This window comes from Arthrobacter sp. NPDC058127, from assembly GCF_042884555.1.
GTDB lineage: Bacteria > Actinomycetota > Actinomycetes > Actinomycetales > Micrococcaceae > Arthrobacter.
Genome location: NZ_JBHVTT010000010.1, coordinates 1 through 170192 on the forward strand (window position 1 = coordinate 1; position 170192 = coordinate 170192).

160 protein-coding genes, 3 tRNA genes and 1 pseudogene are annotated in these 170192 nt (G+C 63.9%); 67 read left to right on the forward strand and 97 right to left on the reverse strand.

Annotated features, from left to right (window positions below):
- The 4 genes from ACFVTG_RS14060 to ACFVTG_RS14075 all read right to left on the reverse strand — a co-directional run.
- A partial coding sequence (locus ACFVTG_RS14060) for a polysaccharide deacetylase family protein (protein ID WP_390281347.1) occupies positions 1 to 1584 on the reverse strand: 1584 nt, incomplete at its 3' end.
- Between the two features lie 208 nt (positions 1585 to 1792).
- Complete coding sequence (locus ACFVTG_RS14065) at positions 1793 to 3166, reverse strand: NAD(P)(+) transhydrogenase (Re/Si-specific) subunit beta (RefSeq protein WP_390281349.1); 1374 nt, start codon at positions 3164 to 3166, stop codon at positions 1793 to 1795.
- Positions 3163 to 3519, reverse strand: a complete 357-nt coding sequence (locus ACFVTG_RS14070) for an NAD(P) transhydrogenase subunit alpha (protein ID WP_284751092.1) — start codon at positions 3517 to 3519, stop codon at positions 3163 to 3165. The genes ACFVTG_RS14065 and ACFVTG_RS14070 overlap by 4 nt, the downstream gene beginning before the upstream one ends.
- Positions 3519 to 4709 (reverse strand): Re/Si-specific NAD(P)(+) transhydrogenase subunit alpha, encoded by a 1191-nt coding sequence (locus ACFVTG_RS14075; RefSeq protein WP_284751091.1) that lies wholly within the window; start codon positions 4707 to 4709, stop codon positions 3519 to 3521. The genes ACFVTG_RS14070 and ACFVTG_RS14075 overlap by 1 nt, the downstream gene beginning before the upstream one ends.
- Positions 4710 to 4918: 209 nt before the next feature.
- Between ACFVTG_RS14075 and ACFVTG_RS14080 the strand changes: the two genes are divergently transcribed.
- On the forward strand, positions 4919 to 5530 hold the full coding sequence (locus tag ACFVTG_RS14080) for an NADPH-dependent FMN reductase (protein WP_390281351.1): 612 nt from the start codon (positions 4919 to 4921) through the stop codon (positions 5528 to 5530).
- 6 nt (positions 5531 to 5536) lie between these two features.
- Here the strand turns inward: ACFVTG_RS14080 and ACFVTG_RS14085 are convergent, their stop codons facing one another.
- The 13 genes from ACFVTG_RS14085 to ACFVTG_RS14145 all read right to left on the reverse strand — a co-directional run bounded on the left by ACFVTG_RS14085 (position 5537) and on the right by ACFVTG_RS14145 (position 17645).
- Positions 5537 to 6076 (reverse strand): DinB family protein, encoded by a 540-nt coding sequence (locus ACFVTG_RS14085; protein WP_390281353.1) that lies wholly within the window; start codon positions 6074 to 6076, stop codon positions 5537 to 5539.
- A gap of 55 nt (positions 6077 to 6131) precedes the next feature.
- A complete protein-coding gene (locus tag ACFVTG_RS14090; protein ID WP_390281356.1) occupies positions 6132 to 6956 on the reverse strand; it encodes an IclR family transcriptional regulator C-terminal domain-containing protein in 825 nt (274 codons plus the stop codon).
- Between the two features lie 86 nt (positions 6957 to 7042).
- Entirely contained in the window at positions 7043 to 7714 is a 672-nt protein-coding gene (locus tag ACFVTG_RS14095; RefSeq protein WP_390281358.1) for a 3-oxoacid CoA-transferase subunit B, read from the reverse strand.
- Position 7715: 1 nt separating this feature from the next.
- Entirely contained in the window at positions 7716 to 8375 is a 660-nt protein-coding gene (locus ACFVTG_RS14100; RefSeq protein WP_234752852.1) for a 3-oxoacid CoA-transferase subunit A, read from the reverse strand.
- A 4-nt stretch (positions 8376 to 8379) separates the two neighbouring features.
- Positions 8380 to 9603: a thiolase family protein gene (locus tag ACFVTG_RS14105; protein WP_390281361.1), complete on the reverse strand. Its 1224-nt coding sequence runs from the start codon at positions 9601 to 9603 to the stop codon at positions 8380 to 8382.
- An 82-nt stretch (positions 9604 to 9685) separates the two neighbouring features.
- On the reverse strand, positions 9686 to 10132 hold the full coding sequence (gene pcaC / locus ACFVTG_RS14110) for a 4-carboxymuconolactone decarboxylase (protein ID WP_390281363.1): 447 nt from the start codon (positions 10130 to 10132) through the stop codon (positions 9686 to 9688).
- Positions 10129 to 10944: an alpha/beta fold hydrolase gene (locus ACFVTG_RS14115; RefSeq protein ID WP_284751083.1), complete on the reverse strand. Its 816-nt coding sequence runs from the start codon at positions 10942 to 10944 to the stop codon at positions 10129 to 10131. Before ACFVTG_RS14115 ends, pcaC begins: the two co-directional genes overlap by 4 nt.
- A complete protein-coding gene (locus tag ACFVTG_RS14120; protein ID WP_390281366.1) occupies positions 10937 to 12361 on the reverse strand; it encodes a lyase family protein in 1425 nt (474 codons plus the stop codon). Before ACFVTG_RS14120 ends, ACFVTG_RS14115 begins: the two co-directional genes overlap by 8 nt.
- The gene (pcaG, locus tag ACFVTG_RS14125) at positions 12358 to 12924 is read right to left on the reverse strand and encodes a protocatechuate 3,4-dioxygenase subunit alpha (RefSeq protein ID WP_390281368.1); all 567 of its coding nucleotides are present in this window, start codon (positions 12922 to 12924) and stop codon (positions 12358 to 12360) included. The genes ACFVTG_RS14120 and pcaG overlap by 4 nt, the downstream gene beginning before the upstream one ends.
- 3 nt (positions 12925 to 12927) lie before the next feature.
- Complete coding sequence (gene pcaH, locus ACFVTG_RS14130) at positions 12928 to 13800, reverse strand: protocatechuate 3,4-dioxygenase subunit beta (protein WP_390281565.1); 873 nt, start codon at positions 13798 to 13800, stop codon at positions 12928 to 12930.
- A 54-nt stretch (positions 13801 to 13854) separates the two neighbouring features.
- Entirely contained in the window at positions 13855 to 15792 is a 1938-nt protein-coding gene (locus ACFVTG_RS14135; protein WP_390281370.1) for a bifunctional sugar phosphate isomerase/epimerase/4-hydroxyphenylpyruvate dioxygenase family protein, read from the reverse strand.
- Positions 15792 to 16715: a shikimate dehydrogenase gene (locus tag ACFVTG_RS14140; RefSeq protein ID WP_390281372.1), complete on the reverse strand. Its 924-nt coding sequence runs from the start codon at positions 16713 to 16715 to the stop codon at positions 15792 to 15794. Before ACFVTG_RS14140 ends, ACFVTG_RS14135 begins: the two co-directional genes overlap by 1 nt.
- Positions 16716 to 16874: 159 nt before the next feature.
- Complete coding sequence (locus ACFVTG_RS14145; RefSeq protein WP_059388805.1) at positions 16875 to 17645, reverse strand: IclR family transcriptional regulator; 771 nt, start codon at positions 17643 to 17645, stop codon at positions 16875 to 16877.
- A 207-nt stretch (positions 17646 to 17852) separates the two neighbouring features.
- On the opposite strand from ACFVTG_RS14145, the gene ACFVTG_RS14150 reads away from it, so the two are divergent.
- Together ACFVTG_RS14150 and ACFVTG_RS14155 are read left to right on the forward strand one after the other, a co-directional pair.
- Complete coding sequence (locus ACFVTG_RS14150; RefSeq protein ID WP_284751078.1) at positions 17853 to 19169, forward strand: MFS transporter; 1317 nt, start codon at positions 17853 to 17855, stop codon at positions 19167 to 19169.
- 183 nt (positions 19170 to 19352) lie between these two features.
- The gene (locus tag ACFVTG_RS14155) at positions 19353 to 19589 is read left to right on the forward strand and encodes a hypothetical protein (RefSeq protein ID WP_059388807.1); all 237 of its coding nucleotides are present in this window, start codon (positions 19353 to 19355) and stop codon (positions 19587 to 19589) included.
- A 16-nt stretch (positions 19590 to 19605) separates the two neighbouring features.
- On the opposite strand, the gene ACFVTG_RS14160 is transcribed toward ACFVTG_RS14155, so the two are convergent.
- The 7 genes from ACFVTG_RS14160 to ACFVTG_RS14190 form a co-directional block, all read right to left on the reverse strand.
- Positions 19606 to 19893 (reverse strand): MoaD/ThiS family protein, encoded by a 288-nt coding sequence (locus ACFVTG_RS14160; RefSeq protein WP_284751077.1) that lies wholly within the window; start codon positions 19891 to 19893, stop codon positions 19606 to 19608.
- A gap of 8 nt (positions 19894 to 19901) precedes the next feature.
- Positions 19902 to 21056, reverse strand: a complete 1155-nt coding sequence (locus ACFVTG_RS14165) for a WD40/YVTN/BNR-like repeat-containing protein (RefSeq protein WP_390281376.1) — start codon at positions 21054 to 21056, stop codon at positions 19902 to 19904.
- A 58-nt stretch (positions 21057 to 21114) separates the two neighbouring features.
- A complete protein-coding gene (locus ACFVTG_RS14170) occupies positions 21115 to 21315 on the reverse strand; it encodes a hypothetical protein (RefSeq protein ID WP_059388808.1) in 201 nt (66 codons plus the stop codon).
- Positions 21316 to 21648: 333 nt separating this feature from the next.
- A complete protein-coding gene (locus ACFVTG_RS14175) occupies positions 21649 to 23040 on the reverse strand; it encodes a GntP family permease (protein ID WP_284751074.1) in 1392 nt (463 codons plus the stop codon).
- Positions 23041 to 23062: 22 nt separating this feature from the next.
- Entirely contained in the window at positions 23063 to 23698 is a 636-nt protein-coding gene (locus ACFVTG_RS14180) for a bifunctional 4-hydroxy-2-oxoglutarate aldolase/2-dehydro-3-deoxy-phosphogluconate aldolase (protein WP_390281379.1), read from the reverse strand.
- Positions 23695 to 25347, reverse strand: coding sequence for an amidohydrolase family protein (locus tag ACFVTG_RS14185; RefSeq protein ID WP_390281381.1), 1653 nt, complete (start codon positions 25345 to 25347; stop codon positions 23695 to 23697). Before ACFVTG_RS14185 ends, ACFVTG_RS14180 begins: the two co-directional genes overlap by 4 nt.
- Before the next feature lie 10 nt (positions 25348 to 25357).
- Positions 25358 to 26692, reverse strand: a complete 1335-nt coding sequence (locus ACFVTG_RS14190; RefSeq protein WP_390281384.1) for an amino acid deaminase — start codon at positions 26690 to 26692, stop codon at positions 25358 to 25360.
- Positions 26693 to 26926: 234 nt separating this feature from the next.
- On the opposite strand from ACFVTG_RS14190, the gene ACFVTG_RS14195 reads away from it, so the two are divergent.
- Genes ACFVTG_RS14195 through ACFVTG_RS14210 form a run of 4 tightly spaced genes read left to right on the forward strand, consistent with a single transcriptional unit; the run spans position 26927 to position 30540 of the window.
- Positions 26927 to 27958 carry a sugar kinase gene (locus ACFVTG_RS14195; RefSeq protein WP_390281386.1) on the forward strand — a complete coding sequence of 344 codons (1032 nt, stop codon included), beginning with the start codon at positions 26927 to 26929 and terminating at the stop codon, positions 27956 to 27958.
- Complete coding sequence (locus ACFVTG_RS14200) at positions 27955 to 28716, forward strand: IclR family transcriptional regulator (RefSeq protein WP_284751069.1); 762 nt, start codon at positions 27955 to 27957, stop codon at positions 28714 to 28716. The genes ACFVTG_RS14195 and ACFVTG_RS14200 overlap by 4 nt, the downstream gene beginning before the upstream one ends.
- A complete protein-coding gene (locus ACFVTG_RS14205) occupies positions 28713 to 29117 on the forward strand; it encodes a RidA family protein (protein ID WP_059388814.1) in 405 nt (134 codons plus the stop codon). Before ACFVTG_RS14200 ends, ACFVTG_RS14205 begins: the two co-directional genes overlap by 4 nt.
- A gap of 34 nt (positions 29118 to 29151) precedes the next feature.
- Entirely contained in the window at positions 29152 to 30540 is a 1389-nt protein-coding gene (locus tag ACFVTG_RS14210) for an EAL domain-containing protein (RefSeq protein WP_390281389.1), read from the forward strand.
- Positions 30541 to 30549: 9 nt separating this feature from the next.
- On the opposite strand, the gene ACFVTG_RS14215 is transcribed toward ACFVTG_RS14210, so the two are convergent.
- Genes ACFVTG_RS14215 through ACFVTG_RS14240 form a run of 6 tightly spaced genes read right to left on the reverse strand, consistent with a single transcriptional unit; the run spans position 30550 to position 36686 of the window.
- Positions 30550 to 30999: a rhodanese-like domain-containing protein gene (locus tag ACFVTG_RS14215; protein ID WP_390281391.1), complete on the reverse strand. Its 450-nt coding sequence runs from the start codon at positions 30997 to 30999 to the stop codon at positions 30550 to 30552.
- Positions 31000 to 31007: 8 nt separating this feature from the next.
- Positions 31008 to 31823: an IclR family transcriptional regulator gene (locus tag ACFVTG_RS14220; RefSeq protein ID WP_390281393.1), complete on the reverse strand. Its 816-nt coding sequence runs from the start codon at positions 31821 to 31823 to the stop codon at positions 31008 to 31010.
- Between the two features lie 7 nt (positions 31824 to 31830).
- Positions 31831 to 33444: a beta-N-acetylhexosaminidase gene (locus tag ACFVTG_RS14225; RefSeq protein WP_390281395.1), complete on the reverse strand. Its 1614-nt coding sequence runs from the start codon at positions 33442 to 33444 to the stop codon at positions 31831 to 31833.
- On the reverse strand, positions 33441 to 34349 hold the full coding sequence (locus ACFVTG_RS14230; RefSeq protein WP_390281398.1) for a carbohydrate ABC transporter permease: 909 nt from the start codon (positions 34347 to 34349) through the stop codon (positions 33441 to 33443). Before ACFVTG_RS14230 ends, ACFVTG_RS14225 begins: the two co-directional genes overlap by 4 nt.
- Entirely contained in the window at positions 34346 to 35350 is a 1005-nt protein-coding gene (locus ACFVTG_RS14235; protein WP_390281400.1) for a carbohydrate ABC transporter permease, read from the reverse strand. The genes ACFVTG_RS14230 and ACFVTG_RS14235 overlap by 4 nt, the downstream gene beginning before the upstream one ends.
- A 43-nt stretch (positions 35351 to 35393) precedes the next feature.
- Entirely contained in the window at positions 35394 to 36686 is a 1293-nt protein-coding gene (locus tag ACFVTG_RS14240; RefSeq protein ID WP_390281402.1) for an extracellular solute-binding protein, read from the reverse strand.
- 215 nt (positions 36687 to 36901) lie between these two features.
- Between ACFVTG_RS14240 and ACFVTG_RS14245 the strand changes: the two genes are divergently transcribed.
- From ACFVTG_RS14245 to ACFVTG_RS14255, 3 genes are read left to right on the forward strand one after another with little or no spacing between them, the layout of a single operon-like run.
- The gene (locus ACFVTG_RS14245) at positions 36902 to 37288 is read left to right on the forward strand and encodes a metal-sensitive transcriptional regulator (protein WP_284751061.1); all 387 of its coding nucleotides are present in this window, start codon (positions 36902 to 36904) and stop codon (positions 37286 to 37288) included.
- Between the two features lie 49 nt (positions 37289 to 37337).
- A complete protein-coding gene (locus ACFVTG_RS14250) occupies positions 37338 to 37577 on the forward strand; it encodes a heavy-metal-associated domain-containing protein (protein WP_390281405.1) in 240 nt (79 codons plus the stop codon).
- A gap of 8 nt (positions 37578 to 37585) precedes the next feature.
- Positions 37586 to 40195: a heavy metal translocating P-type ATPase gene (locus tag ACFVTG_RS14255; protein ID WP_390281407.1), complete on the forward strand. Its 2610-nt coding sequence runs from the start codon at positions 37586 to 37588 to the stop codon at positions 40193 to 40195.
- A 171-nt stretch (positions 40196 to 40366) separates the two neighbouring features.
- Here the strand turns inward: ACFVTG_RS14255 and ACFVTG_RS14260 are convergent, their stop codons facing one another.
- Both ACFVTG_RS14260 and ACFVTG_RS14265 read right to left on the reverse strand, forming a co-directional pair.
- A complete protein-coding gene (locus ACFVTG_RS14260; protein ID WP_234752874.1) occupies positions 40367 to 40639 on the reverse strand; it encodes a DUF2277 domain-containing protein in 273 nt (90 codons plus the stop codon).
- A gap of 105 nt (positions 40640 to 40744) precedes the next feature.
- Positions 40745 to 41776: a DMT family transporter gene (locus ACFVTG_RS14265; RefSeq protein WP_284751058.1), complete on the reverse strand. Its 1032-nt coding sequence runs from the start codon at positions 41774 to 41776 to the stop codon at positions 40745 to 40747.
- A 70-nt stretch (positions 41777 to 41846) separates the two neighbouring features.
- Here ACFVTG_RS14265 and ACFVTG_RS14270 point away from each other — a divergent pair, with 70 nt between their 5' ends.
- Positions 41847 to 42395 carry a CGNR zinc finger domain-containing protein gene (locus tag ACFVTG_RS14270; RefSeq protein ID WP_390281409.1) on the forward strand — a complete coding sequence of 183 codons (549 nt, stop codon included), beginning with the start codon at positions 41847 to 41849 and terminating at the stop codon, positions 42393 to 42395.
- A gap of 131 nt (positions 42396 to 42526) precedes the next feature.
- Here ACFVTG_RS14270 and ACFVTG_RS14275 read toward each other — a convergent pair whose 3' ends face one another.
- The 3 genes from ACFVTG_RS14275 to ACFVTG_RS14285 all read right to left on the reverse strand — a co-directional run bounded on the left by ACFVTG_RS14275 (position 42527) and on the right by ACFVTG_RS14285 (position 44852).
- Positions 42527 to 42877 carry a hypothetical protein gene (locus tag ACFVTG_RS14275; protein WP_284751056.1) on the reverse strand — a complete coding sequence of 117 codons (351 nt, stop codon included), beginning with the start codon at positions 42875 to 42877 and terminating at the stop codon, positions 42527 to 42529.
- A 67-nt stretch (positions 42878 to 42944) separates the two neighbouring features.
- The gene (locus ACFVTG_RS14280) at positions 42945 to 43499 is read right to left on the reverse strand and encodes a hypothetical protein (protein ID WP_390281412.1); all 555 of its coding nucleotides are present in this window, start codon (positions 43497 to 43499) and stop codon (positions 42945 to 42947) included.
- Positions 43500 to 43508: 9 nt separating this feature from the next.
- The gene (locus ACFVTG_RS14285) at positions 43509 to 44852 is read right to left on the reverse strand and encodes an MATE family efflux transporter (RefSeq protein ID WP_390281414.1); all 1344 of its coding nucleotides are present in this window, start codon (positions 44850 to 44852) and stop codon (positions 43509 to 43511) included.
- 40 nt (positions 44853 to 44892) lie between these two features.
- Between ACFVTG_RS14285 and ACFVTG_RS14290 the strand changes: the two genes are divergently transcribed.
- From ACFVTG_RS14290 to ACFVTG_RS14300, 3 genes are all read left to right on the forward strand, one after another.
- Entirely contained in the window at positions 44893 to 45462 is a 570-nt protein-coding gene (locus ACFVTG_RS14290; RefSeq protein WP_284751053.1) for an antibiotic biosynthesis monooxygenase, read from the forward strand.
- Between the two features lie 153 nt (positions 45463 to 45615).
- Entirely contained in the window at positions 45616 to 46050 is a 435-nt protein-coding gene (locus ACFVTG_RS14295) for a DoxX family protein (protein ID WP_284751052.1), read from the forward strand.
- A gap of 191 nt (positions 46051 to 46241) precedes the next feature.
- Positions 46242 to 47210 carry an acyl-CoA thioesterase gene (locus tag ACFVTG_RS14300; protein ID WP_284751051.1) on the forward strand — a complete coding sequence of 323 codons (969 nt, stop codon included), beginning with the start codon at positions 46242 to 46244 and terminating at the stop codon, positions 47208 to 47210.
- A gap of 90 nt (positions 47211 to 47300) precedes the next feature.
- Here ACFVTG_RS14300 and ilvD read toward each other — a convergent pair whose 3' ends face one another.
- Entirely contained in the window at positions 47301 to 49169 is a 1869-nt protein-coding gene (ilvD, locus tag ACFVTG_RS14305; RefSeq protein ID WP_390281418.1) for a dihydroxy-acid dehydratase, read from the reverse strand.
- Between the two features lie 77 nt (positions 49170 to 49246).
- On the opposite strand from ilvD, the gene ACFVTG_RS14310 reads away from it, so the two are divergent.
- Positions 49247 to 50074 (forward strand): helix-turn-helix transcriptional regulator, encoded by an 828-nt coding sequence (locus ACFVTG_RS14310; RefSeq protein WP_284751049.1) that lies wholly within the window; start codon positions 49247 to 49249, stop codon positions 50072 to 50074.
- Positions 50075 to 50130: 56 nt separating this feature from the next.
- Here the strand turns inward: ACFVTG_RS14310 and dnaB are convergent, their stop codons facing one another.
- The gene (gene dnaB / locus ACFVTG_RS14315) at positions 50131 to 51513 is read right to left on the reverse strand and encodes a replicative DNA helicase (RefSeq protein WP_059388830.1); all 1383 of its coding nucleotides are present in this window, start codon (positions 51511 to 51513) and stop codon (positions 50131 to 50133) included.
- A 628-nt stretch (positions 51514 to 52141) separates the two neighbouring features.
- Between dnaB and ACFVTG_RS14320 the strand changes: the two genes are divergently transcribed.
- The gene (locus ACFVTG_RS14320; RefSeq protein WP_390281421.1) at positions 52142 to 52621 is read left to right on the forward strand and encodes a hypothetical protein; all 480 of its coding nucleotides are present in this window, start codon (positions 52142 to 52144) and stop codon (positions 52619 to 52621) included.
- A 3-nt stretch (positions 52622 to 52624) separates the two neighbouring features.
- Positions 52625 to 53200, forward strand: a complete 576-nt coding sequence (locus tag ACFVTG_RS14325; protein WP_390281423.1) for a hypothetical protein — start codon at positions 52625 to 52627, stop codon at positions 53198 to 53200.
- 29 nt (positions 53201 to 53229) lie between these two features.
- On the opposite strand, the gene ACFVTG_RS14330 is transcribed toward ACFVTG_RS14325, so the two are convergent.
- The 6 genes from ACFVTG_RS14330 to rpsF form a co-directional block, all read right to left on the reverse strand.
- Positions 53230 to 53856, reverse strand: a complete 627-nt coding sequence (locus ACFVTG_RS14330) for an FMN reductase (RefSeq protein WP_390281425.1) — start codon at positions 53854 to 53856, stop codon at positions 53230 to 53232.
- A 98-nt stretch (positions 53857 to 53954) separates the two neighbouring features.
- Positions 53955 to 54806 (reverse strand): PhzF family phenazine biosynthesis protein, encoded by an 852-nt coding sequence (locus ACFVTG_RS14335; RefSeq protein ID WP_390281427.1) that lies wholly within the window; start codon positions 54804 to 54806, stop codon positions 53955 to 53957.
- Between the two features lie 169 nt (positions 54807 to 54975).
- A complete protein-coding gene (gene rplI, locus ACFVTG_RS14340; RefSeq protein ID WP_234752901.1) occupies positions 54976 to 55428 on the reverse strand; it encodes a 50S ribosomal protein L9 in 453 nt (150 codons plus the stop codon).
- A gap of 17 nt (positions 55429 to 55445) precedes the next feature.
- Complete coding sequence (rpsR, locus tag ACFVTG_RS14345) at positions 55446 to 55685, reverse strand: 30S ribosomal protein S18 (RefSeq protein WP_003800144.1); 240 nt, start codon at positions 55683 to 55685, stop codon at positions 55446 to 55448.
- Positions 55686 to 55808: 123 nt separating this feature from the next.
- Positions 55809 to 56384, reverse strand: a complete 576-nt coding sequence (locus ACFVTG_RS14350; RefSeq protein WP_078107100.1) for a single-stranded DNA-binding protein — start codon at positions 56382 to 56384, stop codon at positions 55809 to 55811.
- A gap of 55 nt (positions 56385 to 56439) precedes the next feature.
- A complete protein-coding gene (gene rpsF / locus ACFVTG_RS14355; RefSeq protein ID WP_028267876.1) occupies positions 56440 to 56745 on the reverse strand; it encodes a 30S ribosomal protein S6 in 306 nt (101 codons plus the stop codon).
- A 249-nt stretch (positions 56746 to 56994) separates the two neighbouring features.
- Between rpsF and ACFVTG_RS14360 the strand changes: the two genes are divergently transcribed.
- Both ACFVTG_RS14360 and ACFVTG_RS14365 read left to right on the forward strand, forming a co-directional pair.
- Positions 56995 to 57333 carry a YnfA family protein gene (locus ACFVTG_RS14360; RefSeq protein WP_390281430.1) on the forward strand — a complete coding sequence of 113 codons (339 nt, stop codon included), beginning with the start codon at positions 56995 to 56997 and terminating at the stop codon, positions 57331 to 57333.
- Positions 57334 to 57556: 223 nt separating this feature from the next.
- A complete protein-coding gene (locus ACFVTG_RS14365) occupies positions 57557 to 58171 on the forward strand; it encodes a DUF1345 domain-containing protein (RefSeq protein WP_284751043.1) in 615 nt (204 codons plus the stop codon).
- Position 58172: 1 nt separating this feature from the next.
- Here ACFVTG_RS14365 and ACFVTG_RS14370 read toward each other — a convergent pair whose 3' ends face one another.
- The 6 genes from ACFVTG_RS14370 to ACFVTG_RS14395 form a co-directional block, all read right to left on the reverse strand.
- Positions 58173 to 59474, reverse strand: a complete 1302-nt coding sequence (locus ACFVTG_RS14370) for a M18 family aminopeptidase (protein WP_390281432.1) — start codon at positions 59472 to 59474, stop codon at positions 58173 to 58175.
- Between the two features lie 27 nt (positions 59475 to 59501).
- Positions 59502 to 60197, reverse strand: coding sequence for a response regulator transcription factor (locus ACFVTG_RS14375; protein WP_284751041.1), 696 nt, complete (start codon positions 60195 to 60197; stop codon positions 59502 to 59504).
- The gene (locus tag ACFVTG_RS14380) at positions 60194 to 61480 is read right to left on the reverse strand and encodes a sensor histidine kinase (RefSeq protein WP_390281434.1); all 1287 of its coding nucleotides are present in this window, start codon (positions 61478 to 61480) and stop codon (positions 60194 to 60196) included. Before ACFVTG_RS14380 ends, ACFVTG_RS14375 begins: the two co-directional genes overlap by 4 nt.
- 64 nt (positions 61481 to 61544) lie before the next feature.
- Entirely contained in the window at positions 61545 to 62435 is an 891-nt protein-coding gene (locus ACFVTG_RS14385) for an ABC transporter permease (RefSeq protein ID WP_390281436.1), read from the reverse strand.
- The gene (locus ACFVTG_RS14390; protein WP_390281439.1) at positions 62432 to 63430 is read right to left on the reverse strand and encodes an ATP-binding cassette domain-containing protein; all 999 of its coding nucleotides are present in this window, start codon (positions 63428 to 63430) and stop codon (positions 62432 to 62434) included. Before ACFVTG_RS14390 ends, ACFVTG_RS14385 begins: the two co-directional genes overlap by 4 nt.
- A gap of 177 nt (positions 63431 to 63607) precedes the next feature.
- Entirely contained in the window at positions 63608 to 65113 is a 1506-nt protein-coding gene (locus ACFVTG_RS14395; protein ID WP_284751037.1) for a bifunctional phosphatase PAP2/diacylglycerol kinase family protein, read from the reverse strand.
- A 37-nt stretch (positions 65114 to 65150) separates the two neighbouring features.
- Here ACFVTG_RS14395 and ACFVTG_RS14400 point away from each other — a divergent pair, with 37 nt between their 5' ends.
- The 5 genes from ACFVTG_RS14400 to ACFVTG_RS14420 are packed head-to-tail and all read left to right on the forward strand — an operon-like array spanning position 65151 to position 69871.
- Positions 65151 to 65858 (forward strand): phosphatase PAP2 family protein, encoded by a 708-nt coding sequence (locus tag ACFVTG_RS14400; RefSeq protein WP_390281441.1) that lies wholly within the window; start codon positions 65151 to 65153, stop codon positions 65856 to 65858.
- Positions 65859 to 65915: 57 nt separating this feature from the next.
- Positions 65916 to 67445, forward strand: a complete 1530-nt coding sequence (locus ACFVTG_RS14405; protein WP_390281444.1) for an efflux RND transporter periplasmic adaptor subunit — start codon at positions 65916 to 65918, stop codon at positions 67443 to 67445.
- A 6-nt stretch (positions 67446 to 67451) separates the two neighbouring features.
- A complete protein-coding gene (locus ACFVTG_RS14410) occupies positions 67452 to 68180 on the forward strand; it encodes an ABC transporter ATP-binding protein (protein WP_284751034.1) in 729 nt (242 codons plus the stop codon).
- Complete coding sequence (locus ACFVTG_RS14415) at positions 68177 to 69421, forward strand: ABC transporter permease (RefSeq protein ID WP_390281447.1); 1245 nt, start codon at positions 68177 to 68179, stop codon at positions 69419 to 69421. Before ACFVTG_RS14410 ends, ACFVTG_RS14415 begins: the two co-directional genes overlap by 4 nt.
- A gap of 57 nt (positions 69422 to 69478) precedes the next feature.
- Complete coding sequence (locus ACFVTG_RS14420; protein WP_390281449.1) at positions 69479 to 69871, forward strand: hypothetical protein; 393 nt, start codon at positions 69479 to 69481, stop codon at positions 69869 to 69871.
- A gap of 189 nt (positions 69872 to 70060) precedes the next feature.
- Here the strand turns inward: ACFVTG_RS14420 and ACFVTG_RS14425 are convergent, their stop codons facing one another.
- The 5 genes from ACFVTG_RS14425 to ACFVTG_RS14445 all read right to left on the reverse strand — a co-directional run bounded on the left by ACFVTG_RS14425 (position 70061) and on the right by ACFVTG_RS14445 (position 77021).
- On the reverse strand, positions 70061 to 71254 hold the full coding sequence (locus ACFVTG_RS14425; RefSeq protein WP_284751031.1) for an MFS transporter: 1194 nt from the start codon (positions 71252 to 71254) through the stop codon (positions 70061 to 70063).
- 337 nt (positions 71255 to 71591) lie between these two features.
- Positions 71592 to 73274 (reverse strand): ABC-F family ATP-binding cassette domain-containing protein, encoded by a 1683-nt coding sequence (locus tag ACFVTG_RS14430; RefSeq protein WP_284751030.1) that lies wholly within the window; start codon positions 73272 to 73274, stop codon positions 71592 to 71594.
- 34 nt (positions 73275 to 73308) lie between these two features.
- The gene (locus ACFVTG_RS14435; RefSeq protein ID WP_390281452.1) at positions 73309 to 73887 is read right to left on the reverse strand and encodes a TetR family transcriptional regulator; all 579 of its coding nucleotides are present in this window, start codon (positions 73885 to 73887) and stop codon (positions 73309 to 73311) included.
- A gap of 23 nt (positions 73888 to 73910) precedes the next feature.
- Complete coding sequence (locus ACFVTG_RS14440) at positions 73911 to 75191, reverse strand: FAD-dependent oxidoreductase (RefSeq protein ID WP_390281454.1); 1281 nt, start codon at positions 75189 to 75191, stop codon at positions 73911 to 73913.
- Positions 75192 to 75374: 183 nt separating this feature from the next.
- Positions 75375 to 77021 carry a PucR family transcriptional regulator gene (locus ACFVTG_RS14445; protein ID WP_390281456.1) on the reverse strand — a complete coding sequence of 549 codons (1647 nt, stop codon included), beginning with the start codon at positions 77019 to 77021 and terminating at the stop codon, positions 75375 to 75377.
- 127 nt (positions 77022 to 77148) lie between these two features.
- Between ACFVTG_RS14445 and ACFVTG_RS14450 the strand changes: the two genes are divergently transcribed.
- Positions 77149 to 78636: a CoA-acylating methylmalonate-semialdehyde dehydrogenase gene (locus ACFVTG_RS14450; protein ID WP_390281458.1), complete on the forward strand. Its 1488-nt coding sequence runs from the start codon at positions 77149 to 77151 to the stop codon at positions 78634 to 78636.
- A gap of 32 nt (positions 78637 to 78668) precedes the next feature.
- On the forward strand, positions 78669 to 80033 hold the full coding sequence (locus ACFVTG_RS14455; RefSeq protein WP_390281460.1) for an aspartate aminotransferase family protein: 1365 nt from the start codon (positions 78669 to 78671) through the stop codon (positions 80031 to 80033).
- An 18-nt stretch (positions 80034 to 80051) separates the two neighbouring features.
- Here ACFVTG_RS14455 and ACFVTG_RS14460 read toward each other — a convergent pair whose 3' ends face one another.
- From ACFVTG_RS14460 to ACFVTG_RS14470, 3 genes are all read right to left on the reverse strand, one after another.
- Positions 80052 to 82019 carry a penicillin-binding transpeptidase domain-containing protein gene (locus tag ACFVTG_RS14460; RefSeq protein ID WP_390281462.1) on the reverse strand — a complete coding sequence of 656 codons (1968 nt, stop codon included), beginning with the start codon at positions 82017 to 82019 and terminating at the stop codon, positions 80052 to 80054.
- Positions 82020 to 82108: 89 nt separating this feature from the next.
- Positions 82109 to 82765, reverse strand: coding sequence for a response regulator transcription factor (locus ACFVTG_RS14465; RefSeq protein WP_284751023.1), 657 nt, complete (start codon positions 82763 to 82765; stop codon positions 82109 to 82111).
- Positions 82762 to 84159 carry a sensor histidine kinase gene (locus ACFVTG_RS14470; RefSeq protein ID WP_390281464.1) on the reverse strand — a complete coding sequence of 466 codons (1398 nt, stop codon included), beginning with the start codon at positions 84157 to 84159 and terminating at the stop codon, positions 82762 to 82764. The genes ACFVTG_RS14465 and ACFVTG_RS14470 overlap by 4 nt, the downstream gene beginning before the upstream one ends.
- 194 nt (positions 84160 to 84353) lie before the next feature.
- Here ACFVTG_RS14470 and ACFVTG_RS14475 point away from each other — a divergent pair, with 194 nt between their 5' ends.
- The gene (locus ACFVTG_RS14475; protein ID WP_390281467.1) at positions 84354 to 85445 is read left to right on the forward strand and encodes an ABC transporter permease; all 1092 of its coding nucleotides are present in this window, start codon (positions 84354 to 84356) and stop codon (positions 85443 to 85445) included.
- A 37-nt stretch (positions 85446 to 85482) separates the two neighbouring features.
- Complete coding sequence (locus ACFVTG_RS14480; RefSeq protein ID WP_390281469.1) at positions 85483 to 86181, forward strand: ABC transporter ATP-binding protein; 699 nt, start codon at positions 85483 to 85485, stop codon at positions 86179 to 86181.
- Positions 86182 to 86252: 71 nt separating this feature from the next.
- Here ACFVTG_RS14480 and ACFVTG_RS14485 read toward each other — a convergent pair whose 3' ends face one another.
- Positions 86253 to 86645, reverse strand: a complete 393-nt coding sequence (locus ACFVTG_RS14485) for a helix-turn-helix domain-containing protein (RefSeq protein WP_284988547.1) — start codon at positions 86643 to 86645, stop codon at positions 86253 to 86255.
- Positions 86646 to 86728: 83 nt separating this feature from the next.
- Between ACFVTG_RS14485 and ACFVTG_RS14490 the strand changes: the two genes are divergently transcribed.
- Positions 86729 to 87334, forward strand: a complete 606-nt coding sequence (locus ACFVTG_RS14490; RefSeq protein WP_390281473.1) for an NAD(P)-dependent oxidoreductase — start codon at positions 86729 to 86731, stop codon at positions 87332 to 87334.
- Positions 87335 to 87503: 169 nt separating this feature from the next.
- Here ACFVTG_RS14490 and ACFVTG_RS14495 read toward each other — a convergent pair whose 3' ends face one another.
- The 5 genes from ACFVTG_RS14495 to ACFVTG_RS14515 form a co-directional block, all read right to left on the reverse strand.
- Complete coding sequence (locus ACFVTG_RS14495) at positions 87504 to 88949, reverse strand: phytoene desaturase family protein (RefSeq protein ID WP_390281475.1); 1446 nt, start codon at positions 88947 to 88949, stop codon at positions 87504 to 87506.
- The gene (locus ACFVTG_RS14500) at positions 88942 to 90495 is read right to left on the reverse strand and encodes a glycosyltransferase family 87 protein (protein WP_390281477.1); all 1554 of its coding nucleotides are present in this window, start codon (positions 90493 to 90495) and stop codon (positions 88942 to 88944) included. The genes ACFVTG_RS14495 and ACFVTG_RS14500 overlap by 8 nt, the downstream gene beginning before the upstream one ends.
- A gap of 188 nt (positions 90496 to 90683) precedes the next feature.
- The gene (locus tag ACFVTG_RS14505; RefSeq protein ID WP_172465581.1) at positions 90684 to 90824 is read right to left on the reverse strand and encodes a hypothetical protein; all 141 of its coding nucleotides are present in this window, start codon (positions 90822 to 90824) and stop codon (positions 90684 to 90686) included.
- Between the two features lie 584 nt (positions 90825 to 91408).
- Positions 91409 to 91993: a histidine phosphatase family protein gene (locus ACFVTG_RS14510; RefSeq protein ID WP_284751015.1), complete on the reverse strand. Its 585-nt coding sequence runs from the start codon at positions 91991 to 91993 to the stop codon at positions 91409 to 91411.
- Complete coding sequence (locus tag ACFVTG_RS14515; RefSeq protein ID WP_390281480.1) at positions 91994 to 93490, reverse strand: CCA tRNA nucleotidyltransferase; 1497 nt, start codon at positions 93488 to 93490, stop codon at positions 91994 to 91996.
- A 216-nt stretch (positions 93491 to 93706) separates the two neighbouring features.
- Between ACFVTG_RS14515 and ACFVTG_RS14520 the strand changes: the two genes are divergently transcribed.
- The 5 genes from ACFVTG_RS14520 to trxA all read left to right on the forward strand — a co-directional run bounded on the left by ACFVTG_RS14520 (position 93707) and on the right by trxA (position 99755).
- Positions 93707 to 94207, forward strand: a complete 501-nt coding sequence (locus tag ACFVTG_RS14520; protein WP_284751099.1) for an NUDIX hydrolase — start codon at positions 93707 to 93709, stop codon at positions 94205 to 94207.
- A gap of 60 nt (positions 94208 to 94267) precedes the next feature.
- Positions 94268 to 96331, forward strand: coding sequence for a murein biosynthesis integral membrane protein MurJ (murJ, locus tag ACFVTG_RS14525; RefSeq protein ID WP_284751013.1), 2064 nt, complete (start codon positions 94268 to 94270; stop codon positions 96329 to 96331).
- A 143-nt stretch (positions 96332 to 96474) separates the two neighbouring features.
- A complete protein-coding gene (locus ACFVTG_RS14530) occupies positions 96475 to 98154 on the forward strand; it encodes an ABC transporter substrate-binding protein (protein WP_390281482.1) in 1680 nt (559 codons plus the stop codon).
- 281 nt (positions 98155 to 98435) lie between these two features.
- Positions 98436 to 99392 (forward strand): thioredoxin-disulfide reductase, encoded by a 957-nt coding sequence (trxB, locus tag ACFVTG_RS14535; RefSeq protein ID WP_390281484.1) that lies wholly within the window; start codon positions 98436 to 98438, stop codon positions 99390 to 99392.
- A 36-nt stretch (positions 99393 to 99428) separates the two neighbouring features.
- A complete protein-coding gene (gene trxA, locus ACFVTG_RS14540; protein ID WP_078107075.1) occupies positions 99429 to 99755 on the forward strand; it encodes a thioredoxin in 327 nt (108 codons plus the stop codon).
- Between the two features lie 6089 nt (positions 99756 to 105844).
- Here the strand turns inward: trxA and ACFVTG_RS14545 are convergent.
- The 8 genes from ACFVTG_RS14545 to rpmH form a co-directional block, all read right to left on the reverse strand.
- On the reverse strand, positions 105845 to 107032 hold the full coding sequence (locus ACFVTG_RS14545; protein WP_284751010.1) for a ParB/RepB/Spo0J family partition protein: 1188 nt from the start codon (positions 107030 to 107032) through the stop codon (positions 105845 to 105847).
- 67 nt (positions 107033 to 107099) lie between these two features.
- On the reverse strand, positions 107100 to 108155 hold the full coding sequence (locus ACFVTG_RS14550) for a ParA family protein (protein ID WP_284751009.1): 1056 nt from the start codon (positions 108153 to 108155) through the stop codon (positions 107100 to 107102).
- Between the two features lie 86 nt (positions 108156 to 108241).
- Positions 108242 to 108892: a 16S rRNA (guanine(527)-N(7))-methyltransferase RsmG gene (rsmG, locus tag ACFVTG_RS14555; RefSeq protein ID WP_059388861.1), complete on the reverse strand. Its 651-nt coding sequence runs from the start codon at positions 108890 to 108892 to the stop codon at positions 108242 to 108244.
- A gap of 6 nt (positions 108893 to 108898) precedes the next feature.
- Entirely contained in the window at positions 108899 to 109477 is a 579-nt protein-coding gene (locus tag ACFVTG_RS14560) for a protein jag (protein WP_390281488.1), read from the reverse strand.
- On the reverse strand, positions 109477 to 110454 hold the full coding sequence (yidC, locus tag ACFVTG_RS14565) for a membrane protein insertase YidC (protein ID WP_284751007.1): 978 nt from the start codon (positions 110452 to 110454) through the stop codon (positions 109477 to 109479). The genes ACFVTG_RS14560 and yidC overlap by 1 nt, the downstream gene beginning before the upstream one ends.
- Before the next feature lie 17 nt (positions 110455 to 110471).
- On the reverse strand, positions 110472 to 110870 hold the full coding sequence (gene yidD / locus ACFVTG_RS14570) for a membrane protein insertion efficiency factor YidD (protein WP_390281490.1): 399 nt from the start codon (positions 110868 to 110870) through the stop codon (positions 110472 to 110474).
- Positions 110863 to 111270 carry a ribonuclease P protein component gene (gene rnpA, locus ACFVTG_RS14575; RefSeq protein WP_078107069.1) on the reverse strand — a complete coding sequence of 136 codons (408 nt, stop codon included), beginning with the start codon at positions 111268 to 111270 and terminating at the stop codon, positions 110863 to 110865. Before rnpA ends, yidD begins: the two co-directional genes overlap by 8 nt.
- Before the next feature lie 40 nt (positions 111271 to 111310).
- A complete protein-coding gene (gene rpmH / locus ACFVTG_RS14580; protein ID WP_011776797.1) occupies positions 111311 to 111448 on the reverse strand; it encodes a 50S ribosomal protein L34 in 138 nt (45 codons plus the stop codon).
- Between the two features lie 457 nt (positions 111449 to 111905).
- Between rpmH and dnaA the strand changes: the two genes are divergently transcribed.
- From dnaA to ACFVTG_RS14640, 12 genes are all read left to right on the forward strand, one after another.
- Positions 111906 to 113327: a chromosomal replication initiator protein DnaA gene (dnaA, locus tag ACFVTG_RS14585; protein ID WP_284751006.1), complete on the forward strand. Its 1422-nt coding sequence runs from the start codon at positions 111906 to 111908 to the stop codon at positions 113325 to 113327.
- A gap of 535 nt (positions 113328 to 113862) precedes the next feature.
- Entirely contained in the window at positions 113863 to 114987 is a 1125-nt protein-coding gene (gene dnaN, locus ACFVTG_RS14590) for a DNA polymerase III subunit beta (protein ID WP_390281493.1), read from the forward strand.
- A 135-nt stretch (positions 114988 to 115122) separates the two neighbouring features.
- On the forward strand, positions 115123 to 116007 hold the full coding sequence (gene gnd, locus ACFVTG_RS14595) for a phosphogluconate dehydrogenase (NAD(+)-dependent, decarboxylating) (protein ID WP_284751004.1): 885 nt from the start codon (positions 115123 to 115125) through the stop codon (positions 116005 to 116007).
- Between the two features lie 23 nt (positions 116008 to 116030).
- On the forward strand, positions 116031 to 117224 hold the full coding sequence (gene recF / locus ACFVTG_RS14600) for a DNA replication/repair protein RecF (protein WP_390281495.1): 1194 nt from the start codon (positions 116031 to 116033) through the stop codon (positions 117222 to 117224).
- A complete protein-coding gene (locus tag ACFVTG_RS14605; RefSeq protein ID WP_284751002.1) occupies positions 117211 to 117765 on the forward strand; it encodes a DUF721 domain-containing protein in 555 nt (184 codons plus the stop codon). Before recF ends, ACFVTG_RS14605 begins: the two co-directional genes overlap by 14 nt.
- A 397-nt stretch (positions 117766 to 118162) precedes the next feature.
- Positions 118163 to 120238, forward strand: coding sequence for a DNA topoisomerase (ATP-hydrolyzing) subunit B (gene gyrB, locus ACFVTG_RS14610; RefSeq protein ID WP_284751001.1), 2076 nt, complete (start codon positions 118163 to 118165; stop codon positions 120236 to 120238).
- Between the two features lie 63 nt (positions 120239 to 120301).
- Positions 120302 to 123043, forward strand: a complete 2742-nt coding sequence (gyrA, locus tag ACFVTG_RS14615; protein WP_390281499.1) for a DNA gyrase subunit A — start codon at positions 120302 to 120304, stop codon at positions 123041 to 123043.
- Positions 123040 to 123735 (forward strand): DUF3566 domain-containing protein, encoded by a 696-nt coding sequence (locus tag ACFVTG_RS14620; protein ID WP_390281501.1) that lies wholly within the window; start codon positions 123040 to 123042, stop codon positions 123733 to 123735. The genes gyrA and ACFVTG_RS14620 overlap by 4 nt, the downstream gene beginning before the upstream one ends.
- Before the next feature lie 113 nt (positions 123736 to 123848).
- Positions 123849 to 123922 (forward strand) — tRNA-Ile (locus tag ACFVTG_RS14625).
- 57 nt (positions 123923 to 123979) lie between these two features.
- Positions 123980 to 124096, forward strand: coding sequence for a DLW-39 family protein (locus ACFVTG_RS14630; RefSeq protein WP_390281503.1), 117 nt, complete (start codon positions 123980 to 123982; stop codon positions 124094 to 124096).
- Between the two features lie 72 nt (positions 124097 to 124168).
- Positions 124169 to 124244 (forward strand) — tRNA-Ala (locus tag ACFVTG_RS14635).
- Between the two features lie 67 nt (positions 124245 to 124311).
- Positions 124312 to 125220 carry a DMT family transporter gene (locus tag ACFVTG_RS14640; RefSeq protein WP_390281506.1) on the forward strand — a complete coding sequence of 303 codons (909 nt, stop codon included), beginning with the start codon at positions 124312 to 124314 and terminating at the stop codon, positions 125218 to 125220.
- A gap of 4 nt (positions 125221 to 125224) precedes the next feature.
- Here the strand turns inward: ACFVTG_RS14640 and ACFVTG_RS14645 are convergent, their stop codons facing one another.
- Both ACFVTG_RS14645 and ACFVTG_RS14650 read right to left on the reverse strand, forming a co-directional pair.
- Positions 125225 to 126109 (reverse strand): glycosyltransferase, encoded by an 885-nt coding sequence (locus tag ACFVTG_RS14645; RefSeq protein ID WP_390281509.1) that lies wholly within the window; start codon positions 126107 to 126109, stop codon positions 125225 to 125227.
- A 122-nt stretch (positions 126110 to 126231) separates the two neighbouring features.
- Positions 126232 to 127212, reverse strand: a complete 981-nt coding sequence (locus ACFVTG_RS14650) for a hypothetical protein (RefSeq protein ID WP_390281511.1) — start codon at positions 127210 to 127212, stop codon at positions 126232 to 126234.
- Positions 127213 to 127365: 153 nt separating this feature from the next.
- Here ACFVTG_RS14650 and ACFVTG_RS14655 point away from each other — a divergent pair, with 153 nt between their 5' ends.
- The gene (locus ACFVTG_RS14655) at positions 127366 to 127908 is read left to right on the forward strand and encodes a peptidylprolyl isomerase (RefSeq protein ID WP_059388874.1); all 543 of its coding nucleotides are present in this window, start codon (positions 127366 to 127368) and stop codon (positions 127906 to 127908) included.
- Positions 127909 to 127929: 21 nt separating this feature from the next.
- Positions 127930 to 128799, forward strand: coding sequence for a rhomboid family intramembrane serine protease (locus tag ACFVTG_RS14660; protein ID WP_284750994.1), 870 nt, complete (start codon positions 127930 to 127932; stop codon positions 128797 to 128799).
- Between the two features lie 7 nt (positions 128800 to 128806).
- On the opposite strand, the gene ACFVTG_RS14665 is transcribed toward ACFVTG_RS14660, so the two are convergent.
- The 11 genes from ACFVTG_RS14665 to ACFVTG_RS14715 all read right to left on the reverse strand — a co-directional run bounded on the left by ACFVTG_RS14665 (position 128807) and on the right by ACFVTG_RS14715 (position 137241).
- Positions 128807 to 129277 (reverse strand): SRPBCC family protein, encoded by a 471-nt coding sequence (locus ACFVTG_RS14665; protein WP_284750993.1) that lies wholly within the window; start codon positions 129275 to 129277, stop codon positions 128807 to 128809.
- Complete coding sequence (locus ACFVTG_RS14670; RefSeq protein ID WP_284750992.1) at positions 129252 to 129704, reverse strand: helix-turn-helix transcriptional regulator; 453 nt, start codon at positions 129702 to 129704, stop codon at positions 129252 to 129254. Before ACFVTG_RS14670 ends, ACFVTG_RS14665 begins: the two co-directional genes overlap by 26 nt.
- A 1069-nt stretch (positions 129705 to 130773) precedes the next feature.
- A complete protein-coding gene (locus ACFVTG_RS14675) occupies positions 130774 to 132129 on the reverse strand; it encodes an FtsW/RodA/SpoVE family cell cycle protein (protein ID WP_284750990.1) in 1356 nt (451 codons plus the stop codon).
- Between the two features lie 141 nt (positions 132130 to 132270).
- Positions 132271 to 133296 (reverse strand): cation diffusion facilitator family transporter, encoded by a 1026-nt coding sequence (locus tag ACFVTG_RS14680; protein ID WP_390281514.1) that lies wholly within the window; start codon positions 133294 to 133296, stop codon positions 132271 to 132273.
- Complete coding sequence (locus ACFVTG_RS14685) at positions 133293 to 133655, reverse strand: metalloregulator ArsR/SmtB family transcription factor (protein ID WP_284750988.1); 363 nt, start codon at positions 133653 to 133655, stop codon at positions 133293 to 133295. The genes ACFVTG_RS14680 and ACFVTG_RS14685 overlap by 4 nt, the downstream gene beginning before the upstream one ends.
- Positions 133656 to 133963: 308 nt before the next feature.
- The gene (locus tag ACFVTG_RS14690) at positions 133964 to 134566 is read right to left on the reverse strand and encodes a DNA-3-methyladenine glycosylase I (protein WP_390281516.1); all 603 of its coding nucleotides are present in this window, start codon (positions 134564 to 134566) and stop codon (positions 133964 to 133966) included.
- 56 nt (positions 134567 to 134622) lie between these two features.
- A complete protein-coding gene (locus tag ACFVTG_RS14695) occupies positions 134623 to 135318 on the reverse strand; it encodes an alpha-ketoglutarate-dependent dioxygenase AlkB family protein (RefSeq protein ID WP_390281518.1) in 696 nt (231 codons plus the stop codon).
- Positions 135315 to 135935, reverse strand: a complete 621-nt coding sequence (locus ACFVTG_RS14700) for a methylated-DNA--[protein]-cysteine S-methyltransferase (protein WP_390281520.1) — start codon at positions 135933 to 135935, stop codon at positions 135315 to 135317. Before ACFVTG_RS14700 ends, ACFVTG_RS14695 begins: the two co-directional genes overlap by 4 nt.
- Positions 135932 to 136438 (reverse strand): RNA polymerase sigma factor, encoded by a 507-nt coding sequence (locus ACFVTG_RS14705; RefSeq protein ID WP_390281522.1) that lies wholly within the window; start codon positions 136436 to 136438, stop codon positions 135932 to 135934. The genes ACFVTG_RS14700 and ACFVTG_RS14705 overlap by 4 nt, the downstream gene beginning before the upstream one ends.
- Positions 136438 to 136947: a methylated-DNA--[protein]-cysteine S-methyltransferase gene (locus tag ACFVTG_RS14710; RefSeq protein WP_390281524.1), complete on the reverse strand. Its 510-nt coding sequence runs from the start codon at positions 136945 to 136947 to the stop codon at positions 136438 to 136440. Before ACFVTG_RS14710 ends, ACFVTG_RS14705 begins: the two co-directional genes overlap by 1 nt.
- A 42-nt stretch (positions 136948 to 136989) precedes the next feature.
- Positions 136990 to 137241: a cell division protein CrgA gene (locus ACFVTG_RS14715; RefSeq protein WP_284750982.1), complete on the reverse strand. Its 252-nt coding sequence runs from the start codon at positions 137239 to 137241 to the stop codon at positions 136990 to 136992.
- A gap of 179 nt (positions 137242 to 137420) precedes the next feature.
- Between ACFVTG_RS14715 and ACFVTG_RS14720 the strand changes: the two genes are divergently transcribed.
- From ACFVTG_RS14720 to ACFVTG_RS14730, 3 genes are read left to right on the forward strand one after another with little or no spacing between them, the layout of a single operon-like run.
- Positions 137421 to 138281 carry a class E sortase gene (locus ACFVTG_RS14720; protein ID WP_390281527.1) on the forward strand — a complete coding sequence of 287 codons (861 nt, stop codon included), beginning with the start codon at positions 137421 to 137423 and terminating at the stop codon, positions 138279 to 138281.
- A gap of 3 nt (positions 138282 to 138284) precedes the next feature.
- The gene (locus ACFVTG_RS14725) at positions 138285 to 138455 is read left to right on the forward strand and encodes a hypothetical protein (protein WP_284750981.1); all 171 of its coding nucleotides are present in this window, start codon (positions 138285 to 138287) and stop codon (positions 138453 to 138455) included.
- The gene (locus tag ACFVTG_RS14730; RefSeq protein ID WP_284750980.1) at positions 138452 to 139093 is read left to right on the forward strand and encodes an aminodeoxychorismate/anthranilate synthase component II; all 642 of its coding nucleotides are present in this window, start codon (positions 138452 to 138454) and stop codon (positions 139091 to 139093) included. The genes ACFVTG_RS14725 and ACFVTG_RS14730 overlap by 4 nt, the downstream gene beginning before the upstream one ends.
- Here the strand turns inward: ACFVTG_RS14730 and pknB are convergent.
- From pknB to ACFVTG_RS14765, 7 genes are read right to left on the reverse strand one after another with little or no spacing between them, the layout of a single operon-like run.
- Entirely contained in the window at positions 139090 to 141012 is a 1923-nt protein-coding gene (gene pknB / locus ACFVTG_RS14735) for a Stk1 family PASTA domain-containing Ser/Thr kinase (protein ID WP_390281530.1), read from the reverse strand. The genes ACFVTG_RS14730 and pknB overlap by 4 nt on opposite strands.
- A gap of 54 nt (positions 141013 to 141066) precedes the next feature.
- A complete protein-coding gene (locus ACFVTG_RS14740) occupies positions 141067 to 142869 on the reverse strand; it encodes a protein kinase (protein ID WP_390281533.1) in 1803 nt (600 codons plus the stop codon).
- On the reverse strand, positions 142866 to 144323 hold the full coding sequence (locus tag ACFVTG_RS14745) for a penicillin-binding transpeptidase domain-containing protein (RefSeq protein WP_390281535.1): 1458 nt from the start codon (positions 144321 to 144323) through the stop codon (positions 142866 to 142868). The genes ACFVTG_RS14740 and ACFVTG_RS14745 overlap by 4 nt, the downstream gene beginning before the upstream one ends.
- Positions 144320 to 145687 carry an FtsW/RodA/SpoVE family cell cycle protein gene (locus ACFVTG_RS14750; protein ID WP_284750976.1) on the reverse strand — a complete coding sequence of 456 codons (1368 nt, stop codon included), beginning with the start codon at positions 145685 to 145687 and terminating at the stop codon, positions 144320 to 144322. Before ACFVTG_RS14750 ends, ACFVTG_RS14745 begins: the two co-directional genes overlap by 4 nt.
- Entirely contained in the window at positions 145684 to 147411 is a 1728-nt protein-coding gene (locus ACFVTG_RS14755) for a PP2C family protein-serine/threonine phosphatase (protein ID WP_390281538.1), read from the reverse strand. Before ACFVTG_RS14755 ends, ACFVTG_RS14750 begins: the two co-directional genes overlap by 4 nt.
- A gap of 3 nt (positions 147412 to 147414) precedes the next feature.
- Positions 147415 to 147897 (reverse strand): FHA domain-containing protein, encoded by a 483-nt coding sequence (locus ACFVTG_RS14760; RefSeq protein WP_284751097.1) that lies wholly within the window; start codon positions 147895 to 147897, stop codon positions 147415 to 147417.
- Positions 147898 to 147902: 5 nt separating this feature from the next.
- A complete protein-coding gene (locus ACFVTG_RS14765; RefSeq protein WP_390281540.1) occupies positions 147903 to 148646 on the reverse strand; it encodes an FhaA domain-containing protein in 744 nt (247 codons plus the stop codon).
- A gap of 361 nt (positions 148647 to 149007) precedes the next feature.
- Between ACFVTG_RS14765 and ACFVTG_RS14770 the strand changes: the two genes are divergently transcribed.
- A tRNA-Leu gene (locus ACFVTG_RS14770) sits at positions 149008 to 149090 on the forward strand.
- 125 nt (positions 149091 to 149215) lie between these two features.
- Here ACFVTG_RS14770 and ACFVTG_RS14775 read toward each other — a convergent pair.
- Positions 149216 to 149890 carry a TetR/AcrR family transcriptional regulator gene (locus tag ACFVTG_RS14775; protein WP_284750973.1) on the reverse strand — a complete coding sequence of 225 codons (675 nt, stop codon included), beginning with the start codon at positions 149888 to 149890 and terminating at the stop codon, positions 149216 to 149218.
- A gap of 139 nt (positions 149891 to 150029) precedes the next feature.
- On the opposite strand from ACFVTG_RS14775, the gene ACFVTG_RS14780 reads away from it, so the two are divergent.
- The 5 genes and pseudogenes from ACFVTG_RS14780 to ACFVTG_RS14800 all read left to right on the forward strand — a co-directional run bounded on the left by ACFVTG_RS14780 (position 150030) and on the right by ACFVTG_RS14800 (position 156413).
- Complete coding sequence (locus ACFVTG_RS14780) at positions 150030 to 151421, forward strand: flavin monoamine oxidase family protein (RefSeq protein WP_390281542.1); 1392 nt, start codon at positions 150030 to 150032, stop codon at positions 151419 to 151421.
- A 160-nt stretch (positions 151422 to 151581) separates the two neighbouring features.
- Positions 151582 to 152341 (forward strand): annotated as a pseudogene (locus tag ACFVTG_RS14785) (LamB/YcsF family protein).
- The gene (locus ACFVTG_RS14790; RefSeq protein ID WP_284750970.1) at positions 152338 to 153954 is read left to right on the forward strand and encodes a 5-oxoprolinase/urea amidolyase family protein; all 1617 of its coding nucleotides are present in this window, start codon (positions 152338 to 152340) and stop codon (positions 153952 to 153954) included. Before ACFVTG_RS14785 ends, ACFVTG_RS14790 begins: the two are co-directional and overlap by 4 nt.
- On the forward strand, positions 153951 to 155684 hold the full coding sequence (locus tag ACFVTG_RS14795) for an acetyl/propionyl/methylcrotonyl-CoA carboxylase subunit alpha (RefSeq protein ID WP_390281545.1): 1734 nt from the start codon (positions 153951 to 153953) through the stop codon (positions 155682 to 155684). The genes ACFVTG_RS14790 and ACFVTG_RS14795 overlap by 4 nt, the downstream gene beginning before the upstream one ends.
- A 42-nt stretch (positions 155685 to 155726) precedes the next feature.
- Positions 155727 to 156413: a GntR family transcriptional regulator gene (locus ACFVTG_RS14800; RefSeq protein WP_284750968.1), complete on the forward strand. Its 687-nt coding sequence runs from the start codon at positions 155727 to 155729 to the stop codon at positions 156411 to 156413.
- A gap of 26 nt (positions 156414 to 156439) precedes the next feature.
- Here the strand turns inward: ACFVTG_RS14800 and ACFVTG_RS14805 are convergent, their stop codons facing one another.
- The gene (locus tag ACFVTG_RS14805) at positions 156440 to 157057 is read right to left on the reverse strand and encodes a hypothetical protein (protein ID WP_390281548.1); all 618 of its coding nucleotides are present in this window, start codon (positions 157055 to 157057) and stop codon (positions 156440 to 156442) included.
- A 146-nt stretch (positions 157058 to 157203) separates the two neighbouring features.
- Complete coding sequence (locus ACFVTG_RS14810; protein ID WP_284750966.1) at positions 157204 to 157653, reverse strand: DUF5997 family protein; 450 nt, start codon at positions 157651 to 157653, stop codon at positions 157204 to 157206.
- Positions 157654 to 157786: 133 nt separating this feature from the next.
- Here ACFVTG_RS14810 and ACFVTG_RS14815 point away from each other — a divergent pair, with 133 nt between their 5' ends.
- From ACFVTG_RS14815 to ACFVTG_RS14830, 4 genes are read left to right on the forward strand one after another with little or no spacing between them, the layout of a single operon-like run.
- Positions 157787 to 158590 carry an ABC transporter permease gene (locus tag ACFVTG_RS14815; protein WP_390281550.1) on the forward strand — a complete coding sequence of 268 codons (804 nt, stop codon included), beginning with the start codon at positions 157787 to 157789 and terminating at the stop codon, positions 158588 to 158590.
- Positions 158587 to 159651, forward strand: a complete 1065-nt coding sequence (locus ACFVTG_RS14820; RefSeq protein ID WP_390281552.1) for a sulfate/molybdate ABC transporter ATP-binding protein — start codon at positions 158587 to 158589, stop codon at positions 159649 to 159651. The genes ACFVTG_RS14815 and ACFVTG_RS14820 overlap by 4 nt, the downstream gene beginning before the upstream one ends.
- Before the next feature lie 48 nt (positions 159652 to 159699).
- Entirely contained in the window at positions 159700 to 160455 is a 756-nt protein-coding gene (locus ACFVTG_RS14825; RefSeq protein WP_390281554.1) for a LysR family transcriptional regulator substrate-binding protein, read from the forward strand.
- A gap of 3 nt (positions 160456 to 160458) precedes the next feature.
- Complete coding sequence (locus ACFVTG_RS14830; protein WP_284750963.1) at positions 160459 to 161079, forward strand: LacI family DNA-binding transcriptional regulator; 621 nt, start codon at positions 160459 to 160461, stop codon at positions 161077 to 161079.
- A gap of 90 nt (positions 161080 to 161169) precedes the next feature.
- Here the strand turns inward: ACFVTG_RS14830 and ACFVTG_RS14835 are convergent, their stop codons facing one another.
- Positions 161170 to 162669, reverse strand: coding sequence for a SulP family inorganic anion transporter (locus tag ACFVTG_RS14835; protein WP_284750962.1), 1500 nt, complete (start codon positions 162667 to 162669; stop codon positions 161170 to 161172).
- A gap of 6 nt (positions 162670 to 162675) precedes the next feature.
- Positions 162676 to 163779, reverse strand: a complete 1104-nt coding sequence (locus ACFVTG_RS14840) for a GTP pyrophosphokinase family protein (protein ID WP_059388901.1) — start codon at positions 163777 to 163779, stop codon at positions 162676 to 162678.
- A 188-nt stretch (positions 163780 to 163967) separates the two neighbouring features.
- Between ACFVTG_RS14840 and ACFVTG_RS14845 the strand changes: the two genes are divergently transcribed.
- From ACFVTG_RS14845 to ACFVTG_RS14860, 4 genes are all read left to right on the forward strand, one after another.
- Positions 163968 to 164780: an alpha/beta hydrolase gene (locus tag ACFVTG_RS14845; protein WP_284750961.1), complete on the forward strand. Its 813-nt coding sequence runs from the start codon at positions 163968 to 163970 to the stop codon at positions 164778 to 164780.
- 69 nt (positions 164781 to 164849) lie between these two features.
- The gene (locus tag ACFVTG_RS14850) at positions 164850 to 165818 is read left to right on the forward strand and encodes a carbohydrate kinase (protein ID WP_284750960.1); all 969 of its coding nucleotides are present in this window, start codon (positions 164850 to 164852) and stop codon (positions 165816 to 165818) included.
- Positions 165815 to 166339, forward strand: a complete 525-nt coding sequence (locus tag ACFVTG_RS14855) for a YbhB/YbcL family Raf kinase inhibitor-like protein (RefSeq protein WP_390281557.1) — start codon at positions 165815 to 165817, stop codon at positions 166337 to 166339. Before ACFVTG_RS14850 ends, ACFVTG_RS14855 begins: the two co-directional genes overlap by 4 nt.
- 47 nt (positions 166340 to 166386) lie before the next feature.
- Positions 166387 to 167196: an HAD family hydrolase gene (locus tag ACFVTG_RS14860; protein WP_284750958.1), complete on the forward strand. Its 810-nt coding sequence runs from the start codon at positions 166387 to 166389 to the stop codon at positions 167194 to 167196.
- Between the two features lie 29 nt (positions 167197 to 167225).
- Here ACFVTG_RS14860 and ACFVTG_RS14865 read toward each other — a convergent pair whose 3' ends face one another.
- Entirely contained in the window at positions 167226 to 168500 is a 1275-nt protein-coding gene (locus ACFVTG_RS14865; protein ID WP_284750957.1) for a response regulator transcription factor family protein, read from the reverse strand.
- A 139-nt stretch (positions 168501 to 168639) separates the two neighbouring features.
- Here ACFVTG_RS14865 and hxlB point away from each other — a divergent pair, with 139 nt between their 5' ends.
- Together hxlB and hxlA are read left to right on the forward strand one after the other, a co-directional pair.
- On the forward strand, positions 168640 to 169293 hold the full coding sequence (hxlB, locus tag ACFVTG_RS14870; protein WP_390281562.1) for a 6-phospho-3-hexuloisomerase: 654 nt from the start codon (positions 168640 to 168642) through the stop codon (positions 169291 to 169293).
- Between the two features lie 54 nt (positions 169294 to 169347).
- The gene (gene hxlA, locus ACFVTG_RS14875) at positions 169348 to 169971 is read left to right on the forward strand and encodes a 3-hexulose-6-phosphate synthase (protein WP_284750955.1); all 624 of its coding nucleotides are present in this window, start codon (positions 169348 to 169350) and stop codon (positions 169969 to 169971) included.
- The last annotated feature ends 221 nt before the right edge of the window (positions 169972 to 170192 follow it).

Here is a 170192-nt window from a genome sequence, read left to right on the forward strand (position 1 = left end):
CGTGACCGTGAAGGTGTAGGCCGTGCCGTTAGTCAATCCGGTGACGGTCGCCGTCGTCGAGGGCGGATTTCCGGTAACCGTCACCGGAGCCAGGGCCGTGGCCCCCGCATGCGGGGTCACGGCGTACGACGTGATCGCCGAGCCGCCGTTGGCCGGAGCCGTCCACGACACCACCGCGGAGGCGTTGCCCGCCGTCGCGGCCACACCGGCCGGAGCCGCAGGCGCCGTCGCGGTAGCCGGGCTGACGTCGATCATCGAGTAGTCGTCCGTGGTGATCGATCCGTTGGATTGGATGTTCAGTCCGTAGCTGATACCGGAGGCGCCTGCCGGGAGGGCCGGCGTGGTCCAAGTGATCTGGGTCCAGTTGCTACTTGCGTTGAACAGCGGGCTCGCGGTCCAGTACGTCCAGTACCCCGTTCCCGTTCGGTAGTAGACCTCGAATTGGGTGATGACATTGGATTTGTACCAAGCGCTGAGCTGATAGATATGGCCTGGCGTGCCCGTGGGTGAGCAGCCGCCAAGGTCCAGGGCCGGCAGGAGCTTCGCGTCACCGCTGACGTAGCCGCTCATGGTCAACCGTTCTGCGTTGTTGCCCGTGTGGCCAGGCGAGACCACTGAATAGCTGGGCGTGTTGGTCCCGTATCCACCCGCGGCCCAGCACAGCGGAATTCCGCTGGTAAGCGTTTCCAGGCTCGGGTTCTGGATCATGTTGGTCCCCTGCGCGGGCGGCGGTGGCACCGGCGGGCCGGAGACGAGGGGCTGGACCGCGCCACCAATTACTTGGTCAACGGTCTTGACGGCAACGCTGCCCGCCGTCTGTTGTTGCGCTAGCCAGGACGCGAATTGGTTGAACAAGGTGGGGCTGATGGTGAGCGTCGGATCGGTCCCGACTGCGATGTGGTGGAAGGTCAATTGAACCCAGCCACCCCCAGCTGCCTGGGCCCTGGTCACAGAATTTTCCAGGTTCTGCAGTGTCCAGGTGCTGTCCACTTCTTCGGGTGCCGCGGTGTCGTAGGGATTGGCTGGCGGGATGGTCTCCGCGGCCGGGAGCCCGGGATCGTCCTTGCTGTAGAGGTCCCCGAGCCCGCGTGCGCTGTTGAAACCGCAATTCTTGACGATGGTCTGCACGGCAGGGTCCAAAGAAGCGAAGGGATAGGCGAAACTTGTGACCTTGAAACCCATATTGGCCAGGGCCACCCTGCCGTTGCACACCTGGCGCGTTACTTCATCCGACGTCAAGGTGACCAAATCGGGGTGGGTGACCGTGTGCCCGGCAATCTCGTTGCCGTCCGCGTAGAGTTGCTGCAAGTTCGCCGACGTGAAATAGCTCGGCTGATCTATCCATCCGGAGGGGACGAAATACGTGCCGTGAAGCCCGAGGTTCTTCAGCGTGGCTGCGGCGGTCATTTGGTCGGCGTTGCCGTCATCGAAGGTCAGCGTGATGATGGTGTTTGCAGCCGCATGCGCCGGCAAAGCAAAACCGCTCAGGATTGCCAGGACCATGGCGGCACACGCACCAATGGCACCCCACCGGACCCCGAAGCGCCGCGGCACCTTCTGCTCCCGCGTCGAGAGTCTAGCCACTCCACTCACCGTCCATTCGAAGCCATGGCAACCGTCAAGGATGGGAGCATTCCTCCCTAGGCCTTCGGCCGATGATAGGGCGTTGAATCCGGCTGCGTCTTGAGTGAGCTCACTCGGCTGGACAGCAGCAGCGGCTCCCGATCCTGAGTGTGCTCACCCGATTGGGCAGCATGGAAGCAGACGGGCACCCTAGGGCTGGTTAACGAAATCAGAGCGCTTTGACTGCGCTCAACACCTTGGCCAGGGACTCCTTGGCGTCGCCGAACAGCAGCGTGGTCTGCGGTTCGTACATGAGTTCGTTCTCGATTCCCGCGAATCCAGGCCGCATGGAGCGCTTTAGGAAGACTACTTGGCGCGCGTCGGCCACTTCGAGGATGGGCATGCCGTAGATCGGCGAGCCAGCGGTGGTTTTCGCAGCTGGATTGACGACGTCGTTCGCGCCGACCACCAGCGCGACGTCGGCCGTCCGGAATTCCGAGTTGATCTCGCCCATTTCCTTGAGGGACTCATAGGGCACATTGGCTTCGGCGAGCAGGACATTCATGTGCCCCGGCATGCGCCCCGCCACCGGGTGGATCGCGAAATCCACGTCGATGCCCCTCGCCTCCAAGGCAAGGGCCAGTTCCGCCGCCGTGTGCTGCCCCTGGGCCACAGCGAGCCCATAACCAGGAACGATGATGACCCGCTGCGCGTAGCCAAGGAGCACGGCCACGTCCTCCGGGCTGGAGGAGCGGACGGGGCGGTCGCTCACCGCCGTCGACCCCGCCGTCGAGCCTCCCTTGAAGGCGCCGAAGAGGATACCCGCAACGCTGCGGCCCATGGCCGCAGCCATGGCGCGCGTGAGGATGGTGCCCGAGGCGCCCACCAACGTACCGGCCACCACCAAGAGCACATTGCCAAGCACCAGGCCGGAGGCGGCGACGGCCAGGCCCGTGAAGGCGTTCAGGAGTGAGATGACGATCGGCACGTCCGCGCCGCCTACCGGCAGCACCAGCAGAACGCCCGCCGCCAGTCCGAGCACCAGGAGCAGCAGCGCGAGCGCGAGGGAACCGCTGAAGACGACGGCGACGGCGGCACCCACCGCCGCGATCAGCACCGCTCCCATGAGGGTCGGCAGGCCGGGAAACACCACCGGACGGGTGGTCATGAGCTCCTGCAGTTTGGAGAACGTGATGGCGGAACCTGCGAACGAGACAGCCCCCACCAACAGGGTGAAGACAATGGCCACGCGCACCCAGTGGTCCTCCGAGTGCGCGAGTTCCAGGAGTGCCACAAGCGCCGCGGCACCACCGCCAACGCCATTGAACAGCGCCACGAGCTGCGGCATCTGGGTCATCTTGACCTGGCGTGCGACCGGTGCGGCCACGCCCGAACCGACCACCATTGCGCCCAGGATCCAGGGAACGTTGTCCATCTTGACCGAGAAGAAGACCGTGGCGACGGCGAGCGCCGCACCGAAGGCGCCCACCAGGTTGCCTCGCCGGGCGGTGCGGGGAGAGTTCAGTCCCTTGAGCGCGAGGATTAAGCACACGGCGGCAGCGAGGTAGAGGAGCGAGGTCCACACCGGATCGATGAGGGTCATCGCATGCCCTCCTTGGACCCTGATGCTCTGGACTCGGCCTTTATGGCGTCGGGCTTCCCGGCTGGCGGCGCTACGCGTTTACGGCCGCGGAACATCTCCAGCATGCGGTCGGTCACCACGAAGCCGCCCACCAGGTTGGCGGTGGCGAGGACGACGGCGAGCAACGCCACTGCGAGCACCCACGGGTCCGAGGCCTGCCCGGCAACGATGATGGCGCCCACCAGGATGATTCCGTGGATGGCGTTGGCCCCGGACATCAAGGGCGTGTGCAGCGTGCTTGAGACCTTGGAGACCACTTCGAAGCCCACGAAGACCGCCAAGACGGTGATGGTGAGCAGGGCGATGCCGTCCATCAGGAGACTCCTTCGTTGGCGGAGCTTATGGATTCCGCCGCCTCGGCCGAGAGTGCCGCAAGCGCCTCAGCCGTCGGGCCGTGCCGCACCTCGCCGTCGTGCGTCAGGCACGCGCCCGCCACCACTTCATCGCCGAAGTCCGGGACAACGGCTCCATCACAAGTCATGAGGGCAAGCAGGTTGGCGACGTTCTTCGCGTAGAGGCGTGAGGCGTCAGCCGGCATCGCAGAGGCGACATCCTTCATCCCCACCAAGGTGACCGTACCTTGGCCGTCAGCCGTCGGGATCTGGAGATCCATGCCGGGTACGGAGCCTTCCACGTTGCCGCCGGATTCGGCGGCGAGGTCGATGACCACCGAGCCTGGGCGCATGTGCTGAACCATTTCGCGGCTCACCAGGAGCGGGGCCCGCCGTCCGGGGACCGCCGCCGTCGTGATGAGCACGTCGGCCTGGGCCACGTGCGGCGCGAGCAGTTCGCGCTGCAAGGCACCGCGATCGGCGCTGAGCTCGCGGGCATAGCCGCCGGATGCCTCCGCCGTCTCCACGTCGAGCTTGATGAACGTGCCGCCCATCGAGGCGACCTCGTCCGCCGACGCCGGCCGGATGTCGTTGGCGGAGACGCGCGCGCCCAACCTCTTCGCGGTGCCGATGGCCTGCAGGCCCGCCACCCCGGCGCCCAGCACCAGCACGCGGGCCGGCGGAATGGTTCCGGCGGCGGTCATGTAGAGCGGGAAGAAGCGGGGCAGGCGCATCGCGGCCTCAAGCACGCAGCGATACCCGGCCACGAGGGCCTGGGAGGTGAGCGCATCCATGGATTGTGCGCGGGAAATGCGCGGCACCAGCTCAAGCGCAAAGGAGGTCACACCCGCTTCCGCGAGCGCGCGGACGGTGGGAAGTTCCGACGACGGCGAGGCCAGGCCCACGGTGACCGCGCCCCGGCGCAGCGCGGCCGCCGTCGTGGGTTCGAGGGGGCGAACGTGCGCGTACACGTCCAATCGGGCGAGATCCAAGGCGAGGACGATGAGGGCCCCTGCCTGGCGATAGTCGTCGTCGCTGTGGCCCGCAGCGGTTCCAGCACCGCTTTCGACGACGACTTCAAGACCGAGTCCGGCCAATTGCGTGACGGTCTCGGGCGTCGCGGCCACGCGCCTTTCACCGTCCAGGCGTTCCCGCGCTATGCCAAGCTTCACCTGCGCTCCCTTCCCGAAACCCCATTGCCCCGAGCCGTTGTTGGCTTGAGTCTAGGACGCGGAAGGCCCGGGCGGGAGTAGGCGCCCAACGCCGACCGGCCATTCCCATCTTCGAGCCGCTCTACTAAGCTCGCTGTGGGCTGGGAGCCTCCAGTTACCGCACCGTCGATGAGCCGGTTCCGGCCGCGCCGTCGGGAAGGAACATTGCCATGGCCACGTACAAGATCGGATACTTCGTCGGCAGCCTTTCAAGCCACTCCATCAACCGGGTCCTGTCCAAGGCGCTCATTAGCGTAGCGCCGGAGGAACTCGAATTCACCGAGATCCCCATCAAGGACCTGCCCCTCTACAGCTCCGACTACGACGCCGATTTCCCGCCCGCAGGCCGGGCGTTGAAAGACGCGATTGCGGCGTCGGACGGCATCCTTTTCGTCTCCCCCGAGTACAACCGCTCCATCCCCGGCGCCTTGAAGAACGCCATCGACTGGGGATCGCGGCCTTGGGGAACCAACTCCTTCGCGCGCAAGCCCACTGGCATCATCGGCACATCTCCGGGCAGCATCGGCACGGCGGTGATGCAGTCCTCCATGCGCAGCGTCCTGAGCTTCCTCGACGCACCGCAACTGAACGCCCCGGAGGCCTACATCAAGTTCGATCCGGCGTCCTACAACGAGGACGGATCCGTCCGGGACGAAGGAACCGCGGCCCTCTTGCGCCACTACATGGAGGAATTCAGCGCGTTCGTTCAACGCGTCCTGGCCGCCAACGCTCCCGGGCACATCGGCGACGAACACCCGGACGGCGCCAAGCTGACGCGGTAGCGGGGGCTACTCCCCGACAACCCCATCCACCGATTCCCGGAGGAGGTCGGCGTGGCCGTTGTGTCGCGCGTACTCCTCGATCATGTGGAGCACGATCCACCGCAGGCTGGGTGCCCGGCCATCGGACCAGGTGCGTGCGGCAAGCCGATCCAGGCCGCCGTCGTCCATTGCTTCAGCGACTAACAAGCGGGAGCGGGTCACCGTGTCCTGCCATAGCGCCCGGAGCTGCTCAGGTGAGTCCTCGGCGGCCGAGTGCCATTCCCAGTCCGGGTCGGCTTTCCAGTCCACGGCGTCCCAAGGAGGCTGGCGGTCCCAGCCGTGCAGGCATTGGGAAAACCAGTGCTCCTCAACATAGGCCATGTGCTTGAGCAGGCCGCCGAGGGTCATCGACGTCGGAGCCACGCTCGCTCCCAAGCCGGATGCGTCGAGCCCCGCGCACTTCCATGCCAAGGTGGCTCGTTGGTAATCCAGGAAGCCCAGCAGGGTTGCGGCCTCGTCGGCCGCGAGGGGAGGTTCCGGTCGTCCTTGCTCGTCCACGTCGGTCATGGGCCGTGAGCCTACGCGCTGCAACGCGCGGTGGCAACGCGCCGTCGCAACGAGGCTAGTGCTTCGCCGAAACGTCCTGCGATATCGCCCGGGCGGTTTCAACAATCTGCTCCTTGACCGATTCGAGGTAGGCCTCCGGGTCCGGTTGGGCAGCGACGTTTTGGGCTTGAAGCGAGACGTTGACCGCGGCAGCCACATGGCCAGCATTGTGGTTCCATACCGGCGCAGCGATGGACATGAGCCCGAGTTCCAGCTCCTGGTCCAGCAGGCACCAGCCCTGCCTGCGCACTCGGTTCAGCTCAGCCAGCAGTTCCTCGCGGGACGTGATGGTCCGCGGTGTCAGGGCCTCGAACTCCACCGAGGAAAGGTACTCGTCCAGCTTCTGCTGCGGCAGGCCGGCCAGAAGCACCCTACCCATGGACGTGGCGTAGGCGGGGAAGCGGGTGCCCACCGAGATGCCGACCGTCATGATCCGGCGAGTGGTCACGCGGGCCACATAGAAGATGTCCGCGCCATCCAGCACCGCGGCCGACGTCGACTCCCCCAGTTTCAGCGACAGCTCCTCAAGGTGCGGCTGCGCGAGCTGGGGCAAGGACAACGCCGACAAATACGAGTAGCCAAGCTGCAGCACCATGGCCGTGAGCGCGAAGGTCTTGCCGTCCGTGCGGACATAGCCCAGCTCCACCAGTGTGTGCAGGAACCGACGGGCCGTGGCACGCGTCAGGTTGGTGCGCGCCGCCACCTCGCTGAGCGTCATGACGGGGTTGGCCGCGTCGAAAGCACGGATCACGGACAAGCCGCGTGCCAGCGATTGCACGTACTGGTCACTCGCCTGGGGAGCACCGGCCTGAGGCGCTCCGGCTACTGCTGCATCGGTCATGGTTACCAATCTTATTGGCGCGAGCTGGCACCAGATTCCCTCAAAAGTCGATCCAAGGGGCATCTGCTGCCAGCTCGCGCTGCCCTTTAGACGCCAACGACGGCGCCCGCCGCCTTCAGAGGGACGGGCACCAGCGCTTGGAGTTCTTCGAAGGTGCAGCCAAACGTCTCACGCACGGTCACGCCGTCGGGCCCTATCAGGAAAACCGCTTTGTCCGTGTACACGCGCGTCACGCAGCCCACGCCGGTGAGCGGGTAGCTGCAGGTGTCCACAAGCTTGGACACGCCCTCACGGGTCAGGAGAGTCATCATGACGAACACGTCCTTCGCGCCGGTGGCCAGGTCCATCGCCCCGCCGACGGCCGGGATGGCGTCCGGGGCTCCGGTGTGCCAGTTAGCGAGGTCACCCGTGGCCGACACCTGGAAAGCGCCAAGGACGCAGATATCGAGATGGCCGCCGCGCATGATCGCGAAGGAATCGGCATGGTGGAAGTACGAAGCACCGGGGAGTTCGGTGACGGGGATCTTGCCGGCGTTGATGAGGTCGCCGTCGATCTCCTCGCCCTTGGCCTCCGGGCCCATACCGAGCATCCCGTTCTCCGTGTGGAGCGTGATGTTCTGCTCTTCCGTGAGGTAGTTGGAGACGAGCGTGGGCTGGCCGATGCCGAGGTTCACGAACGAGCCCGGGGCGATATCCCGCGCCACGAGGCGCGCGAGGTCGTCGCGGCCGAGGGGTGTTGTTGAGGTTTGGATGCTCATGTCAGGCCACCTTCACGATGCTGTTGACGTAGATTCCGGGGGTCACCACGTTCTCCGGGTCCAGGGCGCCGGTCGGGACGATCTCGGACACCTGGACGATGGTGTGCTTGGCTGCGGCGGCCATGATGGGGCCGAAATTCCGGGCGGTCTTGCGGTAGACGAGGTTGCCCTTGCCGTCGGCCTTGAGCGCCTTGATGAGCGCGACGTCGGCGTGGATGGGCGTCTCGAACACTTGCCATTTGCCGTCGAGGAAGCGCGTGTGCTTGCCTTCCGCGAGCATGGTGCCGTAGCCGGTGGGTGTGAAGAACCCGCCGATCCCCGCGCCAGCCGCCCGGATGCGCTCGGCCAGGTTTCCTTGCGGGACGAGTTCCAGTTCGATTTCCCCGGCCTTGTACTTAGCGTCGAAGTGCCAGGAATCGGACTGGCGCGGGAAGGAGCAGATCATCTTCCGGACCCGCCCTTCCTTGATGAGCAGTGCGAGGCCCTGGTCGCCCTGGCCCGCGTTGTTGTTCACCACGGTAAGGTCGGTGGCGCCGGAATCGAGCAACGCGTCGATGAGTTCGAACGGCTGGCCAGCGTTTCCGAAGCCGCCGATCATGACGGTGGAACCGTCTTTGATGCCGGCGACAGCCTCGCCAACAGTGTCAATGAATTTCAGCATGGCCCTAGGCTCCTTTTCCGGCTACGCCGGAGGTGACGTTCTCCAGCACCACGGCCAGGCCCTGCCCAACGCCGATGCAAATCGCCGCGACGCCCCAGCGCTCACCGGAAGCCTGCAGGCTGCGGGCCAAGGTCCCCAGGATGCGCGTGCCCGACGCGCCCAGCGGGTGGCCCATCGCGATCGCGCCGCCGTGCCGGTTCACGATGGACGGGTCGATTCCCCATGCGTCGATGCAGGCCAGGGACTGCGCGGCAAAAGCTTCGTTAAGTTCGACGGCGCCCACCTGCTCCCAGCCGATGCCCGCCTTCGCGAGTGCCTTGTTGGCGGCCTCCACCGGCGCGTAGCCGAAGAACTGGGGATCGTTTCCGTGCGCCCCGCGTCCGGCGATGCGGGCGAGCGGCTCGAGCCCCAGCAGCCCGGCGGCGCTTTCGCTGCCGATCCAAGCCGCGGACGCGCCGTCGGACAGCGGCGAAGCGTTGCCCGCGGTGACCGTTCCCCCTTCCGGGGCGCTGGCTTCGGGACGGAAAACGGTCTTGAGTCCGGCGAGCTTCTCCGCCGTCGAGCCCGCCCGGATGCCTTCGTCACGGACCAACTCGGTGCCCGGTACCGGGGTCACCAACTGGTCATAGAAGCCCTCGTCCCAGGCGGCTGCCGCGAGGTTGTGCGAGGCCGCGGCAAACTCGTCCTGCCGCTCCCGGGTGATCCCGTACTTCTCACGCAGCCGCTCGGTGGCCTCGCCCAGGGAGATGGTCCAGTCTTTCGGCATGGCCGGGTTGACCAGCCGCCAGCCCAGCGTGGTCGAAGCCAGGGTCATGTCCCCGGCAGGGTACGGCTTGGAGGTCTTGGGCAACACCCACGGAGCGCGGGACATCGACTCGGCCCCGCCCACGAGCATCAGCTCGGCGTCGCCGGCATTGATCTGGCGGGAGGCGATGATGGCGGCGTCCAGGGAGGAACCGCACAGGCGGTTGACCGTGGTGCCCGGAATCGACGTCGGGAGCCCGGCCAGGAGGGTGGCCATGCGGGCGACGTTCCGGTTCTCCTCGCCGGCGCCGTTGGCGTTGCCGAACACCACTTCGTCGATGCGCTCAACATCCAGGGCAGGGGCGCGCTTGACGGCTTCGCGCACCACGTGGGCAGCGAGGTCGTCCGGCCGGACCCCGGCAAGGCCCGAGCCGAATTTTCCAAAAGGTGTGCGCACGGCGTCGTACACATACGCCTGGTTCATGGGGTCTCCTCTAAGTTTCTGTAGTCCCAACTACCTCGCAGTTAATGTCGTTATGAGGGCTCAAAACGACATCTAATGCGAGTCAGTTGGGTGGGGTGGGGGATTCGGGGGTCTCGTCGAGTTCCGCGAAAACGCCTTGCGCGGTCTTGAATGCGGTGTTGGCGGAGGGGACTCCGCAGTAGATGGCGGTCTGCAGCAGGATTTCCTTGATTTCGTCCCTGCTCAGCCCGTTCGTGACGGCCGCGCGGATGTGCATGGCCAGTTCTTCCCAGTGCCCATGCGCCACCATCGCGGTGATGGTGACGGCGGAGCGCATCTGGCGGGTCAGGCCGGGACGGGTCCAGATGCCCCCCCAGGCGATGCGGGTGATCATGTCCTGGAAGTCTTCGGTGAATTCGTCCTTCTTGGCGTTGGCGCGGTCCACGTGCGCATCGCCGAGCACTTCGCGGCGGACCACCATCCCGGCGTCGTAGATTTCCTGCGAGCTAGCGTCGCGCTGAACGGCGCCTTGCGAAGGATCAGTGCTCATTTTCCGGCCTCCGTCATGAACGTCCGCATGAGGTCCGCGACGACGGCAGGCGCCTCCGCGGGCGCTAGGTGCCCGACGCCGTCGAGCGCTACGGCAACAGCGCTGCCGCCACCTGTGTTGAATCTGGAGTTGATGCCCGCGGCAATTTCTTCAGCGAACGACGGCGGTGCAACAGTGTCCTCGACACCCGCCAATGCTTGCGTGGGGACGGTGATGCTGCCGAGCTCGGAGCGGACATCGAAGCCGGCGAGGGCCTCGCAGCAGAAGGCGTAGCTGAAGCGGTCGGCGTCCCGCAGGGCATGCAGAAGGCGACTGCTGACCACGGGCTGGCGATCCATGAAACCGGGAGCGAACCATCGCTGCGCCGAACCCTGGATCATCACCGCGGTACCTTGTCCGCGAACGGTTTCAGCCCGTTCCAGCCACCCCTCGGGCGTACCGAGCTTCGCTCCGGAGCATTGCACGGACAGGGACTTGAGGCGTTCTCCGTGCTTGATGGCCAATTGCAGACCGGTGGCGCCGCCCAGGGAGTCCCCGGCGTAGTGGAACACGGCGCCGGGCGCGATCGAGTCCACCAAGTCAACCACCGCGTCGGCCAGTTCGGCGACGCTGAACGTTTCGGAGGCTGCGGGCGAGACGCCGTGACCGGGCAGGTCCCAGCCGATCACGTCGAACTCACCGCCGAGCAGCGCTGCCGTCTCGGTCCAGAGCACCGTGGACGTTCCGAGCGAGGGCCCCACCACCAGGAGCGGCTTCTCCCCCAGGGTGCGCTGCGGGGACAGCAACACCGCCTTGACGATGGGTTTAGCCACGATCGGCTCCCTTCGGATTGGTGTGTGCGAATTCGGGGTAAGCGGCGAGGATGCGGCGGCTGATCTCGGCTGCCTCGCCGACATAGTTCGCAGGATCCAGAAGTGCCTTCAGTTCCTCGTCGGACAGCTTGCCGGCCGGGACGGCCTCGCGGAGGAGCTTGGTGTAGATCCGGGCTTGCTCCGCTGCGGGTGCCTGCAGGGTCTCGTCGACGACGGCCTGCAGCTTGGCCTTCGCATCGCCCCTGTCCGCGCCGAGGAGCGGAGCAACGGAGGATGCGACGGCTTCGCTGAGGAGCAACGGCCCGGAGATTTCCAGGTTGCGGCGCATCGCCTCTGGGAAGACGCGGAGGCCTTCGGCGAGCTCGCGCAGCTGGGTGGCTGCGCCGAGTGTGAGCCGAAGCAAGCCCCGCAGGGCAGGCCACTCGCTGTGCCAGGCACCGTCCGGGCGTTCGTCGTTGAAGTTCGTGGCTGCGACGTGCAGCTGCGCGGCCAAGCCAGGAGCCTGGAGCGCCGCGCTGCGGATCAGCACGGACAGCACCGGATTCTGCTTTTGCGGCATGGCCGATGAGACGCCGCGGCCCGCGGCAAGGGGTTCACCCAGCTCGGCAACTTCGGGGCGGCTGAGGAACAGCAGATCCGAGGCGATCTTGCCAAAGGAGTCCGTGAGGGAAGCCAAGGCGTCGCCGAGTCCCGTGACGGCCAGCCGGTTCGTGTGCCATGGAGCCGGAACGGGAGCGAGGCCCAGTTTCCCGGCCAAGGCATCGGCCAGAATAAAGGGGCTCGACGACGAGCCCTCCGCGAGCACGGTACCGGCAGCCAGGGTCCCACTGGCGCCGCCGAACTGGACAGGGAACTCCAGGGCTTCGAGGCGACGGGCCGCGGCGGCCACTCCGTGAAACCATTGCGCCGCCTTGAGACCGAAGGTGAACGGAAGCGCATGCTGCGTCAGGCTCCTACCCACGCACAGCGTGTCCGCATGCTGTTCCGCAAGGCCGGCGAGCGCCGTCGTCGTGCCCTTTACCTCGGCGAGAAGGGCGGAAACCACGCGGTGCGCGAGCAGCATCAGGGCCGAATCCAGGACGTCCTGGCTGGTCAACGAGGTGTGCACGGCGGCAAGCGCGCTAGCGTCCAGCCCTTTGACCCTGCCCCGGAGATCGGCCAGCAGCGGAATGACCGGGTTGGCGCCACCTTGTGCGCGTTCGGCGATGGATGCGGCGTCGTAGGCCCAGGATTCCGCGGCCTCGGTGACGACGGCGGCAGAACCGGGGGGCGCGAAGCCGGCCTCTTCGAGCACGGATGCCCAGGCGGCCTCGACGTCGAGGATGGCCGCGATCACTGCACGGTCACCCGTCAGCGCCACCACGGCGGGCGACGCCGAAACCGGGCTGAGCAGCCCGAAATCGCCGTCGCCACTCACTGGGAGGCACCTTCGAAGTCGAGAAAAACGGTCTCGTTCTCGCCCTGGAGGCGCAGATCCCACGTGAGGCCACCATCCGCGTCGCGGCGCGCGATCAGGGTGCTGCGGCGCTCGGGATCGAGGGAGCTGAGCAGCGGATCGGCGGCGAGCGCTTCCTCGTTTTCCGGCAAGTAGATGCGGGTGAACAGGCGGTTCATGAGGCCACGCGCAAAAACGGCGACGGAAATGAACGGAGCCGCTCCCGGTTCAGTGGGGCCGGGGTTGACCGTGGTGAAGGTGTACACACCGGAGTTTCCTACCGCGGCGCGGCCCCAGCCGGTGAAGGTGTAGCCATCGCGGACAAGTGAGCCCGTGCGCTGGACCACGTTGCCTTCGGAGTCCGGCTGCCAGATCTCCAGGATGGCGTCCGGGATGGCTTCTCCGGCGCCGTCGTACACAGTGCCTTGCAGACGGATGCTTCCGGCGCTGCCCGGGGCGAGGAGCTCGTTGTCCTTATTAAAAGGGAGGGCGTAACCGTAGAACGGGCCAACGGTCTGGCCTGGTGTAGGTGTCAGCTTGCTCATGTTCTACTCCTCATCCCCGGCGTCGCCAAAGGCTTCGTTTTCGGTCCAGGTCCGCTTCGAGCCACTGAGGACGATGTCCCAGTTGTAGCCGAGGGCCCATTCGGGGCTCGTCAGCTCGTGGTCGTATTTGGCAACGAGGCGGTCGCGGGCGTCCTGGTCCACGATCGATTGGTAGATCGGGTCCAAGGGGAACAACTGGTCGCCCGGGAAGTACATCTGGGTGACGATGCGCTGCGTGAAATCCGTGCCGAACAGCGAGAAGTGGATGTGCGCAGGCCGCCAAGCGTTGAGGTGGTTCTTCCACGGGTAGGCGCCGGGCTTGATGGTGGTGAAGCGGTAGGAGCCGTCCGGTCCGGTGATGCAGCGTCCGACGCCGGTGAAGTCGGGGTCGAGCGGGGCGGGGTGCTGGTCGCGCTTGTGGATGTAGCGGCCGGCAGCGTTGGCCTGCCAGATCTCCACGAGCTGGCCGGCAACCGGGCGGCCGTCGCCGTCGAGCACTTTGCCTTGCACGATGATCCGCTCGCCCTGGGGTTCGCCGTTGTGCTGGATGGTGAGGTCCGATTCCAAGGCGTGCACGTCCTGGTGCCCGAACGCCGGCGAGTACAGCTCGATGGTCTCCGGGTCCGCGTGGTGCAGGCTCTTGGTGGGGTGGCGCAGGATGCTGCTGCGGTACGGCGCGAAGTCCAGTCGGGGCTGGGTCTCCGGCGCGGCGCCGTCCTTGAGCGCCCGGGCGTACGCTTCGCCGATGGCCTTGATCTCGGCGCTGAGATCCGCTTGGGTTTCGGCTGCGGCGTCCAACGGCGCGTGCCCGGCATGCGGTTCGGCCGCCGGTACGAGCTCGTCGTCTTGGTAGTGCCCGGCATTTGCGTCTAGCAGCACGGCCGGCTCCTTTCGGGTGGTTGCTTTCCTGGTTTCTGCTGGTGTTTCTGCTTAGCGATGCACGTGATGGGCGTGAAGCGAGTCGTATTGGACGGCGTGCCGCACGGGGGCGTTGGGGGCGCCGTAGCCGTCGTAGTTGCCGCGGCGTTCCACCATTTCGAAGAACACGCTGCCCACCGTGGCGGTATAGAAGTGGAGGAATTCACCGTTGGCGTCCCTGTCGTAGAGAAGGTTCAGTTCCTTGAGGGTGGCAAGGAAGGCAGGATCCAAGGCGAAGCGGGCATCCAGGTCCTCGTAGTAATTGGCCGGTATTTGGAGGAAGTCGAGTCCACGGGCATGAGCCGCCCGCGCCGTGGCCACGAGATCTTCCACCGCGAACGCGATGTGTTCCTGGTAGCTCTTGCGGGCGCCGTTGCCATGCTGGCCTGGTCCCTGCTGCCCGGGTTCCTGCTGAAGCACCGGAGCAAGGTTCAGCACCAGACGCACGGCGCGGTCAGACGTTTGCATGACCTGCGAGCGCACCAGGCCGCTGGGGCTCGGCACTTCGGCGAACGGCTGAGGTTCCAGCGCGAGGGCACTCGTGTAGAAGAGGACGGCTTCGTCGAAGTGCTGCCAGGGCTGGGCCAGGTTCACGTGGTCGATGACGGCTCGCGCTCCAGCGGCAGGATGCTCGAGGCCCTCGCCGAATTCGCGGGTCCAGGCGGCGGTGCCGTCGGGGCTGCCCTGACAGAGGAAGATCTCCGTCGAGTCCGGAGCGGCGATGCCTTGGAACACTTCCTCGTCCGCCTGCACCTTGCGCGGCACCACGGGGGCCTTGAGTTGCTGGGCGCGGGCCGAGGCAATCACGGGAGAGTCGACGTCGAACCCCAACGCCGCGATGGCGGGTTCACTGTGCGACGGCGCTTGTTCGTTGATGATGACGCGCGCGTGGCCCATCGACCATAACTGCACGTCCTTGGTGCGGTGCCGGCCGTCGAATTCGAAGCCGAGGTGGCCCAGAAGCGTCTCGAGCTGTGCAGGGTCATCGGTTTTGACTTCGGCGAAGTTGAATCCGCCCGGTTCAGCCACCTTGGGCAGCGTGGCCAGTTCCATGGGATAACGACGGCGGCCGGCAGCCTTGGCGAGCGAGTCACCGCTGGCATCTCCCGGCGTCGGGGACGTCGCGTTCGCGTCGAGCCACTTGGCGCTCTGTTCCTCAAGCCAGATCAGCGAGCGCATCGCGTCGACGGCAGTGCGGTCCACATCGGATTGGCGGAAGACGTCGTTGAAGACCTCCAGCGAGACCGGGCCGGAGTATCCCGCACGGGCCACGTGGCCCATGAACTTGGCCAGCTCGAACTGTCCTTCCCCCGGGAACACGCGATAGTGGCGGCTCCAGGACAAGACATCCATGGAGAGCTTCGGAGCGTCGGCCACCTGGACGAAGAAGATCTTTTCGGGCTTGATTGCCTCGATGGGTGCGGTGTCCCAGTCGCGGGAAAGGATGTGGAAGGAGTCCAGGCACGTGCCCAGGTTGGGGTGGTCCACGGTATCCACCAAACGGTGCGCGTGCTCGTAGTCGCTGACGTACTTGCCCCAGGCCAGGGCCTCGTACGCTACTTTGACGCCGTGGTCCCCGGCCAATTCCGCGAGGCGGGAGAGCTGCTCGGCCCGGAGATCGTCGTCGTCAATCGTGGCGGTTCCCACGTTGGTGCACACCAGGATGGTGTCCATGCCGAGGCGGGACATGAGCTTGAACTTGGCGTCCGCCCGGCGCAGGTTTTCCAGCAGGGTGTCTTCGGAGACGCTGTCGAAGTCGCGGAACGGTTGGTAGAGGTCCAGTCCGAGTCCAAGGTCCGCCGCCATTTTCCGCACGTCCTCAGGACTAAGCGGGGAGGTGACGAGGTCCTGCTCGAAGATCTCGATGCCGTCGAAGCCCGCGATCGCGCAGGCCTGCATCTTTTCCTTGAGCGTGCCGGAAAGGCAGACCGTGGCGATTCCCGTGCGCATCAGTGCCCCGCTCCGGCGAGTGCCTTGTCGGCCTTCGACTCTTCAGCCTTGGATTCTTCGGCGCTCACCAGCTCCAGGAAATGTGCCCGCATCCGTTCCGGATCGGCCTCTCGGCCGGTGAAGATGCGGAAAGCGTCGGCGGCCTGTCCCACGGCCATGCGACCGCCGTCGAGCACGCGGCAACCCTTGGCGCGGGCCTCAAGCACCAGCTGCGTTTCGATCGGCCGGTAGACGATGTCAGCCACCCAGTGGCGGGAGTCAACGAGGGACATGTCGAGTGGTAGGCCTGGATGTGCGGCCATGCCCACCGGCGTGCAGTGCACCAAACCGTCGGCCAGCGGCATGAGTTGCGGCAGCTCCGCCGTCGTGCGCGCCGTGACGGTGCTGCCCGGGAACAGCGCGGCGAGTTCCGCCGCCCGTTCGGCGCAGCGCGCCGGATCGACGTCCACAAGGTCCAGTGACTTGACCCCCGCGGAAAGGAGGGCGTATGCGACGGCGGAGCCGGCACCACCGGCGCCGAGCTGAACGACGCGCTGCAGTCCGGCGTCGGGGAGGCCGCTGGCCAGAGCTGAGCCGAAGCCGGAGAAGTCTGTGTTGTGGCCGATGAAGCGGCCGTCCTCGATCAGCACGGTGTTCACCGCACCGAGCCGCCGGGCGTCCTCGGAAACCTCGTCCAGGAACGGCAGCACCAGTTGCTTGCATGGATGCGTGATGTTGAGGCCGTTGTAGCCAAGCCTGGAAGCTGCGGTCAGCAGATCGCCGACGGCGGAGCCGGGCAGGGAGAGCTCCAGCAGGTCGATGGGCCGGTACAGGTAGCGCAGCCCCTGGACGTCGGCCTCCCTCTCATGCATGGGCGGCGTCAGCGAAGGCGATACGCCTTCGCCGATAAGGCCCACCAGGAAGGATTCGGCTCGGTTGCTCATGCTCATTGCTCCTTTGACAACTGCACCCGCGGATCGGCCCTCTCTGGATTCCCTCGGGACGTCCAGAGCCTGCCGCTCCGCCGGGCGGTATGAATCAGACTACACAAAATGTTCATATATTGCACCAGTGTTCTTATCGCGAACAAAAGTGAGTGCCGCTTAGCGCTGCGGCAGGCGGTCGGCAAGCTCGGATGCAGCGCTTTTCAGCAAGGGGACCACCGCCACCAGTTGCTCCACGCTCATCCGGAAAACGGGGACCGCAGTGGCAAGCGAGGCGAACGCAACGCCCTGGGAATTGAGGACCGGGACGGCGACGGCGCGCATGCCCACCTCGTTTTCCTCGTCCATGATCGCGTAGCCCTGGCGCCGGACCTTCTCGATTTCCAGGCGGAAAGCGTCGCGGTCGGTAATGGAGAACTCCGTCAGCGGCTCCAGTTCGAGCTCTTCCACCAACTGCTTGCGCTCGTCGTCGTCCGCGAAGGCAACAAGCGCCTTGCCCACGGCCGTGGTGTGCAGCATTCCAAGATGCCCCGGATCACTCGTGACCCGGAACATTTGGGGGCCGTCCACCTTGTTGACCGTGAGATGGTGGTGGCCATCCCGGACCGAAAGGATGGTGGCTTCGCCGGTCCCTTCCGTCACGCGCTGCAGGATGGGCCGTGCGGTACCCGCAAAGCCGTGGTGGTTTGATACCCGCTGACCGAGCTGGAAGACACGAAGTCCCAGATGGTAGCGGCGACCGTCGGCCTCGTAGTCGACGAATCCGTCGCGGGTCAGGGATCCGAGCAGCCGGTAGGTGGTACTGAATGGCAGCTCCGCCTGGCGGGCGAGCTCCGAGGCGCTGGCCCCCTTCGGCTCATTGCCCAGCAATACGAGGAGGCCCAGGGCCTTGCCGATCATGTCGGTTTTTGTGTCTTCCTTCACATCCATAACTAAAGATTGCCACATCGTGAGAGCTATATCTAGATGGTGAGTAAATATCTTGACAAGTGACGGTGCTCACAGTCATCATTGCTATATCGCACAAGTAGCTCTCACAATGTGGCTACAGTGTGAGGCCGCTGCCGGACCCACAACGACGTTCCAGGCAAGCAAATTTCAGCCAGATGCGACATCGCCGTCACACAAAGGAACACCATGAGTCACACGATCCCGTCTACGACGCCGGGCACTGCCACGGCGGGAACGCCGAAGAAGGCAGCCCTCGCCAGCTTCCTCGGCAGCGCCGTCGAGTACTACGACTTCTTCATCTTCGGTTCGGCCGCGGCCTTGATTTTCCCGCATGTCTTCTTCCCCAGCGCCGACGCCAACGCTGCCATCATGTCGTTCGCGACATTCGGCTTCGCCTATGTAGCAAGGCCCGTTGGAGCCATCATCCTGGGGCACTTCGGCGACCGCATCGGCCGCCAGCGCGTGCTGATGTTTACCTTGGTACTCATGGGCGGTGCGACCTTCATCATCGGCTGCCTCCCCGATTTCAAGTCCATCGGCTGGTGGGCTCCGGCGCTGCTGGTCTTCGCACGCCTCTGCCAGGGCCTCTCGGCCGCCGGTGAACAAGCCGGGGCTTCGTCCATGACCCTGGAACACGCTCCGGACAACCGTCGCTCGTTCTTTACCTCCTGGACCCTCACGGGAACCCAGGGTGGCCAGATCCTCGCAGCATTGGTCTTCATCCCCGTCGTCGCCCTTCCCGACGAGATCAAGTACGGTATCGGCTGGCGCATCCCGTTCTGGCTCAGCGCCGTGGTGGTCCTCGTAGCGTTCTTCATCCGTCGCACACTGCATGAACCGCCGGCGTTCGCCGAGGCCAAGAAGAACAACCAGATCGCCAAGCTTCCCGTGGCCGACCTCCTCCGGCTGCACTGGGCCGACGTCCTGCGTGTTATCTGCTGCGCCTTTATCTCCGCAGTGAGCACTGTCTTCGGCACCTTGGCCATTGCCTATGCCAAGGACGTGGCCCACGTGAACAGCACCATCACCCTGTGGCTCGTCGTGGCGGCAAACGTCGTCGCGCTCGGCACGCAGCCGGTGTTCGGCAGGATGGCCGACCGGATCGGCCGCAAGCCCGTCTTCATCTACGGCGCCGTAGCCAGCGCCATCATGACGCCGGTGTTCCTCTTGACGCTCGAATCCGGAAACGTGCCGCTCATGTTCCTGGTCTCCGTGGTGTACTTCTCCCTCGGATACGCCGCTGCAAACGCCGTGTGGCCCTCCTTCTACGGCGAAATGTTCAGCACCAAGGTCCGTTTCTCCGGCTTGGCCATCGGTACCCAGATCGGCTTCCTCATGGCTGGGTTCGCCCCGACGATCGTCACCGCAATGGGCGGCACCAAGGCCGGTGGCTGGGTCCAGATCAGCATCTTCACCGGCGTCATCTGCGTCATCGCAGCGGTCTCCGCGATGACCGCCCGCGAATCCTTCAAGACCCCGACGGCGGAGCTCGGCCTGAAGTAGGACGCTGCCTCAAACAAATCCGTGGTTCCACACCGGCCGCCCTCTGGGCCCGTGTGGAACCACGGATTTTCTTTGTCCCTGAAGTCTTACCCACGGCTAACCCATACGAAACCACACCGCAACATTGGGCCGCCACACTGGAATAGCCGGCAAACGCTGGCAGCTCCAGCCAGGGAGGCCACCATGTTGAAGGAAGTATCGACCCACCCCACAAGAATCCGCGCACTTGACCAGTTGCACCGCGGCGACCAGATCGAAGCCCGCCTCTCCGTCGGACCCTCCTACGATGACGTCGTCATCCGCAGGGGCAGCGTCCAGGAAACGGCCCCGGGCATCGGCGTCGTCTGGATCATGGATCAGCTGACGGGCCTGCGCAAGGCCATCAATACCGACGAATGCACAGTCTGGCGAGTGGCCTGACCTGGCCCCGAACCGCTCAGCCGCCAGCCACGGACTGGATGATCAAGACCTCCTGGCCGGCAGCAACCTCAGTATCCAGACCCTTCAGACGCCGGACCTCCTCGCCGTTCACGTAAATATTCACGTAGCGGCGGAGCGAACCGGTTTCATCCCGGATCCTCCGGGCCAGCACCGGGTAGTCCCCGGTCACAGCATCAAGCAAACTTTCCACGGTCACAGCTCCGTCGGCGGGCGTAGTCAGGTAGGACTGCCCGCCGGCGAGTGGCTGGAGAACGCTGGGCAAAAGCACCGTGATGTCAGGCAAGGTCCGTCCTAGGCCGGCAGGCCGGATGTTGCGACGGCAGCAGCCAATTCGGCGGCCACATCAGTAAAGACAACGGCAGCCCGCACACACAAAACATCAGGCAGGTGCGAGGCGACTTCGATGAAGGACTCGCCCTCGTCGGCGCTGGCGTAGACCGAACCGCCGCGTGTTCCGAAGTACACCCCGGCAGGTTCAGCAGAATCCACCGCGGCTGCGTCACGGAGCACGGCGTTGTATTCATGGTCCGGGAGGCCCACATCCAAGCGCTTCCAGGACTGACCGGCGTCATCCGTGCGGTGCACCGCGAGATGGCCGTCCGGCGGAATCCGCTCACTATCGGCCTTGATCGGGACCACCCAGGCCGTCCCTTCGCGGCGGGGGTGGGTGAGCATCACGAAGCCGAAATCAGCGGGAAGGCCGTCGGCGATTGAAACCCAGTTTTCGCCGTTGTCGTCCGTGCGGTACACGCCGTGGTGGTTCTGCGCATACAACCTGCCTTCGACGGCGGCATCCGCGGCGATCTTGTGCACGCACTGCCCGAACTCTGGATTGGGATCGGGCATGAAGTACGCCGAGATCCCCTTATTGCGGGCCTCCCAGGAGGCTCCGCCGTCGAGCGAGCGGTAGACGCCGCCCGTGCTCATGGCGACGTGGACGTTCTCCCCGGAAGGGTTGACCACGATCGAGTGGGCGGCAGCGCCGCCGTAACCGGCTCCCCATTCGCTGCGATGCGGGTGGTCCCATAGGCCGCGGTTCAACTCGAAGTGCTCGCCGCCGTCGGTCGATTTCCAGACGGAGATCGGTTCGCAACCTGCCCAGACCACCCCGGGCCGGGAGGCCGAGTCAGGATAGATCTGCCAGATCCGTTCCAGAGCGGCATCGGTGCCTTCCGGGAATTTGATGGCGCCTTGTTCGGGCTCGGTCCATGTGGCGCCCAGGTCATCGGAGTGGGCCACGGTGGGACCCCAGTGTTCGGAGCGCACGCCCACCATGATCCGGGGATTGTCCCCGCGCGTATCGATCCCGATGCTTGGGATTTCACTCATGAGGAAGTGCGGACCGGAGAGGGACCATTCCTTGCGGTCTGTGCTGCGTGCCAGCCACAATCCTTTTTTGGTCCCGATCGCCAAGACATAACTCTCTGCGGTAGCCATGAACCCCATGCAACCATCCCATCGCGGGGGCCGCAACGGTTTTATGAACCGCTTCTAGGAAACCGCCTCAGTCCACGAACTCGGATTGCGTCTCAATGAAGTCCCAGTCGGCGTCGCTTAGCCCGCCGGCCAGTTCCTCAAGGCGCGGGCCGCCAACGTCGGCAATGCGTTGCAGGACTTCCAGCGGAAGCTCTGTGGCGCGGAGGTTCTCCCGCAGCCATTCCTTGCTCTTGAGGTCTATGTCCAGCCACCACATGAAGATCTCCACGTGGACCACCCCTTCCTGTGCAAGTTAACGCTAGGCCTGCGCCGGGTGCACTACAAGGGGACGAGGACCTTGATCAAATGCCGGGTCCGGCCCTAAATTCGGGGCTGGAAAAAGTAAAGTGAAAGTAGTTATTCAGATTGGTAGCGGAGCGCTGTCGTGGCACGTAAGCTAATTGTCAGCAGGAACCCAAAGAACCTGCTCCAAAGTCCGCTCCGGAGTGCGTATCCCCCAATAACGCACTCCGGAGCTCTTTGTTTAAGCCTCGCGACACGCAAAATCCCTGGCGCCCACGGAATTCCGGAGGCGCCAGGGATTTTCCGTGTCGCTCAGCTCCTAGACGAACTGGTACAGCAGGGCCGCCATACCGAAGCCCACTACCGAGAGCACTGTCTCCAGCACCGTCCACGTCTTCAGGGTGTCCTTGACTGACATGTTGAAGTACTTGGAGATGATCCAGAATCCGCCGTCGTTCACGTGGCTGGCGATGATGGAGCCGGAAGAGATGGCCATGACGATCAGGGCCAATTGCGGCTGCGAATAGTGTCCGGCCGTGAGCGCCGGGGCCAGGATGCCGCCGGTGGTCACGATCGCGACCGTGGCCGAGCCCTGGGCGAGGCGCATACCGCAGGCGATCACGTAAGCGGACACAATGACAGGAAGCCCGGCCTTGGCCAAGGTGTCCGCCACGGCGTTGCCCACCCCGGTTGCCGAGAGCACCGCGCCGAAGAATGCACCGGCTCCAACAACAAGCAGGATCATGCCGACCGGCTTCAGCGAGGCCGAGCTCAGTTCGGAGAGGTCCTTGGCGCTCATGCCTCGACGCGTGCCCAGGAGCCACATCGACAGTGCGACGGCGACCGTGAGCGCAATGGCCGGGTTGCCGAAGAACACGAGCGCATCCCGGAATCCGCCCGCGGGGAGGAAGACGTTGCCGAAAGTGGCGCCAAGGATCAGGAGCATCGGCAGGCCGATGGCAAGGGCAACGACGCTCATGGGCGGCTCGTGGCCCACGGCTTCCTCCGCCTCCGGGATCACGCGGTCCTCCGGAACGGCAACTTGCACGCGCTTGCCGATCCACTGGCCCCAGAGAATGCCGGAAGCGAACCAGGCAGGGATGCCGCAGGCCAGACCCATGATGATGATCCACCCCAGTTCAACGTGGAACAGTCCGGCCGCGGCTACGGGACCTGGGTGCGGCGGCAGGAAGGCGTGGGTCACGGAGAGGCCGGCGAGAAGCGGCAAGGCGTACAAAATGAGGGATTTCCCGCCGCGCACCGCCGCCACGTAGACGAGGGGTGCGAGCACGAAAATGCCGATGTCGAAGAAGACCGGAATGCCGAGGACAAACCCGGTGACGCCCATGGCCAGCGGCGTTCCCTTTTCGCCGAAGATCTTCACGAGCCTGCCCAGCAGGACCTCCGCGCCGCCGGATCGTTCCAGGATGGCGCCCAGGACGGTGCCCAGGCCGATGATCAGGGTGATGTGTCCGAGGATCCCGGCGAAGCCCTTCTCGATAAGGGCGTCCCCGCTCTTGATGGGCGAGCCTACAAGGGCATCGATGCTCACGCCGCCCGCCAGCGCGACGAGCACGCTGGTACCCACCAAGGCAATGAACGGTTCTACCTTGACTTTGATGATCAGAAACAACAGGAGGGCAATGCCGGCACCTGCCAGGAGAAGCAGGCCGGCCGTATCGTGCCGTAGCCAGTTCAGGAATTCATTCATGGAGGTTACTTTCTTGGGATTCCTACGCGAGGGTGGCGGTGAAGGCGGCGGCCCTGGCCGAAATGTCAGCCCAGTCGCCTGCGGCCACGGCGGACGGAGGGACCACGCTGGTTCCACAGCAGACCGCTGCGGCCCCGGCGTCGAGGTAGCTCTTGGCGTTCGAGGCGTCGATCCCGCCGGAGGGCAGAAGCCGGATGCCAGGGTAGGGACCCTGAAGATCCTTGAGGTAGGCCGGGCCGAGCTGCCTGGCCGGGAAGATCTTGACTGCGGCGGAACCGAGGTCAAGGGCCTGCGCCACCTCGGTGGGTGTCATGGCGCCCAAACTGAAGGGAACGCCGGCTGCGACGGCCACCGCCGCAACCTCGGGGCGAAGGCCGGGCGTCACCAGGAACTGGGCACCGGCGTCGATTGCTGCCCTTGCCTGCTCGGCCGTCATCACGGTACCGATTCCGACGGCGGCGCCGTGCTGCGCGGCGGTGTCCGCCGCCCGACGCACATACTTCAGCACGTCCGGGGTGGTGAACGTCAATTCGACGCTGCGGATGCCGCCGTCGGCCAGTGCGCGGCACAGCTCGGCGGCGTCGGGGATAAACGGCGCACGGACGACGGCGAGGGTGCGGTCGGCTTCAAGCTGTTCGACGAATTCTTCAGGAGTCATGCGATTTCCGTACTTCCTGCTCGGGTGCGTCCGTCGGGGCTGCGGCGCAGGGCGCGGCCGGCACGGGCCCCGGTGGGCTTCCCGCCGTCGATCGCTGCCGTCCCGTTGACGAACACGTAATGGATGCCAGTGGCTGGCTTGCGGGGGTTTTCAAAGGTGGCTTCGTCACGGACGGTGCGCGGTTCGAAGAGGACGACGTCGGCCGCGTAGCCTTCGCGGACCAGCCCGCGGCGATCGAGCTTGAGCCGCTCGGCGGGGCGGCCGCTCAAGTGGTGGACCATATCTTCCAGCGTCAGCAAGCCCAAGTCGCGGCTGTAGTGGCCCAAATAGCGGGGGAATGTTCCCCAGGCACGCGGGTGCGGCTTGGCTCCGACCAAGAGGCCGTCGCTGCCGCCGGTGTGCGTACGGTGGACCATGATGGCCTGCACGTTTTCCTCGTGGCCAACGTGCTGCAGGATCCCGGTGCCCAGGCGGTCCGCCTGGAGGATCTGTGCGAACACGTCGAACGGCTCTGCGTTGGTTTCGGCGGCGATTGCGGCGATGGTCTTGCCCACATGGCCGGCGAGCGCCGGGTTCTGGACGCCGCTGACCTCCAGGGTGTCCCACTCGGCGACGACGCCGTGGCACCCGTCGGAGCCGTAAATCTCCACGCTTTCGCGGATTCTCGCCAGCGTGGCCGGGTCGGCCAAGCGCGCGAGTGTGGCCTCGGTGCCGCCGGAGGATGACCAGCTAGGCAAAATGGCCGCGAGCGTGGTGGCGCCGGGGAGGTAAGGGTAGGTGTCGAGCGTGATGTCGGCGCCGTCGTCGAGCGCTGCATCGATGAGCTCAAGCAACTCGCCCGCCCGGCCCTTGTTTTCGGCGAAGTTCATGGTGGCGTGGGAAAGGTGCAGCGCGCAGCCGGTGTCCCGGCTCAGTCCGATCATCTCAGCGTAGGCGCCGAGCGAGCCCTTTCCGTAGGAGCGGTGGTGCGGGGCGTAGAAACCACCCAGCTCCCCCACCGTGCGGCAAAGTCCCGCCAGTTCCTCGGTGCCGGCGTACATGCCGGGGGTGTAGGTCAGCCCGGAGGACATCCCCACGGCGCCTTCCTCCATGGCGGTGCGGACCAGGTCCTGCATCCGCTCCTGCTGCTCCGGCGTCGGGTCCCCTTTGGCGAAGCCCATCACGAGGGCCCGTACGGTTCCCTGTGGCACGAGGTAGGCGGCGTTGGTGGCGATCCGGCCCCCGTCTTCTTCCGCGTCGAGGCGCTCCAGGTACTCACCTACCGTCCGCCAATTCCAGTCGAAATCCTGCGGGTTGTCGTTCCAACCGGCGATCTTCTCGCGGACCCCGGTCAGGGTGGCGTCGTCCACCGGAGCGTAGGACAGCCCGTCCTGGCCCAGAAGTTCGGTGGTGACGCCCTGGCTGAGCTTGGCGTAGTGGTCCTTGTTGACCAGCAACTGCAGGTCCGAATGAGCGTGCATGTCGATGAATCCGGGGCTCAGGACGAGTCCCGTGGCATCGATGGTCCGCTCGGCGCCGGTTCCGCTTGCGGTGAGGGATCCGGCGTCGGCGACGACGGCGATCACTCCGCCGTCCAGCAGGACGTCCGCGGGACGGCGGTCCGCCCCGGTTCCGTCCACCAGGATGGCGTTGCTGATGAGAGTCTTCATGGCGTGTGTCCTAGAAGAAGGTATGGATGAGGTCGACGACGGTTTGGTCGCCGTCGGTATCCGCCAGCACTGGGATGAGCGTCCACTTGTCGAAGGCCGTGCACGGATGCGAAAGCCCCAGTCGCACGACGTCTCCGGGCCGCACAGTGGTGGTGCCGGCGTCGAACGTCATGAAGCAGTGCTGGTCGTTGACGGCAGTGATCTCGGCACCGGCGAGGGGCAGCATGGGACTGCCGAGGTCAGGCCCGATCAGCTGCGGACGTGGCAGGCCTTCGTCAACGGGCAAGTCCCGCTTGCCGGCGTCGAGGATGGCGAGGCCGGGCTCGGGCTGGGACACGACGCGCGCCCAGCCGTGCATAGCTGCCCTGAACGGCTGGCCGCCGTCGCGGGAAAACGGCGAGATGCCGCGGTAGAAGCCATCGTCGTGGATGATGTAGGCCCCGCTGCGGATCATGAGTTCCACCCGGGTGCCCGCCTCGGAGCCAGCGGTGACGTGCGGCGAAAGGACGTCGACGACGTCGTCGAAGTAGGCGCTGCCGCCTGCCGTGAGGATGACGGCGTCGGCCCCGTAGAGACCTTCCTCGAGGAGCCGCTGATGCAGCTCACCCATCTGGCCCAAGAACCCGCGGACGGCGGCGAGACTGTCGGCGTCTGCCGTGTGGGCCAGCGATCCTTCGTAGCCGCTCACCCCCACCAGCCGCAGGTGCGGGGAGGCAGAGATGGCGCGCGCGACGTCGAGTGCAGCCGCCACGCCTCGTGCGCCGGTGCGGCCGCCGGTCCCGCCAAGCTCAACAAGGACATCCAGGACGGCATTGCTTCCAGCAGCTTCCAAGGTGCGGCCAATGACCTCCACGGTGACGGCGGAGTCCACCCAGGACAGGATCGGCCGGTCCGGATTTGCGGTCTTGGCGACCCATTCGATCGCGTGCGGATCGCTCAGGCTGTTGGCCAGTTGTAGGCGCCGCACGCCGAATTCGCGGGCCACGCGGAGCTGGGCGAAGTTCGCTACGGTGATCCCCCAGGCGCCGCGGCTCAGCTGTTCGGCCCAGAGCTTTGGCGCCATGGTGGTCTTTCCATGCGGAGCCAGCAAGACGCCATGCTCCGCGCACCACGAAGCCAGCCGATCGGCATTGCCGCGCATCGCCCCGGCATCAAGCGTCAACAACGGTGTCTGGAGGTCCTTGAGTTTCGGGGTTGTGGAGAGGAACTCGCGGTGGCTGGTGCCGTTGGCTGTGGCGGGCACGGCTTTGTGCCGCCAGTCGAGCCGGACATCTGCCAGGCGGGCCACGGCGTCGGTCGCAATTGCCCCGGCCTCTGCTCCGGCCCCGGACGTGGAAGTGTTCACCAGTTCGATCCCTTCACGGTGCGCGATTCACTGTGCGCATTCTGCTCGCAATTTCCTTGCGTTGCGTATTTTGCAACGCAGGTTGCAAAGCTGTTGGTGATATGTCTAACATGGTGCAGGATTGGGAGTCAAGGCCGCGGCATGGCCCGGCACCCCCTGATCAGGCCACGGAAATCCCTTCTTCATTGGGGTGTCGAGTGCCGCTGGACGCGGCAGAGGGAGCGCGGGAGTTTCATGCTTTCAGCTGTATGTGTGGGCGAGACGATGGCCATGCTCACTCCGGTGAAGCCCGTCCCGCTGCACCAAGCCACGGAGCTGCACTGCGGCATCGGCGGCGCGGAATCGAACGTTGCCATGGGCCTGGCCGCCATGGGCCTGGACTCCCACTGGGTAGGCCGGGTGGGCCGGGATGGATTCGGCACCCGGATCCTGGAGGAGCTCAGCGGCCACGGAGTAGGCATTTCCGGCGTCGAGGTTGATCCCGTACGGCCCACCGGGCTTTACGTCAAGGTCCCAGCCCAGGAATCAGATCCCGACGGCGGCAGTTCAGTTTTGTATTATCGGCAGGGTTCCGCCGCGTCGGCCATGGGCCTGGGCACCTTGGCGAATCCCGCCGTCGAGCGTTTGCTTAACGAAGCATCGCTCATCCACCTGAGCGGCATCACAGCGGCGCTCTCAGCGGAATGCCTCGAGCTGACCGAGGCCATCCTCGCCGCACCGAGGCAGGGCCGCATCATCAGCTTCGACGTCAATTGGCGGGCGGCACTCTGGGCCGGACAGGACCGTTCCGTGCTGCGCCGTCTTGCCAACCTTGCCGACATCGTGCTGGTGGGCAAGGACGAGGCCGAGCACGCCTTCGGCACCACGGACGAGACTGAACTACGGCGTCTCATGCCGGATCCCGCCGTCGTCGTCATCAAGAACGAGGCCATCAGCGCCATCGCGCTGGAACGGGACGGGACGCGGTCCGAGGTGTCGGCATTGTCCGTGGACGTGCTTGAGCCGGTGGGCGCGGGTGATTCCTTCGCTGCCGGCTACCTGAGCGGCGTGCTGTTCGGCCTCGAGCAGAAGGCGAGCCTCCGCCGCGGTCACGTCGCCGCAGCCTGCACCCTCACCGTGCATGGCGATCGCGGCCCCCTTCCCGGCTCAGCGCTGCTTTCGGCCATCCTCGATTCCACAGACGCCGAGTGGGCCGGGATCCACGTTGCCGGGGGACACTTCAGCAGCCAGAATCGGAGCCCCCAAGATCGGAGAACAGCACTATGAGTCAAAGCCTGATGCGGGCCATCGACCTGCTCGCCGAGCTTGCTTCCAAACCGGCCACCCTGGATGAGCTTGCCTCCAAGGCTTCGGTGCACAAGACCACCGTGATGCGCCTCCTGCACGCGATGGAGGAAAAGCGATTCGTTGTCCGCGATGAGGACCAGCGGTTCATGCTTGGCTCCAAGCTGTTCGAGCTGTCCTCGCTCGCCCTGGAACAGCGCGACATCCGCAAAGTGGCGCACCCGTACTTGGCCGAACTGAACGGAAAGACCGGGCACACCGTGCACCTTGCCGCGTTCGAGGGAAACGACGTGGTGTACATCGACAAATTCGAGTCGCACCATCCCGTGCGGATGTACTCCCGGATCGGCCTGACCGCGTCCCTGCATTCGGCTGCCGTCGCAAAAGTCCTGCTTGCCGACATGCCACGCAGCCGGCAGGAAAAGATCGCGGCGGGACTCGACTACACAAGAATTACCGACACCACCCTGACCTCGCCGCAGGCCCTTTTGGCCGAACTGGAGCAGGTCAGGATCCAGGGCTGGGCCCACGACAACGCCGAGCACGAATCCTTCGTGCACTGCATCGCGACCCCAATTCGCGACGCGAGTGGCGCCGTCGTGGCCGCAGCCTCTTGTTCGGTACCGGTGGTGATGCTCAGCTATGAAGGACTGCTTGAGCTGCTGCCCGACCTCAAAGCCAGCACCGAGGCCATCTCCCGCGACCTCGGCTGGATCAGCCACGAAAGGAACTCGGCATGAGTGAAAAGACTGTAGTACTGACCGAAAATGCTCCGGCCCCGGCGCACGTATTCTCCCAAGGCATCCAGAAGGGCGGCCTGTTCCAGGTATCCGGCCAGGGCCCCATGGATCCCGCCACCAACCAGTACATCGGCGAGGGCGACGTCCGCGTCCAGACCCGCCGCACACTGGAGAACGTGAAGGCGATCCTCGAAGCCGGCGGTTCTTCGGTAGAAGATGTCATCATGTTCCGCGTCTACCTCACTACCCGCGACGACTTCGCCGCCATGAACGAGGTCTACGGCGAATTCATCACCGAGAACGTCCCCAGTGGCCAACTGCCCAGCCGCACCACGGTGTTCGTCGACCTCCCGCACGAAGTCATGCTCGTGGAAATCGACGCGCTGGCGGTTACGGCGTAATCCCCCGAGCCCGGCTTGGTGGCACTATTGGGTGATGCCCTTTATGCGCGTTCCCAGGCTTAAGAGGGCGTCTTCCCGGGACGGACGCCCAGCAAACCGGCTGGCGTCGGTTTCTACCGGATGGTTGCTGCTGGTTGTCGTATTCATCGAGGCTGCAGTCGCCTTGTCTATCCGCCTGCCATTGGCTTTCGGGTTTCCGCTGTGGGGCGGCATCGATGAAATGACCGGGTTCCCGGCTCTTCTGGCATTGCTGATCGTGCCCCTGATGGTGCTGGCGGCGTGGCGTCTCATGCGGCAGCAGCAGCGGGAACGAAGCCAGGCGTTCCGGACGTCGCGCTTGATGGACACCGTGCTGCATACAAGCCTGGACTGGCTGTGGGCCACGGGGCCCGATGGGCGATTTACGTTCTGCAGCCCGGCTTGCAAGGACATCACGGGGTACGAACCTTCCGAGCTGCTGGGGAGGCACATCACCCGCGTCATCGACCCCGGGGACCTGGCAGACGCACGGGTGGACTGGAAAGCCAGGGAAAGCGGTGACTCCTCGTGGTCACGGGTGGTCACCGTGTGCCGCCACCGGGACGGCAGCCGCGTCTTGATTGATGTTGCCGGAAGGCCGATCCGCGACAGGGAGGGCAGGGACTGCGGTTTCGAGGGCACCTGCCGCGTCTTGAATCCAGAGACAGCACGTTCGCGTGCGGAAGTCACCGTCCGCATCCAGGCATTGCTCAATGACGGCTCACTCATCACAGCATTCCAGCCGATCCGGTGCCTGGAAACCGGCAACGTAGTTGGAGTGGAATCGTTGACACGGTTCAGCGGCTCCCAGGAGTTGTCCCCGGAGGTGCGTTTCATGGAGGCCGCCTCGGTCGGCCTGGATATCGAGCTCGAGATCCTTGCTCTCCGGACCGCGCTGACCACCGCTGCGGGGCTCCCGCCGGAACTGTACATCGCGGCAAACCTCTCACCGCGCGCGTGCCTTGACCCTCGGCTGGCAGCCGCGATTGTCGAGTCGACCATCCCTCCACGACGCGTCGTGCTCGAGGTCACCGAACGCCATGAGGTCGCCAACTATGAACCGCTCGCCGAAGCGCTGGCGCCGTTGCGGCGCGCCGGCCTGAGAATAGCCGTCGACGACGCCGGCGCCGGCTTTGCTTCCATGCGCCACATCCTGCAACTCAAGCCGGACCTCATCAAACTCGATCGCGAGATCATCGCCGGCATCGACACAGATCCGGGACAGCGGGCCCTGGGAGCTGCGATGGTCGGTTTTTCCTCCGAAATCGGAGCCGCCCTGGTAGCCGAAGGGATCGAGACCGAGGCCGAGCTGGCTGCGGTCACCAAGCTCGGGATGACCGCGGCCCAAGGTTACCTTCTCGGCCGGCCCTCGCTCAGACCGGAGGACTGGGCGGGATGGGGGTAGCGGTGGCTGCTATCCCCCGGGCTGGTGCGCCGTCACCAGGCCATCGAAGTCCCGAACGACAACACCCGTAGCTGTCTCCACAGGAAGCCCGTTCCGCGCCCAATACTCGATGCCACCGATCATCTCCCGCACCGGGTACCCGAGCTCGGCGAAGGCCAGGGCCGCGAAGGTGCTTCCATTGCAACCAGGTCCCCAGGAATAGACCACCACTGCGGTCCCGGCCGGGATCAGTGCGGCTGCCCGGGCGGGTATCCCGGCGGTCGGAAGGTGCACGGCACCGGGGATGTGACCGTGGTCCCACGAAGACTGCCTGCGTGTATCCACGAGCACGAAACTGCCGGGAGCCGCATCGGCAACGTCCATGACGTCGATCTCGAACTGCAGCTTCGCACGGAAGTAAGCGCCTGCGGCACCGTCCGCCCCAACCGCAGCACCGGCGTCGTTCTTTGGCTTTTCCATCTGCCCTCCTAAGCCAGCTTCGCGAGTTTGGCGTTGGCACGTCGCGATCCCAGCTTGGCCGAGATGCGCAAACTGGTTTCGGCGGCCATGGGACCTACTTCACGGACGCGTTTGGCGGTCATCCGGGACGACAACGATGAGACGCTGAGGGCGGCAACCACGTGATCGTCGTGGCCGAAGATCGGGGCAGCGACGCACCGGACCTCGGGTTCGTTTTCACGGTCGTCGATCGCATAGCCTCGGCGACGGATCGCGGCGAATTCAGCCCGCAACTGCTCGGGATCCGTGATGGTCCTGTCGGTGATGGGCACCAAATCGCCGGCCAGGATAGGCGCCACCACTTCCTCCGGGCTGAAGGCCAACATGGCTTTGCCAACCGCGGTGCAGTACGCCGGCATGGTCGCCCCAACGCGCGATGCCATACGGACTGTTGCCTCGTCTTCAACTTTGTCGAGGTAGACCACATCATGGCCGGACAGGACCACCAAGTGGCAGGTGCTTTCCGTAGCCCTCATCAGCACTCTGAGCTCGGCATTCGCGACGCTGCGCAAATCGAGCCGGTCCAGGTATGACTGTCCCAAACGCAGGCAACCATGGCCCAGCCGGAAGCGGCCGCTCTCGGCGTCGCGTTCCAGCAGGTTTTCGTCCAACAAGGGCGCGGCCAACCTCAGAACCGTGCTCTTGTTGAGCCCGGAGAGCTTGGTCAGCTCCACCAAGGCGAGTCCGTCCGCGCTCACCGGATGCTCCGCCACCACCGCCAGCAAAGCCAGCGCCTTCCGCAGCGAAGCCGAGGAGTTCCGGGCCTCCGTGCCTTCAGTACCCACGTGTGTCCTATCCAGCGGCGATGCGCTGCTCGGCGTCGTAATCGCGTTTCCAGCCAACCACTCCAGGCCTCAACTGCCAGGGATGCGGTCCGGACAGCGGCCGGTATTCCACTCCCATGGCCTCCAGGCGTTCCAGATGCGCGCCTTCGAGCCTGGCCAGGAAACCATCGTAGTCCCGGTTCTCCGGCTGGGACCAGAGCACCTCCGCCACGGCGCTCAACCGCGGAAACGCGGCGAAGTGGACCCGTCGCGGGGAATCCAGGTGTTCCGTCCAGATGTTGGCCTGCGCGCCGAGGAGCCTGCCCGGGAAGGCCTCATCCGCACCCGCGGGCAGCGGTTCGAAGCCGTAGACATCCTGCAGGCTGGTGACAAAACCCACGGGCACGGGTTCGCCGTCGCCGTCGGCCTGCCGGTGGTCAAGGTACAGCTTGTGCTCAGGGCACATGACCACGTCATAACCGCTTTTGAGCGCGCTCATACCGCCTTCGTAGCCTCGCCAGGAGGCCACCAATGCACCATCCGGCAGCTCGCCGTCGCCGATTTCGTCCCACACGGAGGTAGCACGCCCATGCCCGTCAAGGTGCTTCGCCAACTGCCCGACAAACCAGCTGTGCAGTCCCGAAACGTCGGGCAATCCGAGTTCGGCGGCTTTGGCTTGTGCCTGGGCGCTGGATTGCCACTGGGTCAAAGGGACCTCGTCTCCGCCCAAGCTGATCCAACGGGACGGGAAGATCTGCACCACTTCATCGAGCACGTTGCGGTAGAACTCCAATGAGGTTTCCGAGACTTCCAGGACCGTCTCATTGATTCCCCAACGGGGCCACACCTCGCTGGCCACGCCCGTTCCCAGTTCGGGGTAGGCGGCGATGGCGGCCTGGCTGTGTCCTGGAACATCGATCTCCGGAATGACGGTGATGTGGCGCTCGGCAGCGAACGCGACCACTTCGCGTAAATCGTCCTGGCTGTAGAACCCGCCGTGCGGAAGCCCATCGAAAACCCCTGCCCGCCAAGAACCAAGCGAGGACTCGCGACGCCATGCCCCGGTCTCGGTAAGTTTCGGGTAGCGGTTGACCTGGATCCGCCAGCCTTGGTCGTCCGTGAGGTGCAGGTGCAGGACGTTGAGCTTGTGCATGGCCATCACCTCGATGAACCGCAGCAGGTTGTCCTTGGGCATGAAGTGCCGGGCCACGTCCAGCATGGCCCCGCGGTACCCGAAACGCGGGCCGTCCTGGATGGATACCTTGGGAACCGACCACGCGCCATCCGTTTCCGAAACTGGCGCTTGCCGCAGTGCGGCGGGTCCCATCAGTTGCAGGAGCGTCTGCGCGGCGTAGAAGGCTCCGGCCGGGCCGCCTGCATGAATCACGACGGCGGTGCCTACCTCCAGGCGGTACGCCTCGGCGTCGAGCTCCGGGTCTAGCAGGAGGCTGATACCCGCATCGGCTTCGGTGGCCGGGAACAGGTCCCAGCCAGTGGCCGCTCCGAGGTTTTGGGCGAGCCAGCGGCGCGCGCTGTTGAGCTCCGGATCGGCGGCCAAAGAGGTGGCTGCGTCCAGTTCCAGGAAACCGACACGCGACTCCACCGAGTACGGCACGGGAACCAGCAGATCCGCGGCGCTCATCCCTTCACCGCCCCCGCCAGCCCGGACACGAGTTTTCGCTGCACTGCGATGAAGAAGATCAGCACGGGAATGGTCATAATCACGGAACCGGCCATGATGGCACCCCAATCGTTCTGGTCGGGCTTGAAGAAGGTCAACAATGCCATGGGCAGGGTCTGGTTCTCCTGGGCGGAAATGATGAATGTCTTGGCGAAGAGGAAGTCGTTCCACGTGGAGATGAAGGAAAACACCGAGCATGCCACCACTCCGGGCGCCACGAGCGGGAAGAGGATCGAGCGGACAAAACGGAAACCGCTCGCCCCGTCTATGCGCGCTGCCTCTTCGATCTCGACCGGCACGGCTGCCACGAAGCCACGAAGCATCCAGATCGCGAACGGAATGCTGAATCCCACATGGACCAGCACCACGGAGCCGAGCTGGTTCAAGCCCACCAACGGTACGGCCTCCCCGGCATTGCGCAGCAGGAAGAACAACGGAATGGTGAGCGCCTCAACGGGCACCATCTGGGAAACCAGCACCACGATCAGCAACTTGGTGCGCATCTTGAATTGGTAGCGGGTCAGTGCCACGGAGGCCAAAAACGCCAGCACAGTGGAGACGATGACGACCACGAGCGCCACGATCACGCTGTTGAGGAAGTACCTGCCGAAGTTGTTGACCGACAAGACCCGCATGAAGGAATCGAAGGACGGTTCCAGCGTGAACGGTGCCGCATCGCCGGCGTCGAGCGCCGTCTTCGGCTTGAGGGCCGAAAGCACCATCCAGAACAGCGGGAACGCGACGAGAAGCGCGATGGCGAGTGCCGCCGCATCGGCGCCGAACCGGCGTCGTCCGCGCTTGCGGAACTGTTGCGGCGCGTCCGGTGCGGGCCGATTCTTGCGGAGTGGAACGTCGACGGCGGTCACAGGACTTCTCCCGTTCTCTTGAGGATGCGGAGGTAGATCAGGGTAATGATCATCAGCAGCGCGGTCATGATGACGCCGAGGGCCGAGCCGAGGCCATAAAGGCTGGCCGCGAAGGCCTGCTGGTAGCCGTAGACGTTCAGCACGAGGTTCTGCCCGGCAATACCGCCGCCATTGGTCATGATGTAAATCTGGGAGAAGATCTTGAAATTCCAGATGATGGACTGGATGGTCACCACTATCACGATGGGCCGCAGCATCGGAAGCATGATGCTGCGCGCGATCCGGGGCATGGAAGCACCGTCGAGCCGCGCCGCCTCAATCACTTCGGTGGAGATCGCCTGGATGCCGGCGTAGACCGTCACAAGCACGAACGGGAACGAACACCACACCACTTCGCTGGCCACCAGCCCGAAGGCGGACCATTTGTCGTAGGTCCAGGAGTAGCCGTTGAACTGGGTCAAGCCCACGGACACGAGTGCCTTGTTGACGAGTCCCAAGGTGGGGTCGAAGAGGAACAACCACACGGCGCTGCCGGTGACGGCCGGTGTGGCCCAAGCGCCGAGCGAGACTACGAACAGCGCGGTCCGGACCCAGGGCCGGAGCCGTGTGGCCAGCACTGCCAACGACGTTCCCACCAGCAGCGTCAGGACAACGCAGGCGCCCGCGAACAACACTGTGTTGCCCAGGACGGACCAGAACTCCGGATCGGCGAACAGTTTCTGGTAGTTCTCCAGGCCCGTGAACTGCAGTGGTGCCTTGCCACTGACTTGGGCCTGGCGGTAGTCATACAAGGAAACGTTGATGAGCTGGAAGATCGGGTATCCCAGCAGCGCGATCAGGACAATGAAAGCCGGGGCCAGGTAGAACCACGGTTCCAAGCTGCGCTTGCCCTGCGAACGACGGCGGGGCATGCGCGCCGTCGTCGGCTTGCGGTTCTGTTTGCGGTCCTGTTTGCGGTTCGCTCCGTTTGTGCCCGCCTTCGCGGATGCAAGCGCCGTCACGCCGCGCCACCTGGCGTGGATCGGACGTGCCTCACGAACCCCGTCATTTGGATCCGAAGACCTTGTTCATGGCTGCAGCCGCGTCCGCAGTAGCCGTATTGACGTCAGCTTTACCCGTGACGATCTTCTGGTACATCCCGGTGAAGATGCCCTGGGCGTCGATGGTGGACCAGGTTTCCGTCACGGGGACGAAATTGGTGCCGGCGGCGAGGGTCTTGATGAAGGGGTCAAGCTGTGGATTGGACGCCGCAACAGACGTCTGGACGTCGCTGAATGTCGGCAGGTTGCCCATGGCGTCGAACATCTTCTGCTGGAACTTCTTGCCAGCCAACAGCTCAACGAACTCAGCTGCCAGGGTGTGGTGCTTGCTGCTGTTGAAGACGCCCAGGTTGTTTCCGCCGGCAAATGCAGGGGCGATCGAACCTGCCGTATTGCCCGGAACCGGAACCACCGCGAACTTGTCCTTGACGGCGCTGGCCGCCACGGCCTTGTAGTTGAAGTCGCCACCGATGGTCATGGCCGACTTGCCGGCGATGAACTGCTGGACGCTCGCGTTTCCGCCGAATTCGGCGCACGTCTGGGGCGGGCAGATGTCGTTCTTGAGCAGCCGGGCATAAGCCGAGATGCCGTCCCGGGATTCGGCCGAATCCAGACCAGAGACGAAAGTGTCACCCTTCTTCGTGGCAATGTTGCCACCGTTGGCCCAGAGGTAGGGCATAGCGGAGAACTGCGCAGCTCCACCAACCGAAATCCCGAGCATGTCCGGGTTGGCTGCGCGGACGGCGCGGGCCACGGTTTCGACGTCGGCAAGAGTCTTGGGCGCCCCCAGCCCGAGCTTCTGCAGCAGATCGGCGCGGTAGTAGAGGGCTCGGACGCCGACGTACCACGGCACACCGTAGTTCTTGCCACCGACGTCCGTGGTGGCCAGGATCTTGCTGTCCAGGTCCTTGGACTCATCCCAGGCCTTGATGTCTGCAGTCATGTCGGACAATCCGCCGGATGCAACGTAGCTGGCGAGGTCTGTGTTGCCGAACTCGGCGACGTCGGGAGCGCTCGAGGGGTCGTTGAACGCGGCCTTGAACCGTTCTGCCCGGCTGTCGACGGGAATGTACTGGACGTCGACCTTGACGCCGCTGTGACTGGCTTCGAAATCGGAAACCGCGGCCTTGACTACCGCGGATTTGGGGTCCTGGTTGACTTCCGAGAAGAGCCAGACGCGGATGGTGCCGGACTTCTCATCGGAAGATGACGCGGCGTTGTTCGACGTGGGCGGGGCGCAGGCCGTCAGTGCGAGGGCGGCGAGGGCAAAGGCAGCCGCAGAGCGTGCGATTTTCAATGGATCCTCCATAGAGAAAAGGGTTGAGTGCCCGGCGGTCCCCCGCTTCGGGTATGGAAGGAAACTTTACAAACATACTTTTGTGAGCGGAAGCACAAGCGGCAAAAGGTTTGCATTGCAAAACGAGAATTTGTAAATAGGCGATCTTTCGCACGATGGCTGATACCCCCTGGGGGTACTTGATTTTATACCCCTAGGGGGTATACCTTTGGGGCATGAGCACGATCGATGTGGACCCCGCAGATTTGAACCCGGTTGATTTGAACATTGGCCAGCCGGGCATCGACGTTGAGGATGGAGCGCATTCCCAACACGGCTACTCTTCCAACAAGGACGCCTACTTGAGGCGCCTTAAGCGGATCGAGGGCCAGGTACGCGGCATTGCGCGCATGGTGGAAGAGGACAAATATTGCATCGACATCCTCACCCAAGTCTCGGCTGTCACTAAAGCCCTGCATGCCGTGAGCCTCGGGCTCGTGGAGGAACACATCGGGCACTGCGTCGTCGGAGCTGCCTCCGAGTCCGATCCCGTCGTGCGCGCAGAGCAAATCGACATCAAGGTCAAGGAGGCAGCCGATGCCATCGGGCGCCTGTTGCGGTAACCCCGCAAGCACTCACCACACCATTCAACTCACTACCAAGGAGCACGCCATGGGCCACACCGCCACCATCCAGACGAACGTCAGCGTTTCCGGAATGACCTGCGGGCACTGCGTTTCCGCAGTGAGCGAAGAAATTGAGTCCTTGACGGGAGTGGAGAATGTCGAGATCGATCTGAATGCCGGCGGAATCTCCACCGTCACCATCACCTCAACCCAGGAATTGTCGCCGTCCGAAATCGGCGAAGCCGTCGCCGAAGCCGGCTACCTGGTAGTCGCCAACGAGGCGTAGGGGCCAATGTGAGCAATCACGACATCCTCCACCAAACGGGCACGCGCATCATCGAACTCGACATCGAGGGAATGACGTGCGCATCGTGCGTGGCCCGCGTAGAGCGGAAACTGGGCAAGCTCGACGGCGTGGAGGCTTCCGTCAACCTCCCCCTCGAATCAGCCCAGGTAAAAGTCCCGGACAACGTCACCGACCAACAGATCGTGGACACCGTAAACGCAACGGGCTACAAAGCCTGGATCCGCGAATCCCGGCCCAGCCCGTCCATCGCCCACGCCCACGATCGCGAAACCGACATGCTCGGCGCGCTCGCTCCTTCGTCGCTTAGACGCGCGCTGCCGCATACCGGCCCCGCGATCGAGTCCAGCACCGAAGGCAGCACCGGTGGCTGCGGCGCTGTAGAACATGACCGCAGCAATAGCGCGCCGGAACATGACCACAGCGACGGTGCCGGTGTTATGCGGCAGCGTGCGTCTAAGCTGGGCCCACGCCGGCAGGGTTCCCTGGCCGAGCTTGCGAGGTTAGGGGGCCGGTGGGGCGGAACGACCGAGCACGCCGAGCATGCGGCCCGTGGCGCCGCGGCAGGCGGCCACGGTGACCACGGCGACCACATGCACCACGGCCCCGCGTCCCGGCAGCTAAAGCCGAGACTGATCGCCGCTGCCATACTGACGGTCCCGGTCTTCGCGATCTCGATGATTCCAGCCCTGCAGTTCCCGCAATGGGGTTGGGTCGCCGCTGCACTGGCTCTTCCCGTGGTGACGTGGGCTGCCTGGCCCTTCCATCGTGCGGCCGCCATCAACGCGCGCCATTTCGCCTCGACCATGGACACGCTCGTCTCGATTGGTGTCCTGGCCGCGTACCTCTACTCTGCGTGGCAGCTCGTTGCCAACCCCATGATGACTGAACACCCCGGCATGGAGTCCATGGGAGGCGTGAGCGGCGGGCTGTACTTCGAAGTTGCGGCTGTGGTCACCACGTTCCTGCTGCTGGGCCGTTATCTCGAGGCCAACGCCAAAGCGAAGGCCGGCGATGCCCTCAAGGCCCTGCTGAACCTTGGAGCCAAGGACGCAACGGTGCTGCGCGACGGCGTCGAGCACAAGATCCCGGCCGAGCAACTCGTGGCGGGGGACATCTTCGTGGTCCGCCCGGGCGAGAAGATCGCTACTGACGGCGTAGTGACGGGCGGTGAATCCGCCGTCGACGCGTCGCTGATCACCGGCGAATCCATGCCGGTGGAGGTCGGACCGGGAAGCCAGGTCACGGGCGCCACGATCAATACTTCGGGCCGTTTGTTGGTCCGCGCGACCCGCGTCGGTTCCGACACGACGCTGGCGCAAATGGGGCGGCTGGTCAGCCAAGCGCAGACGGGCAAAGCCCCGATTGCACGGCTCGCCGATCGCATCAGCGCCGTGTTCGTTCCGGTCGTGCTGGTTATCGCCGTCGTTACCTTCGTATTCCGGCTCGCCCTGAGCGGGGACCTCAACGCCTCGTTCACTGCTGCTGTGGCGGTCCTCGTGATTGCCTGCCCGTGTGCGCTTGGGCTCGCGACACCCGTTGGCCTCTTGACCGGGACCGGTCGGGGCGCGCAGCTCGGCATCCTCATCAAGGGTCCACAGGTGCTTGAAGATACGCGCACGGTGGACGCCATCCTGTTGGACAAGACCGGAACCGTCACGAGCGGAAAGCTGGCCGTCGGACATACCCTGGCCTTGAACGGCCACTCCCCCGCCGACGTCCTGGCTCTCGCCGGCGCAGTCGAGGCAGCGTCGGAGCACCCCATCGCCCACGCCATTGCCGCCGCAGCCAAGTCCGCAATGCCCGACGCCGGCCCCCTCCCCGCCGTGAAGGACTTCAGTTCCGCCCCGGGCGGCGGAGTCCGGGGAACGGTTGCGCTGAACGGAGCAGGGAATGGCGCTCGTCGGACGGTCGTGGCCGGCAGGACCGGCTGGCTGGAAGACAACGGAATCTTCCCCGACGATGCACAGCGCCGGGCCCTGGCCACTGAGGAAGCTGGTGGGGCTACCGCCATCTGGGTTGCTGTGGACGGGGAGCCCGCCGGGATCGTGTCGCTAAGGGACACTGTCAAACCCGGTTCGGCGGCAGCCATCGCAAAGCTCAAGGAACTCGGGATTCGCCCTCTGCTGCTGACCGGAGACAACGCCGCCGTCGCCGCCCAAGTGGCCACCGCCGTCGGGATCTCCCCGGAAGACGTATTCGCGGGAGTCCTGCCGGAAGGCAAGGTGGACGCGGTGCGGAAACTCCAGGCCCAGGGTTCCACTGTGGCCATGGCAGGGGACGGAGTCAACGACGCCGCTGCGCTGGCGCAAGCCGACCTTGGCATAGCCATGGGATCGGGTACCGACGTTGCCATCGAGGCCTCGGATCTGACCGTGATGGGCAGTGACCTCGGCCAGCTGGTGCAAGCCATCGAGCTGTCCCGGAAGACCCTCACCACCATCAAGACAAACCTGTTCTGGGCCTTCTTCTACAACGCCATCGGTATCCCGGTGGCAGCCCTTGGTTTGCTCAACCCGATGATCGCCGGTGCGGCCATGGCTGCGAGCTCGGTCCTGGTGGTCGCGAATTCACTACGGTTGCGCTCCTTCGCAAAGTAGCCCCCACCGCCACCGTGGGCCCCACCCAACTGATCCCCACCGCCACCCTCGCCTCGCAAGCTCGGCCAGGGAACCCTGGCGGCGTGGGCCCACGCAGTTGTTGTCGTTATCCGGCGTGAAAACGGCAACAACTGCCAGTTAGTTTGGGGGAAGCTAGCAGTTTGGGGGAAGCTAGGCCGTTCCGAAACGAACGGCTGCCCGGGCCCTGGCTTTTGCCGCCTCCTCGTCGCGGTTGCGCGCTGGCGCATGGGTCACGAGGGAATCGAGCAGGTGCTGGGTGATGTGCGCGATCTCATGGACAGCCTCGGCGAACGCTTCCTCGTTGACCTTCGAGGGCTTCGTCGTGCCACTGATCTTGCGCACGTATTGCAGGGCTGCGGCTTCCACCTCCGCAGAGGTGGCTCGTGGCTCAAAATTGTGGAGGGTGTGAATGTTCCGGCACATATCAACATGCTAGGCCCCGCTCTCCCGTGCCGGGACCCCTTGAAGCGATATCTGAGCCCTGACAAAGGTCCTGAAGTCGTAGCTGCGGGACCACCGGAGATTGTTTCAGAGCACCCTCTCCGAGGGAACCGGCTCGACGTCGTTCGCGTGGTCAAGCTCAAGGGCCGTGTGGTCTTCGCCGAATCCGGCGGCATCGCGCTTGTCAGCCCGTAGCTCGTCGATTCGCACCAGAACCACCCCGCACACGATGAGTGCCCCGCCCACGAGCTGGATGGCTCCGGGCAATTCGGCCAGGAGAAGCCAGGCCCACACGACGGCAAACAACACCTCCGTGAGCGAGACAAAGGAAGCCACCTTGGAACCAAGGCTTCGGGCAGCCATGATCCCCGTGACGTAAGACAGCACGGTGGACAGGATGACGAGGCCGGCGATCGAGACCCACCACGGCGTTGTCCACGGCCCGAGTTGCGTATCCGCGGTGGCGAAAGTCATGGTCAGCAGACCGGTCCCGCCGGCAATCCAGATAAGGATTGAACCTGCCATGAGACCGCCTGCGGCCAGCACGATGGGCGGCAATGTGTCGTTCTGCTTGGCGGTGATGAAGAAGTAGATGACCAGGCAGACGGCTGCGGCCATGCCCCACAGGACGCCAATGAAGTCCACCTTCACAGAGCCGGTGAGATCAAGCACCAGGACGAGCCCGCCGAGGGAAAGCAGCGTTCCAATAGCGGTGAGGGCCCGGGGGCGGCGTCGGCTCGCGACCCAGAGCCACAAGACGATCATGGTTGGCGCGAGATATTCGAGCAGGAGGGCGACACCCACGGACAGCTTGGATACCGCGTTGAAGTAGAAAAGCTGACACCCGGCGACGCCAATCACGCCGAACAACAGGATGGTGAGCCAATTGTCCTTGAGCTGGTGCCAACGGCCCCGGAGAGCGACGACGGCCGGGATCACCAAGATGAGTGAGGCACCGCTCAAGCGGATGGCAACTGCCGCGCCGGGGGTCCACCCGGTTTCCAGGAGCGACTTGGCGAACGAGCCGGACAAGCCGAAAACAGCTGAGGAAAAGAGCGCGAGCCCCAGGCCCGACGCCATGAAGCCCGCAGCACCAGCCCGGTTTGTTGCAGCTGACACAGCAGCCTCCTGTCAGGAGTAAAATGGGTTACGCTGCTGACAATACCCCCGAGAGATGTAAGGAGTCAAAGTGCTTTTTGCACCTGACACTGAAGTGGCGCTTCGAACCGTGGTCAATTTGATCAATACGGCCGCCAACGGGACCGAATCCCTCACGGGTGCCGCCGAGCTCCACGCCTTCCTCGACGCGGAAGAATTCACGGGGACCAGGGAGGGAACCGAGGCGGAATTGGCCAGCGTGAAGCGCCTGCGGAGCCAGTTGGCTTCCCTGTGGACAGCGGACGAGGACGCGGCCGCAAAGACCGTCAACCAACTCCTCACCGACGCGCGTGCACTTCCCCAGCTGGTCAAGCACGACCATTGGGATTGGCACTTGCACGCCACCACTCCTGAAGCGCCCCTCGCGGAACGCATGGGGACGGAGGCTGCCATGGCACTCGTCGACGTCATCCGCAGCAAGGAAATGGACCGCCTGCGGGTGTGCGCGGCAGACGATTGCGACGCGGTTGTGCTGGACTTGAGCCGCAACCGTTCCAAGCTCTATTGCGATACCGGCAACTGCGCCAACCGAACCCACGTGGCCGCCTACCGGGCCCGGAAGGCCTCAGGTACGGAGTGAGCCGGCGCGAGCGTCACGCGGAGCAACTTTTCGGGGCGCACGACGGCGGCCTGCCGCGGGTTTCCGGGGTCGCCGGGGTCGCCAGCCGGCAAAAAGTTGCGTGGCGTGACGGGATACGAGGCTAGGACGGCCTAGTCGGCGTCGGGGGTTTCCGTCTCGCTGCCCGCATGGGGGGCCGCAGAACCGTGACCCTGGCCCGGCTTCCTGGAACTCAGGTTGACGCCCGAGCCCTTGCCGAGGTGCTCGGCGTTTTCCTTGTGGCTCATGGAAAGCATTGCGGCGAGGACAAGGCTCACAATGAAGGCGATGCCGGCGCCGGTAAAGGCGAGGTCAAAGCGCGGAGTCCGGGCGCTCCCGCCGGAGGCGAAAATCAGCACGGCGAAAAAGATCACGACGCCCCAAAACGCGGAGAACATCAGCGGTCCCTTAACCGAGGTCCGCATCTTGCGCGGCTCTCCTGGTTTTTGGTCAGCCAAGGTCATTCCTCCAATGTGGGTGTTGGCGCCGTTCGCGCCTTGAAAGTTCTACGAAGGGTAGAACGTACGACTACTAGTTTACGGCCTCAGCGGAGGGGCTTCGCCCATCGTGCCGCAGGCTCAGCCCGGACAGCACCCACAAGACTCCCGAGATGATGGCGCCACCGCCGGCAACACCGAGAAGCGCGTGCGCTCCAAGGCTGATGAAGAACGGCAACGCAACGGCGGTGCCGATGCCCACCACACCGGAAATGATCCAGTCGCGGGCAAGCACATGGTGTCTGCGCTGCCGGAATCCCTGGACCAGCTCAAACACCCCGAGCACCAGCAACCCTACGAGCGCGGAAACGCCAACCCCCGTGTCGGACTGCGTAATCAAGGCACCCACCCCTGCCAGGCCAACGACGACAGCCGCGGCCGCCGGAACACTCGCAGCCAGGAACGCGCCGCCCGCGGTTGCGAGCAGGTAGAGCCCTGTAGCCCAGGCCAGAACATGAACGGATGGTGAGCCCCAGAAGACGGTCACGGCTCCAAACACCAGCGCAGCACCGGCGCGGAGAAGTACGGGCTTCCAGAGTCCGGTTGCTGAAGGCGTGGATGAAGTCGCTGAAGAGGTGGGGAGAGTCACCAGTCCAGTTTAGTGCGAACCGAGGACCATCCATTTGTCAGAGCGGGCGCGCAGCCCCAGCGTGACCCCGCGGGCCATCATGTAGCCCAGCGCGAACGTGACCCAGAGCCAGACGAGCCCCGCCGCGCCGTCGGGCTTTGTCACGTGGACTGCCACCAAGAGCGGCAGATAGACCGCGAGGTTCACGACGCCGGCAATCGCCAGGTAGCGGGCATCGCCCGCACCGATCAGGACGCCATCCAGGACGAAGACGTAGCCGCCGAGAGGCTGCCCGACGGCGAGCACCCACAGTGCCGCGGTGAGCGCGGACTGGACGCTGGCGTCGGAGGTGAAGAGGAAGCCCGCCCACGGAGCGGCGACCGCGAGGAGTACACCGGTCACGACGCCGAAGCCCACACCCCAGCGGATCATCGTGCGGGTGAGATCGCGCGCCCGAGCCGGACGGGCGGCGCCGAGTTCCTTGCCGATGAGGGCCTGCGCAGCAATCGCCAAGGCGTCCAGGGCGAAGGCAAGGAAGGAGAAAATGGTCATCGCGAGCTGGTGCGCGGCGAGGTTCACGGATCCTTGGGAAGTGACCACCAGGACGGTGGCCAGGATAGCCAGGCGCAGGCTGAGGGTGCGGAGCATGAGCCATGAACCCACGGAGGTCATCGTGCGGATTCCGCGCCAGTCCGGTCGCAATGAAACGCCGTGGCGCCGGGCATTCCGTCCCACCATCACCAAATAGACGGCAGCCATGGCCCATTGCGCAATGCTGGTACCGATAGCTGACCCCGCCACGGATAAATGCAGCCCGTAGACGAGGGTCCAGTTCAGGGCGATGTTGATGGCGAAGCCCGCTGTTGCGACCACCAAGGGGGTGCGGGTGTCCTGTAGTCCGCGCAAGACGCCGGTGCCAGCGAAGATCAGGAGCATGGCTACGAGTCCTGGCATCGACCAGCGCAAGTACTCGACGGCATATGCCTGCACCTCGCCACCGGCTCCAAGCAGCCCGACGAGCGGCTCGGCCGCGAGGAAACCAGCCACGGCCAGGACGGTGCCTAGCAACAAGGCCAGCCAGACGCCGTCGCGACCTGCGGCCAGCGCTTTGGCGAGCTTTCCGTCCCCGATCGCCCGGGCCACGGCAGGAGTTGTCGAATATGCCAGAAAGACCATGAGTCCGACGGCGGTGTACAGCAGGGTGGAGGCCAGCCCGACGCCGGCAAGTTGAGGGACGCCAAGGTGGCCCACAATGGCCGAGTCGGCCAAGAGGAAGAGGGGTTCGGCGATGAGCGCCCCAAAGGCGGGGACAGCCAGGCGCAGGATCTCGCGGGAAGTGGAGGGCGTGGTGGGACGGGTCACTGTTTGGGGCACTTTCCCAGCCTAGCGGGGCACCGGCGAGTAGATTGTTGAGGTGTCGCTCCAGCATCCCATCACCGTTTCCGTCGCCCGCACCATTACTCCCGGTTACACGCGCCAAGCCAACGCATGGGCCCACGCAGGCCAGGAACTTGCCCGGGAATGGCCCGGCTACCTGGGTTCAGGATGGGTGCGAACGGCGGCCGATTCCGATGAATGGCACATGCTCTACCGCTTCGCCGATGCTGAAACCCTGCAGGCTTGGGAGGAATCCGAGGAGCGCCGATGGTGGATCGAAAGCGCCACTGAGCTCATGGAGGTCACGCGGGTGGAGCGCCGTTCCGGAATCGAAGGATGGTTCTCGCAACCCGGCGACGTGAACCTCGCCGTCCCGGAGACGGTGGTGCCGCCGCGATGGAAGCAGGCCGTCAGCATCTTCCTGCCGTTCTTTCCCTTGAGCCTGCTGGCCAATTTCCTGCTGCACCCCTTGGTCCTGGGCTGGCCGCTGGTTCTCCAGGTTCTGTTGAACATCTGCATCCTGACGCCGCTCATGGTCTACATTTTCCTGCCGGTCACCACCCGCCTCCTGAAGCCCTGGTTGGAAGCGAAGCGCAAGGGCCGGTAGGACCTGCCGGGACTGCGGAGGCGGTCTCACTGCGTCACGCTTGTTTGACACTTCAAGCAAAGTCGGAAAGGCTTGAGTTGAAGCTTCAACAAATTGACTCCGGTCTTGGGAGCTTCGCGACAGCCAACCGCTACCCGAAAACGGTGCAAAAACATGAACCAGTCCACCCTGACCAACACAGCCCTTACCGTCCTGCGCGTCATCGTCGGCTTCATCTTCGCCGCGCATGGCTGGCAGAAATTCAATGAGTTCACCATCGCCGGCACACAGGCCGCCTTCGGCAAGATGGGCGTTCCTGCCGCCGACGTCGTGGCCCCGATCGTGGCAAGCATCGAACTTGTCGGAGGCATTGCCCTCATCGCGGGCGTGCTGACGCGCATCTTCGCCGCTCTCCTTGCACTGGATATGCTCGGTGCCCTGTTCCTGGTCCACGCCCCGGCCGGCCTGTTTGCCGACAAGGGCGGATACGAACTCGTCCTGGCCCTCGCGGCCGCAGTGGCGGCCGTGGCCCTGACCGGCGCCGGACGGATCTCCGTCGACGCCGCCGTCTTCGGCCGGAGGGGTTCCAAGCTGCGCATTCTCGCCTAGGATCGCGTGCGCTGCTTCGCCGGCGACACCCAATTGCGCCGGCGATGCCACAAAGGGCTGGCGACTCCCGAATTCGGGCGTCGCCAGCCCTTTTGCATGTCACGGACCCATTTGCGCGTCGCGGAGCCGTGTGGGCGTCGCCGGCCCGTCATACAGCGCGCCGGCATCCACCCCGTCGATACACTCACGTCATGAGCGAGCTCCCCTCCCACTCCGTCACGTTGCGGTTCCTTGCTTCCCCCACCGACGTCGGACACAGCGGGTCCGTCGACGCCGGCACAGTCCTTGAGTGGGTGGACAAGGCCGCGTACGCGGCAGCTGTTGGCTGGGCGAAGTCCTATTGCGTCACGGCATACGTGGGCAACATCCATTTCGCCGACCCCGTGAACAGCGGGGACATGGTCGAGGTGGAAGCGACCATCGTCTACACGGGCCGCTCTTCCATGCACATCCGGACCATCGTGTCCTCCGGCGACCCCAAGGGCGGCCCGGCCACGATGCGCAGCCAGTGCCTGGTGATCTTCGTTGCGGTCGGTCCCGACGGCCGCCCGGTTCCAGTCCCCCAGTTCGAGCCAGCGACGCCGGAGGAAATCGAGCAGCGCAACAGCGCCCTCGCGCGAATCGCCGTGCGGGAAAAGATCGTCGAAGCCATGAACGCGCAGGAATATACCGACGCCGGCACGGCCGAGCGCGTTGTTCTCCGCTTCATGGCAGCCCCCACCGATGTGAACTGGGGCGGGAAAGTCCATGGCGGCATCGTCATGAAGTGGATCGATGAGGCCGCCTACGTCTGCGCTTCCCGCTATTGCGGCAAGGACACCGTGGCCGTGTTCTCCGGCGGCGTGCGCTTCTACCGACCACTGTTGATCGGCGACGTGGTGGAAGTCGAAGCCCGCCTCGTCTACACAGGCCATAAAGGCATGCATATTGCGGTCCATGTGCGCTCCGGAAACCCCAAGACCCGCGAGATGAACCTGACCACCTATTGCCTCACGGTCATGGTGGCCAGGGACAAAACCGGCACGTCCGTTCCGATCCCACCCTGGGTTCCGGAAACCGACGAGGATCGTCGCCTTCACGCCCACGCCCGCGAACTGCTGGAGATCCGCGGAAGGGCTCCCGGAAACCGGATGCCCGACCATTTGCTCAACGGCAGGTAGGCGACGCCCAACACCGTTCCATGGCGAAGTGCCCTAAGGTGCAGTGGCCACCCCCAGCGGTGGCCATTGCACCTTACGGACTGCCGGTTACTAGCGGCTGATAGCCGCAGGTACTGATTCCAAGGGCACGTGCCGCACGGCTCCCTTGTCCGCCGAAAGCGCGAACGCCGCGTATGCGCGCAGCGCTGGCGAGACAGCGCGTTCGCGGTTGCGCGGCCGGTAGCCTGTGGTCGCCTCAAGCAGTGCGCGACGGCGGTCAAGCTCGTCGTCGGGCACCTCAACAGTGATCGAGCGGGCGGGAATGTCGATGGAAATCGTGTCGCCGTCCTCGATGAGGGCGATCGCTCCCCCTGCGGCGGCTTCGGGAGAGATGTGGCCGATCGATAGCCCGGAGGTCCCCCCGGAGAATCGTCCGTCGGTGATGAGGGCGCACTTCGCCCCGAGCCCGAGACCCTTCAGGAATGACGTCGGGTAGAGCATTTCCTGCATGCCAGGGCCGCCGCGCGGGCCCTCGTATCGAATGACGACGACGTCGCCCTCGACGATTCGTTTGCTCAAGATTGCCTCCACGGCGTCATCCTGCGATTCGAAAACCACGGCGGGGCCGGAGAAGCGGAAGATCGACTCATCCACGCCGGCGGTCTTCACGACGCATCCATCGAGCGAGATGTTGCCTCGGAGCACGGCCAGGCCGCCTTCCACGGTGTGGGCGTTGGCGATCGAGCGGACGCAGCCGTTCTCGGCGTCGGTGTCCAAGCTCTCCCAGCGCTCCGACTGGGAGAAGGCCGTAGCGGAGCGGACACAGCCGGGAGCCGCGTGGAAGAGTTCGGTGGCCTCGTCGCTCGCCTGGCCGCCGCGGATGTCCCAGGCGTCCAGCCAGGAGCGCAGGTCTGAGCTGTGCACGGAGCGTACGTTGTGATTGAGCATCCCGCCGCGGTCCAGTTCGCCCATGATGGCTGGGATGCCGCCGGCACGGTGGACGTCTTCGATCAGATAGGTGCCGTTGGGCGCCACCTTGGACAAGCACGGGGTGCGGCGCGAGATGGCGTCGATGTCCTCGAGGGTGAAGTCCAGTTCGGCTTCCTGGGCAGCGGCGAGCAAATGCAGGATGGTGTTGGATGAGCCGCCCATTGCGATGTCCATGGTCATCGCGTTCTCGAACGCCTCGCGGTCCGCGATGGACCGGGGCAGAACGGAATCGTCGCCGTCGAAGTAGTGCGCGTTGGTGATGTCGACGATGGCTTTGCCCGCGTCCTCGTAGAGGTCGCGGCGGGCGGTGTGGGTGGCGAGCGTCGTGCCGTTACCCGGCAGCGAGAGCCCGAGCGCCTCGGTGAGGCAGTTCATCGAGTTGGCAGTGAACATCCCCGAGCAGGAACCACAGGTGGGACACGCGTTTTCTTCCAAGGTGAGCAGATCGGCGTCAGAGACGCTTTCGTCCACGGAGTCGGCGATCGCGGAGATCAGGTTCAGGCGCTTGCGCACGGTGCCATCGACCAGGACGGCGGTGCCACCCTCCATCGGCCCCCCGCTGACAAAGACCGTGGGAATGTTCAAGCGAAGCGCGGCCATCAGCATGCCGGGGGTGATCTTGTCGCAATTCGAGATGCAGATGAGCGCGTCGGCACAGTGGGCGTTGACCATGTACTCGACCGAATCGGCGATCAGTTCGCGGGACGGCAGCGAGTAGAGCATGCCGCCGTGTCCCATGGCGATGCCGTCATCCACGGCGATGGTGTTGAACTCGCGCGGGATGCCACCCGCCTCGATGATGGCGTCGGAGACGATGCGTCCGACTGGCTGAAGGTGCGTGTGTCCGGGGACGAATTCGGTGAAGCTGTTCGCGACGGCGATGATCGGCTTTCCGAAGTCGGACCCTTTCACACCGGCGGCACGGAGCAAGGCTCGTGCGCCGACCATGTTGCGGCCGTGGGTGACTGTTCGTGAACGGAGTTGAGGCATCTCACCAGTCAATCAGCCGAATAGCGGGGGTTGAAGACGCTCTTGGTACTAGTAGTGGCAGTGCTAGATTTAGTGGAATGAGTGAGGAGCGCAGGCGGGAGTTGGGCCAATTCCTGCGCGACAGGCGAGGAAACCTGGTGCGGGCGGAGTTGGGGTTGCCGCCGATTGGACGGAGCCGCACCCTCGGGCTTCGCCGCGAAGAGGTCGCTTCGTTCGCCGCGGTCAGCGTCACTTGGTACACCTGGCTCGAACAGGGCCGCGAAATCAATGCCTCCCGGCAGGTGCTCGAGGCGATTGCGCGAGTGCTTGGCCTCACCGGTGCCGAGAAGTCCTACCTGCTGGCATTGGGCGGCTACGCCCCCGTGCCCGATGCCGAGGTGGCAGTGATCGAGGAACCTCCGGCGCACGTGAAGCGGCTGCTCGACTCTGTTGACTTCCCCGCCTTTGCAGTGGCCCCGGACTGGGGGATAGCCGGCTGGAACCGCGCCTATGCCGGCCTGTATTCGCGAATCGCCGCCGTCGACCTGGCCGACAGAAACCTCTTGTGGCTGATCTTCACAGACCCGCACCTGCGCGAGATGCTGCCCGATTGGGAAGAGACGTCACGCCATTTTGTAGCCGAGTTCCGGGCGGAGGCAGGTGCCCGGCTCGGCTCCGCCGCCCACACCACGCTGATCAACCGGCTGATCGAGGCCAGTCCGGAGTTCGCGAAACTCTGGGCGGACCGCGGCGTGGAGCGCTTCGCGTCCAGGCAGCGCGTGTTCCTGCATCCCGCGGTCGGCGAACTGGTCTTTGAGCAGCACCGTCTGGCGCCCTCGGATGCGCCGGAGCTGCACCTTGTGATGTACGCACCGGTACCGGGCACGCCTACGAGTGATCGGATGCGTGCGCTGGTGGAGGGCTAGCGTCCGTCGTTCCGGGTTCGCCGGACACCCTTTACCTAGTCGGCGGCCGCTACCCCCTAGAACCCGCCGCCGCCGGTCTCGCCCGCCATATTGGCGAAGCGGGAGTAATGGCCCTGGAACGCAACCACGATGTCCTTGGTGGGACCGTTACGGTGCTTGGCGATGAGGATGTCGGCTTCGCCGGCGCGAGGGGATTCTTTGTCGTAGACGTCCTCGCGGTGAAGCAGGATGACCATGTCGGCGTCCTGTTCGATGGAGCCTGATTCACGGAGGTCCGAGACCATGGGCCGCTTGTCCTGGCGCTGCTCGGATCCACGGTTGAGCTGCGAGAGCGCGATGACCGGAACTTGGAGCTCCTTGGCCAACAGCTTGAGGGCACGCGAGAATTCCGAGACTTCCTGCTGGCGGGATTCCACCTTCTTGCCGGAGCTCATGAGCTGCAGGTAGTCGAGGATCACCAGTTTGAGGTCGTGCTGCTGCTTCAGGCGGCGGCACTTGGCCCTGATTTCCATGAGGGACATATTGGGGCTGTCATCAATGAACAACGGGGCGTCGTTCATGCGACCCATGGTGGTGGCGATCTTGGACCACTGCTCGTCCTTGATGGTGCCCTTGCGAAGGTCCTGGAGGCCAATGGTGGCCTCCGCGGACAGCAGGCGCATCGCGATTTCATTGCGTCCCATTTCCAAGGAGAACATCACGGTGGCGAGGTTGTTCTTGATGGCAGCGGAACGGGCGAAGTCAAGCGCGAACGTGGATTTACCGACGGCGGGGCGCGCGGCGATGACAATCATCTGGCCCGGGTGCAGACCATGGGTGAGCTCATCGAGTTCGTAGAACCCGGTGGGGACGCCCGTCATGCCCTCTCCGCGGTGGCCGGATGCCTCGATCTCGTCAACGGTGGATTCCATGACGTCCTTGAGCGCCACGTAGTCTTCCGCGGTGCGGCGTTCGGCCACGGCGTAGATCTCGGCCTGGGCCTGGTTGACGAGGTCTTCCACCTCTCCGTCCTGGCCGTAGCCCATCTGGACGATCTTGGTGCCGGCGTTGACGAGCCGGCGCAGGACGGCGCGTTCGGCAACGATCTCAGCGTAGTAGCCTGCGTTGGCCGCCGTGGGCACGGTCTGGATGAGCTCGTGCAGGTAGGCGGGGCCGCCGATCCTGTTGATCTCGCCGCGCTTGGTGAGCTCATCGGACACCGTGACGGCGTCAGCGGGTTCGCCGCGGCCGTAGAGATCGATGATGGACTCATAGATGGTTTCGTGGGCCGGACGGTAAAAGTCATGGCCGCGGACAATCTCCACGACGTCCGCAATGGCGTCCTTGGAGAGCATCATGCCGCCGAGAACCGATTGCTCAGCAGGGATGTCCTGCGGCGGTTTGCGGCTGGCGTCCGATGTCCGGCCGCCCTCGATCGAATCCAAGTGCGTAACTGACAAGCCGTCCTCCATTGTGTACCGCGGCAGATAACTGTTCCCGGCGGTGCGGTTGGCCACTGCCCCGGTGTGGGTTGCTCCGACCGCGCCGATTATGCCGGCTGGTCCAAACTGTTCCGTAGGGCACCGACAATTTTGGGTTCCCCGGGATTTCCACAACTTATCCACAGACAGGTCCGCGGGCGCGCTGCTTTTCGACGGCACCAGGGTGCCGTCCACAAGAAACAGGGGTTTTCCAAGTACCTAAAGCAGGTACTCAGCCACGTTAGCCCTGCTTTTCCGAGGCACCAAGCCGGGCCTGTGGATAAAGTGTGGAATACATACCCCTACTTGTGCACAGTCTGTGCATGACCCTGTGGAAAGAGAAATTCTTTTTATGGCAAATAGCCTCTGAACTGGGAAAACGTTCTTCACGCCATGTGGATCAAAAGTATTTTCTTCCACGGATCATCCACAGGCCGATACACGCAATCCACAGTCCACCCCTCGTCCAATGGCCCAAAGCGGGATAAATATGCCAAAAATGTGATACTCCCCACAATCGATCCCAAAATTTGACAGACGGCTCTCAGAAGCTATGCCAAAGCAGGAATGTGCTGTGGATAACCGCGTTCTGGCATAAGCTCTAGGTATGGGTTTCACCATTGGGGATGTACTGCTGGTCGCAATGCCCGTTGTCATCCTTGTGGCTGTGATTTGGGCCCTGACGGCGGCATTCAAGCCACGCAACCCAGGGTTGTCCGACGCCGAGCGCTATCAGCGGGAACTGGCCGCCCGCTCGGCAGCCCACCAGGCGGCCCAAGTGCAGGCGGCGACGGCTGCAAGGGCCCGCATCGATGCATCCACAAGGCCCAGCCAGAATGCGCAGCAACAGTCCCAGCAGGACAGCCAGTCGCGGGCAGCGCTGAGGGCGCAAGTCGGGGCCAGCCCGGGAGTCGGCCAGGCCGGCTACAACGGTCCCATCCTGCCCAACGGGCAATTGAATCCACAGTTCGCCCTGCAATTGCAGGGCATGGTCCGCAGCGGGCAGAAGATTCAGGCCATCAAGCTCCTGCGCCAGCAAACCCACTCGGACTTGTTGACCGCCAAGAACTACATAGATCGGCTTTAGCGCATGTCATCCCTACTCGTTCCGGTCTTGATCCTGGCGGCCGTCGTCGTCGGCGTGCTGCTGATCAGCCGTGTGCTCTCCCGCCGCTCCACGGAACTCCGCGGCAATGCTGCCACGGGCAAGGCAGCCGTGGACCCTGTGGAGCTGGCCCGCGAAGCCGCCGCGAAGCTCAGCGAGGATCAACACCGCCAGCTGTATTCCCTGATCGCCCAAGGTCAGGCCATGGCGGCCATCAAGCTGTACCTCAGCGCCACCGGAGAGGGCCTGCGCGCCTCACGGGACGCCGTCGGCGCCCTTGCGGCGCACCCGCAGCCCTTCCGCAAGCCCGAACCCGCCCCGCAGGACCTCATGCCCGACGACGACGAGCCGGAGCGCTTCCCCTACCGTTACCGGGCAATCGTCAGCAAGGGCGACGTCACGCGCGAAGTGAGCAGCAACATGCTCAACGACGAGATCTACGGACGGATCCGCACCCTGGCCAAGAGCGGTGACGTCGAAGCCGCGGCGTTGGCCCTGACCAAGCATTCCGACATCAGCATGAAGCAGGCCCGGGAGTTCATCGAGCTGCTGGATGACTAGCGCAAGGAGCGGGACAGCCGAGGCTCGACCTAGCGTCCCGCGGTGATCCCTGCGAGGAGCTGCTCAAAAGGCAGTGATTCCATCGCGTCCGCCTTGCGATGCGGCTGTTCGCCGCCCAGGAGCTGGGCAAGCTCGCCCGCCGCCCGGTCCACGCGGACCGATAGCGGCGACGCGCCGTCGTCGGTGTTTCCCCAGTCCTGGGGTCCTGCGAAAACGGACGTCTGGGTAATCCGGGTGCGAAGGTAGGTGAAGAGCGGACGCATGGCGTAGTCGAGCACCATTTGGTGCCGGTCGGTGCCGCCCGTGGCGCCGAGAAGAACCGCCTTGCCGTCCAGGGACTTCGGGTCCAGAACGTCGATGAAAGACTTGAACAGCCCGCTGTAGGAGGCGCTGAAGACGGGAGTCACGGCGATGATGCCATCGGAATCCTCGACGCCGGCGATCGCCTCTGCGAGGCGCGGTGCGGCATAGCCGGTGACGAAGTTGTTGGCGATATCCACGGCCAGGTCCCGGAGTTCGATAACGTCCACCCGCACCTCGTACCCGGCATCGCCAAGCTGACGCCTGGCCGACGCGGCGAGCTGGTCTGCAAGAAGCCGGCTCGACGACGGTACGCCGAGTCCGGCGGAAAGGACGGTTATGCGGCGGGTCTCCATGGCGGTCTCCTGTTGCTAGGTGGTTCGATGGCTTCAAACCAGAGTACATGCGTTTGCATCTATACTCCCAAACTGTGGCCCCGCCCCTTTTATTCCCCCTACAGCCGCACGGTCCCCTGGATGCACATCACCGAAGTCCCGCCCACCCAGATCTCGCCGTCTTCCGCTTTGACGTGGATGCGTCCCGCCCGGCCCAGCACGGTACCCTGCGCGGCGACGTACTGCTCCGGAGCCCGGCCGCTGCCGATCAGCCACTGAGCGACCCCCGCGTTGAAGCTTCCCGTGACTGGGTCCTCCACCATTGCGTCTCCCGGAATGAATGTCCGGACTTCGAAATCGACGCCGGCACCCGGTTCGTGGGGGCCGATCACCCCAACCTTCAGATCCCCCAATGCCACGAGGTCCGGCTCAAGGCCAAGGACCTGCTCGGCCGATTCGAGCAGCACGCCGATCCATTGCGGGCCGTTGACCAGCCACGAGGCATCCAAGAGCGCGGATTGGGGCAACCGGAGTCCGGCGGCCAACTGTTCCATGATTACCTCGCCCACGGGCCCGAAACGGGTCAGCGGCGGCGCAGCGAAGGCGAGGCGGCCGCCGTCGACCTTTACCTTGACCAATCCTGCGCCGCATTCCTGGACCAGCACCCCTTCCCGCTTCGGCACGCCGCCGGCCGCCAGCCACGCGTGCGCCGAGCCGAGCGTCGGATGCCCCGCGAAAGGAAATTCCTCGCTGCCCGTGAAGATCCGGACGCGGTAATCGGCCGCAGGATCGCTCGGCGTCAGCAGAAAGGTGGTCTCAGACAAGTTGGTCCAGTTGGCAAAGTGCTGCATCTGGTCTGCGCTGAGCCCTTCAGCATCGACGACGACGGCGAGCGGATTGCCGAGGTACGGCACGTCAGTGAAGACATCCACTTGCGAGAAGGGCCTGGTGCGCATGGTTTCAAGGGTCACCGCTGCAGGCTATCAAGTTCCCCCGTCTTCCTTAGCGCGAACTGGCAGCTAATGCCCCTTACGAGGCCGCCAGAGGGCATCTACTGCCAGTTCGCGTGCCCGGAAACCGCGCAAAACAAAGGACCCCCGCCTCCGGAAACCGGGGACGGGGGTTCTTCGTGAAGCTACGCTACTTGCTGGCAACGACCTCAAGGTCGATGACAGCGGAAACGTCCTCGTGCAGGCGGACGTTGGCCTGGTACGAACCAAGGGACTTGATGTGGTTCGGCAGTTCAACGTTGCGCTTGTCGATGGAGCCGAGGCCAGCGGCCTCAACTGCGGCAGCGACATCAGCCGGCTTGACGGTGCCGAAGAGACGACCGGACTCGCCGGCCTTCACTACGAGCTTGACCTTCTTGGAAGAAAGCGCAGAAGCCTGGGCCTGTGCAGCTTCAACCGAAGCGTGGGCACGAGCAGCGCGGGCAGCCTTGATGGACTCAACCTGCTTCTCGCCACCCTTGGTCCAGGTCAGAGCGAAGCCGCGGGGCAGCAGGAAGTTACGTGCGTAACCGTCCTTGACCTCGACAACATCGCCAGCAGCACCGAGACCGGTTACTTCGTGGGTCAGAATGAGCTTTGCCATGTTAGTTAATCCCTTCCTTAGCCGCGGCCAGCGCCGGAGTAAGGCAGCAGAGCAACTTCGCGGGCGTTCTTGATTGCCTGGGCGATTTTGCGCTGTTCCTGCACCGTGACGCCAGTGACGCGACGGGCGCGGATCTTTCCGCGGTCGGAGATGAACTTGCGCAGCAATGCTACGTCCTTGTAGTCGATGACGGTGATGTCAGCGGCCTTCAAGGGGTTGGACTTTGGTTTGGGCTTACGGAGTTCAGCCTTAGCCATCGTGGAGCTCCTTTTCTATGGAGCCCGTGGAATGGATCCACGGGATGGTGGTGCTCGACGGCGGTTGCCACCCGGGTGCCTCGCGGCACATCCGGCGGGTTCCGGCGTCGAACTTGTGAATGTTTAGAAGGGAGGTTCGGAATCCGGGCCGTTGCCCCATCCGCCCGCATTGCTGACGCCCGGGGTAGCCCAGGGGTCTTCCTGCGGTGCGGACTGGCCGCCGCCCCATGTTCCGCCGGAGTTGCCGCCCTGGTTTGCACCAGCGCCGCCACCTCCGAAGCCGCCGCTGTTGTTGCCGCCGCCGAAGCCGCCTTGACCACCCTGACCGCCGGAGCGCTGGGTGCGGTTGACCTTGGCGTTGGCGTAACGCAGGCTCGGGCCGATTTCATCGACTTCGAGCTCGATAACGGTGCGCTTCTCGCCTTCCTTGGTTTCGTAGGAACGGCTCTTCAGGCGGCCGGAAACGATCACGCGCATGCCCTTGGTGAGGGATTCGGCGACGTTTTCGGCTGCTTCGCGCCATACCGATGCGCGGAGGAACAGGGTTTCCCCGTCCTTCCACTCATTGGACTGGCGGTCGAAGGTCCGGGGAGTAGAAGCGATGGTGAAGTTCGCTACCGCCGAGCCTGACGGTGTGAACCGCAGTTCGGGGTCATTGGTGAGATTACCGATGACCGTAATAGTGGTTTCGCCTGCCATCTACTGCCTCCTTGTTCGTTCCTGCGGGGTAAAGAATGAAAGCCGGGAGCTGAAATTACTCAGCAACGACCTTCTGCTCTTCGGGGCGGGTGATCTTGGTGCGCATGATGGTCTCGTTGAGACTCAGCTGGCGGTCAAGTTCCTTGGCGGTTTCCGGCTTGGCGGTGAAGTTCACCACAGCGTAGATACCTTCGGACTTCTTCTTGATGTCGTAAGCGAGGCGACGGCGGCCCCAGATGTCAACCTTTTCGATGGTTCCACCATCGGTGGTGATGACATTGAGGAACTTCTGAAGCGACGGCTCTACGGTACGCTCTTCGACCTCGGGGTCGATGATTACCATCAATTCGTAAGGACGCATATGTGAACCCACCTCCTTTGGGCTAAGCGGTTACGGCATTTCCGTAACAGGAGGTTCATTTGCGATGAACAGTGCTGGCGACCGCTTCCAGAAGCGGAGGCAGGGCGCAGCACAGACTTCAATATCTTAGTCCATTTCCCGTGTCTAAGCCTATTCGGCGTGTCGGCGAGGTGGAATGAGCGACGTCGCGTATGTGGATAACCTAGGTAGCCGCCATCCGCACCCGCCAAGCTCAGGCAGACTGGATCCATGACCATCCTCAAATCCGTCGCACTCTTTATCCTGGCGGCCGTCGCCGAGATAGGCGGGGCCTGGCTCGTGTGGCAATCAGTCAGGGAGGCCAAACCGTGGTGGTGGGCAGGCCTCGGTATCGCAGCCTTGGGTATCTACGGTTTCGTGGCAGCTTTCCAACCTGACGCGCACTTCGGCCGCGTGCTTGCCGCTTACGGCGGGGTGTTCATCGCCGGATCGTTGGCTTGGGGAATGCTCATGGACGGATTCCGCCCGGACCGTTGGGACGTCATCGGCGCGATGATCTGCATCTTCGGCGTGGCCGTCATCATGTTCGCGCCTCGGCCGGGCAGCTAAGCCGGCAACGCAGCTGAACCGTCGAAGCGGCCGTCACGGTGTGCAACTTTCTGGACCGTCCGACGTCGGGATCCCCCGGTTTTCCGCGGCGCTGCTCCACTCCGCACGCTAAAAGTCTGCGTGGCGTGACGCCGGGGCCTGGAGCCAGCCGTGCCATGATCTGACTATGAACGCCGCAGCGAAGAACCAGGGTCCGAAGTCCGCCCGTGCCAAACGTTCTCGATTGCGATTTTTGCTAATGGTCGTCACCGGCATCGCCGCCGCGGTAGCCACCGGAATCTGGGGTCAATGGATCTACGCGCCCGCGGCGGGCTGGGCAGTGGCCGCCGCGGTCTACAACGTTTTCGTGTGGACGGTCATCACCCCGATGAAGGCCGATCAGACGAGGAGCCATGCCAGGGAAGAAGATCCACGGCGCTCCACCGCCGACCTCCTCATCCTGTGTGCAGCCGTGGGCTCCCTCGCAGCCTTCGTCCTGGTGATGTTTGGAGCCAAGGATGCACACGGCGTCGACAAATTCATGCTCGCCCTGTTGGCCCTCGGCGGCGCCGTGGCGTCGTGGCTCCTGGTGCACACCCTCTTCACCTTGCGCTATGCCGAGGTGTACTACACGTCCGATCCGCCCGGCGGCATCGAATTCAACCAAAAAGAACCCCCGCAATACACGGATTTCGCCTACATGGCGTTCAGCCTCGGGATGACGTACCAGGTCTCGGACACGTCGATCACCACCAGGGCAATGCGGTCTGCCGCCTTGCGGCACAGCCTGCTGGCCTACGTTTTCGGCGTCGGGATCCTGGCCACCACCATCAACCTCGTGGTGAGCCTCGCATCCTGAGCTAGATCGCCGTCCGGAAGAACAGCTCTGCCGCCGTGGCCAGGTGGCGCGGGTCTTCAATGCCGCAGAGCTCGCGGGCCGAGTGCATCGACAGAAGCGGCACTCCGACGTCGACCGTCCGGATCCCCAAGCGGGTCGCCGTCAGCGGACCGATGGTGGAGCCGCACGGGACGTCGTTGTTGGAGACGAACTCCTGGTAGGGGACGCCGGCCTCGCCGCAGAGCCGGGCCCAGAAGGCCGCGCCGGTGGCGTCCGTGGCGTAGCGCTGGTTGGCGTTGATTTTGAGGAGCGGTCCGCCGTTGAGGATGGGCCGGTTGGCGGGATCGTGCCGCTCGGGGTAGTTGGGGTGGACGGCGTGGCCGGCATCCGCGGAAACACAGAACGACGCCGACAACGCCTGGAGCCGTTCACTCACCGTGGCGCCCAATCCGTCGGAGATCCTGGTGAGGATGTCTTCGAGGATGGGTCCGCAGGCGCCGGAACGGGAGGCAGAGCCGATTTCTTCGTGGTCGAAGGCGGCCAAGACCGCGATGGGCCCCCGGGCCGGCGCGCCCGCGGCTGCGTGCGCAATGAGTGCCGCAAGCCCGGCGTGGGTTGAAGAGAGGTTGTCGAGCCGTCCTGACGCGAAGAGTTCGCCCTTGGCACCGAACTGCTCAGGTGCCTGGGTGTCCGCGACGACGATGTCGTAGCCGCCGATCTGCGCGGGATCCACGGAGGCCCCGGCCACGGCGTCCGCCAGGATTGCCAGGACGTCCGCGGAATCGGGATCGCCGAGGCCGAACACCGGGTTCATGTGCTGTTGCTTGTCGAGCGTGAGTCCGTCATTGACGGCCCGGTCCAGATGGATGGCCAATTGCGGGAAGCGCAGGAGCGGTCCGGTTGCCGTGAGGTGCTGGGTGCCGTCCAGCATCACGAGCCGGCCCGCAAGCCGAAGCTCACGGTCGAGCCAGGAGTTCAGCAAAGGGCCGCCGTAGACCTCGACGCCGGCCTGCAGCCAGCCGAACTTGCCCGTTGTCGGCTTGGGCTTGAGCTTGAAAGACGGAGAATCCGTGTGGGCGCCAAGGATATTGAACGCCGTGGTCGGAGTGGCGCCTTCCGGGGTCACCCACGCGATGAGGGCGCCATCCCGGATCACGTAGAAGCTGCCCGCCCCGCCTTCCCATGGCTGAAGTTCATCAAGGGCCATGAACCCGGCAGCATCGAGCCGGCGCGCGGCCTCGTGGACGGCGTGGAAGCTCGACGGCGATGCGCTCACATATGCGCCAAGGTCCTGGATGTGTTCTGCAGCGGAGTTCGAAGGCATGGCTCCGAGTCTAGCCCCGGCCGTGGATCAGTAATCCGGGTTGCTCGGGATCACGAGGCCTGTTTCGTAGGCGTAAACCACCACCTGGACCCTGTCCCGCAAGTGCAGCTTGGTGAGTATCCGCCGGACGTGGGTCTTGACCGTGGCCTCGGACAGGAAGAACTTATGGGCGATTTCCGCGTTGGACAACCCTCCGGCGATAGCCTCGAGCATCTCGGTTTCGCGGGGCGTCAGTTCTTCGAGCAGTGGATCGCGGGGCTGGGCTGTGGCCTGGCCGGGCACGCGGCCTCCGCGGACGTAGGTCTCCAGGAGCCGCTGGGTGACCCTCGGAGCCACCACGGCGTCGCCGCTGGCCACGAGCCGGACGCCCTGGACCAACTCGGCAGGCGCAACATCCTTGAGCAGGAAGGCGGAGGCCCCTGCCTGCAGGCCGGAGAAGGCATATTCATCGAGGTCGAAAGTTGTCAGGATGATGATCCGGGCGTTGGATGCCGAGGCCGTGATCCGCCGTGTGGCTTCGATTCCATCCATGGCGGGCATCCGGACGTCCATGAGCACCACGTCCGGTTCCAGTTCCTCGACCTTCCGCACGGCTTCGGCGCCGTCCGAGGCTTCACCCACCACCTCGAGATCCCCTTCGCCTTCAAGGATGAGCCGAAACCCCATGCGCAGGAGTGGCTGGTCGTCCACCAGCAGGACCTTGATGGGAGCGTTGTCAGTCATGATTTCCCCTTGTCGCCATTCCAATTCAGCTCCGCATGGACACGCCACCCGCCGTGGAGACCAGGACCGGCATCCACGGTTCCAGCATAAATTCCCGCACGTTCACGCATTCCCGCGATGCCTTGGCCCGTTCCCAAGGCCGCCTCTTCGGTTCCCGGCTCCCGGGAGCCCCGGCCGTCGTCGAGCACTTCAATGGTGACCGAGTCACTGTCCCGCACGATCCGCACATCCACTTGGCTCAACGAACGCCCGTATCTGAGCACGTTGGTGAGGGATTCCTGGACGATCCGGTAGACCGTGAGCTGGAACGCCGGGTCTTCGGGAAGGGCCGGGCCGGTGTGCGAATAGTGCAACGGCAGCCCCGCCGTCCGGAATCCATCCAGCAACTTGCTCAGGTCGTGCCCGGAAACCAAGGGCTCCAAAGGCGCCGGGCGGGCGGAGTCGTCCCGGAGCACGCCGAGGACGCGGCGCATGTCGGCCAGCGCGGTCCTTCCGGTGCGGGAGAGTTCGCCGAGCACCTCACCCGCGCGCTCCGGATCCCTCTTGACCACGACGGCGGCGCCGTCCGAGAGGCTGATCATGACCGTCAGGGAGTGGGCCACGACGTCGTGCATCTCCCGGGCGATCCGGTTGCGTTCGGTGACGGAACCCAAGCGGGCCGTGCGGGCTGCCCAGGCCCTGATTTCGCTCTCATGCTCACGGCGCTGCCGCACCGAAATCCCGATGCCGGTGGCGATCAGGTTGGACAACAAAATGCTGACCGCGGCAGTGATGTTGCTGATGAGGTGGAAATTCTCCGGGATCGCCTCTCCGTTGGACGGGGCCGCCGGGCTGGTCCACATGAAGAGATACACGAGGGTCAGAGGGAGGCTTGCCGCGCCAAACACAGTCAACGCGAAGGTACGGGTCCTCGCCACGGCCACCGCGTACAGCGCAAACCACAATCCCGCGGAGACGTTCGAACCCCAGGGATTCAGCAGCGTCACGGCCACTTCGAGGACAGCAACGGCCGCAGTGACGCTGAGGGGATTGCGGCGGCGAAGGAACAGGATGGCGGCAATGACAACGAGCAGCACGGCTGCGAACCACTTGCCATCCACGATCGAGCTGATGAAGGTGGCCAGCGCCAACAGCGAATAGCAAAGCACCACCACCGAGTCCATGACCCGCGGGTGCTCAAAGAGATAGCGGCGGATCCTGCCACGGCGGCGCAGCGTGATTTCAGCAAAGGACGCGTCGGCCACGTGGGCCGACGCGTCCTGTGCCGGCAACTCTTCACTCATGGCTTGAGCCTAGTGGCCTTGCCTGGAGTGGGTGTCCCCTGATCGCGAATCGGACGGTCGCGAATCAGACGTCGCGCTTCTTGAGCACAATGAGGGCAGGAACCATGAACAAGATGACGTAGCCCAGGAACACGAGGCCGCCCGCCCATGGATCCAGGGTGCCGTCTACGTGGCCGATCGACAAGAAGCGGCCGCCGGCCTCACTGGGCAAGTACTGGGGGACGTACTTCCAGAAGTCCCCGGGAGCGAGACCGAGGAATTGGCCGGCGAACGGGAGGACGAACATGATGCCCACCAGGACAGTGATGCCGCCGGCCGGGTTCTTCAGCAGTGTTCCGAGCGAGAGGCCGATCAGCGCGACCCCGGAGACGTAAAGGCCGCCGGTGAAAACGCTGTAGAGGACACCGTCCGTGTTCCAGCCGAGGTCAAGGCCGAAGTTGGCGAACATGGGCGACGCCAACAGGAAGGTCACGACGCCGGCCACTACCGAAAGGACATAGGAGACCACAACCAGGACCACGGCTTTGGCGCCGAAGGTGGAGAGCCGGCCCGGCGCCGCGTTCATGGTTGACCGGATCATGCCGGTGGCGTACTCAGACGCAATGAAGAGTACGGCCAGGGAACCCATGACGAGGATGCCGATGTTGAGTCCGGCGTTCGGAAGGTTGTAAAGGTCGAAACCCGATCCTGGCGGGAAGGAGTCAATGGCTTGCTGCACCGATTCCTTGTGGCCCTGGCGGCCGACTTCGACCATCTGGTTGATGAAGTTCCAGCGAACCAGTGCGGAGAGCACGCCGATGCCGACAATGGCCACGAAGGTCAGGACCAAAAGGATCTTGGTGCTCATGAGGGTCCGGAACTTGATGGATTCGGAGTTCAGTACCCGGAGGAAAGTGACGCCACTGGTCCCGGCTGACGGGATCGCAGGCTTCTTGCTGATGGTGGTGGTGCTCATGACTGGATCCCTTCCATGGTGGCAGCGGATGTGGCGCCGACGCCGGCGGGGCTTCCGTCCAGCGGTCCGCCCGGTGCTGCCGGTCCGCCGGTGATGTGCGAGTGGTATTCCACCTCGTCCTTGGTCAGCTGGAAATACGCCTCTTCCAGCGACGACGTGAGCGGAGTGAGCTCGTAGACCAGCACCCGGTTGTCGAGGGCGAGCTCGGCGATGCGGAGCGGCTCAACCCCGTAGACTTCCAGGGTTTCACGCTCGTTCTGCTCCACCCGGACACCATCGCGGGCCAGCAACTCGGACAAGCGCGTGGTCTCGGAGGTACGGACCAAAGTGCGCTTGCGGGACTGGCTCTCGATCAGCGCATCCACCGTGGTGTCGGCAATGATCCTGCCGCGACCGATCACAATGAGGTGGTCCGCGGTCTGTGCCATCTCGGACATGAGGTGGCTGGAAATGAAGATCGTCTTGCCTTGGCTTGCCAGGTAGCGTGCAAGGTTCCTGACCCACTGGACACCCTCGGGATCGAGTCCGTTGACCGGCTCGTCGAGGATGAGCGTCTGGGGATCACCCAAAAGCGCGTTGGCGATGCCAAGCCGCTGGCCCATGCCGAGGGAAAACCCTCCGGCCTTCTTCTTGGCAACCGCGGTGAGGCCCGTCATCTCGATGACTTCCTCAACGCGCGAGTTCGGAATCCCGTGGGTTGCTGCCATGGCGCGCAGGTGGTTGTACGCACTGCGGCTCGTGTGCACCGCCTTGGCATCGAGCAGTGCTCCCACTTCGTGGAGCGGGGCTTTGTGCTGGGAGTAATGCCGGCCGTTGACGATGACGTCGCCCGACGTCGGGCGGTCGAGACCCATGATCATGCGCATGGTGGTGGACTTGCCGGCGCCGTTCGGGCCAAGGAAGCCCGTGACTTTCCCGGGCTGTACGGTGAAGCTGATTCCGTCCACGGCTGTCTTTGCGCCGTAGACCTTCCTCAAGCCTGTTGCCTCAATCATGGAAGCGTTCCCTCCGCTTGCTGCAGCTAGGTGGTGACTGTAGGTACAACGCTAGCCACCGACACAGCGGAATTCGCCGGTCTCAGGGATGATTCAGGGGCCGCTCAGGGTAGTCCCTATGGATGATCCCGGCTGCGGCCAGGGCTTCCCTGGCACTGAGAAGGCACTATGAAAGCATTAGGCAAGCGGTGAATACACCCGCAGCGCCCGGCGCTTCACGGTGAACTCCGCGGTCCGCACGCCCGGCAACGGCTCGCCGTCGACCGCTATCACCAACGGTTCGCCGGACGCCTCGATGCTGAGCTCCGCCGCCTCACTGAGATGGGTCACCTTGGACGTACCCACGGTTCCGGTGAGGACCGCCCACAGCAGCCGCAGCCGCGCAAAAGGCTCATCGGCCGTGACCATGCGGATGTCCAGCACTCCGTCGTCAAGCACGGGACGCGTCAGCGGCGCCAGGTCCCGCGGGTAGTAGCGGCCGCGCCCCAAATAAAGGATCCACAGCTTGTGGCGCACCCCGTTGATCAGGAGAGTGGTGGGGGTTGCCGCCCCGAAGGTGCGCAGACCTGCGACGAGTCCCGCGAGGGGTTTCCCCAGGGCAGGCTGAAGCCGCTCGCGGCGGCGCACCAAGTTGGGGTAGACGCCAACGCTGGCAGTATTCAGCATGATGAGTTCGGCGACCTCATCCTTGCCGTCAATGCCACGGCCCGCCGTCACGTGGCCAAGGTCCGTCCAGGCTGCCGCTCCCGTTTTGGCGGCCTCAAGGGCCCCTTCGAGGGACCGTGCGTCCACGTCACGCGCGAAATGGTTGAGCGTACCGCCCGGCAGGACCAACAAGGGCAGGTCGTGCTCGACGGCGGCCGCGGCGGCAGTGCCGACAGTTCCGTCGCCGCCCCACACACCCAGGGCCTTCGTCCCGGGCTGCCCCGCTGCGGCCTGGATTTCGGCAGCCACGTCATCGCCGTCGGAAATCATGCGAATATGAGCCTTGGGGAATATTTCCCGAAGCTGGGTCTCGGTCTCGGGCGAGTAGGAGCCGCCGAGGGCGTTGACCGCAATGCTTAGCCCCTCGCCGTCGCCGACTGCCGGCGCGTCGGCGGGTGACCGGTCCGTAGCCGGGACGGGAGGCCTGGCAGGCCACCACTTCCGCGTCAGCAGGGCCGCTCCGGCGCCGATCGCGGAGCCGAGCACGACGTCGGAGGGCCAGTGGGCGCCTGTATGGATACGGGAATACGCCACACCCGCCGCAACAGGAGCCAAAACTGCACCAAGGCGGGGATTCACCAGCGCGACGCCAAGAGTGAATGCGACAGCGGATGCCGAGTGGCCGGAAGGCATCGAGGAGCTCGTGGGCTGCGGGTTGACAAAGCGGAAAACCGGAAGGAGTTCGGGCAATGGCCGCGTCCGCGGAAGAAGTGTCTTGAAACCGAGATTTGTGACGGCCGACGCAACGCCAAGTGCCAGGAGTCCGTGGATCGCCGCGTTGCGGGGCTTACCCGGAAACGCCGCGCAAACGCCAGCGACGGCAAACCAGAGCTTGCCCTTGGTAGCGGCCTCCGAGAGGTTTTTCCAGACGGCGTCATGCGGGCCTTCGGGCCACCGCGAAACGGCACCGACAATGGCACGATCGAGGCGCGCCACGTTTCTTACGTCCCATTGGCCCCATCGCAGCTTGCTTCGCATCCCACCAGACTATCGGCGGGCTGGTTAGGATGTGGAGATGGTGAGGGTCATTCTCCCCCGCAAGCTCGATCAGGGACGCACAATTGTCATCTCGACCGTGCTGCTGGCCATCGTTGTGGTCCTGGGCGGCATTCTGCTTGCAGGGGATAGGAACCCGCCATTCCAAGGCCTGGACGACGCCTGGCAGGCGTTCATGGCGACGCTCCACACACCGTTCTGGGATAGCCTGAACGTCGCCCTCAACTGGACCGGTTATACGGGAATGCTGATCTTCCACATTCTCCTGGCCTTGGCGCTGTTGATCCGCAGAAGACCCCGTTCGGCCGCATTCTCGACCGTGGCAGGACTCACCGTGATGTTGCTGACCCAGCTGCTCAAATGGGTCATTCACAGGCCGCGCCCTCTCAATGCCCATGTGGCCACGGACACCTATTCATACCCCTCAGGGCACGTATCCGCCACCACGGCGTTCGTTCTGGTGGTGGCACTCCTCATCGGACGTGCCTGGGCGTGGATTCTCGCGGTTGGCGGAATGCTGGCCATGATGATCAGCCGGATATATTTGGCCGCCCATTGGCTCACGGATGTGGTGGGTGGCGCTTGCCTGGCGGCCGCCGTCGTGCTCCTCCTGTGGTTAGCCTGCCAGAATATATGCATCGTGGAGAATATAGACGCACGCCGTGCCCTGGAGTGGAGATCGAGGGTCGCGCGTCGGGAGCGGCACGCTGAGCAGAGCGTCACGTAGGGTAAACCATCAGGTAGCACTCGGTCTTCTCCAAGAGAGCGACAATAGTCTTCGGGCATGCTCTCAAAACCTCAACTCATCAACGGCGGCATCGGGGTGGCCGTCGTCGGCATTGCCGCCGGTGCCTTCTTCGTTCTGAACGGCGTCCCGCAGACGGCTTCGGACACCACCGTCCGCACCGTCGCGGTCAGCGCAGCGGACCTCACCGCCGTGTCTACCGCGAGCGGAAACGTCTCGCCCGCAAGCACCACGGTCATCAACGCGCAGAACTGCACCGGGCCCATCGCCACGGTCTCCGCGGTGACCGGTCAGCAAGTCGCGGCCGGGCAGGTGCTCGTCACCATTGATCCGACGAACGCCCAGAACGCCCTGGCCGTTGCCCAGGCGCAACTGGATTCCGCCGCAGCGCAGGCAAACCAGCAGCAGGCTTCAGCCAGCAACCAGGTAGCTTCGGCAAACCAGAGCCTCGCCAACGCCCAACAAACGGCCAACCTGGACGCGAGCCAGCAAGCCAGTGCCGTGGCCGCCGCGCAGACAGCCGTGAACAACGACAATGCGACAGTCGCCACGGCTCAGGCCGCTGCCAGCGCCCAGCCCACCAGCCAGCCGGCCCAGAACGCACTGAGCGCAGCTCAGGCCCAGCTGGCGAAGGACAACCAAGCGCTGACCCAGGCAGCCAACCAGCAAGCCAGCTCTGCCCTCAAGGACAAAGAGCAGATCGCCTCCGCTGCGACGGCCCTCAATTCCGCCCAGAGCGGTGGCGGCGCCACATCCAACACCACGTCTGCCCAGATTGCCGTTGACACCGCGACCAAGAACCTGGCGTCCTGCTCCCTCGCGGCCCCGGTCTCGGGCACTGTCACCGCCGTGAACGCCGTCGTCGGAGGCAACGCCGGCAGCGGCTCCGGCTCTTCCGGGTCCTCGGCTTCCGGGGCTTCCGGTTCTACCGGCAGCGCTTCCACGAGCGCCGCAAGCACATCGTCCTCAGGACTGATCACCATCAGCGACACGGCGCACCTGCAAGTCGTCGCCAACTTCGCCGAATCTGACATCGCCGCCATGAAGACCGGCGACTCAGCCACCTTCACCTTCCCGGCACTCAAAACCGACCCCTCCGCGGCACCCGTCACAGGTACCATCACGGCGATCGCCCAGAACGCCACAACCACTAACAACGTGGTCAGCTACCCGGTGACGATCTCCATCAAGAACCCCCCGGCTGACCTCCGGCTCGGCCAGAGCGCAAACATCTCCGTAACCACGGCGACTGCCAAGAACGCTTTGGCGGTGCCTTCGCTGGCCATCACCACCACGGGAACCAAGCAGACTGTCAACGTCATGAAGAACGGGACCACGACGGCGGTGACCATCACCACCGGGATCACGGACAACGGCCGCACCCAGGTGCTCACCGGACTCAGCGCGGGCGATCAGATTGAACTCCCGGCCATCTCCTCCACCCTGGACACCACCGGCACCACCGGACGAACCGGGGCGGGCGGATTTGGCGGTACGGGTGGATTCGGTGGCACAGGAGGCGCCGGCGTTACGGGCGGCACCGCTGGCACACGTGGAAATGGCGGGTAAGCAGCCGTGAACGACGCTGTCATCCAACTGGACTCCGTGAGCAAGATCTATGGCAAAGGGGAGGCCGAAGTACGGGCACTTGATTCCGTCAGCATCTCCATTGACCGGGGCGATTTCGTAGCCATCATCGGCGCCTCGGGCTCCGGAAAATCCACCATGATGAACATCATCGGCTGCCTCGACGGCGCAACCGAGGGTACTTACCACCTGGACGGCATCGATACCGGGACCTTGGACGAATTCCAGCTCGCGCAGATCCGCAACCGGAAAATCGGCTTCGTCTTCCAGAACTTCAACCTGATACCGCGTACGCGGGCCGTGGACAACGTCTCCATGCCGCTCGCGTACGCAAAAGTGCACCGCAAGGAACGGCGCGAGCGGGCCTTGCAAGTGCTCGATTCAGTGGGTTTGGCAGAACGGGCCGACCACAAACCTTCGCAGCTCTCGGGAGGTCAGCAACAGCGTGTTGCCATCGCCCGGGCCCTGGTGACCAACCCGGTGTTGCTGCTGGCCGACGAGCCAACGGGAGCCTTGGACACCAAGTCCTCGCACGAGATCCTGGATCTCTTCGAGTCCTTGCACGCCAACGGCCGGACCATCGTGATGATTACCCACGAGGCGGACGTCGCGGCGCGGGCCAACCGTGTTGTGCGATTCCAGGACGGGCACATCATCGAGGACCACCGGCTTCGGGACGTCCACGCCCACCCTGTAGCGACGGCGGTGCCGGCATGATGATCGCCGAATCCGTCCGCTTCGCCCTGACCGGGGTGATGGCCAACAAGATGCGCTCCATCCTCACCACCTTGGGCATCCTGATCGGCATCTCGTCCGTGATCATCCTCCTGGCCGTAGGCGCCGGAACCTCGAACGCCATCAAGGCCCAGATCGGCAAACTGGGAACCAACGTGCTCACCGTGAGCCGCCAGACGACCGCTGGCGGCCGCGCCGCAGGCGGACAAGCCGTCACCGGTCCGCGGTCCCGCGGCACCAACCTGACGCTCCAGGACATGGCCGCGCTGACAGATCCCGTCATGGCCCCCGACGTCGCCGCAACGGCGCCGGTGGTCACGGCACAGAACGTCACGGGTACTTACCAGGACGCAACCCACGCCGTCGCAACATTCGTGGGGACCACGCCGTCGTACTTTTCCATTTCGAACGACACGCTCGCGGCGGGGTCCTACTTCAGCGACGGTGACGCAAGCAACGGCACCGCGGTAGCCGTGATCGGCAATACTGTGGCGCAAGACCTCGTGGGCAGCTCAGTGACCTCGGCCGTGGGGCAGACGATCGCCCTCAACGGACAGAACTTCGTGGTCTCCGGCGTCCTGGCTCAAAAGGGGTCCTCGGGCCTCAACGACCCAGACGACATTGTGGTGATCCCTTACAGCGCAGCCCAGGACAAGTTCACTGGCTACTCGCCTTCCCTCGCCTCCATCACCGTCCAGGCCAAATCAGCGGAAGTGATGAACCAGGCCCAGAACGAGGTTCAAATGATCCTCGATGCCCGGCACAACGTCACCTCCGCCAACCGTGACTACCAAGTGCGGAACCAGGCGCAGATCCTTACGACGGCCACCACCACCACGGCCACCCTGACCGTCCTCCTGGGCGCCGTGGCCGGCATTTCGCTCCTGGTTGGCGGAATCGGCGTCATGAACATCATGCTCGTCACCGTCACCGAGCGTACGCGCGAAATCGGCATCCGCAAGGCGATCGGAGCCTCGCGGGGGAGCATCGTGAGCCAGTTCCTCATCGAATCGCTCATCATTTCGCTGATCGGCGGGGTGCTGGGCATCGCTGCGGGCTACATCGGCAGCGCATTCCCGGTGTTGGGAACCCAGCCAGAAGTCCAGTGGTGGACGGTGTGGCTGTCGTTCCTGGTATCCGCGGCAATCGGCCTGGTCTTCGGGATCTACCCGGCCAACAAGGCGGCGAAACTACGGCCGATCGACGCCCTGCGGTACGAATAACCACCCACCGTTCCACTCCCAGCAACTAAAAGAAGAAACAGCCAACAGGAGCCACAAATGTCCTATTCAGCACCCGAGCCCGGCCCCACGAACCAGCCGGAGCCCCAGCAGCCCTACCCCGGACAGCCAACCGCGGTCCTGCAAGCCACTGGCCAGGAACCCAGCGGGCAGGGTTGGGGCCAACCCCAGACGCCGGAGCCGTTCGTTCCCAAGAAGCGCTTCAAGATGGGCCGCCTGACGCAGATTCTCCTTGCAGTGCTGCTGGTTGCCGTCGGATTCTTTGCCGGCGTCGGCGTCACTAAGGCAATGGACGCGGGCCAGGCCCGTCCAGGCCGCGGCCAGTTCCAGAACTTCAACGGCGGCCAGGGCCGGAACCGGCAGAGCGGCGCTCCCACCAACGGGGCATCGCCAACCGCCATTCCTTCGGCACCCGCCACCTCGGCTCCGTAGCCACCGTCCCCGTAGCAACCCAACTGACTTGCAGTTGTTGTCGTTTAGTCGCGGCAAAACGACAACAACTGCGAGGGCCCACGCCGCCAGTGTTCCCTGGCCGTGGGGCCACACCGGCGAGGGTCCCTGCCTGAGCTTGCGAAGGCTGGGAGCCGGTGGGGACTTGCGAGGCGAGGGTGGCGGCGGGGATCAGTTGTCTTTAACCAAAGGCTTCGCGGCGCCGGCCAGCCACAGGGCAATCAGGATCGGCACCCCGATGGCCAGCAGGGCCATGTTGATGCCCGTGTGATCGCCCAGGTATCCCAGAAGCGGCGGGCCGGCGAGAAACGCAACATAACCGATTGTCGAGACCACCGAGACGCGCGCGGCGGCGTGTTTCGGATCATCGGCAGCAGCGGACATGCCCATGGGGAAGGCCAAGGCTGCCCCGATACCCCAAAGAGCCGCACCCATCCCGGCAAGGATGAGGTTGCCCGCGAAGACGAAGAGCGCCAGGCCCACTGCTGCGGCGGCCATGCTGGCCCTCAGCACGGCTACGCGTCCGAACCTGTCGATCGCGCGTCCGCCGAGGAAACGCATCAGGGTCATCGCCGCCACGAAGAGCGCAAACAACAGAGCGCCCGTCGATTCGCTCGTATTCAGGCCATCCACGGAGGCCTTGGCGATCCAGTCGTTTCCGGCGCCTTCCGTGAGGGTTGCTCCGAGCACCACCACACCGATCAACAGAGTGCGGGAGTCCCGCCACGCCGACGGACCCTTGACGGCGGGCGCGCCGCCGTCGGGCGTCGTTCCTGCGGTTTCGTGGCGCATGAAGTAACGCGGCGCCGTCAACGTGAGTAGTACGACGACGCCGGCAATGACCAGCAAGTGCTCCGGAAGTCCGACGCCGATCTCGGAAAGCCACGCACCAATCAGCGCACCCACAAAGGCGCCCCCGCTAAAAGCGGCGTGAAACTGCGGCATGATGGTCCGCCCGAGCCGGTGCTCGACGTCGGCCCCTTCGATGTTCTGGGACACATCCCACAGACCTACCCCCACACCGAAGAAAAACAGTGCCAGCGCGGTGGCGGCCACGGAGCCGGCCATCAGGGAGAACGCGATGGCCGCTCCGGCCGAGGCAGCGAGCAGCCCGGCAGCGCGCACGGTATTAGCCGTCCCGATCCTCCCGACAACCCATCCCGCGGAGGGCAGCGCAACAAGGGACCCGACGGCGGTGCACAGCAAGAGGGTGCCCATCTGTCCCGATGTCAGGTTCAAAGTCTGGGTCACGGCGGGTATGCGTGCCGCCCAACTGGCAAAAACCAGCCCGTTCATGCCGAAGACCAGGAAAGTGGCGATTGCCGCGGCTTTGACGTTCGGGGCGGTTCGGGTGCTGGTGGTCATACGATCACAACTTCCACGGAGAGATTTTCAAGTAGGGTGCGTTCTTCAGTGCTTGGCTTCCGGTCCGTCACAATGACATTTACCGCGTCCATGGCTGCAACCAAGGCCACGGCCTGTGCATTCCATTTGCTCCCTGTGTGCCGAACGGCTCAGACGCTCGCTCACCTATGGGGCACTTTGGGCTGACGCTCGCTCACCTATGGGGCGTTTCGGGCTGACGCTCGCTCACTAGAGGTGAGCGAGCGTCATGTGATGACACGCCAAAGGTGAGCGAGCGTTCCGAAAAAACGCGCCAAAGGTGAGCGAGGGTTCCCAGCCCGGGGGAGCAGGCTGGAAGCTAGCGCGCCCGCTCTACCCGGGACTCGTCCCAGACGGGCTCGTCGGACTCGTAGACCTTGCCGTCGGATCCGAAGACGAGGAAACGGTCGAAGGACTTCGCGAACCAGCGGTCGTGCGTGACAGCCAGGACGGTGCCTTCGAACGCGTCGATGGCGCGTTCCAAGGCTTCGCCCGAGTGCAGGTCCAGGTTGTCCGTCGGCTCGTCCAGGAGCAGGAGCGTAGCGCCGGACAGCTGAAGGAGCAGGATCTGGAAGCGCGCCTGCTGCCCGCCGGAGAGCGACTCGTACTTCTGCTCGGCCGAGCCCACCAGCCCGTAGGAGTCGAGCGCGCCGGAAGCGGCTTCGCGGCCCAGGCCGGAACGGTGTTCGTCGCCGCGGTGCAGGATGTCCAGGAGCGTCCGGCCCAGGAGGTCCGGACGGGAATGGGTCTGCGCGAAGAATCCGGGACGGATCCTGGCACCCAGTTTGACGGTGCCTTCGTGCGGAACTTCGGCGATCTCGACGTCGGAAACGGGCAAGTGCTCGCGCTCCGGATCGGTGCCGCCGGCAGCAAGGAGCCGCAGGAAGTGGCTCTTGCCCGATCCATTGGAACCCAGCACGCCCACGCGGTCCCCGAACCAGATTTCGGTGGAGAACGGCTTCATGAGGCCAGTGAGTTCAAGCTTTTCAGCCACCACGGCGCGTTTGGCCGTTCGGCCTCCCTTGAGGCGCATGTGCACGTTCTGCTCGAGCGGCAGGGCTTCGGGCGGCCCGGCCTCCAGGAACTTGGCGAGCCGCGTCTGGGCGGCTTGGTATTTGTTTGCCATGTCCGAGCGGAATGCAGCCTTGGTCTTGTACATAATGACGAGTTCCTTGAGCTTCAGGTGCTCCTCGTCCCAGCGCTTGCGCAGTTCCTCGAATCGCGCGTTGCGGTCGATCCGCGCGTCCACATAGGTGCCGAAGCCGCCGCCGTGCACCCAGGCGCCGGCACCGTTGATGCCGGGTTCCAGGGTCACGATGCGGCCCGCCGCGTTGTTGAGCAGCTCGCGGTCGTGGCTGATGAAGAAGACCGTTTTCTTGGATTCGTTGAGCTTGCTTTCGAGCCAACGCTTGCCGGGAACATCCAGGTAGTTGTCCGGCTCATCGAGGAGCAGCAGCTGATCCGGTCCGGAGAAGAGCGCTTCAAGCACCAACCGTTTTTGCTCGCCACCCGAAAGGCTCGACGCCGGACGGTGCTGCGCGCGGTCAAAGGGGATGCCGAGCGCGGCCATGCAGACCTCGTCCCAGACGGTCTCGACGTCGTACCCTCCCGCGTCTCCCCAGTCCACGATCGCTTGGGCGTACCGCATTTGGGTGGGTTCGTCGTCGTGCTCCATCATGGCGAGCTCGGCGTCCTCAACCGCCTTGGCGGCCGCGGCGAGGGCCGGCGGCGCGGCTGAAACGAGCAGGTCACGCACGGTGGATTCATCGCGGACCTGGCCGACGAATTGGCGCATGATGCCCATGGTGCCGGAACGACCCACCACTCCTTCGTCGGGCGTGAGGTCGCCGGCGATGATCTTGAACAGGGTGGTCTTTCCCGTTCCGTTGGGCCCGATCAGGGCTGTTTTGCTACCGTCCGGGACCTTGAAGGTCACGCCGTTGAGCAGCTGGGTGCCGTCGGAGAGGAAGTAATCTATACCGGAAACGTCGATGTGGGCCACGCGTACAATCTTCCCACGGACCGCGGGGGACTCCTCAGCCGCCCAGGTGGTCCGCACCCACCGCGCCAGTGAGATAGCGCTGGATTGTCGGCCCCAGCGCTTGGACGACGACGGCGTGCGGCGCCGAGGCGATCGGCTCCAGTTTGATCAGGTAGCGGGTCAGGATGAGCCCCGAAAGCTGCGACGCCACCAGGTTTCCGCGCCAGGATGCCTCCTCGGCGGGCACCCCAAGGCCAGCGAGAAGCGGTTTGATAGCCCGGTTGAGAATGAACTCGCGGACCAGCGCGGCACTCCATTCGTGCTGCATCGCCGTCCGCAAGACCGCGACGCCGGCTGCCCCCGCCGGCGAGTCCCATACGGCGAGGAAGCGCGTCACCAGCCGCTCCCCGGCGCCTTCCCGTGGCCCGCCCAGGACAGCCGATATGTGATCCTTGGGGTCCACGGGTGACTCAAGCGCAGCCATGAACAGCTGCTCCTTGGTGCCGAAATGGTGGTTGATCATGGACGGATCCACGCCGGCCTCGGCCGCGATGGCCCGGACTGTTGCGGCGTCATATCCTTTTCGGCTGAACTGTTCGCGTGCCGCCCGGAGAACCGCGTCCCGGCTGCTCACTTGCCCCGGACGGCGACCCCTGTTCACCCCGACTTCCGGTTCACGGCGGCCTTCCGGCGCGCGAAGTCCGGGGCGTGCTCCGGCCGCGGGCCGAAGGCGATCATGAGGGCTGGAAGTTTCCGGAACCAGGGAACGTGGAGCGCGACAAAGACCACTGGACTCGGCGGGCCCATCAACCGGCCTTTCACAGCGGGACCGAAGACCGCTTTCTGAATGACAAGCTGCGCATTCTGGATCACCACGGTGGGGAACCAGCGCCGCTTCTGCACCGAAGCGAGATCTGCCTCGCCAAGGGTGCCCTGAAGCAATGGGCGGGCGATGCGCTGGGCCGCGGCGACGGCGTCCTGGATGGCGAGGTTGATCCCCACACCGCCTGCTGGAGACATGGCGTGTGCGGCATCTCCGATGAGGAGGAGACCAGGTTTGTGCCATGGCTTGATCCGGTTGAGCTTCACATCGAGCAAATGGAGATCGTCCATAGATCTGATTTCGTCTACGCGGTCTGCCAGATCCGGGCGGATGCGGGCCACGCGTGCACGGAAGCTTTCCACGCCTTCGGCGCGCAATTGCGGGTCTTTGCCCTTCTCCGCGAGGTAGGCGATCTGGTAAAAGTCCTTGCGGGTCAGGCTGAGGAGCACATCGGAGCCGGAGAAGCGGGGCATGATCGAGGCCAGCTGTTCCTGCTCGTCCGCGTGCCGGGAGAGCCTGAACCACCAGGTGTCGAAGGGCACGGGGAACTCGCGGGGGACCAGTCCTGCCTTCTGCCGGAGCACCGAGCTGCGGCCGTCGCATGCCACCGTCAACGTCGCGCGAAGCTCCCCTGTTCCGGTTTCGACGCCGGACGCCGCGTCCCGGGTGCGGTACGCCACGCCGGCGACCTTCCCGCCGACGTCGTACAGCAGATCCGTGGCCTCAGTGTTCATCCGGAGCGTGAACTGCGGCTCTTGCTGCGCGGCGTCCACCAGGAAATTCAGGAGGTCCCACTGCGGAACCATAGCTACGTAATCGTAGGGTGGCTTGAGGCGGTCAAAGTCGGCCAGGGTCACTTCCTTGCCGCCCGTGGGGAGTTTGAAATTGCCGAGCTTGCTTTGCGGCAAGGCCCGGAATCCTTCGCCCAGCCCAAGCTCATCCAGGAGTCGGATGGTGGAGGCGTGCACGGTGTCGCCGCGGAAATCGCGCAGGAAATCGGCATGCTTTTCGAGGACGGTGACCTCGACGCCGGCCCGGGCCAGAAGGAGTCCGAGCATCACCCCGGCGGGTCCCCCGCCCGCGATGACACATGTGGTGCCTTCAGGCTGGTTCATGGCCACTCCCGGAGTTGAAGTTCATTGTTGCAACTAATTCAACAAGCGTTGAATTAAGTGTGCACCCGTGGGGAAATCGTGTCCAGAGGCGCCCCTCGCCCTCCGACGCTCGCTCACGTATATCCCCTTTTCCGGCGACGCTCGCTCACATATCGCGTCAAGGCGCCCAAAGTGAGCGAGCCTCTACTGCCCCCGCAGCCGGTGCAGCATGAGGGCCACGTGCAGCGAGGTCCGTGATTCCGCGTCCTCCAGATCCACGGCCAGGAGATCCTCCAGCTTGGCCAGACGGGCGTACAGGGTCGGGCGGCTCAGGTATCCGCCGCGTGCCATGGCGGCCTTGTTGCCTCCGGATTCCAGATACCGGCCGAGCAGCTCCAGGTAACCGGGCCTGCCTTCGGCTTCGGCCTGCAGCACGGCCGCGAGCTCGGATTCCACGAACTGCTGGACCCGGGGATCACTGCGGATCAGGGTCAGGAGGCCGCGGAGCCGGATGTCCGTGGCGCGGTAGTACGGTTTGCCTGGCTCGCGGAGGGTGGCCGCCGTTTCGGCAACGTGCGCGGCCTCGTCGATTCCGGCCGCCGCTTCCAGAAGCGAGGAGCGGCAGCGCCCGACGCCGATGGTCCAGTGCGGGGCGAAGTCGCCGCCGTGGGCGTGCAGTGCGCCGGCCAGGCGCTGCAGCGCGGTTTCCTCGAGCTGCCGTGCCGGGAGGGCAAGGATCATTCCCACCGAGCCTGAGTGGATGCTGGCCGTCAATCCGCTGCTGGCCGTGGATTTCAGTGCCCTGGCCAGCGTTTCCAGCAAGACGCGTGCCTCTTGCTGACTTGCCAAGGGGTCGCCGGGAAAGGGGGCCGCGGCGGGAAGCTCCGTCCGGAACACCAAGGGAAGGTAGTACGGCGATCGTTTCAAGCCCAGCGCGCCGGCGCGTGCGAGGGCTTCTGCCTCGCTGAGTCCGCGCGGCTGGCGAAGCGCGTTGAGCAGGCCGGACTGTGCCTGTTGGGTAAGTTCGCGCTGGTCCCGTTCGGCAAGGCGGTTGATGGCGAGGGTTTGCGCGGCCCGCTCAAGGACCATGACCGCCATGTCGTCGTCACCTCCGGCGCGCTGGGGCACCGGAACCACCAAGCGTCCCCAGAGCTGCTGACGCACACCGACCGGGACCTGCAGCCATCCCTCGGCGCCGACCCGCTGCTTTGCCGAACCATGGGCCTGCGCCGGCGAAGGGGTGGTCCGTGATCTCCGCTCCCAGTCGTCCAGCAGTTCCGTGGTTGCCACGTTGCGTGCGGAATAGGCAAGGACGAGATGTTGCAGGTCCTCCAGCACCACCGGCGCACCGATCATCGCGGCCGCCGTTTCCACTACTTGCTGCGTTCCGGCGCTCTCAAGGCTCAACACGGTGAATGCCTCATGGACGTCGCGCGCACGCTCCACCCGTTCGAGCTGCTCGGCAACGATCAACCGGTGAACGATCTCCGTGACTTCCACGAAGCGCACGCGACGCCGGACGATCACCACCGGCATCGAAGCCGAGCGGGCAGCGGACCGCAGTGCCGCCATCGTACGCTCGCGGGGCGCGGTGAGTTCCACGACCAGGCCCGCCGCCCCGGCGTGCTCCAGCGAGCGGATGTACGACGCCGCGCGGCCGGGTTCCTTGTCAAGCTCCAGGCCGGTGGTCAGCACCAGTTCGCCGCCGGAAAGCAGGCCTGTCAGGTCAAGGATCTCGCTGACGTGAACCCAGCGCACAGGCTCGTCCAGCCTGTCGGCTCCGCCCAGGACCTCCGGGTTGGCGCCGCGCACGACGGGAAGGTCAAGGATCACGCGAAGGGAGGGCAGCATTTACAAAGTGTAACCCTCACGTGTAATTTCTTTACACATCGTCTCTTATGGGAGCGACGTGGTGCGGACAAACTGGTCTCAACGCAGAAGCGAGCACCTCGTTCAGCAACAACGCCCAGGAGACCCCTTGAACACGATCGAGCACTGGATCAACGGCAGCTACGTCCCGGCCGGGGAGCGCACCGCCCCCGTGAGCAACCCCGCTACGGGCAAAGTCACGGCACGGGTGGCTTTGGCGAGCGTGGAAGACGGCAACGCCGCCGTCGCCGCCGCCAAGGCCGCCTTCCCGGCATGGCGCGATACGTCCCTCGCCCGCCGCACCCAGATCCTGTTCTCCTTCCGCGAGCTGCTGAACTCCCGCAAGGAAGAACTCGCCGCGATCATCACCTCCGAGCACGGCAAGGTCCTGGACGACGCATTGGGCGAGGTCACGCGCGGGCAGGAAGTCGTGGAGTTCGCTTGCGGCATCCCGCACCTGCTCAAGGGCAGCTACACGGAGAACGCGTCCACCAAGGTGGACATCCACTCCATCCGCCAGGCCCTCGGTCCCGTGGCGATCATCAGCCCCTTCAACTTCCCCGCCATGGTGCCCATGTGGTTCTTCCCCATCGCCATCGCCGCCGGAAACACGGTGATCATCAAGCCGAGCGAAAAGGTCCCCACGGCCGCCGTGTGGATGGCCGAACTCTGGAAGGAAGCCGGACTGCCGGACGGCGTCTTCAACGTCCTGCAGGGCGACAAGGTTGCCGTCGACACGCTGCTCACTCACCCCGACGTCAAGGCCGTCTCCTTCGTCGGCTCCACCCCGATCGCCAAGTACGTCTACGAGACCGCTACCGCGAACGGCAAGCGCGTCCAGGCGCTGGGCGGCGCGAAGAACCACATGATCGTCCTGCCCGACGCCGATCTCGACCTCGCCGCCGACGCCGCGATCAACGCCGGGTTCGGCTCCGCGGGCGAACGCTGCATGGCCATTTCGGCGTTGCTGGCCGTGGGCGACATCGCCGATGAACTGGTGGCCAAGATCGCCAGCCGCGCCCGCTCCCTGCGCACCGGCGACGGCCTGCGCGGCTGCGACATGGGCCCGCTCGTCACCGCCCAGCACCGGGACAAGGTGGCCGGCTACGTGGATGCCGGCGAGGCCGCAGGTGCCACGCTCGTCGTCGACGGGCGCTCGGTCATGCCCGACGCCGAGGGCGAGGGCTTCTTCGTCGGCCCCACCTTGTTCGACAACGTCACCACGGACATGTCCATCTATCGCGACGAAATCTTCGGCCCGGTGCTCTCGGTGGTCCGCGTGGACTCCTACGACGAGGCCCTCGCCACGATCAACGCCAACCCCTACGGCAACGGAACGGCGATCTTCACGAACGACGGCGGTGCGGCCCGCCGCTTCGAGAACGAAGTGGAGGTGGGCATGGTGGGCATCAACGTGCCCGTGCCTGTCCCGATGGCCTATTACTCCTTCGGCGGCTGGAAGAACTCCCTGTTCGGAGACACCCACGCGCACGGCACGGAGGGGGTCGGCTTCTTCACCCGCGGCAAGGCCGTCACCACCCGCTGGCTTGACCCCAGCCACGGCGGCATCAACCTCGGATTCCCGCAGAACAACTGACCAGACTGCCTCCTCCAGGAACGGAATCAATCATGACCTCGACAGTAGATACGCCCCTTCAAAGCGACATCGACTCCGCACGCCGCGCCTACGAGCTGGACCGCATGCACGTGTTCCACTCGTGGTCCGCCCAGGATCTGCTGGACCCCATGGTCATCTCGGCCGCCGAGGGATCGCACGTGTGGGACGGCGAGGGCAACAAGTACCTCGACTTCTCTTCCCAGCTGGTCAACACGAACATCGGACACCAGCACCCCGCGGTCGTCGCCGCCATCGCAGCCCAGGCAGCGAAGCTATGCACCATCGCACCCAGCTACGTCAACGAGGCCCGCTCCGAAGCAGCCCGCCTCATCGCCGAACGGACCCCGGGCGAGCTCAACAAGATCTTCTTCACCAACGGCGGGGCAGACGCCAATGAGCACGCCGTCCGCATGGCCCGGCTGCACACCGGCAGACAGAAGGTCCTTTCCGCCTACCGCTCCTACCACGGCGGCACCCAACTCGCCATCAACATCACGGGCGACCCCCGCCGCTGGCCCAACGACAACGGCTCCACCGGCACCATCCACTTCTTCCCGCCCTATCTCTACCGCACCGTCTTCCACTCCACCACGGAAGAGGAAGAGAGCCAGCGCGCCTTGGAGCACCTCGAGCAGCTCATCGAATTCGAGGGCCCATCCACCATCGCGGCACTGATCCTGGAATCGATACCTGGAACGGCAGGAATCTACGTGCCCCCGGCCGGATACATGCAGGGCGTCCGGGCGCTCTGCACCAAGTACGGCATCGTGTTCATCGCCGACGAGGTCATGGCCGGCTTCGGCCGCACGGGCAAGTGGTTCGCCGTCGAGCATTTCAACGTCGTCCCGGACCTGCTGACCTTCGCCAAGGGGGTGAATTCCGGGTACGTGCCGCTGGGCGGAGTGGCGATCAGCCCGGAGATCGCGGCGACGTTCGGCAAGCGCGTGTACCCCGGCGGCCTGACCTACTCCGGCCACCCCTTGGCCACAGCCGCAGCCGTCGCCACCATCAACGCCATGGAACGCGAGGGCATAGTGGAACACGCTGACCTGTTGGGCGGGACGGTGATCGGGCCTGCCCTTGCCGGCTTCGCCGCACGGCACAAGTCCGTGGGCGAGGTCCGCGGCAAGGGCGTCTTCTGGGCAATCGAGTTGGTCCGCGACCGTGAAACCCGGGAACCCCTGGCCGCCTATGGCTCCTCAAGCCCGGAAATGAACCAACTCGTGGCCGCCTGCAAGTCCCGCGGACTCATCCCCTTCGCCAACTTCAACCGCATCCACGTAGTCCCGCCGTGCAACATCAGCGTTGACGACCTCGAGGCCGGCCTGGCAATCCTGGACGACGTGCTGGACATCGCCGACGGACTGGTTCCCTAAAGCTGTAGTTCCCTGGCGTCAGCCGGCCGCGGTCAGGAACGACTTGAGCAGCGGGCCGCTGGTCGTCGCACCGAGGCCACCGTCTTCCACGAATACTGCCACTGCCAGGTCTCCATGCACTGCGACGATCCAGGCGTGTGTCTTGGGCGGGTTCTCGTTTCCGAATTCGGCCGTCCCGGTCTTCGCACCGACGGGCGCCCCGGGCACCGACGCGAGGAAACCGGCGTGGCCGGAGGTCACCACGGCCCTCATCATGTCACCGAGCGCGGCTGCCTCCGCCGGGGTGACCGGCTTGTCGGACGCCGGCGCGGAGGGCAAGGCCGACGACGACGGCGGCCCGGACGCCGTCGTCGTGGCACCCGCTGAGACTGAGCCGGGGTTCAGGACGAGTTGCGGCGACACCGGTGCGCCATGGGCCACCGAGGCGGCCATAATCGCTGCGGCCAGCGGGGAAAGCAGCACTTTGCCCTGGCCAATCATCGAAGCTGCGTGCTCGGTGCCGTCTGCGTTTCCCGGTACTGAGCCCAAGAAAGCCTCGGCCCCCAGCTTCGGGGCTTGGACTGCCACTCCCAATGAGGTTGCCGCCGACTCAAGCTGGGCTTGGCTTACCTTGTCCCGGGAACTGATGAAGGCCGTGTTGCACGAATGCGCAAAAGCGTCCCGCAGAGCGACAGAGCCGAGCGACGACTCTGGATAACCTTCGGCGTTCTTGAAAGTCCGGCCATCCACGGTAATTGTTGGTGTGCACTCAACCTTGGAATCGGGCGTCATTCCATTGCGGATCAAGGCGAGGGAATCGACGATCTTGAACGTGGAGCCCGGCGCGTACTGGCCCAGCATTGCCGTGTTGTAGCCGTTGCTTCCGGGGCCGGAAGCCGCTGCGAGGACGGCGCCGGTGGAGGGGCGGAGCGCGACAATTGCCGAAGCCGGGCCAACGCCGGCCAAGGTGTCTTCGGCGAGTTGCTGCAGGCGCGGATCCAGGGTTGTCTTCAGCGGATCGCCAGGCTTGGCGTCGACGGCAAAAAGCACCCGGCGTGGGTCGGGCTTCGCGGCCTTGATCTGGTCGTCGGTCATGCCTTGCGGACGGGCCTTGATGGAGACCCCATCCTGGCCACGAAGCTGGGCGTCGTATTGTTCCTCCAGGCCCCCGGTCCCGACGACGTCTCCCGCTTTGAAGGCACCCCCTGCCTTTTGGATCTGTTCGGCGCTTGCCTCAGCGACGGTACCCAGCACAGCACGGGCGAAGGTGCGTGTCGGTGCCAAAGGCAGTGAATCGGGAATGCCACGGGCACCTGGAATAGCAGCAATCTGCTGGTCCGTGATCGTCCGGCCGTCCTGACGCAGGGTGATGGCGCTGACGAAAGCCTGCGGGCCGGACGCCTGGACTTGTTTCACATACGCCGCTTCGTCCACGCCGACCAGTTGCGCCAGCTTCGCCGCTGAAGCAGCGGGATCCGCGGCTCCGATCGTAGTCTTGTCGATGCCGACGTAAACCACAGGACGGTAGCTGACCAATTTCGAGTCCCCTGCGCCGAGGATCTCGGCCCTGGTTGGCGCAGTGACGGTCTTGTCCAGGACTTCGCCGTCCTTCAAGTCCGGCTCCAAGAGAGTTGTAGTCCATTGGACGGCCCATTTGTCGCCTGATTTCTTCAGTGCGGCCTGGGAGGTGTACTTCCACTCCGCAGTTCCGATCTTCCACGTGAAGTTGAGCGGGACCGACGCTTTGTCGCCGTCGAGCTTCACCGCACCGCTTTCAACGGAAGGCTTGGCCGGATCGAGGGCCGCAAACACCGCCTTGAGCTGCTCGTTTGCCGCTGCGGCGTCTTTGCCGTCAACGGCGAGCGATCCGACGTCGAGCGCCGTCAGGGACGACGCGAGCTGCTTGGCAGCGCCTTCCGCCCCGGAGCGGCCGTCATCACAAGCGGTCAGCGACCCAGCAATCATCAGGGCGGCAAGCCCCAGGACAATGTTTTTAGTTTTCCCCATTTGCGCCATTATGCCTTCTTGGGCCGACAGGAATGATCCAAATCACAGCACGTTGCGCTTTTGTGATGCTCAAGAGCTGCGCGCCGACCCTACTGGCTGCGGATGATCCTGCGTTGAGTCGCCACCGCGATGGCCGCCGTCCGGTTGTCGACGCCCAGCTTGCTGTAGATATGCACCAAATGGGTCTTGACCGTGGCCTCGGAGATGAAGAGTTCCCTCGCCATCGCACGGTTGCTCATGCCGGTGGCGAGGAGCTCCACGAGTTGGACTTCGCGCGCACTCAGGGCATGCACAGGATTGCGGATCCTGCCCATGAGCCGCGCGGCAACCTCGGGAGCCAGGGCCGTCTGACCCGCTGCAGCAGATACCACGGCCTGCCGGATTTGCTCGGGTGGCGCGTCTTTGAGCATGTATCCGCTGGCACCGGCTTCCACTGCGGCGAGGATATCGGCGTCGTTGTCATACGTGGTCAGGATCAGGACCGGCGGTGGGGGAGTTCCGGCCTCACCGGCTTTGATCTTGCCTGTGGCGGTGACGCCGTCCATTCCCGAGCCCATTTGCAAGTCCATGAGAACCACGTCCACGGGTTCGCCGAGGGTGTGGAGCTTCGACAGTTCCGCCAACGCGGCTCCGCCGTCGGCTGCCTCCGCCACCACTTGGACTCCCTCGAAGTCTGCAAGCATGGCGCGGAGCCCCGCTCGGACCACGGGATGATCGTCAACCAGCAAAACCCTGATGTTGGTCATGGGGACGCCTCCAGAGCTGCGCTGCCAGCAACCAGCGGAAGCCGGATTGCCACCACAGTCCCCTCGCCGGGAGCCGACTCGACCTCGAGCGTTCCATTCAGCGCCGCGAGCCGTTCGCGCAGGCTCTTGAGCCCGACGCCGGTTCCGTCACCGCGGGCTGCCGCGGCAGCGGCCGCTGCGGGGTCGAAGCCCGCACCGTCGTCGAACACGTCCATGGTCACCTCGGCGTCCAGGAAGGAGAGAGTGACGACGGCGGTCCTCGCCTGGGCATGCGCCCACACGTTCGCCAGGGAAGACTGAGCCGCGCGCAACAAGGTGGTCTGGTAAGGGTTGGGCAGCGGCACCGGAGTGCCCTGGAGCTCGAAGCGGCAGCGCAACGTGGCTCCGCGTGCGGCGGCCTCGGCCTCGGTCTTGGTGCAGAGACGCCGCAGAGTGTCCGCCAAGGAGGATTCGACCAGTTCCGGGGACCCGAGTCCCCGGACAAAATTGCGGGCCTCCGCCAGGTTGCTGGCTGCTGTCTCCCGGACTGTCCTGAGTCGGTCGCGGGCAGCGGCGTGGTCACCGGCGTCGAGGGCTTTCTCCGCCGAGCGCCCCATCAGGACGATGCTCGAAAATCCCTGCGCCAGGGTGTCGTGGATTTCGCGGGCGAGCCTTTCGCGCTCAGCCAGCACGCCGGCGTCGTGCTGGCTACGTGCCAGCTCGGCCCGGGTGCGGCGCAATTCCTCGGCGGCGAGGCGTTGGTTCTCTGCCTCCACGTAAAGCGCCCGATACGCCAGGCCGGTGACAACAGCGAACGCGGCACCGAAAACAGGCCCGAGGACCATGCCAAGTTGCAAGGCATCCGCCCCGGCACCACGGTTATGGAACCACATGGCCGCGATCAGGAGTGCCGTGCTTGCAGCTATCGCGGGCAGGGCGAAGCGCCGCCGCAAGATATGCAATTGCACGAAGAACAACGGGAAAGCTATCCAAGCGAAGTCCGGAGTGATGAGCATGAGCAGCAGCCACAGGAAACCAACGACGGCGAGCCACCAGCGCGCATATGGCTTCGGATCGAAACGCTCGGAATTGCCGGCGTGTCTCTTTTCTAGAACCGTCCCCAAGAGGTAGACGGCAGCCAATAGCAGGGCAAGACCGAGGCCTGCCCAAGTGGCGAATGCCGAAAGGCCCGCGACCGCAAGCCTGACGACTGCCACCAAGAGAAGCACCGCAAAACCGACGTGCAGGCTGACGCGCAGGACACGCAAAATCACCGCGGAGCCACTGGGCTGCGCCGGCTCTCCGGGCTGCGCCGTCTCTTTGGGCTGCGCCGTAACGCTGGGCTGCGCCGTAACGCTGGGCTGCGCGGTAACGCTGGGCTGCGCGGTGGCTCGCGGCGAATCGTCTCCCTGCATGCCTTCCAGCGTAGCCTCGCCCTCCGACACTTTTGGCCCGGTTCCGCCGTATTCGTGCCCAATCAACCGAACGGTTGATCCGCGGGTCAACCAAGGCGATCGGATGGGTCCATCCACTTCCCGATGCTTCACGCGTCCCGTGCCCGGAGAGTTGAAACAAGACCAGAAGATCGCCTCCGAACCAAAGGAATTCCATGTTTCTCGCCGTGCGCGACATCCGCTTCGCCAAGGGCCGCTTCGCCCTCATGGGAAGCGTCGTCGCCCTCATCACACTCCTCCTCGTCATGCTCTCCGGGCTGACGGCGGGCCTCGGCAACCAGTCGACGTCGGCCATTGCAGCCCTTCCGGCGCAGCAAATCGCCTTCGGTGCGCCGGCCGGGGGCGAGGCGAGGGCCTCCTATACGGAATCGGAAGTCTCGAACCAACAGCTGGAAGCTTGGCGGAACCGGCCGGGGGTTGCTTCTGCCGAAGCCGTTGGTATCAGCCAGACGCGGTTTCAGTCCCTCGATTCCTCCAATAATGCTGCCGGCACTGCCAACGTCGCAGTCTTCGGGGCCGACGGCGGCATCTCGCCAGTAGCGGTCAAGGAGGGTGACGCGGTGGTCGGGGAGTCCTTGGCGAAGGAACTCTCTCTGAGTACCGGGAGCCGGGTGACGGTGGGCGGTACCGAACTGACGGTTTCCGGCATCACCCAGGATGAGTGGTATTCGCACACCGCAGTCGTCTGGACCTCCCGGGCTACGTGGCAGAAGCTTGCGCATATTCCTGCAGGGGAATCGATTGGGACGATCCTTGCCGTGACGTACGACGCCGGAGCCACCGTGGACCTCGACGCCGCCAATGCGGCGGCCGGCACTGTCAGCGCCACTCCGAATGGTTCGTTCCAGGCCCTCGGCTCCTACAAGAGCGAAAACGGCTCCCTCATGCTGATGCAGGCTTTCCTCTACGGCATCTCGGCCCTTGTCATCGTGGCATTCCTGACCGTCTGGACTGTTCAGCGCACCCGCGACATCGCGGTGCTCAAGGCCATGGGTGCCTCGTCCGGCTACGTGGTGCGGGACGCCCTGGTCCAGGCGGGAATCGTCTTGCTCGCGGGCGCGGGACTCGGTGGCGGCCTGGGCGTGCTGGGCGGCTTCTTTGCTGCCAAGGCGGCCCCGTTCCTCGTGACCCCGCTGACTACGCTCGTCCCGATTGCCGGGATCGTGCTCCTTGGGCTTGGCGGTGCGGCGCTGGCAGTACGCAGCATCACCAGAGTGGATCCACTCATTGCCCTCGGCGGCAACTAGGCAATCCACCCGAAAATATTCCACGAAAGGCATATCAATGAACCCCGTACTCAACCTCATCAACGTCACCCTGGAATACCCGGACGGCGATTCCACCCTCAAGGCCCTGGACTCCGTAAATCTCAGCGTGCACGCCGGCGAATTCTTTTCCCTCGTGGGCCCGTCCGGCTCCGGGAAGTCCTCGCTCCTGGCAGTCGCGGCGACATTGGTCCGGCCGGGTTCAGGGCTCGTTATCATCGACGGCACGGATGCCACAGGACTCAAGGACACCGAACTCACTTCCCTGCGCCGGGAGAAGGTGGGCATCATCTTCCAGCAACCCAATCTGCTTCCTTCGCTGACCGCCGTCGAGCAGTTGATCATCGGCGACCATTTCCGGGGGAAGCCGGCCAAAGCGGCACGCAAGCGCGCTACGGAACTGCTCGACGTCGTCGGGCTTGGGAGTTCTCTCAACAAGCGGCCGCACCAGCTCTCAGGAGGCCAGCGGCAGCGCGTGAACATCGCGAGGGCGCTCATGGGCCAGCCCCGAGTGCTGCTTGTCGACGAGCCGACGGCAGCCTTGGATCACGAGCGCAGTGAATCGATCGTGCGGCTGCTGCGCCAGGTCACGGACGAGTTCGCAACGGCGACCGTCATGGTCACGCACGACACCGAATTCCTGCCGCTCACCGATTCGGTCGCAACTATGCGGGACGGGCGCCTCGGTGTGGGCGTCCCCGTCGGAGCACCCAACTGACTAGCAGTTGTTGTCGTTATGAGGCCTCAAAACGACAACAACTGCGAGTCAGTTGGGCAAGAAACGAAGGGTCAGCCCCCGATGACAGCCTCGTCCTGGGCATCGTCATAAGCGTCGCGAGCCTTGAGAATGCTGGGCACGTGGTCCTCGGCCCAAAGGCGCAAGAGTGTCAATGGTTCCAATAGGGATGCTCCAAGTTCGGTCAGTTCATAGTCAACACGCGGGGGCACTTGCGCGTGGACAGTCCGGGTGATGAGACCATCGCGCTCCAAGGTGCGAAGGGTCTGGGTCAGCACTTTGGGCGTCACCACGTGGACCATCTTGCGAAGCTCGGAGAAACGGATGGGGCCGTCCGCGAGGACCTGGACCACCAACGAGGCCCATTTGTCTCCGATGCGCTGAAAGATCACTCGGGACGGGCAATCAGGGTCGAGGACGTTTGCTGGCAGATCATTGGTATCCATGAGGTAACTAAGTTCCTTTGAAGCTATCAGTATCAATTAGATACTGTTTTTCGTATTGCAAGGATAGCAACCCAAGGAGAGTCATGAAAATCGCAGTTTACGGCGCAACAGGCGTGGTCGGAAGCCAGATCGTCAACGAATCCCTCACCCGCGGCCACGAAGTCACTGCCATCTCCCGCAAGGGCTCAGAGGTTGCCGGAGCGAAGGCCCTCGCTGCCGATCTCGCTGATGGCCAGAGCTTCGCGGAGATCGCCAAAGAGCACGACGCCGTCATCCTCGCCACCGGCCCGAGCCGCACCGGCGGCGACCACGGAGAGTGGCTCGCGGCAATGGACACCGCCTACAGCAACGCAGAAGGCACGCGCCTCATGATCGTCGGCGGCGCAGGCACGCTGGAGATCGACGGCGTTCGGCTCCTCGATTCGCCCGACTTCCCTGAGGCCTACAAGGCCGAGGCCACCACCGCGGCCGCAGCTTTCGCCGCCGTCAAGGAAGCTCCCGAGAGCTTGGACTGGACCGTACTCGCACCCGCGCCCGTCATCCAGCCAGGTGAGCGCACAGGAAAGTACTCCACTGCCAAGGATTCCCCAGCCGGCAACACCATCTCCACGCAGGACTACGCCGTAGCCATGCTGGATGAGATCGAAACTCCGGCCCACCGCCGCGCCCGCTTCACGGCAGCCAACTAACCCAACGCCCGCTCACATCTGACGGCCCATTTGCCAACGCCGCTCACATATAAGGGAAAAACACCGATCGCTCCTGCAGATTATCTGCAGGAGCGATCCGTCGATTGGGCTCATAGGTGAGCGAGCGTTCGGGATCTTTCCGGCATAGGTGAGCGAGCGTCGGGGGTGGTTACGCGCCTAAGCCAAGCCCGGGTATCTGCAGGCCGAACATGTCCTTCAAGGCATGTTTAGCGGCGTGGTACCCGGGCATTCCTGTCACTCCGGGCCCAGGGGGCGTGGACGAGGAGCACAAGTACACTCCGGGCAAAGGGGTCCGCCACGGGACCGGGGAGAACACGGGACGCTGCACGAGCCCTCGAATGTCCATGATCCCCGCACTGAAATCGCCGCCCAGATAGTTCTCGTTGTAATCGGCCAAGCCTGCCGCCGTCGTCGTCTTCCAGCCAACCACCACGTCGCGAAAACCCGGCGCGAATTCCTCGATCCGCGACATGACCGCCTCGGCCATGTCAACGGTCGATCCCTTGGGCACGTGGCAATAGGACCAGAGGATGTGCCGCCCAGCGGGAGCGCGCCCGGGATCCACGATGGATGGCTGGGCCACCAGGACGTACGGCTTCGCGGGATGCCGGCCAGAGGCTACCAGGTTCTCGGCCTCGGCCATGGCGGCACGAGTGCCACCGACGTGAACCGTTCCGGCGGCGGCCAGCCCTGGAGCCGACCAGGGCACCGGCCCCGACAGGATGAAGTCAACCTTGCATGCTGCATTCCCGAAGCGGAATGTTTCCAGCGACCGCCTGTAGCGCCCGGGAAGCGCTGTACCCGCCACACGCAACAGTCCCGGGGGAGCGACGTCGAGCAGGATCGCCTTCGCCGGACGCAGCTCTTCCAAGGAATCGATCTGCGCACCGGTCTCTACCACTCCACCGTGGGCCTCGATATCCCGGACCATGGAATCGGCGATCGCCGCCGAGCCACCAATCGGAATCGGCCACCCGCCGGCGTGAGCCAGCGCACCCAGAAGGAGTCCCGTTCCCGCAGCGGCGAGCGAAGGAAGCGGCGCCACGGCATGCGCCGCGACACCAGTCAAGAGCGCTGGCGCCGCATCCCCGGAGAAGCGCCGGTTCCACCACGGCGAACCCTGCTCCAAGGTTGCCAGGCCGAGTCGTAAAGCCGCCACCGGATTGGCCGGGATCCGTAGCAGCTGATTCTGCGTCACGTCCAACACCCCGCCCAGCCGCTCTACCAACGGCCCCATCAGGCGGGTAAACGCAGCTCCGTCTGCCCCGAGTTCAGAAGCGGTCCGCTCCAGCGAACGATACGCGAGGGCCGCCCTGCCGCCGTCGAGCGGAGTTCCGTATTGGACGTCCGGCAAACGGAGCTCCACGCGCCGCCCGAGTTCAAAATCCCGGAAGAAACGCGAAGCCAGCGCCATCGGGTGGACCGCGGAACAGACGTCGTAGAGATGTCCCGGTTCCAGCAGTTCAGCCGTCCGTGTTCCCCCACCGATCGTCTCGGCAGCCTCGTACACCCGCACAGCCAGTCCCGCGCGAGCCATGACCACAGCGGCGGCCAAGCCGTTCGGTCCGGAGCCGACGACGGCGACGTCAGCCATCGCGTTCACCCTCGCCGCGCGTGGAAGGCAATGAATCGTGCTCAGGCTGTGCGGCATCGCCAGTCGACTTGGACGCGCCGGAGAACGCAGCTACCCGCCGCCAAGGCAACACCGATGACGCTGGACTCTTGAGGTCCACCCGGAACCAATCCTCGGCACCATTGAACTCACCGCCGTGAGGGTCATCCACACCCTGGACTCGGAGGGGATCCAGGTGGGGCTCCCAGATGTCCCACGCAACCCTCAGCATCAAATATGCCGTTACGGCCATATGTAGCATCACGGCCATGACGTAGTACGGCATATCGATGTTGTTCTGCGCCGCCCCGCCGCTGCTGATCTGACCGAGATACATCCACGTGGCGGCCCAATGCAACGCCTCGGCTGCCTGCCAGACCAGGAAATCGAGCCAGCGGGGTCTGGCCAAAGCCAGCAATGGCACTAGCCACAGGACGTATTGGGGCGAATAGACCTTATTGCTCAGGACGAAGGCTGCCACTATCAAGAACGTCAACTGGGCCAGCCGCGGGCGCCGAGGCGCTGTCAAGGCCAATCCTGCAATCAGAACGCACGCAAGGAGGAACATGTCCATCGCCAAGGCGTTGATGGCTCCGGGACCAAGTTGGGACAGCCGCAGGCGTTCGGCAACGAGGTTATAGGCGAACCACAAGGAGCTGTATCCGGCGGGGCGGTCCTGGGTGAAGTCGAAAAAGTACCGCCAGCCGGCTGGGTTCGCCGCGGCTACCGGGGCGTTGACCGCGAGCCACGCTACCGCGGCTGACAGGGTTGTCACGAAGAGGACCCGCAGCCGGCCGCTGCGTACCGCCAGTAGGAAGACTGCACCCAGTATGAGCACCGGGTAGAGCTTGGTGGCTGTTCCCAAGCCGATGAACAGACCGGCCAGGACGGGGCGTTCCTTCGCGAAGAAGTACATCCCCACCGCGAGCATGGCCACGGCCCACATGTCCCAATTGATTAATCCGGCCAGCACGATCGCGGGTGCCAGGGCCACCATGGCAGCGTCCCACGGGCGGCGTCGGTTGATGCGTGCGGTGGCCAGAACGACCACTATCCACATGGCCGCAATGAGGGTGGCGTTGACATCGAAGTAGCCAAGGATCCGATCGGGGCTGGCACCGTGCCCTGGTACGAGCCATGCGGTGACACCCGCTATAAGCCCCGTGATCACGGGGTACTCGAAGAGGGTTTTCTGGTCGAAGAGCGGAAACACGCCATCCGCAAGGCCCCGGCTGCTGAAAAGTTCGGGGAAGTCCGAGTAACAGGTCGCGTAAAACTGTTGGGGGGTGTGCCAGCCATTGACGCGGCAATAGCCCTTGATCAGGATCGACATGAGCGCGGCAACGATCGTGAGGATGATCAGGACCCGTTCAACAGTGAAGAATCCGGGGGAGACGGCTCCAGGGGAGGACCGCCGCCCGAGGGGTCCTCCGATCAGTTCGGTGAAGTTCCCCAGCAGGGAGTCGCTACGGCTGGGAACCACAAAGCGCGCACGCCTTTGCTGGATGTGCGGCTTCGTCTCCTGCATGGAATCGAGCTTACCTTCAGCCGCCCCCGACGGCGTCGAGTCCCGCCAGGGCCGGGCCCGCCGCACCCGGCCCGGCCGCCCGTTGAGCCTTTAAAAGGCGGAAGCCCACGCATAGCCGCGTGGGCTTCCGAGGCGAACGGTCCGATGTGTGCCATCAGTCCCTCCTGAATTGCAACTGTGGGGGACACTCAGCGGATGATGCCCATTTGATGCAGGACGACGTATACGTCTTCCCGGCGTTGGTCCAACAGTTGACCGTTGAAGAGGGTCTTGTCTTTGACGACGGGCTTGCCATTGAAGACCATCAGGTCCTTGAGGCGCTTGGCCAAGGGTTCACCTCCTTTCGTCATTGAAGAGAATTGCCGGAATTCAGGCATGACAATTAAGCCCCCTGAATTCGAAGAAAACAGCGGCAGAATTAGGCATGTGAATGCCGGGCAATAATGAGTGGATTAAGCGGATTTCGCGAATGACCGTGGACAGTACAGGAGCATGGAGCTCCGGTACGTGGTATCCAGGGGGCAGCCGTCCCCAACAAGAAGCTGGTTCCGAACTATGAGGAAACTGCGCACCACGTCGATCGCGTGATACCGCTCAATGGCAGGCCAAACTCGGAGCCTGATTGCACCTTGAACTGCCCCAAATAATCAGGGCAGGAAGTACATCAGGGGGAGTTAGGCCGCAAAACGGCGTCGAGCAGCAAAGGCCGGGGTGCCAGCAACGGTCATCTTCCATCCGCTAGTCAAAGTAATCATTTTCCCAACCTCCTTTTCTGCTTTGGCACTAGCCCAGCTGACTGACTGGATAGCGCACGCCTCAATCCCGGCAGATCGCTCTGGGATCAAAAATAAAGTTACACCATGAATCGCGCTGTTGACCAGCCAATTACAAACAATTTAGAAATTAATTCTTCTTACAGTCCCCAACGAAGAATGGCCGGCGTCCGCTTGTCCCATCCCAAGGTACAAACTTTGGCTGTTCCCAGGACAAAGTGGCGTCCTTCCCGAGCGTCCAATTCAAGCCAGCGGGCCGTGAGGATGCGGGAGAAATGGCCGTGGGCGACAATCAGGACGTTGTCCATCCCGGACTCCAGCACGCGCGCAATGATCTTGTCGGCACGGGCCGCCACGGAGTCGAGCGTCTCGCCATTCGGGACTCCATCGAACCAGATGAGGTAGTCAGGGTTGTCCTTGCGGATGAGGTCCGAGCTGATGCCTTCGTAGTCGCCATAGTTCCACTCCACGGCAAGCGGTTCATGAACGGCGTCGGGGAAGCCCGCCAACTCCGCGGTGCGCCGGGCTCGGCGCAGCGGCGATGTCAGGACCAAGTCGAAGTCGATGCCTTCCAGGATCTTGCGGGCTTCCACGGCCTGCTGCTCGCCTTCCACTGTCAAGGGAAGGTCCGTCAAACCGGTGTATTGGCCACTCTTGGACCATTCGGTCTCTCCGTGACGCATGATCCAGAGCTGAGGCCGGGAGGGCTTGGATGCAGGGTTCACTTAGGACTCCTCTGGTTCGGCGGTGCCTGTTTTGGCATCGACGGCTGGTTCCGATGAAAGTTCGACGGCGGACTCGGGTTGCCCTGCCCACCACGCCAGGAGCTTGGACTCGGCCTCCTCCTGGGACAATGGACCGCTTTCCATGCGCTCCTCAAGCAGGAACTTGTAGGCGCGGCCGACCACGGGTCCGGGCTTGAGTCCCAGCAAAGCCATGATCTGCGCTCCGTCCAGGTCCGGCCGGATGGCATTGAGCGATTCCTGTTCGGCCAAGACCTCAATCCGTTGCTCAAGGTCATCGTAGGCAAAGGAAAGCCGCTCCGCCTTGCGCTGGTTACGTGTGGTGACGTCGGACCGGGTCAGTCGGTGCAGTCGCTCCAACAAAGGCCCGGCGTCTGCGACGTAGCGGCGGACGGCGGAATCGGTCCAGCCCGCGTCCCCGTAGCCGTAGAAACGCATGTGGAGCTCTACAAGCCGCGCCACAGCCTTGATGGTGTCGTTGTCGAAGCGCAGGGCCTTCATGCGTTTTGCGGTCAGCTTGGAGCCCACCATGTCGTGGTGGCGGAAGCTCACCGCGCCGCCCGGTTCGAAACGGCGCGTCGCCGGCTTGCCGACGTCGTGCATTAGCGCGGCGAAGCGCAACACAAAGTCAGGACCCGGCACCGGGCCGTCCGGACCGGTCTCGAGCGACGCGGCCTGCTCCAGGACCTGCAGGGAGTGCTGGTAAACGTCCTTGTGCCGGTGGTGCTCATCGGCTTCAAGGCGCAGCGCGGAAACCTCGGGGAGGACGAATTCGGCCAGTCCGGTATCCACGAGGAGGTCGATGCCCGCGCGCGGGTGCGCACCGTTAATGAGCTTGACGAGCTCCTCGCGGACCCGTTCGGCGGAAATGATCTTGATCCGCTCGGCCATCCCGGACATGGCGAGGCGGACGTCGTCGTGCACCGCAACGCCGAGCTGTGCCGCGAAGCGGGCAGCGCGCATCATGCGCAGGGGATCGTCGGAGAATGACGCCTCCGGTGCTCCCGGGGTGGCGAGGACCGAGGCATGGAGATCGCGGACCCCGCCGAACGGATCCACGAGCTCCAGGGAGGGCAGCCGGAGGGCCATGGCGTTGATGGTGAAGTCGCGGCGTAGGAGGTCGTCCAGGAGCGAGGAGCCGAAAGCCACCGCGGGTTTACGCGAATCGGTATCGTAGGCCTCGGCGCGGTACGTGGTGATCTCGATCTGGAAGCCGGACTTCTTCATCCCGATCGTTCCGAAGGCGCGGCCGATCTCCCAGAAATTGTCTGCCCACCTCTTGATGATGGAGAGGGTCTGGTCCGGAGTGGCGTCTGTGGTGAAATCCAGGTCCGGTGAGACACGGCCAAGGAAGAGGTCCCGCACCGGCCCGCCAACCAGCGACAGTTCGAATCCAGCGTCCACGAACCGCTGACCGAGGTCCAGGACCACTGGATCCATCTGGAAATTAACTGAAGAACTGTCCAATACTTGCGCCATAGTTCCTTAAGCTTGTCAGATTTCGCAGCGCCATCCCACCGGATCCCTGTCATTGCGCTGCGATTGCGTAGCGATGACACCGGGATCACGGCCGAACGCCATCCGCGCGTCACCGCGAGTCCATGTCCCGGTCATCACCAACGGGCAAGAGTCGTTAGAGTGGACTTCATGGCCAACCCGATCCCGAGTGCTCCTGGCAGGAGGACGAACGCACCATTGCCGTCGGCAATTGGTGCCCACGTCGCGCCCGCCCCGCACCCGGCTCAGGCTGCCCTTCCGACGGTAGAGGAAGTCTCTGCCGGCGGCGTCGTAGTGGACACGTCCGACGGCGAACTGAGGGTCGCGATCATCGCCCGCCTTAATAGGGGTGGCCGGCTCGAGTGGTGCCTGCCGAAGGGGCATCCGGAGGGCAAGGAAAACAACGAAGAGGCAGCCGTCCGCGAGATTGCTGAAGAGACCGGGATCGAAGGCAACGTCCTCGCTCCTCTCGGCAGCATCGATTACTGGTTCACCGTGAGCGGGCACCGGGTGCACAAAACCGTGCACCATTTCCTCCTGCGGGCGACGGGCGGGGAGCTGACCATCGAAAACGATCCCGACCAAGAGGCCATCGATGCCGCTTGGGTTCCACTCCAGGATTTGGCCCGTAAGTTGTCCTTTCCCAATGAGCGGCGCATCGCCGATCTTGCCCGGGAAGTCCTTCCCGAACACCTCTAACGCGGCCTTTTATACAGGCTTGACGCACCAGGCAGCCCGGCTCATGGGACGATAATGACAATGTCTGCCGCCAAAACAACCCAGTCAACCCAGTCCGGAGAAACCCGTTCCAGCGCCGTCATGGCCGCAGGGACGCTCGTTTCACGGTTCCTCGGCTTCGCCAAAACCTGGATGCTTGGCGCCGCACTGGGCCTGGGGTCGACGGTCAACGACACCTTCATCAACGCCAACAACCTGCCCAACCTGATCTTCCTCCTGGTGGCGGGCGGTGTCTTCAACGCCGTGCTTGTCCCGCAAATCATCAAAGCGAGCAAGGGCCCGGACCGTGGCGCGGACTACATCAGCCGGCTCCTGACCTTGGCCGTACTGGTTCTGTTGACGCTGACGGCGCTGGTCACGCTGGCCGCGCCCATGGTCATCGACCTCACTACGCAGGGCTATTCACCCCAGCAGAAATCGCTGGCCGTAACCTTCGCGTTCTATTGCCTGCCGCAGATTTTCTTCTACGGTTTGTACGCGCTCCTGACCCAGGTCCTCAATGCCAACGGCGCCTTCGGCCCGGCCATGTGGGCGCCGATCCTGAACAATGTGGTGGCCATCGCCGGACTGGGCATGTTCATCTGGATCCTCGGCGCCAACAACACCAACCCCCACACCTTGGACAATTGGGGGCCCTTCCAGACCTTCCTGATCGCGGGATTCTCCACCGTCGGCGTATTAGCGCAGACGGCGATACTCCTCGTCCCGGTGATCCGCCTGCGGCTCGGGCTCCGGCCCCGCTTCGGCTGGAGGGGCGTGGGACTCGGCCAGGCAGCGAAGTTGAGCGTCTGGACCCTCCTGACCGCCGCCGTCGGGCAGCTCGCTTTCCTCTATGTCATGAGGATCGCCACGATTCCTGGCTCCGAGCGGCTCCGCCTGGAGCACGCGCAAGACCCGGCGGCTGCCACCCTCCCCGGTAACGCGGTCCTGGAAGTCGCCAGCCAGCTGTATCTGCTGCCGCACTCGATCATTGCGCTGTCGCTCGCCACGGTGCTGTTCAACCGGATGGCCCACGCGTCCCAGGCGGGCAACAAAGCCGAACTGCGTGAAGCCCTTTCGCACGGACTGCGGACCATGGCCGTCGCCACTGTTTTCGGGGCGCTGGCCCTCTTTGCCCTCGCCGGACCGCTGGGCATGTTCTTCTCCGGCGGGAAGCCCCAGGACGGCGTCATGCTCGCCCAGACGCTGACGATCCTCGCGCTGAGCACGCCGTTCATGAGCGCCAACTTCATGATGTCCCGCGTCTTCTACGCCAACGAAGACGCCCGAACCCCTTTCTACATCCAGCTCATGCTGGCCCTGCTCAACGTTGTGGGCGCGTTCATCATCCAGTTCCTGCCGGTGGGCCAGATCATCTTCGCCATCGCAGTCCTGTACACCCTCGGCAATATCCTGTCCGTGGTCATCAGCGTCTGGTTCCTGCGACGCCTCCTCGGCCATGTGGACGGCCCTCGGATCGCAAACTCTTACATCCGCATGGGTTACGCCGCCTTGGGCTCGGCAATCGCCGGCGCCTTGGCCTTGTGGCTCCTGGGCAGCTATCACGCTGACGGCTTCGCATGGAGCAGCAGGCCTGCCGCTTTGGTGACGGTAGTCGTCGTCGGGCCCGTCATGCTGCTTGCGTATCTGTTCCTGCTACGGGTCTTCCACGTGAGCGAGCTGCGCGATTTGCTCCGACCGGTACTCGGCCGGCTCGGCCGGGGCGTTCCGGTCGCGAAAACACCGTCCGCGGGCGGAAAGCAGACCCCGACGGCGGTCCGCGCCACCGTGTCCGACGACACCGGGCTCATTCCGCGCATCTCGGGCGAGTTCGACGCAGCATCGTTCCGTGCCGGTCCCGCCTTGCAAACCATCCCTTCCAAGGACGGGTGGGATGACGTCCGCGATGGAGCTACTGCTGAAGGGAAGGATAAGGTGGACGCTTGGTCCGACGTCGAGAAGTCATATCTGCCGGATGAAGACCTGCCCAGTACCGCACAAGGGGGCACAGGCCGCCCAGGCATCCCGCTGCCCGGCCGCCGCACCTATCAAGGGACGCTGGGAAACAACCCCTATTTCCGCGGTGGACACCGCCGCAAACGGTGACGCATCCTCGCAAACCGGGAGCCAGAACGGCCCAATCAGCTAGGATCAGAAACTAATACAGGTAGTTGCAGACCACGGGTCACCCGGCTGGCCGGATCCCGTATTCAGGACCCGCAGCTTCCGGACAGTCATAGGAGGAACCCGTGTCCCACCCGATCGATGTCGGATCAGTGCTTGGCGGCCGCTACAAAGTCACAGCCACCGTGTTGACTTCGCACGACCAGGATCTGGTGCTCGACGGCGTGGACCAGGTCCTCAACAGACCTGTCAGCATCCTCGTGGCTGGCCCCGAAAACGCCGAGCAGGTTGCCAAGAGCGCCCGCGAGGTAGCCACCGGCGAACGGCCCGGGCATGTCCAGATCCTCGATCTGGGCGTCAGCGACAGCACCACGTACCTCATCACCAACCACAGCAGCGCACCTGACCTGCTGGACCTCGTGGTGGCCACCAACCCGCCCTACGTCGAACCGTTCTTCACCGACACGCTTGGCAGCGAGATCTTCGGCCAGGCCCGGTCCCACGAACCCGAGACCTACGACGGACTGTACGACGACGAAGAGCACGACGCCGAGTACATCAGTTACGACGAAGTCGAGCCACATCCTGCCGGCGAATCACTACCACCTGCCGCGGCACCTACGGACCCGCGCCGCCCGGTGGTTCCTCCCATGCCTGCTGGCCGGCCGGCGTCGGCCCCCGGGGGCATTGGTTCCCGGATCGCAGCGGCGGCAGCCGGAGCAGGGGCGGCTGCCGCTGCAGGGGCGGCTGCCGCTGCGGCCGCGGCCGCCGTAAAGGGCACCGGCAAGGCAAACAGCGACGACGGCGAAGCCGCACCTTCCGGGAGGAGCGGATCCGATTCGGCTGCCGAGTCGAGCCGGGCTGAGTCAAGCCGGACCGCCCCCCAGCAAATCCAAGCGGCGCCTGACACGCAGGCTGTACCAGCGTCCACTCCTCCGGCGCCTACCTCCGCCAATCCCGCCCAGGAATCCAAAGTCTCTCTCTGGTCCGAAGACGACTACGGTTTCATTAACGACGACGCTGGCTCCCGCGGTGCGGGCGCTTCCCGCGATACGGCCGCTGCTACCAGTGGATACAGCCGAGGAGCATCGAGCTTCCCGGCGATAGCTCGTGAGCAAGCAGAGCCCCTCGACGAGGACGAATACTATGACGAGGAGCCCGTTCGCGAGCCCCGTTCCTTCCGTTGGCTTGTGGGCGGGGTCCTTGCCGCCGTCTTGATCGTGGGTTTGATTCTGGCTGTCACCAACCTCGGCAACCTCATCCCCGGCGGGACTCCCGCAGCCAAGCAGTCCTCCACAGCGTCCCAATCTGTGACTGGACAGCCGAGTAGCAGTGCGTCGGCAGCTCCGGTCGCAGCGCCACCGGTCATTGACGGAGTCACTCGGATGGGTGATTTCGAGTTTGCCGCGACCTATGACAAGGACTTGGTCAAGGCCTACGACGGCAATGCGGCGAGTTACTGGTCGGACATGGAGTTCGCCACTGCGGACTGGGGTGGACTCGCTCCTGATGGAGTCTCACTGCTTGTCAAGCTCAAGGCACCCTCACAAGTGACTTCCGTCACCTTGAGCCAGTTGGGCGCTTCCGGCGGAAACATCAGCGTTTACACGAATGATCGTCCAGCGATGGACGGCGCCAAGATGGTGGGCACCAACAGCTTCACCTCACCGGAGCTGACCATGCCGTTGAGTTCCCCTGTAACGGCCCAGTACGTGATTGTCTCCATCAAGTCCCTGCCCAAACTGACCGCACCCAAGACGCGCTACGGGTTCGGCCTGCGCCTTGCGGAGATCAAGGTCCAGTAGTCGACGGCGTGCGGCCTCTTCGGCGGCACGTGAGCGTTTCGGGGACTTGTGTCTGTTTCGGGTGCTTGCAACTGTTTCGGTTGCTTGCAACCCGGGGGAGCGTCAACTCCGGTAACGGAGCCTTCGTCCTTCCATGCCGTGCGCTGCCAGAAGGTAACCTGAATGGTGGCGGATATTAGGGTCCCCGGGAACATCGGAATATTCCGTGCCGTCACAGGGTTGTGCCATGTGGCCGGCCGCAAGGATCCGGTGCATCGACTAAGGAAGAGGTTCACCCAACAGTGAGCAACGCAGAAAACACCGCGTCCAAAGTACGTGATGTCATCATCGTAGGCTCCGGGCCTGCCGGTTACACGGCGGCCGTCTACACGGCACGCGCCAACATGAACCCGCTGCTCATCGCCGGTTCCGTGACTGCCGGTGGCGAACTGATGAACACAACAGACGTCGAGAACTACCCCGGTTTCCCCGAGGGCGTCATGGGACCTGATCTCATGGAGAGCTTCGAAAAGCAGGCGGCACGTTTTGGGACTGAAATTCAGTTTGAGGATGTCACCAACTTGGACCTCGACGGCGACATCAAGTCCGTGACCATCGGCACGGGGGAGACCTTCAAGGCACGTGCCATCATTCTGTCGACCGGTTCCGCATACCGCGAACTCGGCCTCGCGAATGAAAAGCGTCTTTCCGGCCACGGCGTGAGCTGGTGTGCAACCTGCGACGGTTTCTTCTTCAAGGACCAGGACATCGCAGTCATCGGCGGCGGCGACTCTGCAATGGAAGAAGCACTCTTCCTCACCAAGTTCGCCAGGTCAGTCACCGTGGTACACCGTCGCGATGCCCTCAAGGCTTCCAAGATCATGGGTGACCGCGCCCAGGCCCACGAGAAGATCAACTTCGTGTGGAACACCGCCGTCGAGGACGTTATCGGTGGGGACAAGGTGACCGGCTTGAAGCTGAAGAACCTCGTCGACGGCACCGAGTCCGAACTCGCCGTCACTGGCGTTTTCGTGGCCATCGGCAACGATCCCCGCACGGAACTCGTCAAGGGGAAATTGGAGCTCGCCCCCGAAGGCACAATTGCCGTCGAAGGCCGCAGCTCGAAGACCAGCATCAAGGGCGTCTTCGCCGCCGGCGACGTCGTCGACCCCACCTACCGTCAGGCCATCACGGCAGCCGGTTCCGGTTGTGTCGCGGCTTTGGACGTCGAGCACTATCTTGCAGACCTGCACGCCTAATCGGCACAGCAGCCATCCATTCGAAGGGAAAGAATTATGAGCAACGCTAAAAACGTTACCGACGCCAGTTTCAGCACCGACGTCCTGGCCGCTGAAAAGCCGGTCATCGTGGACTTCTGGGCAGAGTGGTGCGGTCCGTGCCGCAAGTTGGGTCCGATCCTCGACGAGATCTCGGTTGAATACGGAGACAAGGTTGACGTCGTCAAGCTGAATGTCGATGACAACCCCGCAATCGCCGCTGAGTACGGCATCACGTCTATTCCGGCGGTCTACCTCTTCAGTGGGGGAGAAGTTAAGAGCACGGTTATCGGTGCCAAGCCGAAGCAGTTCTTCGAAAAGGAATTTGAGTCCGTCCTGTCCTAGGACTTCAGGCGCCCGTTTAGCGGCCGCTTCTGATTCAGCCGGTGGTTCTCGCTATTGAGCGAGAACCACCGGCTTTTTCGCGTCTTCGGGTTCTCCTTCCTGGGCCCGCAGTCCCGCAGCTACGGGTGATTGTTAGCGTTATAGCTGGGTGCGCGAATGGGCACTTGCTGCTCAGAGCTTGGCGTTGCGGTTTGTGAACCTTTTTGGATTACAAAAGGACCGGATTCTCTGTGAGGGGGTTCAGGCGGGCAGGACATCTCTTGCTCGGCTGGAGTCAGGCCGCCGGGCCGCGGAAATCGTCCAACCTTCGAGACCTGAGACAGCGCCTTATGGCGCGTTCGCCCTATTGAGCCTTTTGCTCGTGGTTGATGTCGGGGAGTCCACTCGCTTGTAGCGCCTCCTTGTGTGATGTCAGAGCCGAAGTGTTCGATTCGTCCGTTTCACGTGAAACAGAGTTGGCCATTCGGTAGATGCTGGGAGACTTCCGTTGTCGAATTCAGTACCATGGCGATCCTCGCGAGCACTGAGTCGATACGCCGTTTCACGTGAAACGAGGCTGACCGCTCGGGAGGCTTCGATTTGCCTTTGTGGTGTTTGGACTGAGGACATGTTCCTTGCCATCTGGCACTTGCATATGTTTCACGTGAAACAGGATCAGCACAAGGGTCGCGGGGTCGCGGGTCACTACCGAGTTTGCGGCATTTTTGCAGACACGGGCCGTGGCTGAATTCTTGCCTGTGCTGATGCCGTATAACATCAGCCTGGCTTGCTGATTCATAGGCCTTGCGAACTCCCGATCCTGCTGGCTGCGTGAGCGTATCGCCTGGCTGTGTGGCCGTATCGCCTTGCCGGGTGAGCGCATCGCCTGGCCGGTGGAGGAGGACCGCCCCGATCACCTCTTCGCTGACAAATAGGTGTGTTCTACGGGAACTCCACTGTGTTGGATGTTTCACGTGAAACGCCATGCCAGAATGGGGGGCTGCGCCAAACGCTCTTCGGCGCGGACTCGGTAGGACTCGCTGCCAGAGTCCTTCAAGAAGGAGCGGGCCCCGACAGATCGGCGCGACGTACTGTGAGCATCACACAAGACCCGAGTGCCCGGCCGCATCACGTCGCCGGGCAGCTGCTCCTCCAGCCGGATTCTCAAGCCTGGGATTCTGAACGCGGTTAGCGCAATCTACTTAGTTGCTTACACAATCTATTTAGATTGTTTCACCACACGTAGATCCTCTTCCACACTCATCAGCCCAGTCCATCGTCGATGCCAGGACATCAGCAGCTTTCGGACACAGCTCGGCCCTCGGATAGGCACAGGGGCCGTGGTCGCCCAGAGTCGGCGGTCGAGCCCTTTCTCACGATGACCGAGGACAAGCCGCCATGGCCCTGCGGTTCGATGACGGACCCGGGATCTGTCCGCTGACACACCTCGATCCTCGCGAGCCGGCAGGCCGTGGACATCATTCTCAACAGCTATGGGGGTGACGATGGGATTTCGCGGCTCCCACACGTCCTCGATTCCGGGATGTATCTCACAAGCAGACTCAAAGAGTGCAACAGAGTGGCTCGGAGTAGGACACTTGCAAAAACACCAGTGGAGGAGGCAAAGCAGCTGCTTTCAGGCCATCGGAAGGGATAGGGGCCCGGAAACAGCGCCACAAGACTCAGGACACCGCCACTTTAATCACACGCGGCACTGCAGCAGTCGTACGAACGGGTCAGCTTAACCCTCAAATTCCGTCGGGCAGGTTCCATCGAGCCGGCCAATCAGCGACTGACTCACGCTTGAACTCCCAACTCACGACTCATCGTGGCGGTCGGCCTTTCGAAAGCCATGCCCGGATAGTAGCGGCGCGTTCGCTAATGGAAAGCGGTCCACGCGAACCATCCCAAGGCGCACATCCTAGAAGCCAACGTTGCAGCCTTCGGCTTCAGTTCCCACGGCCGAAATTGGGGTGGAGGGAAATTCAAGAGGAGCCAAAAGAGCAGTCCGGGGGCTGCACCTCGGGGGCGCTGCACCTCGGGGATTCTGGTCAGGACCTTTGACCCTGAGTAGCGGGCGAACCGGCGTCGGCAGTCTTCCGTTCGAGCTATTTGCCGCGTGCCTCGACGGACCTTGCGCGTACGTCCAGCCGCTGACCACGAGTAACGAAAGCAGCCTGGCAACAATCGCGGACAAGGCAGGAGGATCATTCAAACGCAACGGAAGCACCGGCGTCCCGCATAGGGTCTTGCGGGATCGGTCTATGGAGGGCCCCCTTGCTCTGGCATCTCCAGACCTGGCACAAGTGCAGCACGCAAGCTCGCAGTTAGAACGCTCATCAGTTGCGGGGTTGGCAGGATGGGTTGGCTTGGGATGGAGAGCATGGACTGTACGCCGAGGTATCGGAAAGACACCAAACCAGCGAAGACACTTGGGTGTCCGGGTGTGTGGTTGGTCCAAGCAGTCGAAGAGGTGGACCGCGGGTGGTATTCCGAAGGGCGAGTGTTCGTCCAAGCAAAGGGGCCTGCGGTTCACCTACAAGTCTTCACCGCCCAACATACTGGCTGAGGTCCGGCTTGGAACAGGGCGTGCGCGGCGTCTTTGACGATTGATTGGCCCAAGCCGTTACCCGCTAGCAATGAGGACGGTCGACCTTCTCGGCGCCGTAACAGCGCCAAGACTGGACGAGCCCCAAAGTAGGCGAGTGTGCGGCCGTTGCGGATCTCAGCACTAGATCTACATAATCCGTAGAGCTCCTTCTCACCTCAGCGCATTGGTGCGCCTGCGCCCATAGGACAATTTCGACCCGCAGTTCCCCCTCAGTTAGAGAATGTTGCTGCCACGTGGAGTAGCCGGAGCAGTCGCCGTTTCACGTGAAACATGACGGGACCATGGTGCACCTGCTCGCTGCACCGAGCGCGGGAGGCACCAGAAATCCGCAACTACCGACCAGCAGTACAAGCACTATGCACAACACAGGGCCAAGCTACCGCAGCAGCGGAATCCTCGCCGGGAGAGATATCCACCGACCGCTCGGAAGTTATGCACAGAGTTATCCACAGCGATATCCACCGGTGAAGAAGGGGCGTCCGCGCGGCTCTCCCGACGTGGAATGGAGCGAGTCCGGCGCGAGTATGGGCGACGACCAGGGGTCCGGAACTGATCGAAGCTTCGTCTGGCCTGGATTGCGCATCAAGGGTCAGAAATCGGCCAGAATCAGGCCAAATTGGGGTGTAAATGACCAGCTTGCAGACCGTGGCTCTGTTTCACGTGAAACAAGGCCATCGAAGAGCTCAAGGAACACACGAGTATCGACGCCGCCTGGACAGAAGCTAGTTCAGTGCAGACCGCCACACCCTCAACCCGGACCACTTATCAACAAAGTTATCCACAACGATATCCACCGCTGCTCCCAGACTTTTCAACAGCGGTTTGTACGAGGAAACGAGCCAGGGCCACGGCGCCGGCGAAGCAGAGTCGCGCTTTCCCCTACCCCAGGGGCTCCCTCAGCGTGCCTCAATTCTCTGCGACCTTCCGTGTCTTGAATCATCGATAGCGGATTGCCAGGGTTCTGGAAGTACCGCATGTGCCTGTCTCAATGGTCCGGCAGGGGCCTACCGAGGATCGCATCCGGCCGTCACTAGATCTCTAGAATTTGGCATGCCGATGTGACCCCGCAGCCGATCGCCACCGTCCGACGGCTCCGAACACGGTGTGCGGCCGGCCCACAGCTTTGCCCGGAGAGAGTGCCCACAGTCCAGGCTCAGTCCATATACACCGCGGACCGCGGTGTATATGGACATGGAGGCAACACACCCTAATAGTCGCTCACCATCCAGGCTCTCCCAGGTCGCCCATCGCCGTAGGCACGAACCTTCGGGAAGTCGTATCGGAACGTGGACCACAACAGAATAGACGGGGGTACGCGTGTGCCACGTACGACCAGAGCAGGACGAGGCTGGGGGAGCCACCCTCAATTGACGCCTTCATCCCATGCGATCACGGCGGGTAGTACCAAGCCGCAACCGACTGTGATCATCGGCCCGGGCACCGGTGCCGGATCCAGCACGGGTACTGCGACACAGATCCTGAGCCGCGTCAGGTCAGGAGGGTACGGTCACGTTGTCGCTGAGACCGTTTGCGATTTCGCGTTCGATACGTGGGAGCCAACTGCGAGAGCAGACCTGGGGGACTCACACGGCCCAAGGGAGGCCCCAACCGTACTGGATTCGTCCGCACATAGAACATGCAACAACCCTGACGGCCGAACGGGACAGGGCCCCGACTGAATAGTGCCACCCCGGTTGAAACCGGCAAGGACGCTTTCGTCCCTACCGACCTCGTTCTCCGGCGAGCAGGGGACCAGCGCCCGATCGCTGACCTCGACTGAATGCTGCAGGCACCAAATGTGCAATGGGGTCTGCGTCGCTTAGATCCGCACCCTACAGCGACAATCAGCGCAGTACCCAGCCACGCGAAGACAATCAACAGCGTGCCATCAGCAACCCTTTCGCTGGCTCCGAGGCCATGCGCAGCGCCCGCCGGTGGCAGTTCCCCATGGCCAGCCCCAGTGCCAGCTCCTGGCTATCCCTCCTTCGATAGCTTCAGAGCGCCGCCCAATTCTGCACCGACCCATACGCATTCACTACGGTAGCAATACTTCGCACCGAGCAGCGCGGGCTCCGGCGGATAGTGCTGGCTCCACACCGGACCAGTCGGCCAACCGCAAGACCCCGCGCGCATCCGCCGCACGGTGTCCACGCACGCCTGCCGAGACCACTTTCAGCCCTGCTTCGTGCAGCGAAGGGCGCCGAGCCCTGACCTTAGTGCATCTGTCTGCTGAGAGGCGATGGCAGCCCGCGTTGTGACTAGGCGGCGCCGGAAGGCCTAGTTGGACCCATCACAATTACTACGAACGCTCCTTCGATGACTCGGGCGGTTGCGACCCAACCTTGGGCGGAGGGTCGACGGTCTATTGTCAGATCCCTGAGACCACACCTTCCAAAGGGTGAGTGGAGAAGGGAGAAGCGATGGATCAACAAAGCTCCGAGCCGTCTCGCAGAGGCGCGCCACTGAGCATTCATTCGTACTGCGAGTGAACTACCAATTATGGAAGCTATAGCCACCGCATCGAGTGTTGTCGTCGATCGAGCCTGCTGCAGGTCAGTGTTTCACGTGAAACCGAAGGAGTCGCCCGTCCGAGCAGGCCGTCTGAAGAGCGACCACTCAGGCCGGTTCACGTCCCACCTTCCGAGCCGCTATGCGGTGACTGTTCCACGTGAAACATCGTGAACCGCTATGGCGCGCACAAGGCGTTGATTCACTTGGACAAGCATGGATCCAGACCGGCCCACGATGGAGGATGTAGACCTGACGGACAAGCAATTGAGCGAGGCTTGTGAGGCTCGAATGTCCGCGTTCCGGATGCTCGTAAAAAAGGCAGGCGAACCCTGATGTTTCACGTGAAACTCAAGGAAATGAACTCACGGAAAGATTGGGGGAGGCCAGGCACGCCACCTAACGTAACAGGCTGCCGCCTCACTTTATAGGACCACCCAAGATGCTGGAACCGAAAGACTCCCGAGATTGCACGAAGCACTCATGCGTCTTAGAGCGGCGCGAACCCACCATCCTCACCGGAGCGCCAATGAGAAGCCCTCGATCCCATCAGCCTTCTCACTGCTGCCGATCGTTTCACGTGAAACACCGACGTAGCGCCGCGATACCCGGGTCCTACCAATCTCCACGATCGTTCGCGGATACAAGCGAACCGAACTCACCCCAAACGATAAGGGCCCGGCGCTGCGGGCGGCCCCACAGCAACGAATACTTCAGAGCCAAATCAGAACCAAATGGAAGCCAGACGCACATAATTGCGCGCGTCGAGGGCAGATGGTTCCCAAGCCCGGCCACACACGAAGTACGGGCAAGCAATCTCAGACAGCAGTTCACAGCCAGGCACAACCCCCGAACGCGCACGTACAAAGTGCCGTCGAGGATGAACCCCTCCCAGGAACAGTGCAATATCCATGCACGCCCAGGAGACTCTTAAAAGAAAATGGGATCTGCCTCACTAGAAGCAAACCCCAATTCCGTAGAAGTCGAGCGACTAGCCCTCGTCCGTCGGTGACAAAACATCCATAATGCGGTTTAGATCCTCAACGCTTGCGAACTCAATGCTGACTCGACCCTTACGGGCACCCAAGGTGATCTTCACATTGGTATCGAGCCGATCCGAAAGAGAGGAAGCAAGGTAGTCGAGACGCTCATGCCGTGCATTAGGGCGCGGGATACTGTTCTTCGGCGGAACCGTAGGATCCTGGTACAACGCCACTGCTTCCTCAGTTGCACGTACGGACATTCCTTCGGCGACAATCTTCTGAGCGAGACGTTCCATCGAGGCCGCATCAGGGAGAGCGAGCAATGCACGTGCGTGGCCGGCCGAGAGCACGCTTGCCGCGACGCGCCGTTGTACCAAGGGAGGAAGTTTGAGGAGGCGAAGGGTGTTGGACACCTGCGGCCGCGACCGTCCGATCCGATCAGCTAGCTGCTCGTGTGTGGTGCCGAAGTCTTCCAGGAGTTGCTGGTATGCGGCTGCTTCTTCCAAAGGATTCAGCTGACTGCGGTGGAGGTTCTCCAGCAAAGCATCGCGCAGGAGGTCGTCATCATTGGTATCGCGAACAATCGCCGGGATGGTTTCGAGCCCGGCGGCCTGTACTGCCCTCCATCGACGCTCACCCATCACCAGTTCGTACGGTTCTCCACCCTTTTCAGTTGAAGTCCGTACAACAATTGGCTGGAGTACGCCTATTTCCTTGACGGAGTGAACCAGCTCCGCCATGTCGTCCTCATCGAAGACGCTGCGCGGCTGCTTCCGGTTGGGATGAATGTCCCCAACCGGAATTTCGGCAAAGCGCGCCCCGGGTACTTCAACGAGTTGAACCTCGGACGATTCCGCGGCATACGACTCAGAAACGGCGTCATCGGCAGTGGCATCGGCCGGCTCAGACACGGCCGGCTCCTCAACGGTGGTGACCTTCGCGGCGGGCGACTTCGAAGCAGCACCCTTTGCCGCCGTCGTGCTCTTGGAAGAGGAGCCTCGCGACGGAGAGCTCTTCGCTACTTCGGTTTCAGGCACCTCAGGCGTATCCACCGTCTCCGGGGCCTTGCGCGCCTCAGGGAAGAAGAGGTCCACAGGGCGGGACGTCGGAACGCCATTGCCCGATGCACCAGCCGAAGCGGAGCTGGGAATGAGAGCCCCAAGACCCCTACCCAGGCCTCGTCGCTTTTCGCTCATTAGTATGTCCCTCCGGTGGATTGGCAAGAATAGAGCCCGCCAAGGATATTGCAGTGATTCAGAAAGTCTAACGCTCGGCGATTTCCGCGGCGGCTTCCATATAGGACAACGCGCCGCTGGATGACGGATCGTAGGTCATCACCGTCTGCTGGTAGCTCGGGGCCTCCGAGATTCGCACGGAGCGTGGAACCACCGCACCGAGAACCTGGTTCGGGAAATGTTGACGGACTTCGGAAGCCACCTGCGCGGCCAGGTTCGTGCGGCCGTCGTACATGGTGAGGAGAATGGTGGAAACGACCAGATCAGCGTTAAGGTGCTTCTGGATCATCTCGATGTTCTTCAGGAGCTGGCTCAGCCCCTCCAATGCGTAGTACTCACACTGGATCGGGATGAGTACCTCGCTGGCGGCGCAGAAGGCGTTAACGGTCAGCAGGCCCAGGCTGGGCGGGCAGTCGATGAAGATGAAGTCAAGGCGGGCTTCACCGTTCTTCGCCCGTTCCTTCGAATACACATCGATTGCGCGGCGCAGACGCTGCTCGCGTGCAACGAGGGAAACCAATTCAATCTCAGCGCCGGCCAAGTGAATGGTTGCCGGCGCGCAGATGAGATTGGGAATATCGGGGCAAGGGGCCACAACGTCACGCAGCGGAAGGTCGTTGATCAGCACATCGTAAATACTGTCGACGTCGGCGTGGTGCTCAATGCCGAGGGCAGTGGATGCATTTCCCTGGGGATCGATGTCGATCACCAGGACATTGAGTCCGGCGGAAGCCAAGGCGGCCGCAATGTTGACCGTGGTGGTGGTCTTTCCAACGCCACCCTTTTGATTGGACACCGTGAAAATGCGGGTCTTCTCCGGCTTGGGAAGCTCGCGTCCTAGCAGCCGTTCGCGACGTCTGGTCTCGTTGGCGAGCTGGCGTGCAATAGGGCTGGAGTCATCGATGGAGTCCATGACGTTGTCGTGTCCGACAATCAGGGTTTCACGTGAAACAGCGGCGTTTGCAACTGAATTCGTACGCATCAGCGCAGATTCAAAAGACGCCGAAGGTGCAGCCATGGCCCGAGCCGACCCCAAGGAAATAAATGGCGGGATCCGCTGGGTGGAGGTTTCGCTACTGCCCACTGTCACACTCTCACTCTCATTCGGCTCTAGCTGCCGTTCTCTAGCTTAACCGCTCAGTTGCGGACACGCGGGACACAGCGCCGAAGCTAAGCGATCTTCCGCTGTTTGTTAACGACGATCCTGACCACAGTGGTGGGTTCCTCCAAGAGCTCCTGCCCACAAACCACAACAGACGTTTCCACGCCGCCGAGCCTGCGGATGACTTTTGCTGCTTGCTCAATCTCCTCGGCAGCACTGCGGCCCTTGATCGCCACCACTTCACCCTTGCCGTTAAGCAAGGGAATGGTCAATCCGGCGAGCTTGGACAGGGCAGAGACCGCCCGTGCCGTGACAACGTCCGCGTCGACCATTCCCACCGCGAGCTCGGCCCGCGTGCGCATGACGGTCACATTACCCAGCCCAAGGTCGTCCACTACTTCCTGAAGCCAAATGACGCGCCGCTCCAGGGGTTCGATCAGCGTGAGTTCAAGATCGGGACGCGCGATTGCCAAGCACAAGCCGGGAAGGCCCGCACCGGAACCAACGTCTGCGACGTGGCTTCCGTGGGCTATTGCCGACTCGATGACGGCGCAATTGAGAACGTGCCGGCTCCACAGGCGGGGAACCTCGCGCGGGCCAATCAGCCCGCGCTCGGTTCCGGATGTCGCCAAGTGTTCTACGTACCGCTGGGCGAGCCCAAGCCGGTCACCGAAAATCTTCTCTGCCGCTTGGAGTTCGGCTGCCGTGATTTCAACCATGATCCGTTAGTCGGCCGAAACCACGATGTGGCGGCCGGCGCCTTCGCCCTCGGACTCGGATACGAACCCGAGGTCAGCCACGGCGTCGTGCACAATCTTGCGCTCGTAAGCGCTCATAGGTTCAAGGGCCACCGGGGCGCCGGTCTCCTGCACCTTCGCGACGGCGTCTTCGGCAATCTGCTGAAGATCGCCGGCACGTTCCTTGCGGTAACCGTTGATGTCGAGCACCAGGCGCGAGCGGTTCTCGGTCGCCGACAGCACGGACAAGCGAGCGAGTTCCTGAAGGGCTTCGAGCACTTCACCGTCGCGGCCTACCAGGCTCTCAAGCCCCTCGGAGTCGTCTTCGGCTGCGATGGAGATGTAGGTACGGCCGTTGCGGATCTCAATGTCGATGTCGCCGTCGATGTCGGCAATGTCGAGCAGTTCCTCGAGGTAGTCTGCGGCGACGTCGCCCTCTTCCTCGAGGCGGCTCACGGAAGTGCCCTTGCCGGCGGGAGCGCCCTCTTCGGAAGTTTCTACTGTGGCCTCTGCCGGTTCCTCGGTGGCGGCAGCGGCCGTTGCCTCTTCGGTGCTTTCAACAGACATTACTTCTTCTTCCTGTTCTTACGTTGTGGCTGGATGCGCTGCTGTGCCTTGACCTCGACGGCGGCCACTTCAGCGGCGACGTCTGCGTCCTTCTTACCGCCCAGAAGGGGGTGGGAGGGCAGGCCCTTGGCGGCGCGACGCTCAGCGAGGGCTTTCGCGGCGGGAGATCCCGGCGTCGGCATGCGGCGGATGACAAAGAACTGCTGGCCCATGGTCCAGAGGTTGGTGGTGGTCCAGTAGATGAGCACACCGATCGGGAAGTTGATGCCACCAACACCGAAGACGAGCGGCAGGATGTAGAGCATCATCTTCTGCTGGCGCATGAACGGGCTGGCCATGGCCTCTTCGGACATGTTCTTGGCCATGATCTGCTTCTGCGTAATGAACTGCGACGCCGTCATGGCGAGGATCATCACGATGGAGAGGACCCACACAACAGTCACGTCGCCGCCGCCGGCCGGTGTCCCGTGAAGCAGCGAAGCCGAGAGCGGGGCGCCGAAGATGCTGGACGCATCGAACTGCACTACCTGCTCATGGCTCAAAGCGCCGATGCCCTGGCCGCTTTCCTTCGCAGCACTGATACCGGAAAGCACCTGGAACAGCGCGAAGAAGAACGGCATCTGGATCAGCATCGGCAAACAAGCGGAGAACGGGTTGGTGCCGTGCTTCTTGTACAGCGCCATCTGTTCCTGCGCCATCGCCTGGCGGGAGAGCTGGTCTGTCTTGCCCTTGTACTTCGCCTGCATCTTCTTCAGATCAGGCTGAAGCAGCTGCATGCCTCGCTGTGCCTTGATTTGCTTGACGAAAACAGGGATCAGGGCGGCACGGATCACCAGCACCAAACCGATGATGGACAGCGTCCACGTCCAGCCGTTCTCCGGAGGCAGGCCGATGAAACTCAGCCCGTCGTGGAACCCCAGCATGATCGCGGACACTAGCCACTTGAACGGGGCCAGAATTGTTCCAAAGATGTCCATACGTTTTCCCTATTTCCTCAGGCCGCTGTGCGGCGACCGTCTTCATCAGACCACACAGCCAGGAACTGGTCCGGGTTGTTCAGTACAACAATTGTGGGCGTCTGGCCTTCGGGCCAGTGACGATGTCCGGCGGGGACGTGGTCCACGCCGCCGGCGTTCCAGGGGTGGCAACGCGCAAGGCGCCGCACTGCGAGCCAACTTCCCTTGACGGCACCATGTACCGTCACCGCTTCGAGGGCATATGCCGAGCAGGATGGGAAGAACCGGCACACCTGGCCGTATAAGGGAGAGATGATCCTGCGATACGTCTTCAGCAAGATGATGAGGACGTTGCGCGGCAGCTCCCACAGAAAAGTTCCGAGGATCCTCGGAGAGACTCTAAAGAAGCGGACGACGGCGGAGCTCAGCTCATGCACGCGGTGTCCCTTCCGTTGTGGTGCCCTGGGTGGGCGAAACAACCCGCGGAGAGGATCCGCCGAGCCGTTTCGTGGTTGCCGCCAAGGCGGCATTGTAATCCGTCAGCAGCTGGTCCCAGCTCGCCGTCGCAGCCGCGGGCAACGCCCGGACCACGACAGCAAGACCCGTGCCATGCCTATTCAAAGACAAAGCACCTGCTTCTCTCAGTCTCCTCTTAACGAGGTTCCTGGTCACAGCGTTCCCGACAGCTTTGGAAACGATGAAGCCGATGCGGCTCGGTTCTCCGGCACCAATAGGTGCCGTATATAACACTAAGTTCCGGCGTCCATTGCGGACGCCGGAACGTACAGTTGTTGAAAAGTCGGTAGAAGTCCGCAGACGGTTACGGGTGGCTAGCACCTATTGACTCGCTTGGAAGGCTGACCGACGAGTCAGTTATTTAGGCCGACAGTTCGACGCGGCCCTTGCCACGACGGGCGGCCAGGATGGCGCGGCCGGCACGGGTGCGCATACGAAGGCGGAAGCCATGCTTCTTGGCCCGACGGCGGTTATTCGGCTGAAAAGTCCGCTTGCTCACGTTAGTTACTCCAGTGGATCAAAGGTGCGCCCACCCGATCAAAAGGGGAAGAACTGGCCGACGCTAAGTTTATTGTGTATCCGCCGCCGCCCAACGCCGGATTTACCGGAAGTGCGGGTGGTCGAAAAGCGGACACATAGGACTTCACAACGTTAGGGCAAAAAGACCCCCGAGGTCAAACCGGGAGCCACCGTGCCCGATATCCCCAGCTGTGGCTAAGTACGCCCGCCAGCCTGTGGATGAAGTGGCTCACAGACCCCGTTTCAGAACCACAACGGTGTAATTATCCACAAGCTTGTTCCCAGCTATCTTCTGGAGTTTCCATCCCCTAGAGTGTCTCAGTAGCCGATTATCCACGGACTGTGCATAACCCTGTGGATTCGGTTCGGAATCCACTCATGGTTTGGACCTTCGGCTGCCGCAATCCAGGCAAGCAAGCACTCGAGGGAACCAATTGATGACGGTAGACGAAGCCAACCACGCCAACACGGTCGGAAGTTCCTGGCGGCGGGTGCTGAGCCTGCTGGAACAAGACGATCGCGTCACACCCCGGCAGCGCGGTTTCGTTATCCTTGCGCAGGCGCAGGGCCTGATCGGCTCCACCCTCTTGGTGGCCGTACCCAACGAATTGACCCGCGAGGTTCTCCAGACGCAAGTCAAGGACGCCCTCGATGACGCCCTTCGCAGCGTCTTTTCCGACGATATCCGGTGCGCGATCGACGTCGACACGGATCTGGTGCCCATCCACGAAGAGCCGGCCCCCGCCGTCGAACTCTCTTCCGCGAACGACCTGGCCGTGGAACTGAAGCCGCAGCCCACCCCGCCGAGTACTTCGCACGAATTCGGCCGGCTTAACCCGAAATACGTCTTTGACACCTTCGTGATCGGTTCTTCGAACCGCTTCGCCCACGCAGCCGCCGTCGCGGTCGCCGAAGCACCGGCCAAGGCCTACAACCCGCTGTTCATCTACGGCGACTCCGGGCTCGGCAAGACGCACTTGCTGCACGCGATCGGCCACTACGCCCGCCGGCTCTACAGCGGCATCCGGGTGCGCTACGTGAATTCCGAAGAGTTCACCAACGACTTCATCAACTCGATCCGCGACGATGAAGGCGCCAGCTTCAAGACCACGTACCGCAACGTCGATGTGCTCCTGATTGACGACATCCAGTTCCTTGCAGGCAAGGACCGGACGCTGGAAGAGTTCTTCCACACGTTCAACGCCCTGCACAACAACAACAAGCAAGTGGTCATCACCTCGGACCTGCCGCCCAAGCAGCTCGCCGGCTTCGAGGACCGCATGAAGTCCCGTTTTGAGTGGGGCCTGCTGACCGATATCCAGCCGCCGGAACTCGAAACCCGCATCGCGATCCTCCGCAAGAAAGCCCAGAGCGAGGGACTGTCCGCGCCCGACGACGCCTTGGAGTACATCGCTTCCAAGATCTCAAGCAACATCCGCGAGCTCGAAGGCGCGCTGATCCGCGTCACTGCGTTCGCCAGCCTCAACCGCCAGCCCGTCGATGTGGCCCTCGCCGAAATGGTGCTGAAGGACCTGATCACCGACGACGGCGCCCAGGAGATCACGGCCGACCAGATCCTGAAGCAGACGGCTGACTATTTCAAGCTCAGCATGGAAGAGCTTTGCAGCAAGTCCCGCACACGCACTTTAGTGACCGCGCGGCAGATCGCCATGTACCTGTGCCGCGAGCTCACGGACATGTCCCTGCCCAAGATCGGCCAGGAGCTAGGCGGCCGCGACCACACCACCGTGATCCACGCGGACCGCAAGATTCGCGAACTGATGGCCGAGCGCCGTGTGATCTACAACCAGGTGACAGAGCTGACCAACCGCATCAAGCAGCAGCAACGCGATTCCTGAGTCCCTCACTCGAGCCACTCCATACCTTATTAACAGGCACATGTGGATAAGCCTGTGGATACTTAAGGGGACAAGCGCGGTTAATGGGCTTAAAACCCTTAAGGTGTCTGTGGATCGTTAAAAACGGCCCTGGGGGTTATCCACGTCCACACCCTGTTTAAAACCCCTGTCGCCCACATGTCGTGAACAGGGGTTAACCGCGGAACCGCGGGTCCAGAGGCAGTTATCCACAGTTTCCACAGGGGTTATTAACACTACTAATCCCAAAAAAATGAATTCCCTCAAATAACAATCTCCTTCCGCCCACCCGCCGACGCAGCCCGTGGCTGCTTCGAACCACAAGCCAGCAAGCCGGGGATGGGTTAATGCCCGAAGTTCCGGCTAAGCTGTCTGCATCGCGTCCATCCTTGGCGCTGCTTTGTAGTTCGCTCACTGCGGACCATGCAGCTGCCGAGTTCGGGGCGCTGGTTTTCGGGGCTCCTGCGGGAGTTTCCGGTGGAACACTGGCAGCAGCAATGAAAGGCGGCACCCTTCCGTGAAGTTCAGAGTCGAGCGGGATGTCCTGGCAGAAGCCGTCACATGGACAGCCCGGTCCTTGTCTCCGCGGCCGCCCGTCCCGGTACTCTCAGGTCTCCTGCTCAAGGCAGAAGCCGGAACAGTGAGTCTCTCGAGCTTTGACTACGAGACCTCCGCCCGTCTCGAGATTCCGGCTGACATCACCACCGAGGGAACCATCCTGGTTTCCGGTCGCCTCTTGGCCGATATCTGCCGCAGCCTCCCTTCGGCGCCTGTCGACATCGAAACCGACGGCAGCAAAGTCACCCTCACGTGCCGTCGAAGCAGCTTCCATCTCGCCACCATGCCGGAATCCGAGTACCCGCCACTTCCGGCGCTTCCCGCCATCAGTGGAACCTTGCCCGGCGACGCCTTCGCCCAAGCCGTTTCGCAGGTCATCATCGCGGCCAGCAGGGATGACACCCTGCCGATCCTTACCGGTGTCCGGATGGAGATCGAGGATGACATGATCACCCTCCTCGCCACGGACCGTTACCGCCTCGCCATGCGGGAAGTGCCGTGGAAGCCTGTCACCCCGGGAATTTCCACGAGTGCCTTGGTGAAATCCAAGACCCTCAACGAGGTGGCCAAGACGCTCGGTGGCAGCGGCGACATCCACCTCGCACTCGCTGATGACGACAGCCGCCTGATTGGCTTCGAAAGCGGCGGGCGCACCACCACTTCCCTGCTCGTCGACGGCGACTACCCCAAGATCCGGTCCTTGTTCCCGGATTCCACGCCGATCCACGCCACGGTCCAAACCCAGGAACTCGTTGAAGCCGTTCGCCGTGTGTCCCTCGTCGCGGAACGAAACACCCCGGTTCGCCTGGCGTTCACCCAAGGCCAACTGAATCTCGACGCCGGTACCGGCGAAGATGCCCAGGCATCCGAGGAACTGGAAGCCCAGCTCAGCGGCGACGACATCACCGTGGCCTTCAACCCGCACTACCTGGTGGAAGGCCTGGGCGTGATTGAGACCAAGTTCGTGCGCTTCTCCTTCACTACCGCACCCAAGCCAGCCATGATCACCGCCCAGGTTGACGCCGACGGCGATGACAAGGGCGACTACCGCTACCTCGTGATGCCCGTCCGTCTCCCCAACTAGTCCCCACCGCCTCGCAAGTCCCCACCGGCTCCCAGCCTTCGCAAGCTCAGGCAGGGGCCCTCGCCGGAGGGGCCCCACGGCCAGGGAACGGTCGGGTCAATACCAAAACCACCAGCGCAGAAAAGAGTTCACACCGTGCACATCGGACTGATCGGCCTTGGAAAAATGGGTTTCAACATGCGCGAACGCATGCGCAACGGCGGAATCGAGGTCACTGGCTTTGACCGCAATCAGGACATCGCCGACGTCGCATCCGTTGACGAACTGATTGCTGCACTTCCGGCTCCGCGCCTGGTCTGGGTCATGGTTCCCTCCGGCGACATCACCGATGCCGTGATCAGCGAACTCGGTGAAAAGCTCTCCGCCGGGGACATGGTGATCGACGGCGGCAACTCACGCTTCACCGAAGACCAGAAGCATGCCGCCTTCCTGGCATCCAAGGACATCCGCTTCGCCGATTGCGGTGTTTCGGGAGGCGTCTGGGGCCTGCAGAACGGCTACGGACTCATGGCAGGCGGCGCGGACGAAGACATCGAACTGGCCATGCCGGTATTCGACGCGCTCCGTCCCGAAGGCGATCGTGCCGACAGCTTCGTCCACGTGGGCGGCGTGGGAGCAGGACACTACGCCAAGATGGTCCACAACGGCATCGAATACGGTCTGATGCAGGCCTACGCCGAAGGCTACGAACTGCTCGCCGCCAAGGACATCATCAAGGACCTTCCCGGCACCTTCCGTGCTTGGCAAAAAGGCACCGTGGTGCGGTCCTGGCTGTTGGACCTCATGGTCAAAGCCCTGGACGAAGACCCGGGCCTGGCCTCCATCGGGGACTACGTCGAGGACTCCGGCGAAGGCCGCTGGACCGTTGAAGAAGCCATTGCCAACGCGATCCCCGCGCCGGCAATCACCGCCGCGCTCTTCGCCCGCTTCTCCTCCCGCGAGGACAACTCACCGGCCATGAAGATGGTGTCCGCGCTGCGCAACCAGTTCGGCGGACACGCCACCCGCCCGGCCAACTAAGTCCCGGCCGACCAGCAGTACGCGTGTACCTCGAACATCTTTCGCTGACCGATTTCCGCAGCTACGCGCAGGTTGACCTCAAGCTCGGCCCCGGGGTCACCGTCCTCGTGGGGTCCAACGGCATCGGCAAGACGAACCTCATGGAAGCCATCGGATACCTGGCCACCCTGAGATCGCACCGAGTCAGCACGGATGCGCCCCTCCTGCGCTTCGGCACGGAGCGCGCTTTGATCCGGGCGAAGCTTGTCCGCGGTGAACAATCCACCGTGGTCGAGCTCGAAATCAATGCCGGCCGTGCCAACCGTGGCCGGATCAACCGCGGAAATCCCGTACGCGCCCGCGACATCCTGGGCATTTGCCAGACCGTGCTCTTCGCCCCCGAAGACCTGGCCCTGGTCAAGGGTGATCCGTCCAACCGCCGGCGCTTCCTCGACGAGCTGCTGGTCAGCCTCATGCCAGTGCATGCGGCGACCCGCAGCGACTACGACCGCGTGCTCAAACAGCGCAACGCCCTGCTGAAATCGGCCCGCACCGGAAAATTCACCGCGGGCCACGAAGCAACGCTCGATGTTTGGGACCAGCACATGGCGCGGGCCGGCGCGGAACTCCTGCATGCACGGCTGGAACTCGTGGAACGGCTTCGACCCCACCTAAACAGCGCCTACGCGCAACTGACGGATGGATCGAAGGAAGCGGGCGCGATCTACCGCTCCACTATCCAAGGCGTGTTGGACGACGACGGCGGTCCCGCCGAACGTCTGGCTGAGGGTTCAGAGGGGGTTGAGGACCTCCGCCTGCTATCCGTGGAGCAACTCACTGAGCGTTACGTCCAGGCTTTCGCCGCCTCGCGCCGCAAAGAGTTGGAACGCGGAATTTCCCTGGTCGGACCCCATCGCGACGAACTCGAACTGGTTTTAGGCCAAGCTCCGGCCAAGGGCTATGCTTCCCATGGCGAAACATGGTCCATGTGCCTCTCCCTGCGCCTGGCCTCGTACTACGTCATGCTCGACGACACCCGTACCGGGGGTTCTGCTCCGATCCTCATCCTCGACGACGTGTTCGCCGAGCTGGACGTGCAGCGCAGGCGTAAACTGGCTGCAATAGTGGCCGGCGCCGAACAGGTTTTGGTGACGGCCGCCGTCGACGCCGATATTCCCGAGGAACTGGCGGGGCGGCGCGTGAAGGTTGTGCCCGGAGGCATTGATGGAGAAGGATAGCCCCGGCGGACGCCAGCCGGGCAGGGACCCTGACGAGATTGACGCTGCCCAATCAGCTTTGAACCGGATGCGCGAAGCGGCCGCTGCGCGGGGCGAAATCCGTCGCGCCGCCCCGCGGACGGGTACCGCTCCGAAACGCAAGGGCGTCCGGGACACCCGAGGATTCAGCCAATTCCATGGCAGCGGCCGGGACCCGCTTGGTTTGGGGAAAGTCGTCGGGAGGCTCGTGGCCGAACGCGGTTGGACATCTCCAGTGGCCGTGGGCTCCGTGATGGCCGAGTGGGATGCCTTGGTGGGACCGGAGATTTCCGCACATTGCACTCCGGAGAGCTTCACCGACACCACCCTGCATGTCCGCTGCGATTCCACCGCGTGGGCAACGCAGCTCAGGCTCCTGAGCACCAGCCTCCTGGACATGTTCCGAAAAGAACTCGGAGACGGTGTGGTGACGTCCATTCAAGTGCTCGCGCCCACCGCGCCGAGCTGGCGCAAGGGCGGACGAAGCGTCAATGGGCGGGGCCCCCGGGATACCTACGGGTAACTTCCCCGGCACCCGGGTGAGCGCATTTGCTTGAACGGCGCACAGGGGCGAGAAACCTCCCCGGACCGTATAGCTCCCTAGAGGGTGCCGTTTTGGCAGCTTGCAGATGCGGCCAGCGGCCTCCCAGAGCTACTTTCCTGAGCATAAGGGCCGGGTTTTGCAAGGAACTGCGCTTAGTCACGATAGAATCGGCATAGACAACTGGGCGCCGGTGAACGTCGATTGGCTCCGCTGAACAGCACTTGTAGAAGCGGATCCGCCAATCACGAAGTAGCCGGCGTTAGCAGTGACGTCCCTGTTGGCGGCTGCCGTATCCCTGTGGTGTGTCCTGACGGACGTGCTTCCTTGGTGCGGTGACGGCCGGCGACCATCGAACACGGAGGAGTCGAAAGCGCCTGTGGCTAACGACAATGCAGAGACCTTGGCAGTAGATCCCGCGAAGGAGAACGCCCACAAGCCTGACACACCCTCGGGGTCCAAGGAGTACGGTGCGAGCGACATCACCGTTCTTGAAGGTCTCGAAGCGGTGCGCAAGCGCCCGGGTATGTACATCGGATCCACAGGCCCGCGCGGCCTCCACCACTTGGTGTACGAAGTGGTGGACAACTCGGTGGACGAGGCCCTTGCCGGGTACTGCAGCCACATTGAAGTGACCCTCCAGGCCGACGGCGGCGTCAAGGTGGTGGACGATGGCCGCGGCATCCCCGTGGACATGCACCCCACGGAGAAGAAGCCAACCGTCGAAGTTGTCATGACCATCCTGCACGCGGGCGGCAAGTTCGGCGGCAGTGGCTATGCCGTGTCCGGTGGCCTCCACGGCGTCGGTATTTCCGTCGTCAACGCGCTTTCGCGCAGGGTAGACACCGAGGTGCGTCGCCAGGGCCACGTTTGGCGGATGAGTTTCGCCGACGGCGGCAAGCCGCAGGGCGGGCTCGTCCAGGGCGAAGCAACGGACCAGACTGGAACGTCCCAGACGTTCTACCCGGACGGCACCATCTTCGAGAGCACCGATTTCGATTTCGAGACCCTCCGCGCACGCTTCCAGCAGATGGCCTTCCTCAACAAGGGCCTGCGCATCACGCTCACGGACGAGCGTCCTGTCGCAGGAGCAGGCGACGATGATCTGGATCTTGACGCGGTTGCCACTGACGGCGAAGTGGCGGCTGAACACCGCACCGTCGTTTACCAATACAACGACGGCTTGCTCGACTACGTGAAGCACCTGAACTCGAACAAGAAGGTGGACGTCGTCCACGAGGACGTCATCGCCTTCGAAACCGAGGACATTGGGCGACACATCGCCGTCGAGGTCGCGATGCAGTGGACCACGGCCTATTCCGAGAGCGTCCACACTTACGCCAACACCATCAACACGCACGAGGGCGGCACCCACGAAGAAGGTTTCCGTGCCGCGATGACATCGCTCATCAACCGCTACGCGCGCGAGAAGACCATCATCAAGGAAAAGGATGACAACCTGACCGGCGACGACATCCGCGAGGGCCTCACGGCCGTCATCTCGGTGAAGTTGTCCGAACCGCAGTTCGAGGGCCAGACAAAGACCAAACTGGGTAACTCCGAGGTCAAGGGCTTCGTCCAGCGGGTGGTCACCGACCAGCTTGGTGACTGGTTGGAGCGGAACCCCGGCCCAGCCCGCGACGTCATCCGCAAGGCTGTCCAGGCTGCCCAGGCCCGGATGGCGGCCCGGAAGGCCCGCGACAACGCACGCCGCAAGAGCCCCCTGGAATCCTTTGGTATGCCGGGCAAGCTGTCCGACTGCTCGTCGAAGGACCCATCGCGCTGCGAGGTCTACCTCGTGGAGGGTGACTCCGCGGGCGGTTCGGCCAAGCGTGGCCGGAACCCCGAGACCCAGGCCATCCTGCCGTTGCGCGGCAAGATCCTGAACGTGGAGCGCGCCCGGTTGGACAAGGCCCTTGGCAATAATGAGGTCCAGTCCATGATCACGGCCTTTGGTACCGGGATCGGCGAGGACTTCGACATCTCCAAGCTGCGGTACCACAAGATCGTCCTGATGGCCGATGCCGACGTGGACGGCCAGCACATCACCACGCTGTTGATGACCCTGCTGTTCCGCTACATGCGTCCGCTCATTGAGAACGGCTACGTCTACCTGGCCCAGCCGCCGCTCTACCGCATCAAGTGGTCGAACGCCCCTCACGACTATGTCTACAGCGACCGTGAACGTGACGCCAAGCTGGTTTCCGGACAGGCCGCCGGCCGCCGTATCCCGAAGGACAACGGCATCCAGCGCTACAAGGGCCTCGGCGAAATGGACTACACCGAACTCTGGGACACCACCATGGACCCGGACCACCGCACGCTCCTGCAAGTCACCATGGACGATGCCCTGGCGGCGGACCAGACCTTCTCCGTGCTGATGGGTGAGGACGTGGAATCGCGCCGGAACTTCATTCAGCAGAACGCCAAGGACGTCAGGTTCCTGGATATCTAGAGACTTCAAAGCCCCTAGGAATATTCCAGTACTGACATATACCTGAAACGGAAATCATAGACTATGAGTGAAGAAACACCCGAGGTTCCCGCCGAGTCGGCCGGCATTCCGGAGCCCGTACTTGAGGGCGATGTGCTGACCGACCGCGTGGACCAGGTGGACCTGCAGACGGAAATGCAGCGTTCGTACCTGGACTACGCCATGGCCGTCATCGTTGGCCGTGCGCTTCCGGACGTCCGCGACGGCCTGAAGCCTGTCCACCGTCGCGTGCTCTACGCGATGTTCGACGGCGGGTACCGCCCGGACCGCTCCTTCAACAAGTGCGCCCGCGTGGTGGGCGAGGTCATGGGCCAGTACCACCCGCACGGTGACACGGCGATCTACGATGCCTTGGTCCGCCTCATCCAGGACTGGACGATGCGCTATCCGCTGGCGCTCGGCCAGGGTAACTTCGGTTCCCCTGGCAATGACGGTGCCGCGGCTCCGCGATACACCGAAACCAAGATGGCCCAGCTGGCCATGGAAATGGTCCGCGACATCGACGAGGAAACCGTCGATTTCCAGGACAACTACGACGGCAAGAACCAGGAACCCACCATCCTGCCGGCGCGTTTCCCCAACCTGCTGGTCAACGGTTCCTCCGGCATCGCCGTCGGCATGGCCACCAACATCCCGCCCCACAACCTCCGCGAAGTCGCCGATGGTGTGCAGTGGTATCTGGCCAACCCGACGGCCAGCCGTGAAGAGCTGCTCGAGGCGTTGCTCGTGCGGATCAAGGGTCCGGATTTCCCGACCGGTGCAACCATCCTCGGCCACAAGGGCATCGAGGACGCGTACCGGACGGGCCGCGGCTCCATCACGATGCGCGCCGTGGTGAACGTGGAGGAACTCCAGGGCCGCACATGCCTGGTGGTCACCGAATTGCCGTACCAGGCGAACCCGGACAACTTGGCCATCAAGATCGCCGAACTGGTCAAGGACGGCAAGATCCAAGGCATCGCGGACCTCCGCGACGAGACCTCCGGCCGAACCGGCCAGCGGCTCGTGATCGTTCTCAAGCGCGATGCCGTGGCCAAGGTGGTGCTCAACAACCTCTACAAGCACACCCAGCTGCAGGACAATTTCGGTGCCAACATGCTGGCGATCGTCGACGGCGTACCCCGCACCCTGAGCCTGGACGCCTTCATCCGGCACTGGGTGGCCCACCAGATGAGCGTCATCGTCCGGCGGACCCGCTACCGCCTGCGCAAAGCCGAGGAAGAGGCGCACATCCTGCGCGCACTACTCAAGGCGCTGGACATGCTGGATGAGGTCATTGCACTCATCCGGGCCTCCAACACCACCGAGGCTGCCCGCGACGGCCTGATGGGTCTGCTGGAGATCGACGAGCTCCAGGCCCGCGCCATCCTCGACATGCAGCTCCGCCGCCTCGCAGCGCTGGAACGGCAGAAGATCCAGGACAGGCACGCCGAGCTTGAAGCCATGATCACGGAATTCAACTCGATCCTGGCCTCCGAGCAGCGCCAGCGCGACATCATCAGCCAGGAACTTGCCGAGATCGTGGCCAAGCACGGTGATGACCGCCGGACCCATATCCTCATGGGCTTCGACGGTGACATGTCCATGGAAGACCTCATCCCCGAGGAAGAAGTGGTAGTCACCATCACCCGCGGCGGATATGTCAAGCGCACCCGCAGCGACAACTACCGTTCGCAGCAGCGAGGCGGCAAGGGCGTCAAGGGTGCCCAGCTTCGCGGCGACGACGTTGTGGAGCACTTCTTTGTCACAACCACGCACCACTGGTTGCTGTTCTTCACCAACCTGGGCCGCGTGTACCGGGCCAAGGCGTACGAGCTTGCCGAGGCCGGCCGTGACGCCAAGGGACAGCACGTGGCAAACCTGTTGGCCTTCCAGCCGGACGAGCACATCGCCCAGGTCCTGGACTTGCGCGACTACGAGCAAGCCCCGTACCTGGTGCTCGCCACCAAGAACGGCCTTGTGAAGAAGACGCGCCTGGAAGACTACGACACCAACCGCACCGCTGGCGTCATCGCCATCAACCTTCGGGATGAGGACGAGCTCGTCTCGGCGCAGCTTGTGTCCGAAACGGATGATCTCCTCCTGGTTTCCCGCAAGGGCCAGTCGATCCGCTTCACGGCCACCGACGAGGCACTGCGCCCCATGGGTCGCGCCACCTCGGGTGTGACCGGCATGAAGTTCCGCGAAGACGACGAACTCCTCGCGGCCGACGTCGTGCAGGACGGCTCGTTCGTGTTCGTCGTGACCGAAGGCGGGTACGCCAAGCGCACCGCCGTCGAGGAGTACCGGCTCCAAGGCCGTGGCGGCCTGGGCATCAAGGTGGCCAAGCTTCAGGAAGAGCGCGGCGACCTTGTCGGTGCGTTGATCGTCAACGAAGAAGACGAAGTCCTGGTGGTCATGGAGGGTGGAAAGATCGTCCGCTCGGCCGTGGCCGGTGTGCCTGCCAAGGGCCGCGACACCATGGGCGTCATCTTCGCGAAGCCTGACAAGAACGACCGCATCATCGAGGTGGCCCGCAACAGCGAACGCGGCCTTGAAGGCGAGGAATCCGACGACGAACAGCGTGAGGGCGGACACGACGCATCAACCGTCAATAGTGTCGAAAATCCCGTCGGAGGACAGTCCGAGGCGGACGATGACGTAACGTTGGCTGCAAACGGCGGCGCCGATCAGGCGACCGCGACGGCCGAATCGGGATCGGCCGCAGGATCCGGCAATGGGTCCGGCGTCGAGCTGAACGAAGACAACACCGGAGGTAACGAGTGAGCAATTCGGACTCATATCCCAAGCCGAGCACGGGTGTCCCTGGAGGATTCCGGCAGCCGTCGGCTACTCCGCGGGTAGACGCACCGGCCCGTCCCGAGCAGCGCCCTGTGGCATCCTCCTCGGGTGCGGCAGGAACTGGCGCGGAAAGGGTCCCAGGTCAGCGTCCGGCCGCTCCCGGCCAGCGCCCGGCGGTTCCCGGCCAGCGTCCCGCAGGAACGCAGCGCCCGGCGGGGCAGCGTCCCGCCGCACCGGGCCAGCGGCCGGTGCAGGGCCAGCAGCGGCCCGCCACCGGGGCTCCCGGGCTCGTGAAGCCGGCTCCTAAGGCGAAGGTTCGCCGCGCCCGCCTGCTGGTCAGCAAGGTTGATCCGTGGTCTGTCCTGAAGATGGCGTTCCTGTTGTCCGTTGCCTTGGGCATCGTGACTGTGATTGCCGCAATCGTGCTTTGGACTGTGTTGGACCTCACCGGCATTTTCAACCAGGTGGACAGCCTTCTGGGCACCCTGGCAGGCTCGGAAAGCGGTGGCTTCGAACTCAAGAAGGTCGCATCGCTGGGACAGGTGGCCTCCTTCGCCACCATCATTGCCGTGGTGAATGTTGTGCTGCTGACCGCCCTGTCCATGCTGAGCGCCGTGCTTTATAACATTGCGGCAACACTCGTGGGCGGTATTGGCGTGACCCTTACCGACGACTGATACAGACGGCCGGAAAATGAGGGAAACTGCTGGAAAACAGTGGTGAAAATACCTCGATTTGAGATCGGGCCGGGATGTGCTGTAAAGTCATGTCTCGGCCCGAAGAGGTATCGGGGCGTATAGCTCAGGCGGTTAGAGCGCTTCGCTGATAACGAAGAGGTCCCAGGTTCAAGTCCTGGTACGCCCACGGAACCTGCACAGGTTTTGCTAAAGGTTTGGGAAGCCAAGCCGGAACGGGGTGCATGTGAAGAAGTTGCTGGTAGTTGCAGCTGCGATCGCAGGCGTCCTGCTCTACAAAAAAGTGCAGGAATCCGAAGCCCGGAAAACAGTCTGGAGCAAGGCAACCGATACGGTTGGCTAGCGAAGGCGCCCGGCCCGGAGATGGTGAAAACCATCGAAGGAACTGGGGTAGTATGGATGGGTTGCTTCTTATGGGGGCATGGCGCAATTGGTAGCGCACCTGCTTTGCAAGCAGGGGGTTCGGGGTTCGAGTCCCCGTGCCTCCACCATAAGGAAGAGTCCCGGTCAGAAATGACCGGGACTCTTTGCGTTAAGCCACCCCACTAAGGTTGAAATGTGAACTTCATTGTTGCTGCTTTGGGTGTGCTCGGAGTCGCATCATCCGGACCCCTCATCGCCGGAACGCTTGGAGCTACCTCTGTCACGGCGCTGGCCATCGCGTTCTGGCGCAACGCAATCGCCGCCGTCGTCATGGCCTCGCCGGTCTTGATCCGCGAGCCGCGCCAGTTCCGCAAGATCACCCGCAGAGAGTTCACTTGGTCCGCTGTCGCGGCAGTGGCGCTGGCCTTCCACTTCGCTTGCTTCATCACCGCGCTGCAGCTCACGTCAGTCGCGGCAGCCACCGCCTTGGTGTGCCTGCAGTCGGCGTGGATCGCCGTTTTCCAGCTCCTCCGGGGCAGCAAGCACCGTTGGCCGGTCCTGGTGGGCCTGGGCATCGCGTTGGGCGGCGTCGCGGCCATCACGGGCTTCGATATGGGAACCTCCCCGAAAGCCCTCCTTGGTGACATCCTGGCCCTCGCGGGAGGCGCCCTGGCGGGCCTGTATACCCTGGCCGGAGGTAAAGCCCGCCAGAGCATGGGCACCGGAACGTACACGACGCTTTGCTACGGGATCTGCGCCGCCATCGTCGCCGTTCTGGCCCTCACTGGCGGCCAGCCGCTTGTGGGGTTCGACGCCGGCGGTTGGCTGGGGATCGTTGCAATCACTGTGTGCGCACAACTGGTGGGCCACACCGCGTTCAACCACCTCCTGGCCACCGTGAGCCCGCTGCTGGTGTCGATGATCATCCTGCTGGAGATTCCGGGCGCAGCCCTTCTCGCTGCCGTCTTCCTGCACGAGACCCTGCCGGCCGGTACCTATGCTGGACTCGCCCTGATCCTGGTTGGGCTCGCCGTCGTCGTCGCTGGTCAGCGGCGCGGCAAGGGCGACGCCGAGGGCAAGATCGCCGAGCTCGGCGCTGACTGAGTGGCTACAGGCCGCCGCGGCGCGCGCCTTGGCCTGCATTGGCCGTGTGGATGGCCCGGAGAAGCTTGGCCGGGAAGTAGACCGAGAAGAACACCACCATGGGGGCCTTCAGCGCCATCTTCTTGACGTTGTGGGCCTTGTAGGTGCGGTCGAAACGGGTCACGTAATACCGGTAGTCGCGCGGTGAATCCTCGAGCCTGCGGGCAGACATTCCCGAGACCATCTGCGGCCAGTACTGGACCCTGAGATCGTGGTCGGCAAGGTGCAGGGATAGATCGATGTCCTCATGCATCTCGTCCTTCTCATCCAGGCAGGTTTCGTCCCGGATGGTTTCCCAGGCGGAACGGCGAAGCGCCATGTTGGATCCAAAGAGGAAGTGGTACTGGTGTTTCGCGAGCCGAAGCATGAGCTGGCGCATTTTGTCGTCTGCTTTGAGTCCGAATCGGCGCATGGGCATGTCGTAGTAGACCACCGGACCCGTGGCCGCCTGCGCTGAGGGATCGGCGAAGGCCTTTTGGACCTGCTCAACCCAGTCAGGTTCCAGGACGGAGTCGGCATCGATCCGGCCGAGGACATCCGACGTTGCGCTATTGAGGCCAAAGTTGCGGGTGGGGATGAGTCCCTGCACGTTGTCCTGGCTCAACAGGATGATGGGGCTCTCCGGGTATTCCTGCTGCATCTGCTGGACGATCTGCGCAGTGCGGTCTGTGGACCTGTTATCCACGACGATGATCTCGTCCGCAGGTACCGACTGGTAGATGGCCGCGATCAAGCACTGCCGTATGACGCTTTCCTCGTTGAACGCCGGGATGATGATTGAAACGCTCGGCTTCACGGGTGCGACGGCTGCGTTGGTGGCTGCATCTACGAAAGATCTATCGGCTGGCATCCCCATAAATCTAACATCAGGCCGGTGTTACTTGAGGAAGCCTCCGGTGACAAGTGGCCAACCAATTGAAGGGATCCCGGCGAACCGGAATCCCTTCAACGTGGAGCGAATGTGGCTTTCGCTCAGGCTTCGTGTTTGCCGGCTTCGTCCGTGGCCGCCTGATCCTTGCCTGCTTCGTCCTTGTGCAGGCTGGCGGCGATGTTCTTTACCGCGGTTTTGGCGTCGGTTGCCACCTTTGCTGCGGTGTCCGTAGCGTCCTCGACGGCGTGCTTTGCCTTCTCGGCTACGGTCTCGGCTTTGTCAGCCACGTTGAGTTTCACGTCGTCAACCTTGTCAGCTACCTTGGCGGCTGCTTCGTTGGCCTTGTCAGCGACTTTCTCGGCCACCGCTGCGGCCGGCACCGGTGATGGGGTTACCGGGACCGGAGTCTTCCACGGGTCCTCCACCGGGCGGCTGGCTCTCCACGCGGCGACCCCGGCCGCGGCAGCTGCTGCTACAACGGTGAAGATCAGGAAGCCCCGCTTTTTGGGCTTCCTGGTCCTGGCGAGTTCTTTCGAAACGGTCTTGGTGGCTTCCTCGGCCGCGGCTTTCAGCTGGGATCCTGTGGCTTGTGCTTGCTCCTGCAGATTGTGAACCACGCCGGAGTCCACCAGCTTCTGGGCGACGGCGTCCACTTGCGCGGGTGCATTCTCAAGGGCGTGGTGGACAACCTCGGAGGCTTGCCCGAGCTGCTCTGAGAGCTTGGGCAGGTACTCCTCCACAACCTTGTCCCGGGCGTGACTGAGGGCCGGGGTGGCCTTGTTAAGGGCTTCCTGGATCTTGGGTGAGGCGTCCTCGACGACGTCGTGGATCTTCGGTGCGAGGTTCGCGAGGCCTTCCTGGAGCTTCGGCGTGACGGTTGCAACGCCGTCGGCGAGGTTGTACGCAGCCGACTTCAGGCCTTCCTGGAGCTTCGGCGAAGCGGTGTCGATTCCGTGCTGGATGCGGGGAACAGCCCAGTTCACAGCTGCTTCGACGCGCGGTGTCGCCCAGTCCTTGGCATTTTCGACACCATTCACAACGGTGTGTTCAAGTTCGCGGGCAATCCGGTCCGATTTCTTCACAACTACCTCCCGATCAACATGCTCGTTTGTTGTTAGCCTACGTCGCTTGATCGGCACCGGCTATTCATCCGGCGGATTCATGGAAGATTTCACCGAGCGCGGAACCGCCTTCCTGGCCGTCTCGGCGTTGACCCTGCGTGGAAGAATGGCCGTATGACCATCGCAACCGCAAAAGCAACTTTCCACACGAGCCTCGGTGACATCGTGGTTGACCTCTTCGGCAACCACGCGCCCAAGACGGTCGCCAACTTCGTTGGCCTGGCCACAGGCGAAAAGTCCTGGACGCACCCGGAGACCGGCGAAGACAAGACCGGTACCCCGTTGTACAACGGCACCATTTTCCACCGCATCATCAAAGACTTCATGATCCAGGGCGGCGATCCCCTCGGTCGCGGCATCGGCGGTCCGGGCTACAAGTTCGACGACGAGATCCACCCGGAACTCAACTTCAACGCCCCTTACAAGCTGGCCATGGCCAACGCCGGCATCCAGATGGGCAAGGGCACCAACGGTTCCCAGTTCTTCATCACCACGGTCAACACCGACTGGCTCTTCGGCAAGCACTCCATCTTCGGTGAGGTTGCTGACGAAGAGTCCAAGAAGGTTGTAGACGCCATCGAGGCTGTCCGCACCGGCATGGGCGACCGCCCTGTCGAAGACGTCGTCATCAACAGCATTGACATTGTCCAGCTCTGATCCCCGGGGCCTGAGCAGCATATGAGTTACGGAATCCCGGCGGCGGAGCCGTCAGCAGACATTCCGGTGTGCCCCAGGCACCCGGACAGGCCTTCCTATGTGCGGTGCCAGCGTTGCGGGCGTCCTGCATGCCCCGAATGCCAGCGGGCGGCCGCCGTCGGGTTCCAATGCATTGACTGCGTCAATGAAATGAAGCGTTCGACGCCGGCAGTGCGTTCCGCTTATGGCGGCGCCATTGCGACGGGACGTCCTTTGGCGACGTACATACTTATCGGGCTGTGTGCCCTGGTGTACGTGCTGCAATGGCTGATTCCCGGCGATGTCGTCGAGCGTCAGCTCTTCTTTGTATCCGGCTATGCCACTCCGCAATACGGGGCTTTCGAACCCTGGCGGATGTTGACGAGTGCTTTTGTACATTCCCAGGGCTTCGTCCTGCACATCGTGCTCAACATGTACATGCTCTGGATCTTTGGCCAAGTGCTGGAGCCTGTCCTGGGGCGCATCCGCTTCCTGGCCGTTTACCTTCTGTCTGCCATTGGTGGCTCTGTCGGCTTCCTGCTCCTGACTCCTGTCATCCCTGGAACTGCAGTAGAAGGTGCTTCCGGTGCGATCTTCGGCCTCTTTGGCGCGCTGTTGGTAGTCCAAAGCCGACGCGGCGGAGACACCCGGCAGCTGTGGATCCTGATTGCCATCAACGGCGTGATTGGCTTCGTTGTCCCGGGAATCGCCTGGCAGGCCCACTTGGGCGGCCTTGTCACCGGAGGCCTGTGTGCCGCCGTGATTGCCTTTGCTCCGCGTGGACCGCGCCAGGCGCTGTTGCAGACTGCCGGCCTGGCGCTTGTGGCCGGGATTCTGGTCCTGGCTACCGTCTTCCGCTTCACGACGGGCTAGGAACTCGTTAACCGAGGAGCTCCTCCAAGCGGTCCATCGACTCTTTGATGCCCGCATCCATGCCGCTGGCTACTGCCATGTCCCGTGCTTCCACCGAGGGAAACACGGAGTGCTGCACCACACGTGTGCGGCCTCCGAGGTCTTCAAACCTGGTGGTGTCCAAGGTGACTTGCCCCGGGGCGCCGTCGAACTCGAAGGTCTGGATGATCCGCAGTGGCTCCTGGACTTCGTGGAAGACCCCGCGGAAGCCGAACTCGTTGCCCTGATCGTCGAGATGCGTGTAGCGGTAACTGCCGCCCGTGCGCGCGTCGTACGACTCCAGGCGCATTTCCAGGCGACGCGGACCCAACCATTTGACGACGAGTTCGGGGTCTGTGAAAGCCTGGAACACGCGCTCCGGTGCGGCGTCGAAGTCGCGGCTCGTGTCGATGAACGGCGTGCCCGCCGTGACGTCAATGGTTGTTGTGTTGGTGCTCATTGTTCTTCTCCTTTTCCGGATTGTCCTTGTCGGCTGTGCCCTTTTTGACGGGGTCTGCCGTGTCTTCGCCGGCAGATGGCGTCTCACTGGCCAATAGTTCGTCCAGTCGGGCGAAACGTTCCTCAGCCTGAAGACGGTAGTTCTCGATCCACTCGGCCAAGGGGCCGAGCGCCGTGGTGTTCAAGTGGCAGGGACGGCGCTGGGCTTCCCTGCTCCTCGTGATGAGCCCCGCGCCTTCGAGCACCTGAAGATGCTTGGAGATTGCTTGGAGGGTGACGGCGAAGGGCTGGGCGATCTCATTGACGGTGGCATCGCCCAAGGCCAACCGTGCCAGTATCTTGCGGCGGACAGGATCGGCGAGGGCCATGAACGCCCTGTTGAGCTGGTCTTCCGGATCCAGCACCGCTGCAGCAATCGTGCCCGGCATGCTTCTCCCCTATTGGGTTCAGGCTCACGCATCGCGGAATTCCAACTCTTCCGCCGTACTCAAGCAACTGGTTTATCAACTAATTCATTGAATAAGGCCAGCCTAGAACTGTGCACTGATGCCGTCAAGGCCCTTGGAGATGTTTTCCACAGGCGTTATCCACAATGTGCGTAACTTACAAGCATGTAGTTCGATGGTGAATGGACTCTCCGGAGCGAGATGGCAGGGGTCGGGCTTTCCTCTTGGGATTAACGTCCACACCTGTGGATAACTTTTGCCCATACGCCTGTGGGTATGTGGATAAGAAGTGGGTTATCCGGGGGTGTGTGGACAACTTCAGCGTTCGCAGCCGCAAGAGCGCGGTATCAACAGAGTTATCAACATTGTTAATAACTCACATTGCTGTAGTTCGTTGTCTTTCCTACCCTCTGAGGCCCGCCGTTCCGGGAGTTTTCCACTATGTAGGCGCAGTTTTTCCCCAACTGTGGATAACTTGTGGGTAGTTGCCTGTTGTTAAGTGCGTAACTCGGGTGCCCCCACGGCAGCGGTTGTGGGAAGCGGATTTTTGATCGCTCTGTCTTGCCGGTAGCGGCACATGCCTGGGTCCAGGCTTGGAAAGGCGCCAAATGAAATCTGTTACCGGAATCTGGTGTTCATCCATCGCTCGCGGCCGCCGCAGCAGGAGGCCAAGCGATACGGCGGTGCCGCCGGCACCAATAGGAGCGCGGACGGGTACTATCCCCGCCGCTTTCCACAATGCCAGCGCAATGGAAGGTCGCAGCGACCATGCGGTGGAGTACCTGCCCGGAGTAGACGGTCATCCGCGCCGGACGAAACCACGGCCGCGCGCCAGCCGTACTCGCTTTGGGTGGAGCCTCCCAGACGAAACCGCCGGCTCACAATTTCGATATAGACGGACCCGTCCCGACAGGGCGAGTCACCATAGCACCGTGAAGTCGCCACCCTCGGCTAAGTCGGACCAGAACTCGACACGAAGCCGGGGCTCCTCGATGGTGCGACGGGCTTCGCCGAGGCACGCACGCCTGGCAGCCTGGGTAGCGGACCGGAGTCAGACCGGAACGTGTTCGGTCTGGGAAGCAACGGTCTGCGGCCTGCGGGCGGCATCACTTATCCGCAACAGCAGGGCGACGATGATCCAGTTGGCGAGGAGGGAGGACCCGCCCGCGGAGAGGAACGGCGTCGTCAGCCCTGTGAGGGGAATAAGGCGGGTGACGCCGCCGATAATGATGAAGCACTGAAGAGCCATGGAGAAGGCCAGCCCGCAGGCAAGGAGCTTCCCGAACGCATCCCGGATGCCCAGGGCGGCCCGGAATCCCCTCGTGAAAAGCAGCAAATAGAGGAGAACGATCGCGAACAGCCCGATCAGGCCGAGTTCTTCACCAAGGGAAGCGATGATCATGTCGCTGTTCGCGAATGGCACGAGGTCCGGGCTTCCGAGCCCGAGGCCTTTGCCGATCAGGCCGCCGTCGGCCATTCCGAAGAGGCCTTGGACAATCTGGGCGCTGCCTCCGGGGAAGCGGGTGAAGACCTGGGGGTCGAAAGCATTGATCCAGGCGTCAATGCGCAAGCCGACGTGGGAAAAGATCTTTGCTGCGGCGTATCCGCCCAAAAGCATGAGCACGACGCCGAGGACGAGCCAGCTGGCCCGGCTCGTGGCAACGTAGATCATCACGATGAACAGCCCGAACAGCAGTATGGACATGCCGAGATCGTGCTGGAAGACCAGTACGCCGACGCTCGCTGCCCAAGCGGTGATCATCGGGCCCGTGTCCTTGATCCTTGGGAACTGCAGGCGCCCGAATTTCCTGCCGGCCAGCAGGATCAAGTCCCGGTTGGAGGACAAATAGCCCGCGAAGAAGACGGCGAGCGTGATCTTCACGATCTCGCCGGGCTGGAACTGCAGGGAGCCGAGGCGTATCCAGACATTCGCGCCATTGATGTCGCCGGCCGAAATGCCCGGCACAAGGGGAAGGATAAGGAGGGCGGCGCTGATCGCAAGTGCAATGAAGGTATACCGGCGCAAAAGCCGGTGATCCTTCAAAAGCCACAAAACGGCGGCCGCGACCAGAACCGAGACGATCGTCCATGTGAGCTGATTAGCTCCCGCAGTCGTACCGTTCGAGGCATCCAAGCGTCGGATCATGGCGATGCCGAGGCCGTTCAAAGCCACCACAATCGGGAGGATCACCGGATCCGCATACCTTGCCTTGAACCGCAGGACAACGTGGAAGACCCCGGCCAGTGCCGTCAAGGCACCCGCCTGAAGCCAGAATCCAACGTCAAGGGCTTCCTTTTTGTCCACGCTGGTCATTGCAAGGGCACCAATGCCGACGCCAAGGGCCAGCACCAAAAGCACCATTTCCACGTTTCGGCGAGGCTTCGCCAGAATCGCTTGCTGGCTCATGGGCATCTTCCTTCGTGGATCTCGGGCGGCCGGGCGGGTCCGGTTCAGTGGCTCAAGATCGGGTCAGTGGCTCAACATAAGGTTCAGTGGGCCATCATAGCCGTAGGGGCTGGGCAGCGGTTGGGAACAGGACCCGGTCGATCAGCGGCCAGCTTCCGTAACGGGTTGTATCACCATGTCGTCAAGCTTTGGGAGGGCGTGCCCAAGCCGATGCGTGGCCTCGCTGACAGTTTCTTCCACCGCTGACAGGGGCGCGTTGGCGACGACGATGGTGGCGGCGCCTTGCAGGCGATGGCCGACCCAACGCAGTTGCAGCCGCGGCACGGAGAGAACGCCCGGTGTCATTTCCAATGCGGCCTTTGCGCTGTCCAGGAGTTCGGGCTCTATGCCGTCCATCAGGCGTCTTCCGATGCTGCGTACCGTACCCCAGAGCAGGACGATGATGGCCGCCGATATCAGCAGGCCCACAATCGGATCCGCCAACGGGAAGCCAAGCAGCACGCCGCCGGCCCCAAGCACCACCGCGAGCGAGGTGAATCCGTCAATGCGCGCATGCACGCCGTCGGCAACCAACGCAGCAGACCCGATCTGCCGGCCGACCCTGATCCTGTAGACGGCCACGATTTCATTGCCCGCAAAGCCGATGACTCCGGCCGCAAGAACCCACCACAGATTGTGCAGGGGTTGGGGATGGAACAGCCGATCGATGGATTGCCACGCGGCGACGACTGCCGAAAGCGCGACCACGCCGACGATGAACAGTCCGGCAAGATCCTCCGCCCGCCCGTATCCATAGTTGTAGCGGCGAGTTGCTGCGCGACGTCCCAAGATGAACGCAATCCATAATGGCACTGCGGTGAGCGCGTCCGAGAAGTTGTGGATGGTGTCGGCCAGCAACGCAACCGAGCCGCTGATGAGGACCACAAGAAACTGCAGGACCGTGGTGCCCAAAAGTATGAAAAGGCTAATCTTCAGCGCCCGGACGCCCTGTGTGCTGGACTCAAGGGCATCGTCGATTGAATCGGCGGCATCGTGGGTGTGTGGGACGAAAAGCTCATACAGCCACCCCTTGAGACCCGAATGATGCTCGTGGGAGTGTCCGTCGTGGTCGTGGTCGTGGTCGTGCACATGATGCTCGTGATGACCGACTTGCTGGTGACCGCTCATGCCGATTCCTGTTCCGCGCGGTGGTGTGCAGGGGTGCCGCCCAAGGCGTGTTCTGCTTGGAATATCGCATCCGCCACCAGTTGGCGGGCATGCTCGTTCTCCAGCCGGTACATGACCCTGGTTCCGTCCTGTCGCGTGGAAACCATTCTCGCCAAGCGCATTTTGGCAAGGTGCTGCGATACTGCCGCCGGCGACTTCCCTACGAGTTCCGCCAGCGCCCCCACGGCCATTTCGCCGTTCCGGAGCGCCAGGACGATCCGGACCCTCGTCGCATCAGCCAGCATCGCGAACACTTCCACAGCCAATTCAACGTATTGGCTGTCGACTCCCAGCGAGCAGGCATTCTTATCTGCATTCATACGCAGATTCTTTCACACAACCCGGCCAAACCCACATCGAGGACCCGGGACAGCGAACCGGAAGTCGACCAGACGCCACGGTCAGTAGGGTCTGAATGAAGTTCTCAATGCTCTCGCGGTGAACTCTCAGTGAACCCGCGGACACTATCCACAGCCTTGTGCACATTGGGTAAAACCACGGGTTCGAGGCGTGAGGGCCCGGTTATCACCTGAATGTCAGGGATCTTGGCTTCATGTGCATGGATGTCCACATGAATTGTCCACAGCTGTGGATAAAGTTACGCACTTCTGTGGAAAGAAGCTGGGCATCAGAGCCAAACTCCGGAGCTTCCCCGACGATGGCTGTCAAGCAGATGGGTATCGATCATGCCGATCGCCTCCATCAGCGCATACATGGTGGTGGGGCCTACGAAAGCGAAGCCCTTCTTCCGCAGGGCTTTGGACAGAGCAATCGACTCCGGCGATTGGGTAGCGACATCGGCAAAGGTGCGCGGTTCCGGCGTCGATTCCGGTTGGAACGACCACACGAAGTCCACCAACCCGCCTTCGCTCCGCAAGGCGATGGTGGCCTTGGCGTTGGTGATGGTTGCGCGGATCTTGAGGCGGTTGCGCACAATTCCCGAATCCTGCATCAGCCGTTCGACGTCCGCCTCCGTGAAAGCCGCGACGCTTTCAGGGTGGAAGTCCAGGAAAGCGGACCGGAATGCTTCGCGCTTGCGCAAGATAGTGGCCCAGGACAAGCCCGCTTGGAATCCCTCAAGGCTGATGCGCTCATACAGGCCCCGTTCGTCCCGTACCGGCATGCCCCACTCGTGGTCGTAGTACTCGCGCATGAGCGGGTCAACGGATGCCCAAGGCGGACGCGCAAGGCCGTCGTCGCCAATGATGGTGCCGTTCTCGGGCGGGTTCATAGCTGTTCCTCCACAGGAAGCCGGGCAGAAGCTGTTGTTGACATTGTGCCCCGGTCCTACGACATTCCAGTGACGCGCATGGTGATATTGATCCGCCCCCTCGGCAGCCCGCAGCCTTCAGGAGCCGTTCCGGGGAGCACTTTGGTGACGCCGTGGTACGCAAAACGGGATGCCCCTCCGAACACGAAGAGGTCTCCTGAGGAAAGTTCGACGTCGGTATACGGCTTGGTGCGCGTCTCCACGTTCCCGAAGCGGAAGACGCAACTGTCTCCGATGCTGATCGAGACGACGGGGGCCCGGGACTTTTCGTCCTTGTCCTGGTGCATCCCCATCTTGGCGGCCTCGTCGTAGAAATTCACCAGCGCAGTGTCTGGCGTGTAGCCGGTGGCTTCGGCGGCGTCGCCGTAGGCCTCGAACAGTGCTTTGCGGCCCAGACGCACCATCCAATCGGGAAAGTCGAGGACCCGCCGGCCGTTGACGTCAAAGGCCTCGCGCGTGTATCTGTAGGGCTGCCAGTGCCAGCCGAGGCAGACCGTCCGGACGGACATCGGGTGCCCGCCTGGGAGGACGGCGGCGCGCAAGGGGACGGGACCCCGCGTCCAGTCATCGAAACGGGCCGCGATCCAGTGCTGCTGCTCGAGGCTCAGCCAGCCCGGAACGTGCACCGCGCCGGGCGCGATCTCCCGTGGACCGGCGTCGGGCGCGTCCGGTAACTCAAGCGGAAACAGTGGTTCCGTCCACCCCGGGCTCATGCTGCCTCAAGAGCCAACAAGGCGCGCTTGGCTTCCGTGCCGCCGAGGTAGTTGCCAAACGATCCATCGGATTTCACCACCCGGTGGCAAGGAACAATCACTGGCAGCGGGTTGGTGGCGCAAGCAGTGCCGACGGCGCGCACGGCCCGCGGGCTTCCGGCCGCCAAGGCCACTTGCGCGTAGCTCTCCGTATGGCCGTAGAGGATCTGCGGCAAATGTTCCAGGACGCTGAGGCGGAAGCCGCGCGAAAGGCTGAAATCCAGGGGCAGGTCGAAGCGGTGCCGGGTTCCGGCAAAGTATTCGTCCAGCTCGCGGGCCGCGGGATCCAGGCGACTCGCTGAGAAGAGGATCCGCGGACTGAGCTTTTCCGCGAGCAGCTGCAATACGGCGTCGTGGTCTTCCACTTCGAACGCCACGCGCACCATGCCGCGTTCCGTGGCCGCGAGCAGCAGTTTGCCGATCGGGGAATCCACCGTGCGGTAGGCAATATCGAGGGTGTGCTGCTCCGCGGCTGCCGCTGCGAGGCGGTCGTGGAGCCGTTGCATGACGCCCGGTTCGGCGGAATCGAGGGGTGCGAGGAGCTCGGAGACGTCCGGTTCGTCGTGATGGATGGTCATGGGGTTTCTTCTTTCACGTAGCTCATGGAGCTATCGACGAGAATGGTGCGCAGCGCCTTGACTCCGTCGGCTCCCGCGCGACGCGCGGCGTCGGGGGTTCCGCCGAGAAGCCCGGCGACGTCCTTGTAGGGGAGCCCGGCGAGGTAGTGGTACGCAACCGCCTGGCGCTGCTTCGGCGGAAGCTGCCCGACGGCGTCGAGCACCTCCCGGTGACCGTCGCCGGGGATGCCGAGTCCGGACGGTCGCACGGGCAGTTCATCCACGGGAACCGGCTGACGGGTCCTGGCGCGGACGATGTCGATGGATTTGCGGTGCGCGATGGTGACGAGCCACGCCTGGACGTTGGCGTCTGGAGGCAGTTCGGGGTAGGCCTTCAGTGCGGAGAGGAAAGTCTCGGACCAGCCGTCTTCCGCGTCGTGGGCACCGAGAACCGCGCGGCACACTCGCAGGACCGTGGGCCCGTGCTCCCGGACGACCAGCTCGAACGGCTTCTTGGGCTCCATTAGAAGAGCTTGCTTTCCTTCGCCGCCGCTGGTTCCTCGAGTTCCAGGAGGAACCGTTTGTTGTCGAGGCCGCCGGCGTATCCGGTGAGCTTCCCGTCGCTCCCCACAACCCGATGGCACGGGATGATGATACTCAGCGGATTGCGGCCAACCGCCGAGCCGACGGCCTGGGAAAGGTTGCGATCGCCCAGCTCGGTGGCCAATTCTCCGTAGCTGACGGTTTCCCCGTACGGAATTTCTTCCAGTCTTGCCCAGACCCGCTGCTGGAACGGATTCCCTGAAGCCTTGAAAGGGACGTCGAACACGGTCCGCTCGCCAGCCAGGTATTCGCCGAGCTCAACGGCAGTTTGCTGGAACAAGGGATCGTCAGCGGGGACGGCTTCACCGAAGAATTCCGAAGGCGGCATATGCCAATGACCCTCGAAGAAGATGCCGGTCAGCAGCCCGTCCTGGGCAGTCAGCGTGAGCTGGCCCAGTGGGGACTCAATGATGGTGTGCCTGGTGGTCATGTCTTGTAGACGCTGCAGGCGGCCGAAATGTGAGGTCGTCTCTTAGGAGCGCCAGCGCGTGGTCATCAGGAAGCCGACGATCGCGATGCCGAACCCTGCCACGATGTTCCAGGACGCCCACGCGGCTACGGGAAGTTGGCCGCTGGTGATGTAGAACGTGATGATCCACAGCAAGCCGATGATCATGAGACCGAACATGACGGGCTTGTACCAGACGGGGTTCGGCTTGTACTGCTGCGTGGTGGCCGCCTCGGTGGGGCGGGCGGCCCTCTTGCGGGGCTTGGACTCGGGCACGGATCCTCCTTGGCCGGCTGAATGAAAAGGCCACGCGCTAGCTTGATATCCTGCAGGAAGGAAAATTCCAGCGGTCAACGCGCACGCGGCAATTCCGGGGTTCGTACTAGCAGTCAAGTCTAGCCGGATTTCGGAGACTGCTCGTCGTCGGGCATCCGCGCCTGTTAAGAGGAGATCCAGTGGCGCAGCAGCAGACGCAGCAAGCCGCTGCCATGCCGGACGACGGCACGGGAACCGGCTCGGAGGGTCCCCGCCCCGGGGGGCACAGGCCGCGCCCGGCGAGGCGCAAAGGCCGGCCAAGCACGGGCGACATTGTGCGTAAGGTCGTGCAGATCGTAGGCGAACTCCTCCTCACCGCGGGACTTATCCTGTTGCTCTTTGTGGCGTGGGAGCTGTGGTGGACCAACGTCGAAGCCGACGCGAAGCAAAGCCAGGCCGTCCAGGGATTCGCGAAGAGTTTTGCGGGACCTGTGGCACCTGTTGCCCCTGCCAACCCTGCTGGACCGCCCAACTACGGCAAGCCCGTGGTTGCCCAGGCTCCCGAGCACGGCGGCATGATCGGCATCATGTACATTCCGCGATTCGGCCCGGATTATTCGCGGCCCATCATCGAGGGAACCGGTTCCGACATCCTGGACACGCTGGGCCTTGGCCACTACGGGACCACCAGCATGCCCGGAGCCCCGGGCAATTTTGCCGTCGCCGGACATCGTCAGACGCATGGCGCCGTACTGGACAACATCCACCTCCTGGTTCCGGGCGACAAAATCTACGTGCAGACCAAAGACGGTTACTACACGTACGTTTTCCGCAACAACCAGATCGTGCTGCCCTCGCGAACCGACGTCCTTCTTCCGGTCCCCACACAGCCCGGGGCGACGCCCACCGAAAGCTACCTGACCATGACCAGCTGCAATCCGCGCTTTGGTGCGCAAGAACGCATCATCGCGTACTCCTTGCTGGAAAGCTGGCAACCGGCATCCGCCGGGCCACCACAGGAGATCGCCAAGCAAGTCGCCCAGACGGCCGGAAAGGGCTAAGCCATGTACGGATGGATCTTCCGCCACCTCCCGGGACCCCTGTGGGTGCGTATCCTGACATCAGCGGCCCTCGTCGCATGCGCGCTTGCCCTGATGGTCCAGTTCCTCTTCCCCTGGATGTCACAGTTCACTACCCTCACCGACTCAACGATTGGTTCAGCACAGCAGCCATGAGCACAACAAAAATCCTCGTCGTGGATAACTACGACAGCTTCGTCTACACCTTGGTCGGTTACCTGCAGGAACTCGGTGCGGAAACCACAGTGGTCCGGAACGACGACGTCACTCTCGCCGAAGCGATCGAGCTGGCGGACGCGCGCGACGGCGTGCTGATCTCTCCCGGTCCCGGCACCCCTGCCGAAGCCGGTGTCTGCATTGAGCTGATCAAGTGGTGCGGAGACAACAACAAGCCGATGTTCGGGGTCTGCCTGGGGCACCAGGCGCTGGCCGAGGCCTACGGCGGAACCGTCACGCACGCCCCGGAGCTGATGCACGGCAAGACATCACCTGTGCAGCATGAAGGCAAGAGCGTTTTCGCCGGGCTGCCCTCGCCGGTGACGGCCACCCGCTACCACTCCCTGGCGGCCGTCCGGGAAAGCATTCCCGACGTACTGGAAATCACCGCCGAAACCGCCAGCGGGGTTGTCATGGGCCTGCAGCACCGTTCGGCGCCGCTGTGCGGAGTGCAGTTCCACCCGGAATCGGTACTCACCGAAGGTGGCTACCTCATGCTCGGGAACTGGCTTGAATCACTGGGGATGTCCGGGGCGGCCGCCCGTGCGGCCACCCTTAGCCCCTTGATCCAGCGCTAGCCGCCTAGTCCGCCGAAGCCTCCGCCGTGGGTGTCGCTAGGAGACGGCGTGGGCGTCGGAGTGGGACTCGGGGACGGGGCGGGAGCCTTCGCGACAATCACGCTGATGGTCTTGCCCTGCTCCACAAGGGAATTGAAAGCATCGCCCTGGCTCGTCACCTTTCCGGGAGCTACCTGCGAATTCTCCTGTTCGGTGACCGCCATGGCCAGGCCGTTCGCTTTGAGGAGCGCTTCGGCATCGGCCACACTCAAACCAACGAGTTGAGGCACGGATACCTTGCCTGTGGACACCACCAAGTCAACGGTGCTGCCCACGCCTACTACAGCCCCGGAAGCCGGCTTGGTGCTGATGACGGAGCCTGCGGGAACCGTGGCACTATTGGCCAAGGTACTTGACCCGCCCACGAGGCCAGCCTGACGCAGGAGGTCGCGGGCCGCGGCTTCGGTGAGTCCGTTCAAGCCTGCCGGGACAGTCACCGAGACTGGCCCATCTGAAACGTTCAGCAGGACTTGCGATTTCGGCGCCACTTGGGACCCCACGCCGGGCTCGGTGCTGATCACCGTCCCCTTCGGGACCTTGTCATCCGGGACATGGTGCGACTCGGGGCTGAGATTGGCGCCGTACAGCGTCTGCAACGCCGTGGCCTCGCTCATGCCGGCGACCGCCGGTACCGCGATCAACGCCGGCGGAGCCGGCTTCTGGTTCACCGTGCTGTACACCCAGAATCCACCGCCGGCCAAGACCAGCAGCACTAAAATAACCACCACCGCGGTCCACGCACGACGGCGGGACTTCTGCCGGGCGGTCCGCTCGCGTTCAGGGGCGAAACCAAGCGGCATGGCGCCGTCGTTGTCCGGTTCAGGTTCCGGTTCACCGGCCTGCAGGGCCAGCATCGTGTCCTGGTCGCCGGCGTCATGGCCATTGCCCGACCCCCCGGTCAGGGTGCTGTCCAGGAACTCGGCGCCCGTCAGGCCGCGCGCCAAGCCACCCTCGGGAATCTGCTGCGTCGACGGCACGACGTCCTGGACGTCTGTGGGAGTTCCGGCGGCAAAGGCCGGGACTGCCACGCCGTTCTTGGCCGCACGCAAGGCGCGGCGGAAGGCAGCCGCATCCTGGAAACGGTCGGCGCGATTCTTCTGCAGGCCCTTGGCGAGGACGCTGTCCAGTGCCTCCGAAACGGCCGGATTGAACGTGCTGGCGGGCTCCGGGACCTCGCGGACGTGCTGGTAGGCCACCGAGACAGGACTGTCGCCCGTGAACGGAGGGCGTGATGTGAGCATTTCAAACAGCAAGCACGCCGCAGAGTACAGATCGCTGCGGGCATCCACGGTCTCGCCGAGGGCCTGCTCGGGTGAAAGGTACTGGGCAGTGCCAACCACGGCCTGCGTCTGGGTCATGGTTGCCGCGGAATCCGCCATCGCCCGGGCGATTCCGAAATCCATGACCTTCACGTCGTTTGACTCCCCGGTCACCATGACGTTGGCCGGCTTGATATCGCGATGGACGATCCCGGCCTTGTGGCTGTACTCCAGCGCGGCCAGGACGCCAAGGATGAACTCGATGGCTTGATCGATGTCCAGTTCCTTGGCGCGGATCAGATCGCGGAGAGTCCGGCCGGACACGTATTCCATGACGATGTAAGGGACCCGAACGTCCTCGCCCGGGCCGCCGGACACGGTGTACTCGCCGGTGTCGTAGATAGCTACGATCGAGGAGTGGTTCAGGGCCGCCACAGCCTGAGCCTCGCGCTTGAAACGGGCATGGAACTGCGGATCGCGGGCGAGATCGGCACGGAGCAGCTTCACTGCCACGGTTCGTCCGAGCACAGTGTCAGTGCCCTTGTAGACATCGGCCATGCCGCCACGGCCGAGCAATTCACCGAGTTCGTACCGCCCGTTGAGGACGCGCTGGGATGTCATGGGAGTGCTGTCCTCTCTGTGGGCAGGTGTGGAGCGACCGGTTGGCATGGTGTCCTATTTGCCGGGTGTAGCAGACGAAGACGGGGCCGACTTTGACAGGTGATAGGTCACGACGGACCCCGAAGGTACTTTCTGCCCGGCCGCGGGATCGGAACTGACGAAAGTTCCCGGCGCTTGGCCGGTCGCTCCATCAACGGGGGCTCCAGTGACCCAGCGCAGGCCGGCGCCTTCGATGGCGGCCTGCACCTGTGATTCGGCGGCGCCCTGGCCGATGGTCGGCACAGTAACCATCTGCGGTCCCTTGGAGTAGCTGACCGTGATGGTTGATCCCTTGGCCACGGGACCCGAAGGATTGATATCGATGACGGTGCCGGGCGTGGACGGATCAAAGACCTGGACGCCGCTGACAACGAGGCCGAGTGCATTGAGGTCCGAGCGTACCTTGTCGTACGGCTGTCCCTTGTACTGCTCCGGTATCAGGTTGATGGCCTCGGCGGTGGTCGTGGTGGGTGTCGGAGTGGCTGATGTCTCCGTGGGGCTCGGGCTTGCCGAGGTTGGCGGTGCGCTGGAACTCTGGACCGGCGCGCTTGTAGTGGCCGGTGCTGGATTGCTCGGCGAGAACAGCCCGGACTGGGTCAGGATCGCACCCACCAAGGCAAGCAGCACGAGCACGATGAGTGCGATGAGCGGCCATGTCCACGGGCTGCGTTTCTTCCGCGGCGGCTCCTCCTGGTACTCCTCTTCCTCATGGATGTACTGGTTGTGCGCGTCGGCCTGATCCAAACTGCGCTCGGCAGCCAAGGCATTGGCGCGGGCAAGAGCGTTTCCGCCTTCGGCTGCAGCCCCTACGGCTGCGGCTCCCGCTGCCGCGGCGCCGATCACCGGGAGCGCCGACGTCGACGTCGAACGCGCTTCCCTGCCGTACGGCGAGGCTACGATCCCGGTGGGTGCGGTGGCGATGTCGGTAGGAGCAGTGATGGGGCCCGTGGCGGACTCGAAGAGCAACATTCCCGGTACGGCGGCGTGCGCCGTGGAAATATCGCCCGCGCGGATCGCTTCTGCGGCTTCGGCCAGCTTGATGGCATCCGCGGGACGGTTCTTCGGATCCTTGGCGAGCATGGACATCAGCAGGGCGCGTACTGGAGTGGGCAGGCTTTCAGGCAGCGGGGGCGGAGCGTCGTTGACCTGGGCCAGCGCAATGGCGATCTGGGATTCACCGGAGAACGGACGATGCCCCGTGAGGCACTCATAACCGATAACCCCGAGGGAATATATGTCCGAGGCGCCCGTGGCCGTTTGCCCCGTGGCTTGCTCAGGAGCCAGGTATTGGGCAGTACCCATGACCTGCCCGGTCTGCGTGAGTGGAACTTGGTCTGCCAAGCGGGCGATACCGAAGTCGGTGACCTTGACGCGGAAGTCCGGCGTGATCAGGAGGTTTCCCGGTTTGATGTCCCGGTGCACCAGGCCCTGGGCATGCGCGGGAGCCAGTGCCCGGGCGGTCTGGGAAATGATGGACAGGGTGCGGTCCGGCGAAAGTACCTGCTCATGTTCCAGGATGCTGCTCAGCGGCTGACCTGGCACCAATTCCATGACAAGGTAGGCGGAGCCGTCTTCCTCTCCATAGTCGAAGACGTTGGCGATCCCCACGTGATTGAGCAACGCGGTGTGACGGGCCTCGGCGCGGAACCGTTGGAGGAACCCGGGATCACCCGTATATTCCTCTTTGAGTACCTTGATGGCGACGATCCGGCCAAGGATCTGGTCCTTTGCCCTCCAGACCTCTCCCATGCCGCCAATTGCAATGCGACTGGTCAGCTGGAACCTGCCGCCGAGGGTGATTCCTGACGTAGGCCTCACTTGTTCAACACCGCCTCAAAAATCTTCTTCGCGTTCGGACTGGTTAGCTTTGCGCCGGTAGACACATCAACACCTTCCATGACAATGGTGACGGCTACCTGCGGGTCGTTGGCCGGGGCAAACCCGGTAAACCATGAGTTGTTCAAGCCAGAATCGCCGAGTTGCGCCGTACCGGTCTTGCCGGCCACCTGGACTCCCGGTACCGCGGCACCGCTCGCAATTCCCTGGGATACGACGTCGGTCATCCACTGTGTGATCTGGCTGGCGATATCAGGCGTCGTGGAAGTGCGCAGCGCCTCGGGCTTGGGCTCGCTGATCACACGAAGGTCAGGTGCCCGCACAGTCTTGATGAGGTTCGGCTTCATCTGGACGCCATTATTGGCGATAGCGGCGGTCATCATCGCGATCTGCAGCGGAGTGGCCTTGACATCACGCTGGCCGACGGCGGACTGGGCCAGCGCTGCCTGGTCCAGATTCTTGGGGAAGATACTGATCCCGGTCTGAAGCTTGAGCTGGTCCCCGAAATCCTGTCCGAAGCCGAACTTTCCGGCCTGGTCCGCGATGGCTTTCTGGCCCAGGTCCAAGGCGATGCTGGCGAAGGGCGTGTTGCATGATTGCTCCAAGGCGAAAGCGAAATCGGCCGTGTTGCGGGTTGAGCAGTTCCCGCCGGCGTAGTTGGGCAGCGATGCGCTCGAACCGGGCAAGGGCAGGCTGCTCGGGTTCGGCAAAACGCTGTCCTTGTTGTACTTTCCGGAGCTCAATGCAGCCGCGGTGTCGACGAGCTTGAACACGGAACCGGGGGCCAGCAGCTCACCGGTGGGTCCGCTCACCGACTGGTTGAGGTTGATCCCGGGGACTTGGTTGATTTGGTCGTAACTGGCCTTTTCCTTGGCGGGATCGTGCGTTGCGATCAAGTTGGGGTCGTAGGACGGCTTGGAAACCATGGCGATGATGGCGCCCGTCTTAGGGTTGGTGACGACGATCGAGCCACGCTGACCATCAGGGATGAGGTCGTAGGCGAGCTTCTGGATCGCGGGATCGAGGGTCAATTCCACCGAAGCCCCCTTCGGCTGGCTGCCGAGGAAAATCTGGCTCACACGGTCCAGGAAGAGTTGGTCTGAGCTTCCGGCCAGCTCATCCCGGAGCTGCTGCTCAAGCCCGGTGGACCCATAGGTCCTGGAGAAGTAGCCCGTGATCCCTGCGTAGAGCTCCGGCTGGGCATAACTGCGCTGGTACTTGCAGGTCTCGTCCCCGGCAATGGACTCGGCGATTGGCTTGCCGCCCACGATGATCGCACCCCGGTCGTTGCAGTAGTTCGCCAGGACGGCGCGCTGGTTCCACGGATTGTCATTGAGGTCGCCCGCGCCGATGACCTGGACATAGCTGATTGCGCCAAAAAGTAGGGCGAACATGGCAACGGCTGCCATCCAGGCATTGCGTATGGAATGGTTCATGAGGTCTGCACCGCCTCGGTGGGGGCATGGGTAACGGGCGTAGTGTCCACCGGGCCGCGCGCGGTGTTCGAAATCATCAGCAGCAAACCCACGATGATCCAGTTGGCAAGCAAAGAGGAACCGCCCGCTGCGAGGAAGGGAGTAGTGAGCCCCGTCAACGGGATCAACCGGGTGACGCCGCCGATCACCACGAAGCACTGCAACGCGATGGCAAAGGACAAGCCGCAAGCCAAGAGCTTGCCGAACGCGTCCCGGGCGCCAAGAGCTGCGCGGAACCCCCGGGTGAAGAGCAGCATGTAGAGCATCACGACGGCAAAGAGACCAATCAGTCCCAGCTCCTCACCGATGAGGGCTACGATCATGTCGCTGTTGGCAAAAGGCACCAGATCCGGCCTGCCTTGTCCGAGCCCCGTGCCCACAAGTCCGCCGTCGGCCATGCCGAAGAGGCCTTGGACGATCTGTCCGCTGCCGCCCGGGGACCTGTCGAAGACTTCCGGGGTGAACGCGTTCCACCAGCTGTCCAGGCGGAACGCGACGTGCGAGAAGAACCTGGACGCCAGGAATCCGCCACCGAGGATCAGCGCGACGCCGATGACCACCCAGCTGATCCGGCTCGTTGCCACGTAGATGATGACGATGAACAAGCCGAAGAAGAGGATGGACGTGCCGAGGTCCCGCTGGAAGACGAGGATGCCGATGCTCACGAGCCAAGCGGTGATCATGGGGCCAAGATCCTTGAAGCGCGGCAATTGCATGGGGCCGATTTTGCGGCCAGCAAGCAGGATGAGGTCCCGGTTGGAGGAAAGATAACCTGCGAAGAATATAGCCAGGGTGATCTTCGCGATTTCGCCTGGCTGGAAAGTCATGGGGCCGAGCCGGATCCAGACGCTGGCGCCCAGCACTTCCCCGGCGGAGATGCCAGGAACGAGTGGCAATACAAGAAGGACTGCGCTGGCCGCGAGCGAGATAAAGGTGAAGCGGCGGAGGAGTCGGTGGTCCTTCACGAACCAGACCACAGCGATTGACACGGCCATGGCAAGGAGCGTCCAGCGCAACTGGTTGTTGCCTGTGTCCTCGCCTGGCTGGTCCATGCGGTGGATCAGGGCCAGTCCCAAGCCGTTGAGGGCAACAACGATCGGAAGCATGATCGGATCGGCATATTTTGCGCGGAACCTGAGGATCATGTGGAAAGCGAATGAGGCCACGATCAAGAGACTCGACTGGAACCAGAAATCACTGTCGAAAGCGGCCGCGCTATTGAGCCCGACCATGGCGCTGGCGCCGATTCCCACAGCGAGGGCAAGGATCAGCAGGACGAGCTCGACATTGCGGCGCGGCTTGGGTGTGGTTATGGCCAGAATCATGGGGACACCGCGCACGTAGGGACAGGCGTGGACGTGGGTGACGATGTTGGAGCGTTCGAAGGACTTGGGCTTGCCGGCGTGGGGCTTGCCGCGTGGGTGGGACTTGCCGTCGGCTTTGCTGTGCCTGTAGGGCAATTGACCGGCAGCCCGGTGGTGCCCTTCTCCTGCAGGTTTTTCACAATCTGCTGGGCATCGGCGAGATCCCGCGCCGGTACGGTCTGGCGAACGACTTGTTGTGTGAATTCAGGCAAAGAGTCCATGCGGATGTTCGTCGTGGCCTCCACTTTCGAGAGCTGGAAAGGGCCAAGGCTCTGTGAGATGCCGTTGAAAATCGCGACGTGCTGGTTGAATTCACCGACGTAGTATCGTGTCTGCGTCCACGCATACCCGAGCCACAGTCCGGCGATCACAAAAATGGCCAGGACCGCCGCGATAGCCGGCGTCAACCAGCGCCGCTTCGGGGCGACGAGCGGCTGTGGATCCTGGCGGTCCTGTTCAGCCTTGTGGGTCAGCACGGTGGCTGCCCGGCGTGCAACGCTGCGTCCGGCGACGGTGGGGATCGAGCCCGTTTCCGCCGCGGTTGCGGCAGCACCGACCAGTTCGTGCGGACGGCTTGCAAGCTCTTCGCGGAGGATCTCCGCCGACAGGTGTTCGCCCAAGTGCGGGTCTGTCGCCGTCGGAGGCTCAGTTGTCCCGGCGGGCTTTGCGGGACCTGTCGCTGCAGGCTCCGCCGCGGCGGTGGGCTTTACCGCTGCGGCGGAAGGCCCGGCGTCGGACGTTGTTTCCGGTGGCGTGACCCGACCGGCGGCGGGGCTGTTGGCCCCGGATTCCTTGGCCGGGGCTTTCGCATCGCTGCTGTGCTCGTCCGTGCTCGGTGCGGCCTTTCCCGCGTCGGCCGCTTTCGGGGGTGTCGGCGCGGACTGGACGACGTCGACGGCGGCCGTGCTGAGGTCGCCGGTCTCTTCCACGATTTCCAACAGGACCACGGTGACGTTATCCGGGGCACCGTTGGCGAGCGTGAGCTCAACGAGGAGCTCGGCGCATTCGGCGAGGTCCTTGGTTTCGCGGACCACTTGCTCCACGACGGCCCCTTGGACGTAGTTCAGGCCATCGGAGCAAAGGAGCCAGCGTTCGCCCGGTTCGACGTCGAGCTCGTCCAGGTCCAGTTCGGGGCTGGCGTCCACGTCGCCCAGAACGCGCATGAGGACGTTCTTGTGCGGGTGGGTTTCGGCTTCCTCGGGGCGCAGCCGGCCTTCGTCGATCAGCCTCTGGACGAAAGTGTGGTCCACGCTGATTTGCTCGAATTTGCCATTGCGCAGGCGGTAGGCGCGGGAATCGCCGATGTGCGCGAAGTGCAGCCGCCTGCCTTCGAGCAGCAGGGCGGTGACGGTGGTACCCATGCCTGCGAGCTTCGGGTCCACATGGACAAGCTCGGAGAGGAGGGAATTGGCGGTCTGGATTTCATCTGCCAGGACTGTTTCCGCGCCGTCCGGGTAGGAATCGTGATCGAGGTGGATCATGTCCAGCACAGTGGAGGCCGAGGCGACGTCCCCGCCCGCATGCCCGCCCATGCCGTCAGCGACAACGGCAAGATGCCGGCCGGCATACGCGGAGTCGTCGTTCTTCGAGCGGACACGACCGACGTCGGACCGCGCCGCGTAGCGCATGATCAGGGGAAGTTCCGGAGGCAGTGACTTGCCCTCGGAGGCTTGGGGGGAAGCCATGGGCTACGCCCTCAATTCGATGACCGTCTTGCCGATCCTCACGGGGACGCCAAGCTCCACCGGCAGGGCGCGGGTCAATTGCTGGTCGGCGAGGTAGGTGCCGTTCGTGGAGCCGAGGTCTTCGATGAACCATCGGCTGCCCTGGGGGAACAGGCGCGCGTGCCTGCCCGAAGCGTAATCATCCTCAAGGACCAACGTGGCCTCTTGTGCGCGGCCCAGCAGAATGGGGCTCGCGGCCAGAGGAAGCGTGGTCCCCTTGAGCGGTCCCTCGACGACGACGAGCTGGTGCGCTTGCTGCTTCACTGGCTGGGGTGGCGCGGGGGCGAGTTCAGGATGCTTGCGTACTTCGCGCGCCGTCGGAGTTCCCATGGCCGCTTTGCGGCCGATCACGAGATCGCGACGCATGGTCGAGACGATGCTGAAGATCAGTACCCACAGCAACAGGAGGAAGCCGAAGCGGAGCGCGGTGATTGTCAGTTCGCTGATGTCGCTCACGGGCGCCCACCAGAGGGCTGGGGGAGAAGTCTGAAAATGATCTTGGTCCGTCCCATGGTGATGGTGGATCCGTCAGTAAGTTCCACACTGCCGTCCACTTTGTGGCCGTTGACGTAACTTCCGTTGGTGGAACCGAGGTCGACGGCGCGGATGATCCCGTCCGCCGTCTGGATTTCCAAGTGCTTGCGCGAAACGCCGGTATCGTCCACAAGGATGTCGGCCTCGGACGACCTGCCCAGCACCACAGAAGGTGCATTGAGGGAATAGCGCTGTCCGCCAATGTCCAGGACAGGCTGGAGCCTTGTGGGCTCGCGGCGCGGCGCGGCGGGGACAACGGGCCGAGGGGCAGCGGGCGCGGCAGCCCCGTTGGATTTCTCAGTGCTGGACGTGATTTCGAAGTGGCCTTCGCGCTGGGCTTCGTCGTGACGGAAGGAGATCCGTACGGGACCCTGCAGGATGTAACCTTGGCTGCGCACGTGCTGGATGACGACGTCGCACAGTTCTTCGGCCAAGGGGGTTCCCCAGTCCTGGGCGCGAGCGAAGTCTTCATTGCTCAAGAGGACGTCGAAGACGTTGGGAGCCAAGGTACGGCCGGCCGAAATGGTGATGGACTTATTGTCCAGTTCACGGCGAAGCTTGCTGGCTATCTCCACCGGTTCCACCCGCGCGCGCGAACCGGTAGAGAAGACGCCGCGGACGGCCTTTTCGATGCCACGTTCAACCCTGTCGAGCAAGCCCATGGTCCTTCTCCTTCCGTTTCGTTGACTCTGCAGTATCAGTAGCCAAGACAAATCCCCGCAGTGGCCGGAGCGCACGCAAGAAGCCTGTCTTCAACCCCGATACTACTGGGCAAGACTGTGAAAGGCCTTATTCCACAACGCCTGGAACGCCGGAAAAGTTCGCCTGCCTGCGTCATTTCGGGACGCTTCCTGCGCGATTTCCGCATCATGTGGGGACCGCCAATCCGCGGCATCCCGGGGTTTTACGGCCCAGTCCTTGGCCGATTGGCGTTTTCAACGCGTTGTCCGTTATGCTTGATCTCGCTGCTTTCGCAGGGGTGAGGCCGGGGAAACCTGGTGCGGCCCGGGCGAAGGAAGTTGCGCGCGAGTGGCGGAACGGCAGACGCGCTGGCTTCAGGTGCCAGTATCCGAAAGGGTGTGGGGGTTCAAATCCCCCCTCGCGCACGCAATTCAAGGAACCCCGGTCTCTGACCGGGGTTCCTTTGTTTAACTCACCCGTAACCCCCAACTGACTCGCATTTGTTGTCGTTTTGGCGGCTCATAACGACAACAAATGCGAGTGAGTTGGGCTACCCGCGCAGCGCCCCGAGCCCGGTGATCAGCGCATCCAGGCCCATGCTGAACGCGAGGTCGGACGGGTAGTTGTTCCGCTCGGGCCCCAGGCTGCGGACCGCCGACGTGAAGTGCGGTGTGGAGTCGGCCAAGCGGCCTGAATCGAAAATGTCCGCCGGCGCGTTCGCGTCGAAAGCGGCGCCGAAGATATAGGCCTCGAGGGCCACGATGCTTGGGATGATCTGCTTTTCCGGGAAACCCGCGCGGAGGAATCCCTCCGTGACGGCTTCGTACATGGCGAGCGTCTGGGGTGCGTCCGTCACGGGAAGAACCGCGATCACCGAGATCAGCGGAGTGTGCCTCGCGAAAATGCCGCGGTATGAATAAGCCCATTGCCGGACGGCATCCTCCCAGGGCAGCGTGCTGAAACCGCCGAAGTCGACCTTCGACATCAGGTCCTCTTCGACGAGCTTGAGGACTTCATCCTTGGAGGACACGTGGTTGTAGAGGGCCGACGGCGCCACACCCAGGGAGCGCGCGAGAGCGGCCATAGTGAGGCCGTCGTAGCCCTTCTTGCTGATCAGTTCCAGCGCGGCTGCAGTGATGCCGTCCTGGTCCAGGACCGCCGCCATTGGCCGACCTGCCCTGCGGCGCGCTTTGGTCTCGCCGGGAGCGGGGGTGGGTTCAGGCATCGCTGACCTTTCTGGAGACTGTGTCACAGCATTATTCCATTTGGGTCTTCACAGTCGGGGCCAAGCCAGCTACAGTTGAGATAAATGAACGTCATTCATTTATTGGTCAGCCAACGGGGACGGCCACAGAAAGGACATCATGCTGAATCTTGATCGCGACGTCGTAATTGTCGGTGCCGGTCCGTCGGGGTTGACGGCTGCACGCGAATTGAAGAAGGCCGGGCTCAGTGTTGCCGTGCTTGAAGCACGCGACCGCGTCGGCGGCCGCACGTGGACCGACACCATTGACGGGGCCATGCTGGAGATCGGTGGACAATGGGTGTCCCCGGACCAGACCGCCCTTATGGGGCTCCTGGATGAACTGGGCCTGAAGATGTACTCCCGCTACCGCGACGGCGAATCTGTCTACCTCGCACCTGACGGCAGCCGCACCCGCTACACCGGGGCTTCCTTCCCGGTGAGCGAAACCACTGCAGCCGAGATGGACAAGCTCACCGCCATCCTGGACGGCCTCGCCGCCGAGATCGGCCCGGAGGAGCCCTGGGCCCACCCCAAGGCCCGCGAATTGGACACCATTTCCTTCCACCACTGGCTGCGCCAGAACTCCACGGACGAGGAAGCCTGCAACAACATCGGCTTGTTCATCGCCGGTGGCATGCTGACCAAGCCGGCCCACGCCTTCTCTGCGCTGCAAGCAGTGCTGATGGCCGCTTCGGCAGGCTCCTTCTCCAACCTGACGGACGAAGACTTCATCCTGGACAAGCGGGTTATTGGCGGCATGCAGCAGGTCTCCCTGCTGATCGCCGCGGAACTGGGTGACGACGTCGTACTTAACAGCCCGGTCCGCACCATCAATTGGGAGCCGGCGGGTGAAGGCCATCGCGTCACCGTTGAGTCCGAGCGCGCAACCGTCAACGCGCGATTCGTCATCATGGCTGTCCCGCCGAACCTGTACTCCCGCGTGTCCTACAACCCGCCGCTGCCGCGCCGCCAGCACCAGATGCACCAGCATCAGTCCCTGGGCCTCGTCATCAAAGTCCACGCTGTCTACAGCACGCCGTTCTGGCGCGAAGACGGCCTGTCCGGCACGGGCTTCGGCGCCGACGCCCTGGTTCAGGAGGTCTACGACAACACGAACCACGGAGACACCCGCGGGACCCTGGTGGGCTTCATCTCGGACGAAAAGGCAGACGCCGTCTTCGAGCTCAGCGCAGAGGACCGCAAGAAGAAGGTCCTCGAGTCCATCGCGGGCTTCCTCGGCGACAAGGCCCTGGACGCCGAGGTCTACTACGAATCCGACTGGGGTTCCGAAGAATGGACCCGCGGGGCCTACGCGGCCAGCTACGACCTGGGTGGCTTGCACCGCTACGGCAAGGACCAGCACGCCAACGTTGGACCCATCTACTGGTCCTCCTCCGATCTGGCTGCGGAAGGCTACCAGCACGTCGACGGCGCAGTCCGGATGGGCCAGGCAACGGCCGCCCGGATCGTCACCGCCAACAACCGTGTCGCTGCGGTACCGGTCTCCTAGTCGATCCTATCCACACGTGAGGTCTCGGCTCTTTCGCTCGTTGAAAGGGTCGAGACCTCACTTTTGGAATCCGGGCATTCGGTCCCGCCACCAAGATTGTTGAACAATCTTCCCGTTTCAGGCATGATGGTGAGGTATTCAACCTGAGACGGGGATCACAATGCCTTTTATTGACCTCAACAGCGACGTCGGAGAATCGTTCGGCAACTGGACCATGGGCGACGACGCTGCAGTCTTCCGCTACGTGTCGAGTGCCAATGTGGCCTGCGGATTCCATGCCGGAGATCCCAGCACCATCGCCCGCACCTGCCGTGAGGCCGTCGCCGCAGGAGTGGCCATCGGTGCCCACGTGGGCTATCGGGACCTCGCGGGCTTCGGCCGCCGTTTCCTCGACTGCTCCGCAACGGAACTGGCCGACGACGTCCTCTACCAACTCGGCGCGCTTCAAGCCCTGGCCCGTGCTGCCGGCTCGGAGATCAAGTACGTCAAGCCCCACGGCGCCCTCTACAACACGATCGTGCACCACGAGGTCCATGCCCAGGCAGTCGTCGACGCCGTCCATTCCTTCAGTCCCGGACTCCCGCTCCTTCTCCTGCCGGGCTCCGTCGCACTCGCCAAAGCCGAAGCGAAGGGGCTTCGGGGAGTAGCCGAGGCATTCGCTGACCGCGCCTACAACCCGGACGGCACCCTCGTATCGCGCCGCGAAGAAGGCGCCGTGCTTCACGATCACGCTGCCATCACGGAGAACATGGTCCGTCTGGCAACGGAAAGCAAGATTGTGGCCCGCGACGGTTCCACCCTGAACGTCCATGCAGAAAGGCATCTGCGTCCACGGAGACACTCCCGGCGCCGTGGCCATGGCAGCCGCTGTCCGCGCGGGACTCGAGTCCGCCGGGGTCACCGTACGGAGCTTCGCATGAGCCTCACGGGAATACGCTGGGCGGGCCCGCGCGCCTTGCTGGTGGAGCTTTCCGACCTCCCTTCCGTGCTTGCGTTTCATTCCCGCCTGCTTGCCGAGCCACTGCCCGGCCAGCTTGATGCGGTCGCCGCGGCAGCCACCGTACTGCTTAAGTTCGGAACGCACGCCGAGGCACTTGCGGCGCGCGCCGCCGTCGGGCATGTTGACCTGGGAGCGGTGCCACACGACAGTTCCCGCGACGTCACCATCGAAGTGGTGTACGACGGCGAGGACCTCACCGAGGTGGGCATGCTCACCGGTCTGGGCCGGGACGGCGTCGTGGCCGGGCACACCGGCCAGCTTTGGATCGCGGCTTTCGGCGGATTCGCCCCGGGTTTCACGTACCTGCTCGGCGAGAACCACAGCCTCGACGTTCCGCGCCGCAGCTCGCCGCGTACCTCCGTTCCGGCCGGTTCCGTGGCGCTCGGCGGGGCGTTTTCCGCCGTCTATCCGCGGCAGTCCCCGGGCGGCTGGCAACTGATCGGGCGCACGACGGCGGTCCTCTGGGATCTCGAGCGGGAGTCACCGGCGCTTGTTCGTCCGGGAGACCGGGTCCGGTATGTGGCGGTCCGAGAGGCCATCGCGTTGACTCCGGCACCACCGGCAGCCCGCGAAGTCAACGGACCCGCCTTGGTTGTGGACTCACCCGGACTTCAATCGCTGGTCCAGGACCTCGGTCGCCCCGGACTAGGGGATCTGGGAGTCTCAGCCGCGGGCGCCGTGGACCAACAATCGACGCGTCAGGCCAATCGCTTGGTGGGCAACGAAGCCCGTGCTGCGGTTGTGGAAACGGTGCTGGGCGGACTCTCGGTCCGGGCCGTCGGCGACCAGGTGCTCGCTGTTGCCGGGGCGGTGGTCCCTTTGGAAATCCGCGATGCTTCGGGGGATCCGGCCCGCTGCGCCGCGATGTGCGCTCCCTTCGTCCTCCTGGACGGCGAAACCCTTAACCTGGGGGAACCGACGCTCGGGGCCCGCAGCTACCTTGCCGTCCGCGGCGGGATTGATGTGCATCCGGTGCTCGGCAGCCGCTCAAGCGACTCGATGTCCGGAATCGGTCCCGCACGCTTGGTGGCCGGGACCCGGCTCCCCGTGGGAAGAGCGCCGCTGTTCCAGATGGTCGGCGCTCCCGAGGAATCCACGCTGCGGCTAGGAGCCGTCTTTACCGAGCTGCGCATCACCCTGGGCCCCCGGGACGACTGGTTTGATTCCAGCGCCCTCGGGTCGCTCACGGGCCAGGACTGGGTCACCACCGAGCAGTCCAACAGGATCGGCGTCCGGCTCAAGCCCGTCGGCTGCGTGACGATCGAACGCAACCGGACGGCAGAGCTCCCCAGCGAAGGCGCCGTTGCCGGCGCACTCCAAGTGCCGCCCAATGGCCATCCCGTCCTCTTCCTGGCCGACCACCCGGTGACCGGCGGGTATCCGGTGATTGCCGTCGTCGTACCCGAAGACCTGCCGACGGCGGCGCAATTGCCGCCCGGCCACCGCGTGCGGTTCACGATCGTGGACCCCGCAACCCTTGAACCACATGAACCTGCCGTTGCCGGCGCTGTCTCCGAAGGAACCCAGCCATGAAGAAGGTCCTGATCGCCAACCGCGGCGAGATCGCCGTGCGGATTGCCCGCGCCTGCTCAGACGAGGGCTTGCGGTCTGTTGCCGTGTACTCGGACCCCGACGCCGACGCCCTCCACGTGCGGTTCGCCGACGAGGCCTACGCACTGCGAGGTTCCACCGGCGCCCAGACGTACTTGGACATCGCCAAGCTGATCGACGTCGCCCGCCGCGCCGGTGCCGACGCCGTGCACCCCGGATATGGCTTCCTCTCCGAGAACGCCGACTTCGCGCAGGCCGTGATCGACGCCGGCCTCACATGGATCGGCCCGGCACCGCAGTCCATACGGGAACTGGGAAACAAGGTGGTCGCCCGCGAGATCGCCGTCCGCGCCGGGGCCCCCCTTGTTCCCGGCAGCGACGGACCTGTGGCCAACGCCGCCGAAGTACTTGCGTTCGCCTTGGAGCACGGTATGCCAGTGGCCATCAAGGCTGCTTTCGGCGGCGGCGGACGCGGGCTCAAGATTGCGCGGCGCCTGGAGGACATCGAGGACGCGTTCGAATCGGCCGTGCGTGAGTCCAAGGCGGCTTTCGGACGCGACGAATGCTTCGTGGAGCGCTTCCTGGACCAGCCACGGCACGTCGAGGCGCAGGTCCTGGCCGATATGCACGGCAACGTGGTGGTCCTCGGAACCCGCGATTGCTCCCTGCAGCGTCGGAACCAGAAGCTCGTGGAGGAGGCCCCCGCACCCTTCCTGAGCCCTGAACAGCGCAAGCTCATCCACGAATCGGCCAAGTCCATTTGCCGCGAGGCCGGATACTACGGTGCGGGAACCGTTGAATACCTCGTGGCCGTGGACGGCACCATCTCCTTCCTGGAGGTCAACACGCGCCTGCAGGTGGAACATCCTGTCACCGAGGAAACCTCCGGCGTGGACCTGGTCCGCGAGCAGTTCCGGATCGCCGCGGGCGGCGTCCTCTCCCTGACGGAAGACCCGGAGCCGAAAGGCCACGCCTTCGAGTTCCGCCTCAACGCCGAGGATCCTGCCCGCGGCTTCCTGCCGGGCCCCGGCGTGGTGGACGCGTTCGAGGCGCCCACCGGTCCGGGCATCCGCGTGGACTCGGGGGTTCGATCCGGCTCAGTGGTTCCTGGAGAATACGATTCCCTCCTGGCCAAGCTGATCGTCCGGGGCGAGGACCGGCAGCAGGCCCTGCGCCGCGCCCGGGTTGCCCTGGACGAGATGCAGATCAAGGGTTTGCCCACCGTGCTTCCCTTCCACCGGGCCGTGGTCCGCCACGAGGCTTTCACCTCGGAGGACAAGCTCGGCGTCTACACCACGTGGATCGAGACCGAGTTCGCCGAAGAGCTGGCCGCCTCTCCGGAGATCGCCCGCGTGGCCCCAGGCTCCGAACGAAGCACGTTCACGGTGGAGTTGGACGGTAAAGCGGTACAACTTGGGCTACCCGTTCGCTTGTTCGAAGCGCTGATGAACGGCGGCGGCGGTTCCGTTTCTGCTGCCCCGGCTCCGGTTGTGGCCGACGACGCCGGGCTGGCCTCGCCGATGTCCGGCTCGCTGGTGAAGTGGTTGGTTGAGGACGGGGCAGCCGTGGAAGCCGGTCAACCCGTGGCCGTGTTGGAGGCCATGAAGATGGAAACCACTGTCCCGGCCCACCGTTCCGGCACCGTGGCGCGGGGTCCGCACGAACCGGGCGCCGCCGTCGGGCGCGGAGAGGTGATCGCGAGCATCGGCTGAGGGGTCGCCTGCGGGGGCATCGCCGTTCGGTAGATTTGGGACATGCCCATGAACGCAGCGCTTCAAGGAATCGCCGACGCCGGCCACGCCACCCACGCCCACACTGGAGCGTGGGTTGCCGCCCAGCTTCGCCAGCGCATCTCCGATGGCCTGTTGCCGCCCGGGACGAAGCTCTCCGAGCAAGCTTTGTCCGAGGCGCTCGGCGTATCCCGGAACACCCTGAGGGAGGCCTTCACCGTCCTGGCGGGTGAATCCGTGGTCCAGCGCATCCCCAACCGCGGCGTGTTCGTAGCCGCTCCCGGAGCGGACGACGTCCGCGAAATCTACCGGGTGCGCCGCTTGATCGAGCCGGCGGCCGTGTTGTGGGGCGATGTCCCGGCGGGAGCCCTAGACGCCATGGACGTCATCGTCGACAAAGCCCGGGCCGCCCTCGCGGAAGGATCCGTGGCCGGCATGGCGGACGCCAACCAGGAACTGCATAAGGCCCTGGTGTCGTTGTCCGGAAGCGCCTCCCTGGACGCATTGATGGAGAAAGTGCTTGCCGAGATGCGATTGGTCTTCCACGCCATGGCCACCACCCCCGACTTCCACGGGCATTACGTTGAACGCAACGCCGCCTTGGTTGCCCAGATCCGCAACGGGGAGCGCGAAGAGGCCGCAGCCGAATTGCGCCGCTACCTCGACGGTGCCGAGCACGAACTCCTGGTGCACATCGGGGCAATTCCATAAGGCGCACGAAACAGGCGCGAGGCGGCCTACGGCGCGGAAGCACCCGCCGCTGCTTCGGCTTCGGCCATCGCGGTGTCCAACTGCTGGACCGCGCGGGCATAGTCCGTCCCCGCAGTGAGACGGCAGCGTTGGGCTTCCTGCAGTGCACGGACCAAGGCGGCGGTCTGCGGAACGTTGACGTCGCTCATGCCGGGGAAGTCGATGCCCTTGGCGGGATCCAGTTCATACCTTTGCCAGCGGGCCAGGAGGGCGTCGTGACGGGCTGCCGCTTCCGTGAAACCGCTGCGGTTTTGACGTATCTGCTCCAGTTTCCGGCCGACGGCAAAGGCGGCAACCGCGGCAGCTAGGCCGAGGAAGAGCATCAAGAGCCCGACGGCGGGGGAGGCCAACGCGGGGATGAGGACTGCGGGGACAATCACCACGAGTCCGGCGAAGATGTTCCAGAAGGTGGCGTCCGGCTCTTTGACGAGGTCCCGGTCGCGGTGGCCGAGGGGCCCCTGGAAGGCGAGGCGGCCGCCGTCGGGGGCTCCGTGGATGACCGCTTTTCGGACGGTGTCGACCGTAAAGGCCACTGCGCAGATGAGCAAAACCGCCCACAGCCCGATCTCCCAGAACGTCAGCTGGATTCCAGTTGTGGCGGGCAATCGGACCACCTCCACGCGAATGCGCACCCCTTTGAAATCAGTATGCGCCGAGGAAGCCCTGGAGGCGAGAGCCCGATTTGCTCCTCAACGCAGGAAGGCAGGACACCCCGGGGTGTCCTGCCTTCCTGCGGAAGTCCGGCTGGAGCTTAAGCGTGGTCCCGCTTGGATGCCTTGGGCGCGTCCCGCTTGGCAGCGGCGTTTGTCTTGGCGTCCTTCGTGGCTTCCTTCTTGGCAGCTTCTTCCTTGATGCGCTTTGCCTCGGAGCGCACGGCTGCGTGCGTGGCGCGCTCGACGACGAGCCACTGCGGGGGAGCTGCGAGCAGTTCGGTGATTTCCGCCGTCGTCAGGGGATCCGTGATTCCGCCGCGGGCGAGGCCGCTGATGGAGATATTCAGCTTCTGTGCCACCACGGGACGCGGGTGCGGACCCGTGCGGCGTAGCTCGGCGAGCCACTCCGGGGCGTTGGCCTGGAGCTCGGCGAAATCGGCGCGGGTGATTTCCGAATCCTGGAACTCCTGGGGTGTTGCAGGCAGGTAGATGCCAAGTTTCTTGGCAACGGTGGCCGGCTTCATGGACTGGGAGTTTGCAGAGGTCATGGTTCAAGGGTATCCGCCCCCACAGGGAAGTGGCACAGCCGCTGTTCTAGGATGAATCCATGCCGCACATAAGAGTCGCCGGGGCCGCCCGGAAAGTCCCGGTGACGCAAGCCCCGGCGTACCGCAAGCCTTGATGAACTTCAGCGGGATTCCACGGTGGGTCTATGGCCTTGCGGCAGTGGGCGGCCTGTTCGTCTTGTTGCCGCTGGCTGCCATGGTCGCAAAGGTCAATTGGGCGCAGTTCATCCCGCTGGTGACCTCCGATTCCTCGCTGACGGCCCTGGGGCTGAGCCTCCGTACCTCCGCCGCGAGCACCGCGCTCTGCGTTGTCTTGGGCATACCCTTGGCCCTCGTCCTTGCCCGCCGGCCCTTCCGCGGGCAGCGGCTCCTCCGCGCTTTCGTCCTCCTGCCCCTGGTGTTGCCGCCGGTGGTGGGCGGCATTGCGCTGCTCTACACGTTCGGGCGGCAGGGTCTTTTGGGGAAGAGCCTTGAGCTCGCGGGCATCCAGATCGCTTTTTCGACGACGGCGGTGGTCCTCGCCCAGACGTTCGTGGCCCTGCCGTTCCTGGTAGTCAGCCTCGAAGGCGCCTTGCGGACGGCCGGCAACCGCTACGAAGCCGTTGCCGCGACGCTCGGCGCCCGCCCCACCACCATCCTGCGGCGTGTGACCGTACCTATGGTTTTCCCAGGGCTCGCGTCCGGGGCGGTGCTGTCCTTTGCCCGCAGCCTGGGCGAGTTCGGGGCCACGCTGACTTTCGCGGGGAGCCTGCAAGGTGTCACTCGGACCTTGCCGCTGGAAATCTACCTGCAGCGCGAGACCGACGCGGACGCCGCCGTCGCGCTTTCACTGGTTCTCGTCGCGGTGGCTGTGATCGTCGTCGGCCTGTCTTACCGGCGTCCGCACCGCGCGGACATTCCCGCGGAGGCCGCCGCGTGAGTTTCCACATTGACGCCACCGTTCGGGCCCGCAACCTCGACGTGTCATTGAGCCTTGGGCAAGCGGAAACCGTGGCGATCCTCGGACCCAACGGGGCCGGAAAATCGACGCTCCTGTCCGTCGCGGCGGGACTCGTACGCCCGGATGCCGGCTCTGCCCGCCTCGGGGACCAGGTTCTCTTCAACCTCGACGGCGGCAGCCGGGTATGGACCCCTCCTCACCTTCGCGGTACGGCGCTGTTGGCGCAGGAACCGCTGCTTTTCCCGCACCTGAGTGTCCTCGACAACGTGGCTTTCGGCCCGCGCAGCGCAGGCGCTTCCCGGGCGGAATCACGCGAAACCGCGCGGCACTGGCTAGCTGAAGTCGACGTCATGGAGTTCTCCGGGCGGAAGCCCGGGCAGCTGTCCGGGGGGCAAGCCCAGCGTGTTGCGGTGGCCCGCGCGCTGGCGGCAAGTCCCGAGTTGCTGCTTCTTGACGAACCGATGTCCGCACTGGACATCCACGCCGCTCCGCACTTGCGCCGGCTCCTGAAACGCGTCCTGTCCGGGCGTCGGGCCCTGATCATTACCCACGACGTCTTGGATGCGCTCATGCTCGCGGACCGCGTAATCGTCATGGACAAGGGCAGGATTGTGGAGGAAGGGGCAACCCGCGAGGTCTTCCGGCGTCCACGAAGCCAATTCGCCGCTGGCCTGGCCGGGGTGAACCTCATGGCGGGCACCGTCACGGAGGACGGACTCAGGACCTCCGCCACCGCGGAGCTGCCCAGCTTGCATGTTGCGGGACACCTCGATGACGAAGCGGAACCGGGCGAGCCCGGCGTCGCGGCCTTCCCGCCGTCGGCCGTTTCCATCTTCCTGGATGCCGCCCACGGAAGCCCGCGCAACTCGTTCCCCGTTGCGATCACGGATCTTGAACCGCACGGGGACCACATCAGGGTCCGGGCTGGCGATCTGGCAGCGGACATCACGCCCTCCGCGTCCGCCGAGCTGGGACTGGAACCCGGCTCGCGCGTCTACTTTGTGGTCAAGGCCACGGCGGTCCAGGTGTACGCGGCGTAGCTTGGGCCGGCGCTGCGTTGGCTACCGCCCGCGCGGTACTGTGAACTGGTGCCATCCGATCAAGAATCCCTGCCCGCCGTCGGCGTCCCCGGCGCCTCCGACGCTGAAACCAGCGGCCCCCAGGGGCTGACTTTCGCCTACGTCGCCGGCGTGACGCCCGGGAAATGGATCCGGCGCTGGGAAGAACGCATGCCCGATGTTCCGCTGCACTCGTTCATGTCCGACGACGGCGCGCAGCTGGAGGTCCTGCGCGACGGTTCCGCGGATCTCAGCTTTGTCCGCTTGCCCGTGGATCGCGATGGACTCCACGTCATTCCGCTCTACGAAGAGCAGCCCGTAGTGGTGGCCCCGAAGGGCCACGAAATCTCGGTGTTCGAAGAGGTGGCGCTGGAGGATCTCGCAGAGGAGAACTTCCTGGATGTCACCGCAATGGGCGGGCCGGAGATGGCCATGCAGGTGGTGGCCTCGGGTGCCGGCGTCGTGATCCTGCCGATGTCCGTGGCCCGGCATTTCAACGTCAAGGATACGGTAGCGCGGCGCCTGACCGGGGCCGAAGGGACGCAGATCGCCCTTGCCTGGCCGAGCGACTCCTCGAGCGAGGTCATCGAGGAATTCATTGGCATTGTCCGGGGCCGAACCGCGCAGAGTTCGCGGCAGCCTTCGGCGCAGCAAGAGAAGCCCAAGAGGGCACCCAAGCCGGACCGGCGCGGGACCGGTGCCAAAAAGCCTGCAGTGGCTCAGCGCTATGCCCCGAACCCGGACAAGGGCAGGGGCAAGGGCTCCCGCAAGAAAGGAAAGCGCTAGGCCATGGGACTTGGAGCCAAGCCGACCATCCGGGACGTCGCCAAAAGCGCCGGCGTTTCCCTCACCACCGTGTCCTACGTCTTGTCCGGGCGCCTTGGTGGCACCACCCGCATCAGCGAAGCAACACAAGAGCGTGTCCAAGCCGCGGCCAAGGAACTGGGTTACGTACCCAATCAGGCCGCCCGCGGAATGCGCCGCGGCAAGACCGACCTCGTGGCGATCGCCATCGGCGACCTTGAGTGGCCGTGGGACCGGGCCTTGGCGACGGCGGCGGCACGCATTTTGCCCCAGCATGGCTACCAGCCCGTGATCCTCATCGGCGAGGGATGGCGGCGGTTCATGCTCTCCGGCGGTGCCGACGGCGCCATTATCGGGGCTCTTCCACCCGGCACCCTCCTTGACCTCACAGTGGGGGAGCTGGCCCGGCGCGGAGTAGCCCAGGTCATCATTTCGGACACGATGCAGCCTGCCGGGTTCGATGTCCTGGCCCCTGGATCCGCGGGCGGGACTCCGGAACCGGAAGCCCTCGAAGGAGCCATCACGTTGCTTCTGGACCGGCTCGCCGGACGCACCATTGGCGCGGGAACCACCAAGGCCGCGCCTTGGGAGTTCAAGACTCCGTAGCTTTCCCGAGCCCAACTGACTCGCGTTTGTTGTCGTTTTGGCGGCTCATAACGACAACAACTGCGAGTGAGTTGGGTGGGCCGGGGGACGTTAGCCTGCGTTGAGCTTGCCTGCCAGCCGTTCTCGCATCCGGACGCTCGCCGCGTTGAGGCCGATGAGCTCCACCTCGCGGCCGTGCCTGCGGTATTTCTCGGTCACGGAATCCAGTACGGCAACGGTGGAAGCATCCCAGATGTGCGAGGCATGCAGGTCGATGACCACGTGGTCGATTCCCTCCGAGGAATCCTTCGCATAGTCGAACTGCGTGTAGAGGTCATTGGACGAGGCGAAGAACAACTCGCCGTCCACCGTGTAGCTCGCCACGGTCCGGCCGTTGAGCTCGAGTTCGCTCCGCTCCACAGTGGCGAAATGGGCCACTCGCCTCGCAAACAGCACCATGGCCGTCAGAACGCCCGCTCCTACCCCGATGGCCAGGTTGTGCGTGGCCACCACCACGGCCACCGTCACGAGCATGACGCCGGTCTCGGACTTCGGCAGTCGCTTGAGCGTCGTGGGCCGGATCGAATGCCAGTCAAAGGTGATGAGGGATACGAAGATCATCACGGCCACCAAAGCGGCCATCGGAATCATGCCCACCACGTCCCCGAGCGCCACCACAAGGACCAACAGGAACGCTCCGGCCAGGAACGTCGACAGCCGGCTGCGGGCACCCGAACCCTTGACGTTGATCATGGTCTGGCCAATCACGGCGCAGCCGCCCAAGCCACCCAGGAAACCGGTGACGATGTTGGCGATGCCTTGGCCCCAAGAAACACGGGTTTTGTTGGAGCGGGTATCCGTGATGTCATCCACGAGCTTGGCCGTCAAGAGGGACTCCAGGAGGCCCACCAGCGCCATGGACAAAGCAAACGGTGCAATCGTCTGGAAGGTCTCCCAGGTCAAAGGAACATTGGGCAGGAAGAAACCGGGAAGACTGTTGGGAAGTTCGCCCTTGTCATGCACCGTAGGAACATTGATTCCGGCCAGTACCGTGACGATTGTGAGGGCGACGACCGCCACTAAAGGCGCGGGCACCGCCGTCGTGATTCTGGGCAAACCGAAGACGATCAGCAGCCCGACGGCCACAATCGGATAGACCATCCAGGGAACGCCTAGGAGTTCAGGCAGCTGCGCCATGAACACCAGGATGGCCAAGGCATTCACGAACCCGATCATCACCGAACGCGGAATGAAGCGCATCAGCCGCGTGACGCCCAGGACCGCCAGGACGATTTGGAAGATGCCTGCCAGGATCACCGTGGCAATCAGGTAGTTGAGCCCGTGGTCCTTCATGACTGGTGCGATCACGAGTGCGACGGCGCCGGTGGCCGCGGAGATCATGGCTGATCGGCCGCCGACGATCGCGGTGGTGACTCCCATGGTGAAGGACGCGAAAAGCCCGATCCGTGGATCCACGCCGGCGATTACGGAGAACGCGATGGCCTCCGGAATGAGGGCAAGCGCCACCACCAAGCCGGCCAATGCTTCCGTCTTGAGCCTGCGTGGTGAGCGCAGCGTGAAACGGAGGGACTGGAGCTGCTCGGGTGTCATGGGTCCTTAGCTGTTGGTCAGGCGGTACCGCTCAATCTGTTTGAGGCGCCGCTGGAGGCTGTCCCGCCGGGGGTGGGGGACGACATCGGGCGCCTCGGCGGTGAGGTCGATGTGTTCAGTGCCGTACTGCCACAGCAGGAGGTCATCCAGGAGGCGGTCCGGTCCAGGGGAGTAACGGTGGTCCAGGGCCTTGCGGACCTCGGTGATCCGGTTGGCACTGAGGAGTCCGGCGAGTTCCACGGTCTTGTTCAGTCCGTGGGCCGCAAGAAGCTCCGCGGCCCAACCCCAGTCGTCATCAACTTTACGGTCAACGTGCGGAAGCAGCGTCCGCCAAACGTCACGCACACGATTGGGCGTGAGGGGCATGGAACCTTCACCGTCGAGGTCCCAGTAACCGCGGACTTCCTCGTAGCGTTCGTGGAGGTCGGCAAAGGCGCTCTCCACGGTTTCGAGCATTGCCGCTGTGGCGGTGAACTGGCGGTCGAAATGCGGCGTCCATGCGCGCGGATCCTCGGCCTTGAAGCGGATGTCGTGTTCGATCTCGCTCCAGGCGTGCGCGAAAACCGTGCGGATCTGGCACTCGAAGAAGTAGCTGCCATTCGGGGGGATGTCCGGATTGAAGACTTGCTGGTAGGCCTTCACGGACTCGTTCTGGATGGTGCGGAGGATAAGGTGGCGGCTCGAATATCCGTAGGTGCCGGACTCTATGGAGCCGATGTCCTTCTCAAGGTCGCCGCGGCAATCGAAAAGTTGGCGCTGGCGCTTGATCAAGTTGGCAACCGCGGCGTTCTCGGCCGGAAGCTTGGTGATGACGCGCAGCCCCACCATGTCGTTCAGGGTCCGGAACGGGTCCGGGAACTTCAGCACCCGCGGGCCGCCCTCCAAGGGCACCTCGGTACGGGAAATCTTCTCCCGGAAAGACTCGACCGTCTTGGTGCGTCCCGTGACGAAGAGCGGCACGGACTCGCTGTTCTTGAGCATGTCCCGCAGGGTCAACAGGACGTCGCGGGTAACGAGTTTCAGGGCAGGCCGGACCCGTTCGTAGAGCTCCACATTCGCCTGTACTGATTCGCGCAGCTGAGGATCCAAGCTGTCCCAATTGCTAGCCATGCCTCCAGCTTACGGTGGAGGGCCGACAGTGAAGCGGAGCAGGAGCCTCTGGTGCTACCGGTGCGCCACCTGGAAGCAGGAGGGTACGCTCGGGCAGTGCCTTGAGGAAGGCTCCGCGTTGATCCTCAAACCATTGCTCCCGCTCCGCGGCGCTCCTCCGCGATAGGCTCGGCACAAAGGAGGACACGATGAAGCGGCACAAGTACTACTACGGCCAGCACTCCAGCCAATGGGGCGAGCTGTTCGTACCAGACAATTCGCTGCAGCCACACCGCAGCAGACCCGACGGAGTGGTGGTGGTGATCCATGGAGGCTATTGGCGCTCCCAGTACGGCGCGGAACTCGGTGAGCCGATTGCCCGGGACCTCGCTGCGCATGGAATAGCCGCCTGGAACCTCGAGTACCGGAGGGCAGGAAACGGAGGCGGCTGGCCGCATACGTTCGAAGATGTCCTCGATGGGATCGACCACCTGGGCGAGATTGCCGGCAAGCATGAACTCAATCTGAACAAAGTGGTGGCGCTGGGACACTCCGCGGGCGGCCATCTCGCGGTCTGGGCAGCGGGACGGGAAAAGCTCTCCAAGATCGGCGCCCCGGACGCCGACCGGCAGCTCCATCGGCATGAAAACGGCGCGGCAGTGCGGCTGACCGGCGTCGTGAGCCAATCTGGTCTGCTGAATTTGGCTGACGCCGAGCGGCTCAACCTGAGCAACGGCGCGGTCGACAACCTCATGGGTGGCGACTCGGTGAGATACCCCAAACGGCATATCTATGCGGACCCCATGAGGTCCCTGCCTATCCCCGTTCCGGTCTTCGCAGTCCACGCTGCATCGGACGAGGATGTCCCTTGCAGCCAGTCCGAGGCCTACGTTGCCGCAGCCACCGCTTCCGGGGGCGCGGCCCAGTTCCTCAAGGTGCCCGGCGACCACTACGACCTGATCGACCCCAGGGCGGTCGCGTACAAGAAGTGCCGGGAGTTGGTGCAGCGGCTGCTGGGGTGACGGTTTGCAGGCAAAGTCACCAGCTGTCATCGAGAGACGCGCACCACATCCGCGTGGCAGAGTTGTCCCATGCTGACAGTCATAGGTGAAGCGCTGGTTGATGTCGTCCAGCGTTCCTCGGGAATCGACGCCCACGTGGGCGGCAGTCCGCTCAACGTTGCCGTGGGTCTGGCCAGACTGGACCACGCGGTCCAGTTCATTGGCCGCTTCGGCAAGGACGCCTACGGGGAATCGATCGCTGCCCATCTGCGCTCCAGTTCCGTCATGGTCCCGCTGCCGCCGGATGAGAGTCCCACGAGCGTGGCCACCGCTTTGATCGACGACGACGGCGCTGCCAGCTACACCTTCGACCTCGCCTGGGAGCTCCCCGGCCTCGCCGCGCGCTTGCCTTTCATGCTTCAGGGGACATCGCTCCTGCACACGGGCTCGATTGCCACCATGTTGGAGCCGGGCGCGGCTGAGGTCCTTGCCGCCGTCGAGCATGCCCATCCGAACGCGACTGTGAGCTTCGATCCCAACTGCCGGCCCAGCATCATCAAGGATCGAGAATTTGCGCGGGCTCAGGTGGAGCGTTTCGTGGCGCTTGCCGACGTGGTCAAGGCATCCGACGAGGACCTTGAGTGGCTCTATCCCGGCGTCGATGTCTTGGAATCGGCCAGACGCTGGCTGGGCCTGGGCGGCAGCGGGGGACCCGCCGTCGTGGTGGTCACGCGAGGCGCGGCCGGCCCTTGGGGCGTCACCGCCGCGGGCGAGGCCCAGGTGGACGCACCAAAGGTAGAGGTGGCGGATACGGTGGGCGCGGGCGATTCCTTCATGGCCGCGCTCCTCTCGGGGATCGTTGACCACGGGCTGGCGGGGGCCCAGAACCGCGACGAGCTGCATGCCATGCCCGCCGAAGTGCTCGAAGGAATCCTCAACCATGCGGCGCGCGCCGCGGCGATCACGGTCTCCCGGCCAGGCGCGAACCCGCCGACCCGCGCGGAACTTAACGCCCTGGGCGTCCCGGAGTCCGGTGCAAGTGTCGAAAGGCAGTCATGAGCTACGCCGACCTCCCACGTGTCCCCTCCTTCGATGTCACAAGCGCCTCGCTCAAGGACGGTGACGCACTCAGCAGCGCCCAGACCAGCAAGCGCTTCGGCGTCGCAGGCGGCAAGGACGAATCCCCGCAATTGAGCTGGAACGGAGCCCCCGAGGGCACCAAAGGTTACGTCGTCACCGTCTTCGACCCCGATGCCCCCAGGGCCGGAGGCTACTGGCACTGGGCCCTGGTCAACATTCCCGCCGGTACGGGCTCCTTGCCGGCCGGCGCCGGCGTTCCGGGCGGTGCGCATTTGCCGACCGGCGCGTTTCAGCTAAAGAACGACGCCGGGTTCCCCGGTTATCTGGGCGCCGCGCCTCCGCCTGGGCATGGCCCGCACCGCTACATCGTGGCGGTGCACGCCGTCGACGTCGAAGAACTGGGCCTCGACGCCGGTGCCTCTACGGAAGCCCTCGTCCGCAAGCTGGCTTCTCACACGCTGGCCCGGGCCGTCATCACGGGCCATTTCGAACAGCGTTAGCTCCAGGGGCTAAGTCGACGGCGGCCGCCCCCACGTAGACTGACATAATGCGGCTCGTAGCAAGTGACATTGACGGCACCATCCTTGGACATGACGGCAAGATCAGCAGCCGCACCATCCGCGCTTTCCATGCCTGCCGTGACGCGGGCATTGAGGTGGTGTTCGTAACCGGGCGGCCGCCGCGCTGGCTCTACCCGCTCCGCGAGCAGATCGGCCACAGCGGCATCGTTATTTGCTCCAACGGGGCAGTGGTGTGGGATCTTGAAGCTGACAAGCTGATTTCGGCGAATGCCTTGAGCATCGAGTCTGTGCTTGAGGCCCGCCGGATCATCAAACAGCTCAGGCCCGACGCCCTGTTCGCGGCCGAAACCCTTACCGGATTCCATCTCGAACCCGGGTTCATCGAGAACGAGACCAGCGAGCTCCTGGCCGAGTTCACTCCCGCTTGGCTGGACGAAACGCTGACCGCGGACGACGCCGTGGTGAAGTTCCTTGCCGTGACCCGCAGCGGCACTCCGGATGATTTCCTCGCAAAGGTGCAGCCCGCCGTCGCGCATCTCGTGGAGACCACCCACTCGGCGCCGCGGACCGCACTCCTGGAAATGTCGGCGCCCGGTATCAACAAAGCCGTCACACTCGCCGAATATGCGGCATCCCGGGGCATCGACGCCGCCGATGTGGTGGCTTTCGGCGACATGCCCAACGACGTCGAGATGCTGCGCTGGGCGGGCGACGGTTATGCGATGGCCAGCGGCCATCCGGAGGCGATCAGCGCAGCCGGCCAGCAGGCGCCCCATTTCGACGACGACGGCGTGGCCCAGATCCTCGAGGCAAAGCTCGCTTCCCTGCGGGTTTAGGGAGCCCCGCACCGGGCCGCCGTGCACGGCTAGTTCGGCGCCCGCAGTCCGTGGCTGTGCGCCAAGGCAATCGCCTCTGTTCGTGAGCCCACGCCGAGCTTCCTGAAGATATTCCTGACATGGAATTTAACCGTGTTTTCGCTGATGTGCAGCTTGGCCGAGATGCTCCTGTTGCGCTGGCCGGCAGCGAGCAGCTGGAGGACTTCGATTTCGCGTTCCGCCAAGCCCCATCCCCCGATGTCGCCCACGGGAGCCGTCGGGGGATCCAGCGGCAGGACCACTTGCACGTCAGCCCCCCAGCCGGCCATGACCTCGATGTTCATGCGACCATCGAGCGCCGACACCCTGCTGTTGAGCCGGGAAATGTTGGGCGAATCCGCCGTCAGTTCGCCAAGGCCGTCGTCGCGAACGTTGACGAGGAGGTTCACTCCGTCGCAATCCCACTGCACACGCACCCGGCGGACCTCGGGCTGCTCAACGATGGCAAGCACCAGCCCCCGCACGATCGCCCGGGCGGCGTGGGCCACTTCGCCGGGCAGTGCGCGTCCGTTGACCGGTGGCTCGATGAACTGGATATCGAGTCCACTGAAATGCATGAGCGGTCGCAAGTCCTCCCGCAGCCGTTCGAAGGCCTTGGCCACCGGCTCTTCGACGAGGTCCGTTGTTCGGTCGCTGAGCGTCCGAAGATTGACCAGCGAGGTAGCGGCCAGGTCCGTGACGGTTTTTCTGGCAGTGGCGTCGTCGAGGGCGCTCGATCGCAACGCCGCCAAAAGTGTCTCCAGGGTGGTGGAATGCCTGTCCACGAGTTCGGCCGTGACACGGAGCCGCTCGGCTGACGCAGCGCGGGATTCCAAGAGGTACGACGGCGGCGCGTCCGCCACCTTCTCCTGGATGCGCCGGGCTGTCAGCTGCCAGAGGTAGTCAAGCATCCGCAGCGCCGACTCGCGCTCCAACGGTTCTTCGGGCAGGACCGGCACGGTGAGGGTCAGCAGTGCGTTGGTCTCGGACGTCAAAGCGAGAACGGGCCGCTGCTCGCCGGCGATGGTCGCTTCACCTTGCCACGCCTCGCTTTCCTTGACCCGGGCCCGCAATTGATCAAGCTCCGGAATGGAGACGCGGCTGATGATCCCCTCTGCCCCCGCCTTCTTCTGGGGCCGGCCCGTGCAATCCTCGGTGAAGATGACCAGCGCGCTGCTGCCCACGTACGGAAGGGTTGCTTCACGGAGCCGCTCGGCGATGCTCGTGAGCGGAGCGTTGGCCAGCTCGGCCACGGCCTCCAGCAATGTCCATGTGCTTGAAGTCATTCCGCCACCTTAGCCGTTTCGGACACGCGCACACTACCCAAACGGATGGTTAAGACTGCCCGTGCTCAGTGTTACTCCTATCCGTTCAATCCGGAACGATTGATTCAAACGGAACATCCACCTGAGCAGGAGGCAACGCATGACCACCACCGCAGAGGCCGCCGAGGCCACATCAGACCAAGATCGCGTCCTGGCGAGCGGCGCCCAGGATGTCGACCTAAGCCCGGATGTCGAGCTAAGCCTGGCCCTCGTGGGCAGCGAGATCGCGGAAACAGCCGCTGAAGTCGACCTCGGGCAGCTCTCCCGCCTGGCTGCGGAAGTCCAGATCGCGGGGAGCTCGGCCACCGGCCGGATCTTTGTTGCAGGAGCTGGCCGCAGCGGCCTTGTCCTGCGGATGGCTGCGATGCGGCTGATGCACCTCGGCTTCGACGTGCACATCGCGGGGGATACCACGACGCCGGCCATCCGCTCGGGCGACCTCCTGCTGCTAGCCTCGGGCTCCGGGACGACCTCCGGCGTCGTGCGAGCCGCCGAGACAGCCTCCAAAGCCGGCGCCAGGATCGCCGTGTACACCACGAACGCCACGTCCCCGCTCGCGGAACTGGCCGACGTCGTCGTCATCATTCCTGCCGCGCAGAAGACAGACCACGGTTCCACGCTGTCGCGTCAATACTCAGGCAGCCTGTTCGAGCAGGTGCTCTTCCTCGCTGCCGAAGCAGTCTTCCAGACCCTGTGGGACAACGACGCAACCCCGGCCGAGGAACTCTGGCTCCGCCACGCCAACCTCGAATAGCCCCTGATTTCCACCGCAACAACACCTCAACCCACAACGAAAGTGATTCCCTCCATGAAGCTGCAAGTCGCCATCGACGTCCTCACCACCGAAGCCGCCCTCGAGATCGCCGGCAAGGTCGCCGAATACGTGGACATCATCGAACTCGGCACCCCGCTCGTGAAAAGCGAAGGGCTGTCCGCCGTGACCGCCATCAAGGAAGCCCACCCGGACAAGATCGTGTTCGCCGATCTCAAGACCATGGATGCCGGTGAACTCGAAGCCGACATCGCATTCAAGGCCGGCGCAGACCTCGTCTCCGTGCTTGGCGGCGCCGATGACTCCACCATCGCCGGTGCTGTCAAGGCAGCCAAGGACCACAACAAGGGCATCGTGGTGGACCTGATCGGCGTGGCTGACAAAGTGACCCGTGCCAAGGAAGCCCGGGCCCTCGGTGCCAAGTTCATCGAGTTCCATGCCGGCCTCGACGAGCAGGCAAAGCCGGGCTACAACCTGGATGTCCTGCTGAGCGCCGGTGAGGAAGCCCGCGTGCCGTTCTCCGTGGCTGGCGGCGTGAACCTGTCCACCATCGGAGCGGTCCAGCGCGCTGGAGCGGATGTCGCCGTCGTCGGTGGTTCCATCTACGGTGCGGACGACCCCGCACTGGCCGCGAAGCAACTTCGCGCCGCCATCATCTAGGGCTCTTTTCCAGCCGGGCGGTCCCAACTGACTCGCACTTAATGTCGTTTTCAGGCCTCTAAACGACAACAATTGCTAGTTAGACGATATGAAGTGAGGGCCTTCGTTCCCTGCCCGTCCGGACCTCGGGCCATTGTCGCCGGGCGGCCGCGCAGCGCCGGCCTGGCATGAGGGGTATCCCTGGTGCCGGGGGCGGCGCTGCGGGGCTTGTGGCCCGGCGG

Bases quoted from the DNA above. Each gene is read 5' to 3' on its own strand.
- ACFVTG_RS14065 (WP_390281349.1), bottom strand. From the start codon at position 3,166: ATGACCCTCATCGATCCGGTGTGGACCTCGCTCCTCTACCTCGCTGCC.
- ACFVTG_RS14070 (WP_284751092.1), bottom strand. From the start codon at position 3,519: ATGGACGGCATCGCCCTGCTCACCATCACCGTCTTGGCGGTCTTCGTG.
- ACFVTG_RS14080 (WP_390281351.1), top strand. From the start codon at position 4,919: ATGGCCACGTACAAGATCGGATACTTCGTCGGCAGCCTTTCAAGCCAC.
- ACFVTG_RS14085 (WP_390281353.1), bottom strand. From the start codon at position 6,076: ATGACCGACGTGGACGAGCAAGGACGACCGGAACCTCCCCTCGCGGCC.
- ACFVTG_RS14090 (WP_390281356.1), bottom strand. From the start codon at position 6,956: ATGACCGATGCAGCAGTAGCCGGAGCGCCTCAGGCCGGTGCTCCCCAG.
- ACFVTG_RS14095 (WP_390281358.1), bottom strand. From the start codon at position 7,714: ATGAGCATCCAAACCTCAACAACACCCCTCGGCCGCGACGACCTCGCG.
- ACFVTG_RS14100 (WP_234752852.1), bottom strand. From the start codon at position 8,375: ATGCTGAAATTCATTGACACTGTTGGCGAGGCTGTCGCCGGCATCAAA.
- ACFVTG_RS14105 (WP_390281361.1), bottom strand. From the start codon at position 9,603: ATGAACCAGGCGTATGTGTACGACGCCGTGCGCACACCTTTTGGAAAA.
- pcaC (WP_390281363.1), bottom strand. From the start codon at position 10,132: ATGAGCACTGATCCTTCGCAAGGCGCCGTTCAGCGCGACGCTAGCTCG.
- pcaG (WP_390281368.1), bottom strand. From the start codon at position 12,924: ATGAGCAAGCTGACACCTACACCAGGCCAGACCGTTGGCCCGTTCTAC.
- ACFVTG_RS14135 (WP_390281370.1), bottom strand. From the start codon at position 15,792: ATGCGCACGGGAATCGCCACGGTCTGCCTTTCCGGCACGCTCAAGGAA.
- ACFVTG_RS14140 (WP_390281372.1), bottom strand. From the start codon at position 16,715: ATGAGCAACCGAGCCGAATCCTTCCTGGTGGGCCTTATCGGCGAAGGC.
- ACFVTG_RS14145 (WP_059388805.1), bottom strand. From the start codon at position 17,645: ATGGATGTGAAGGAAGACACAAAAACCGACATGATCGGCAAGGCCCTG.
- ACFVTG_RS14150 (WP_284751078.1), top strand. From the start codon at position 17,853: ATGAGTCACACGATCCCGTCTACGACGCCGGGCACTGCCACGGCGGGA.
- ACFVTG_RS14155 (WP_059388807.1), top strand. From the start codon at position 19,353: ATGTTGAAGGAAGTATCGACCCACCCCACAAGAATCCGCGCACTTGAC.
- ACFVTG_RS14165 (WP_390281376.1), bottom strand. From the start codon at position 21,056: ATGGGGTTCATGGCTACCGCAGAGAGTTATGTCTTGGCGATCGGGACC.
- ACFVTG_RS14175 (WP_284751074.1), bottom strand. From the start codon at position 23,040: ATGAATGAATTCCTGAACTGGCTACGGCACGATACGGCCGGCCTGCTT.
- ACFVTG_RS14180 (WP_390281379.1), bottom strand. From the start codon at position 23,698: ATGACTCCTGAAGAATTCGTCGAACAGCTTGAAGCCGACCGCACCCTC.
- ACFVTG_RS14185 (WP_390281381.1), bottom strand. From the start codon at position 25,347: ATGAAGACTCTCATCAGCAACGCCATCCTGGTGGACGGAACCGGGGCG.
- ACFVTG_RS14195 (WP_390281386.1), top strand. From the start codon at position 26,927: ATGCTTTCAGCTGTATGTGTGGGCGAGACGATGGCCATGCTCACTCCG.
- ACFVTG_RS14200 (WP_284751069.1), top strand. From the start codon at position 27,955: ATGAGTCAAAGCCTGATGCGGGCCATCGACCTGCTCGCCGAGCTTGCT.
- ACFVTG_RS14205 (WP_059388814.1), top strand. From the start codon at position 28,713: ATGAGTGAAAAGACTGTAGTACTGACCGAAAATGCTCCGGCCCCGGCG.
- ACFVTG_RS14210 (WP_390281389.1), top strand. From the start codon at position 29,152: ATGCCCTTTATGCGCGTTCCCAGGCTTAAGAGGGCGTCTTCCCGGGAC.
- ACFVTG_RS14215 (WP_390281391.1), bottom strand. From the start codon at position 30,999: ATGGAAAAGCCAAAGAACGACGCCGGTGCTGCGGTTGGGGCGGACGGT.
- ACFVTG_RS14225 (WP_390281395.1), bottom strand. From the start codon at position 33,444: ATGAGCGCCGCGGATCTGCTGGTTCCCGTGCCGTACTCGGTGGAGTCG.
- ACFVTG_RS14245 (WP_284751061.1), top strand. From the start codon at position 36,902: ATGAGCACGATCGATGTGGACCCCGCAGATTTGAACCCGGTTGATTTG.
- ACFVTG_RS14250 (WP_390281405.1), top strand. From the start codon at position 37,338: ATGGGCCACACCGCCACCATCCAGACGAACGTCAGCGTTTCCGGAATG.
- ACFVTG_RS14260 (WP_234752874.1), bottom strand. From the start codon at position 40,639: ATGTGCCGGAACATTCACACCCTCCACAATTTTGAGCCACGAGCCACC.
- ACFVTG_RS14275 (WP_284751056.1), bottom strand. From the start codon at position 42,877: ATGACCTTGGCTGACCAAAAACCAGGAGAGCCGCGCAAGATGCGGACC.
- ACFVTG_RS14295 (WP_284751052.1), top strand. From the start codon at position 45,616: ATGAACCAGTCCACCCTGACCAACACAGCCCTTACCGTCCTGCGCGTC.
- ACFVTG_RS14300 (WP_284751051.1), top strand. From the start codon at position 46,242: ATGAGCGAGCTCCCCTCCCACTCCGTCACGTTGCGGTTCCTTGCTTCC.
- ilvD (WP_390281418.1), bottom strand. From the start codon at position 49,169: ATGCCTCAACTCCGTTCACGAACAGTCACCCACGGCCGCAACATGGTC.
- ACFVTG_RS14310 (WP_284751049.1), top strand. From the start codon at position 49,247: ATGAGTGAGGAGCGCAGGCGGGAGTTGGGCCAATTCCTGCGCGACAGG.
- ACFVTG_RS14320 (WP_390281421.1), top strand. From the start codon at position 52,142: ATGGGTTTCACCATTGGGGATGTACTGCTGGTCGCAATGCCCGTTGTC.
- ACFVTG_RS14325 (WP_390281423.1), top strand. From the start codon at position 52,625: ATGTCATCCCTACTCGTTCCGGTCTTGATCCTGGCGGCCGTCGTCGTC.
- ACFVTG_RS14330 (WP_390281425.1), bottom strand. From the start codon at position 53,856: ATGGAGACCCGCCGCATAACCGTCCTTTCCGCCGGACTCGGCGTACCG.
- rplI (WP_234752901.1), bottom strand. From the start codon at position 55,428: ATGGCAAAGCTCATTCTGACCCACGAAGTAACCGGTCTCGGTGCTGCT.
- rpsR (WP_003800144.1), bottom strand. From the start codon at position 55,685: ATGGCTAAGGCTGAACTCCGTAAGCCCAAACCAAAGTCCAACCCCTTG.
- ACFVTG_RS14350 (WP_078107100.1), bottom strand. From the start codon at position 56,384: ATGGCAGGCGAAACCACTATTACGGTCATCGGTAATCTCACCAATGAC.
- rpsF (WP_028267876.1), bottom strand. From the start codon at position 56,745: ATGCGTCCTTACGAATTGATGGTAATCATCGACCCCGAGGTCGAAGAG.
- ACFVTG_RS14360 (WP_390281430.1), top strand. From the start codon at position 56,995: ATGACCATCCTCAAATCCGTCGCACTCTTTATCCTGGCGGCCGTCGCC.
- ACFVTG_RS14370 (WP_390281432.1), bottom strand. From the start codon at position 59,474: ATGCCTTCGAACTCCGCTGCAGAACACATCCAGGACCTTGGCGCATAT.
- ACFVTG_RS14375 (WP_284751041.1), bottom strand. From the start codon at position 60,197: ATGACTGACAACGCTCCCATCAAGGTCCTGCTGGTGGACGACCAGCCA.
- ACFVTG_RS14380 (WP_390281434.1), bottom strand. From the start codon at position 61,480: ATGAGTGAAGAGTTGCCGGCACAGGACGCGTCGGCCCACGTGGCCGAC.
- ACFVTG_RS14385 (WP_390281436.1), bottom strand. From the start codon at position 62,435: ATGAGCACCACCACCATCAGCAAGAAGCCTGCGATCCCGTCAGCCGGG.
- ACFVTG_RS14390 (WP_390281439.1), bottom strand. From the start codon at position 63,430: ATGATTGAGGCAACAGGCTTGAGGAAGGTCTACGGCGCAAAGACAGCC.
- ACFVTG_RS14395 (WP_284751037.1), bottom strand. From the start codon at position 65,113: ATGCGAAGCAAGCTGCGATGGGGCCAATGGGACGTAAGAAACGTGGCG.
- ACFVTG_RS14400 (WP_390281441.1), top strand. From the start codon at position 65,151: ATGGTGAGGGTCATTCTCCCCCGCAAGCTCGATCAGGGACGCACAATT.
- ACFVTG_RS14405 (WP_390281444.1), top strand. From the start codon at position 65,916: ATGCTCTCAAAACCTCAACTCATCAACGGCGGCATCGGGGTGGCCGTC.
- ACFVTG_RS14415 (WP_390281447.1), top strand. From the start codon at position 68,177: ATGATGATCGCCGAATCCGTCCGCTTCGCCCTGACCGGGGTGATGGCC.
- ACFVTG_RS14420 (WP_390281449.1), top strand. From the start codon at position 69,479: ATGTCCTATTCAGCACCCGAGCCCGGCCCCACGAACCAGCCGGAGCCC.
- ACFVTG_RS14425 (WP_284751031.1), bottom strand. From the start codon at position 71,254: ATGACCACCAGCACCCGAACCGCCCCGAACGTCAAAGCCGCGGCAATC.
- ACFVTG_RS14440 (WP_390281454.1), bottom strand. From the start codon at position 75,191: ATGAACCAGCCTGAAGGCACCACATGTGTCATCGCGGGCGGGGGACCC.
- ACFVTG_RS14445 (WP_390281456.1), bottom strand. From the start codon at position 77,021: ATGCTGCCCTCCCTTCGCGTGATCCTTGACCTTCCCGTCGTGCGCGGC.
- ACFVTG_RS14455 (WP_390281460.1), top strand. From the start codon at position 78,669: ATGACCTCGACAGTAGATACGCCCCTTCAAAGCGACATCGACTCCGCA.
- ACFVTG_RS14460 (WP_390281462.1), bottom strand. From the start codon at position 82,019: ATGGGGAAAACTAAAAACATTGTCCTGGGGCTTGCCGCCCTGATGATT.
- ACFVTG_RS14465 (WP_284751023.1), bottom strand. From the start codon at position 82,765: ATGACCAACATCAGGGTTTTGCTGGTTGACGATCATCCCGTGGTCCGA.
- ACFVTG_RS14470 (WP_390281464.1), bottom strand. From the start codon at position 84,159: ATGCAGGGAGACGATTCGCCGCGAGCCACCGCGCAGCCCAGCGTTACC.
- ACFVTG_RS14475 (WP_390281467.1), top strand. From the start codon at position 84,354: ATGTTTCTCGCCGTGCGCGACATCCGCTTCGCCAAGGGCCGCTTCGCC.
- ACFVTG_RS14480 (WP_390281469.1), top strand. From the start codon at position 85,483: ATGAACCCCGTACTCAACCTCATCAACGTCACCCTGGAATACCCGGAC.
- ACFVTG_RS14485 (WP_284988547.1), bottom strand. From the start codon at position 86,645: ATGGATACCAATGATCTGCCAGCAAACGTCCTCGACCCTGATTGCCCG.
- ACFVTG_RS14490 (WP_390281473.1), top strand. From the start codon at position 86,729: ATGAAAATCGCAGTTTACGGCGCAACAGGCGTGGTCGGAAGCCAGATC.
- ACFVTG_RS14495 (WP_390281475.1), bottom strand. From the start codon at position 88,949: ATGGCTGACGTCGCCGTCGTCGGCTCCGGACCGAACGGCTTGGCCGCC.
- ACFVTG_RS14500 (WP_390281477.1), bottom strand. From the start codon at position 90,495: ATGCAGGAGACGAAGCCGCACATCCAGCAAAGGCGTGCGCGCTTTGTG.
- ACFVTG_RS14515 (WP_390281480.1), bottom strand. From the start codon at position 93,490: ATGGCGCAAGTATTGGACAGTTCTTCAGTTAATTTCCAGATGGATCCA.
- murJ (WP_284751013.1), top strand. From the start codon at position 94,268: ATGTCTGCCGCCAAAACAACCCAGTCAACCCAGTCCGGAGAAACCCGT.
- trxA (WP_078107075.1), top strand. From the start codon at position 99,429: ATGAGCAACGCTAAAAACGTTACCGACGCCAGTTTCAGCACCGACGTC.
- ACFVTG_RS14545 (WP_284751010.1), bottom strand. From the start codon at position 107,032: ATGAGCGAAAAGCGACGAGGCCTGGGTAGGGGTCTTGGGGCTCTCATT.
- rsmG (WP_059388861.1), bottom strand. From the start codon at position 108,892: ATGGTTGAAATCACGGCAGCCGAACTCCAAGCGGCAGAGAAGATTTTC.
- ACFVTG_RS14560 (WP_390281488.1), bottom strand. From the start codon at position 109,477: ATGTCTGTTGAAAGCACCGAAGAGGCAACGGCCGCTGCCGCCACCGAG.
- yidC (WP_284751007.1), bottom strand. From the start codon at position 110,454: ATGGACATCTTTGGAACAATTCTGGCCCCGTTCAAGTGGCTAGTGTCC.
- dnaA (WP_284751006.1), top strand. From the start codon at position 111,906: ATGACGGTAGACGAAGCCAACCACGCCAACACGGTCGGAAGTTCCTGG.
- ACFVTG_RS14605 (WP_284751002.1), top strand. From the start codon at position 117,211: ATGGAGAAGGATAGCCCCGGCGGACGCCAGCCGGGCAGGGACCCTGAC.
- gyrA (WP_390281499.1), top strand. From the start codon at position 120,302: ATGAGTGAAGAAACACCCGAGGTTCCCGCCGAGTCGGCCGGCATTCCG.
- ACFVTG_RS14645 (WP_390281509.1), bottom strand. From the start codon at position 126,109: ATGCCAGCCGATAGATCTTTCGTAGATGCAGCCACCAACGCAGCCGTC.
- ACFVTG_RS14655 (WP_059388874.1), top strand. From the start codon at position 127,366: ATGACCATCGCAACCGCAAAAGCAACTTTCCACACGAGCCTCGGTGAC.
- ACFVTG_RS14660 (WP_284750994.1), top strand. From the start codon at position 127,930: ATGAGTTACGGAATCCCGGCGGCGGAGCCGTCAGCAGACATTCCGGTG.
- ACFVTG_RS14665 (WP_284750993.1), bottom strand. From the start codon at position 129,277: ATGAGCACCAACACAACAACCATTGACGTCACGGCGGGCACGCCGTTC.
- ACFVTG_RS14670 (WP_284750992.1), bottom strand. From the start codon at position 129,704: ATGCCGGGCACGATTGCTGCAGCGGTGCTGGATCCGGAAGACCAGCTC.
- ACFVTG_RS14675 (WP_284750990.1), bottom strand. From the start codon at position 132,129: ATGAGCCAGCAAGCGATTCTGGCGAAGCCTCGCCGAAACGTGGAAATG.
- ACFVTG_RS14680 (WP_390281514.1), bottom strand. From the start codon at position 133,296: ATGAGCGGTCACCAGCAAGTCGGTCATCACGAGCATCATGTGCACGAC.
- ACFVTG_RS14685 (WP_284750988.1), bottom strand. From the start codon at position 133,655: ATGAATGCAGATAAGAATGCCTGCTCGCTGGGAGTCGACAGCCAATAC.
- ACFVTG_RS14690 (WP_390281516.1), bottom strand. From the start codon at position 134,566: ATGAACCCGCCCGAGAACGGCACCATCATTGGCGACGACGGCCTTGCG.
- ACFVTG_RS14695 (WP_390281518.1), bottom strand. From the start codon at position 135,318: ATGAGCCCGGGGTGGACGGAACCACTGTTTCCGCTTGAGTTACCGGAC.
- ACFVTG_RS14700 (WP_390281520.1), bottom strand. From the start codon at position 135,935: ATGACCATCCATCACGACGAACCGGACGTCTCCGAGCTCCTCGCACCC.
- ACFVTG_RS14705 (WP_390281522.1), bottom strand. From the start codon at position 136,438: ATGGAGCCCAAGAAGCCGTTCGAGCTGGTCGTCCGGGAGCACGGGCCC.
- ACFVTG_RS14710 (WP_390281524.1), bottom strand. From the start codon at position 136,947: ATGACCACCAGGCACACCATCATTGAGTCCCCACTGGGCCAGCTCACG.
- ACFVTG_RS14725 (WP_284750981.1), top strand. From the start codon at position 138,285: ATGTACGGATGGATCTTCCGCCACCTCCCGGGACCCCTGTGGGTGCGT.
- ACFVTG_RS14730 (WP_284750980.1), top strand. From the start codon at position 138,452: ATGAGCACAACAAAAATCCTCGTCGTGGATAACTACGACAGCTTCGTC.
- pknB (WP_390281530.1), bottom strand. From the start codon at position 141,012: ATGACATCCCAGCGCGTCCTCAACGGGCGGTACGAACTCGGTGAATTG.
- ACFVTG_RS14745 (WP_390281535.1), bottom strand. From the start codon at position 144,323: ATGAACCATTCCATACGCAATGCCTGGATGGCAGCCGTTGCCATGTTC.
- ACFVTG_RS14750 (WP_284750976.1), bottom strand. From the start codon at position 145,687: ATGATTCTGGCCATAACCACACCCAAGCCGCGCCGCAATGTCGAGCTC.
- ACFVTG_RS14755 (WP_390281538.1), bottom strand. From the start codon at position 147,411: ATGGCTTCCCCCCAAGCCTCCGAGGGCAAGTCACTGCCTCCGGAACTT.
- ACFVTG_RS14765 (WP_390281540.1), bottom strand. From the start codon at position 148,646: ATGGGCTTGCTCGACAGGGTTGAACGTGGCATCGAAAAGGCCGTCCGC.
- ACFVTG_RS14775 (WP_284750973.1), bottom strand. From the start codon at position 149,890: ATGCCTGAACCCACCCCCGCTCCCGGCGAGACCAAAGCGCGCCGCAGG.
- ACFVTG_RS14780 (WP_390281542.1), top strand. From the start codon at position 150,030: ATGCTGAATCTTGATCGCGACGTCGTAATTGTCGGTGCCGGTCCGTCG.
- ACFVTG_RS14790 (WP_284750970.1), top strand. From the start codon at position 152,338: ATGAGCCTCACGGGAATACGCTGGGCGGGCCCGCGCGCCTTGCTGGTG.
- ACFVTG_RS14795 (WP_390281545.1), top strand. From the start codon at position 153,951: ATGAAGAAGGTCCTGATCGCCAACCGCGGCGAGATCGCCGTGCGGATT.
- ACFVTG_RS14800 (WP_284750968.1), top strand. From the start codon at position 155,727: ATGCCCATGAACGCAGCGCTTCAAGGAATCGCCGACGCCGGCCACGCC.
- ACFVTG_RS14810 (WP_284750966.1), bottom strand. From the start codon at position 157,653: ATGACCTCTGCAAACTCCCAGTCCATGAAGCCGGCCACCGTTGCCAAG.
- ACFVTG_RS14815 (WP_390281550.1), top strand. From the start codon at position 157,787: ATGAACTTCAGCGGGATTCCACGGTGGGTCTATGGCCTTGCGGCAGTG.
- ACFVTG_RS14830 (WP_284750963.1), top strand. From the start codon at position 160,459: ATGGGACTTGGAGCCAAGCCGACCATCCGGGACGTCGCCAAAAGCGCC.
- ACFVTG_RS14835 (WP_284750962.1), bottom strand. From the start codon at position 162,669: ATGACACCCGAGCAGCTCCAGTCCCTCCGTTTCACGCTGCGCTCACCA.
- ACFVTG_RS14840 (WP_059388901.1), bottom strand. From the start codon at position 163,779: ATGGCTAGCAATTGGGACAGCTTGGATCCTCAGCTGCGCGAATCAGTA.
- ACFVTG_RS14845 (WP_284750961.1), top strand. From the start codon at position 163,968: ATGAAGCGGCACAAGTACTACTACGGCCAGCACTCCAGCCAATGGGGC.
- ACFVTG_RS14850 (WP_284750960.1), top strand. From the start codon at position 164,850: ATGCTGACAGTCATAGGTGAAGCGCTGGTTGATGTCGTCCAGCGTTCC.
- ACFVTG_RS14855 (WP_390281557.1), top strand. From the start codon at position 165,815: ATGAGCTACGCCGACCTCCCACGTGTCCCCTCCTTCGATGTCACAAGC.
- ACFVTG_RS14860 (WP_284750958.1), top strand. From the start codon at position 166,387: ATGCGGCTCGTAGCAAGTGACATTGACGGCACCATCCTTGGACATGAC.
- ACFVTG_RS14865 (WP_284750957.1), bottom strand. From the start codon at position 168,500: ATGACTTCAAGCACATGGACATTGCTGGAGGCCGTGGCCGAGCTGGCC.
- hxlB (WP_390281562.1), top strand. From the start codon at position 168,640: ATGACCACCACCGCAGAGGCCGCCGAGGCCACATCAGACCAAGATCGC.
- hxlA (WP_284750955.1), top strand. From the start codon at position 169,348: ATGAAGCTGCAAGTCGCCATCGACGTCCTCACCACCGAAGCCGCCCTC.